We start from the raw sequence: 230686 nt of genomic DNA, 5'->3' as shown, positions 1-230686 counted from the left end.
AGCGTCCAGAGCTCTTCGACGAACGTCCGGTCCCCGGTGGCCGGGCCGAACCGGAACTGCTGTCCCCAGGCCGTGGCGGCGCCGGGGTCGCCGACGATCTCGACCGCGCCGGACCTGAAGCGGAAGGTCACCGAGGTGGGCAGGGTGCTGGCGGTCCCGGCGCTGTGGCAGCCGCCGACGCCGCCGGCCGGCGGCGGGTCGGGTGCGGGGTCGAGTCGCAGTACGGCGCTCAGCGGCGCGGGCACCTCGACGACGTCGCCCGGTACCGTCGCGGTGCCCAGCGTCAGCGTCCCACCGGTGACGAGCAGCCCGGCGTACGCGTCGACGGGCAGCCCGCCGAACAGGTCGCCGCGGATCCAGACGGTGCCGGCTTCGATGTCGACGACGGTGCCGGTACGTTGCACTGTCGGCGGCCGGGCCTGGGTGACCACGAACGCGGGCGCGGCGGCGCCGGCCTCGCGGACCTGGAGCCGGCGGGCGGCGACGAACGTTTCGTACCAGACGTCGACTCCGCCGGGGGTGCGGTACGGGCCGACGCGGCGAGCCGGCGTCAGCCCGGTGCGGCTGTCGACGAACCGGCCGGCGAGGAGTTCTTCGCGTTCGTCACGGCGGTGCACCAGCCGGGCGTCGCGGGGCAGTTCGGCTGCGGCGCGCTGAGCGGCCGACGCGGCGAGACTGGTCAGGACGGTACGGACGACGGGGAGATCTCCACGGACTGGCTCTGACACGCGCTCCTCCTCGGAGGCTGCTGCAGCCGGACTCGGACCGGTCTGCAGCGTGCGCCACGTCACACTCCGTGTTCAATCAAATCTTGGATAGTTACCGACCTTTAGAGGTCAGCGCTGACCGTCCGGATGAGCCCGGGGCCCGCCCGTCACCCTGTGGCGTCCCGGCCTGCGGCCCAGCGGATCGCGCCGAGCAGGTGGGCGCGGAACGCCGGTTCGGCGTACGCCTCGATGGTGTGGCCGCCGCCGGTGTAGAAGGTGCGGCCGCCGGCGTACGTCCGGCACCAGGCGTGCGGGTGCGGCCGCCCCATCTGCCCGCCGGTGTAGCTGGTTTCGTCGAGCACCGCGAGGATCCGGGCGTCGGTCGGCCGGGTCCGGTAGTCGTACCATTCGTCGGTACGTGCCCAGCGGGTCGGCAGGTGCGCGGTGGCCGGGTGGGTCCGGTCGACGACCTCGACGGTGGCCGGCTGCACCGGCGGGTGCTGGGCGAAGTACGCCCCGACAAGTTCGCCGTAGAACGGCCAGTTGTGCTCGGTGTCGGCGGCCGCGTGCACGCCGACGAATCCGCCGCCACCGTTGATGTAGCCCTTGAACGCGGCCCGGCCGGCGTCGTCGAGCACGTCGCCGGTGGTGTTGAGGAAGACGACGGCGGCGTACCGGCTCAGGTTGTCCGGGGTGAAGACGGCCGGGTCCTCGGTGGCGTCGACGGCGAAGCCGTGCTCCGCGCCGAGTTCGCCGACGGCCTCGACACCGGCCGGGATGGAATCGTGCCGGTACCCGGTGGTGCGGCTGTAGATGAGCACCCGGTACCCGCTCTCGGCGCTCGACTCGGTGCAGCCGGTGGTCACCAGCGCCACGATACCGCCGAGCAGGCCGGTGCCGACCGTCCGTCGGGTGAGGCCGGCACGGGGCCGGACCGGTTCGCCGGTCACCGGACCGGCTCCGCGACGACGGTGGGCGCATCCGGCTGCGGCGGCAGACCGCGGGTGGACAGGAACGACTGCCACTCGGCGGTGATCCGCTCGACGTCCCGGCAGACCAGCCCGAAGAACTCGCCCATCAACTGCAGCCGGTCCCCGGCGGGGGTGTCCGGCCCGAGTACGGCGGCGCCGTGGGTCGCCGCGTCCGCCCAGGTCCGGAAGACGCGCACCCGCAGCGACCAGGCCCGGTACCACAGGCCGTCGTCGACGGCGTAGCGGTCGCGCCGCTGCCCCGGCTCGCGTCGCCGGGCGACGAAGCCGATCCGCTCCAGGAAGGCTATCGACTTGGAGATCGACGCCGGGCTGACCCGCAGCCGGTCGACCAGCTCGGCGGCGGTGAGTGAACCGCCGTCGCTGACGAAGAGACTGACCAGCACCCGGGCGGTCATCCGGGGGAAGCCGGACTGAATCATCAGGGCGGCGAACTGCTGCTCGAAGGCCTGCACGGCGGCCGGGTCCCGGCCGTACCCGGTGGCCTGGTCGGCCGGTGGCCGGGTGACCGGGCCGGTACGGCGGGCCCGGTGCGCGGTGGCCCGGTGCGCGGCGGTGGCCCGGTAGCCACCCGGCCCGCCGTTGCGCCCGACCTCCCGGCTGATCGTGGAGGTCGGGCGGTCGAGTCGGCGGGCGATCTCGGCGTAGCCGGCACCGTCGGCGAGTGCCTGCTCGATGCGCTGCCGGTCCTGATAGGTCAACCGTCCGCCGGGCATCCGCCCCCCGCCCTCCGCTGCGTTCAGTCTCAGTTCATTGCAACGCATCCTGGCCGATCGCTGCGTCAACCGCAACCGCCATTGCAACGCAAGGTCCGCTTCAGTGCAGCAACGCCTGCTGGTGGCGGGCTTTCATTGACCACCTTTCCGAACGCTACGTAGATTTCTGGTCACGGAAACAGCGATCGAGGTCGGGATCCTGACCAAGCGGTACGGCCGCAGCACCGCGCTGGACGGGCTCGACCTGTTCGGTGCGCTGCTGCAACTGCCGCAGCCGCTGCGCGATCTCTGCCCGTTCACGCATCTGCCGAGCCTGCCGGGCGGGCAGGTGTCGGCCGTACCGCTGGTCGTCCTGGCGCTGCTGGCGGCCGGCTCCGCCGCCGGCATGATCGGGCTGCGGCGGCGGGACCTGCCGGTCGGCTGACCGTGTGCGAGGGTCAACCGGCGGCGGGCAGGTGGACGAGGAACCGGCAGCCGGGGCCGGCGTTGGCTACCTCGACCCGACCACCGTGCGCCTCGACCAGGCCGCGCACGATCGCCAGGCCGAGCCCGCCGCCGGCCGGCGGCGGCTCGGGACGGGGTCCGGCCCAATTGGGCAGGTACGCCGGCCCGATCGGCGACCCCGCTCGGGGCGGGCCGGCGGGAGCGGGGCTGCGGGCTGTTTCGCCCCGGAACGCCACGTCGAACACCCTCGGCAGGTCCGCCTCGGGAATACCGCCGCAGGTGTCGTGCACCGCCAGCCAGGCGGCACCGCCGTCGCGGCCCGCACTGACCTGTACCACCCCGTCGTACGGGGTGAACCGGATCGCGTTGCGAAGCAGGTTGCCGATGATCCGGGCCAGTTCCGGCTCGCTGGCGGTGACCGACGGCCAGCCGCGTTCGGCGGCGACCAGCCGGATGCCCCGCGCCCGGGCCAGCGGCTCGGCAGACGCCAGGGCGTCGGAGACCACCTCGGCGAGGGGCACCCGGCGCAGCGACAGCCGCAACGCGCCGGCGTTGATCCGGGACAGTTCGAACAGGTCGTCGACGAGTTGGGTCATCCGGTCGGTCTCGGCCCGGATCCGCCGGTGGTAGTCGGCGACGGTGGCCCGGTCGGCGACGACGCCGTCCTCCAGCGCCTCGGCCATGGCCCGCAGCCCCGCCAACGGCGTCCGCAGGTCGTGCGACACCCAGGCGACCAGTTCCCGCCGGTTCGCCTCGGCCTGGCGTTCCCGCTGACGCAGCTGGTCGGCCCAGACCGCCTGCCGGGCCAGCCGGGCACCCAGCCACCAGCCGACGGCCAGGCTGACCGCTCCGGACGCGGCGAGCACCAGCAGCACCACGTCCCGGTCGTGGACGGACAGGAACATCGCCTGGGCCGCGCCGACGACCCCGGCGAGGACCGCCAGTACGGTGACGGTGAGCAGGACGGTCAGGTGCACGACGATGCTGTGCCGGCGCAGCAGCCGCAGCGCGACCGCGCCCGGCACACCGATCAGCAGTGACGCGCCCAGCCCGATGGCGAACACGGCGAGGACGTCGCCGGTGGGCAGGTCAGGCATTGCCGGCCGCCGGTTCGTAGCGGTAGCCGACGCCCCAGACGGTGACGATCCGTCGGGGTCGGGCCGGATCCCGTTCGACCTTCTCCCGCAGCCGTCGCACGTGGACTGTCACGGTGGACTGGTCACCGAAGTTCCAGCCCCACACCTGGGCGAGCAGTTCCTCCCGGCGGAACGCCTTCGCCGGATGGCGGACCAGGTGCAGCAGCAGGTCGAACTCACGGGTGGTCAGCGCGAGCTCGGTGTCGCCGAGCCGGGCCGACCGCCGGCTGGTGTCCAGCGCGAGCTCGCCGTCGCGGACCACCGGCGGTTCACCGCCGACCGGGCCGGGGGGCGGCCCGGAGCGGCGGAGCACCGACTGCACCCGCAGCACCAGCTCCCGGGGCGAGAACGGCTTCGTGACGTAGTCGTCGGCACCGAGCTGCAGGCCGATCACCCGGTCGGCCTCCTCCCCGAGTGCGGTCAGCATGATCACGGGTACGCCGCTGGCCTGCCGCTGCAGCCGCCGGCACACCTCCAGCCCGTCCAACCCGGGCAGCATCAGGTCCAGTACCACCAGGTCGGGCCGGCACTGGTCGACCGCGGCCAGCGCGGCGACCCCGTCGGCGGCGCGGGTGACCTGGTAGCCGGCTCGTTCCAGGTACCGGCGGACCACATCGGACACGGTGGGATCGTCGTCGACGACGAGCACCCGTAGGGACGGTCCGCCGGTGGTGGGCGCGGCCATGGCTGTCAGGCGGTCAACTCGGCTGCCCCGAACGACACCGAGAAGCGTTTGCACCAGATGGAGACGCTGGTCAGGCTGGTCAGGTCGACGTCGGCGGGGATTTCGTACACCTGGTCACCCCGGTTGCCCTTGAGCCGGCCCAGCTCGGCCCACTGCCCGTCGTCGAAGACGAACCAGCCGTCGCGGCCGTCCAGCACTGGCTGGTCGGAGAGCCAGACCCGCAGGTCCGGGCCGTTGGAGGTGGCGAAGTCGCGGAACACGAGCTGACGGCGGCCGTCGGCCAGCTCGACGACCTGGGCGGTGCCGCTGGTCTCGTGCTCGTGGGTGACGAACTCGCCGGAGGCCAGCAACCGGTTCCCGGCCGGTGACGGGCTGGCCGGTGCGGCGCTGGGCGACGCGGACCCGGGCGATGCGGACCCGGAAGCGGCGGGGTCCGGTGCCGGGGTGCCGGTCGCCGCGATCTGCACCTGCGGCAGCGCCTCGTCGACCACGTCGTCGGTGAACAGTTTCCACGGCTGGAACCAGTAGCCGCCGAACGCGAGTCCGGCGGCTACGACGACGGCGAGCAGCCAGCTCAACGGGTTGGCAAGGAGTCGTTTCCACACGCGGATCAGCCTACGGCGGCAGCGCCCGGCCGACCGTAGTTGATCTCTTGCGAAAGTCTTACGGTCGGCGTACCGGCAGGTCAGCTGGTTGCGACGGCGTACGCGAGCAGCAGCAGCGCGACGGTGAGCTGCCCCGCGCCGAGCACGGTCAGGGTGTTGCCGACCGACCACTGTCCGGGGCGGCCGATCCCGGCGTGCAGGAAGAAGCCGCCGGACTGGCTGATCGTGCCGGCGGCCAGCAGCGCGCCGACCACCCAGGTGTACGGGTCGGACAGTCCGGCGCGGGCGGCGACGCTCAGTGCGGTCAGGGTCAGCACCAGCAGCACACCGGCGTGGGCGTGGCCGGCCCGCAACAGCGACAGCTGGAAGTCGGTCAGTTTTCGGGCGGCGGCCAGCCGCATCAACGAGTAGCCGCCGAACATCACCGTCGGGACGCTGACCAGCGCGATCACGGTCAGCCATCGGTCCGCCGTACTCATCAGGGGTGCTCCTCGGGGTCGGCACTGCACGCGCCCGCTATCTTGTCAGTGACAAGATAGCCGCTTCGGGTAGCATCTTGTCAACGGAAAGATGACGGGAGGCGCGATGCGGCAGCAGCCGTACCACCACGGCGACCTGCGTAGAGCCCTGGTGACCGCCGCCGCCGAGGCGATCGCCGAATCCGGGGTGGCGGCGCTGAGCCTGCGCGACCTGGCTCGACGGGTGGGGGTCTCGCACGCCGCCCCGACGCACCACTTCGGCGACAAGACCGGCCTGCTCACCGCGATCGCCACCGAGGGCCTCGACCTGCTGGCGACCCAGTTGGCGGCGGCCGGCGGTGACATCCTCGCCGCCGGCCAGGCGTACGTGCGGTTCGCCGCGTCCCACCGGGCGCATTTCGAGGTGATGTTCCAACCGAGCCTGCTGAACTTCGACGCGCCGGAGTTGACCGCCGCCCGGCAGCGGGCCGGCGGGGCGCTGCGGGCCAGCCTGGACGACGCCCGGGTGCCGGCCGGCGACCGGGACAACGCCCGCCTGGCGGCCTGGTCGATCGTGCACGGCTTCGCGACCCTGTGGCTGTCCGGGGCGCTGCCGCACGACGCGGACGACGACCCGGCGGCGCTCGCCGGCCCGGTGATCCGGCTGCTCTTCGAGCCCGCCCCTGATCAGCGAACTTGACAGAATTGGCGCACCACGTAAAGCTTGTCTCGCCTGTCAAGTAGACGGAGAAGCGAGGGGTCAGCGTGGCTGCATGGTCATCCGATGACATTCCCGACCAGACCGGCCGGGTCGCGGTGGTGACCGGGGCGAACACCGGCATCGGCTTCGAGACCGCCCGGATGCTCGCCGGCAAGGGCGCGCACGTGGTGCTGACCTACCGGGACAAGGGCAAGGGCGAATCGGCGCTGGACCGGATTCGGGCCGGTCAGCCAGCCGGCACAGTGACCGGGGCCGAGCTGGACCTGGCCGACCTCGACTCGGTCACCGCGTTCGCCGACGCCTACCGCGCCGACCACGACCGGCTCGACCTGCTGATCAACAACGCCGGCGTGATGGCACCGCCGCTGGGACGCACCCGGCAGGGCTTCGAACTGCAGTTCGGCACCAACCATCTCGGCCACTTCGCGCTCACCGGCGAACTGCTGCCGCTGCTCGACGCGGCACCGGCGGCCCGGGTGGTGACCGTCTCCAGCCTGGCCCACTGGACCGGCGGCATCGACATCGACGACCTCAACTGGCGGCAACGCCGCTACCGGCCGTGGGCCGCGTACGGGCAGAGCAAACTCGCCAACCTGCTGTTCACCCTGGAACTGCAGCGCCGGCTGACCGAGGCCGGGTCGACCGTGCGGGCCGTCGCCGCCCATCCCGGCCTGACCTCGACCGAGATCGGCCGCCACCAGGGCCGGTCCACCGGCGAGAGCCGGTCGCGGGTCGAGCGGATGATTCGGATGCGACCACCGGCCGGGGCACTGCCCAGCCTGCGCGCCGCGACCGATCCGCAGGCCGCCGCCGGCAGTTACTGGGGTCCGGCCCGCCGGTTCGGCACCTCCGGGCCACCCGCGCCGGCCCGCAGCTCCGCACGGGCCAAGGACACCGTCATGGCCAGCCGACTGTGGTCCGAGAGCGAACAGCTGACCGGGGTGGCGTACCCGTTCTCGGCACTGGGACGTACGGAGCGCCCGGCGTGACATCGGGCAGTACCCGACGGGACACCATCGCCGACGCCGCGATCGACGTGTTCATCCGGTACGGGTTCCGGAAGACCTCGATGGACGACCTGGCCCGCGCGGCCGACATCTCCCGGCAAGGGCTCTACCTGCACTTCAAGACCAAGGACGAGCTGTTCGTCGCCGCCGTGGACCGGATGGTGACCGGCGTGTGCGCGGCGACCGGGGCGGCCTTCGCCCGCGACGACCTCGACCCGCCGGGACGAATCCTCGCCGCGTTCGAAGCGTGCCAGGGCCCGTCGGTCGGGGCCGCGGTGCACGGCAACTTCGAGGAGCTGCTGAACACCGCGGCCACCCTGCGCTGCTCACTGGCCGAGCGGATCGAGCGCGGGCTGGTCGACGGAGTTGAGCAGGTCCTGGCCGACAGCGGGGTCGCCGACCGGTGGCGGACAGCCGGCCTGTCCGCCCGGGACCTGGCCGAGCACCTGCACGCCACCTCGTTCGGCTTGAAACACAAGCTCTCGTCGGTCGACGAGTACCGAAACGGCATGCAGACCGCCGTGACGATCGTGTTCGCCGGCGGCGAGGCCCTGACCCGGGAGTGACGATGACACCGTGGACCTTCGACGACCTGCCGGACCAGAGCGGCCGGACCGCCGTCGTCACCGGCGCGAACTCCGGCATCGGCTTCGAGACCGCCCGGATGCTCGCCGCCAGAGGCGCCCACGTGGTGCTCGCCTGCCGGGATGCCGGACGGGCCGGCACCGCGGCCGACCGGATCCGCGCCGAGCAACCGGTCGGCACGGTGCGCTGCGCCCGGCTCGACCTGGCCGACCTCGACTCGGTGGCCGAGTTCGCCGAGACGTTGCACGCCGACCACGACCGGCTTGACCTGCTGATCAACAACGCGGGGGTGATGCTGACCCCGTTGCGGCGCACCCGGCAGGGCTTCGAGCTGCAGTTCGGCACCAACCATCTCGGCCACTTCGCGCTCACCGGTCGGCTGCTGCCACTGCTGCTGCAAGCCGGCGCCAACGCCCGGGTGGTCACCGTCGCCAGCAACGCCCACCGCGCCGGCCGGATCGACTTCGCCGACCTGAACTGGCAACGGCGTCGCTACCGGCGGTGGGCCGCGTACGGACAGAGCAAACTCGCCAACCTGCTGTTCACCCTGGAGCTGCAACGTCGGCTGGCCGGAGCCGGGTCTCCCGTACTGGCGACCGCTGCCCATCCCGGGTGGACCGCCACCGACCTGGCCCGGCACACCGGTGGCTTCGTCACCGCCGTCAGCCGGTTGATTGCGATGAGGCCGCGCGACGGAGCGCTGCCGACGCTGCGCGCCGCCACCGACCCGGCGGTCGACGGTGGCAGCTACTGGGGGCCGGGCCGGCTGTTCGACATGGTCGGCCCGCCGGTCGCCGCGCGTCGCAGCCCGGCGGCCGACAACGCCGCCACCGCTGGCCGGCTGTGGACGGAGAGCGAGAAGCTGACCGGTGTCGAGTTCCCAGTCGCCGAATAGCCGCAGCCGCTTGCGGCCGGGCCGCCAGGTCGGCAGCAGCCGGTCGACGGCCGCCGACCGGCCGAACACGACACCCTGGAGCTGAGACCGGCGACGGTACGGACGAGACCGCCGACCTGGTCCACGTGACGCTACTCGGGCAGCGCATCCTGTCCCGCAGTCGCTGACCGGCTGTCGGTGTGAGTGGAGGCGCAGGTCGCCTGGCTGAGCGCGGTGACAGTCTGGATGACCGTCGGGTCGGTGGCCCGCGCGTCCGGGCGCACCGGGGTGCCCTTCGGGCCGAGCACCGTACCGCTGGGCAGGTCGGCGGTGGCGGCGGCGATGGAGCTGCGGGCGGCATCGGTCGCGCTGGCCCGGAACAGGTTGAGGTAGATCAGCGGGAAGGCCAGCCGGGCTGGCATCGGGAACAGGTCCGCGCGCATCGACCGGCCCATGTCGGTCGCGCTGGCCCCCGGGTCGGCGGCGAGCACCGTGACGCCGGTGCCGGCGAGTCGGTCGGCCAGACCCATCGTGTACGCGAGGTTGGCCAGCTTCGCCCGCCCGTACGCAGGAAAGCCGTAGTAGCGCCCGGCCATCTCGACCCGGTCCAGCGGGGTGCGGTCGGCGAGCCGGATCGCGCCCGAGGTGAGGTTGACGATCCGGCCGCGCCCGGCGGCAATCATGTCGTCGACCAGCAGCTCGGTGAGCAGATAGCCGGAGAGGTGGCTCATGGCGAAGGTCGCCTCGATGCCGTCGACGGTGTGCCAGTGCTGCCGGTAGATCCCGCCGACGTTGTTGACCAGCAGGTCGAGCGGGCCGGCGGCGCGGGTGTCGTCGGCCAGGGCGCGGACGGCGGACAGTGCGGAGAGGTCGGCCCGGATGAACCGGGCGGGTACCGGACCAGCGGCGGAGCGGGAGCCCGTGGCGGCGGCGCTCACCTGGTCGCGGGCGGCGTCGCCCCGCTGCTGGTCGCGCCCGACGATCGTGACGGCGTAGCCGTGGCCGGCCAGGGCACGGGCGGTGGCCAGGCCGATCCCGCCGGTGCCACCGGTGACCAGGGCCCGCTTCGTTGACTCAGTCATGACTAAAAAAATAGTACTAGCTACTGAGCTTTAACAAGTGTGCCGCTGGATACAGTGGCGACGTGCAGGTCGAGCGGGACGTACTGCTGGCCGCCGTGGGTCGGCTGCGGGGGCGCTGGACGCTGCACATCGTGCACGCGCTGCTCGACGGACCGGCCGGCTTCAACGACCTGCGCCGGGCGGTCCCGGCGATCGGGCCGAGCACTCTCGCCCGCCGGCTCGGCGAGCTGGAGGCCGCCGGCATCGTCACCCGTACGGTGATCGACACCACCCCACCGGGCACCCGCTACGCGTTGACGCCGACCGGCACCGGACTGCGCCCGGTGCTCGCCGAAATGGCGGCCTGGGCCGGCGACACCAGCGACCCGGACACCCGCCACCACCAACTCGACGACCTGCTGTCACTGATGCAGGAACGCTGGATGCTTGAGCTGCACTGCGCACTGCTGGTCGGGCCGCGCCGCTTCACCGACCTGACCCGCGACACCGGGGTCAACCAGGTCACCCTCACCCAGCGCCTGGCAGACCTGGAGCGGCGCGGCCTGATCCAGCGCCTTGCCGACGGCAGCTACGCGTTCAGCGCCGTCGGCGATGGCTTCCACCGGGTCGGCGAAGCCCTCGCCCGTTGGGCAGCGGCTACATCCGGCACCCCCATCAGCTGACCGGTCAGCGGTGGTGGTAGGCCGTTGCTACCGTCGGCCGGCGTGGACGGGCACCGCGATCCTCGGCTTCCTGCTCCCCTGCTTCAAGGGCAGCCCACGCCGCCAGTGGTGGTACTCGGGCTGGAACTACCTGACGGTCGCCATCGTCGCCAGTCTCTGGCCCGGCGCAGCGTCGAACTCGCGCTGCTCGCGGCCGGCACCACGACCGCTGGCCTGTTCATGGCAGGTGCCGTCGCCGCGGTGACGCTCGGCGGCCTGCCGGAGCGCTGGCCGCCACCCGCCGCTGACCTGGCTCGGCCCGGCGCGGTACTAACCGGTTGTGGCCCGGCACGTCGGTCGGCATAGGCCTGGCGTGTTCGACGCGCAGACATCCGGGTTGCTCGCCGGCTACGGCATCGCGGTCCCGGTCGACGCGATCGGGTCCTGATCGTCACCGTCTCTGCGCAGGTGTCGCTGCGGCACGGCGCGGCCGTCGCCCGACTGCTCGACCCGGCGACCGCCGTCCTGCGGGCAGCCGCCGCCGTGGTGCTCGCCGCGAACGCGGTACGCGGAATCGTCGTAGCGATGCAGGCCCGTCGAGCGGCGACCGAAGCGCCGCAGTCGGCACCGGCGCGGTCGATCGCCCGGACGTACGCCGCCTTCGTCGGGCTGACGTTGCTCAACCCGATGACCATCGTCTACTTCGCCGCTCTCGTGGTCGGCCACCAGGGCGGAGCGGCAGATTCGACCAGCAGCCTGCTAATCGTCGGGGCGGTGTTCGTCGCAGCGGTGTTCGTCGCAGCGGCCAGTTGGCAGGTCCTGCTGGCATCTGGTGGCGCGCTTCTCGGCCGCGCGCTCGCCAGCCCACGCGGCCAGCTGGTGACGGCGCTGGTCGGCAACGGCATCATCGGGCTGCTCGCCATCCGCCTCGCCTGGCAGGCCAGCCTCGGCTGAACCGCCACACCGCCACCGCCGCACCGACCACCAGCAGCAGTACGGCCTGGGCGAAGGCCGGCCCGGAGGAGGCATCGGCGATCGGCCACGCCCACCAACGCACCAGACCACCGTCACCGGTGCCGAACAGCGCACTGACGATCACCGCGCCGACCGGCACCACCGCCGCAAGCCGTGCGCCGACGAACGGGGCGACGATCTGGGCCAACCCGAGGCAGCCGATGAGGTTACGCAGGTAACCGGGGCCGAGCTGCCACCAGCCGACCGCCGAGGCGACGCCGACCGCAACCGCGGTCATCAGCGCCATCGCCGCGGCGACACCGAGGTCGCGGGCGGCCACCGAACGTACCGCCGTGGCGTCCAGGTCACCGCTGCTGCGGTCGATGCCGTGCCAGAGGACGACGATCGGGACAAGCGGCAGCAGCAGGGCGAACACAACCGGCACCAGCAACGCCCCGGCCAGGCTGGGCAGCGGCAGCACCTCACCGCCGATCACCGTCGCGGCGGCCAGGCTCGCGGCGTACGCGACGGTCACCGTCGTCAGGGCGCGGGTACGCCACCACCAGATCACTGCGGATCGTCCGACGCGAAAAGTTCCGGGTCGAGGCGCGGCACTGTGGTGCAGTCGGCCAACGGCGCGAGGTTGGCTCGGTACCAGGCGGCCTGCCGGTCCTCGTCGAGCTGACGCACCCGTACCGCCAGGTCGATCAGCTCCGGCGGCGCGACCGGGCCGAGCTCCGACGCCGGTACGCCGGCCGCCAGCGCCATCCACACCAGCAACGCCGCACGATTGTGGGCACCGGGCCACTCCCCCTCGGCCGCGCAGGCGGGCACGGTGTCCGGGACGATGCTGGAGACCAGACTCAGCACCGCCGTCTGCGGGTCCGACTCGGCGGGCAGCACGATGAAGACAGCGTCGGCCGCGTTGCTCTCCTGGCTGGTCACCGTCTCGGGTAGCGTGACGCCGACCGCAGCGAGCCGGGGATACGCCGACGCCAGCGCCGGATGGATCGCATCCCGGGCCGTCTCCTGCTCCGGCCACAGGCACAACGTGGGCCGTTGCCCGACGCACTGCGGCGCTCCGGCGCGCGGGCCGCCGGAAGACGGGCCGAGCGGTGCCGCCACGGTGACCGCGACCACTAGCAACGCGGTGAAGCTCAACGCACCACCGACGTGAGCCGGGCGGGCGCCGGCAAGGGCGACCAGCGTGCCTGCGCCGATACCGACGGCGAACAGGGCGGCGGCCAGCAGTGCCCGCGCGTCCGGCTGCTGATCGATCGCACAGCAGCCTTCGAAGGACAGCCCGTTGAGGTGGCGGATCCAGAACGGCTCGACGGCGGCCGGGTAGGCCAGCCAGATGTAGGAGCCGCCCAGGCTGACCGGCAACGCGAGCGCGGGCGGCAGCCAGCGACCGAGCCCGTATCCGACCACGGTGTGCCCTACCATCACCAGCAGGTAGACGCCGACCAGCCCGAGGTGCGGACCGCCGGGCGCGCCGACTGCGGCAGGGGCGGTCGACAGCACCGCCGCGACGACCCCGGCCAGCCCCATTACCAGCGTCGGGCCGACCGCAACGAAAACGACTGTCCACTTGGGCCGAGCGATGGTCTGTGTGTCGATACCGCCGCTGCGGTGCCGCATCCCCTCCCAGGCGGCGCAGACCGCGCAGAGCGGCACCACGATGAACAGCATCAGGTTGGCCTTGGCAACCGCAGCCGTCCAGTAGCCGGGCGTGGCCGTCTCGACGACCGCCGCACCTTGGAACAGCACGAGGGCCAGCATCGGCACGGTCACGTAGGTCTCGGCGCGGCTACGCCAGGGGTAGATCGTCCGGATGGCGCCGTACGCGTCCGCGCTCATGCCTCGGCGCCGATGAACTGCACGTAGGCGTCCTCGGCCCGCCGGGACGGCTCGACACCAGGCCTGGCCCGCGCCAGGAATGCCGGCACCTCACCGTGGAACCGGATGACACCGCCGTCCAGCACTGCCACGTGCTGGTAGATGTCGCTGATGTCTTCGGTCTGGTGCGTCGACACGAGCAGGTCGACGTCGCCGGCAACTGAGTTCAGCACCTCGCGCAGCACCCGCCGCTGCTGCGGGTCCAACCCGGCGGCCGGCTCGTCCATGACGATCAGTTTCGCGTCGTGGACGAGGGTCTGTGCGATTCCGACCCGACGAAGCTGACCGCCGGAGAGCGCCCTGCTTGGCCGTTCCGCCAGGTCCTGCAGGCCGACACGGCCCAGCGCGCGGGCCGCGTTGACCCAGGCGTCACGGCGGTTGAGGCCTTTCAGCCAGCCGGCGTAGGCGACCTGCTCCCGCACCTTCAGGCCGGGCATCGCGGCGACGTGCTGTGGCAGCCAACCGACCGAGCGGCGGTACCGCGATCGGGTACGCCGGACATCGCTGACCAGGTCACCGACTCGCACCGTGCCCGCGTCGGGCTGCAGCAGCCCCACGATCAGCGACAGCAGCGTGGACTTGCCAGCACCGTTGGGGCCGAGCAGCACGGTCGCACCGGGCTCGAACTCGACGGTCAGGGCACGGAACACCGGGATGTCCTTGCGATACCGGAAAGAACAATCCGCGATCAGTATGGGCACAGGGTCAACCTCTGGAGGCATGAACACGGCAGACATGGGGCAGCAGGTCAGGACCTTATGGTCCCACGCAGGAGCATTGCTCTCGGAGCGCCAAGGCACCAGGACATCGGGGCGCGGGCCACCGCAGGTCGTCAGGTCGCGGGTGGGCGCAGACGCAGGGCGGCGACGGCGGCTGGCAGGTCGGCGGCGGTGACGACCCGTCGCGTGGTCTCGGGACCTTCACGTACGTGCACCTCACAGCGGGACGCCGCGAGCGAGACGATCACCGTCTCGCCGGCGTAGTACCCCGCGAGCAACGACAGCAACGGCACCAGGTCGGCAGGCGTCACCCAGTCGCCGGGGTCGCCGTCGGCTGCCGGCGTCGGCACATCCTGCGGTACGCATTGCGGCACGTTCTGCGGTACGGCGATCGGCGTACCCGGGTCGACCGGCACCGCCGAGCGGGTGGCGCCGCACACGTACTCGACGGCCTGGGCAAGCGCGTGCCCCAGGGTGGGCCGGTGCGGGTAGGCCCGCAGGCCGACCGCGGCACCGGGCCCGGCGAAGTACGCACCCCACGACACCCCCTGCATGCGGTACGGCGTACCGGCGTCGTTGCGGTGGTCGGCGACGGTGACGATCAGCGCCAGCCCCAGCCCGTACGCCAACGCGAGCACCCGCGCCAGCGGTGGCGCGTCCGGCTCGGCGGCGTGCAGCAGCACCCGGCCGCCGGGGTGCCCGTTGGCGACGTTCGCCAGGTACGCGGTCAGCGGGTCCTGCCCAGGGTGGTCGAGGGTGACGTGGCCGTACCACAGCTCCTGCACCAGCAGGACCTCGTACTCGTCGAGCGGCGCGAGCTGGTCCGGGCCGATCGGCTGGCCGCGTACCGCCAGGTCGCCGACGTGGAACGGGAGCCGGAACTGCGGCGGCACCTGGTGGATGGGTTTGCCGCCCGGCTGGCTGCCGATCTGCGGCACCACGGCTGTGGCTTCGTCAGGCAGTGCCCAGTTGAGGTGGCGGGCCCAGTGCTGCCCGTCGGTGACGGTGACGACGGCACCGTGCCGGATGCGCAGCGTGTCGCCGCAGCTGAAGCAGCGGCTGAGGCCGGCGGCGTACCGGCCGCTGCGCCCGGCACCGCCGCAGTAGCGGCACTCCGGGTCGGCGGCGGGCGCGCCGACGGTGCAGACGCAGCGGCGCAACCCCTGCTCCGGTACGCAGTACGGGCAGGGTTCGGACGGGATCGCCGGCCCCTGCCAGCTGGGCGGCGGCGGCTGCCACGAGCGGGCGAGCTTATCGACCGTACGCCGGGAGATCTGGCCGGTGGTGCGTTCGGTGAGTTCCTCGACGACAGCGACCACCCGCAGGCTGGTGTGCCACCAGCGGCCGTCGCGCCAGATGGCCTGCGCGCCGGGGGTGGCCACACCGGTGCCGAGTGCGGTGCAGTCGGCGATCATGCGGCGTTCGAGCTGGTCCAGGTCGAGTTTCGGCGGCCCGATCGGCGGGCCGGGTCGGCCGGGGCGCAGGTAGTGGGCGGGTACGTCGACACCACGGTCGCCGATGCCGGTGGCGAGGCGGGTGGCGTCGGCGGCGACGATCGCCGCGTCGAGGCTGTCGGAGCTGCCGACGCCGCTGGCGAACGCGTCGCCGACTCCGGTGTCGGGCAGTTCGAGGCGCAGCTGCCAGCCGTAGCGGTCGTCGCCGTACGGGTCGGGCCGGGTTTCGACGACCAGGTCGAGGCAGAGCAGTTCGGCGAGGGCACAGAGCTGGCCGAGGTGGCGGGCCGGGTCGGGGCGGTCCGGCGGGGCGGTACGGCCGAGCCAGAGCTGCCACGGGTGGTACGTGTAGTTGGCGATCGCCGCCGCTTCCAGGGCGTGCCGCCGTGCCTGCGGCAGGTCGGGTCGCCAGTCGCGGGGCAGCACCAGCCCGCCGACGAGAAGTTCCCGCTCGGGTGCAGCCGGGTCGTACAGGTGGTCGGCGCCGACCCGGTCGGCCAGTTCGGTGACGACGGCGTCGAGGTCGAGCCACCAGCGGCCGGCGCGGTGCACCGGGTCGAGCGCGCCGGGCACGATGTTGACGGAGGCGACGGCGGCGGTGTCGGAGTTGGCGACGGTGTAGACGAGTTGGGCGCGGCGGCGGCCGAGCCCGGCGCAGCGGTCGCAGGTCACGCAGTTCGTGCCGGTGCCGAGACAGACCTGACAGTCGCGGTACGCCGTACCGCCCGGGGTGCCGGCGGTCAACTGGTCGTCGTCGACGATGAGCTGGTCGCCGTACCAGGTGCAGCTGCACCGGTGGGAGGTGACGCCACCGCCGTCGCAGGTGGTGCAGTCGACGACGGTGACGCCGGGGTTGTCGGGCTCGGTCACCGGACGGCGGCCTGGTTGATCGCGGCCTGGTTCATGGCGGCCTGGGTGGACTGCCAGCGGCGCAGCGCGTCCTTGATCCGGTTGTTCTGCTCCCAAGTGCGGTCGAGTTCGGCGTAGAGGACACCGAGGTCGTAGGCGACGCGGTCGAGGAACGCGCCGACTTCGACCGGGTCGAGGCCGCGGGCCGTGACGCCGACCGGGCGGAACCGTTGGTTGCGCACCTGCCAGGGCCGGATCGGCCGGTACGCCGCCGAGCGCATGTTGGTGCCGGGCACCCGGTTGACGCCGGGGTCGCCGGCCGGCCAGCGGCTGGGCGGGGTGGACGCCATCCGCCGGCGTCCCCAGCGGACCCGCATCCGTTGCCACATCCTTCGCATGATCAATGCTCCTCCCCTGTGTGGTGCGGTGATTGCTTTGGTGGTGTGTCTGGTGGATGGGGGTGGCCCTGCCCCTTGCCGACTCGGGCGGGGCCACCCCCGCCCCGATCACCGCAGCCCTCCTTGGCGGTACGGCGACCGGGGCAGACCTTGGTTCCGCTGCGTGAGCTGCGGAAATCCGGATCAGGCGCAGTCGCTGAGGTCAGCGGGCGCGCTGCCCGGCCCGGTCGCCCTCGGGGCAGCGGTGCGGGGCCGGACGTCGGCGTCACCGCGCCGGGCGTCGGGCATGAGCACCGGCGGCGGTACGTCGACCGGCACCTGCCGGGGGCCGGTTCCCGGGTCATCCCAGTCCGACCCACACGACCGCCACCGGTCGTCATCCATCTGCGTCATGATCGATTCCCCTCCAATCAGTTGGCGGTTCTCGTTCGTAAATCAGCGTAGAATTCGATGTTCGTCTAGACAGATGCAAGGGCCGTCAAGTTGACGGGGTTGACACTCGTCAAGTCCTTAGCTTCTCCGCATGCGGCTGGCTGGGATGACAGAAATTCAGCAGATGCTCGGCGGCATTTCCCGCCAACGAGCCTCCGAGATCGTCAAGCGGTCCACCTTCCCCGCACCTCTGGACTCCTTGACCGCAGGGCGCATCTGGTCCCGCGAGGCAGTCGCCGAGTGGATCAAGGAGCACCGTCCTTACCAACTCGATGATTGACGATCTTCTCGTCACTCGAAGAGATAACCTCAGCGCAGCCGTTGCCAGTACCATGTGAATCCCCATGTGAAGTTCGAGTTCTCGTGCAGCCATGTTCATCGGCATGTGTGAGCGGGTAGCGTTCGCAGTAGTCGCATGGGGAGGGGTGCTCTGTGAACGGATCCAACGATGCTCTGGCCTCACTTATTACCGAGGCGGGCTACTCGTGGGCCGGGCTGGCCCGGCGGGTAAACGGCCTCGGGGCAGATGAAGGTCTCGCCCTGCGCTACGACTACACGGCGGTCCACCGGTGGGTGAAGCGCGGCGAACGTCCGCGACCGCCGGTGCCGACGCTGCTGGCACGGGCGCTCAGTGAACGTCTGCGTCGCCGGATCACCCCGGCAGACTTCGGCATGACCGACGAGGAAACCCTTGCCGCTCGCGGCCTGCAGTACGCCGACCATCCGCGTACCACCGTCGACACGATCATCGACCTGGGCAAGGCCGACGTCGCCCGCCGCAACATCGTCAAGGCACCGTTCGTACTCGCCGCACTCGGGGCACCGAGCCGTGACTGGCTGCTCGCCACCCTCGACGAGACATCGACGGAGCGCGGCCCCCGGCAGATCGGGATGCGGCAGGTGGCCGGCATCCGGGAGATGTTCGCCCTATTCCAGGAGCTGGACGTGATGCGCGGCGGCGGCCACGCCCGTACCGCCCTCGTCGAGTACATGCAGAGCTACGTACTGCCGCTACTCAAGCGGGAGCACGAGCCGGACGTGCAGCAGGCGCTCTACGAGGCAGCCGCCGAGCAGTCGTACCTCGTCGGGTGGATGGCCTACGACGACGGCGAACACGGCCTCGCCCAGCGCTACCTCATCCAGGCGTTGCGGCTCGCCCAGGCCGCCGACCACGCCGCGCTCGGCGCGCACGTCCTCGCCGGCATGTCCGACCAGGCCAACCTGCTCGGCCACCCCCGCGAAGCACTCATGCTCGCCCGTGCCGGTCGCCGTGGCCTCACCGACGGCGACTCCCCCGCCTGCCTCGCCGACCTGCACATCCTCGAAGCCCGCGCCCTCGCGGCACTCGGCGAATCAGCACCGGCGGCCGCCGCCGTGGCCAAGGCCGAACAGACCTTCGCCCAGGTCGACCACGACGACGAACCCGTCTGGGCCAGATTCATCGACACCCCATACCTGTACGGCGAAGCCGCCCACTGCTTCCGCGACCTCCGACAGCCCGACGACACCGAACGCTTCGCCACCGAATCCGCCGAAGGTGCACGCCAGCAGGGCCGCGCCCGCCGCGCCGCGCTCAGCCACGCCGCCCTCGCCACCGCCGACCTCGACCGCGCAGACGTCGAAGCCGCCGCCACCCGCGCCGCTCACGTCGTCGAACTGGCAGCCACCGTCAACTCGTCCCGCACCCTGGGAACCGTCCGAGACCTGCAACACCGTCTGAAGCCGTACGCCGCCCTCCCCGAGGTACGCCACTTCACCACCCGCGCCACCGAACTCCTCGGCCTCGCCGCCTGACCAAAGCGGCTGAAGCTGTCCTCAGCGGTTCAGCCTCCCGGCAGGCCGAACGCCAGCACGTGCAGCAGTCCGACGATCGATCCGGAACCCAGGATCTCGTTCCGGTCGAGTAGCTGCCGAATGCTGGTGAGTGGCACCCACGCAACCTCGCCGGTTTCGTCGGACACGGCGGGCCGGCCGACGAACGTCGCCTCCCTGGCGTAGTAGACGTCGTGCGGCGAGTCGACCATGCCGACCATCGGCTGGTACGAGATCAGCCGACGCATCGCGTTCGGCCGCCAGCCGGTCTCCTCTTCGACCTCGCGTGCCACGGCCGTCTCCGGGCTCTCGCCCTCGTCGACGATCCCACCGGGAAGCTCCAGCCCCACTGGTCCGACACGAAGCGGTGCCGCCACAGCATCAGCACCTGATCGTGATCATTGACGACGACGCCGATGGTGGCGCGGAACAGCCGTACGACATGGTGCTCGAACCGCTCGCCGCCGGGAGGACTGGACGTCAACCAGGTCGAGGCTAATCCAGGGCCGGCGCTCGTACACGGCCCGTCGTCCAACACGTGCCAGCGATGGGCGTCGGCCTGCTCAGGACTGCGGTCGCCGCCAGTCCGGCCCAGCAACGGCCGTTCGTCACCCGTCGCCTTACCCATGCCGGCCAGACTATCCATACAGCCCGAGAGAAGTGCAGCCCTCTCAGCCACACCGCCCGGGCTGCCGCCGACTCGACCGCCCGGCTCGGGTTCCTCCGAGGAATCCCATGGCGCTTCCGGAGACCTGATGCCACAGGTGCATCTTGATGCACCTGTGGCATCAGACTCAACCAGTACCCCAGCCCAAAGGGGCGGCATTGTGCACACGGGATAGAGGCGCACGTCGCCGGCCCACCCCGGAGACTAATGACAGCCGCGTCCCGCGAACCCATGATGACGATCGATGCCGGCACAGGAGTGTCGTCGCCCTCTACTGCAGAGCCCTGACTTCATCTCCATCGCGCCACCGATTCTTGGAATCCGGACTTTCTTTGGGATCCGACCCGTCGCGCGAATCATTGACAACCTCACTGACCCGCTTGTCGAGAAGTCTGGTGACCGAGTACTGGGCGCCCCCGAAAGCGGCGCTCCAGCCAAGGATCTGTGCCCCTGTGTCGAGCTGCGTCAGCCCAGGAACGAACTCTCCCCGAACAAATATTATCCCAATAAAAGCGGATAGTGCACCAACCGGCAGCTTGAGAACAGTCGAGGCGAGCGACAGGTCGTAGGGCACCGCCGACTCGCGGATTTTGGCTAGCATTGCAATGCCCACAAGAACGGCACCCATGAAGCCGTACACCAGAACCAAAAGGACGTCGATACGGTCCGGCTCAGTCTGTGGATCGTCCGCTGGGACTTGACGCTCGGGGCCCTGTCCCGTCGTCGCCCTGTCATGCGGACAGACCAGATCGTCCGGATAGCCGAAGCAGAGACTGAGCGTTTCCGGGGCACAGGCACCCCAAACGGCAAGCGCGACAACGGTGGCCGTAGTCAACATTGTCGCGGACCACATTGCATTCCTCAGTCTCCGGATACGTGAGTAATACTTGTTCATCGCCAGATGCACGCCGACCAGGACGGCCTTCATGGCGCACCGGAGCTCCTCCGGTTGGCTTCCCCCTACCAGCCACCGCCCACATCGAGAGGATTGCCGCCGTAGCTCGACGACACGACAGTCGTCCGCCTTCAGACGACCTTTGGCCAACTCCAGGACGGACGGCAGCCAGCCCTGTAGATCCTTTGTATCGAGCATCTCCAGGATCAACAACTCGGCGGCCTGGATACTGAGCCATGCACACTCCATGGTTCCCTTGAGAATTCCGCGACGCCTGGCCGCACTCCGGGCCTTTCTAAGAGACTCGTATACGCTATGGAGTGACGCTCGCCTCATGTCGGCACAGTCCCTGACACGGATAAGTGCGGCCATGCTTTCGAGATAGTCAGCGCGCGCTAGAACGTTCTGACGCCATGTGGCACCAAAGAGGAATCCACGCAGCGATGGCCCCTCCGCCACTCTCGGCGGTTGGGGACACTCCCGCCTTCTCGCCCTCGATGCCATGATGCGACGGTATGCGCTCAGGAGGTATGTCCGGACGAAGTTCTCCAAACCCTGTGACGCATGCGCCCGATGGTGTCCCTGGAGTCTCTCTCCCTTAGCCCTTGGCTCTTCTGGGAGGCGGAAAACTGCTGCCAAGAGAACCGGTAGTGGCTTATGGTGCGGATGATGTAATCAGCTTCCGCTGTGACACGACGGCGAATGCTGACTCTCGGCACGAGAGCCGTAGTCATCGTGGTCACCCTGACCGGGTGGCGGTGGTGGCGCCTGCGGTCGCCGTACGGGCCGGAGGTGTTGAACGCGACCGCGACGCTGCGGCTGGTCGACCAGGCGACTGCGGACGCCGCCTTCGACGGTCAACAGTTGGTCGTTCCCTCCGACGGCGCCCAGGTCTTCCTCGGCCAGGTCAGGTGGACGCCGCCATCACAGCCGAAACCCGGCGCGATGCTCATCATCGCGGTGCTCGACAAACGGACCCGCACCCTGCCCGGGATCATCTCCACCAGGTCGAATAGACCGGACCAGGTCGGATCAGGCCCTCCGGCGACGTCCTCCTCGTCTCGTCGGGCGACGCCACGCCGGTCACGTACTCCTTCGTCCTGCACCCGGCACATCCGCAGACCCGCCGGAGTTCGCGATCGCGTCCGCTCCCGCCGCCGTCGACGACCTGATGGTCGCCCTGATCAGCGTCGGATCAGGCTGTTCGCCATGTCGATGACGGCTTCCTCAGCCGGCCGAGGCTGCCAGCCCAACATTCGACGAGCCTTCTCGCTCGACGCCTCGCGTACCGCACCGAGCTCAGGCAGCACGAACGCGATCCGCGGGCTGAACCTGGCGGCGAGACGCACCGCCCAGTCCGGCAGTACCCGCGTCGAGACCCGGTCAGCCCCGTCACCGAGCCGGGTACGCAGCAACACCGCGATGTCCTGCATCGACATGGTGCCGGCGCTGGCCAGGAACCGCTCGCCGGCCGCCGCCGGATCGGTCATCGCCCGTACGTGCAGGTCCGCGACGTCCCGTACGTCGACCACACCGATGTGGATCCGGGCCAGGACGGGCTGGCGGCCGGTCAGCATCCGGTCGATCTGATCTGACCACAGGGACCGGTCCGGCCCGAGGGCCGGACCGAAGATTCCGACCGGATTCACCACCGCCAGCTCCATGCCTTGGCCGTCCTTACGCACGAAGTCCCAGGCGGCGCGTTCGGCGAGCAGCTTCGACTTCGCGTACGCGGAGACCTGCCCCTGTTCCGGATCGGTCCAGTCCTGTTCGGTGAACAGCCGCTTGTCTGCCGGGTGGCCGTACTTCACCGTCACGATCGACGACGTCAGCACCGTACGTTTGACGCCGGCCGTACGTGCCGCGCCCAGCACCCGCAGCACCCCGTCGCGTGCCGGCCCGATGAGTTCGTTCTCGTCGCGGGGCTCGGCCAGCGGCACCGGAGAGGCGACGTGGAGTACGTAGTCGCATCCGGCCACCGCCTCGGCCCAGCCGTCGTCGGTAGTGAGGTCGGCCACGGCGAAGCTGAGCGCGTCACCCGGTTCCGTTCCCCCCACCTGCAGCATCGTGCGTAGGTCGGCGGCACGACCCGCCGAACGCACCGTGGTACGCACCCGGTACCCCTGCAGCAGCAGCCGTACGACACAGTGCGCCCCGACGAAGCCGGAGCCTCCTGTCACCAGCACCTGCTCGCCACTCATTGCCGACTCCCGACACCACTCGCGCTGTGAACGGGCATGGCGCCCCGCCCCGGACTGCGCCGAAGGTACCGGTGACACCTATGTCTGCGACCGGGCTGGGCCGATGTTCTCGGGCTTGCGACAGCACCGGTGGTCGCGGGATCGACGGATCACCTATCCTGCTGAGCTGCTGGTGCCCGCAGCCGGCGGCCCACCCCGCTCTCGCCGACCACCCCGGCGGCCCCGTGGCCCGGCAGTCCCGAGAGGGATGCACGACTGGTGAAGATCGACCCGTGCGCCGTTTGGCAACGTGAGAGCAATCACGTGGGCAGTCGCTTCTTTCGATCCTGTGAACAGGCCCTGGCCACCCCGCCTTCTTAACATAGTTCATTCACGTTTCAAATAGTCTTGGCATTGGCTAACGCCGACACCCGTGCTCTCATTGCAGTAGACGGGGCTCGAGCACTCTGTCCGGCCACAGCGCCCGGTGATCCCGGCAGCTGAGGAGCCGGGCAAGCCGTCGATTCACCGGTAGTCCATGCGTCACCGCGCCCAGGAGGCCAGTTTCTCCTATGTCCAGACTGCACCGATACCGTCGCCAGGCATTCACGACAGCCGCAACTTCCGCACTTCTGGTAGTTTTCGGCGCCACCCCTGCGATGGCACAACCGACGACTTCCCTCGCTCCCCTTCGACCTGCCGAGAATGGTACGCCTAATGGTGGCTACATTGTCGTTCTCAAGGACCAGCCGCTCACTGGCGGCGCGGCTAACGACCCTGTGGTGGTCGCCGAGCGGGTTGGTGGCCGGGAGGTCCACCCGTACGCGACGGTGCTGAACGGATTTTCCGCGAAGCTCGACACCGACGCCCTTGAGGCGGTGCGCGCCAACCCGAACGTCGAGTACGTCCAGGCCGACGCGGTGATCCAGGCCGTCGAGCCCGTGGTGACCGGCGGTGGCGCGACCACCCAGCCCAACCCCCCGTCATGGGGTCTGGACCGCGTCGACCAGCGGAGCCTCCCGCTCGACCAGGAGTTCAGCTACGACACCGACGGTACCGGGACCACCGTGTTCGTCCTGGACAGCGGGATCCGGACCACGCACGACGATTTCGGCACCCGGGCGCAGTGGGCCTACGACGCCGTCAACGACGGCAACAGTCCGGGCGACTGCCACGGCCACGGCACGCACGTCGCCGGCACTGTCGGTGGCGCCACGTACGGCGTCGCCAAGGACGTGCAGATCCGCGACGTGCGGGTGTTGGACTGCTTCAACTTCGGCAGTAGCGCGGACCTCATCGAGGGCATCGACTGGGTGGCGACGAACGCACCGCCGCGCTCGGTGGCGAATCTCAGCCTGCAGAACTACGGCAGCGTGGTGAACACGGCCGCCCAGAACATGATCGACGCCGGGGTGCTGGCGGTGTTCGCGGCGGGCAACAACAACAGCGACGCCTGCAACAACAACCCTCGGTCGGCGGACGGCATCGTGGTGGGCGCGACCACCATCACCGACGGCCGGTGGTCCAGCTCCAACTACGGCTCCTGCATCGACGTCTTCGCTCCGGGCAACAACATCACCTCGGCCGGCAACAGCAGCGACAGCGCGGTCGCCTCCAACTGGTCGGGCACCTCGATGGCCGCTCCGCACGTGACCGGCTGGGTGGCCCGCTATCTGGAGGCCAACCCGAGCGCGACGATGGCCCAGGCCAAGGCGGCGCTGCTGAGCGCCGCGACCAGCAACGTGCTGACCGGCATCGGCACCGGGTCGCCGAACCTGCTGCTGTACGCCGACCCGGGTAGCACTGTGACCGACACCGTCGCGCCGTCGACCCCCGGCACCCCGGTGGCGTCGGGCGTGACCGCGACCTCGGCCACGCTCACCTGGACCGCGTCGACCGACAACGTCGGGGTGGTCGGCTATGAGATCGAGCGGGCCACCGGCGGCGGTGGGTTCGCGCCGGCCGGCACCTCGGCGACGAACTCGTTCGCGGCGACCGGGCTGACCCCGGGGACCAGCTACCAGTTCCGGGTACGGGCTGAGGACGCGGCCGGCAACCTGTCGTCGTTCTCGTCGGCGGTCACCGTCAACACCCCGACGGGGGCGGGCACCTGCCAGGTCTCCTACGCGATCAACAGCGGTGGCTCCACGTTCACCAGCAACATCGTCATCACGAACACCGGCACCAGCACGATCAACGGCTGGACCCTGGCCTTCACCCTGCCCAGTGGGCACTCGTTCGGCAGCGGGTGGTCCGCCACCTACGGTACGAGCGGCCAGGACGTCACCGCGACCTCGTTGACGTGGAACTCGACGCTGCTGCCGCAGGGCACGGCGAGCATCGGGTTCAACGGCAACGGTTCCGGGACCGCGGAGCCGACCGCGTTCACCTTGAACGGAACGCCCTGCACCGTCGTCTGACGACGGGCCGGACCGTCACCTGACAACTGAACGGTCAGGTTGATCAGCTGGTTCAGCGGGTCGGGCACCGGAGACACCGGCGTCCGGCCCGCTGACGTCGTCGCCACCGCCGCCGATGGCGTCGCCGGTTCCGCTGGTGCTGTGCAGGCTCCAGATGATCGACACCCTGATGGTGGCGACGATGACCCCGAGGGTGACCGGGATGGGCAGCTTGCCGACCGGGGTCTCGGAGAGGATGAGGCGTTCGCCGTCCAGACGATGAACGTACTGGTGCTGATGGCCAGGATGCCGCGCGTGTCGGTGCCAGCGTCAGCCAAGCCCGGCGCGCGGCCACCCATCCAGGGCTGGACCTTCCTCACGAACCATGCGCACGTGCTGCTGGCCGTCGCCCGGGTCCCGACGCTACGGCTGCGCGACGTGGCCGCATCCGTCCCGGATCACCGAACGCGCGGCCCAGAGCATCGTGGCCGAACTGGAACCCGCCGGCTACCTGCGCCGTACCCGGGTCGGCCGCCGTAACCAGTACACCGTCGACCCGACCGGGCACTTCCGACACCCTGCCGCAGCCAACCGGCAGATCGGTGACCTGCTGGACCTGTTCATCCGGCAATCAGATCGACCCGGGCCGGAGCAGGCACGGCCCGATCCGCCTACCGGAGGCTGATCCGACCTCCTACAAAGGTCGTAAGTCGAATGTGGCCCTGCGCCAGATGGCCTGACCGCGCCGCCACAGCAGGCTGTTGTGCATGATCCAGAGCAATCCGTCAGAGCAGACCGGGTACCGGTCGCACCTGCCCCGGCCCACCGGCCGACTGCGGCGCGTCGGCGCCGCCCTGGCGATCGCGGTCGCCGTCGGCGCAGGCGCCGGCGCAGGCGTCGCCGGGCGCGACGCGGGCGCCGCCGCACCGGACCCGACCCCGACAGCCACCACCCCGGCCGACGGCACCCCGGCCGCCGCCGTCGAACCAGCCCCGCTGGACGGCGGTGACGTCGACGCCTGGCTCGACGACGTGCTCCCGGCCGCGCTGGAGCGTAATGACATCGCCGGGGCCACCGTCGCCGTCGTCCACGACGGCAAGATCGTCACCACTCGGGGGTACGGCCACGCCGACACCGGCACCGGCGATACAGCGGTGCCGGTCGATCCGGAGCAGCACCTGTTCCGGATCGGCTCGGTGTCGAAACTCGCCACCGCCACCGCCGTCATGCAACTCGTTCAGGACGGCCGTCTCGACCTCGACACCGACATCGACCGCTACCTCGACTTCGACCTCCCCCGCAGCTTCGACGAGCCGATCACCCTGCGGCACCTGCTGACCCACACCCCCGGCTTCGAGGAGCGGATCGCCGGCCTGATCGGGCAGGAAGGCACCCCGGCCGATCTGCGTGAGGCGCTGGTCACCGACCCGCCGGAGCAGATCTTCCGGCCGGGCACCGTGCCGGCGTACTCCAACTACGGCAACTCGCTGGCCGGCTACATCGTCGAACGGGTCAGCGGCGTCCCGTTCGAGGAGTACGTCCAGCGCAACATCTTCGACCGGCTCGGCATGACGTCGTCGTCCTTCGTCCAGCCGCTGCCCGCGCCGCTGGCCGGCCGCATGTCGCAGGGGTACGCCACCGCGTCCGCCCCGGCCGGCGCGTTCGAGATCGTCAGCACCCCGCCAGCCGGGGCGATGAGCGCCTCCGCCCCGGACATGGCCCGGTTCATGCTCGCCCACCTGGGTGAACCGGTCGGAGACCGGCCGTTGCTTGACGCGGCGACGCTCGAGTTGATGCACCAGCCGGCGCTGGACTCCTCGTCACTCGGTACGCTCGCCGCCGGCCCCCGGATGACCCTCGGGTTCTTCGACGAGAGCCGCAACGGCCGGCGGATCATCGGGCACGGCGGCGACACCCTGTACTTCCACAGCCACTTGCAGGTCTACCCGGAGGAAGGCGCCGGCTTCTTCGTCTCGCTGAACAGCACCGGCACGTCGGCGCTGGCCAACCACGAGCTGCGGCTGACCCTGACCGAGCAGTTCGCCGACCGCTACTTCCCGGCGGTGACGCCGGCAGCAGGTGCGGCGGCAGCGGTGTCCAACGCGCCGGCCGGCTCGGCCGAGCGGGCCGCGATGGCCGCCGGCACGTACGAAAGCTCCCGCACCGTACGGAGCAACTTCCTGACCCTGATCGGCCTGACCGGGCGGACCACGGTGAGCGTCCGTGACGACGGTCGGCTGCTGTTCGAGCCGCGTCCGCTGTCCGATTCCGCCGCCGTCTACGAGGAGATCGAGCCGTGGGTGTGGCGTGAGGTGGGCGGCCAGCACACCATGGCGGTGCGGGCGGCCGGCGGCAGGGTGGAGGCGATCGGCTTCGACTCCGCGTTCGCGCTGCTGCCGGTCGAGCCGGCCCGTGGCACCGTCCTGGCCCTCGGCGTGATCGGGGCGTCGGCAGTGGTCCTGCTGCTCACCGTCCTCGCCTGGCCGGTCGGGGCGATCGGCCGGCGGGTCCTGCGCCGGGCGCCACGCGACCGGGCCGGGCGCACCGCGCGGGTGTTGAGCCGGGTCGCCGTCGGCAGTGCCCTGCTGGCGCTCGCCAGCTGGACGGTGTGTCTGGTGCTGGTCATGGGCCTGGCGGATCTCTCCGCTGCCTCGCTGCGCACCGTGCAGCTGTTCCAGCTGATCGGCCTGCTCGGGATGGTCCCGGCCGCGGTCCGCCTGGTCGACGACGTCCGCCGTCGGGTCGGCTGGTCGCGCACCGCCGGCAGCACCCTGGTTTTGTTGGCCCTCGCCGGTACGGGATGGTTCGCTATCGAGTTCATGCTGCTCGCGCCGGACATCTCCTACTGACCGGTGCGAGCTGCCCGGCCCGAGGCCGGCCGGACCGCCCGTCGCGGCCCGCCCCGACCTGGAACAGAGGATGCTGTACACGATGTACGACCACATCGAGGACCGGCCGTTCGTCCGTGACTGTCTACTCGCGGCCGGCGTCGCCGCGCTGACGTTCACGATGCTGGCGGCAGTGTTCTGGGTGGTGACGCCGCCGAACGAGTTCGCGCTCACCGGGGCGCGGGAGTGGCTGCTGGTCTGTCTCGCCGTCGGGCAGGCGCTGCTGCTGTGCCTGCGCCGGGTCCACCCACTGCTCTGCCTCGCCGCCGTCGTCGGCGTCCAGGTCGTGATGATCGCGTCGTCTCCACCGGACGCGACGATCCGGGGATTCGCACCGTTCGTCGTGGCGTACACCATCGGGGGTCTGCAGCCGGCCCGGCGGTCGTTCGCGCTGCTCGGCGCGGCGGTGGCGGTCGAGGTGGCGGCGGCGGTCGGCACCGCCGCGGTGAGCACGCCGGGCCTGTTGCTGCCGGCGGTCGGCCCGGCCGGGTCAAGCGCGCTGTCCTACCTCGGCGGCGCGTTCGTCGGCAGCTACGTCGCCACCCGCCGACGCTACGTGCGGTTGCTCCGTCAGCAGGCCGCCGAGTCGGTCCGGACCCAGCAGGCGAAGGTACGGGCGGCGATCGGTGTGGAACGCACCCAGATGGCTCGGGAGCTGCACGACGTCGCCGCGCATCACCTGTCCGGCATGGTGGTGCAGGCGGCGGCGGTGCAGCAGTTGATCGACCGGGATCCGGCCGCAGCGAAGGAGGGGGTGGCCTGGATCCGGACGCAGGGCAAGGCGACGTTGGACAATCTGCGGTTGGTTGTCGGGGTACTGCGTGCCGGCCCGGCGGACCCGGCCGACGGCGCCGGTCCGGGACGGGACGGCGAGGGCGCCGTTCCGGTGCCCGGACTGGCCGTGCTCGACGAACTTGTCCGCACCGCCCGGGGCCTGGGTACGCCGGTCGAGTTCAGCGTCAACGGGCCGCCCCGGCCGGTGTCGCCGATCGCCGACGTCGCGCTCTACCGCACGGCGCAGGAGGCGCTGTCCAACGCCCGGCAGCACGCGCCGGGCGCGCCGGTCCAGGTCACGCTGCGTTACCTGTCGCGTGAGGTGTCGCTGGCGGTGGTGAACGCCCCGCCGGCCCGACACCCGGAGCCGGCGGTACGGACCAGCAGCGGTGTCGGGCTGGACGGCATGCGGGAACGGGCCCAGCTGATCGGTGCCCGGCTCGCGGCCGGGCCGACCACCGACGGCGGCTGGTCGGTCGCGGTGATGCTGACGGACAACGGAGGTGAGCGGTCGTGACCAGGGCGGAAGCCGGGGCTGATGCCGGTGCCGGGACGATCCGGGTGATGCTTGTGGACGATCAGGCGGTGGTACGGGCCGGTTTCCGGGTGCTGCTGGAGCAGGCCGCCGACATCGAGGTGGTGGCGGAGGCGTCGAGCGGGTCGTCGGCGGTCACCACCGCCCGGCGGCTGCGTCCCGACGTGGTCTGCATGGACGTACGGATGCCCGGCGGCGACGGGCTCACCGCGACCCGGCAGATCCTCGCCGACGCGGCCGGGTCGCCGCCAGCGGTCTTGGTGGTGACCACATTCGACCTCGACGAGTACGTCTTCGGCGCGCTCGAAGCCGGGGCCAGCGGATTCATCCTCAAGGACTGCGAGCCCGAGGACCTGATCGACGCGATCCGCCGGCTGGGGGCCGGCTACGGTCTGGTCGACCAGACGGTGACCCGCCGGGTGATCGCCGAGTTCGCCCGGCGACGTCCGGCGGCACCGCCTGAGTCGGCAGCCGCGCAGCAGCTGACCCCCCGGGAGGCGGAGATCGTCCGGCTGCTCGCCAGGGGCCTGTCCAACAACGAGATCGCCGACGAGCTGTTCATCGAGACCAGCACCGTCAAGTCGCATCTGGGGCGGGCGATGGCGAAGATCGGGGTACGGGACCGGCTGCAGACCGTGGTGTGGGCGTACCAGAACGGACTGGTCCCGCACTGACGCCGGTGGGCAGGACGCCCGCACCCGCAGGCCGGACATCCGCCGCCGTCCGATGTCGAGGGTGAGCGCCTGCCACGAACCGACGACCGGACTGTTCGCCCTGCCCACCTGCGGCATCGTAGGACCTACCGGCAGGCACCGAGGTACAAGATCGCAGCCAGCACGTAATCACCCGTACGGCCAATCGATCTATCGATCAGTGGAGGCGGACATCAGCCGTTGCGCGTCGCGGAGGTGACCAGCGCGTCAATCCGCGCCAGCAGCAGACCAGGAGTCTAGAAGGTGTCATCAACGCCATGGTAGGAATGCGCCCTGACATGGGTAGACGAGCCGTTTGGGCCCTCGCCCCATCCTTACCTGGCGCCTGCGGTGGCCGACGTCGACAACGCAAACGCAAGAGGACGGAGTTCGCGTGACACGGGCCTTGTCAGCAGGCGCGGCGCACACCCGCTCCGGTGACCACCGTCGCCGGTGGTTGACCCGCGGCAGCATCGTCCGCCTGCTCCGGCTCCTGGTGGCCGTACCGCTGGTCGCCGTCATCGGATTCGCCGGCATCGCCCTGCAGGGCACCGTCCGGCAGGTGATCAACACGAACCGGGTCACCGACCTGGTACAGCTCTCCGCAGAGGCGGGCACGCTCGCCCGCGCGTTGCAGGCTGAGCGGGTGGTCGCCGCCGTGGAACTGACCGCAGACCGGGAGACTGCCAGCGACAGCTACGCGCAGCAGGTCGCCCGGACCGACGCGGCGATCGCCACGTTCCAGCAGCGACGGACCGAGGTGACCGGGGACAACCCCGTCCTACGCCGCGTCGACGCCGGGCTGGACGCGCTGACCACCGTTCGCGAACAGGTCCGCTCCAGCCCACGCGTGTCGCTGTCGGCGATCGCCTTCAGCTACCGGATCCTCATCGCCGACCTGCTCGCCTTCCGCACCTCGGTGGTCGCCGAGAACTCGGCGGCCACCGCCGACCTGGTCCGGGCGGCGGTCGCGGTGTCGGAGGCGAGCGAGGCGATCGGGCAGCAGCAGATCATCGTGCTGCGCAGTCTCGGCAGCCCGCTGACCGCCGCAGGCCAGCAGGAGAGCGCCGGCGCGCAGGCCCGGTTCGTCGAGGCCAGCAACTCGTTCCTCGAGTTGGCCGAGCAGGAATGGGTGGTGCGCTGGGAGCAGATCGGCACCGACCCGCAGGTCGTCGCCGGTCAGCGCCTGCAGGACCAGGTGGGGCGGACCCTGCCCGGCGAGCGGTTCGGGATCAACGCGGACGCCTGGGTCGAGGCCACCGAGGGGTGGATCGGTCAGCTGTTCGGGATTCAACGCCAGATGGACGCCGCAGTGGCCGACGCAGTGGCGGCCGAGCGGCAGCAGCGGCTCTACGCTGCGGTGTTGCAAGGTGTCGGCATCCTCCTCGTACTGGTCCTCACCGCGGCGCTCACCGGTGTGGTGGCCCGCCGGATCACCAAGCGGCTCCGCAGCCTCCGCAACATCGTGACCACCGTGGCGTACGACCGGCTGCCGGCCGTGGTCCGGGAACTCGACGCCGCCGCGCCCGGCACCGTACAGCCCGACGAGGTCGCCGACCGGTCGGTGTCGGAGTTCCCGATCACCGGCACCGACGAGATCGCCGAGGTGGCGACCGCGACCCGCGCATTGCATCGCGAGGCGGTACGGGTCGCCGGCGTACAGGCGGTACTGCGGGCCAACGTCTCGGAGATCTTCGTCCACCTGTCCCGACGCGAGCAGCGGCTGGTCGACGCGATGCTGGCCCAGGTCGACCGGGTGGAGCGCGACGAGACCGACCCGGACCGCCTCGAACAGCTCTACCAACTTGACCACCTCGCCACCCGGATGGCACGGATCAACCAGAGCCTGCTGGTGCTCGGTGGTTCCGGCATCTCCCGGGTACGGCGGGAAGCGGTGCCGCTGGACAACGTGATCCAGGCCGCGCTCTCCCAGATCGAGCACTACACCCGGGTACGGATCGGCACGGTCGACCGGGAACTGTCCGTCGCCGGCGCGGCCGTCGACGAGGTGGCGCACCTGCTCGCCGAACTGCTGGACAACGCGACGAGGTACTCGCCGCCGGAGACCGAGGTGATGGTCACCGGGCACGCGCTGTCCGATCGGGCCATCGTCGAGGTGGTGGACCAGGGGGTCGGGCTCTCCGAACAGCGGTGTGCCCAGCTCAGCGCCCAGCTCGCCAACCCTGGGACGGTGGACGTGTCGGGCGTACGGGCGATGGGTCTCAGCGTCGTCGCCCGGCTGGCCGCCCGGCACGGCGTCCGGGTCGAGCTACGTCCCGGATCATCCGGTGGCACGGTCGCCGAGATCATGATGCCCGCCTCGGTCATCACCCGCCGGCCGGTGCAGAATCCCGAGTCGACGCCAGCCCTCACCGGGCATGCCCGGCCGTCGCTGGTCGGCGGTCGGCCGACCGTACCGGCGGCCTTCGGCGGCGATCGGCCGGTGATCAACGCCGGCCGGGCCACGGTGAATGCGCCTGCGCCGCTGTTCCGCCCGGCACCCGCACCCGAGTCGGCACCGGCACCGCCGCCCGCGCCGTCACCCCCACCCCCGCCGGTGCCGGCAGTGGCATCCGCGTCGGCGTCCGTACCCGCCCCCACGCGGCCGGTGTCCGCCCCACCGACGGCCGCAGCAGCGGGAACGGCGGTGGCCGAGGCCCGGCGTTCGGTCAACGGCTGGTTCAAGACGGCGATGGACGGCGACTCGGTGATCGTCACCTGGCCGAACGACGAAGGTGAACGGTGGACAGCTGCCACGACCGCAGTCACCACCGCCGCGACCACCACCGCCACGAGCGCAGCCGACCAGGTCGGGTTGCCGCGCCGCGTACCGCAGCACCACCTGATCCCCGACGCGCCGCAGCCCGCATCCGACGCGCCCCGCAAGCTCGACCCGGGCGCCGTGTCGGCGGCGATGTCGGCCTACGCCAAGGGCGTGGCCGGGCGTCGCGCCCCCACCTCCGCCTGACGTCGACCCTCCCACCTCTCGCGACCTGGAGCGCCACCGTGACGAGCCCGAACGATCTGAGCTGGCTGTTGCAGAACTTCGTCAGTCAGACCCCAGAGGTCAGCCATGCCCTTGCCATCTCGACCGACGGGCTGGTCCTCGCGCACAACTACGGCCTGCCCCGGGACCGGGCCGACCAGCTCGCCGCCACCGGCAGCGGCCTCATCGCCCTGCTCGTCGGGGCGGCCCGTTTCTTCGAGGCGGGAACGGTGATTTCCAACGTGACCCAGATGGACGGCGGATTCATGTTCTGCATGTCGTTCAGCGACGGGGCGTCGCTGCTCGTACTCGCCTCCCCCACCTGCGACGTCGGCCAGGTCTCGTATGAGATGACCGACCTGGCGAACCGGATGGGCGAGGCGCTCACCCCGGCGGTCCGTGCCGAACTGCTGCGGGCCCTGTGATCGGCATGCGACGCCCGACCTGGTGGACACGCCGCCCCGCCGCCGCCCGTCATCGGCTGCTCGCCGCCGGCCTGACCGGCGTCCTGGCCGTCAGCACCGCCGGATGCTTCGGCGGATCGGGCGAAACGCCGCAGCTCATCAAGGTCGGCATGCTCGCCAACATCGACGGCCAGCTCGAAGCACCCGGTGACGAGCTACGCGACGGGTTCCAGCTCTACCTGGACATGCACGATGGCCAGCTCGGCGGCCACCCGGCCGAAATGGTCATCGGCGACGAGGGGTACGAGAGCGCAGTGGCCGTCGAGTCGGCCACCCGGCTGCTGGAGCAGGACGGCGTCTCCGCGATCACCGGCATCATCAACGGCGGAAACGTCACCGCCATCCTGCCGCTGATCAACGAACACAAGGTGCCGCTCGTCGGCGGGCTGGGCCGGCCCGAGCTGGACGACGTGACGTACGTCTGGCACACCAACCTGCTCTCCGAAGAGCCCGGCGTCGCCATGGCACCGTTCGTCAAGCAGGAGGTCGGCAACGGCCGCGTGTACGCCATCGGGCCGGACTTCCAGGGTGGCCGCGACGAGCTGCGCGGCTTCGTCGACACCTTCAAGTCGCTCGGTGGCCGGATCGCCAACCCCACCGGGCAGGCCGTCTTCTCCCCGTTCCCGGGCACCACCGACTTCGGGCCGTACCTCGACGAGATCGCCCAGACCGGTGCCGACGCGATCTACTGCTTCTTCGACGCCCAGAGCGCCATCTCCTTCGTCCAGCAGTACGCCGAGTCGGACGTCGCCGACCTGCCGCTCTACGCGGCGGGCTTCGTGACCGAACCGGCGAGCCTCGATGCGCAGGGCACTGCGGCGGAAGGAATCTACAACGGGCTGAACTACTCCCCCGACCTGGACAACGCGGCCAACCGGGAGTTCGTCGCCGCCTGGAACGCCACCTACCCCGGCCGGACCCCCACCTCGATCGTGATGGCGTCGTACGACGCGGCGGCCGTGCTGGACCGGGCGATCACCGCGGCCGGGGTCAACCCGACACCGGCGGAGATCAACACGGCGATCGCCGGGCTGGGGCAGCTCACCAGCCCGCGCGGGCCCTGGCAGTTCGCCAAGACCACCCACGCCCCGATCCAGAAGTGGTACCTGCGCCAGGTCCGCCGCGACGGCCGGGCACTGGCCAACGTGGTGGTGTCCGAGCTGACCACGCTCGGCGGCTGAGCTGGTGGGTCGGGGACGACTGTCGTCCCCGACCCACCAGCTCCTAGTGGCCAGGCTGCACGTCAGGCCGCGTGCCGCGCTGTTGTGTCAGGCCGCGGCGCAGGTCAGCGTCGGAACGCTGTTGGTGCCGTTCCAGGACCCGATGAAGCCGAACGTCGTGCCGGCCCCGGCGCCGAGGCTGCCGTTGTAGCTGACATTGCGGGCAGTCACGTTGGACCCGCTGTTGGTGACGGTAGCGTTCCAGGCCTGATTGACGGTCTGGCCGTCGGCGAAGCTCCAGGTCACCACCCAGCCGCTGATCGCCGAACTGCCGGCGGTGACCCGGACGTCACCCTGGAAACCACCCGGCCACTGGCCGACGACCCGGTAGCTGGCAGTGCAGGCTCCGCCGCCGGGCGGGGCAGTGGTCGGCGGGGCAGTCGTCGGCGGCGCCGTCGTCGGCGGGGCAGTCGTCGGCGGGGCAGTCGTCGGCGGCGTACCGCCGAAGATGCTGGCCTCCTGGGAGGTGGAGCTGATGCCATTCGGTCCGTTGAAGATCCGCTCACCCCAGGTGGTCATCTGGTTCGGGTCGAAGTTGAGCACCATGTCGAGGATCGGGTCGGTGTTGCCGCTCCACGACCAGCCGAGGTAGCCGAGGCCACGGGCCTGCGCCTCAGCCAGGATCGTGTCGTGGTCCACCTCGCCGGAGTTGAACTGCCAGCCGAACTCGCCGATCACCAGCGGCCACCCGTTGGCCTCGAAGTCGTCGAGATAACTCACGATCGACGAGGCGCTGCTGTAGACCGCGTACATGTGGATCGACAGCACGGTATTGCCGTGGCTGTCCGCGTCCAGCACCGTCTGGGCGTCGGCCCGCATGACGTTCTGCCAGTCCTGGCCCCAGTTCGGCGCGTCGACCATCAGCAGGTGTTCGAAGCCGTTGGCCCGCATCCGTCCGATGGCGTCGACCGTGGCGGCGGTCCACTGGCCGGCGTCGACGTTGCCGATCGGCTCGTTGCCGATGTTGATGACGACGTAGTTCTCCTCGCCGACCAGCGCGCTCTTCTGGCTGATCCAGTAGTCGACGGCCTGGTCGAGCGAGGCGGCGGCACCTTCCTCGCCGTACCCGGTGGTGTCGTGCACCTCGAGCACGCAGATCATCCGGTTCCGCTTGCACAGGTCGATCACGTCGGCGACGTCGTTGGACGGACCCCAGCGCTGGCCGCTGCCCAGCACCACCCGTACGGTGTTGGCACCGAGCGCCTTGATGTCGGCGAACGAGTCGGTCTCGCCGGTGTACCAGACGTGCGGGTGGTTGACCCCGCGCATGATGAACGGCTGGCCGTTGGCCTCGACGATGTCGGTGCCGCTGATGTGCAGGCCGACGGCCGCGCTGGCCGGCCGCACGACGAGCAGGATCGACGCGACGAAGGTAATCAGGGCAGCGCCGAGGACAAAGAGTCTTCTTCTCATGACCTACCTCAGGTTGAGCCCGGGAAGTCCCGGGGCGAGGCGCGCCTGCCCGAGCGCACGGACCCGGAGCGGGGGCGTGCGCGGCGCGCTGTTGCAACGTTTGTAAACCGGGGGTACGAGGACCGGCTCGGCGCTCTACGGTGTGCCAACAAGCTACGTCCGCACCCCGGCCGGAGGCAATAGCTATCAGTCGATGCGTTTCGACGCGTCGGACGGCGGGGCGGTCGAGGCGCGGACCACCAGCGTCGGGCGGAACCCGATCTCCCGGTGAACGTGCCCCGGCCTGGCCTCGTCCATCAGCAGTTCGGCGGCGGCCCGGCCCAGCCGATACTTCGGCTGGCTGACCGTGGTCAACGCAGGCGCCAGCCGGCGGGCGAACGGCAGGTCGTCGTAGCCGACGACCGAGATGTCCGCCGGCACCCGGACACCGGCTGCGGCAAACCCGTCCAGCAGGCCCAGCGCCGCCGTGTCGTTGAGACAGACCACCGCGGTCACCGGCGGGGTCGCGGCGAGAATCAGCGCCGACGCCGAGGCGGCGGCTTCGACCAGCGGCGGCGGATGCAGCGGTACGCGGACGTCCAGCAACCCCGTCGCCGGGTCGAGACCGGCGGCGGCCAGCGCCCTGCGTACGCCGTCGCGACGGCGGGCCACCGGCCCGGCGTCCCGGGTGCCGCCGAGGAACGCGATCCTGCGGTGCCCCAGCCCGACCAGATGCTCACCGGCCAGCCGGCCACCGGCGACGTCGTCGACCGCGACCGCGCACAAATCAAGCCCTGCGCGCGGATGGTCGATCAGCACGACCGCCATCCCGTGCTGGCTCATCCACAACAGCGGCGCCGGGTCCGCACCGACCGGCGCGATGATGACGCCCCGTACGGCCTGGGTCTGCAGCAGTTTCAGCAGCTGCCGCTCCTTGGTTGGGCGCAGGTCTGTGCTGCAGGCCAGCACCAGACAGCCGTGCTCGGCGAGCTCGTCCTCGATGCCCCGGTTGACCTCGGCGTAGAACGGGTTGGCCAGGTCAAGGGTGACGCTGGCGACGATCGGGCTGGGCCGGCCGCGCAGCTGCCGGGCCGGACCGTTCGGCACATAGCCGACGGACTCGATGACGGCCTCCACCCGGCGGCGGGTCGCCGGCGCGACGATCGACGGTCGGCTCAGCACGTTGGCCACGGTGGAGACCGATACGCCAGCAGCCCGAGCGACCTCACGCATGCCGATCCGCCGTACCGGTACGTCCCTGGGCACCACGGTCCCTCCCGCCCGTCGCTGGGTCATCGCAGGTGGCACGCCTGATGTTCGGACAGCTGCCGGTAGTCCGCGAAAGATGAGTCCACAATAGTCAATACCCGGACGTCCGCGACAGCCGCCAACCGGGTCGATGTCCGCCGACGAATATCCGCCCGGTACCCGGGCACCCGGTGGCACGATGGCAGCATGATGACGATCGGCATGCTCGGCGGCATGAGCTGGGAAAGCAGCGCACACTACTACCGGCTCGCCAACGAGCTGGTCCGTGACCGGCTGGGTGGGCACCATTCGGCACGGTGCGTGCTCTACTCGGTCGACTTCGCCGACATCGAACGACGGCAGGCGGTCGGCGAGTGGGACGAAGCCGCCGACCTGCTCGCTGACGCGGCCCGGCGGGTCGAAGCGGCCGGCGCCGACCTGCTGCTGCTGTGCACCAACACCATGCACAAGGTCGCCGACCAGGTCGCCGCCGCGATCGACATCCCGTTGCTGCACATCGCCGACGTCACCGCTGACGCGGTCCGCAGCCACGGGCTGCACACGGTCGGTCTGCTCGGCACCGCCTTCACCATGGAGCAGGACTTCCTACGTAACCGGCTGGCCGGCCACGGCCTGACCGTCCTGGTGCCCGACGCCGCAGACCGCAAGATGGTCCACTCGGTCATCTACGACGAGCTGTGCCTCGGAGTGGTCAGCGAGTCGTCCCGGGCCAGGTACCTCAAGGTGATCGAGCGGCTGATCGCCGCCGGCGCGCAGGGCGTGGTGCTCGGCTGCACCGAGATCGAGCTGCTGGTCCGTCAGGAGGACACCCCGCTGCTGCTCTTCCCGACCAGCCGGCTGCACGTCGCCGCCGCCGTCGACCAGGCGATCGCCGCCGAAGCGACGATCACCGCCTGAGCCGTGGCGGTCCCGTCCGGCGGGCGTCCCCCGGCGGGCATCTACCCACCGGGGGACCCCGACGTGCGGCGGTTCAGACGGTACGGGCCAGTCGGTCGGCGAGCAGCTTGGCGAACCGGGCCGGGTCGTCGAGTTCACCGCCCTCGGCGAGCAGCGCGGTGCCGTACAGCAGCTCGGCGGTCTCGGCCAGCGCCGGATCGTCGGCGCGGGCACCGTACGCCTCACGCAGCCCGGTGACCAGTGGGTGGGTCGGGTTCAGCTCCAGAATCCGCTTGATCTTCGGCCCGTCCTGGCCCATCGCCCGGTACATCCGTTCCAGCGCCGGGGTCATGTCCGCGGCGTCGCCGACCAGGCAGGCCGGCGAGGTGGTCAGCCGGGTGGAGAGCCGTACCTCCTTGACCTGCTCGTCGAGCGTCTTGCCCAACCAGGACAGCAGCGGAGCGTACGTTTCCTTCTGCTGTTCCCGCTCCGGGTCGGACTCGGCGGTGTCGTCGTCGCCGGCCAGGTCGACCTGGCCCTTGGCGATCGACCGCAGCTTCTTGCCGTCGTAGTCTGCGACCGACTCGACCCACATCTCGTCGACCGGGTCGGTGAGCAGCAGGACCTCGTACCCCTTGGCCTTGAACGCCTCCATGTGCGGGGAGTTCTCAATCATCGTGCGGGACTCGCCGGTCATGTAGTAAATGTCCTCCTGACCGTCCTTCATCCGCTCGATGTACCCGGCCAGAGTGGTCAGCTGCTCCGGATCGTGAGTCGAGGCGAACGACGAGATGTCCAGGATCGCCCGCTGGTTCTCGTAGTCGTTGAGCAGGCCTTCCTTCACCGCTCGGCCGAGTTGGGTCCAGAACGTGCGGTACCGGTCGGCGTCGTTGTCCATCAGCTCCTTCAGCGAGGAGAGCACCTTTTTCACCAGCCGGCGCCGGATCAATTGGATCTGCCGGTCCTGCTGCAGGATCTCCCGGCTGATGTTCAACGAAAGGTCCTGCGCGTCGACGACACCCTTGATGAACCGCAGGTACTCCGGGATCAGCGCCTCGCAGTCGTCCATGATGAATACGCGTTTGACGTACAGCTGCACGCCGCGCCGGGCGTCCCGCATGAACAGGTCGAACGGCGCCTGCGCCGGCACGAACAGCAACGCCTCGTACTCGAAGGTGCCTTCGGCCTTCATGTGGATGATGTCGAGCGGATCGTTCCAGTCGTGGCTGACGTGCTTGTAGAACTCTTTGTACTCGTCGTCGGTGACCTCGGAACGGGGCCGCGCCCACAGCGCCTTCATCGAATTGAGGGTGACCACCTCGCTGGTGGTCTCACCGTCGGATTCACCGGGACGCTCGGTGGTGGAGCGGATCGGCCAGGCGATGAAGTCCGAGTACCGCTTGACAATCTCCCGGATCTTCCACTCTTCGGTGTAGTCGTGCAGTTGGTCGTCCTTGTCCTCGGGCTTGAGGTGCAGGGTGACCGTGGTGCCCTGGGGCGCCTCGTCGAGCGTCTCGATGGTGTAGGTGCCCTCGCCGGACGACTCCCAGCGGGTCGCCTCGGTCTCCCCGGCCCGCCGGGTGGTCAGGACGACCCGGTCGGCGACCATGAAGGTGGCGTAGAAGCCGACGCCGAACTGCCCGATCAGCTCCTGCGCGGCGGCTTCCTTGGATTCCTTCATCTTGCGCAGCAGCTCGGCGGTGCCGGACTTGGCGATGGTGCCGATCAGGCTGACCACCTCGTCCCGCGACATGCCGATGCCGTTGTCCCGCACGGTGAGAGTGCGCTGTTCGCGGTCGGCCTCAACCTCGATGTGCAGGTCCGACGTGTCGACGTCGAGATCCTTGTCGACCAACGCCTGCAAGCGCAGTTTGTCCAGCGCGTCGGAGGCGTTCGAGATCAACTCGCGAAGGAAGATGTCCTTGTTCGAGTAGATCGAATGAACCATCAGCTGCAAGAGCTGGCGTGCCTCGGCCTGGAACTCACGCGTCTCGACCCCGGTGCTCACCTGGATTCCCTCCTGGAGACGAATTGCCGTCGGAAGCCTGGCTTCCACCGAGAATCGTACGGTCCGGGTCGGCCGGGTAGCTGACCACCTCGGTCGCCTTGAGTGTCGCCCACACCCGCTCGCCGCGACGCAGGTCGAGGTGCGCGGCCGCCGCCGCGGTGACGTCCGCTCCGACCGGTAACGGCCCGGCCAGCTCGACCCGCAGCCGGTCGCCGTTGCGGGCGACACTGCTGACGGTCGCCGGCCACGAGTTGCGCGGGCTGCCGTCCGGACGCTGCCGGTAGAGCGCCACCGCCGACGGCGGGAACGCCACGAACACGTCGCCGCGCTGCGGCTCGGCGGCGACCAGCCGAAAGCCGCCGGACAGCGTGACGGTGACACCGTCCCCGCTGCCCCGGTAGAGGTTGAGCCCGACCAGCCGGGCCACGTAGTCGCTGCGCGGGCGGGCGGTCACGGTGGCCGCGTCCCCCGACTGCACCAGCCGGCCGTCCTCGACGATCACCAGCCGGTCGGCAAGCATCATCGCGTCCAACGGGTCGTGGCTGACCAGCACGGCGACACCGGTGTGCGCGGCGAGGTGCTGCCGCAGGTGGGCGCGGGTCTCCGCCCGGGTCCGGGCGTCGAGTGCGGCGAGCGGCTCGTCGAGCAGCAGCAGTTGCGGGCGTACGGCGAGCGCCCGGGCCAACGCGACCCGCTGCGCCTGCCCGCCGGACAGTTCCCGGGGCCGGCGTCGGGCGTGTCCGGTCAGCCCGACCCGGTCCAGCCAGCCAGCCGCCGCGTCCCGCGCGACGCGACGCGGCACGCCGTGGCTACGCGGCCCGAACGCCACATTGTCCAGTGCGCTCAGGTGCGGGAACAGCAGATAGTCCTGGAAGACCACACCGATCGGCCGGTGCTCCGGTGCCACCAGCAACCCCGTGTCCGGCTGGTCCAGTACCCGGTCGCCGAGGCGCAGGTGGCCGGCGTGCAGCGGCTGCAGTCCGGCGAGGGCCCGCAACGCCGTGGTCTTGCCGGCGCCGTTGGGCCCGAGCAGCGCGACCACCTCCCCAGCGGCGACGGTCAGCCGCAGGTCGAGGGTGAACCCGGTGCGGCGGACCACCAGATGTGCGTCGAGCGCCGCCGCCGGCCCTGGGCCGGGGCCGGGGCCGGCCCGTCGCTGCGTGGTCACCGCAGACCACCGACCCAGCGCTCCCGCAGCCCGGCGAGAATCACCACTGACACAGTGAGCAGCAGCAGGCTCAGCACGATCGCGGCGTCGAAGTCCTGCTCCAGGGCGAGGTAGACGGCGAGCGGCATGGTCTGCGTACGGCCGGGGAAGTTGCCGGCGAAGGTGATGGTGGCGCCGAACTCGCCGAGCGCCCGCGCCCAGCACAGCACCGAACCGGCGGCGATCCCGGGGGCGACGATCGGCAGGGTGACCCGGCGAAACGTGGTCCACCGGCTGGCCCCGAGGGTGGTGGCGGCCTCCTCGTACCGGGGGTCGGCGCCACGCAGCGCGCCCTCGACCGCGATGATCAGGAACGGCATGGCGACGAACGCTTCGGCGAGCACGACGGCGGTGGTGGTGAACGGCAGGGTCACCCCGAATGCGCTGTCCAGCCAGCCGCCAACCAGGCCGCGCCGGCCGTAGACGAGCAGCAGCGCGACGCCGCCGACCACCGGCGGCAGCACCAGCGGCACGGTGACCAGGGCGCGGATCAGGCCCCGGCCGGGAAACCGGGTGCGGGCCAGCAACCAGGCAAGCGGTACGCCGAGCAGCAGGCACAGCGCGGTGGCGGCAGTGGCGGTGAGCAGCGACAGCCGCAGCGCGTCGAGGACGCCGGGCGCGGTGAGCCGGGCCGGCAGCTGCGCCCACGGGGTACGCAGCAGCAGGCCGGCCAGCGGTAGCGTCAGGAAGGCCAGTCCGGCCAGGGCGGGCAGGGCGAGGAAGACCGGCGGCCGCCGGTCGGTGCGGCGACGTCGCCGGCTGACGGCGGGCGGCGCGGGCGTGGTCACGGACGCTGGAAGCCGGCGTCGGTCAGGTCGGCCTGGCCGGCGGCGGAGCGGACGTACCCGACGAAGGCCTCCCCGGCCTGCGGGTTGGTGGCGGCGGCCAGGGTGACGATCGGGTAGTCGTTGATCGCCTGGGCGGACTCGGCGAACTCGACGGCGTCGACCTCGTCGGCGGCGACGGCTGCGTCGGTGCGGTAGACGACGGCGGCGTCGACCTCGCCGAGGCGGACCTTGGACAGGGCGGCGCGGACGTCCCGTTCGAAGGTGACCGGGACGAGGTCGCTGCCGGCGGCGTCGAGGGCGGTACGGGCGGCCGCCCCGCATGGCACCTGCTCGGCGCAGAGGGCGACCTTGACGCCGGACCTGGTGAGGTCGGCCAGCCCGGTGACGCCGGCCGGGTTGCCGTCCGGCACCGCGATGACCAGCTGGTTGCGGGCGAAAACGGCCGGTTCGCTGGCTGCCTCGCCTGCGGAGACGACCGTTGCCATGGTGGCCGGGCTGGCGGCGGCGAACACGTCGGCGGGTGCCCCGGCGGTGATCTGCTGGGCGAGCTGGGAGCTGCCGGCGAAGCTGAAGGTGACGGACACACCGGGGTTGGCCGCCTCGAAGTCGGCCCCGATCCGGGTGAACGCGTCGGTCAGCGAGGCGGCGGCCAGCACGGTGAGTGCGCCGGTGACGCCGGGTACGGCGTCGTCCCGGGCACCGTCGGAAACCGGTCCGGTGCCGGTAGCGCAGCCGGCGGCCAGCAACGCGGTGGCGGCCACCAGGGCGAGGGTGTTCGCGCGGCGGCGCATCAGTTGCCCCGTTCGACGACGACGTTGGTGGACTTGACCACGGCGGTGGCGGTGGTGCCGACGGTCAGGCCGAGTTCGTCGACGGCTTCGCTGCTCATCAGCGAGACAATCCGGAACGGGCCCGCCTGGATGTCGACCTGGGCCATCACGGTGTCACGGGTGACCGCGGTGACGATGCCGCGCATCCGGTTACGGGCCGACGACCGACCGACGCCCTCGTCGGGGTCGTCGGCGAGGGTGCGGGCGAACGCCGCCAGATCGACGCCGGCGATCATCCGGTGACCGTTGCCGTCCCGGGCAGCGGCGAGTTTTCCGGCGTCCACCCAGCGCCGCACGGTGTCGACGCTCACGCCGAGCAGTTCGGCGGCGTCGCCGATCCGGTAGGTCGTCACGAAACAGACGTTATCCTCTCGCACCTGCGATTTGAAGGACCGTTTCACCTTGCAGATGCGAGACCAATGGTGGCACCTGGCTGCGTTCAGGCAGCGCCCCGCCAGCAACCGCCCGGGGTCAGGCCGGATCGGCCCGTGGTCCACTTGATGGTGTGACCGTCGCGCAGACCGCCGAACCCCCCGTCGCCGACCGCCGATTGCCCCGGCTCCGCCTGCTCTGGTCGTTCGCCCGGCCGCACCGCCGCGCGCTGGGCCTCGGCCTGTTCCTCGCCCTGGTCGGCTCCGCCGCCGGCCTCGCCACGCCCATGGTCACCAAATGGGTGCTGGACACCCTGACCGGGGCGGCGTCGCTGCGCGGCCCGGTGCTCGCGCTGCTCGGTCTGCTCGTCCTGGGTGTGGTGATCTGGCTGTGGCAGTGGATCCTGCTCGGCACCGTCGGTGAACGGGTGATCCTCGACGCCCGCCAGTCGATGGTGCGCCGACTGTTCCGGGCCACCGTGCCGGCCGTCACCGCCCGGCCCACCGGCGAGTTCGTCACCCGGGTCACCTCGGACACGGTGCTGCTGCGCGAAGCCGCCTCGTCGAGCGTGATCGGCCTGATCAACGGCTCGGTGAGGCTGGTCGGCACTCTGGTGCTTATGGCAGTGCTCGACCTGGTGCTGCTCGGCGCCACCGTCGCCTCGGTGGCCGGGATGACCGTCCTGTTCAGCCTGTTGCTGCCGGGCATCGCCAAGGCGCGCGAACGCGCCCAGGAGCACGTCGGCAAGTTGGGTGCGGCACTGGAGGGCACGTTACGGGCGATCCGCACGGTCAAGGTGAGCCGGGCCGAGCAGCGCCAGTCGGAGCGGATCGTCGGCGAGGCCCGCGAGTCGGCCCGGCAGAGCATCGCGGCCATCCGCCGCGAAGCCCTCGCCTGGACAGTCGCCTGGGCCGGCATCCAGTTGGCAATCATCACGATCCTCGGTCTCGGCGCCTGGCGGGTCGGCACCGGCGCGCTGCCGGTCTCCAGCCTGATCGCGTTTCTGCTGTACGCGTTCGGGCTGATGGAGCCGGTCACCACGCTGAGCCGGCACCTCACCGCGCTGCAGTCCGGGATCGCCGCGGCCGGTCGAATCCGGCAGGTCGAGGCGATGCCGGCCGAGGCCGACCCGGCCGTTATCCCGGCACCGGGGACAAGCCCGGAGCCGGCTGCCCGCCGGGCGGGTCGGGCGACCGACGACACCGACCGGCCCGTACTGGAACTGCGGCAGGTCACCGCCGGCTACGGACCCGACCTACCGGCCGCGGTACGCGACATCGACCTCGCCGTGCCACGCCGTGGGCACCTGGCCATCGTCGGCCCCTCCGGCGCCGGCAAGACCACCCTCTTCTCCCTGATCCTGCGGTTCCTCGTACCGCAGCGGGGCGAACTGCTGCTCGACGGTCGACCGTACCCGTCGCTGGGCCACGAGCAGGTCCGGAGCCGGTTGGCGTACGTCGAGCAGGACACCCCGGTGATCCCCGGCACCATCCGGGAGAACCTGCTGTTCACCCATCCGGACGCCACCGACGGGGAAATCCACCGCGCGCTGCACGCGGTCCGGCTGACCGAGAAGATCGACTCGCTCGGCGACGGGCTGGACACCCTGCTCACTCCGTCGTCGATGTCCGGCGGGCAGCGGCAGCGGATCGCGCTGGCCCGGGCGATCCTGCGGCGGCCGGACGTCCTGCTGCTCGACGAGGCGACAGCCCAGGTCGACGGACTCACCGAGGCGGCCATCCACGACTGCATCCGGGAGCAGGCCGGCAACGGCGCGGTGGTCACCATCGCGCACCGGCTCTCCACCGTCATCGACGCCGACACCATCGTGGTGATGGACAGCGGGCGGATCCGGGCGTACGGCGACCACCGGACACTGTTGGCCACCGACGAGCTGTACCGCGACCTGGTGGAGGCGCTGCGGATCGCCCAGGCCGGCGGAGCGGCGGACGGTGACCGCGACGGCGGGTCTGCGGACGGTGACCGCGCCGGCACCGGGGAGCTGGTGCCGAGCGACGTGGGCTGACCCGACGCCGGAAGCGACCGACGACGCCGTCGGGGGCACGGCGGGCTGCTCCGTTTCATGCGCACCGCCGGGGGTACCTCGTCGGCCGGGAACGGAGGTTGCCACGATGGCGGATCGGCAGGCACGCGCGGTCGACGCGCTGCTCGACCGGCAGGGCCGGACGTTCAGCGCCGAGGCGGGTATCGCCCTGGCCGACCGGCCGGCCCCGCTGTACCAGCTGCTGGTGCTCGCCACCCTGCTCAGCGCCCGGATCTCAGCCGGGGTCGCGGTGACCGGCGCCCGGGAGCTGTTCGCGGCCGGCTACCGCACGCCGGCGGCGATGTGCGGGGCCGGTTGGCAGGACCGGGTCGACGCGCTCGGTCGGGGCCACTACCGGCGGTACGACGAACGGACCGCCACGATGCTCGGCGACGGCGCCGAATTGTGCCGCCAGCGGTGGGGCGGTGACCTGCGACGGCTGCACGCCGAGGGCGGTGACGACCCGGCCGTGCTGCGCCGGTTGCTCACCGCGTTCCCCGGCATCGGCCCGACCGGAGCGGATATTTTCCTGCGCGAGGCGCAGGCGGTCTGGCCCGGGCTGCGTCCGTACCTGGACAAGCGGGTGGTCACCGGAGCCGGCAAGCTGGATCTGCCGACCTCGCCGCAGCGGCTGGCCGCCCTGGTGGGTGAGCGCGACCTGCCCCGGTTCGCCGCTGCCCTGGTCCGGATCTCGCTCGGCGGTGACGCCGGACGGGTCAGCGGGCCGGGCGAGGGCTGACCGGGCCGGACGTCGACTCACCCGGCCGACGCCGGTCGAGTGTGCGCCGGGCCGGCGCGTCCCGGATCGGGGTGAGGATGTCGCCGAGCAGCGCGGCCATCGCCGGGGACGGTTCCAGCTGCAGCTCCCGCAGGGCCAGATCGCGGTACGCGTAGAAGGCGTGCAGCGCCTCGTAGGCGTTGCCCTCGGCGAGATGGATCTGCACGATCAGCCGGTGCGGGGTCTCCCGCAACGGTTCGGCACCAACCGCTTCCAGTGCGGCCTGCAGCGCCTCGTCATGCCGACCGGCGTCCAGATGGGAGCGGGCGATGTGCTCGAGCAGGTGCAGCCGCAACTGCCGCAGCCGTTCCCGTTCCAGCAGCACCCAGTCGTCGTACCAGCCGGGCAGCAGGTCGTGCCGGGCGGCGGTGAGCACCGCGTCGGCCAGCCGCGGATCCCCACCGTCGCGCACCCGCGCGGCGGTCCGGACCAGGTCGTCGACGTCGACCTGGACCTGCTGGTCGAGCCGGACGGTGTCGCCGGCGGTCCGCAGCGGGCAGTTCGGCTCCTGACGCAACCGCCACAGCGCGGTACGCAGCGAGGACAGTGCGCGGTCCTCGGCGGCTTCCGGCCAGAGCAGACCGGCCAGGTGGGCACGGGTGGCGCCGGGTCGCAGCCCGATCACCGCGACGATCCGCTGCAGTCCACGGGGGATCGACACGGTCTCATGCTGGTGGATCAGACGGAAGCCGCCGAGGAGCAGCAGTCGGAATGATGCCCCCGCGTTGCCTGCCTCTGACGTCACGGCCGAACCCCCTGCACACGTCAGTCACCGGTCGCCGCCCTTGGATCACGTCATCGCGTCACGAAGATTATCAATCACAATTACTCTCAGTCAACATACAGTCAGCTACCCGATTCACTCGACCCACCGATTCAATCCCGTCTGACCTGGGGTTTTGTCGAATCTCAACGACCGCCGATGATTCCGGTGCACATCGAGAACGATCACGCACTGTACTCATAGTCCGTCACGTCGACGTCACCGACGGGCGATGACCCGGGCGGTACGGACAACGCGCCGGTGACGCCGACGGCGGCAAGGTTGGCCAGGACCGGGCCCGACGCCGCTGGGAGGAACCATGGATCGCTCGCTGATCATCGCCAAGGTCGTCCCCGACGCGGAGCAGCAGGTCGCGGAGATCTTCGCTGAATCGGACCTGACCGACCTGCCCCACCTGGCCGGGGTACGGCACCGGTCGCTCTACCGGCTGCACGACCTGTACGTGCATCTGATCGAGACCGACGAGACCGGACCGGACGCGGTGGCCGCCGCCCGGCGACACCCGGAGTTCGACGAGGTCAGCCGCCGACTCGCCAGCTACATCAGCCCGTACCTGGCGAGCTGGCGGTCACCTCGGGACGCGATGGCGCACCGGTTCTACCACTGGGACGCACCCACCGGTCGGCCCCGATGACCACCGTCGCGGCACAGGGCCGCAACCGCTGGCTACGCTGCCGCGCCTGCCACGCACTGGTCTACCGGCGACGAATGCGCCGCAACCTGGAGATCTGCCCCGAGTGTGGACACCACCAGCGGTTGACCGCAGCGGAACGGATCGGACAACTGGTCGACCCGGACAGCTTCACCAGGCTCGCCGACCGCGCCGCCGAGGTGGACCCGTTGGGGTTCGTCGACTCGATGCCGTACCGGCGACGGCTGGCCGAGGCGCGGGCGGCGACCGGCATGGCGGAGGCGGTGTTGTGCGGCGCCGCCCGGATCGGCGGGCATCGGGCCGTCCTGGCGGTGATGGACTTCCGGTTCCTCGGTGGCAGCCTCGGCTGCGCCACCGGCGAGTTGATCACCCGCGCCGCCGAGGAGGCATTCGCCGCCCGGGATCCGCTGGTGCTGGTCACCGCCTCCGGCGGGGCGCGGATGCAGGAGGGCGTCCTGGCGCTGATGCAGATGGCGACGGTCAGCTGCGCGATCGCCGAACTGCGCGCCGCCGGACTGCTCACCGTCAGCGTCGTCACCGATCCGACGTACGGCGGCGTCGCAGCCTCGTTCGCCACCAACACCGACCTGGTGATCGCCGAACGCGGCGCCCGGATGGGGTTCGCCGGCCCCCGGGTGATCCGGGAGACGATCCGCCAGGCGTTGCCCCCCGGTTTCCAGACCGCGGAGTTCCTGCTCCGGCACGGCCAGGTCGACATGGTCGTCGAACGCCACGACCTACGCCCCCGGCTGCGCGCCCTGCTCGCGCTGGCCGCGGGTGGCCGGGCCGGAGCAGGTCCGCTGGCCGCGTCCGCCGGGCGGGCCGCCCGGCCCGACGACGGGCCGGTGCCGGTGGCCGGATCGACGACGGCGGGAACGGGGCCGATTCCGCGCCCCAGGCCGACGCACCGGACCGACGCGACGCCGACCGCCTGGCAGTCGGTGCGTACCGCCCGGGACCTGGCCCGTCCTACCACAGTAGACTACCTGCGAACGGCGTTCGACGGCTTCGTCGAGTTGCACGGCGACCGGCTCGGCGCGGACTGCCCGGCGATCGTCGCCGGGCTGGCCCGGCTCGGCGACCAGCCGGTCGCCGTCATCGGGCAGCAGAAGGGCCACGACGCCCGGGAGATGCTGGTCCGCAACTTCGGCATGGCCAGCCCGGCCGGCTACCGCAAGGCGTTGCGGGTGATGGGGCTCGCCGCCCGGCTCGGACTGCCAGTGGTCACCCTGATCGACACCCCGGGCGCACATCCGGGGGTCGACGCCGAGGAACAAGGCCAGGCCGCCGCGATCGCCACCTGCCTGCGCACCCTGGCCCGACTGCCCACCCCGGTGGTCGCCGTCGTCACCGGCGAGGGCGGCAGCGGCGGAGCGCTCGCGCTGGCCGTCGCCGACCGGGTGCTGATGCTGCAGAACGCCGTCTACTCGGTGATCAGTCCCGAAGGTTGCGCCGCGATCCTGTTCCACGACCGGGCCGCCGCGCCCCGGGCCGCCGCCGCGCTCCAGCTCACCGCGCCCGACCTGGTACGCCTCGGCGTCGCCGACGGCATCGTCGGCGAACCACCGGGCGGCGCGCAGCGCGATCCGGCCGGCGCCGCCGACCGGGTACGGGCGGCGCTGACCGCCGCGCTGTCCGACCTGCTCGCCGTGCCCACCACCGACCTGCTGCGTCGACGTTCCCGCCGGTTCCGCCGGTACGGGGCGGGCACCGTCGACGCCGCCGTACCGCAGCCCGACACCGACCGGACGATCCAGGTGATGCCGCGATGACCAGTGCCGCCGCCAACGGAACCCCGGCCGGGTCGGAGCCGGGCGGTCAGCTACGCCGACTCGCCGAGCAGACCCGGGCGCTGGTCGGTGAACTCACCGGTCCGCTGCGCCGGGTCCAGGTCCGGCACGGCGACACGGTGATCGAAATCGAGTGGCACGACCGGACCACGTCGGTCGCGGCCACGCCGTCGCCCCCGGCCGACGCGTCGGCGACCGGACCGACCGCACCGGCGGCGGACCAGGCCGCGCCAGCGGCCGGGCACCGGATCGGATCACCGATCGTCGGCACGTTCTACCGGGCCGCGGAGCCCGGCGCAACGCCGTTCGTCGAGATCGGCGACTCGATCGAGCCAGGTCAGGTGATCGGGATCGTCGAGGCGATGAAGCTGATGAACGAGATCACCACCGACCGGTCAGGGGTCGTCGTGGAGATCCTGGCCGGCGACGGCGATCCGGTCGAGTTCGACCAGCCGCTGATCACCGTGGCACCGGGCTGAGGAGGCGGTGACCGTGTTCGAGAAGATCCTGATCGCCAACCGGGGAGAGATCGCGCTGCGGGTCGCCCGGGCCTGCCGGGAACTCGGCGTACGGACCGTAGCGGTGCACTCCACCGCGGACCGCGACTCGGCGGTGGTCCGGTTCGCCGACGAGGCGGTGCAGATCGGCCCCCCGGCGAGCCGGGCCAGCTACCTCAACGCGGCGGCGATCGTCGAAGCGGCCCGGCGCACCGGTGCCCAGGCCGTCCACCCCGGATACGGCTTCCTCTCCGAGGACGTCGACTTCGCCGACATCTGCGCGGAGAACGGACTGGTCTTCATCGGCCCACCGCCGCAGATCATGCTGGCCCTCGGGGACAAGGCCAAGGCCCGGGACGTGCTCGGCGCGGCCGGTCTGCCGCTGCCGCCGGGTAGCCGGGAGCCGGTGCCCAGCAGTGCCCACGCCGCCACGGTCGCCGCCGAGATCGGCTATCCGGTGATCATCAAGGCCGCTGCGGGTGGCGGCGGCCGGGGCATGACGGTGGTCACCGACGAGGCGGATCTGACGCCGGCGTACCACCGGACCCGGCAGACCGCCCGGGCGGTCTTCGGCGACGACCGGGTCTACCTGGAACGGTTCCTCACCCAGGCCCGGCACGTCGAGGTGCAGGTGCTCTGCGACGGCCACGGCAACGGGGTGCATCTGGGCACCCGGGACTGCTCGGTGCAGCGCCGGCATCAGAAGCTCATCGAGGAGGGTCCGGCACCGACGCTGCCGGCGGCGATGCTCGACGAGATGGCCGCAGTGGCGCTGCGCGGCGCGCTCGCGGTCGGCTACGTCGGCGCCGGCACCTTCGAGTTCCTGGTCGACGAGCACGACCGGTTCCACTTCATCGAGATCAACTGCCGGATCCAGGTGGAGCACCCGGTCACCGAAATGATCACCGGGGTGGACCTGGTGCAGGAACAGATCCACATCGCCTGCGGCACGCCGCTGCGGCTGCGCCAGCCGGACATCCGGCCCCGGGGCGTAGCGGTCGAGTGCCGGGTCAACGCCGAGGACCCGCGGCGCGGGTTCACCCCGACCCCTGGCCGGCTGGACCGCTTCGAGATCCCCGGCGGCCCGTTCACCCGGGTCGACACCCACGGCCACACCGGGTACGTCGTCGGACCGCACTACGACCCGCTGCTGGCCAAGGTCGTCGTCTGGGCACCGGACCGGGAACTGGCGCTCAACCGGATGGAGCGCGCGCTGAGCGAGTTCGACGTACGCGGCCCCGGCGTCCACACCACCATCCCGTTCCTGCGCCGGGTGCTGGACGACGCCATGTTCCGCAAAGGACGGCTCTCGACCGGCCTGGTCGGCCGGCTGCTCGACGAGCCGTCGCAGACCCGAACGGCCTGACCACACACGCCCGAGGAGGAGCGGATGAGCATCACCGACGATCAGCCGAAGGTCACCGCCGCGGACATCACCGCGATCCTGGTACGCAACTGCGGGCTCGACCCGGCCGGTGCCGCCGACACCCCGGCGGCGTCCCTGGCCGAACTCGGCCTGGACTCGCTGGCGTTACTGGAGCTGCAGGCCGTGGTGGCCGACCGGTACCGGGTGCGAATCCCGCCGGACAGCGCGGACCTGACCATCGTCGAGATCGCCGAACTGATCGCCGACGAGATCACCGGCGAAGCCAACTCGGCTACCGACGCCGGCGCGGCCGCCGGGGTCGGCGCGACCACCACCACCGGGCCGCCCCCCGGACACACCGAGAACAGCGTGGTGATCGCCGCCCCGTTGGACCTCGTCTGGGCGGTCACCAACGACGTCGACCGGTGGCCCGACCTGTTCACCGAGTACGCGTCGGTGCAGATCGTGCACCGGCACGGGGACACCGTGCGGTTCCGGCTGACCATGCACCCGGACGAGAACGGGACGGTCTGGAGCTGGGTCAGCGAACGCACTGCCGACCGGAGTCGCCGCCGGGTGCTGGCCCACCGGGTGGAGACCGGACCGTTCGAGTACATGCGGATCCGCTGGGACTACGCCGAGGTCCCCGGCGGCACCCGGATGACCTGGTTGCAGGACTTCGCCATGCGACCGACCGCGCCGCTCGACAACGCCGGCATGACCGAACGGATCAACGCCAACAGCCGGATCCAGCTGGACATCATCCGCGACCGGATCGAAACCCTCGCCCGTACCGCAGACCCCGCCGGAGGCACCCCATGAACGATCCACGGCTCGTCGCCGCCCGTGACCTCGCCGCCGACCGGCGACGCGGCGGCGAACTCCGGGTCCTGCTCGGCCCACGCACGGTCGGCAGCACCTCCGGCTTCCTCGGCCTGGCGGTGCTGCGCCCCGGCGAACGCATCGCCGAGCACTACCATCCGTACAGCGAGGAGTTCCTCTATGTCGCGCGCGGCGAGATCGTCGTCGACCTGGACGACCTGCCGGTGGCGGTGCACCGCGCCGAAGGGCTGTTCGTGCCGATGAACACCCGGCACCGGCTGCGCAACGTCAGCAAAGGGCCGGCCGAAGTGGTCTTCCACCTCAGCCCGCTGGCGCCGCGCCCCGAACTCGGCCACGTCGACACCGAGGGACCGGCGGTGCTCGGCCCCGGTCCCGACGCCGCCGGGGCGGGTCGGGACACCGTCAGGTCCGGCCCCCGGCCGGTGCCGCGCACCCGGACCACCACACCCAACGGGCACCGGCCGTGACCGCGGCCGGGTCGCTCCGGCGGACCGTCGTGACCGGCGTCGGGGTGGTCGCCCCGGGCGGTGCCACCCGGGAGGCGTTCTGGGCGACGATCACCGCCGGGCGTACCGCGACCCGCCGGATCACCGTCTTCGACCCGTCCCCGTTCCGGTCCCAGATCGCCGCCGAATGCGACTTCGACCCGGCGGACGCCGGGCTCGGCCCGCGCGAGCGGCGACGGGCCGACCGGTACGTCCAGTTCGCCCTCGCCTGCTCGATCGAGGCGGTCGCCGACGCCGGGCTGTGCCTCGACGACGCCGGGCGGCAGCGGGCCGGGGTGGCGCTCGGCTCGGCGGTCGGCGGCACCGTGGCTTTGGAGCAGGAGTACGTGGTGGCCAGTGACGCGGGCAGCCGCTGGCTGGTCGACCCGGACTGCACCATGCCGTACCTCTATCAGGCGCTGGTGCCCAGCAGCCTGGCCGCCGACGTGGCCTGCCGGCACGGGCTGCACGGGCCGGCGCAGGTGATTTCCACCGGCTGCACGTCCGGCATCGACGCGATCGGCTACGCCCACCAGTTGATCGTCGACGGGGACGCGGACGTGATGCTCGCCGGTGCCGCCGACTCGCCGATCTCCCCGGTCACCGTCGCGTCGTTCGACGCGATCGGGGCGACCAGCCCGGACAACGACGACCCGGCGCACGCCAGCCGGCCGTTCGACAACGACCGGCACGGATTCGTCCTCGCCGAGGGGGCCGCCGTGCTGGTGCTGGAGGAGCTGGACCACGCGCGGCGGCGCGGCGCGCGGATCTACTGCGAGATCGGCGGATACGCCACCCGCAGCAACGGCTACCACATGACCGGGCTGCGCCCGGACGGCGCGGAAATGGGACTGGCCATCGTGGACGCGATGAACCAGGCCCGGCTCAACCCGGACGACGTGTCGTACGTCAGCGCACACGGCTCCGGCACCCGACAGAACGACCGGCACGAGACAGCCGCGTTCAAACGGGCGCTCGGGGACGCGGCGTACCGGGTGCCGGTCAGTTCTATCAAGTCGATGATCGGGCATTCGCTCGGCGCGATCGGCTCGATCGAGATGGCGGCCTGCGCGCTGGCCATGGCACACGGGGTGGTCCCGCCGACCGCGAACTGGCGCACCCGCGACCCGGAATGCGACCTGGACTACGTCCCGAACACCGCCCGTGAGCTACCGGTCGACGTCGCGTTGTCGGTCGGCAGCGGATTCGGCGGATTCCAGTCGGCGATGGTCTTCGCCCGACCGGACAGGACAGTACGGTGAGCGCCGACGGCCCCCCGGCCGCGCTGCCCGGTCAGCGGGCCGCTGCACCCGGGCGGCGGGCGGTGGTCACCGGGATCGGCGTGGTGGCGCCGACCGGACTCGGTGCCGACGCGCACTGGAAGGCGACCCTGGCCGGACAGGTCCGCACCGGGCGGATCACCCTGTTCGACCCGGCGCCGTACCCGGTCACCCTGGCCGGCGAGGTGGCCGACTTCGACGCCCTGCAGTGGACCGACAACCGGCGGGCGGTGCAGACTGACCGGTGGACCCATCTCGGTTTCGCCGGCACCCGGCTGGCGCTGGCTGACGCCGGGCTGCCGGACACCGCCGACGACCCCGACCGGTACGCGGTGGCGCTGGCCAGCTCGTCCGGGGGCAACCTGTTCGGCCAGCGGGAGCTGCAGCGGCTGTGGAGCCGGCCCGGCCGTACCGTCGGGGCGTACCAGTCGATCGCCTGGTTCTACGCCGCCAGTGTCGGCCAGCTCTCCATCGCCCACCAGTTCAAGGGCGCCTGCGGGGTACTGGTCGCCGAGGCGGCCGGCGGGCTGGACAGCCTGGCGCACGCCGCCCGGACCATCCGGCGGGGCGCCGACGTGGTGCTGGCCGGTGCCACCGAATGCGCGCTGAGCCCGTACGCGCTGGCCTGCCAGCTGCGGAGCGGGCTGCTCAGCACCGGCGCCGACCCGGACTCGGCGTACCTGCCGTTCGACGTCGACGCCGCCGGCTATCTGCCGGGCGAGGGCGGCGCGGTGCTGGTCGTCGAGGAGCTGGGGCACGCGTTGGCCCGGGGCGCCCCGGTGATCTACGGCGAGGTCGCCGGCTGGGGGGCCAGCCACGACGCCCGGCACACCGACCGGCACACCGGCGGGGACGCCGACCAGTACGCCCGGGCGATGCGCCGGGCGCTGGCGACCGCCGGGGTGGCTCCGGCGCAGGTGGACGTCTGCCTACCCGACGCGCTCGGCGTACCGCGTTTCGACCGGGCCGAGGCGCGGGCGGTGCGGGCGGTCTTCGGCCCGGCGGCGCCGCCGGTGACCACGCCGAAGCCGTTGACCGGGCGGGCACACCAGGGCAGTGCGGCGCTGGACGTGGCGACGGCGCTGCTGGCGCTGCGGCACCGGCTGCTGCCGCCGACCGCCGCACCGCGCCGCCCGGCCCCCGGCTGCGACCTGGACTTCGTCCGTACGGCACGGGAGTGCGCGGGGCACACCGCGCTGGTCGCCGCCCGTGGCTTCGACGGCTTCAACAGCGCCCTGGTGCTGCGCCGTGACGGGGACTGGGATTGATCGACTACTACTGACGGAATTTGCACAAATGCACGGGAATAAGATCAAGAACTCGATGGCCTTCCATGCGTTGAGGGACATGACGTAAAGTCAACATCATGGCACTCGACGTCGCCAGCAAGGTCTGATGATGACTCTGGACGGCTTAGGCAGAGCTGTCGACGCATTCCTGGAACACGTGTCCGAAACAGGCGCAAGAATCGTTAGCACCGCTGGGAAGATAACCAGATCCCAGCACGAGTTCCTCCACCTGACCCGCGGTTCCCGCAACGACCGGGTCACGGCGACGACTACCGGTGTCGCCGGTGCCCTCCGTCGACTGGACGAGGCCCACCAGGCGAGCATCGCCGCAATGTACGCGATTGAGGAGTACTGCCGTTCGGTGGGCATTCCGGTGCGGCCCCGGGCAGCTCGGGCCTCGGCCGTCACCAGTACTCCCACCCTGCCCTCATGCACCGGCGACCCGGGATCACCGAGCGGCAGTCCGACCCTCGCCCACCCGAGCCGCAGAAGTGAGCTCGGGTGGCGACGTGAGAACGAAAGCGCTGTGGCTCTCGCCGCCCACGGCTATCGGGTCGAGCAGAACCCGCCGGCCCGGCACAACCGGAAGAATCCCGACTATCTGGTGGAAGGCCGATACTTCGACTGCTATTCGCCGACAACGGCGAACCTCGGAAGAATCCGGAACTCGATCAACAAGAAGGTCAGAGAAGAGCAGGCCGACCGCATAGTACTGAACCTCGACGACTGCCCGGCCAGTCAGTCCGACATTCGGGAGGCGTTACGTACCTGGCCGGTCGCCGGGCTCCGCGAAGTACTGATCGTCGACCGGGGTCGGGTAAGCGCTCTCTTCCCATGATCGTAACGTGAGGATCAAGGTGGCCAACGAATACTGGCTCTACAGCGGAGCCGAGGTGACACGAGAACAGGTGCTCGCGCAGCTCGCGGACCTGTTCGACGCCGAGCACACCGACTTCGGCCTGGGACGCGGCGAATCCCTCGCGGTGACCGCCTGGCCGGTCGACAGCGCGGAACGAATCGAGGTCGCCCGGGACGCCGGCGTCGCGGAGCCAAAGGTCGGCGTGCTGTTCCGGCTCCGCTCGGTCGACACCATCGAGACCGCCGATCGGGAGACCCGGGAGATTCTCGACGCCGTACTCGCCCTGCTCCGGGCGTACCCGGCGGACGCCGTGCTGCAGTTCGACACCGAGACCGTCCTGCGCCGCGCCGACGGGCAGGTCGTACTCAACAGCGACTGGCCGGGGTGGGCGGAGATTCCCACGCTGGCCGCCATCGTGGCCGGCTGCCCGGCCCGTCCCCTGGACTGACCGGCCCGGGCACTGGTCGAGCGATCGGGACCGGCGTTCGCCGCCGGTAACGGCTACGGCCGGACCACGACGACGGCGACGGCGACGGCGTACCGGACGTGATCGACCGGATCGTGGTTGCCCAGCGACTCGACGACCTGCGGGCGGCGGTCCTCAGTCTGGAGCACGAGCTGCGGATCGACCGTGAACGCGAATAGATCCGTCGGGCAGGGGTAGGGCAACCCTGGACGGCGCCACGGACAACTGGACGTGACGCGGACGACCACCGGGGAGGCGACATGCGGATCGGCTACAAGCTGGCCACCGAGGCGTTCGGACCGGCCGACCTGATCGCTCAGGCTGTCCGGGCCGAGCAGGCCGGGTTCGACTTCGTCGAGATGAGCGACCACTTCCACCCGTGGCTGGACTCCCAGGGCCATTCGCCGTTCACCTGGAGTGTGCTCGGTGCGATCGCCGCCCGTACCGACCGGATCGGGCTGGCCACCGGCGTGACCTGCCCGAGCCTGCGCTACCACCCGGCGATCGTCGCCCAGGCCGCGGCGACCGTGGCGCTGCTGTCCGACGGCCGGTTCACCCTCGGCGTGGGTGCCGGCGAACGGCTCAACGAGCACGTCACCGGGGAACCGTTCCCGAGTGTGCACGGGCGGCACGAGCGGCTCCGCGAGGCGCTGGAGATCATCCGGCTGCTCTGGTCCGGCGGCTACCACTCGTACCAGGGGAAGCACCTGCAGCTCGACGACGCGCGAGTGTTCGACCTGCCGCCGACCCCGCCGGTGATCGCGGTGGCCGCCAGCGGCTCGGAGTCCGCCCGGCTGGCCGCCGAGCTCGGCGACGGACTGTTCGCCACCGAGCCGAAGGGCTCGATCGTCGAGCACTACCGGCGGTCCGGCGGCGCCGGGCCACGCTACGCCGAGGTGCCGATGGCCTGGGCGGTTGACGAGGAGCAGGCGGTCAAAGCGGCCTGGGAGTCCAGCCGTTGGGCGCTGACCGGCTGGAAGGTGATGAGCGAGTTGCCCAACCCGGTGAACTTCGAGGCGGCCTCGGCGATGGTCGACGCCGACGACATCGCCGCACATTTCAGCGTAGGGCCGGACCCGGCGGTGCACCTCGAGGCGGTCAAACCGTACGTCGATGCCGGTTTCGACCACATCGTGCTGCAGAACGCCGGGCCCGACCCGGACGGTTTCCTGGACTTCTTCGAGCGAGAGCTGGCCGACCGGCTGCGGGGGCTCGACCGGTGACGGCGGCCGGCTCAGGCGTCGGCGCCGCAGTTGTCAGGCGCGGGCCGGGCCGGAATAGTCGGGGGCGACGTAGACCGGCAGCCGCTCGCCCTGACTGCGGGCGTAACGGCGGGTGTAGGTGACGGGCTTGACCCCGGGTCGGAGCGGCACCGTGTACTGCGTTGGCAAGGTGTCCGCGGCAGCGGCGAGGCGGCGGGGCGTCACCTCGCGACGTTGGTCATGCCACGGGCCACCCAGGAAGAGAACCTTCATATGCCGATCCTTGCCGGTTCAGCCAGCCCGCGCCTCATCCGTACGCACAATAACTATCAAATCCCGCCGGATCCGTCCGCCGCAGCCGGCCGGCCGGTGACAGCCCGTCCGGCCGGTGAAGCTCGGTCGGCTCAGCTGCCGGTGAACCGTGCCGGCCGTTTTTCCAGGAACGCGGACATCCCCTCCGCTCGGTCGGCGGTAGCGAACAATCCGTGAAAGACCCTCCGTTCGAACAGTAGCCCCTCACGCAGTCCGACCTCCTGCGCCCGCTGGACCGCCTCGCGGGCGGCGGTGACCGCGAGACGGCTGTGCCCGGCGATCACCGCCGCCGCCGACCGGGCCTCGACGAGCAACTGATCTGCGGGCACGATCCGGGACACCAGGCCGCACTGCTCCGCCTCCCGGGCCGGCATCATCCGCCCGGTGAGGATCAGATCCATCGCCTTCGCCGTGCCGACCAGCCGGGTCAGCCGCTGGGTGCCGCCGATCCCGGGGATCACCCCGAGGGTGATCTCGGGCTGACCGAACCGGGCGTCCTCGGCGGCGAACACCAGGTCGCACATCATGGCCAGTTCGCAGCCACCGCCGAGCGCGTAGCCGGCGACCGCGGCGATCTTCGGTGTCCGGAACGCGGCGAACTCCTCCCAGCCGGCGAAGAGATCGGCCGTCATCGCCTGCACCGGGCTCATCGCCGCCATCTCTCGAATGTCGGCGCCGGCGGAGAAGAAGCCGTCCGACCCGGTGATCACGAAACAGCCGATCTCCGGGTCCCGGTCCAGTGGTCGCAGGGTCGCGAGAAGTTCGTCGCAGAGCGCGGTGCTGAGTGCGTTGCGGGCCGCAGGCCGGTGCAGCCGTACGGTGACCACGGCACCGTCCCGCTCGGTCGTCAGATGCATGTCGGTTCCTCCAGTCGGATTCGCAGGGTCGTCGGTCGGATGGTCCGTTTTCAGTCGGCCCAGTCCGGTTTCACGAGTCCCAGATCGCGCCGTAGGCGGGGATCCCCCGGCGTTCCAGCCCGTGGACCACCTGCCGGGTGAGCTTCTGGTTGGCGATGCAGATCACCGCTTCGGCGCCGGTGGCCTGCCATGCCTGGTAGGCCAGGGCCACCATGTCCGGCTTGCCACGCTGCGCGGTGTCCCAGATCGTGGCGTCGGGCTGCACCCGCAGGATCTCGTTGACCAGCTGGTCGCCGTAGGTCGTCCGCGGGCTGCGGGTGGACCAGACCAGGTGGGCCGGCACCTTGCCGGCCAGCAGATGCGGCAGCACCGGCCCGATGCCGCTGCCGGTGGCGACGTACACCACCCGGGTGAACAGCGTTTCGATGTTGGCCACGCCGGCGGTGGTGATGCCCTTGACCCAGATCCGGTTCGGCAGGTCGTCGATAAGGGAGCCGGTCCAGTCGCCGGCGCGGGACACCGTCAGCCGGAAGCCGCGCTCACCGGGCGCCGGCACGTTGGCGAACGAGTGCCATTCGAGCAGCGGACGACGGCTGATCGCGGTGGACGATCCGGCGAACGGGGTGGTGTGACCGAACGTCAGCATGGCCACGTGGCGCGACGGCCGGTCCACCTGCACCGGCACCCGGCGCAGCCGCAGCCACGGCAGAGCGACGCTGACGGTGAGCAGGGCCAGGGTCCACAGCGCCGGCGAGCCGAGCAGCGCGGCGGCCAACGGCCTCCCGTCGCGGGCACCGTCGACCACCAGCACCGTCTGGGCCCACAGGAGGATCAACGCGGCCCACCCGCCGAACCGGTGGACCCGCTCGAACAGGTCGTGCCGGCGGCCACGGACCGGCGGCAGCGCGGTCGCCACCATCGCCAGCAGCAGCGCGACCAACAGGTAGGAAAGCACCAGTACGGCGGTGACGGCCCGGCCGGCCAGCGCCTGCCGGCTGAGTTCGGCGACGTACCCGGCGAACCAGGCGGTGCCGGCGAGTGCGCCACCGACGTGCAGCCCACCGAAGTGGTAGACCTTGCCCAACCCCCAGCGCACCCGCAGCGGCCACCGGGTCGGCGCCCGGGTGGCCAGCCAGAACAGCAGGTTGATCATGTACTGCTGGCGGATCAGCACCGCCAGGGCGACGTTGGCCAGGGCGGCGTACGACAGGTTCGCCAGGCCGCCGTCGGTCGCCTGCCACCAGCCGCCGGTGGTCAGCGCGTAGTACAGCAGTGCGGCGTTGCCGATCAGGACCATGGCCGCCAGCCGGTGGTACGGCATCAGCCGGGGATGGCTGAGGATCCGGCGCCGCCACGGCAGCGGAGCCGGCAGGTCGGACCGAGCCGGATGGCTGGGCGGGGCCGGGCTGCTGGGCGGGGCCGGGCGGTCCAGCGACCGGCGCAGCGCCCCCTTGTCGATCTTGCCCCGATCGGTCACCGGTAGCGACTCGAGGGCGTGCACCCGCTCGGGCACGCAGTAGTACGGCAGAGTCCGGGCGACCGCGGCCCGCGCCGCCGTCGGGTCAACGGTCGCCGGGGCGACGAACGACACGAGCGTACGGTCGTCGACCTTGATGGTCGCCGCCCGATGGCACCCCGGCACCGCTTCCAGGACGGCGGAGACCGAATCCAGCTCGACCCGGAACCCACGGACCTTGACCTGGTCGTCGGTGCGGCCAAGATGCTCCAGCTCACCGTCGGGGGTCCAGCGTCCGAGATCCCGAGTACGGAACATCATCCGTCCACCGCCGAGGAACGGATCCGGGGCGTACCGCTGCCCGGTGAGCTCGGGATCGCCGAGGTAGCCGACCGACACGCAGTCACCACCCGCCCACATCTCCCCCACCTCGCCAATCGCACAGGGCCGGCGGTCGGCGTCCAGCACGTACACCGTGTTGTTCGGAGTCGGCCGGCCGATGGTGAGCTGTTCGGAGGCGGGGTCGTGCCGGTGCATGGTGTTGACGATGGTGGTCTCGGTCGGTCCGCAGCCGTTGTAGAAGACCGCCTGTCGGGCCCACCGGTCGGCCAGCTCCCGTGGACACGGTTCGCCCGCCACGGCGACCACCTTCACCCGGCGGCACCGGTCCGGGTCGACGGTGCCCAGCACGCTCGGGGTCGCGATCACCACGTCCACCGTCTCGACCGTCGCCGCGATGTCCCGTCCCCGGACGACCAGGGTGCCGCCGTGGCTGAGGCATCCGAGGATCTCCCAGGCGGCCATGTCGAAGGCGATGCTGAGAATCTGCCCGACCCGCCATCCCGGTTGGATGCCCAGGTCGCCGGGGGTGGTCAGGAGCAGGTTGCACACGTTGCGGTGGGTGACGGTCACCCCGTTGGGCCGGCCGGTGGTGCCGGAGGTGAACAGCACGTAGCAGCCGTCGTCCGGGCTGGTCGGACCGGCCGGGACAACCGGAACGACCGGGTACGCCGAGTCCGTCAGCGGCTCGGTGAGCAGTTCGTCGACGGCGATCAGCATCCGGCCCGGCAGGTGCGGCAGCTGACCGGCCGTCTCGGTGCTGGTCAGCACGATCCGGATGTCGGCGGTGTCGGTGACGTGCCGCAGGTGGGCCTCGGTGGCCACCCCGGCCTGCTGGGGCACGTACGCCGCGCCGGCCTTCAGGGTGGCGAGGATGCCGACCACCATGGGGATCGACCGGCGCATGAACACGCCGACCCGGTCGCCCGGACGTATCCCGTTGGCGATCAGCCGGGCGGCGAGACGGTCCGCCTGCTGGTCCAGTTGTCGGTAGGTGATGCGTTCGCCGAGGTGTTCGACGGCGACCGTGTCAGGGGTGAGGGCGGCCCACTGTTCGATCGCATGCTGGATGTGGGTGGAGACGATCGGCTCAGCAGGGCCGTAGCCGAATCGGCGGAACAATTGTCTGTCCTGCTCGGACAGGATGGCCAACGGTCCGGTGCCGACCGCAGCAGTGGCGGTGCCGGGAATGCCACGTTGCCGCACGGCGCTGGCCCGGGAGCGGGTCGCTGGGAGGGCGGAACCTCGCTGTGGCATGACTGCCTCTTTCTCGATGCCGGGGCACCGACCAAGGAGGACGGTGCGCTTCCCCTCCATCGAACCGCACAAGTGGCCATTCACCCACAGACAGTGACAATCGGTAATAAATACGTAAGAGGCGTAAGAAGACGGTTAAGACGGGCGGATCTTGGCGACAGTTTCGCCGGCACGCGTTCCTCTGCTCGCTGCGGCCCGCGACTACCGTCGGCCGGTCAAGGTGCGGCACACTCCCCCGGGTGCGAGAGATACTGATCATCGGGATCGGGGCCGGCGATCCCGACCACCTGACCGTGCAGGCGATCGAGGCGCTGCGTCGGGTCGATGTGTTCTTCCTGCTCGACAAGGGCGCGGTCAAGCAGGACCTGGCGGCGTTGCGGCAGGAGATCCTGCGCCGGCACACCACCGGGGCGTACCGGGCGGTCGAGATCGCCGACCCGGAGCGGGACCGGACCGCGGCGGACTACCAGGCCGCGGTCGAGGACTGGCGCCGCCGCCGCGCCGACCGCTTCGCCGAGCTGATCCGCGATGAACTACCCGACGGCGGCTGCGGCGCCTTCCTGGTCTGGGGCGACCCCGCACTGTACGACAGCACCCTCGCCATCCTCGACGACCTGCGGGATCGCGACGTCGTCGAGTTCGACCACCAGGTGATTCCGGGGATCAGCAGCGTCGCCGTGCTGACCGCGCGGCACCGGATCGCGCTGAACCGGATCGGCCGCCCGGTGCAGATCACCACCGGCCGGCGGCTCGCCGACGAGGGCTTCCCGGCCGGCGTGGACGACCTGGTGGTGATGCTCGACGCGCAATGCGCCTTCACCCGGTTCACCGCCGCCGACGGCATCGACATCTACTGGGGGGCGTACCTCGGCACTCCGGACGAGATCCTGATCGCCGGCCCGGTGCACCAGGTCGCCGACCGGGTCGTCACCGCACGCGTCGAGGCCCGCCGCCGCAGGGGCTGGATCATGGACACGTACCTGCTGCGGCGTACTCTTGTCCAGACAACCGGACAGCACCAGAAAACCGGACAGCAGACGCGAGACGATCAGGTGACCGATGACTGACCAGGCCCGGCCGGTCGACCGGAACAGCCCGATGCCGTTGTGGGCCCAGCTGCACGACGACCTGGTCCGCCGGTTGACCGCTGGCGGGTTCGCCGCCGGCTTCCCCGGCGAGCACGAGTTGGTCGACGAGTACGGCGTCAGCCGGCACACGGTACGGGAGGCATTGCGCCGGCTACGCCAGGCCGGGGTGCTGGACTCGGCCCGGGGCCGGCGTACCGCCGTCCATCAACAGCGGATCGAGCAGCCGCTCGGTGCCCTCTACTCGCTCTTCCACGAGGTGCAGGCGCGGGGAATGCGCCAGCGCAGCGAGGTACTCGGCCGCGACCTGCGGGTCGACGTCGCCGTCGCGGGCCGGCTCGGGCTGGACCCGGACACCCGCTTCGTACATCTGGAGCGGCTCCGGTTCGCCGACGACGAACCGTTGGCCACCGACCGGGTCTGGCTGCTGGCCGAGCTGGCCCGGCCGCTGCTCACCACCGATCTGACCGGTACCGGCATCTACAGTGAGCTGGCCAGGCATGGGGTCCGGGTCACCGACGGTGAGGAACGCATCCACGCCATCGTGCCCACCGCTGAGCAGCGCCGGCGGCTGAGCATCGGCCGGGGCGTCGGTCTGCTCGCCGTCGAACGAATCGGCCGGGCCGACGGGCGGCCCGTCGAATGGCGGGAGACCTTCGTCCGTGGCGACCGGTTCAGCCTGGTCGCCGGCTGGGCACCGCACCGGGCGTACCAGTTGCGGGTGGCCGACGGATCCCCGCTGCCCGCACCTGCCGGGCGCTGACCGTGCGGGTCGCCCGGTTGATCTCCCTGGTCCTGTTGCTGCAGTCCCGGGAGACGATGACCGCCGCGGAGCTGGCCCGCGAGCTGGAGGTTTCCGAGCGCACCATCTACCGCGACGTGCTGGCGCTGTCCGCCGCCGGGGTGCCGGTCTACGCCGACCAGGGCCGGGCCGGCGGGTACCGGCTGCTGGACGGCTACCGGACCCGGCTGACCGGGCTGAGCCGGGCCGAGGCGGAGACGCTGTTCCTGTCCGGGCTGCCCGGACCGGCCGATGAGATGGGCCTCGCCGACGTACTCGGGGTAGCCCAGCTCAAGGTGACCGCCGCGCTGCCGGTCGCGCTGCGCGACGCCGCCGGCCGAGCCCGGCAGCGGTTCCATCTGGACGCGCCCGGCTGGTTCCGGCAGGCCGATCCGCCGCCGGCGCTGGCCGACCTGGCCCGCGCCACCTGGCAGGACCAGGTGGTCCGACTCAACTACCGGCGGAGCGGCACCGAGGTGGTCAGAACGGTGCAGCCGTACGGTCTGGTGCTCAAGAACGGCACCTGGTACCTGGTCGGCAGAGTCACCGACGTCGGCCAGGTCAACGACGGCTACCGGATCTACCGGGTGGACCGGATCGCCGCGGTCGAGGCCACCGGCGACGTCTTCGACCGCGATCACCGCTTCGATCTGGCCGACGTGTGGGCGGCCGGCACCGCCGACTTCGTCCGCAGCATCCTGGTCGACGAGATCGTCGTACGGCTGAGTCCGGCCGGGCTGCGGGCGCTGCGCTGGGCAGTGGAGGCACCGGCCGCCCAGGCAGCGCACGAGGCGGCCGGGCCACCCGACGCTCAGGGCTGGGTGCACACCCGGCTGCCGGTCGAGTCGCCCGACGTGGCGTACAGCCAACTGCAGGCGCTCGGTCCGGAGGTGGAGGTGCTCGCCCCGCCCGCGCTACGGGACCAGATGCGCAACGCCGCCCGCCGGCTCGCCGCGCTGTACGGCGAGACCACCGGTCAGCGGTAACCGGTGGTGTCCGCCGGCCGGCCGCTCTCGACGACCTCGACGATGTAGCGGTACGCGTCCGGGCTGCTGCCGTCGACGTCGGTGAAGCCGTACTCGCGGGCCAGCTGCCCACTGGACAGTGACCGCCCGGTGAACCGGGACACCTGCGGATCGGCGGCGAGCGCGACCACTGCCCGACCGACCAGCGCCGGTGTTTCGGAGATGGCGAAGTGCGGGTCCTTGGCGGTGCCGTCGCGCCAGTTCGCCTCGGTCACCCCGAAGTGATCCAGCATGGCCTCGGACCGGATCCAGCCCGGGCTGAGCGCCACCGCTGTCGCGCCGTACGGCCGCAGTTCCTCGGCCTGGGCGAAGGCCAGCCGGATGACGGCGTTCTTGGCCGTGTCGTAGAAGACCGACTCGCGGTAGTGGGTGCCGTTGTAGTCGGCGGTGCCGTCGGTCATCTCCACCACCAGCCCGCCCGGCTGGCGGATCAGCAGCGGCAGCGCGTAGTGGCTGGTGATCAGGTGGGTGTCGATGGCGAGCCGCAGCGTCCGCAGGCCGCGGTCCAGCGGCTGCTCCCAGATCGGCGACTCGAAGTCGGTCAGATGGTCGGCCCCCCAGATGTCGTTGACCAGCACGTCGAGCCGGCCCTGTTCACGGTCGATCCGCTGCACCAGGGTGCGGACCTGGTCCGGTTCCAGGTGGTCGGTCGGTACCGCGACTCCGGTGCCGCCGGCGGCGTCGACCAGTTCGGCGGTCTCCTCGATGGTTTCCGGGCGGTCCATCTCGGAACGTTGCCGTCGGGTGCTGCGGCCGGTGACGTAGACGGTGGCGCCGGCGGCGCCGAGTTCGATGGCGATCCGCCGGCCGGCGCCCCGGGTCGCCCCGGCGACCAGTGCTGTCCTGCCGTTCAGTGGTGTGGTCATGCCGCTGACGGTGCCAGCAAAACCTGACATCCGACGTCAGCTTTTCCAGCAAACAGCAGACTTGTTGACTCCATCGAACAAGGTCGATACATTTCCGTAACAATAGGAAACCCCTTTCCCGCGTCGCCGTGGGGGGCGCGACCAGGCAGAAGCAGTTTCCGACAACCCAGGAGGTTCCATGACAGCCACCAGATGGCGGCGCTGGCGTACCGGCGTCGTGGCGCTCGCCACGACCGCCATGGTCGCCACCGGCGCAGCGGTCGGCATCCAGCACGCGGCCGCTGCCACCGTCGACACCAACGCCTGGTACGTGCTGGTCAACCGGCACAGCGGCAAGGCGATCGACCTGTACAACTGGGCGACCAACGACGACGCGCCGATCGTCCAGTGGGCGCGCAACGACCAGGCCGTACAGCAGTGGCAGTTCGTCGCCGCAGGCAACGGCTACTACAAGATCCGGTCCCGGCACAGCGGCAAGTACCTGGAGCTGCCCAACGCCAACGACGGCACCCAACTCGTCCAGAACGCCGACAACGGCAGCACCCGCCAGCATTTCGGGGTGCTGGACTCGGACAGCGGCTACGTCCGGTTCGTCAACCGGCACACCAGCAAGGTGCTGGACGTGTGGGAGTGGTCCACCGCCGACGGCGGGATCATCTCCCAGTACCAGGACCTCAACGGCTGGAACCAGCAGTGGCAGATGATCCGGGTCGACAGCGGCGGCCCGCCGCCGACCACCCCGCCGCCGTCCGGCGGCTGCGGGTCCGGCTCGTTCAACGCCGAGGCCGTACAGAACGGCTCGACCTGGACGGCGCGCAACGGCGGCAGCACCGTCTACACCGGCTCCAGCATGCTGTCGGCGATGCAGGCAGCGGTGAACAGCCTGTCGGCCGGGCGCAACAGCAAGCAGAAGGTGATCGTCCGCGGCTCCGGGTCGATCAGCGCCGGCTCCCGACTGTCGCTGCCGTCGTACACCGTCCTGGAGGTCTGCGGCACGGTCAACGTGACCGGTTCCGGCTCCGGTGACCAGGCAGTGGTCTACGCCCGCGGCGTCACCGACGTCGAGGTGACCCGGCTCAACATCACCGGTAACCCGCTGTACGGAATCTTCATCCGCAACGGCAACAACATCACCCTCGGCCAGATCGACATCCGGGTCACCGCCGGCCTGGGCATCCGGATCGACAACCACGGCGACCGCAGCCAGCGGTCCCGCAACGTGCGGATCGACAACGTGTACGTCCAGGGCACCAGCGCGCACGGCGTCGAGACGTACGGGGTCGACGGGCTGACGATCGGTACCGTCACCGCCCGCAACACCGGCTACTCCGGCCTGATACTCAACGACACCATCAACGCGACCGTCGGCACCGTCGACGCGCAGGGCGCCGGCACCGGCACCGGCTACGCCGGGTTCCGGATGGCCAACCGCAACGGCCGGGTCGGCAACAGCTACCCGACGAACATCCGGGTCGGCACGGTCATCGCCCGGGGCGGCGGCCGGGGCATCTTCTGCGTGTCGGAGTCCGGCGGCGCGGTCATCGACCGGATCGACATCTCCGGCACCGGCAGCAACTCGATCCTGCTGGAGAACTGCTACAACGTGAACATCGCGGCGGTCTCCGGTTCGGTCAACGGCTCGGACGTGCGGATCGCCTCGCGCACCGAGTTCCCGGTGTCGCGCGACATCACCCTGCAGAACCTGACGCTGACCAATTCGCAGATCAACGAAAACCCGTGCGGGCAGAACATCGTGATCCGCAACATCGCGCTGAACAACTCGACCATCAACCGCTGCTGACGGGCCGGCCGGCGCGGCGGCACCGTCGGGTGCCGCCGCGCCGGCTCACCCCGCCAGCTGGCCGCCACGCCGGCTCACCCCGCCAGCCGGCCGGCGCGCCGCCACCCGACGAACTGCCGTACCAGCAGCACCAGGATCAGCACGCCGGCCAGGCCGGCCCAGCCCCACGGGTACCGCTCGGTCTGCACCTCGAACTCCACCGCGGCGGAGCCGCCGACCATCTCCGCCGTGGTCAACCGCCCCAGTACGGCGTACCGGCCGTACAGCGGTCCGTCGACCGGCACCACGATCCGGACGGTGGTGGCCTGCCCCGCCGGCAGCGGCGCAATGTCGGTCGCCTCGACCACTGATGTCGCGCGACCGGGCCGGCCGGTCAGCAGGGACAGCTGCGCCGCACCGACCTCGGCGGTGCCGTCGTTGCGCAGGTCGACGTCGATGGAGATCTCGCCGCGCAGGGCGAACAGGGCCGACCAGGTCCGCTCAGCCGGTGCCACGCTCACCCCGGCCAGCCGGAGCCCGGCCCGATCGGGCCCGGCCGGGGCAACCGGCGCGGTCAGGTCGGTGACGTCGATCGCGGCGGTGCCGGTCACCGGTGCCGCCACCGCGTCCGCCGTGTCCGGGGCGAGGGCCCGGGCGCGAACCACGCAGGGGCAGGCCACCGGCGGTGCGGCGACGGTGAGCTGGGCGGCGACCGGCTGCGGGTCGGCGACGTACAGCTGTCGGGCCGATCCGGTGGCGCAGTCGAGCGCGCCCCGGCGGGCCTGGTTGCCGCAGACCTCCAGCTGCACCGTGCCGGTCGGCCAGCCGGTCAGAGTGACGCTCACCGGCGCACCGACGGGGGCGTCGGCCGGTGCGACGGCGACCTGGGGCGCGGTGGCGGTCGCGGGTGCCGACGGCAGGCCGCCGGCCCCGGCGACCAGGACCAGGGCCAGGGCGCACACCGAGGTTCGCCGGCCGGTCACGGCGCGGTGCTGGTCGGGGCGGTGCCGGAGACCGTGCGGCGGGTACGCCAGCGGCGTACCCCGAACCACCCGGCGAGGGCGACGATCGCGGCGAGCAGCAACCACGGCGGCGCCCAGACACCGGCGGTACGGGTGACCGGTGGCAACGCCTCGTCCACCGTGGTCGGGGCCAGGTCGACGGTGGCGGTCAGCCGCAGCGCCGGCGGTACGCCGGTGATCTTCTCGGTCACCGTGAAGGTGCTGCCGGGCAGCAGTTCGGGCAGGTCGACCGGATCGGTGCGGGCCAGCTCCCAGCCCAGCGGGCCGTCCAGCAGCACGGCGCCCGTACCACCGACACGGATGTTCCCGGTGTTGCGCACCTGGTAGGTGACCTCCACGTCACCGTCGCCCAGCGGGTTGACCGGGTCGTCGTAGCTGATGCTCATCGATTCGACGTCGACCGCCGGCCGGACCGGGCCGTCGACTCGCAGGTAGACCCGGGCGGCGACCCGCTGGTCGACGTTGACCTGCTGGCCGCTGGCGTCGGTACGGAGCTGGGCGATGGAGCCGATCACCCCGCCGGCGTGGTCGCCGGGTGTCGCGTTGGCCGGCACCGTCAGGCGGAACGGGATGTCCAGCCGTTCCCCGGCCGGCACTGCGTACTCCCGCTGGTCGAAGTGGATCCAGGTGCCGACGTCGGTGGCTGGTTCGTCGGCCGGGAGCAGGGCGAACGCGCCGTCGTCGGTGAGGAACCCGTCGGTGCCGTACACGGTGAACGTCCGGTCCTGGTCGCCGAGGTTGCGCACCGCGACGTGGTCGGTGATCTCCGCGCCCGGGGCGAGGTCGTAGACGAAGTAGTTGCGTCCGGTCGGCCCGTCCGCGCTGGACGGCTGCACCGCCCAGGTGACCGCGTCGGCCGGTGCCGGACCGGCCGACTGAGCGGCGGCCGGGGTGGCGCCGGGCAACGCGAGCAGTCCGGCCACCAGCAGGCCGATGGCGGCGCGGCGGCGGTGCGGGCGACGGGTGGGCGGGGCGGACATCGGGCGCTCCAGTCGGGCCGGGTGGCCGGTGCGGGACCGTCGCGGCCCCGCACCGGCCGGTCGGGCTGATCCTCAGGACAGGGTCAGCGTCAGGGTCGCGGTGTAGTCGCCCGACGCCGCCGCAGCGGGTACGCCGAGGTTGAGCTGCGCGCCGCAGGTGAAGCTGCCGGCGCTGGCGCCGGCCGCCGAGGTGCACAATGCCCGGGCGGTGCCGAGTCCGGCACCCGGGTCGGCCACCGCGCCCGGGGTCACCGTGCCGGTCGCCCCGACCAGCGGGTCGTCCACCACCGATGCGGTGGGCGCCCAGCCGAGGTTGTCCGCCGCGATGACCGCGCCGCCGGCGGCGACGAAGTCACCCACCTGGCCGACCAGACTCCAGCCGGCGTTGGTGCCGCGCAGGTCGGACACGGTGGCGGTGTTCAGCTCGCCGCTGGTGACGGCGCCGTTGCCGGTCGGCGGCAGGGTGACCGAGGAACCGGCCACGCTGAGCGTGAGCGGGCCGCCGCCCAGCACGGTCGCGGCGATCTGCTGGCTGGCGTCGCCGCCGCCGGCCGGGGCCGCGAAGCTGATCGGAGTGAAGGTGTCCTGGCTGCGGTCGGCGGAGCCGCGCGCGGCGAAGGTGATCACATAGCACTGGGTGACGGTGCAGTCGACCGCGTTGCCGTTGCGGTCGATGTACTGGGCACTGATCGGCAGCGTGGTGCTGAACGAGCCGTCCGGGTTCATCGTGTCCCGGGCGTCGGTCGGCTCGTTGGTGCTGCTCACCCACTTGGTGACCTGCAGGACACTGGCGTTGGTCCAGTGTTCGTCGACCTTCGGACCGAACGACACGTAGATCCCGGCGGCGTCGTTGGCCTGTGGGTCGAAGCCGCTGCCGTCGACGGTGACGGTGACGCCGGCCGGGTCGACGCCGGTGTCCGGGGTGACGTCGACCGACGGAGCGGCCGGTGCACCGCCGCCGGAGGTGACCGCCTCGAACGACAGCGGGTCGAGGACCTGGCCGGCCGGGTAGAAGCCGGCGAAGGCGGTGGCGCCGTCGGCGGTCAGGGTGGCGGCCAGGTCGGTGCCGGTTATCCCGTCCGCACCGGCCACCAGGTTGGCGCTGGTGGTGGTGAGGTCGGCGATGACCGCCTGGGTGACGTCGACCGACGGGAACGCGGTGCTCACCAACTCGACGTCGGCCTTGAGGACGGCGGTGCCGCCGGAGCTGGCCACGGTCGGGTTGGCCAGGGTGATGGTGAACGTGTGCGCCGGGAACGAGAAGACGACCGTGCCGCCGTACGTGGCGTTCGTCTCACCGGTCTCGGCGTCGTAGCTGCCGCCGGTGGACGGGAAGGCAAACGTACCGTCGGCGTTGATCGACGCACCGTCACTCACCGCGATCGGCGGGTTGCCGTCGCCGGACGACACGTAGTTGCGGAACGACTCCTTGAAGCCCCAGTTCAGGCTTCCCTCGGTGATGTCGGCAGGGGCAGCCACTGCGGGTGCGGCGCCGACGAGTGCGGTCGCGGTGCCGAGTACGGCCGCAGCCGCCCAGGTCGCCGACCGTCGCCCCAGAGCACCAGCTCTGGATGTGATCATCGTCTGGTCCTTTCCAGATAGTTACTCACCGTGTTCCACTTCTGCTGTGGACACGGCATGCGATCGAGGTTAGGTTAGCCATGCCTAACAAGACGCGGTTCCGGCAGGGGTACCCGATCTTCGAACCGGTCGGACCCTTGTCCCGGACTGCGGCAGTGACTTAGGTTAGGCAAACCTTCATTGAGAACTCAACCGACGATCGTCGGAGGGATTACCGATGCCAACGCCGCTGCTCAGCGGCCGGGTCACCGCGACCTTGGCGGTCGTGACCGCCACCGCCGCCACCACCGCCGTACTCGCCGCACCACCGTTGGCGTCGCCGGCCCGCGCGGACACCTCCGCGACCGGATCCGGCGGCCAGCGACTCACCGTCTCCGACTCCACCGGCATCAGCCGCTCCGGTGCGACCGTCACGGTGACCGGCACCGGGTACGACACCGGCAAGGGCATCTACGTCGGGTTCTGTGTGGACAACGGCGCCGGGGTGCTGCCGACACCGTGCGGTGGCGGGGTGGACACCTCAGGCGGCAGCGGCAGCTCGCACTGGATCTCCAGCAACCCCCCGTCGTACGGCGAAGGACTGGCCGTGCCGTACGGCGACGGCGGCTCGTTCCAGGTCCGAATCCCGCTGACCGCGAGGATCGGCGACGTCGACTGCACCGTTCGCACCTGCTCGGTGGTCACCCGAGCCGACCACACCCGGACCAGCGACCGCAGTCAGGACGTACGCGTCCCGATCAGCTTCGCCGCCGCCGCGCCCGCCCGCACCGGAGCCGCCCCGGCGGCCGGCAGCCCGGACCAGACCACCGCGCCACCGGCCCCGGCAACCGGCGACGCAGCGGGCCCGGCCGACACCGACGGTACGGCCGGTGACCCCAGCGGCTCCGCACCAGCCGCCAGTGCCGGCACCGGCCAACCGACCGACGACACCGGCGGCCCGACCGCCGTCGCCGGCACCGCCGGCACCGACCCGACCGGGTTGGCGGTGACCCGGGTCAGCACCGTCGGCCCGGCCGGTCGGTGGTGGAGCAGCACGCTGATCCTGCTGGCGCTCGGCGTACTGGCGCTGGCCGGACTGTCCGCTGTCCGCCGCCGGCGCCGTCGGAGCCGGTCGTGAACCGCCCGACGCTGGTCGTGAACCGCCCGACGCTGGTCGTGAACCGCCCGACGCTGGTCGGACTGCTCGCCGCCGCACTGCTCGCCGGCCCGGTGGCCGGCTGCGCCGACAACCCCGGCGCGGCACCGGATTCGGCGACCTGCGGGCCGGTCACCGCCGTCGTCGCGGACGACACGGTGACCCCGTTGGACCCGGCACCGCAGCCGGCGTTGCCGGTCACCGTCACCGACGCCGCTGGCGACCGGGTCACGGTGACCGACGCCGACCGCATCCTCGCGGTGAATCTGTACGGTTCCATCGCCGAGATCGTCTTCAGCCTCGGCCTCGGTGACCGGGTCGTCGGGCGGGACACCTCCACCGACTTCCCGGCCGCCGCCGACCTGCCGCTGGTCACCCCCGGCGGGCACGACCTGTCCACCGAGGCGGTCATGGCGCTGGACCCCACCGTGGTGCTGCTCGACGACAGCATCGGCCCGCCCGAGGTGCTCAACCAGCTCCGCGCCGCCGGCATTCCGGTGGTACGCATCGGCGACGAGCAGAGCCTGGCCGCCGTGCCGGTGCACATCCGGGAGGTGGCCGCCGCGCTCGGCGTCGCCGACGCCGGCGAGGCACTCGTCGCCCGGGTCGAAGGCGAGATCGCCGCCGCCCGCGACGGCATCGCGGACGACGTCGAGCGACCCCGGGTCGCCTTCCTCTACCTGCGCGGCACCGCCGGCGTCTACCTGATGGGCGGCGAAGGCGCCGGCTCGGACGCGATGATCGCCGCGGCCGGCGGCGAGGACGCCGGCACCACCATCGGACTGGCCCGGTTCCGGCCGCTGACCAGCGAGGGTCTGATCAACGCCGCACCGGACGTCATCCTGGTGATGACCAAGGGCCTCGAATCGGTCGGCGGGGTGGACGGCCTGGTCGCCATGCCCGGCGTCGCCCAGACGCCGGCCGGGCAGCAGCGACGGATCATCGACATGGACGACACCGTGCTGCTCAACTTCGGCACCCGTACCGGCAAGGCGATCCAGGCTCTCGCCCGCGCCATCCACCAGTGCAGGTGACGGCGTGACCGCCCCCGCGCCCGCCGACCGCCGGCCGCTGCTGCTCACCGGCCTCGCCGGCACGCTGCTCGTCGTCGGCGTGGTCGCCGCCGGCTCCGGACAGGTGCAGATCGCCCCGGCCGAGGTGGTCGCCTCGGTGCTGCACCGGCTCGGCCTGGAGATCGGCGCGCTGCCGACCGCACCGCACGGCGAGAACGCGCTGTGGATCGTCCGGTTCCCGCGGGTCGTCCTGGCCGCGATCGTCGGCGCGTCGCTCGGCTGCGCGGGCGCCGTCATGCAGGGCATCTTCGGCAACCCGCTGGCCGAACCCGGGGTCATCGGGGTCTCCTCCGGAGCGGCGGTCGGCGCCGCCCTGGCCATCGTCACCGGGTTCTCCGCGCTCGGCGGCTGGACGCTGGCCGCCGCCGCGTTCGCCGGCGGGCTGGCCACCACCTACCTGGTGTACGCGTTGTCCCGCGCCGACGGACGTACCGAGGTGGTCACCCTGGTGCTCACCGGCATCGCGGTCAACGCGGTCGCCGGTGCCGCGATCGGGCTGCTGATGTTCGTCACCGACGCGGCCGGGGTGCAGGCGATCGCCTTCTGGAATCTCGGCAGCCTGGCCCAGGCCAACTGGAGCGCGGTGGCGGTCGCCCTGCCCTGCCTGGTCGTCGGGCTGACCGCCGCACTCGCCTCGGCCGGCAAGCTGGACCTGCTCGCCCTCGGCGAGCGCTCCGCACGTCACCTCGGGGTGGACGTGGAACGGCTGCGGGTACGGATGATCGTCGTCACCGCGCTGCTCGGTGCCGCCGCGGTGGCCTTCACCGGCGTGATCAGCTTCATCGGTCTGGTGGTGCCGCACCTGGTCCGGATGATCGCCGGACCCGGGCACCGGGTGCTGCTACCGGCCAGCGCGCTCGGCGGGGCGGTGGTGGTGATCGCCGCCGATCTGGCCGCCCGGACCCTGGTCGAGTACCAGGAACTGCCGCTCGGGGTGCTCACCGCGGTGGTCGGCGGACCCGCCTTCTTCTGGCTGCTGCGCCGTACCCGGCGGCGGGCCGGAGGTTGGGGATGAGCCCGCCGCCGGCGCGGCTGCCCGGTAGGCGTCCGGCTCGGCTGCCCGGCCGGCGCAGGCCCGTCCGGGTGCCGGCCGCCCGGCCGGCCGGCACCGCGCTGATCGAGATCGACCGGCTGCGGGTCGAACTCGGCGGGCGGGCGGTGCTCGACCAGGTCGACTTGGTGGTCCACACTGGCGAGGTGGTCGCCCTGGTCGGTCCGAACGGTGCCGGCAAGTCGACGCTGCTCGCCGCCATCGGCGGTGACGTCGCACCGGCCGCTGGCGCGATCCTGATCGACGGCGCGCCGCTGTCCGCCTGGACCTCGACCGAGCTGGCGCTGCGTCGGGCGGTGCTGACCCAGCGCAGCGTGCTGTCCTTCCCGTTCACCGTCGCAGAGGTGGTCCGGATGGGCCGGGCGCCGTGGGCCGGGTTGCCCGCCGAGGAGTCCGACGACCCGATCGTCGAGGAGTGCCTGGCGGCCACCGACGTGGCGCAGTTCGCGGACCGTACCTTCACCTCGCTGTCCGGCGGCGAGCAGTCCCGCGCGGCGCTGGCCCGGGTGCTCGCCCAGCAGGCCGCCGCGCTGCTGCTCGACGAACCGACCGCCGCGCTCGACCTGCACCATCAGGAGCTGGTGCTGCGGCTCGCCCGGCAGCGGGCCGCCGCCGGTGACGCCGTCGTGGTGGTGCTGCACGACCTCGGTCTGGCCGGCGCGTACGCGGACCGGATCGCGTTGCTGTCGGCCGGCCGGCTGCGGGCCGTCGGACCACCCGACCAGGTCCTCACCGGGGCGCTGCTCAGCGAGGTGTACCGGCACGACATCGAGGTGTTGCCGCACCCCGAGACCCGACTCCCGCTGGTCGTCCCGCGACGGCAGCACCCGACACCGGCAGGGGCACGACACGGCAAGGAAAGGAACCCCCGCGATGAGTGACACCTTCTCCGCCCGGCTGCGGGCGGCCAGTTGGCAGGACCACCAGGCGGCCGAGTCCCAGCGGTACGTCTCCGCGCTGGTTGCCGGGGAGCTGCCCCGGCGGCGGTACGCCGACCTGGTCGCCCAGCACTATTTCATCTACCAGGTGCTGGAAGAGGCGGCCGACGCGATGCGCGACGATCCGCTGGCCGGCGGCTTCGTCGACGACCGGTTGACCCGGTTGCCGGCGTTGGAGGCCGACCTGGCGTACCTGCTCGGCCCGGACTGGGCCGGCCGGATCGCCCCGAGCCTGGCGACCCGCCGCTACGTCGCCCGGATGCAGGAGGTCTGTTTCACCTTCGCGCCGGCGTTCATCGCCCACCACTACACCCGGTACCTCGGTGACCTGTCCGGCGGGTTGTTCATCGGCCGTCAGGTGGCGCAGACGTACGAGCTGACCGAGGAGAGCGGCGCGGCGTTCTACCGCTTCGCCGGCATCGACGATCCGCGCGGATACAAGAACGCGTACCGGGCCCGGCTGGACGCCCTGCCGCTGGACGTCACCGCTGAGGCGGCTCTGGTCGGCGAGGTGGCGGTGGCCTACCGGCACAACTCCGCGGTCCTCGCCGAGCTGGGCCAGGAGCAGGAGCCGGAGCCGATGGAGTCGGCGGCGTGACCGGCCCGTTCACCGCCGAGGTGGTCGCCCAGGTGGCTCGGCACATGAACGACGACCACGCGGCCGACTCGTTGCTGATCTGCCGGTCGCTGGGTGGCACCCCGCAGGCGACGGCGGCCCGGATGACCGGCCTGGACGCCGACGGCATCGAGTTCGCCGCCACCGTGGCCGGCGTCGAGGTGCCGGTCCGGGTGCCGTTCGCGTACCGGCTCACCGAACGGGTCCAGGTCCGCCACGAAGTGGTCCGGATGTACCAGGAGGCCTGCGCCCAACTGGGCGTTACGCCCCGGCCGGCGTAGACGCGGTAGACCGGCAAGCGAGCGGGGCGTGCTCGGCGTGTGCGACGATCACGAAATGGTTGCCAAAGGGCATCGCGGGCATATCGCGCATGGTGCCGTCGCGGTGCGGCTCGCCGCCTGGCTGGCGACGACGGTCGCCGTGCTGTCGACCGCCGGGTGCACCGGGATCGGGATCGGCGAAGCACCCGAGTCCGGCAGCGCGACGTACTCGGCGTGGGGGCTGAACGAGGCGTCCAGCGCACTGACCGGCTCCGACCGGATGATCGTCCTCAACGGCGACGTGCAGCGCAGCGAGCAGGAGTTCTTCCAGGTGCGTGGGGTGTGGGGGCCGGACGGCTTCACCCTCGACGAGACGTCCGCGACCAAGGTACGGGCGTTGGCCGGCCAGTTGCCGCAACGCACAGGCGACCCGGACTGTCACCGGCTGGTCCTGGTCAACCACGGCTTTCTCGGCGGCGGGGCGATCGCCGTGGTCGACCCGGAGGAGTTCCCGCCCGGCGAGCCGGTGGTCGCCCGGCCTCTGAACTGACCGCACCTGCCGGGGCTGATGCCGCAGGTGCAGCAGGATGCACCTGCGGCATCAAGCTCGACCGGCACCCCCACAGGTGTGGGCCTCCAATCGGCTTCGATCGACTCCAACCGGTTACGACCGGCGGTCAGCCGGTTCTAGCCGGTGGTCACCGCCGGCGCCGGGTCGCAGGGCAGGCCATTGAGGGTGAACCCGGCCGGCGCCGGTCCGGCGCCGGCGCCGCCGCTACCGAGGAAGCCGAACTCGACCCGGCCGCCGGCGGGCAGTGACGCGTTCCAGGCGGCGTTGGTGGCGGTCACCATCGCCGCGTCCTGGGTGATCACCGCGTTCCAGGCGACCGCTACCTGCTGTGCGCCGGCGAACGACCAACCGAGCGACCAGCCGTTGATCGGCTCGTCACCGGTGTTGCTGACGCCGACCGTCACGGTGAAGCCCGATCCCCAGTCGCTGTCCACCCGGTAGTCGACCAGACACTCGGCGACCGGCTCCGGTTCGTCGGCCTCGAAGGTGATCCGGTGCAGCTGGCCGGGCAGGTCGTTGGCGAGGTAGAACTCGCCGTCCGCAGCCACCGCGAGGGTGGTCGGTTGGATCGGCAGCTCACCGATGACCGCCGTGTCGTACCCGCCGTCCGCGTCGGGCCGGATCGCGTACGCGGTCGCCGAGCAGTAGTCGGTGGCCAGGTAGGTGCCGGTAGCGGCGGATTCGCTGCCCCGGTAGACGTGGCCGCCGATCACCGCGCAGCCGCCGGCCGAGGTCTGGTAGTGGAACACCGGGTCGACGTACTCGGCCGCCGGGTCGCACCGCTGTGGGTCGAACTCGACCGGACCTTCCCGACAGGACCAGCCGAGGTTGGCCCCGGCCACCCCGCGCAGGTGGTTGACCTCCTCGTAGCTGCCCTGTCCGACGTCGGCGATCCACAGCGAGCCGTCCGCCGGGTCGAACGAGAACCGCCACGGGTTTCGCAGGCCGTACGCCCAGATCTCGGCACGTGCGCCGGCTTCGCCGACGAACGGGTTGTCCGCCGGTACGCAGTACGCGAGGTCGTCGCAGGCGGCCGAAACGTCCAGCCGGAGGATCTTGCCGAGCAGGGTGCCGAGGTCCTGGCCAGTGCCGAGCACGTCGTCGGCGCCGCCGCCGTCGCCGATGCTCCAGTAGAGGTGGCCGTCCGGGCCGAAGGCCAGCTGCCCGCCATTGTGGTTGGCGTACTCGGCATGCGGCTGGCTGAGCAGGATCTCCTCCCGGTCGGCCGGCACCGGCTGCTGGTCGGCGGCATCCAGCGACAGCCGGGACAGGGTGACCGTGCCGTCGGGCAGCGCGGTGTATGCCAGGTAGATCACCGGGTCGGCGGCGAACCCCGGGGACGTGGCGATGCCCAGCAGGCCACGTTCGTTGCCGGAGGTGTCGACCCGGTCACCGATGTCCAGCAGAGCCGTCTCGGCCAGGCCGGAGGCCGGATGGTAGACCCGCACCCGGCCGGCCTTCTCGGTGATGAACAGCCGGCCGCTGCCATCGTCCGGAGCCACCATCGCAGTCGGTCGTTGCAGCCCGAAGGCGACCTGGGTGCTGGTGACGGAGAGTTTGTCGAGCGGCACCTCGGCGGCCGCCGAGGTCGCCGCCGAGGCGAGGTCGGCGGGCTCGGCATGTGGGTCGGTGTACGGCGCGGCATGGGCCATGGTTGCGGAAAGCGCCAGCACGGTAGCGGCGAGTGTCGTAGCGGCGACCCGCCGGCCAGCCAACGCAAAAGATCGAGGGTCTCTCATATTCATGATGATCAGCCTATGGCCAGGGTGACCCGATCGCCACGCCTGCGCCACCCGACCGAAACAGATTTACACCACTCAGGGTAGTCAAATGGGCGCACAAGGTGGTTACTCTGGGTACATGGAGCCGGACTCCCCCGACCCGATCCAGATCGCCGAACTGGTGATCGCCTGGTCCGGTGGGATAATCGCGGCTTTTGCCCTTCTGGTCACTGCGTTGACGGTGGTCTTCGTCTTCGCGGGTTTCGTCGGTGTCCGTGAACTGCGCACCATCCGGCGCACCGGTGCGCGCGCCCGGCTGGAACTCGACCGCCAACGGGTGGTCGCCGAGGAGATCGTCGCACAGGCCGACCGGGCCATAGACCAGGCGGAGAATCTCTCCGAGCAGGCCGACACGCTGGTCGGCCGGGTGGAGACGGCAGTCGGCCGGGCCGAACGCCAGTCCGAGCAGGTGCACCTGCTGATCGAGGACATGCGGTCCCGGCTCAGCGACTTCGATCACCGACTGACCACCCAGGTCGAGGTCTCCTACCTGTTCAACCAGGGAGAGGCCGCGTACTGGGAGGGCTACTACGAGAAGGCGGTGGAATGCCTGCGCCGGGCAGTCGAGCTCGATCCGCGTAACCCCCGGGTGCGCTACCGGCTGGGCCGATCGCTGACCAACCTCGGCGAGGACGCCGCCGCCGAGCAGGAGCTGACGACCGCCATGTCACACCGGTTGCCGGCCGATGCCGCCGACCGGGCGTTAGCCCTGCTGCACCGCTACGCGCGGCCGGACCGGGCGCTGGCCTACGCCCGCAACTCGACCAAGCACGGCCCGCACGACGCGCAGAACTGGAACTGTCTCGGGCTGCTGCTACGCGACAATGGTGACTTCACCGCTGCCCGGGATGCCCATCAGCAGGCCAACCGGTTGGACCAGGAACTCGTCTCCACCCCGTTCTTCCTGGCGCTGCTCGCCGCCCACGGCCAGGCGCTGCCACATGCCCGGGACCGCTCCGCCGAAGCCATCAGCCGGCTCGACTCCAGCGAACGGCGGGCCAAGATCAAGCCCATGTGGGCGTCGTTGATCCGGTGGACCGACGAGGTGCTGCGCGGCAACTACGCCGAGGCCGACCTGCACGCCGCGGTGCTCTACCAGACCTGCCAGTCGAGTCGGCGGGCGCGGGAGATCTGCGACCACATGGACTTCCTGTTGCGGTCACTGGCCCGCGAGGAGCACCGGGACCGTTATCTCGGGGCCATCGAACGCACCTGGCTGACCGGCCGGCCCTGCTGACCTTCTGCCTGCCGACTGCTACCCCTGCTTGCCGGCAGCTCCGGAGATGGCCGCCACGCCGAGTGCGGCGAGCGCCACCTGCAACGCGAGCTCGATCCAGTCGACACCCCGGGTCTCGGCCACCCCGAACAGGCTGGCGACCAGAGTGCCGAGCAACGCCGCCACCACACCGATCAGCAGGGTGACCCAGATTTTCAGCTTCTGCTTGCCCGGGACGACCAGCCGCCCGAGCGCTCCGACGATGAGACCGACAACAAGCGCCGAGAAGATTCCGTCGATTTCCACCGTATACCCCCTGTACCGGTCGGTAGGCCGCCCTACCGCACTGTCGGCCCTCTCCCAACCACCATGCCAGAACCAAGCAACGACGCCCATCGCGTCGAGCACCGGACAGCCATCGACAAGTCACAGTGGATAGTCGCGCTGAGCTGGATCTTCTCAGCAGATCTGCAGCATGACACGATAATCTCTCGGGTAAGACGAAGCTGTCCTCCCCTGGTCACCCCTCGACTGGAGCATCGGCATGTCGGCACCGGACGCACCCGCCACGACAGCCTCCCGACCGGTCCGCCGCACCCCGATCTGGGCGGTGCTGACCATCGCCGTCGGCGCGCTGCTGATGGCCACCAGCGCGACCGCGGTTGTCGGCGGCAAGCTGCTGATCGACCGGTACACGGGTCGAATTCAGCAGCAGGACCTGCTGGCCGGTGCCGCGAAGGTCCCACAGGAGCCCGACGGCGAGGCACTGGACGGGCCGATCACCATGCTGCTGCTCGGCGTGGACGAGCGGGGCAGCCGACCCGGCGAGATGCGTTCCGACACGATCATCATCCTGCACGTGCCGGCCACCCACGACCAGGCGTACCTGGTGTCGGTCCCCCGGGACACCTGGGTCGAGGCACCGGCGTTCGAGCCGAGCGGATACCCCGGCGGCGAATCGAAGATCACCGACGTGTTCCGCGCCGGCTCGGGCAACGGAGTCGGCCGGGCCGGCGGGGCGCAACTCGTCGCACTCACCCTCAACGACCTGACCGGCATCGAGTTCGACGGCGCGGCGATCATCGACTTCGGCGGTTTCCGGGACGTCATCGACGCGCTCGGCGGGGTCCGGATGTGCGTCGATCAGCGGGTGAAGTCCCAGCACATGCGGCTGGTCGACGGCGAGCCCACCTGGCTGGCCGAGGCCCGCGAGGTCGGTGGCGGCGAGGAACTGTGGCACGAGGAGGGCTGCAAACGGATGGCCGGCTGGGAGGCGCTGGACTACTCCCGCCAGCGCTACGGCCTGCCGAACGGGGACTACGACCGGCAGCGTCACCAGCGGCAGCTGCTGAAGGCCATGGTGCAGGAGGCTAGCAGTACCGGCGTACTGACCAACCCGGCGAAGATCGACCGGGTGATCACCGCGGCCGGCAAGGCCTTCGTCCTGGACACCGGGGGCGTCCCGATCGCCGATTTCGTATTCACCCTGCGCGGGATCACCGCGAACGACCTCATCATGGTGAAGACCAACGGCGGAGAGTTCAATCCGGCCGGATTCAGCAGTACGGCGGCCGAACGGCTCACGCCGGAGAGCCTGGAGATGTTCGACGCGGTACGGACCGGCACAATGGACGACTACCTGTTGGCCAACCCGGACGCCGTTCAGCGGGATTGACCGTCCAGCGACATTGACCGTCCGGCGCATCGGGACATCCGTCGCCGTGATTCCCACCGCACGGTCCACATCGGTACGGTGTCCCCATGACCGCCGCGTACCCGGTCCGGGTCAGCTTCACCAATCACGTCACCGCCGCCGACTGGCAGGCACTGCAACAGGCCGGACAGCCGGTCCAGCTGGGCCGCAAACATGGGCTCTTCCTTCAGGACGAACAGAGCCGCGACGTGTTCGTGCTGCTCAACGGTGCGGTCAAGGTGTACCGGACCGAGGCCAACGGCAGCGAAACAATGCTGACCGTCCGGTCTACTGGGGATCTGCTCGGTGACATCGCCGCGCTGGACGGCACGCCCCGGTCGGCCAGTGTCTCGGTGCTGCGCCCGGTCACCGCCCGGAAGCTGACCACCGAACAGTTCCTCAAGCTGGTCGACGACCGCGACCTGCACCCCGCGCTGCGCCGCTACACCAACGCCCGGCTGCGTGAATCCGACGAACAGCGGGTGGAGATCGCCTCGCTGCCGGTGCCGCAACGGCTCGCCCGGGCGCTGCTCCGGCTCGCCAAGGCCAGCCCGGACGGCCCGAACCAGGCCTCGCTCGACCTCGGTCTCTCTCAGGACGGCCTGGCCCAGCTGATCGGGGCGTCCCGCAACGCAGTGGTGACCGCGATCACCCGGTTCCGCCACGACCGGTTGATCGCGACCGCACCCCGCCGGTTCGTGCTGCTCGACCTCGGCCGGCTCGCCCGGATCGGATACAGCGGACCACGGTCCGGCAGCCACTCGTCGACCTGAGCATCCGCCGGCCTGAATGCCTGTCGACCGAACAGCAGACGGCGGGAAACCGATTGTCGGGCCGGGACCGCGATCAGTTCGGTCCGGGTCGCGGACCGGCCATCCGACGACCGCCTTGGTCCATTGATGGCCGCGTTGCCCACTGGTTGGCAGAAAACGCCGGGTAACCAGGGCACGATGCGGAGCCGACGAAACTCGACCTCGACAGGAGCACCGGTGGTAGTCTCACCTCCGCCATTCACCGTGACCCGGGAGTTGCCGCCGTACACCGGCATCCTCGCCGTCGACGCCAAAGGTTTCACCGCCGAGCCCGGTGGCACCCATCAGGGCATCAACCAGCTCATTCCCCAATTGGTCCGGCAGGCTTTCGAGGCGGCGGCGATCGGCGAAGCCTGGCAGAACCCACTGTTCTACGGCGACAGCGGCGACGGGCTCGCGATCGGCGTACCGACCCGGCTGCTCCCCGCCCTGGTGCACCCGTTCCTGACGGTGCTGCAGCACGTGCTGGCCGAGCACAACGCCGATGTCCCACGTGGCCAGCCGGTGATCCGGCTGCGCGCCAGTCTGCATGTCGGGCCGCTGCCGGTCGACCCGGACCGGCCGGAGCGGGCCGGCAACGGCACCGCCCGCAACGAGACGCACCGGCTGCTCGACTCCGACGCGGTCCGGATCATGCTCGACTCGGCCCAGCCGACGATCACCCACGTCGCGGCGATACTGTCCGACCGGGTCTTCACCGACGTCGTCCGGGCCGGCTACACCAGCCGGCATCCGGACCACTTCATCGAGGTCTCGGCGACCGTGCCGGGCAAGAGCTTCAGCCAGCAGGCCTGGCTGTACGTGCCGGAGCCGTCCGGCAGCCTGCTGGCGGTGCCACGGTTCGCGCCGCAGCCGACGGTGCCCGAGTCAGCGGCCGGCCCGGCGGCACCGGACAGCGGGCGCACACCCACCGGCAACGCTGGCGGCCGACAGCCCGCGCAGACCGGCGAGCTGCGGATCCGCAGCAACTCCGGGCAGGCTGCCAACCAGGTCAACGGTGGGATGTGGCAGTCCCGGGGCGGACGTCACGGATGATCCGTACCGACCGGGACCTGCCGGACCTCGCCGAGCCCGACCGGTCGGAGCTCGCCGACCGGGACCTGCCGGAACTGGCCGACCTCGACCTCGACACGCTCGACGACCTCGACGCGCTGACCGACCTCGACGGCGGCGGTGGTGCCGACCTGCCAGCCGGCGGCACCGGTGCCGCCGTGACCATCGACCACAACGACGGGCAGGTCGCCAACGTCGTCTACGGCGGTCTGCACCAGTACGTCCAGCGGGTACGGGACTACCACGAGCTCAGTGCGGAGTACGTGCGGGACCGGCTCGCCGGATTCGTCGACCCCGGCTACCGCACCCTCGCAGGCGACCGGCTGACCGCCGAGACCGCGGTCGCCCGGATCCGCCGCAGCGGCGGGGTGATCCTGGTCGGCGGACCCGGGACCGGGCGGTACACGGCCGCGCTGCGGCTGCTGCACGGCACCGGGCTACGGCTGCGGGAGATCCGGCCGACCTTCGACCCCGCCCGCGGCGAACAGCTGACCATCGCGGAGCTGCCGGTCGCGCCGGGCTACGCGTACCTGCTCGAACTGCCCGAACACGCGCCGCACATCCAGTACGGCTTCGCCCGGGACATCGGTGCCTACTTCGACAGCCTGGCCCGGCGGGGTTCGGCCATCGCGGTCACCGTCACCGGTACGACCTGGGAGCAGCTCGGCGCGGTACGCGACGGCCCGATGCTGCAGGTGGCGGCGCCACCCGCTGATCTGGTCCTCGGCCGGCGGCTGCGTCAGCTCCGGCCGGATCTGGCCCTCGACTGGCTGGCCGGTCAGCCGCAGATCGCCGAGCTGCTGGTCGACGCGTCACCGGCCGAAGCGGTCCGGCTGGCCCAGCTCGCCGCCGACGTGCTGACCACCCAGCCCGGCCCGGCCGGACCGCCGGTCACCGCCGCATCCGACGCCGGCCGGCAACTGGTCGAGGTGCTGGTCTCGGCGTACCACAACTGGGAGGTGGAGCTGACCGCCTGGTTCCACCACCATCCCGACCCGCGCCACCGCGCGTTCCTTGTCGCCGCCGCAGCGTTGGAGGGTGCCCCGGCGGGACGGGTACTCGGCGCCGCCGAGGCGCTCGACGCCCGGCTCGCCGGCACCGACGCGCCACCGGCCGGCCTCGGACACGCCGGCGTCCGTACCCTCGCCGAGGCCGTCGACGCCTACCTCGACGACGATCACACGGTTCGCTACCGCCGGGCCCGGTACGCCGAGGCAGTGCTCGACTTCGTCATCACCGACCGGGCCGACACGTTCCAGCGCGAACTGTGGCGGTGGGTGTCCGAGCTGCCGCTGCGGGGCGGACAGCGGCGCGGTCCCGTCGACCGTGCGTTGGCCACCCGCAGCGCCGAGCTGGTCCTGCACACCGCGCTCCGGCGGCGTACCCCCGAGATTCTCAGCCAGGTGGCACCTGCCTGGAGCCGACGCACCGGGCTGCGCGGCGCGCTGGTGCACGTGCTTGGCATCGCCGCACTCAGCCCCGAGATCGGTGCCGCCGTCCGCCAGCAGCTCTACCGCTGGGCGCAGGGCAGCAGCAACCCGGCCGTGCTGATCGCGGTGGCCGAGGTCTGCGGCGGCGAGTTCGCCGACTTCTACGTCGAACAGGCGATGGTCCGGCTGGGCCACCTGGCCCGGCACGATATCGCCGAGGTCGACGAGGCGGTGCTCACCGCGCTGGCGGCACTGTGGCGGCGGCCGGCGCTGCGCCAGCCGGTGCTGCTGCGGTTGGCGTACTGGCTGGCCGACGACCAGCCCCGGCGGGCCGCGCTCGCCGCCGTCGCGCTGAATCTACTCGGCCGGCCGGAGCAGCCTCGGGCCGGCGACGGTTCGGCGCACCGCCCGGTCGACCCGGCCGACGACCCGGGTCGTCGGCCGGCCGACCAGCTCGCCGGGCCGCAGACACTGGTCCGGCCGCCCGACCGGGTACTCGCCGAGCTCGTCGCGGCCACCCCGGTGGTGCAGGACGCGATCGGGGTGGCGCTGGGCCGCGCGCTGGACGTACGGCAGCTGCCGGGCAGCGTCGAAACCCTGCTCTACCGGTGGTTCGACGACGCGGCGGCCGACCCCGGGCTGGTTGACGCGCTCACCCACGTCCTCGGCCGCATCGTCACCGCCGGTCCCGCCGCCGCCCGGCGGGTGGCCCGGCTGCGCGCGCTGCTGACCGCCTGGCCGGCCACCGACGACCCGGCACGTCAGGTGGAACTCTGCCGGCACCTCGTCGACCAGTTGCGCCGCGCGGACCCGATCGCGGCCCGCCCACGGTCCGCGCCGCTGCTGTCGTCTCTGCTTCCCAGTGCCGCCGAGGAGTTGTGATGCCCGGTTTCTTTGACGTGTTCCGTAGCAACCCCGTACCGGTGCTGCCCGGTCCGGACCAGGACGTGTTCACCGACCGGCTGCCGGCAGCGCTGCCCGGCACCGAGTTCGTCGCCACCTTCGCCACGGCGTGGCAGCCGCTGCGCCAGCATGACCGGGCCGCCGCCACGGTCCGCTGGTGCATGCTGGACGCGGCCCGCCGGATCGCCGCCCCGCGCAAGGTCACCGAGCGGACCCTGCTGGAGGCCGAGCTGAACACCCGGCTGCCGCAGATGGATCTGACCGCTTCGCACCTGCGGCTGCTGAGCTGCACGGTCAGCCTGACGGTGGACGCTCAGGCCGAGCAGGACACGAAGACGGTCGACAAGCTCACCCGGGAGCTGCGGATGCAGCGGCTGCGGCAGCAGTTGGAGCAGGAGCAGATGGGCTACCTGCGGGACAAGGTGCTTACCGACCCGGCAACCGCCCGGTCCTACTGGTTCATGCACCACCCGGACGCGTTGACCTCGCTGCTCGACGACACCTTCGAACAGGTCGCCGCGAAGCTGACCGGTGGCGGCGACCAGCAGACCGCGGTGATCGCCGAGACGGTGCAGGACTTCGTCGGCGGTCTCACCGACGACGAACGGCGGTACCTGCTGGACCGGCTCGGCGATGTGTTCGTCTCCTTCGACCGGGGTGACCTCGCCGGCCGGGTCCTCGACGCATGACCGCCGACCCCGTACTCAGGTCAGGTCGGCGTCGTGCACCAGGACAGCGATCTGCACCCGGTTGTTCAGCTCCAGCCGGGACAGCAGCCAGCGCCGTGACATCGCCTGGTCCGTTCGGCGGTGGCCGGGTGGTCGTCGGTCCGGGCGCGACCGAGCGGTACGGCGGTCGGCCTGCTCGCCGGGCTGGTGCTGGCTCGGCGCTGCGCCGGCAGGCGACAGTTCCGGCGCCGGGCCTGGCCGGGCGGACGGTTACCTCAGCGACGTCACTGGGTACCAGGTTGCCCATCCGCCGACCGGATCCCGTTGCCAGCAGGCGCGGCGGGGCCGGTACGGCGTCGACGAGTTGAGGAGGCAGTGATGCGTGGCGGTTCGATATCCGGCGTGATCGTGCTCATCTGGCTGGTGATCGGGGTGGTCGCGGCGGTGCAACGCGGCTACTTCGAACGCGACGACACCAACTGTGCCCATGCCGGCACCACGATCGTGACGGTGATCGCCGGACCGTTGAACTACATCGGCGTCAACCCGAAGATCGACTGCGACCTCCCCGAGCCGTCCGAGTGACCGGGCTGCCCGAGTGACCGGCACGGAGCCCTGTCAGTCGTCGGCGAGGTGCGGCGGAAAGCCGCCGGTGGCGATCGGCCCCCAGCGGTCCACGACCATCCGGATCAACGACTTGTCCTGCCGGCGCATCGCCGCGCGGTACTCGTCCCAGTCCGGATGCTCGCCGGCGACGCAGCGGTAGTAGTCGACGAGACCGTCCAGCGCGTCCGGCATGTCGATCACCGCCGCCACCCCGTCCAACTGCACCCACGGACCGTTCCAATCGTCGGAGACGACGCAGGCGGACACCGTCGGGTCACGGCGGATGTTCACCGCTTTCGCCCGGTCCGGGTAGGTGGCGACCAGCATTCGACCGTCGGCGTCGACCCCGCAGGTGACCGGCGACGCCTGCGGGCGGCCGTCGGCGCGGGTGGTGATCAGGACCGCCCGGTGCCGGGTCCGCAGGAAGTCGACCAGGCCGGCCCGGTCGACGCGGGTGTTCGTCGCGATGGCGCGTGCCACGGTACGGCTCCTCGGGTTCGCCGCAGTCAGCTGCGGACGCGGGTGTGCGGTGCTGCCAGGATGATCATATGAGCCGTACCGAGATGCCGCCGCCGGAGCCGGTCACCGTCACCGCGCCGCGCCCCGTCCGCTGGCCGGTCCTGGTGCAGAGCTGGCACGATCTGACGTTCCTGCACTGGCCGGTGGACCCGGCGGTGGTCGCCCCACTGCTGCCGCCGGGCACCCGGCCGGACACCTTCGACGGCACCAGCTACGTCGGGCTGATCGGGTTCCGGATGGTCGGCGTCGGTTTCGGTCCCGGTCCGGGCATCCCGTACCTGGGCACCTTCTGCGAGACCAACGTGCGGCTCTACTCGGTCGACGACGCCGGTCGGCGCGGGGTGGTGTTCCGTTCCCTGGACGCGGCCCGGCTGCTGCCGGTTCTGGTGGCGATGGCCACCCTGCGGTTGCCGTACCTGTGGTCGCGGATGCGGCTCGACCACGACGGTGACACGGTGACGTACCACAGCCGGCGGCGCTGGCCGGGGCCGCGTGGCACACACAACCGGATGGTGGTCCGGGTCGGCGCGCCGATCGCCGAGCCGACCCCGTTGGAGCATTTCCTCACCGCCCGGTGGGGTCTGCACGAACGGGTCCACGGCGCGACCCGCTACCTGCCCAACGAACATCCACGCTGGCCGCTGCACCGGGCTGAGCTGGTCGAGCTGGCCGACGACCTGGTCGCCGCCGGCGGGCTACCGGCACCGGACGGCCCACCGGTCAGCGTCCTCTACTCCCCGGGTGTGCCGGTCCGGTTCGGGCGGCCGGTCACCGTCACAGGTCGCGCAACGCCCGGTGCAGCACTTCCCGGGTCCGGTCCGGCGGGTCGGCCTCGATGAACAGCCGCCCGACGGCGGCCGCGTACCGGTCGACCTCTTCCCGCTTGTCCAGGTAGAGCGCGCTGGTCAGATGCTCCAGGTAGACCACGTCGGGCAGTTCCTGCTCCGGGAAGCGCAGGATGCTGAAGGCCCCACCGGCAGCCGCGTGCCCGCCGCTGCGGAACCGGACCACCTGCAGCCGTACGCCCGGCTGCTCGCTCGCCTCGGCAAGCGCCTCGATCTGCCCACGCAGCACCCGCGTCCCGCCGATCGGCCGGCACAGCACCGCCTCGTCGACCACCGCCCAGATGCGGGGTGCGCCGGCCCGCTCCAGCACCCGCTTGCGAGCCATCCGCAGTTCGACCCGCCGGTCCACCTCACGGACACCGGACTCACTGAACCCGATGTCGATGACCGCGCGGGCGTACTCCTCGGTCTGCAGCAGCCCCGGCACGAACTGGATCTCGTAGGTGCGAATCAGGCTGGCTGCCGACTCCAGGTCCAGGTAGTACTGGAACCAGGTGGGCAGCAGGTCGCCGTACGGATGCCACCAGCCCGGCTGGTTGGTCTCCCGGGCGAGGGTGATCAGCTCGCCGCGTTCCAGGTGGTCGGCGACGCCGTAGAGGGTGAGCAGGTCGTCCACGTCGCGTTCCTTGAACCCGACCCGGCCCAGCTCCATCCGACTGATCTTCGACTCGGAGGCCCGGATGGTCCAGCCGGCGTCCTCCCGGCTGATCCCCTTGGCCTCGCGTAGTCGGCGTAGCCGGGCACCGAGCTGCATCCGGCGGACCGTCGGTCCGCCGGCGGCGTACTCCTGGTGCCCGACGACGCTCATCGGCTCACGGCTTACGGCCGACGCCGCAGTACTGGTCGATGACGGGCACGTGTGCCTGCTCCGGCTCCGGCCGCCACCGGGTCACCGACACCACCCCCGGCTCCACCAGAGTAAGCCCGTCAAAGAACCGTTCGATCCGATCCGGGCTGCGCAGATGGTACTGCGGGTTCGCGGACTGGTTCCAGATCCGGGCGGCCTCGACCACCCCGGGGCTGGTGTCGCCACCATCGTAGAGCGCGAGGTGGCTGCCGGACGGCAGGACATCGAGCAGGCTGCGCACGATGTCGCGGGCCTCGTCGTCGGAGGCGATGTGCCCGAGGATGCCCATCAGCATCAGACCGATCGGCTGGCTGAAATCGAGGGTACGCCCGGCTTCGCGCAGGATCGACGCGGGGTCACGCAGGTCGGCGTCGACGTAGTCGGTTACGCCTTGCGGCGTGCTGGTCAGCAACGCCCGGGCGTGTACCAGGACCAGCGGGTCGTTGTCGACGTAGACGATCCGGGTCTCCGGAGCCACCGCCTGGGCCACCTCGTGGGTGTTGTCGGCGGTCGGCAGGCCGGTGCCGATGTCCAGGAACTGCCGGATCCCGACCTGCCCGGTCAGGTAGCGCACCGACCGGACCAGAAAGCCCCGGGAGAGCCGGGCATTTTCCACGATCTGCGGGAACGCCGCCCTGATCTGGTCACCGACCGCACGGTCGACGGCGTAGTTGTCCTTGCCGCCCAGCCAATGATTCCAGATCCGGGCCGTCTGTGGCACCGAGGTGTCCAACCTGGGCACCGGGCGCGAGCCGCCATTGGATTCATCGACCATCTGTAGTATCCCTCACGGATCGGGCGTATTCGACGGCTTGCCAGCATAGCCACGGCAGATCAACATGACCATGATCGCATGTGGAAGTTCCAGTCACCGTGCGATGATCAGCTCGCGGAGCTGGGCCACCGGCTGCGGCCGACCGTACCGGTAGCCCTGCGCCCGCGGGCAGCCGATCGCCGCGACCGCACCGTGCTGCACCTCGGTCTCCACCCCCTCGGCGACCACCACCAGCCCGAACGCGTCGGCCAGCCGGGTGACCATCTCGACCGTGGCGTAGGCCTTCGGATCAGGCGAGTCGAGCCGGTCCACGAACGAGCGGTCGATTTTCAGGTCGGTGGCCGGCAACCGGTGCAGGTAACTCAGCGACGAATACCCGGTGCCGAAGTCGTCGATCGAGATCCGTACGTCGAGTTCACGCAGCTGGGCGAGCCGGGACAGCACCTCGTCAGTGCTGTCGATCAGCGCCGTCTCGGTCAGCTCCAGGGTCAGCCGGGGGGCGGCCAGCCCGGCCGCCGATACCGCGCCGGCCACCATGGCGATCAGATCTGCACGGCGCAGCTGGGCCGGCGCCAGGTTGACCGCCACCGTGGTGCCGGGCGCCAGCTGCTGCCAGGCGGCCGCGTCGTGGCAGGCGGTGGCCAGCACCCAGCAGTCCAGCGGCAGCACCAGGCCGGTCTCCTCGGCCAGCGGCAGGAACCGGGCGGGGCTGAGCAGCCCGAGCCGGGGGTGCCGCCACCGCACCAGCGCTTCCGCGCCGCCGATCCGACCGGTGCCGACATCGACGATCGGCTGGTACGCCAGCTCGAACTGGCCGCCGTCGTCGACCGCCCGGCGCAGGTCGGCGATCAGCTCGGCCCGGTCCACCGCCGCCTTGCGCAGCTGCGGCGTGCAGAACCGGTACGCGGACTTGCCGGCCGCCTTCGCCGCGTACATCGCGATGTCGGCGTCGCGCAGCAGATCGGCGTCGCCGCAGTGGTGCGGACCGTACTCGGCGATGCCGATGCTCGCCGAGGTGACCGTGCCGTCGGCGAGCACCGCCAGCAGCCGGTCGGCCAGCCGGGCCGGGTCGTGGGCCGGGTCGAGCAGGACGGCGAACTCGTCGCCGCCGAGTCGGGCGATCAGCCCCGCGTCCCCGACGGCGGACCGCATCCGGGCCGCCACCTCGCTGAGCATCGCGTCCCCGCTGGCGTGACCGAACCGGTCGTTGACCTGTTTGAACCCGTCGAGATCGAGCAGCAGGACGGCGACGCGGCTCGGCTCGGTCAACGCCGCGATCGACTGACGCAACCGGCGGGTGAACAGCAGCCGGTTCGGCAGCCCGGTCAACTGGTCGGTGTAGGCGAGCCGGCGCAGCCGGGCGGCCAGCCGGCGGTTCTCGTTCGCGGCCAGAGCCTGCCGGACGGCCAGCGCGGCGAGCAGCGCGACACCGCTGGCGTAGATCACCGACGACGGTTCGCCGGCGGTGAGGACCGCTGCGATCGCCGCGCCGACAGTCAGGTACGGCAGCGCGACCCGCCACCACGGCAGCGGCGGCGGCTCGGCGGTCTCGTCGATTTGGTCGAGGTCGGCCGGGGGCGGGTGCCGGCTGGCCATCGCGACCAGCAGGTAACTGAGCGGCCAGCAGACGTCCACCGGGTGACCGGGCTGGTAGGTGCCCTGGGCGATCATCGAAACGTAGACGGCGTCGGCTCCGGCCCGCACCGCGAGGCTGGCCCCGAGCAGGGTCAGCGCCGGCCACAGTGGTCGGGCCGGTCCGGCGACCGAGATCAGTACGGCGAGCTGGATCAGGTCCAGCATCGGGTAGAGCATGCCGAGCGCGGTCGCCGTACCGTCCAGTTCGGCGCTGGCCATCTCTCGATACACCACCACCCAGGCGACCGGGAGCAGCGCCAGCCCGACGATCACCCCGTCCAGCAGCACCCGGGCCCGGCCGACCGCGCTACGCGGTGCGGAGACCGCGCTGAGCAGCGCGGCGGTTCCGGTGACGAGGCCGGCGAAGAAGATCAGGCCGATCAGTGGGGTGTGTGGCAGTGCGTTGGCGGTGAGCCGGCCGACGGTCCAGACGACCCGGCCGATGGCGGCGAGGGCCATGGTCGTCGCCAGCAGCACCCAGAATCGGCGCAGCTGCGGTGGGTGGCGGCGGGCAGCGATCGCACAGGCGGTGGCGGCGCAACCGGCGACGGTGATCGCGCCGAGGTCGCTGACCAGCGCGGCGGCCGGGCCGGTCGCCAGCAGCCACCCCGCCTCGACGGTGATTGTCAGGACCCCGGCGACGACGGCCCAACGACGCGCCCCGCCAGGTCTGTCTGCTGCCACCGGCGGAATCTATCGTCCGTGACGGATACCGCAAGGCAGGCTGTCGGCGAGTTTACAAGGGACCTGACCGGGTGGACCTTCCATCACGGCCGGTCAGCCGCTGGCGGACACCCGTCGGTACGGTGCCCGCCAACGGCTCTGCGACGTCCTGGTCGCTCAGCCGGCCGGCTGCTCGGCGATCCCGAAGCGCACACCGCCGTCGTCGTCCACTGCGGCGTCGAGCGACTTGTCCTGCAGCAGGTTGGCCGCCTCGGCGTCGAGGAAGACACGGGCACCGGACGAATCCACCACCTGGTCACCCGCGATCGGCTGCTCGGCGACGGTCAGGGTGAGCGACCCGGCGGTCGGGTCGGCCGAGATCCGCAGGCCGGCGCTCTCCGGTGCCTGCTGCTGAGTGGTGATCTCGCGAATCACGAAGACCGCGTTGTCGGTCATGGTCAGCATGACAACTCCTTGATCGGATTTCGGAACTACCGGAAACAGGTGATGGCTGACGCAGCGAGGCTCAGCGGCAATGTCGGGTTTGGGGCTGACGGCGCGGCGGACAGTGCGCGGCGGGCGGTCAGGGCGGGCGGCGGAAGCTCCAGGGACTGGGTCGGTCAGCGGCCGTCTACCCGCCCACCGTGCCGGACATCCACCAGTCAGTCAAATCTCCACGTTACCCGACTGTCGCCGATGCGGCCGCCGATTGCGTCGTCGGCGCCGGCCAGCCGGGCGACGGTGACCGGTAAAGCGCCGTCCAGGCGGTATCCCACTCCGTGGACGGTTCGCACCACCGGGAGGTCGTCGCCGAGCTTGACTCGCAACCGGCGGATGTGCACATCGATACTGCGCGGCCCGGACCGGCGGTGCCCGCAGACCCGGTCGAGCAGCTGGGCCCGGGTGAACACCTGCCGAGGGTGGCTGGCGAAGCAGTGCAGCAGGTCGAACTCGCGACGGGTCAGTTGGATCTCGTCGGCTCCGAGCAGCACCATCCTGGCCTCCGGGTAGATCCGTAGTGCGGGGTGCCCGACGGGATGGCCGGCCGGCGGTCCCGCGACCGGGCGGCGGTCGGCACCGGTCAGCACCTGCTCGCCGGCCAGGTGCTCCAGCAGATCCATGAGGTGGGCTCGAAGGGTGGCGTCCATTCGGTTATAATGACAACGGTTTTCATTTCAGTCGAGGGGGCGTGCATGCCGTCACCGTCAGCTCCGGTCGGCCGTACCACCCACCGGGCCGCCACCACCCGCCCGGCGGTCACCGTACTGTCCGGTTTCTGGCCCGCCGCCACGATGGCCGTCGCCCGGACCCTGCTCGCCGCCGACCCGGCCCTGCTCGTCGTCCGCTACGACGTCGGCCCGGCACACGACGGTGCCCCGCACCGGGTGCTCCGCGACGGCACCGGCCCGGTCGAAGACGTCCGCCTCGACCTCGTCGACGGCTGCGTCTGCTGCACCCTGCGGGCGGACGCGCCGACCACGTTGGCCCGGCTCGCCGCCGCCCGACCCGGCCGGGACATCGTGCTGGTCCTGCCCGAAGTGGTCGAACCGGAGACGCTCGCCGCCGCCTGCGCGCACGGCCGGGTGGCCGGGCGAGCGGTCTGCGACCTGGTCCGGTTCGACTCGTACGTCACGGTCGTCGCCGCCGACCACCTGCTCGACGGCCTGGCCAGCACCGACGACCTCGGTCAACTCGGCATCGCCGCCGCCCCCGGCGACCGCCGTCGGCTCGCCGACGTGATTGCCCGGCAGATTGAGTACGCCGACACGGTCGTGCTGTGGGGCGGGTCGATTGACCAGGCCTTCGAGACGCACCGGCTTGGTGTGCTGCTGTCCCGGATGGCCCCGTGGGCGGTGCACCTACGGGCCGGCGACCAGCCGACGATCGACGCCACCCGGCTCGCCGGCCAACTGCGGCACACCGACCGGCACCGGCCGGAAACGCCGGCGGTCCTGGACCGTGGCGTCGAGGGTCACCTGATCGGGGTGCACGAGCCGGTCGCCGACTGCGGCGTCGTCTCCGCAGTGTTCCGGGCCCGCCGCCCGCTGCACCCCGCCCGGCTGTACGCCGCGTTGGCCGACGTCACGGCGGGTCCGCTGCGGTCCCGTGGGCACCTCTGGCTGGCCAACCGGCCGGAGACGGTGATCGGCTGGGAGTGCGCCGGCGGCGGCCTCACCCTGCACACTCTCGGCCGGTGGCTGGTCGACCTGCCGGACGAGCAATGGGAGCAGGCCAGCCCGCAGCGCCGGCTGGCCGCCGCGCTGGACTGGGACCCGTACTACGGCGACCGGCACAGCAACCTGGTCTTCGTCGGCGTCGACTTCGATCCGGTCGACCTGCACCGCCGGCTGGCGGCCTGTCTGCTCACCGACGCCGAGCTCGCCGACGGCGAGGCCGGCTGGCGTAACCTGCCGGATCCGTTCGTCGGTGGTGGGGTCGGCCCCGGCTGACCTGGCCTGGGCATGCGTAGAAGGGCCGGACCCCGCACCCGGGGTCCGGCCCTTCTACGCTGTGTCTGCGGTCAGCTGTTCCAGTGCTGGGCGACCAGTTCGGCGGCCTGGGTCTCCCACTGGGCGTAGTGGAACGGGTACGCCGACACCTGCACCGCCTGGGCGGCCTCGGTCAGCGGCATGTCCTGCCAGCCGTCGACGGCCCTGAGCCCGTTCAGGAACGCGGTGGTGGAGTACTCGACGTCGGTGATCTGCTCGACGGTGCCCCAGCCCGACGACGGGCGCTGCTGGAACAGGCCCTGCGAGTCGTGGTCGTTGCGGTCACCGAGGTGGCCGAGGTTCTCCAGCTTGGACTCCTGCAGGGCGGTGGCGATGGCGACCACGGCGGCCCGCTCGTCCATGCCGGCCTTCTTCGTGGCGGCGATGATGCCCTTGACGTTGTCGGTCTGCTCGCCGGACAGGGTGATGCGGGACTGTTCGCCCTGCACGCCGTGCGGGGTCAACTTGCCGGTGTCGACGCGGTCGCTGCTGGCGGCGGCCAGGGCGGGGGCGGCGACCGCGCCGCCGGCGAGGGTGAGCCCGGCGATGCCGAGGGCGGTGGTGCGCAGGCTGGTACGCAGGGTGCGGGTGATGATCGTGGTCATGGGGGTCCATCGTGGTCATGGGGGGTCCATGGGCCTGGCGGCTGCGGGCCGGAGTGCGTGGCGCGACCATGCACAACGACCCGCCCGCCGGATCATTCCGCGCCGGCCGGAGAGCCGTCGTACAGCCCACTGAGGGTTGGTCGATCTTGGCGAGGCTGATGCCACAGGTGCATCCTGATACACGTGGGGCATCAAGCTCACCGCGACACCCACGTGGCATGCTGCTGGCCATGCGTGTGCGGAGGGTCCGATGACCGTGGTGTCCGTCATCAACTACAAAGGTGGTGTCGGCAAGACCACCGTCACCGCCAACATCGGGGCTGAACTCGCGTACCGAGGGCACCGGGTTCTGCTGATCGACCTGGACCCGCAGGCAAGCCTGACCTTCTCCTTCGTCGAACCGACCAGGTGGGAGCGGGAACTGGCCGACGACCGGACCATCCTGCAGTGGTTCGGTGACGTGCTCGACCGTGGCGGTGCCGCGCCGCTGGACCGTTACGTGCTCACCCCGCCTACTGTCAACGAAGTGATCGGTCAGCACAGCGCAGGTCGGCTCGACCTGGTGCCGTCCCATCTGATGCTCACCGACGCCGACCTCGACTTCGCCGCCAGCCTGGGCGGATCGCGGTTCCAGCACGGCAGCCCGCGTTTCCTGTCCCTGCACCGGGCGCTCGCCGAGGCGCTCGCCGCGCCCGCCTTCACCGACTACCAGGTCGTCCTGGTCGACTGCCCACCGAACTTCACCATGGTCACCCGCACCGGGGTGGTCGCCAGCGACCACATCCTGATCCCGGCCCGGCCGGACTACCTGTCCACGCTCGGCATCGACTACCTACGCAAGAAGGTCTCTGAGCTGGTGACCGACTACAACCGGGTCGCGGCGGGCCGGGCCGACCAGATCAGCCCGGAGATCCTCGGCATCGTCTTCACGATGGTCCAGTACACCGGGCACGGGCCGCTGCTGGCGTTACGCAACTTCATCGGCCATCCTGCGACCATCGAGATCCCGCGCTTCCAACAGATGATCCGCGACAACAAGACGGTGTTCGCCTCAGCCGGCGAGCACGGCCTGCCCGCGGTCCTGATGCCGGACGCGAACGTCCACGTCCAATACGAGTTGCAACAGCTCGCCAGTGAGTTCCTCGCCAAGATCCGCCCGTAGGAGAGCCACGTGACCAGCGCCGCCGACCTGTCCCACGCCGTCCTGATCCGGGTCGCGGACTTCCTCCGTACCCTGCCGCCGGAGCAGCTGGCCGCGCTCGCCGACGGCACCGCGCAGCTGACGGTCGCCACCGCCGGGCCACAGCAGCCTGCGGCACCGGCACCGGCCCGCCGAAGCCGGGCCGTCAAAGCGGCGAAGCCGGCGGTCGTCGTCGACACCGACCGGATCCGCGCCGACCTGGCGGCGATCGACGACCGGGTGGCCGCCGGACGCTACCTCGACGATCTCGGGCTGAAGGTCGCCGAGCTACGGGCCCTGGCCACCGAACTCGGGGTGGCGTTGCCGAGCCGGGCCGCCAAGGCCGTCATCCAGAAGAACATCGTCCAGGCGACCGTCGGCCGGCGGCTCACCTCGGCGGTGCTCAGCCGCCCCGCCAGCAGCTCCTGACGACAGCGCAGCACCGCCCGGTCACTGACTCCGCACTGCGGCAAGTCGGTTGCGGATGGTCAGTCGGCCAGCTGGCGGCGTACCTCGTCAAGGACTTCCGCCCAGTGCGCGGCCGGCGCACCGGCGCGCAGCTGACCGGCCAGGTGCTCGGCGAGCAGGCGGGCGGACCGTTCGGTGAAGTCGGACTGGTCGGCGGCCGAACCCGGATCCGGGCGGTACGCCGTGGTCAGCGGCAGCGGGTCGCCGACACAGACCACATCCAGGTGGCCGGTGGTTCGGGTCAACGCGACGTACAGCATCCGGTGGCCGCGTTCGTCGTCGGCGACGATCTGCTCCGGCTCGACGATCACCACGGCGTCGAACTCCAGGCCTTTCGCCTCGGCCGGGCTGACCAGGTTGATCGCCGCGCCGAGGTCGCCCTGCTGGGCGCTGCTCCAGGCGAGTCCGTTGTCGGCGAGCGCCGCCTCGACCTCGCGGCGGCAGCGGGGCGGGCAGACGACGCCGACGAATGCACCTCGCGCGGCGTGCTCACCAGCCACGACGACGACCCGACCGGCCCGCTCGGTGAGCCCGACCTGGTGCACGACGGGTTCGGCCGGGCCGTCCCGGACCACCTCCGGTGGTGTCACGCCGGGCGCGGCGACCGGCAGCAGCCGGGCGGCGAACTGGTACGCCTGGCGGGGCACCCGGTAGCCGTACCGCAGCGGCGCGACCCGCACCGGGCAGGTCGTCGGCAGATGTCGGGTCACCTCGTCCCAGCTGTCCCGGGCCCAACCGCCGGTCGACTGGGCCAGGTCGCCGATGACCGTGCACGAGCCGGTACGGCTGCGTCGGGCCACCGCCCGCAGCTGCATCGGTGACAGGTCCTGCGCCTCGTCGACAACCACGTGCCCGTACCGGCGCGACGGCCCGCCGTCGATCAGCTGGTCCAGTTCGTCGAGCAGCGGCAGGTCGGCGGCGGACCAGATCTCCTCGGAGATCCGGTCGGCGCCACGCCGGTGCAGCAGTGCCAATTCGTCGGCGGTGAACCCGTCGGCGGCCGAGCCAGTGGCGGCAGCAGCCGGGTCGGCGGCGGCGCGCAGCCGGGGCCGGGACGCCAGCAGGCCGCGCAGGAACGCCGCCGGGCTCTGCTGCGGCCAGAGCCGCTCGACCAGGTTGGCCAGCGCCGGTTCGCCGCGCGGGTCGATGCCCGACCGGTCGTGGACCAGGTCGGCGAGCCGGTCACGGAACAGCTGGCGGCGACCGTTGTACGGCAGGTCGGCTCCGGCGGCGGCGTCGAGTGCCTGCTGCACCTGCTCGCCGGGCAGGGTGACGAACCGGCTGCCGAGCAGCAGCCGCTCCGCCGGGTCCGGGGTGCCGATCCGGTTGCGCAGCGCCCGGTCGAGCAGGCCGGCCATCCGGGCGTCGCCCTTGAGCCGGGCCACCGCCACCGGCTCGGCCCGGCCACGCCGTACCGTCGGGGCGAGCCGGCTGATGTCGCGCAGCTCGACCTCGGCATCGCCGAGCCCAGGCAGCACCTGGCCGATGTAGCGCATGAAGGTCGGATGCGGGCCGACCACGAGTACGTCGTCGGCGGTCAGCTCGGGATGCTGGAACAGCAACCAGGAGACCCGGTGCAGGGCGATGGCGGTCTTGCCGGTGCCCGGGCCGCCCTCGATCACCAGGACCTGCTGCAGCGGGGCGCGGATCAGTTCGTACTGGGCGGCCTGGATGGTGGCGACGATGTCGCGCAACGTGCCGGTGCGGCCCCGGGCCAGCTCGGTGAGCAGGTGCGCGTCGACGTCGGCCCGACCCGACCCGTCGGCCGACCCGCCCGCGATCCCGGCGGCGATCTCGGCGAAGAGGACGTCGTCGAGGTGGTCGATGACGTTGCCGGTGCACTGGAATCCGCGTTTGCGCACCAGGCCCTGGGGGTCGTCCGGGCTGGCGGTGAAGTAGCGGGCGGCGGCCGGCGACTGCCAGTTGATCACCAGCGGGTCGCCGCCGTCGGGCGAGCCGATCAGGTGCCGCCCGAGGTAGTACGCCTCGCCGGACTCGTCGTCGATGCGGCCGAACGCGACCGCGTCGGCGGCGCCGCCGAGGGCCCGGGTGACGGCTTCTGCGTGGCGGCGCAGCCGGGCGGCGGTGGCCCGGTCGGCCCCGCTGCTCGCCAGCGAGCCGAGTGCGGCCACCCGCCGGTCGCGCTCCCGGGCGGCGGCGTCGAAGTACGCCTGTTCGGCGGCGATCTCCGCTGACATGTCGGCCATGTGCACGCTCCCCGGGTCGGCAGACCCGGCACACCGTACCGGTGCGGGCGGGGGCCGGACAGCCCCCGAGTGTGCAGGACCGCCGGCCCGGGACGTGGATGTCCCGGGCCGGCGGGCGTGCCGTGCCGTCGTTCGTCGGCCCTGTCGATCAGACGAAGTTCACGTCACTGCACCACATGTAGGCCTGGTCGAGGTGGGACGCCTGCCAGATCACGAAGACGATGTGGTGTCCGGTGTAGCCGGAGGTCGAAACGTTGAAGCTGATGTTCTGTGCCGGCGCGTACCGGCCGGTCTGGGTGATGAAGTCGAGGTTTCCCCACCCGAGCCGCTGGGTAGCGGGGTTGAACCCGTTCTTGCTCACGTAGACACGGAAGAAGTCGGCGCCATGGCTGGCCTGGTCGTACAACTGGACCGTGAAGTTCCGACCGACGTTTGTCTTCTTCCACTGTCCGGGCTGGTTCAGACTGTTGTTTCGGGACAGCGCGTTGCTGCACAGCTGCCCGTCGGGGGTGCGGCCCTGGAAGTTGCCGCCGAGTCCGTCGCGCAGCGCGCTCATCCAGTTCCACATGGTGTCCGGGTTGGCCTGGAAGGCCTGCCAGCACATCGGGTCCTGCTGCTGCATGGCCGGGTTCATGTGCTGGTGTCCCCAGTCCTGCCAACACTGGTAGGCGCGGCTCGCCGGGTTGACGATGGTGCCGTGAGCCTGCGCCGCGCCGGTGAACGGCAGCATGCCGGCCATCAGGGCCAGCAGCAGAACAAGCGCTCGAACAGGCTGGCGGGCGGCCGGTCGGGATCGCCGACCGGGTTGGTCGAGGTTGCGTGAACGCACGGTTCGTCCTCCGTTCCTGGGCGCTCATACGGGTGCGGGAGCGCTTCCACCTGACTATCGCACCTATTGGTCCGGATATCAATGATCGTCTATAGATATCTGTCTTTGTCGTACTGCCCGGAGTCGCCCTCGCAGCGACTCCGGGCAGTTACCGATCCAGGAAAGCGTTGATCTGGCAATCAGCGATCAACAGTTGCCGACTTAGTCGGCCGCCAGCGACTCCACGACCGGCTGGCGCAGCGCCCGGCGGGCCGGCAGCACCGAGGCGACCAATGCGGCGACCGCCGCCACCGCGACGACGACCCCGAGCTGCGTCCACGGCAGCTCCAGCCGGAAGATGTCGTCCTCGGCGCGGTTGAGCACGGCGAGCGCACTGAACGCCCCGGCCATCCCGATCGCGATGCCGCATGCCGTACCGCTGACCGCCGTCAGCACCGCCTCGGTGGCGAGCATCCGGCGCAGCTGGCCCCGGGTCAGGCCGACGGCCCGCAGCAGGGCGTTCTCCCGGGTCCGTTCGACCACCGACAGAGTCAGGGTGTTGGCCAGCCCGAGCAGCGAGATGAGGATCGCAAGGGCCAGCAACGCCAGCACGAACCGCAGCACCGTGTCGACGGTGCCGGTACGCGCCTCGGCGTACGCCGCCCGGTCGACGAAGGTGACGAACGGGTAGCTGACGACGATCGACTCCACCGCCTCGCGGGCGGTCTCGGCACCGACGCCGGCTGCCGGGTCGAGCTGCACCAGCCAGGTGTCGATGTCGGGGTAGACGGCGGTGACGTCCTCCTCGACGGCCAACACCCTGCCGGGAGCCGACTGGTCGCCGCCGCTCGGGTCGGCGAGGACCGCGGCGACGACGACGTCGCGCGCCTGCCCGACCGGGCCGGCGGGTTCGACCACGTCGGCGGGGTCGGCCGGGTCAACGGGATCGGCCGCAACGGGTTCCAGCCGGAACCGGTCGCCGACGGCGAACCCGGTCGCTTCGTTCACGATCACCCGGCCCGGCCCGAAGTCCCGCACGTCCCCGTCGGCCACCGCCAGCTTCGCCTTGGCCAGCAGGTCGGGATGGCTGGCGGCCACGTCGAACCCGCCCGGAGCGCCGTACACCTCGGCGCCGCCGAGCACCACGCCGAGTTCCGGGAGGTCACGAAGCCGGTCAATCAGCTCGGGCGGCACTGGATCCAGATTAGACTCCACCAGGAAGGCGGCTCCGATCCGGGCGTCGACCTCCCGCTCCACGGCACGTTTGACGCTGTGCCCGCCGACCGAGAACGCTGTCACCAGCCCGATGCCGATCACCAGCGCCATCGCGGTGGCAGCGGCGCGACGCGGATTGCGTACCGCGTTGGCGACCGCGAGCCGGGCGGTCGGACCGGCCGCCCACCCGGTCAGTCTGCCGAGCAGCCGGGTGACCGCCGGCACGATCAACGGGCTGGCCAGCACCAGACCGACAAAGGCCAGGATCCCACCGGCGACCACCACCAGCAGGTCCTCGAGCCGGCCGGCGGCGACCAGCCCGAGCACGCCGACGACGATCAGCAGCAGGCCGGCGCCGAGCCGCACCCGGCCGACCGGTCGGGCGACGGTCAGCGCCGCGTCGGTCAGCGCCGCGACCGGCGGTACGGCGGTGCCGCGCCAGGCCGGCAGCAGCGCCGCGCCGACGGTGACGCCGACGCCGCAGACCAGGGCGACGACGACGGTACGCGGGCTGACCACCGTGCCGCTCGGCATCCCGCTGCCCAGTTCGGCGTAGAGCTGGCGCAGCCCGGCGGCGGCCACCACCCCGAGCAGCAGTCCCCAGACCGCGCCGATCGCTCCGACGGCGGCGGCCTCGACGACGCCGGCCCGGAACAGCTGCGCCCGGGTGGCCCCGACGAGGCGCAGCAGCGCCGTCTCCCGGGTGCGTTGGGCGAGCAGGATCGTGAACGTGTTGGCGATGACGAACGCGGCGACGAAGACCGCGATCGCGGCGAACGCCAGCAGCAGCCGGGTGAACTGCTCGCCGCTGCCGACCGTGAAGTCCAGCGCGGCGGCCCGCAGTTGCTCGCCGGTGCGGGTGGCGACGTACCCACCGGCGGCCGAGCGCAGACGCTCGGCCAGCTCAACCTGGCCGACCCCCGGTTCGGCGACGACCAGCACCCGGTCCAGGTCGGTGCGGCCGGTGAGTTGCCGGGCGTCAGCGTCGACCAGGCCGAGCAGCGCGCCACCGGAGTCGACGCCGGTGCCGGCGACGTCGACCAGACCGACCACCTGGTACGGCTGCGGCTGACGGTCGGTGACGGCGGCCTGCACCCGGTCGCCGATGGCGATGTCCCGCCGGGCGGCGGTCCGGGCGTCGAGCACCGCCTCCCCGGGACGCTGCGGCAGCCGGCCAGCGGCCAGCGGCAGACCGGCCAGCTGGGGGTCCGTCGGGACGGTGACCAGGTTGTTCAGGCCGGGGATGGACTGGCTGTCCGGGCCGAGCAGCCCGACGCCGTACCAGCTGAAGGTGCCCTCGGCGGCGGCGACCCCGTCGACCTGACGGACGGCGTCGACGAGCGTGGCCGCGAGCACCTCGCCGTCGGCGTCCGGCGCGCCGGCCTCGCCGGCCGGTACGTCGAAGTCACGGGTCAGTTCGACGTCGACGAAGCGGTCGAGCAGCCCGGCGCGTTGCTCGGCTGCGGCGGTCAGCCCGTCCGAGAAGATCAGGGTGCCGGTGACGAAGCCGACACCGATGACGATCGCCAGGCAGGAGAGCAGCAGTCGGCTGGCGTGGGCGCGCAGCGAACGCAGAGTGAGCCGCAGCACTTGACCTCACCCACCCACGCGGGTGCCGTCGAGCCGGGACATCACGTCGAGGATGGCCTCGGCGTCGGGCCGGTCCAGTTCGGTGACTCGACGTCCGTCGGCGAGGAAGGTGACCCGGTCGGCGCGGGCGGCGGCGAGCGGGTCGTGGGTCACCATCACCACGGTCTGCCCGAGTTGGTCGACGGCGTCGCGCAGCAGGCGCAGCACTTCGGCGCCGGTACGGGAGTCCAGGTTGCCGGTCGGCTCGTCGGCGAAGATCACCGACGGTCGGGTGATCAACGCGCGGGCGACGGCCACCCGCTGCTGCTGCCCGCCGGAGAGTTCGGCCGGGCGGTGCCCGAGCCGGGCGGTGAGCCCGACGGCGGCGACCACCCGGTTCAGCCAGTCGCCGTCGACCCGGCGGCCGGCGATCGCCAGCGGCAGGGTGACGTTCTCCAACGCGGTGAGCGTCGGCAGCAGGTTGTAGCGCTGGAAGACGAACCCGATCCGGTCGCGGCGCAGCATGGTCAGCCGCCGGTCGTCGAGCCGGCTGAGGTCGGCGTCGCCGACGCGTACCGAGCCGGCGGTGGGCCGGTCCAGGCCCGAACAGCAGCTCGCGGCCGCGGATCATCCAGCTCGGCGGGGTCGGAGTCGGCACCGGCATGCTGCGAGCGTACCCAGGTCAGATGCTCCCACCCGGCGGCCGTTGCCGCGGGTCAGGTGCTGGACTTGCCGACCATGGCTCCGGCGATGACCCGGTCCATGCCGGGCAGCCCGACGGCGGCCAGCGCGGCCCGCCGTACGTGCAGCCACCACCGGTGCTCCGGCACGAACCAGCGGACCCCGCGCCGGGCCACCTGCTGTTTGTCGGTGACGACCGGCCGCATCGCGGTCTCGTAGCGGCGCAGCGCTATCGCCAGCACGCCGGGGTCGGCGCCGACGGCGGGGTCGAGTGCCCGGGTCAGCTCGGCGGCGAGGGTCTGCGCCCCGGCGACGGCCAGCGAGGCGCCCTGCCCGGCGAGCAGGGACACCGCCTGGCAGGCGTCGCCGACCAGGACCACCCGGCCCTGGCTCCAGGCCGGCAGCTCGATCTGGGCGACCTGGTCGTAGTAGATGTCGTCGGCGGGTGGACAGGCGGCGAGCGCCTGCGGGGCGATCCAGCCGAGGCCGGCGTACTCCTGCCGCAGGGCCGACCGGGGATCGGCCGGCAGCTGCGGGTCGGTGGTCCGGTGCACGGCGAAGACGGCGATCCGGCCGTCGCGCAGCACGTAGCAGCCGAGCTGGCGCCGGGTGCTGTCGGTGAGGGCGAACTCGTCGCCGATGGCGTCGCGAGCCGCCGGGTCGTCGAACACCCAGGCGGCGGTGTGGAAGCCGAGGTGGCGCAGGAAGTGCCGTTCGTCGCCGAAGGTGAGCCGGCGGACGGTGGAGTGGATGCCATCGGCACCGACCAGCAGGTCGGCCCGGTGGACGGTGCCGTCGACGGTGGTGGCGTCGACCCGGTCGGCGCGGTGGTCGATGCGGGCCAGCCGGCTGCCGAAGCGCAGCGCGACCCGGCCGGGCAGCGCCTCGCGCAGGATCCGTTCCAGGTCGGGACGCATGATGCTGACCAGCCGCCCGTCGACGAGGTCGGCGAACCGGGAGTAGCTGAGGCTGGCCCGCCGACGGCCCTGGTCGTCCCGGTAGGTCAGCGCGGTGACCTGGTAGCCGTACTCCTGCAGTTGCGGCAGCAGCCGCATCCGTTCGATGGCGTCGTAGCCCGGCCCGAAAAAGTCCATCATGTAGCCCTCGGTACGCGGTGCCGGCGCCTGTTCGAGGACGGTCACCGCCCAGCCGGCGGCGTCCAGCCGGTGGGCCAGGGCCAGTCCGGCGATCCCGGCGCCGCAGATGACCGCCTTCACTGTCGGTCCCCTTCCGTCGTGGCGTTGTCGGTGGTGCTCATGCTGATCCGACCGTGGTGTTCATGCTGGTGTGTCGGTGGTGACCAGGCGGATCAGCGGTCCGGCGACCGCCTCCGAGGTGAGGTCGGATGACAGTGGACGGTGCAGCATGAGGCCGTCGAGGGCGGCGGCCAGCACGGCGGCGCTGCCCGCCGGATCGGCGACGCCGTGGCCGGCCAGCCAGTCGGCGGTCCGGCCGCGCAGCCCGTCGAGGATGCCGGTCAGCACCTGGCGCAACTCGGCGTCGCGGGCGGCGGCCAGGTAGGCCTCGGCGAACAGCAGCGAGGTCGGGTCGGTGCCGGAGTAGCCGTCGAGGGCGGCAAGCAGGGCCCGTACGCCGGCCTCGGGGCTGGCTGCCCCGGTCAGCAGCGTGTCGAGCTCGCCGACGAGGTCGGTCATCGTGCCGGTGGCCGCCTCGATCAGCAGCGCCCGCACCGAGGCGTAGTGGTAGTGGACCAGCCCGGGGGCGACCCCGGCCCGCTCGGCGACGAGCCGGGTACTGACGGCCGCCCAGCCGCGCTCGGCGATCAACGTGACGGCGGCTGCACGCAGCCGGGCCCGCACCTGCCGGCCGCGTTCGGCGGCGGTCTGCGTCATCTCCCACCTCCAGAGCAGCATCCGTTGGGCGATCGCCCTGAACGTCCGCACTGGGCGGTTGCCCAACACGCTATCACGCCAACCCAATCCGCGAAATCAGCTCTGGATCCGGGGGCGTCACCCGTGTAACCCTGTTTGCAATGAGTAGTCGCCCAATCACCAATGGCTACCCCTCAGCCGGAGGCGTGCGTGAGCGAGCTGTACCGGACGCCACACTACGAACCACCACCGGGCAAGGACAGCGGTGCGACCCCGATGCAGGTACTGGTCACCGGTGTCACCCCGCCGGTGCCGTCCGCGACACACGGCGCGATGACCACCCTCGTCGGTCTCCGCCTCGACGGCCCCCAGCACTGGATCCGGTTCGACGAGATCCCCGCCCACCCGCTCAGCCAGGCTGCGCCGGTGCGGCGCTACGACATCGTCACGGCTGTCGCTCAGCCGGACCCGGCCGACCCCCGCCCGGAAAGCTGGCGGGTCCACGCCGGAACTCTGCGGGTCCGCCACGAAGCCCGGCGGTGGCCCGGACGCGCCGCGATCCTGCACCGCCACGCCGAATGGTCCATGTGCGACCTGGAAGACTCGGCGGCGCGGCGTCCCGACGCCCAGTCCCTGGCCCTGATCCGGGTCGCCGAGCTGCGCTACGTACGGGTCAACCGGACCCCGGTGGCGCCGCCCGCCGAACGCTGGTCCGCCACCACCTGGCGCCGCACTGAGCCCGACCTCTTCCGTCCGGTGGTGCACGACCTGCTACGCCGACCGCCGTTCACCGTCGCCTACCGCTACCACTGCCACCATCCAGTCTGCCGTAGCCACGTACAGCAACTGCGCGACCGGGACGTGGTGGCCTACCAACGCCAGCGGCAGCGCTACTGCGGGCTGCCGCTGCGGCGCGCGCTGGTCGGCGAGTTCTGGTGGCCGCTGTGCCAGCCCGGCCGCGAGGTGGCGTTCCTGGTCGGCAGCCGCCGCGACGCACCGGCCCGCTTCGACATCCTGGACACTGTCATCCTCCGCCGCTGACCCGGTCACACCGCATAGGTGTAGACCTGATCTCGCTGGTCGCTGAGCCGCCCACAGTAACCGGCCGACCAGGCCGGTCCGGCCGATCAGGCTGCTCAGGCTCCTCAGGAGTTGTTCTGGGCGAGGACGAACGACCGCACGAGGGGATGCAGGTGGTATCGCCAGGCGGTGTCCGACTCGAGCAACGCCAGGTCGACCAGCTCCTCCAGCAAGTCTTCGCTGTCCGGCTCGGGTCGGTCCAGCATGCGCGCCGCGAACGGCAGCGCGAAGTCCGGCATGTCGGTGACGGCCAACAGGACCAGTGCACGCTGCTGCTCCGGGGTGAGCTGCCGCCAGCTGGCCAGAAAGGTCGCGCTCACGTCCAGATCACCGGCCCGCAACGTGCCCAGCCGGCAGCCGCCGGTGAACCGGTCGCGAAGCATGCCGATCGACCAGCCCGGCCGGGCGGCCAACCGGGCCGCCACGATGCGAACCGCCAGCGGCAGCAATCCGCAGGCCACCACGAGTTCCCGTGCCGTCTCGCGCTCGGCGGCTACCCGGTCGTGGCCAATCACCCGGCTCAGCAGCTCAATTGCCTCGGCCTCATCGAACACTTCGAGGTCGGCGTGCACGGCGCCGTTCAGACCGGCCAGCCGGGTTCGGGAAGTTACCAGTACGCCGCAGGTCGCGGCGCCCGGCAGCAGCGGGGTGATCTGGGCCAGGCTGTGCGCGTCGTCCAGCACCACGAGCAGTCGGCGCTCGTGCGTGACCGAGCGGAACAGCGCCGACCTGCTGTCCAGGCAGTCCGGGATGGACTCCACCCCGAGTGCTACGAGGAAACCACCCAGGACGTCCTGTGGCGATGCCGGCTTGGCGTCACCGCCCCTGAGCTCCGCGTACAACTGACCGTCCGGGTAGTACGCGTCGATCCGGTGAGCGACGTGTCGTGCCAGGGTGGTCTTGCCGAGGCCGCCCATCCCGGCCACGGCCACGATCGGCAACGAGCCCCGGTCGGACCGGCTCAGGGCGTTGATGATCAGGCGGACCACCGCCTCGCGCCCGGTAAAGTCCGCAGTGCTGGCCGGGAGCTGGGCCGGACGCGGCACTGGCACGTCACTGGCCGCCGGAACCCCGCTCCCCGCCGGCTCCTCGGTACGCGCCGGCGGAACGGCGGTCCCTTCGCTGGCCAGGAGCCGCCGGTGGGCGTCGGTAAGCTCGGCACTGGGTTCCAGCCCGAGCCGGTCCACGATCCTGCGACGAGCGGCCGGGAACACCGCAGCGGCCTCCCCCGTCCGGCCACTGGCGTGCAGTGCCCGGATCAACAGCACGACGAGGCTTTCCCGCAGCGGGTTCTCGTCGATGAGCGCACGCAACTCGGGCACACACCAGGAGGCGCGGCCGAGGTCGATGTCCAACGCCAGACGCGCTTCCAGCAGATCCAGGTGCAGCTCACTCAGCCGGCGACGATGCCGTTGCGCGAACGGGCCGGGCACCCCGGCCAACGGCTCGCCGTTGAAGAGGGCAAGCGCCTCGGCCAGCATCGCGCGGGCGCTCCTCGCGTCGCCGGCGCGGCGGGCACGACGGGCGCGACGGGCCAGCGCCTCGGCGCACCGCACGTCAACGGCGTCCTCCGGCACCTCCAGACGGTAGCCGTCACCGACGGTCGTCAGGAGCTGGGGCTCGGCAACGTCCGTTTCCAGCACCTTGCGCCAGCGCCAAGCGTACGTGCGGAGGCTCTTCGTCGCCGTGACCGGCGGGTCGTCGCCCCACAGTGCTTCTATCAGAACGGCTGCGCTCACCGCCTGACCCGGCCGCAGGAGAAGGACGACGAGCAGGGCCTGTTGCTGCGGGCTTCCCATGTCGAGATCGGCAGAGCCCCGGTGGCCGCGTACCACGCCGAGCAGGTCGAAACGAAGGGATTCCATGTCAGGCGCAGATGGTCGGGTCGGCGGCGTCCCACGAATCCACCCTCATCTCGCCATCCTGGCAAACCGGAGCGGCCAGCGGGCCCGGCTGTAGGTGAACCCATAGACGGGGTGTGGAGGACGGCGGTTGCCTGACTGCGGATATATCGAACCGCGTATCTGATGTCTATCGACATGCCCGAAGCTCGGACCAAGGCGCCACTCGATGAAGGAGGAGCAGATGGGACTGCACGACCAGATCTACCGGGCCCAGCAGGAGAAGCCTGAACTCGCCGAGACCGAGCAGCGGACCCTCGACGAGCTGACCGAGCGTGGCCAGGACTCCGAGGTGGCGGCGGTCGAGTCCGCCGGCTGAGTCGACGGCACCGGGGCCGGGCGGCTCGCCCGCCCGGCCCCACCCGGTCCCGCAGTTCGGTGCGTCAAGTCGGAGGTGGAGTGATGTCGGGAACGGATCTTGCGGCCGGCTCGGTGGTCCAGGACGGTGAGCGGACGCTGAGCTTGTCCGAGGCCCACCTGCGGGGTTTGGCAGCGGCGGCCGAGCTCGATCTCCGGGTGGACTGCACGGCGGTGCTCGACGGCGATCCGGCAGTCTGGACCGCGACGTTGTGGCGTGGCGACGACCCGGTGCCCAGCGGACTGGGACTCGGCAAGGGAAATTCGGCGGCGGCCCGGGTCGGCGCGATCTTCGAGGCGCTGGAGCACCACCTCAGTGGGCTGCGGGGCCTCGCTGGCGGCGGGACGACGCTGCGCCGCGCGGGTGAGATCTCCCGCGACGTGACGCTCAGCCAGGACGTGGCGCTCGGCCTGCTCGGGGAGTTGCCCGACGGGCCGCTGGGATGCCTGCCGTTCCGGGTGGTGACCAGCGGCGCCGAAATTGACGTGCCGCTGTTCCTTTCCGTGCCGGACTACCTCGACGAGGAGGCCGACCCGCTGCGGGAAAGTCTGGGTGACCACTACGACTACACCGGGGTGAGCCGTTACTCCTGCAACAACGGCTGGGCTGCGGGCACCGACCCGGTCGAGGCAGCGGTCCACGCGCTCAACGAGACCATCGAGCGGGACGCCCTCTCCCTCCTGCTGATCGACCAGTTCCTGGGGCGGCGCAGGTCACCGCTGATCCTCATCGAGGCGAGCACGTTGCCGGACGACCTCGCAGCCCTGGTGTCGGCGGCGGAAACCATCACCGGTCAGCGGCTGTACCTGATCGACATGACCACCGATCTGGGCGTGCCGGCGATCTTCGCCTACCTTCCCACGCAGGATGGCGAACCGGCTCGGATCCGCGGCTGCGGCGCCTCGCTCTCCCGCCACTATGCGATCGCCCGTGCGGTGAGCGAGCTGGTCCAGGTCCACCTGGCGTCCTCACTGGGGTACATCCACTCCGCGTTCGCGGCCATGACGCCCGTCCGGCACGACTGGACGACGCCCTATCCCGCGCTCCATGCCTGTTACCGAAGCGACTTCAGCACCCGGCTCGGCGACGCCATCCTGGTGCCGTACCGGGACACCGAAGCACCGGACACTGCCGCCGGCCATTTCGACGAGCTCGTCGACACCCTCGCCAGACGCGGCTTCACACCGTTGCAGCGTGATCACTACGTCACCGGCAACCTGGCCGTGGTCAACATCTTCGTCCCCGGCCTGGAGCGGTTCATGCTCGTCACCGACGGACAGGTGGTGGTGCCGGGAAAGCGCGGCATGGCGGTCAAAAACAACGGAGTACCAGCCGGTTGACGACGGTCGTCATCACCGGCCGCACACTGCTGGGGATCACGGTCGGAGCGCTCAGTCTCGCCTTCGCCGGCGCGTACGGCGAAGGCAACCTTTCGCCGTACGGCGAACAGGTAACCGCCGAGGTCACCGATGTCCGTGACGGGTGCGTGCCGGACACCGAACTGTGCCGCCCGAGCTACCAACTGTCCGTCGGCGGCGACGATCTCGGCTGGGTTCCGTTCTGTGGGCCGGCCGAGCCGGTCGGCACGAAGGTCGAGGTCGACATCGACCCACTCGGTCAGCGAGAGCCGCTGACCACCTCCTGTATCCCCGGGCGGGACGCGGGACGAACGATCACCACAGCGTGGCTCGGTGGCGTCGGCGCCATCGGCCTGGTGGCGGTCGTCGGCCCAGGGTGGCGCGCCGCCCGCTCCCGGAGCCTTCGTCGACCCAACGTCACCGAGGTCTGACCCCGGCGAGAAGTTGAAACCGGGGAGAGTCCGTCGGTGGGGCATGGCACCCTGACCGGGTGAACGTCGAGGAAGCCGTCCGGCTGCGCCGCGCCCGGGACCTGCTGGACAGGGAGTACGCCCGGCCGCTGGACGTGCCGGCGATGGCGCGGGCCGCGTACATGTCGCCGTCGCATTTCACCCGGCTGTTCCGGGCCGCCTACGGCGAGAGCCCGTACGGCTACCTGTCGACCCGGCGGGTCGAGCGGGCCAAGGCGCTGCTGCGCCGTGGCGACCTGAGCGTCACCGACGTCTGCATGGCGGTCGGGTTCACCTCGCTCGGCTCGTTCAGCTCCCGCTTCACCGAGCTGGTCGGTGAGACGCCCAGCGCGTACCGGGCCCGGTCACACGCCGCCGGCGCGGCCATCCCAGCCTGCTACGTCAAAGCCGTCACCCGCCCGACCCGCCCGGCCGCCGTCTGAGCCGGTCACGCCGCCGCCAGGTCGTGGACGGACAGGTACACCCCATGCTTGCGAAGGGCGGCTGGCGCCCACGCCAACGCATCTGCCCGGTGGACTGCCAATTCGGCAGGAAACCATGGTCGGCGCAGCACCCGCGCCTCAGCCCATTGCGGCGGGGCGACGTCCGCCTGAGCGAGCAGATGCTCTGCGAGTGCCGCGAGTAGCGCGTCCCACCGCTCGTCCCCGGTCTGCTCCGGTTCGTCCAGCAGCAGCGTCACCCTGGTGTCCGCCGGCTCCCAGCGGAACTCCTCCAGGAACTCCCACACCAACTTCCACCGGGTCTGGTCGACGTCTGCGGATGCCAGGTGGCTGGCCAGCACTGCCAGACTCATCGGTTCGTAGCCGGTACCCACAACGCGAACCTCACTTTTCCAGCGTCGGATACCGGCCGGCGTATCAAGTCGGTTTGGAGAAGCCCAGGTCAGCCGGCCGGCGTAGCGTCGCTGGCATGACAATCAAGCTTTCCCACACGTTCCTGCTCGTCCGCGACCAGGACGAGGCGCTGAAGTTCTACCGCGACGTGCTCGGCCTGGAGGTCCGCACCGACGTGCCGTTCGAGGGCGTCCGCTGGCTGACTGTCGGCCCGCCCGGACAGCCGGACGTCGAGATCGTGCTCGAAGTCGCCGCGATGGGTCGCGCCGCCGACCAGGAGGCTCTGGAGCTGCTGCTCGCCAAGGGCTCGCTCAGCGGGCTGATCTTCCTGGTCGACGACGTGGACGCGACGTTCGAGCGGGTCCGGGCCGCCGGGGCGGAGGTCATGCAGGAGCCCATCGACCAGCCGTACGGGGTACGCGACTGCGGTGTCCGCGACCCGTCCGGCAACAACATCCGCTTCTCGCAGCGACTGTCCGCGTAGTCGCACCGCCGCTGCGCCACCGGCGCGTCGAGTGGAGGGCTGGGGTACCTAATTCTCGACGAATTACGTACCCCAGCCCTCCACTCGACGAGTTCACGGGCGGCGACGGGCCGGCCGGGTCACCGCGCCGGGGCGGCGCAGCGCGTCCGCCCGTACGACGATCGAGCGGAAGCGTTGGTCCTCACCGCCGACGACCTCGACCCCGACCAGGTGGACCCATTCGATCCCCGGATGCTGTGCGCCGTCGTCGACCCGGGTGACCCGCAGCACGAGTCGACCGAGCCCGTAGCAGTAGTCGCCGGTATTCAGCGAAACCGTGTCGCCGACTCTGACCAACGGGTCATTTCTCATTGTTGATCATTTCCACCGGTTGACCGTCGCGCAGCAGCTCGGCGAACCGCTCGTACGCCCTGAAGTCTTCCACGCGTAGAAATTGCAGCGCGGTGTCCATCGGGCGGCATCCGTCGGTCAGACAGGCCGGGCAGCCGGCCCACTCCGTTGAAGGCCAGTGATCGGTGACGACGCTCGTCGCGTACCGGATGGCGACGTCACGGGTCTGCTCCTCGCTCAGCTCGGGGATGGCCGGCGGTTGGGAACCTGGTACCAGGACACTCATTTCTGCCCTCCGCTGATCCTCGGAAACTTCTCCTGCAAGCACTCTGGACTCCGCCGGCACTCTCCCGTAAGGATGGATCGGCATACCCGTGGAATCACTCACGTACGGAGGGGTAAGCGGTGGACATGATCATGTGGATACGCGCGCTCAAAGCAGCACGCGTCGCCGCCGGAGTAAGCCAGGACGGGCTCGCCGAGAAGATCAATTGGAGTGCGTCGACGATTGCCGCAATCGAGACCGGCCGGCGCAAGCCGACCTTCAAATTCGCCGAAGAAGCCGATGAGGCGTTGTGCACCGGTGGCCTGCTGACCGAGCTGCTGGACCGCGCCGAACGCCAACGCACCCCCGCCTGGTTCATCGCCTGGCGCAAGCAGGAAGCCCAGGCCAAGCGCCTCCGCACCTTCCAACCGACTGTCGTTCCGGGCCTGTTACAAACCGAGGAGTACGCCCGAGCAATCATCTCCGCAGGAGGACTACACACCCCAGCCAAGGCGGAAGAGCTAGTCCGGATTCGGATGGAGCGGCAGGAGTTACTGACCCGCGACAACCCACCGGAGTGCATCTTCATCTTCGACGAGTCGACCTTGTGCCGACCGGTGGGCGATCACGCCATCCTCGACCGGCAACTCCAGCACCTTCAGGAGGTCGCCAAGCTGCCGAACGTGCGGATCCACATCCTGCCGACCGAGGTCGGCGCGCATGCCGCGCTCGGTGGCGGCTTCGCGGTCGCCCAACTGCCCGACCTCGACCCGATCGCCTACTTGGAAACCGCCACCAAGGGCCAGGTCGCCGACGACGAGGAGACGATCGAGCTACTCAACCGCCAGTGGGACAGCCTGCTCGGCGACGCCGCCTCCACCAGCGCGTCGCTCCGCATCATCGCGAAATATAGGCTGACACCATGACGACTCCTGACGGTCTGCACTGGCGCAAATCAAGCCGGTCCGGCGACACGGGCGGCAATTGTGTCGAGGTCGCCGCCGTGTGGCGCAAGTCCAGCCGTTCCACTAACACCGGTGGCGACTGTGTCGAGGTCGCCGGCAACCTGCCGGGCCGGGTCCTGGTCCGCGACTCGAAGGACCGGGACGGCGGCACTCTCACCTTCTCCCCAACCGCCTGGACCACCTTCCTCACCCACACCCCCGCCCGCTGACTGCCCCCTGCCGCTACGCCCGCAGCCGGTTGCCTCGCCGGCCCACCGATGGCGAGGCGACCGCTCGCAGCTTGAGCCTTATGACTCGATTGGCCCAGGGGCCGGATCTCGCTGTCCATGGCTGCGCGTCGTCCGGCACATCCAGCAAACCGCGATGGAGACCGATTCCTCGGGTCGGTGCAGGGCCAAGTCGTACACGGAGAGTTCCACGCCATGCTGGCGCTCGCAGCCGAGACCGGCTCGTGAGCCGGTGGCGTACGGAATCAGCTGACCGACGGACCACCCCGGCCACCCGAAGTTGTACGCAGCGTCACCGACCGGCGGGATGGTGCGCCCTTCAGGGCTGATGCCACAGGTGCATCTTGATGCACCTGTGGCATCAAGACTGTGGCGACACCTGCCCCGGAAGCCATGACGAGCGGCATGCTGCCCACCCGAACCCGCACCGGGCGGCGAGCAGCCGGGCACGCTGCGGTCGGCATCGACGGTTGCCAGGCTGTACCGTGGCAGAGCCGCCTTTAGTCCGCATTGGAAAGTGGGAGTACGCTTCATGGCCACACCGACCGTGGATGCCCCTGATCCCAGCCGACTAAGGCGAAAGGTCCTCATGCCTCTGTCCGTAGTGGTACTCGTCGCGGTGGTGACCGCCGGTGCGGCTGTCGCCCTGCAGATGCGGGGTCAGCCGGACGCGACCGCAACCCCCACCGCGCCGTGCGTCGGACCGCCGGATCGAGCAACACCATCGGCGACAGCGGAAGCGACAGCGACTGCCGCGCCGGACGGCAACGGGCCGGACGGCAACGGGCCGGACGGCAACGGGCTCGACGTGGTCGAGTCCGGCTTCACCCAGCTCGGCAGCACCTCGGCGCCGATCACCCGCAACGCCATGGTCAGCATCGGCGCCGTCGTCGCCAATACGAGCACGCACACCGCGCATCGTGCCCTGGTGACCTTCGACGTCCTTGACGATGCGGGTGAGTCCGCCGTCCTCACCACGATCCTCGACCGGCCCCGCGAGATCCCGGTCATCCTCCCCGGCGAACGCGTCGGCGTAGGCGGCCAGTTCTGGATCCGGTCCGAGGACGGCCAGCGGGTCGAGGTCGCCCGGGTGAACGCCACCGTCTCCGGCGCGGCCTGGACCGCGACTGCGACCGCAGACACACCAGATGCGACCGCGGACGCAGCCGCAGAGGCGGACGCGGACGCTGTGGCAACCACGGCCGGCGGAATCACCACCCGGCATCTGCAGACCCGACGGCACGGTACGGACCAGATCGACGCTACGGTCACCTACGAGACCCGCTCACCGTACTGCCAGAAGTGGACCTCAGTCGGCGCCAGCGCGGTGTTCCGCGACGACGCCGGCACGGTGGTCGGCGGAGGATTCGACCCCACCGTCTCGCCGTCCGCCTGCCTGCCCGGCCAGCACTCCGGGTCGACGCTGCTGCCGAGCAGTCTGCCACCGGCCGCAGCCGACACTCGGACCGAGGTGTACCAGCACTGCGCGCCCCCTGACGACCCGCAACAATGACCAACGGAGACGGTTTGAACATGCAGCACCTCGAACGCCTCGGCAAGCTGTTGCCCACCGCCGCGATGGTCGGCGTACTGGCGATGCTGGCGGCCTGCTCACCGGAGCCGTCGACATCCGACGAGGCCACCGAGCCTCCGGCCGATTCGGGCGGGCTGCCCGCCGGAGCCGATCCGGCCTCGGTCCAGCATCCGCTGCTCGCCGCCGCGCTGGAGTTGGACCCGCAGGTACGTGCCGTCGTCGGCCGGCTCACCGAAGCGTGTCTGCGTGATGCCGGCATCGACCGGTTTCCCGCACAGCTCCCGGCCGGGCTTCCCGGGCCGGTGGTCGTGCCTCCGCAGCAGTCACCGACGCTGGACCAGGCAACAGCGAACGGGTACGGCATCCGAGCGGCCGAGACCGCCGACCAGGCCGACACCGAGGCCGGTGCCGGTGCCACCACCGAACGGTTCACCTGGCCGTCACCGGCCGAGGAGCGCCGCTACCTGGAGGCGCTGACCGGTGCAGCGGACGGCGAAACGCTCACCGACGACGCCGGCAACCCGACTCTGGGCGGCTGCGTCGGCGAGGCCAGATCAGCTGTGTACGGCGAGGTCGCCGCGCCGCCGAGCCCGGTGACCGTGATCGACGAGGCGGCGCGCGCCAGTTACGCCGCCGATCCGACGGTGACCTCGGCGACGGCCGCCTGGTCGGACTGTCTCCAGCAGGAAGGCCAGCCACCGCTGCTCGACCCGGCCGACGCCCGGCGCTTCGCCCAGTACTTCCACTACCCGGTCGGTGAGCGGCCCGGCGGCCCCGTGCCGGAGGGCGGCCCGTGGCCGGCCGAGGTGGCCCGCCAAAAGGAGATCGAGCTCGCCGCTGCGGACGCCGGGTGCGCCGACCGGACCAGCCTGCGTGAGGCGCAGCGGCTGGCGTGGGAGAAGGCGCTGGACGCCGCAGTCGACCGGCACGGTGCCGAACTGTCCGGCTACCGGGACGCGATGGCCGCCGCGTTGCGGCAGGGCCAGCAGGTGCTCGCCGACTGAGCCGTACCGGAAAGTGACGGATTGGCGACAGGAGCTTAGTAGGCCGATCATCCTCACCTAGAGTCACCGCAACCTCCCTGCACCACGTACAGAATGTGTCCATGTAGTACGTTGGGGTAACCGCGGCAGTCCATCGGCTCAAGAGTGGGGAACAGGCGCGCCATGCCCGCATCGATCCAGCTCCGGCCAACCGTGCCGGCGGCGCTCGCCGTCGTCCTGGTCGCGGCCGCAGCTGTCGCCGCTGCCTGCTCATCCGACTCGGAGTCCGACCCGGCAGCATCCTGTATCGAGGCACCCGACCGCCCGCTCACCGGCACTGCCGGCCCGTCCGCCGAGGCGCCAGACGGCGGCGGGCTGCGAATCGTCGAATCCGGCGTGACGATCGTCCCACCGGTGCGTCGACTCGGCTCGGCGACCGCGAGCATCGGAGTCGTCGTCGAGAACACCAGCGGGTACGTCGCCTACCGCACCCGGGTCTCGTTCGACGTGCTCGACAACACCGGCGACACCGTCGTGATCGGAGACGGCGGCGGGACGGTGCTGCTGGAAGTGCCGCTGCTGCTGCCCGGTGCCCGGTCCGGCGTCGGCACCGCCGTGTACGTCGACGGAGCGGCCGGCGCCGCCGACCAGGTCGAGGTGGACACCACCCTCGGTGCCACCACCTGGGTCGAGCACCGACCGGACGAGGTCGCCGGGATCACCACCACGCACGACCGCACCACCATCGTCGATGCGGAGTCGCACAGCGGGATCGTGTACTACCGGATGGTCTCGCCGTACTGCACCGGCCTTTTCACCCGGGGCGTCGGCACCATCTTCCGGGACGCCACCGGCCAGATCGTCGGCGGCAGCATCGACGGCGACAAAGGACCCGGCCGGTGCGACCCGGATCAGGCAGAGCATCTGACCGACGTCATCCGCAGCATACCGGCGCAATTCGACGACTCCCGGACCGAGAGCTACCCCTACTGCGACTTCGGCCCCGCGCCCAGTTCGCCGGGATGGGCGACGGCAGCTCCCTTCAACTAACCGGCTGGCAGGGTCGGCCACTCGACGGGCAGATGGAGGATCACGTGACGAACAGTGAGCCCAACAGCGGCACCAGATTGGGCGCGGACCTGTACGGGCTCTGGCGTGCCGGCCGGGACAATCTCCCCACCGTGGCGGCGGTCTACTCGACGGCGGGTGACGCCCTCGATGCTGCCGCCGTCGGCGTCGCCGGGGCGTTCGTCCGCTCAGGCAATCTGCCCGGGGTGCCGTACGGTCCGGCGTACCAGCCGTGGGTCGAGCTGCACGGCATCCTGGCGAAGATCTGCCACGACACGGCCGACAACATCGAGGCGACGGCGGACGCGCTCTGCGTCGCCACCGTCGAGTACGCCCGTGCCGACTACGAGGCGGCCAGTGAGTTCGCTCGGTTGTTGGAAGTCAACGGCGAGCCGAGGGCCGACATCGGATGAGCTTCGACAACCTGATGCAGCACGCCTACGAGATCCAGCAGCAGGCGACGTTGAAGGCGCTGACCGAGTCCGGGGCGCGCCCAGCGGTCCCGGCCGGTGAACCGCAACTGGCACCGCGGCACGGCGAGCAGGAGGCCCGCCAGCGGGTCGAGCAGCTGTTCAGCGACATTCCGGAGCTGTTCCAGGCGTTCGCCGAGATGCCCGATCCGGCAGCGTTCGACAGCCAGCTGAACGAGCTGAGGCGCTCCATCGAAGAGCTGTCGTCAGGCTGGGTGTCGAGGGACCCGGTTAGTAAAGACATTTATCCGGCTAACCCCCGTCTCGACGAGATGCTTGACGCGGAGAGTCACATCGAGAGCTGGACGGGTCGGGCCGCCATGGAGTTCAAGAGCAACTTCATCTCCCCGTTCCCGTCAATCGTCTACAACCAGTTCATGGGGATCGCGGTCCTCAGGGCGGCGCTGGACGCGGAGCGGGAAATCTGGGTCCGGGCGCGCGACGACATCGACAAGATCGCCCACGACACGATCATCGCGCTGGACCGGATGGACGACTGCGGCAAGAACGAGTGGGTGATGACCTTCACCGTGGTGTCGTCGGTGGCGGCGGTGGCCGGTGTGGCGCTCGCCCCGGTCAGCTTCGGGCTCTCGCTGGGATTGACCGCTGTCGGGGCCTCGTCGCAGGTGGCGGCAGCCGGGGTGCCCGACGACCCGCCGGCGGTCCGGTTCCAGGGTGAGACGGCGCAGGCGGTCGTCGACTCGATGCGCGATGCCATCCGGCTGCTGCACGGTTACATCGCCGAGCAGGAGCAGAAAATCGCCGACGCGCTCACCAGTTGCTGCCAGGCCGTGGCGCAGCAGCGGGACAGCTTCGTCGCGAAGCGGCCGGCGCTGGCCGATGCGACCCAGTCTGACGTGACCGGGCCGCTGTTCATGGGCTACTCGACCTGACGGCGACCGTTCACCTCGACCATCCACACGCCCACTTTGACGACGACAATGACGGGGTAACGGATCGTGGGACTGCTGGCAGATCGGCTCGACAACATGCACGTGACGGCGGTCGCGCCGGGTGGCGCGATCTCCGGTGAGCTGCGTGGCCGCGACTGCGTACGGGTCACCTTCGCCGCCGGCCGCTACCAGTGGCTGGACGAACGATACGTCGAGCAGCAACTTGCCGCGCTCGGCCGGCTGTTGTGGGCGGGCAGGATGAAGGCGTACTGGGCGGCGGTCAGCGAGGCGCTCGGCACTCCGGTGTCCGGCGAAGACCCGCCGGTCGGGCCGCGCGACGTCGACTACCAATCAGCCCGGGGCGGCATCGTCGCCGAAGGCCGCTCCGACGACGGTTCGGTGCAGATCGAGGTCCGCGGCATGCGGGACTGGACGGTGCGGATCGTGCCGGGCAGCCTGCGCCGGTTCCGGGAGGACGAATTCTCCGTACGCGTACAGCAGGCCGCCACCGCGCTGATCCGCGACCAGTTTGCCCAGGTCCGTTCCTTGAAGGACAGCATCTACGGTACGGCCGGGTAGTCCGGCCGGCAGGGGTGTGACCGCCGTCAAGTTGCCGACATGGTTTCCGCTGACCCCGCACGGGAACGCCAAGGATCGATACCGTGGTCAGGGGAGGCGGTCATGCCGGTTGCAGTGGACACCAGTTCGGTCACGGGGTCGACGGTCGGCGCGTGGGTCGCCCGGTGGATCGTCGGGGCGGCGCTCGGGCAGATCGTCTTCGGCGGCACGGTGCGGCTGGTGCTGGCGGTCCTGATGGGGGCCTTGCTCGGCGGCCTCGGCGTCTGGTTGCTGATGCGGCACCGGGCAGCCCGCCACCCGGAGCAGACCCGCACGCGCGCGGAACAGGCACACCCGGAACAGATCAGACCGAAGCAGACCCGAGCGAAGCAGCCCCCGGGGCCGAGGATCCGCTATTCACCGCTGGCGCCGCCGGGCCGACACTGAGCCGGGCCGACAATGCGGCTGGCCGGCCGTCGGCGCTGCCGGCCTACCCGTGCTGGGCGGCGGCTGAGGTCCGGGCGCGCGGCCGGACCTGTTCCCGGGCCTCGGGTGCCAGCCGGGGTGGCCAGCTGCCGGGCACCAGGACCCCGCAGTGGTACGCCCAGGCGACCAACGCGGTCCGGTTGGTGACCCGCGCCTGGCGCAGCAGCGCGGTCACGTGGTACTCGACGCCCTTGCGGCTCAGGTGCAGACTGGCGGCCAGTTCGGCGGTCGAGGCGCCGCCGGCCAGCCCTTCCAGCACCCGGGCACCGACCTCGGTCAGCTGCGGGCGGCGTACCCGGTTCTCCGGGGTGAGCAGCACCAGCACCGAGTCGGCCGGCGGCTCCGTCCCGCGTACCGCCACGGCGGTGATGTGGCTGGAGGCGAGGCGACCGTCGGTGGTGGTCACCTCGGCCAGGCCGACGAAGTGCGGGTACGCGTCGGTCAGCAGGATGCTGAACCGGTGGCGGAACCAGGCCCGCCGGTCCGGGTGCAGCACCAGCTCGAACGGACGTCCGGCGAGCTGCGCGCCCGACCAGCCGATCCACCGGGTCAGGCCGGCCGAGACGCGCACCACCCGGCCGTACCGGTCGAGCTGCAGGGCCCGGGCGTCGGGCCGGAGCCGGAGCCCACCGATCAGGTCGGGGTCGGCGCCGGCTGCCAGGCCGGGTTCCGTACGGGCAACGCTGGTGATGCTGGCAGTCTCCACAAAAGGTACGTTGCCTGGCTCGACTGCTCATTCGGCAGTCCATTTCCTGCTTGCTTCGACCCGGTTGTTGCTTGCTTCGGCCCGGTTGTTCCCACTTCAGGCCCGGTTATCGCGCACCGCAGCCGAGAAACTACTCGCTGCACATGGCCCAGTCGGTCAACGCACACCCACCTGATGCGCCGTCATCGTGTCAGCCGGGCGCCGGCCGCTCCACCTGTTACTGGGCAGTACCCCAAAAATGTGTGCCGAGGGGTGTCACCGACGAGGGTGTCTCGCACGTTGCCCCCGGCGGCGACGCAGCACCCGGTTAGCCTCGGCGGGACCAACCCGGGCCTGGAAGGTGACGATGGCAACCTCAACGACCGGCGGCCGGGCCGACGCCGCCGCCACTGCCCTGGTCCGGGTCGACGTGTGGTCCGACGTGATCTGCCCGTGGTGCTACATCGGAAAGCGACGGCTGCACACCGCGTTGGAGCAGTTCCCGTACGCCGACCGGGTGCAGGTGCGCTGGCGCAGCTTCCAGCTGGACCCCACGCACGGTGAGCCGCTGCCGGTGCCCGAGATGCTGGCCCGCCGGACCGGCGGGTCAGCGGCCCAGGTCCGGGCCATGACCCAGCGGGTCAGCGAGTTGGCCGCCGCCGAGGGCCTGACCTACGCACTGGACCGCGCGGTCGCGGTGAACACCTTCGACGCGCACCGGTTGAACCAGTTCGCCTCGGCTAACGGGCTCGGCGGGCCGCTGCACGAGCGGCTGATGCGGGCGCATCTGGCCGAAGCCGCGGTGCTGGACGACCCGCAGACCCTGGTCCGACTCGCCGTCGAGGTCGGCCTGGACCGGGCCGCCGCCGAGCAGGTGGTCCACAGCGACGGGTACGCGGCCGAGGTCGACGCCGATGCCAGGGCCGCCCGCCGGCTGGGCGCCACCGGGGTGCCGTTCTTCGTGCTGAATGACCGGTGGGGGATCTCCGGGGCGCAGCCGGTCGAGACGTTTGCGTCCGCGCTGCGCACCGCTCACGCCGCAGTTCTCCGCTCACCGCCGGGTTCCGCGGACGGGGGCGGTGCGGCCGACGGCCGGTGCGACCGGTAGGTCAGCCACAGCGCGGCGATACCGGCGATCGCGGCGGCGACGCTGGCCAGCTGGTCGGCCAGCGACGGGCCGATGCTGACCACGACGACGACCAGCAGCACCAGGGCGAGCGTGCCGAGGCCGGCGGTGCGCAGGAACTGCCGTACCGCCGGTCCGGCGTCGCGGAGCACCAGGACGGCGAGAAGTTCGAGCACGATGATGCCCGCCATCACCAGCAGCGGGACGTGCCATGGTTCTATCTGCACGACGTACCTCTCCGGATCGGGGCGCCGCCGCGGTCAGGCCAGCGCACCGGCCATCTCCGTGGTGAACTGTGGCGACAGGTCCTGGTCCTCGTAGAGAAACCGTTCGACATGGTCCTTGACCACGTCGGAGAACCGCCGGTAGCCCGGGTGCACCGGCCGGGGCAGCGAGTTCTCCACCGCCTCGCGCACTCTGACCAGGTGCGGGATCGAAGCCCGCAGGTTCGGGTCGTTGTACGCGCCGATCGCGGTCGGCGCGATGCCGTGCGAGGCGAGGATCTTCTGGGCCCCTTCGCTGGTGACGAACGAGATGAACGCCAGGGCGCGGTCGACGTAGCGCGAACCGGCGACGACGGCCAGGCTCTGCCCGCCGAGGATGCCCTGGCTGAGCGGGTCGACCCGGATCCGTCCGGTCGCCACGTCCCGGTTACCGGCCAGTTGCAGCTTGCGGTACTCGACCGGCCAGCTGCGCAGGTAGCGAATCGTGGAGTCGGCGGCGGCGAACGCCTCGAGTGACTCGGGTTCGCCGCCGGACGTCAGCACCTTCCTGGCGTCGATCGCGTCCTTGAGCGGCTGCAGCGCGGCCTTCCACAGCTCGACGTCGGTGGAGATCCGGTCGGCGGGCCGTTCGGCACCGGGCGTACCCAGCGGTTTCAGCACGGCCGGCCGCTCGGCGACGGCATGTTCCAGGACATTGACCACGAACGCCTCGTAGAACGCCGATACGCTGGGGCGCAGCTGTCCGACGAACTGCTGCGACCCGTCCGGGATCGTGGCGAGCAGGTCGGGCAGCCGCCGGGGCGGTGCCTCGGTCGACTCACCGTCGAGCCGGGTGAACAGCATGCCGACGTCGGTGTTGAACGGTGCCGCCCAGTACGCGCCGGGTTCGTCGGGCACCCGGCTGACCCGGTCGAGGGGGGCGATGAGCTGCCGCCCCCCGGTCGGCGGGATCTTCTCGATCAGGCCCTTGGTGGCGAACTCGGGCACGTCGACGATGTCGAGATTGAGCAGGTCGGCCTCGCTGGCGGCGGCCTTCTCCAGCATGATGCGGCGTTCGTCGCCGGAGCCGCTGCCGATCGGGTCGACCCGCACGATGGTACGTGGGTTCGTCTCGTTCCACATGCTCACCAGCAGGTCCCGGGCTCCGGTCGGATCCGCTCCGGTGGACAGCCGCAGCTCGACCCGGGACTGCAGTCGGCCGCCGGGGGCCGCGTAGGTGGCGACCGCCGCCAGGGTCCCGGTCGCAATCACTCCACTGAGGAATGAGCGCCGGCTGTACGGCGCCTGGTCCGACATGGGCGCACACTCCCTCCGCCACCGACCACCGCACCTCTCACCACGCTCGACGAACAGCGATGGCCATGTACGTCACACTACGGCTCTGTGTCAAGACCATTACACGCTGCGGTCAGAACCAAGGTGTGTCAGGACGGCCTGCGGTCAGGACGGCAGTCGCATCGTCGACATGAATGTGGGCAGCAGCCACGGCCGCCGACCGCCGACCGCCACCTTGCGGGCGAGCGCCGCCCGCAGCCGGCCCACCCGGCCGAACAGCATCAGGTTGAACGTCGCCGGGTCGTAGCGCAGTCGTACGTCCGGCCTCGGGTCGACCGGCTCCAGCAGCACCCGGCCGTCGACCAGCGCCAGGGTGGTCGGGCCCCCGGTACGCGGGTGGAAGGTCACCGAGATCCGCCCGGCGCGGACCGGCCGGTCGTGGTCGAGCAGCCGGCCGTAGCCGCAGCGCGTGACGCCAGCCAGGAAGACGTCGACGAACAGCGCCGCCTGGTGCGGGTCGGTGTGCCAGCGTCCGCCGACCGACCGGGCGATGTCCCAGGCGTGGATGTTCATCTCGTTGAGCAGATGGGAGTAGAGACCGGCGACCGGCAGCTGGGCGGCGCCGAGCCAGCTCACCTCGTGATCCGGGTCGACCGTGTCGGCCAGTCGGGTCAGCTCCGCGACGTCGGCGCGCAACCGGGCCGACAACGCCGGCACGTCGCGCTCGGTGAACTGCGCCAGCACGCGCCGGTTCATCTCGGCGACGGTGTCGACCGTCGTCGTCGCCCGCAGCTCGTTGATCTCCGGCACCGGCAGGTTCGGGACGCCGCCGGTGACCAGCGCGATGTCCATCGCGGTGATGGTGGCCAGATGGGCCATGGTGTCGGCGAGGCTCCAGTGGGCCGTCACCGGGTGGGCGGCGGGCACGCCGTCCACCAGGGTGAGCAGCCGTCGTAGCACGTCTGGAGCGGAGGTGGCGGCGGACCGCCACTGGTCCGAGGTGACCGGCATGGCTCAATCCTGGCCGTTGCCGGTGTCGCGGAGTTGTCGCGGATTGCCGTCTTGGGCGTCATCCGCGTCGAACGGCACCAAGCGGGGCAAGATCTGAGAGGACAGCAGCTTCCGCCGCACAAATGATCGGCGCATGACCATCTCCAGGAGTGGATCTCCACAGCCCCAGATCATCCCACCGGTGTCCGGCTATCCGGCCCCGGCCTCCCGGACCCGGATCGTGCTGCTCGGTGCCGCAGCCGGAGTGCTGCTCGCGGTGCTCTGGTCGTACGACTTCGTCGACCACGTGATCGGTGACAACGTCGCGAACGCACTGCTCGGCCACGACGCCAAGGCGACCGCGATCGGCGGCACCGTCGCCGGCCTGGTGTTCGCGTTCGTGACCGGGCTGGCCGGCACCTTCACCGCCTGTAACGTGGCGATGGCCGCGTCGATCGGTCCGATGAGCCAGGCCAGCGGCGGCGCGGCGACCCGCGCCGGGCTGCGCAGCCTGCTGCGGCCGATCGGCTGGCTCACCCTCGGCATGGTCGCCGTCGCCGGGGCGTACGGCTTCATCGGGGTGCTGCTCGGCGACCGGCTGCCGCAGCTGTCGACCGGCTCGGTCGGCGGGCTGCCGGTACGCCTGATTCAGTCCATGGTGGTGTTCGGGCTGATCGGGCTGGCCTTCGCCTACCTCGGGCTCGCCGCGATCGGCGTACTGCCGGATCCGTTCGCCCGCCGCCCGGTGGCCCGGGTGGTCACCCTCGGTGCGCTTGTCGGCGGCTTCCTGATCGGCCGGCCGTACCCGCTGTTCAACAAGCTGTTCGTCTGGGCGGTGGACAGCGGCAATCCGCTGTACGGCGCCGGCGCGTTCATCCTTCAGTCGCTGGGCAACATCGTCATTGTCTCGGCGGTGTTCGCGCTGCTCGTCATGGTCACCCGGGGCGGGCTGATCCGCTGGCTGGCCGCCGACCCGGCCCGGACCGCCGCAGTCACCGGCGGGCTGCTGATCGCGCTCGGTGTCTTCATGGTCGTCTACTGGGACGTGCGGCTGCCGGCGATGTTCGACTACGGCTGGTTCCCCACCATGCCGTACAACAGCCGCTGAGCTGCCGCCGGCCGCGGTGACCGGGTGACGCGTGCGCGGGGTCAACCGCCGTATCCGTTGGCGACCACCTGCTTTGCCCGCTCGGCGTAGACGCCCGGGTCGGCCGGCAGCACCGTACCGAGTCCGTCCACGTAGCGGTTGAACATGCAGAACGCCGCCGCGATCAGCACCGTGTCGTGGACCTCCAAATCGGTGGCACCGGCCGCTCGGGCGGCGTCGACCAGCGCGGCGTCGACCTGCCGGCCGGACCGGGCGACGGCGCCGGCGATCTTCAGCAGCGCGCGCAGCTTCGGCGTGACGGCGGCGCCGTCGACATCCGCCTGCACCGCCTGCACCATCGGCATTCCACCGTCGAGTTGCTCGGCGGCGAACGCCGAATGCGAGGCGGAGCAGAACGAGCACTCGTTGCGCTGCGACACGTACGCGGCGATCAGTTCACGCTCGCCCGGGCTAAGCGTCGGGTGCGGCGCGTGCAGCAGTACCTCGGCGAGCGCGCCGAGCGGGGCGGCGGTCTCCGGCCGGTACCGGAACAAGCCGGTGATTCCCGGGTGCTCCGTCTCGTCCAGACCCAGATCGATGTGTGCCATCCGGCGGCCTCCTGAGGCGCTCGTCCGCCGTCGATCGGCGGCACGGTCCCAACGGGATGATGCCGCAGCATCGAGCGACGAGGTTCTTCCAAAGTGCCCGACGGTCGCGCGGCGGCCGTACCATCCAACTTGGGCACTGACAGCGACGGGGTGAGCACGCTAGCGGATGGCGCCGGCCATCAGCCGGTGCCACGATCGCCGCATGGCTGACTTGGACAAGCTCCGGCGCGCTGCGGGGGGCCAGGCGACGGAGATGGTACGGCGACTCGGCACACTGGTGGCCGCCGAGTCCCCGCCCGGCGCGGTACGGCTGCTGCACGACTGCGCCGACCTGCTCGACACCTGGGGCAGCGAGGTACTCGGCCGACCGGCCCGCCGGATCATCCGCGACGGGCTGCCGCATCTGCTCTGGCCGGCGGTCGATCAGCGGGTACTGCTGCTCGGCCACTACGACACGGTCTGGCCGGCGGGCACCGTCACCGACTGGCCGTTCACCGCGTCCGGCCCGATCGCCACCGGGCCGGGCGTGTGCGACATGAAGGGCGGGATCGTGCAACTGCTCGGCGCGCTGGCGCTGCTGCCCGATCCGTCCCGGGTCGGGCTGCTGCTGACCTGCGACGAGGAGAGCGGGTCGCCGACCTCCCGGCAGCTGATCGAGCAGCAGGCTGGCCGGTCCGCAGCGGTGCTGGTCGGCGAGCCGAGCAGCGAGGACGGTGGGCTCAAGGTCGCCCGCAAGGGCGGCTCCGTCTACCGGATCACCGTCCGTGGTCGGGCCGCGCACGCCGGCGTGGAGCCGCACCGCGGGGTCAACGCGGCGGTCGAGCTGGCCCACCAGGTGCTGGCGGTACGGTCGTTGGCCGCCGACGGCACCACGGTCACACCCACCGTGCTGCACGGCGGCGCGATGACCAACCAGGTGCCGGAATCCGCCGAGTTCAGTGTCGACGTACGGGCCTGGACCCGCGACGAACTGCACCGGGTGGACCGGATGATCCGGGCGTTGCCGGCACGGCTGGCCGGGGCCACGCTCGACGTCGACGGCGGGGTGAACCGGTATCCGCTGCCCGAGTCGGTGGCGGTGCCGCTGCTGGAGGTGGCCCAGCGGGTCGGCCGGCGGATGGGGCTGCCACCACTGGTCGGGGTACGCGCGCCGGGCGCGTCCGACGCGAACTTCACCGGGTCGATGGGCATACCTACGCTGGACGGACTGGGGGTGGTCGGCGGCGGATCACACGCCCGTAGCGAATGGGCGGACCTGTCACAGATGTCGGACAGGACGGCATTGCTGGCTGCCATGATGATCGACATTCTGGACGATCATCGGCTTAGTGCACTTTCGACGGCACGGGACCACGCACCGACCGGTTAGGCTCCGGACGGCCCCGGATCGCGGCCGACGCCGAGCCAGCCGTGGAGGTCTCCGCCGCCATGAGTCCGACCAACCGCCAGCCGGACGTCGCCCCGCGGTTCGGGGTGGAAGAGGAGTTCCTCGTCGTCGACCCGGTCACCCGGGCTCCGGTGCCGCGTGCCGCCGAGGTCGTCGCCAGTGCCGCGTCCCGGCTGCCCGGACGGGTGGCCGGCGAGATCACTCCGCTACAGGTGGAGACCCGCACCGAGCCGTGCGTCGGGCACACCGAACTGGCGGCGCAGCTGGTCGAGGCCCGCAAGATCGCTGGCGGGTGCGCCCGGGAGCGCGGACTGCGGTTGGTGGCCACCGGCTCGGCCGCCATCGCCGGGCCGGTGCCACCGCCGATCACCACCGGGCCACGGCAGGACCGGGGCATCGAGACGTTCCGTGGCCTGCACGACGAGCTGGCTATCTGCGCGCTGCATGTACACGTGGAGATGCCCGACCGGGAGCGGGCTGTTCAGGTCGGCAACCATCTGCGGCCGTACCTGCCGGTGCTGCTGACCCTCACGGCGAACTCGCCGTTCTGGGACAACCGGGACTCCGGCTACGCCAGCTGGCGGACGATGACCTGGCCGCGTTGGCCGGTCGCCGGTCCGCCGCCCCGGTTCGACTCGGCCGCGCACTACGACCGGGTGATCGACTCGTTGCTGGCCGCCGGTGCGCTGGTCGACCGGGGCACGATCTTCTGGGACGTCCGCCCGTCCGAGCACAGCCCGACCGTGGAGGTCCGGGTCGCCGACGCCGCGCTCACCGTCGAGGAGACCGCGCTGTACGCGGCTGTGGTCCGCGCCCTGGTGACCCGGCTGTCGGCGCTCGTCGAGCAGGGTGTGCCCGCGCCCGACGTACCGGACGAGCTGCTGCGGGTGGCGTACTGGCGAGCGGCACGCGACGGCTTGGACGGCGCCGGCCTGGACCCGGCCACCGGCCGACTCCGGCCGGCCGCCGACCTGGTCGGTGACCTGGTCGCGGCGGTGGAGGGCCAGCTACGGGCCCAACGCGCCCACGGGATGGTGATCGACGGGGTGGACCGGCTGCTGGCCGAGGGCACCGGCGCGCGACGGCAGCGGCTGGCCGCGCAACGACCGGGCGGGCTGGCCGCCGTGGTCGACTACCTCGCCGAGTGCACGTCCAGCTGACGCGCGGGCGCGCGACGGCGGCGACGACGGACAACGGCAATCGGTGGCAACTATCGGGGCCCACGGTGGGTGATCCTTGAAGGACAGCCCGACCGGCCCTGGAGGTCCCCGTGCAGAACGTCGCGACGGTCCCGTTTCATCTCGACCGGCTCGACCCGGCCGCGATGGGTTCCACGGCCCGCCGGTTCGCCGACCAGATGGCCACCCGCCGTTCGGTGCGGCACTTCGCGCCCGACCCGGTGCCGCTTGAGGTCATCGAGGAGGCGGTACGCGCGGCGGCTTGCTCGCCCAGCGGGGCGAACCTGCAGCCGTGGCGGTTCGTCGTCGTTACCGACCCACAGCGCAAACGCCGACTACGTCAGGCCGCCGAGGCGGAGGAGCTGGAGTTCTATACCCGGCGGGCGTCCGCCGAGTGGCTGCGGGCGGTGGCCCCGATGGGCACCGACTGGCAGAAGCCGTTCCTGGAGACCGCCCCGGTGGTCATCGTGGTGTTCGAGGTGCACCGGGGCCCCAACTCACCCAAGCCGTACTACGTGAAGGAGTCGGTCGGCATCGCCACCGGGGTGCTGATCACGGCGCTGCACCTGGCCGGGTTGGCCACCCTCACCCACACGCCCAGCCCGATGAGGTTCCTCAACGAGATCTGTGACCGCCCCGCCGAGGAACGGGCCTGCGTGGTGATGCCGGTCGGCTACCCGGCGGCCGGGGTGACCGTGCCGCAGCTGACCCGCAAGCCGCTGTCCGAGGTCCTGGTCCACCGGTAGCCGGCAGCGACGCCGGCCACCTGGTGGCCGGGATGGCAGCTTCCCTGGTGTCAGCGGTGCAGATCGGCGCTGAAGAACCGGAGAAGCGGCTCAATGTGCCGGTCCGGTCGACGCCACTCGGCCAGCAGATCCTCCAGCAGGTGCAGCTCCTCGACGAGTTCACCGCCCCGGTAGCGGCGCACCACCGGGTGGATGAATGCGCTCTCCGACGCCCGGTCGGGCTGCGGGTGACGTTCGATAGAAAAGACGTCCGGGTAGTCGTCCCGCCCCCAGCGCAGCCCGAACGTGTAGTAGTGGCTCTCGCTGCCGAATCGGCGTACCGCGTAGTCCTCCGGCAGGTCGTGGTAGTGCCGGACGTGACCGGTGGCCTGGTCGACGACCAGGGCGTCGACCAGGAACTCGAACTGGGTCCACAGCGCCGAGCTCCAGTTGACCCGGTCGAGCACCGCCCGGGTCAACGAGTCGGCGTCGGCGGAGACCTTGTCGAAGTCCAGCGGCGCCGCCTCGTACCGCTCGCGCAGCAACGCGGTCAGGGTCCGCAGGTTGTACCGAAACCCGTCGATGAATGCCGAGGACGCCTTCTTGAAGTCGCGGTCCTGGGCCAGGGTGCCGGCGAAGTAGAGCCCGTCGACGTCGACCGACTGCCAGTCCGGGTCGGTGGCCGGCATCCGGCCGCTGGGAACCAGCTTCGGCCGCGCGCTGTCGCCGAAGATCGAGGTGTCCATGGCGAAGCCGGTGCAGCGCAGCACCGATTCGTACTCCATCACCGCGGTCTCGCCGTCGGCGTGGGTGTAGGTGAGGTGCACCTCGTACCGGTCGCCGACCGGGCGGATCTCGTCGACGACGCAGTCCAGTACCGAGTGCAGCGTCTTGAACTGGTAGCTGTCCAGCACCGCGCCGTGATGGCCGCGTACGTCCCCGGGGTGTTTGGTGTTCCAGGCCAGCCGCATTGGCCGCGGGCTGGCCAGGTGCACCATGGCGGCGTGGCCGAGGATCGCCGAGGCGGTCTCGAACGCGGAGTTGCCCTTGCCGAGGATCAGCACCCGGTGGCCGGCGTAGTCCGCCGGGTCCGTGCTCATCGCCTCGTAGCCGACCGCGTGCTCGATGCCGGGCACGTCGGGGATGTTCGGTCGGCCCCAGCCGGTGGCCACGATCAGGCACTCGCAGCTGTACGTCTGATCGCCGGCGGACACCAGGAAGCCGTTGTCAGTCTTCTCGACCCGGTCGACGCCGGCCCCGTACCGAATGGCCAGCCGGTGGTGCCGGGCGAAGTCGGCCAGGTAGCGGACCAGGTCGTCGGCGCTCGGGTAGTACTCCCGGCTGTAATCGGAGAAGGGCAGCTCGAACGGCTCGTGCAGCAGCGAGTTCCAGTCCCAGCGGAGCCGGATCTCCGGGTCGGTGCTGACGGTGTGCACCTTGTTCAACGAGATCAGGCCGCGGTGTCTGGGGAACCGCCGGAAGAACTGCCCGGGAGCATCGGACCGTTCCAGCGCGAGGTAGTCGCTACCGGCCTGCTGCAGGTAGTAGCTGAGCTGCAGGCCGGCCGGGCCGGCGCCGACGATCAGATACCGATGGTGGATGGTCGCGGGCGACACGTCGGTCATGGATCTCTCCCCGGTCGGAATATCCATGACTTTTGATGATTAATGAGAATATGTCAATCGGTCGTACGATCATCGACGACCGTCCGAGGGGCGGTTGCGCGGCCCCGCCGGGGATCCCGGTCGCCGGACCACGGTGGACGACCCAGGGCACCCGGATACCCAGCCGTGGTGGACGGGCCGGGCGCCCGGGATCGCCGCTGCGGCCGAGGTCAGGCCGCCTGGGTTGCCGGTTCGCGCCGGCCACTGACCTTCGCCGGCGGCATCGGGCCGCCCTTCGCGGTGCCGGACATCTCGTCACCGTCGATCACCACATCGAACACCAGGTTCATCCGGATCGGCTTGGTGATCGACTGGAACCAGGACAGCCGGTCGTCGGCCAGCTGCAGGTCCTGCAGTACCAACTCCTCCTTCTCCCCACGGGAGATCCCCTGCAGCACACCGTCCTTGGTGAACAATTCGAGCACGGTGTGCCGGGTACCCAGCGGGGTGGACACGGCGACCTTCCAGAATCCCTCGACAGACACGACGGCTCCTTCTCTGCGCGGTGAGCCGGACAGCCGACCGCATTACGACGGTGCACGGTGCCCGGATGACGCGTCATGCGACACCTCACTCAGGCTAGCCAGCTCCCACCGCCGAGGGTTTCGCAATATTGCCGTCTTTCCGTCCGAGCCGATCGGCGACGGATTGTGACAGATCCCGGGAATGCAGTGAATCACCGGAGGCAATGTGAAAGAAGCGCTACAGCGTACGGCCGTCGGACGATGATCCCGGTGGCCGACCGTGCCGCGCGGCCTCCCCATCTCCACCCACCCTCGGCTTCAGGAGGATCCCCGGCGAGCCGGGAGCCACAAGGGCTCCCGTTCACCGCACGCCATTTCCGGAAATTCATCGGATCGGCGTTGCGGCAACGACGTCCGCCCCCTGTCAACTCCGTCGGCCTGGACAACAGCCGATGGTTCCCTCAGTAAGGAGACCAGACCGTGCTGGGTCAACGCCTGCGCTCGATCAGCCCCGGAATAACGGCGATTTTACTTCTCGTCGTGATGTTCTTCGTCATCGACGCTCGCGTGTCGGTGGCCGGCGCTGACGAGGTTGCCCAAAAGTACCGGTTCACCGAGCTTGAGATCGACTATCCGGAAGGTTACGACCAACTACCTAAACGGAACATCCGTGAGGTCAACGAGTCGTACCACAAGATCCGGTCCTGGATCTCCTCGGTGGGCGCGAGCATCGCCGTCAACGACCTGACCGGCCACGGGGTGGCCAACAGCCTGTGCTTCGTCGACGTGCGGACCAACGAGGTGGTGGTCACCTACGCGCCGACCGCACCGGCCGCCGACCGGTTCGAGCCGTTCCTGCTCGACCCCGCGCCGTTGCCGATCGACCACACGATGGCACCGATGGGCTGCGTACCGGGCGACTACAACCTGGACGGTCGGATGGACATCATGGTGACCTACTGGGGCCGGGTGCCGATCCTGTTCCTGCGCAAGGCCGGCACCGAGCTGCCCGCCAACGATGCCTACCACCGGCAGGAGATCCTGCCGCAGGACTCGCCGGACGGCCGCTACCACGGGCCGAAGTGGCACACCAACGCGGCGACGGTGAACGACTTCGACGGCGACGGCAAGCCGGACGTGGTGATTGGCAACTACTTCCCCGAGTCCGACGTGCTCGACCCGGACGGCCAGGACAACGTCGAGATGAACGACTCGCTCTCCACCGCGACCAACGGCGGCGGGCTGCAGGTGCTGCGCTGGCACTCGGCGACCGCCGGCGAGACACCGTCGGTCACCTTCGTGCCGGAGCGCGGCGCGGTCCCGTTCGCCAAGAGCACCGGCTGGACCCTGGCACTCGGCTCCGCCGACCTGACCGGTCGCGGCCTGCCGGACATGTACGTGGCGAACGACTTCACCTTCGACGCCCTGCTGCACAACGTCTCCCGCCCCGGTCGGATCAAGTTCGAGGCGGTGTACGGCGAGCGCAGCCACGGGACGCCGAAGTCGTTCCAGCTGGGCAAGGACTCGTTCAAGGGGATGGGCGTCGACTTCGGCGACCTGAACGCCAACGGCAGCTTCGACATGGTGGTCTCCAACATCACCACCGCCTGGGGGCTGGAGGAAAGCAACTTCGTCTGGGTGAACCAGGCCGGCTCCGAGGAGGAGGCCCTGCAGAGTCTCTCCGCCGGTACCGCGCCGTTCATCCAGCAGGCCCGGCCGCTCGGCCTGGCCTGGAGCGGCTGGGGCTGGGACGTGAAGTTCGCCGACTTCCGCAACGACGGTGAGCTGGAGGTCGTGCAGACGCTCGGCTTCGTCAAGGGCGACATCGACCGGTGGCCGTGGCTGCAGGAGATGGCGATGTCCAACGACAACCTGCTGTCCAACCCGGCGATGTGGCCGAACATGCAGCCCGGCGACGACATTGCCGGCGACCAGCCGCTCGCCTTCTTCGCCCGCACCGACAGCGGCAAGTTCACCAACATCACCGAGCAGCTCGGCCTGGACGTGCCGATCCCGACCCGCGGCATCGCCACTGCCGACACCCGGGCGACCGGCGCGCTCGACCTGGCCGTCGCCCGGCAGTGGGCCGCCCCGGCGTTCTACACCAACGAGGCACCGGACCGCGGTGACTACCTCAACCTGCGGCTGTACCGGCCGACGCTGGACGGCACTGACGCCGACCTGCCCGGTACGCCGGCCTACGGCGCCACCGTCACGGTCACCACCGCAGACGGACGCCGGCAGGTCTCCCAGCTCGACGGCGGCAGCGGCCACGGCGGCAAGCGCAGCTTCGAGGTCCACCTCGGACTCGGCGACGCCACCGGCCCGGTCACCGTCGACCTGCGCTGGCGTGACCTCGACGGCGACCTGCACAGCACCACCCAGCAGCTGTCGGCCGGCACGCACACCCTCGTGCTGACCGACCGTGTCCAGGAGGTTCCGAACCGATGACCACGACCGCCGAACGCCAACAGACCGTCGGCACGACGACGGCACCCGCCGGCCCACCCGCCCCGGCGGCGAAGGAGCCGGACCGCCGCTACCTGGCGCTGCGCAACTTCGCCATCTCGATGACCGTGTTCAACATTCTCGGGTACACCGTCCTGGGCTTCGAGCAGCCGTGGCTGTGGCCGATCCTGGCGGTGCTGGTGGGCTATGCCACCGAGCTGGTCTTCGAGACCTTCAGCGCCCGGATGCAGCAGCGGGCACCCCGGTACGCCGGGCGCGGCGGACGCGGCATGTACGAGTTCCTGCTGCCCGCCCACATCACCGCGCTGGCCTGCAACATGCTGCTGTACGCCAACGACATGTTCCTGCCGATCGCGTTCGCGGTGATCGTCGGGGTCACCGGCAAGTACGTCTTCCAGGCCCCGGTGTACGGCCGGATGCGGCACTACATGAACCCGTCCAACCTGGGCATCACCGTTGCCCTGGTCTGCTTCGGCTCGTGGATCTCGATCGCCCCGCCGTACCAGTTCACCGAGGGCGCCAACACCTTCTTCCGGATCATGATCCCGATCATCATCGTCACCGCCGGCACGGTGATCAACGCCATGCTGACCCGCAAGGTGGCGTTGATCGTCGGCTGGCTGGGCGGCTTCGCCATCCAGGCGCTGCTGCGGCACTGGATCTGGGACGTGGCGCTGTTCTCGGCGCTCGGCGTGATGGCCGGGGTGGCGTTCGTACTGTTCACCAACTACATGATCACCGACCCGGGGACCACCCCGGTCAAGCCGATCCACCAGTTCATGTTCGGGTCGTCGGTGGCCATGGTCTACGGCGTACTGATGCTGTTCAACGTCGTCTACACGCTGTTCTTCGCCGTCGTCGTGGTCTGCGGCGCCCGCGGCATCTACTGGTGGATGGTTCACCTGCGCAAGCGCGCCCAGCAGCAGGCGGCGGTGGCACCCGCCCCCGCGCCGGTGGCCGGCGCGACAGCGTGAGGAAAGGTATCTGATGAGTGACCGTATCGCGGTGGTCGGGATCGCCTGCCGGTATCCCGACGCCGACTCCCCCAACCAACTGTGGGAGAACGTACTCACCGGCCGCCGGGCCTTCCGCCGGCTGCCGGACGAGCGGATGAACCACGAGGACTACTACTCCCCCGACCCGGCCGCGCCGGACCGGTTCTACTCGGCCAAGGCGGCGGTGCTGGAGGGGTTCGAGTTCGACCGGGTCAAGTACCGGATCGCCGGAAGCACGTTCCGGTCCACCGACATGACCCACTGGCTGGCCCTGGACACCGTCGCCCGGGCGCTGGCCGACGCCGGCTTCGCCGACGGTGAGGGCCTGCCGGCGGCCAGCACCGGCGTGGTCATCGGCAACACCCTGACCGGCGAGTTCAGCCGGGCGAATCTGCTGCGGCTGCGCTGGCCGTACGTGCGACGCACGGTCGGCGCGGCCCTGCGCGAGCAGGGCTGGGACGACACGGCGGTGACCGCCTTCCTGGACGATCTGGAGCCGCGCTACAAGGCACCGTTCCCACCGATCGACGAGGACACCCTCGCCGGTGGACTGGCCAACACCATCGCCGGGCGGATCTGCAACCACTTCGACTTCAAGGGCGGCGGGTACACCGTCGACGGTGCCTGCTCGTCGTCGCTGCTGTCGGTGGCCACCGCCTGCAACGCGCTGAGCAACGGCGAACTGGACGCGGCGGTCGCCGGCGGGGTGGACCTGAGCATCGACCCGTTCGAGGTGATCGGCTTCGCCAAGACCGGTGCGCTGGCCACCGCCGAGATGCGGGTGTACGACCGTAACTCCAACGGCTTCTGGCCCGGTGAGGGCTGCGGCATGCTGGTGCTGATGCGCGACGAGGACGCCATCGCCCGGGGCCTGCGTCGGCACGCGGTCATCGCCGGCTGGGGCTACTCCTCCGACGGCAAGGGCGGCATCACCCGGCCGGAGGCCAGCGGCCACCGGCTGGCCATCCGGCGGGCGTACCAGCGGGCCGGCTTCGGCATCGACACGGTCGCCTACCTGGAGGGGCACGGCACCGGGACCGCCGTCGGCGACGCCACCGAGCTGCGCGCGTTCACCGAGGCCCGCCGGGAGGCGGCGCCGGAGGCCGAGCCGGCCGCGATCAGTACGGTCAAGGGCAACTTCGGCCACACCAAGGCCGCCGCCGGGGTGGCCGGCCTGCTCAAGGCGATCCTGGCGGTCCGCCAGCAGGTGATCCCGCCGGCCACCGGGCACGTCGAGACCCACCCGGAACTCGACGTCGAGCAGCCCGCGCTACGGGTGCCGGACAGCGCCGAGCTGTGGCCGGCGGACAAGCCGATCCGGGCCGCGGTGTCGTCGATGGGCTTCGGCGGGATCAACGCCCACGTGGTGGTGGAGACCGCTGAGACCAGTCGGCGGACCCGGGTCGGCACCGCGACGACGGCGCTGGTGCGGTCCCGGCAGGACACCGAACTGCTGCTGTTCGACGCCCGGAGCCCACAGGAGCTCGGCGAACGGCTCGCCGGGCTGGCCCCGTGGGTTGCCCGGCTGTCCTACGCCGAGCTCGGCGACCTGGCCGCCGCACTGGCCGGGCAGCTGGCCGGCCAGCCGGTCCGGGCCGCGGTGGTCGCCGGCTCCCCGGAGCAGGCCGCCGCCCGGCTCAGCCGGCTGGCAGAGGCGGTCGCCGCCGGCGAACGTACGGTGATCGACGCCACCGACGGCGTGTTCCTCGGCGCCGCCGGCGGCAACCCGCGCATCGGGTACCTGTTCCCCGGGCAGGGTGCCGGCCGGCGGGCCGACGGTGGCGCACTGCGTCGCCGGTTCGCCGACGTCGACGCGCTGTACCGGGCCTACCAGCCGCCGGCCGGCACCGACCTGGTGGCCACGGCGGTCGCCCAGCCACGGATCGTCACCGGATCGGTCGCCGGTCTGCGGGTGCTGTCCATGGTGGGCATCGAGGCTACCGGTGCCGCCGGGCACAGCCTCGGTGAACTTACCGCGCTGCACTGGGCCGGGGCGATGGACGAGCCGACGCTGCTGGCCACGGCCGCCGCCCGGGGCCGGATCATGGCCGACGCCAGCGCCGGTGACGGCACCATGGCCAGCATCTCCGCGGCACCCGAGGTGGTGCAGCCGCTGCTGTCCGGTACGGCGGCGGTGATCGCCGGCTACAACAGTCCGCAGCAGACCGTGGTCTCCGGCCCGGTCGTCGCAGTCGAGCAGGTCGGTGCCCGAGCCGAACGGCAGGGCTTGTTCTGGACCCGGATCGCCGTGTCACACGCCTTCCACTCCGAGGCGGTCGCCCCGGCCGCGGTGGCGTTCGGTGAACACCTGGCCGGTCAGTCGTTCACCCCGCTGGCCAGGTCGATGGTCTCCACCGTCACCGGTGAGCCGCTGCCGGCCGACACCGACGTCGTCGACCTGCTGCGTCGGCAGGTGCTCGACCCGGTGCGGTTCACCCAGGCGGTGGGCCGGCTGGCCGAAACCAGTGACCTGCTGCTGGAGGTCGGCCCGGGCCGGATCCTGCGGGGCCTGGCGGGCGAAATCGCCCCGGACGTGCCGACGATCTCGCTGGAGACCGACAGCCTGTCGCTGTCCGGGCTGCTCAACGCCGTCGGGGCCGCGTACGCGCTGGGCGCTGCGATCGACCACGATGCGTTGTTTCAGGACCGGTTCACCCGGCCGCTGGAACCCGGTCGGCCGCTGCGCTTCCTCGCCAGCCCGGCCGAGTCGGCCCCGGCCGGCGACTTCGCCGTCGCCCGGCAGGCCGGAGCCCAGCCGACCGATCACGCCCCGGGATCCGCGAACGGCTCCCGGGACCAGGCGGCGGTGCGCTCCGGTGCGGACAGTCTCGAGGTGCTCCGTCGGCTCGCCGCCGAACGGGCCGAGCTGCCGCTGGAGGCGGTACGCCCGGACAGCCGGCCCCTCGACGAACTGCATCTGAGCTCAATCACCGTGGGCCAGATCGTCAACCAGGCGGCCCGCGAGCTCGACGTACCGGCGCCGACGCTGACCTCCAGCTACGCCACCGCGACGGTGGCCGAGATCGCGCAGATCCTCGACGACGCCGCCGGTGCCGCACCGGCCGACGACGACGCGGAGCCGGTCGTCGCCGGAGTGGCCCCCTGGGTCCGGGCATTCGCCGTGGACCTGGTGCCGACCGGGATCGCCCCGTTCGCCGGGTCGGGTGTCGACGGTGACTGGCAGGTCTTCACCGCCGGCCACAACCCGTTCGCCGAGCCGCTGGCGGCGGCGCTACGGACGGCCGGAGTGGGCGACGGGGTGCTGCTCTGTCTGCCCCGCGACGGTCAGCCGGAGCACGTCCCGGTGCTGCTGCGGGCCGCCCGCGCGGCGCTCTCCGCCGGTGGGCCGGTCCGGTTCGTCGCGGTCGGTGACCGGCGGTCCGCCGCCGGTCTGGCCAAGACGCTGCACCAGGAGCATCCGGAGATCGACACCACGGTGGTGCTGCTGCCGTTGCCGGAGTACCCGGCGGCCCGCGACGAGGGACTCGACGAGGTGGTGCGCCGGCTCGTCGCCGACGTCGGTGCGACGACCGGGTTCAGCGAGGTGCACTACGACGCCGCCGGTGAGCGGTACGAGCCGGTGCTGCGGCCGATCCAGCTGCCACCCAACGGCGGTGCCGGGATCGGCCCGGACGACGTACTGCTGGTCACCGGCGGCGGCAAGGGCATCACCGCCGAGTGCGCCTTGGCGCTGGGCCGGGACACCGGCACCGCCGTCGGTCTGCTCGGCCGCTCCGACCCGGCCGACGACGCCGAACTGGCCGCCAACCTGGACCGGTTGCGGGCCGCCGGTGTCCGGTTCCACTACGCCCGGGCCGACATCACCGCAGTGGACCAGGTGAAGGCGGCGGTGAACGCCGTCGAGCAGGCGCTCGGCCAGGTCACCGGGGTGCTGCACGGCGCCGGACGCAACGAACCGACACCGGTGGCCGCGCTCGACGAGGCCGCTTTCCGCCGTACCCTGGCTCCGAAGATCGACGGCCTGGACGCGGTGCTCGCCGCGACCGACCCGCAGGCGCTGCGGCTGCTGATCACCTTCGGCAGCATCATCGGCCGGGCCGGGCTGCGCGGCGAGGCGCACTACGCCACCGCCAACGACTGGATGACCGACCTGACCCGCAAGGTCGGCGAGGACCACCCGCACATCCGCTGCCTCGCCCTGGAGTGGTCGGTGTGGTCGGGTGCCGGGATGGGTGAACGGCTCGGGGTGCTGGAGTCGCTGACCCGCGACGGCATCTCCCCGATCCCGGTCGAGGACGGCATCGCGATCCTCAAGGAGGTGCTGGCCAGCCCGTCCGCGCCGCAGGCGATGGTGGTGATGAGCCGCTCCGACGGGCTGCCGACGGTCACCATGGAGCGGCGGGAGCTGCCGCTGCTGCGCTTCGTCGACCGGCCCCAGGTGCACTACCCGGGCGTCGAGCTCATCGTCGACGCCGACCTGACCGCCGACGACGACCTCTACCTGCCGGACCACCTGCTCGACGGGGACCTGCTGCTGCCGGCGGTGCTCGGCATGGAGGCGATGGCCCAGGCGGCGCGGGCGCTGACCGGGCGGATCGAGACGCCGGTGCTGGAGAACGTCGAACTGCTCCGGCCGATCGTGGTACCGCCGGACGGCAGCAACACCATCCGGATCGCGGTGCTCGCCGCGCCGGACGGCGCCGTCGACGCGGTGGTCCGCAGCAGCGACACCGGGTTCGCGGCCGACCACTTCCGGGCCAGGCTGCGCTACGACCTGCCGGCCCGACCCGAGGTACGGCCGGCTACCGCGGCCACCGAGCTGCTGCCCATCGACCCGGCCAGCGAGCTGTACGGGCCGGTGCTGTTCCAGGGGTCGCGGTTCCAGCGGCTGCAGGGCTATCTGGATCTGGCCGCCACCAGCTGCGTGGCGCGGGTGTCGAACCGGTCGGTGGCGCCATGGTTCGCCCGGTTCCGGCCGGGCGAGCTGGTGCTCGGCGACCCCGGCACCCGGGACACGGTGATGCACGCCCTGCAGTGCTGCGTACCGGACGCCACGCTGCTGCCGGGGGCGATCGAACGGCTGCACCTGGCCGACGCGAAGGTCGCCGCCACCCTGGACAGCGTCACCATCCACGCGTTGGAGCGATCCCGGGAGGGCGACACCTACCTGTACGACGTGGACGTCTGTGACCCGGACGGCAACCTCGTCGAGCGGTGGGTGGGGTTGCGGCTGCACGCCGTACGCAAACTGGACGGTTCCGGTCCGTGGCTCCCGGCACTGGTCGGTCCCTACCTGGAGCGACGGGTCGGCGCGTTCCTGCCCACCGACCTGCGGGTGGTGGTCCGCCCGGACGACCCGCAGGCGACCGAGGTGGCCGACCGGCGGGAGCAGACCCGCAAGGCGGTCAGCTGGGCGCTGGGCGGCGACGCGCAGGTGCGCTACCGGCCGGACGGCAAACCGGAGGTCACCGGAGGGCCGCAGATCTCAGCGTCGCACGGCGCCGGGGTGACCGTGGCGGTCACCGGACCGGCGGCGGTCGGCTGCGACGTCGAGGTGGCCGCCGGCCGCTCCGACGAGGAGTGGGCCGATCTGCTCGGCGCGGAGAACCTGGCGCTGGCCAGGCTGGTCGCCCGGGAACACGGCGAGGAGTTGTCGGTGTCGGCGACCCGGGTGTGGGGCGCCGTCGAGTGTCTGCGCAAGAACGGCCACGCGCGGGTCGACCTGGCCGCCGAACCGAACGCACCGGCCGGCTGGGTGGCGTTGCGATCCGGAACCACCCGGATCGCCACCTTCACCACCGCGCTGCAAGGCGTCGACGACCCGGTGGTCTTCGCGATGTCCGCCGACGGAGGCAGGTGAGTCATGGAGTCCTACTACGAGTACCGGCACCTGGTGGGTTTCGAGGAGACCAACCTGGTGGGCAACGTCTACTACGTCAACTATCTGCGCTGGCAGGGCCGGTGCCGGGAGATGTTCCTCCGGGACCGCGCGCCGGAGGTGCTGGCCGACATCCGCGACGATCTCAAGCTGTTCACCCTCAAGTGCGAGTGTGAGTTCTTCGCCGAGATCAGCGCCTTCGACGAGCTGTCGATCCGGATGCGGTTGGAGGACCTGACCCAGACCCAGATCGGCTTCGCGTTCGACTACGTCCGGCTGCGCGACGGCTTCGAGGAGCTGGTCGCCCGCGGCCGGCAGCGGATCGCGTGCATGCGCGGGCCGAACACCGACACCCGCCCGGCCCGGGTGCCGGATCCGCTGCGGATCGCGCTGTCGCACTACGCCGTCACCGGCGGCAACGGCAACGGCAACGGGCAGCGCCGGGTGCTCGAAGACGTCAGGGAGGGCTGACCGTGGCTACCGACAAGCAGACCGCGCCGGGCGTCATACCGGCTGGTACGGGCCGGGCGGCCGGTTCCAACGGTACGGGCCGGGATAACCACGCCGAGCTGCGCACCGTGATGGGCATGTTCGCCACCGGCGTCACCCTGGTGACGTCCGGGACCGACCTGCCGCACGGGATGACCGCGAACGCGTTCACCTCGGTGTCGCTGGAACCGGCGTTGGTCCTGGTGTGTGTCAAGCGCACCGCAGTGCTGCACGCGACGGTCCTGGCCCAGGGCGCCTTCGCGGTGTCGATCCTCGGCGCCGACCAGGAAGGACTGGCCCGCTACTTCGCCAGCTCGTCGCGGCCGCGTGACGAGCGGGAGTTCGAGACGGTCGACCACTGGGCGGGGCGGCACACCGGCGCCCCGATCATCTCCGGCAGCCTGGCCTGGGTGGAGTGCAAGCTGGCCGCCGTCTACGACGGCGGCGACCACTCCATCTTCCTCGGCTCGGTGCTGGGCACCGGCCGCGGTGACGGCCACGACGCGCTGCTGTTCCACGGTGGCCGGTTTGTCGAGGTCGCCGGCCGAGGCTGACCCGACCCGCCACCCCGACCGGGCGGTCCCGCGCAGAGCGGGACCGCCCGGTCCTTCGATGCGGCCCGGTCCTTCGATGCGGCCCGGTCCTTCGATGCGGCCCGGTCCTTCGTTGCGGCCCTGGTCCGCACCAAAGATCCGGTGCCCCGCCGCCGGCCGGACACGACGTAGCCGGCGCTCGCATCTGCGAGCGCCGGCTACGTCAGGTGGGCGGACCGGTCAGGCCTCGTGGACCCGCATCGGCAGGCCGCCCCGGACCCGCAGGGTCAGCATCGGTTCGGGGACCAGACGGTAACCGGGCTGCACCGACATCCGCAGCCGGCGCGCCACGCAGGCGATCACGAACACCGCCTCCATCAGCCCCAGGTTGTTACCGACGCAGAAGCGCGGACCAGCCCCGAATGGGATGTACGCGTACCGGGGCCGGTCGGTGCTGCGGTCGGGATCGAACCGGTCCGGGTCGAACCGGTCCGGATGCGCCCAGAACTCCGGATGCCGGTGCAGGGTGTACGGGCAGAGCACCAGGTCAGCGCCGGCCGGCACGTGGTAGCCGCCGACCACGTCGTCGCCCTGGGCGATCCGGGGCAGCAGCCAGACCGGTGGGTAGAGCCGCATCACCTCGTCGACGACCATCGCGGTGTACCGCAGCCGGTGCAGGTCCTCGTAGACCGGTGTCCGGTCGCCGAGCACCTCGACCGCTTCGGCGTGCACCCGCTCCCAGACGTCGTGGTGCCGGTCGAGCAGATGGAACGCCCAGGTCAGGGTACTGGCGGTGGTCTCGTGGCCGGCCAGCAGCAGGGTCACCAGCTCGTCGCGCATCCGCTGCCGGGCGACCTGCGGATCGGTCTCCTCGCTGGTCGATCCGATCAGCCGGGACACCACGTCGTCGCGTTCGGCGATGCCGCCGGCAGCCCGGCGCCGGGCGACCAGCTGGTCGACGACGTCCTGCAGCTCGGCGCGGGCCCGGCGAAACCGCCGCTGCCGGGGCAACGGCACCCAGGTCGGCACCGCGCCCAGCGACATCATCTCGAAGATGGCCTGGTCCTGGACGGCTTCGAACGCGTCGCCGATGCCGCCGAACTCACCCAGGTCGGTGTCAAGCAGGGTCCGGCCCAGCACCCCGAGGGTCAGATCGGTCATCTCGTGCCGGATGTCGACCGGTTCGTCGCGGCCGACCATGGTGTGCAGCCGGTCGGCCAGACCGACCGCCTCCTCGGCGATCGCGCCGGCCTGCCGGGCGATGCGCCGGGCCTGGAACACCGGCTGGATCGTCTTACGCTGTTTGCGCCACAGCTCACCCTCGCTGGTGAGCAGGCCATCGCCGAGGGTACGGCGGGCGTGGACCAGCCCGATCCCCTTGTGGTAGTTGCCCGGGTTCTCGGCGAGCACGTGCTTGGCGTGGTCGGGGTGGTTGAAAAAGTACAGGGTCTTCGGCCCCAGCGGCAGCCGGACGGCGTCGCCGTAGCGGGCCGACACCGACCGCATCACATCCAGCCGGTTGCGGGCCATCCGGGCCAGCAGGGCCGGTGCCGACCAGGGTGACGGCCCGGGGGGACGCAGCCGGCTGGGCTGGTCGGCGAGCGCGGTCACGGCTGCGCTCCGACGTCGGCGCGGAACCGTGCGGCGATCGCACACCGCCAGATCTCGTACGCCGGCAGGTCGGGCTCCGCCGTGACGGGCGGGATCTCCTCGTCGGTGATCTTGGCCGCCTCGGCCGCGCCGGTGCGGCAGAACACCTCGGTGGCCAGCTCGGTATGCGGCGTCAGCAGCCCGGCGCGGATCCGGGCCTGGGCCGCGAACGCGCTGGCCTGGGCGACGAACGGGGCATGGTCACCGGAGCGGCGCAGGAAGAGGACGAGCTCCTCCTCGGTGGCGCCACCGGCGTACGTAGCGGCCAGGCCGGCACCGCTGTACAGGTCCTGGTGCCGGGCGACCGGGAACGCGTCGATCAGATCCGCGGCGCGCGCCGGGTCGGAGCCGGCGACGAACCAGATGGCCCGGCCGATGCCCTGGTCCACGACGCGGTCGGCGTACCACGTCGGGCCTTCCGCCGGCCAGGGGAAGCCGCGTACCGTCCGCCGGTTCACGACGTACTCGGCGGTGTGGAAGTACGCCTGGTGAAAGCCGTACCCGTCGAGCACCAGCCAGCGCAGCAACGGGTCGGTGGCGGCGGCGCTGGCCCGGCCCCAGAGGAACCGGGGCAGCCGGGCCATCGCCCAGCCGATGCCGACGTACGCCATGTAGACGTGCCGGTCGCCGGTCCCGGCGAGGAACTCGGCGCTGCGCCGGGGTTCTCCCGGGGTGATCGCGTCGACCAGGGCGAAGCCCATCGCCGCGCCCTCGTAGGCGAACCCCTGGAAGCGGGTCGGCAGCGGAGCGAGGTCGGCGTCGACGTCGGTGACCCGCCGGGCGCCGGCGGCCGAGGAGAGCCCGGCGAGGAACGCGGCACCGACGGATTCCAGGACCTCAACTGCTTCCGGCCCTTTGTCGTGGAAGCCGCGAACGGATACCCGGGTCTGCGAAATGTCAGGGGTCAGGACTCGTCGCCGGAGTCCTCGGATGATTCCGGTCACCTATCGCTCCCATTCATCCAGATCAGACAAGCATCATCATTGATCGTCCCGGCGTGACAGTGTGGCCGCCACTTCCCGATTGCCCTGTGACCTGCGGCTGAATAGCGCCAACAACGGCACTATGAGAGAAGACCACCGCCACTCGAAGGGGCACGATCGGATCGGACCGACACCAACGAAATTGTCGTACGACACACCGAGCGACGACCTGTACTGGCACTCCACGCCGGTACGGGAGATTTGTTTTGCTCAAGCGCCGCTATCGGCCCGGTCGGCGCACGATATCCGACCGTGGCGCATGGGTGGATTCCAGAAATGGAGGAGACGATGTTGGTCCTGGTGACCGGCGGGACCGGATTCGTCGGCTCGCACACGGTCGCGGCCACGCTGGCCGCCGGCCACCGGGTCCGGGTACTGGCCCGCGACGCCGCCGGGGTGGCCCGAGCGGTGGCACCGCTGGGAGTGCCCGACACTGCGGTCGACGTGGTTGTTGGTGACATCACCGACCCGGCTGCGGTCGACCGGGCGGTCCGGGGCACCGACGCGGTGGTGCACGCCGCATCGGTCTACTCGTTCGACAGCCGGCGGCACGCCGCGACCCGGCGGACCAACGAACGCGGCACCGAGCTGGTGCTGGCGGCGGCGCGTGACCTGGGGGTGGCCCGTACAGTGTACGTGTCCACAGTGGGTGCACTGCTGCCGGCAGGCGGTTCGCCGCTCGGCGCGCGCTCGCCGCTCGGCCCACGCTCGCCGGTCGGCACCGCCACCGAGACGTACCTGGCCAGCAAGGCGGCGGCGGAACGCATCGCCCGTCGGCACCAGGAGCAGGGCGCGCCGGTGGTGATCAGTTACCCGCCGGCGCTGCTCGGTCCGGACGACCCGAAGATCGGTGACCAGACCGCCCGACTGCGGTACGTGCTGCGCGGCATGATGCCGGTCTGGCCGACCGGCGGTTTCCCGGTCGGCGACGTCCGCGACACCGCCGCCCTGCACGCGGCGCTGCTCACCGCGCCGAGCGACGGCCTGGACCGGCACTTCGGGCCGGGACGGTACGTCAGCACACGCGACTACGTGGCCACCGTCCGCGCGGTGACCGGGCGACGGCTGCCGACGGTGTTCCTGCCGGCCCGGGCGATGTTGCCGTTCGCCCGGCTCACCGACCTGGTGCAGCGGGTCTGGCCGTGGCACATCCCGGCCGAGTACGGCGCCTGCTACGTCTGCGCCTGCGCGGCCCACCCGCCGCAGGACGCGCCGTTGATCGGACCGCCCGCCCGCCCGTTCGACCGGACGGTCGCCGACACGGTGCGTTGGCTGCACCGGATTGGGCGGCTCTCCGCCGGGCAGGCCGGGCGGGCGTCGACCGACCCGGCCGGACAGCCATTGCCCGACCGACAGTGATCCGCCGTGGCGACACGGCCGTACCAGGGAGGCAAGCATGTCCGTAAGCGACTCCGTCCGCGCCGAGTCGGATTCCTCGGGCGCCGGACCGGAACCCGCCGGACCGACCCCGGCCGGACCGGCTGCGGCCGGGTACCGGCAGGTCCGCCGGAACGTTGCCGAGCTACTCACCGCCGGTTCGCCGGACCTGGCCGCGGCCGTACCCGGCTGTCCGGACTGGAGCATCGCGGACCTGGCCAGCCACCTGGTCCAGGTCTGTGCCCGGGTGCATGAGCGGATCACCTCGGGTGAGGCAGCGGCGGAAGGCACCGGCGGCGGGCCGGCGGCCGGCATCCAGTTCTCGCTGCTGCCGGCGGACCGCGCGACCGCACCGCTGCCGGCCGGTGGGATCGGCGAGCTCCTCGACGACTGGACGCGGTTGAGCGGGCCGGTCGAGCAGTTCCTCGGCGAGCCGTTCTCCGTCCGGCGGGGCATCCTCGTGATGGACGCGTTCACCCATGAGCTGGATCTGCGTCAGGCGCTCGGGGTGGATCCGCCGGCACCGCAGCACCCGGCGCTGCCGATAGCGATGGGCATCCTGGCGAAAGGACTTTCGCTGTCGACCCGCAACCGCAGCCTGCCGGCGCTGCGGGTGGAGACCGACCTCGGCCAGTGGCCGATCGGCGAGGGTGCGCCGGCAGCCACCGTCGCCGGCTCCTGGCACGACGTCTACCAGGCGATGTCCGGCCGGTTGACGGAGGAACGGATCCGCGCGCTGCGCTGGAGCGCGGACCCGGCACCGTGGCTCGCGGCGTTCACCTGGGGACCGTTCGTCGTCCCCGTCCGCTGACGTCACCGCCCGACGTCGCTGGCCAAGGTCCCTGGCCGCTGACACCACCGCCAGGGCCGTTGCCTCGACAGGTGAACGCAGTGTCACCGCACCGGGTCGGGGGTACTCGTTGAGCTTGATGCCGCAGGTGCATTCTGATGCGCCTGCGGCATCCCGTCTTCAGAAGCGCCGGCGGAAGACGTCGCTGCGGATCCCTCGACCCCGCAGTCGGAAGCGCATGTATCGACGTCGCCCGGCCGGCAGCGTGCGCCACCGGCCGGGCGAGGGCAGACCCTCGGGTCACGATCGGATCGCGCCGACCACCCGGGTCCGACCGGCGACGCGCCGTTCGTCACGGCCGCGGGACCGACGGCTCCGGGAACCGGTCACGTGCCCGTCGAGCTCGGGCAGTGCGATCAGGATGGGCAGGTCGAAGACGCCGGTGGCGTGCAACTCCAGGTCGACGGTGAGATCGGTGCCGACCGTCACCGACAGCGGCTCGTGCGCGCCGACCGCGAGCGGACGTCGGGTCGACGGGCGGGCGGTGATGTCGTCCAGCGCGATCGCGGCTGCCCTCAGGTACCATTCGCCTTCCGGGACGTCGGTGAGCAGGTAGTCGCCGGACGCCTCGAGGATGTCGCAGGCGGCGGGCAGCCCCTGCACGATCGGGCTGTCGAACACTCCGACGTAGACCTTGACTGGGACGTCGATCGGCGGCAGCACGACCTTTCCGCTGATCGTGGCAGCTCGCCGGCTGCCGGCCGACCGGGGCTGGGACAGCTGTGGGATGCCGTGCTCGGCGAGCCACCGGTAGCGTGCCGGTGAGATGCCGACGCTGCGGGTGAACCGACTGATGAAGGTGCCCAGACTGTTGTAGCCGACGGCGTAGGCGATGTCGGTGACGCTCATGTCGGTCTCCAGCAGCAGGTGTTTCGCCTTGTACAGCCGGATCGCTGTCAGGAAGCGACCGGGCGACGTGCCCGTCTTGGACCGAAACAATCTAGAAAAGTAGAAACGACTCAGAAAGGCAGAATCGGCCATAGCGTCGAGTGAGAGCGGCTCGTGGTAGCGGTCCCACATGATGGCAATAGCCCGTTCGACGGCGTTAGGCACTGCGGATCAACTCCATTCGGCTGTAGACGACGAGGTCGCCTCTCGAACAGTGCGCTCGCGCGCTGGTCACCCACTACGGATTCCGGGAGCATCGACACAAACCTGTTGCCCCAGTTCAGACGCACCACCGTGCCGCCACCACCCTGACTGCGGGTGACGGCAGTGATGCACTGAGGGTAATCACCAACACGCTGCTTGGCTGCGCGACGGCTCACGGGAGGCAGGAAGTGTCGAACAACGCTCCACCATCTAGGCCCTGACCGGTCTGGATGACTTAAGACCCTACCATGAATCGAGGACAATAAGTGCGGCCAAATTTCGATGTTCTTGCTCTATCAATGGCCGAGCGTCGATCACCATCCGTAGCGGGTACCCGCATTACTGGGCGATGCCCTTTCTGTCCGAACGGAATGTCGCCTACCCCCGCATCGGGAGCAAATTGCCCACCCGGCGGGCCGCCGCCATCGCCGCCCATGAGGAGAGTTCGACCAACGTACGGTCGCTGGTGCCGACCTGTCGGCAGCGCTCGATGACGGCAGGGTCCACCTGGTAGGAGGCGAAGGCGACCAGCAGCGCCAACCGGGCCAAGGGCCGCTGGCCGGCGGGCAACGGAGCGATCAGCTCCTCGACCCAGACCCGGCTGATCCCGCGTGGCCCGCCGTGCCATCGGGCAAGGTTGTCCGACACCAGGGCGCGGATGTTCGCCGGCAGCGCGCGGGCGCCGGCGTCGTCGATCGCGGCGCAGGCCCGCGCGTACGCCTGGGCCACGGTGTCGTTGCCGGCCGCCCAGGACAGGTCGGCGGGCACATCGGCGGCGGGCAACAGCCCGAGGGCGGCACCGGGTAGGTGCGCCTGCCGGGCAGCCGCGGCCATCTGCCGACCGAGTATCCAAAGCACCGGCGGCAGCGTGAACTCCGGCACCCCGGGCGGTAGCGGTACGTCACGGAGGAACACGTTCACCATCCGGTTGAGGTAGTGCAACAGCACCGCCACACCGGTCAGGTCGGCGAACTGCTCGGCCGGAATCTGGGGATTGATCGGCTTGCCCGGATTATCCACCGACATCACCCACTCGACGACGACGTCCAGTTCCGGGTCATCCGTCGCGAGCTGGTCGCGCCGGCGCGGACCCAGCACGGTGAGCGCACTGTTGTGGATCATCGCGCAGTACGGGCAGGCGTTACCGGCCGAAACGGCGGTGGCCACCGCCTCCTTGGCCGCCCGGGACGCCAGCCCGGGCACGATCAACGTTTCGCGCAGCACCAACCACGCCGCGGCGAGCATCTCGGGCGCCGCAGCATGCAGGGCCACCGGCGGCGCGAGCACCCCGAAGTCGCCTTCCATCTGTCGGTACACCTGAGATACGAGACCACTCGCCCTTCCTCGCGGCACTGCGGAGACGTAGCGAATCTGAGTCAGCCCCAGGCCGCTCAGCACCGGACGCATCAGACTTCCCGGCATCATGACCTCATCCGTTCCAATTGATTGGTGACAGGCTATCGGTTGATACTGCCACGTAGCCAGAGCTATCGGAGATCCAGCTCCTCTTTCGCCGGTCTTCAAAATGGTTCCCCGACTAGGCAATCTGGGAGAGCACGGAGCCCTGCCACACGTGCCATCATGAGGCGACCAAAATGCCTGTCGACCGTTGCCACAGGCGCTGCCCTGCTCCGCCGTGCGCCACCGTCACGGCTGGCACGGCAGGTGTCGTCCCCGGTTCGGGTCTGGTGTGGAGAGTTGACGCACGGGCAGGCCCGGCACCCGCTCACCCACTGAGGAGAACACTCAATGGAAACGACGACAAAGCAGCCGGGAATCCGGGTCCCGCTGATTGACGAGGAGCACGCCGAAGGCCGCACCGCCGAACTCTACGAGCAGATCAAGGCGGTCACCGGGCTGCCGTTCGTGCCGGACATGTTCCGGCTCACCTCGACCAATCCCCGGCTGCTCGAGGTGGTTGTCGCTGGCTACGGGGGGATCTTCAAGGGCGACACCCTGCCCCGCGACCTCAAAGAGTTGATCTCGGCCTGGACGTCCAAGCTGAACGGCTGCCCATACTGTGTGGGCACGCACAGCTGGTTTCTCAGCGAGTTCGGCGGCAGCGAGGAACTGGTCGAGGCCGTCTCGACCGCCTCGACCGCGGAGGAGCTGCCGGTTGACGAGCGGACCCGGCCGCTGATGAAGCTGGTCGAGAAGGTCAGCACCGGCGCGTACAAGATCACCGACGCCGACTGGGAACGGGCCGCCGCCGCCGGTTGGAGCGACGCCGAGATGCTCGAGGCGGTCTTCTGCGCCAGCTTGTTCGCCTTCATCAACCGGCTGGTCGACGCGACCGGGTTGGGTACGTCGACCGACCGCAGCCGGATCGCCCGACAGGGCGACGAGTGACCTCCGGTCGGAAAGGAGTCCGGTCGTGACACGATCCCGCGCGATCCTGTTGACCGGTGCGTCGTCGGGCACCGGCATGTCATCCGGCTCGGGCAAGGCGGCCGCACTGCGCCTGCACCGGGCCGGCTGGCCGGTCTACGCCACCGGCCGCAACGTCGACGCGCTGGCCGATCTGGCCGCCGAGGGCATAACCGTGATGCATCTCGACGTCACCGACGAGGAGTCGATGGCCGCCGCGGTCAAACGGATCACCGATGAGCACGGCGCAGTCGGTACGTTGATCAACAACGCGGCGTACAGCCTCAACGGCACCATCGGGGAGACTCCGATGGACGAGGTGCGGGCCCAGTTCGAGACGAACGTCTTCGGTCTGTGCCGGCTCACCCAGATGGTCCTGCCCGGGATGCGGGAGCAGGGCGGTGGCCGGGTGGTGCTGATGTCGTCGATCTTCGGGCTGTTCGCGACGCCGGGTCGGGGCTACTACCAGGCCACCAAGCACGCGTTGGAGGCGATCGGCGACTCGCTGCGGCACGAGGTGGCCCGGTTCGACATCAAGGTGGTGCTGATCGAGCCGTCGCCGATCCTCGGCGGTTTCGTCCCGGACAGCGTCGCCGACCTCGGCATGCAGTCGCACGGCAACCCGGCGCTGTACAAGGACTTCTGGGACTACTTCGTGCAGTGGCACCAGGCGTACCGGCTCAGCGACAACCCGCCGCTGCGCGGCAAGATGGCGGTCCGCGCCGAGCATGTCGCCAAGGTCATCGAGACTGCGGTCACCCACCCCAACCCGCGCGTCCGGTACCGACTCGGGATACCCGCCCGGCTGCTGACCCGGATGCGGGCGACGATTGGTGACCGCAACTGGGACCGGTTCGTCCGCGCGTTCTTCCCTATCCCCTGACAATGGCCAACGACTGATCGGCGCCGGCGGGCGAACCCGCCGGCGCCGATCAGTCGGTCTGGCGCGGCGATGGACAGCGCGCTCTGCCTGCTGGCTGATTGGTCAGTCAGGATCGCGGTAGCGCAGTGACGTCGGCCGGCCGTCGCGCGGGCGCAGCCACAACAGCGCGATCACCACGAACAGCACCAGCCCGTCGATGACCAGCAGGGTCGCGCTGAATCCGTCGATCTCGTGCGCGTGCTCGGACACCGCGTCGGTACGGGCCTCGCGGGTCGCGGCGTCCAGCGCGGCCGGCGGCACGCCGGTGCCAACGCTGAACCGGTAGACGTCAGTCACGTCCGAACCATCGGGAAAGGTCACGTGGTACGCGACCGTGTAGTCACCGTCGGCACCGATCCGCACCGGCTGGTGCACCCGGTCCGGCGCGACCTGCCGGTAGTCGCCGTCGGTGACCTCGTCGCCGGCGCCGTCGAACACCTCGACGTGAGACAGTTCCGGCTGCACGGTGTCGGTGAAGGACAGGGTCACGCCGGTCGGCGCGACGCTGAGCGCCGCGTCGACCGGCGGGTCCGCCAGGAGCAGCCTGCCGTCGTCGGCACGGGCGCTGCCGGGAGTGGCCAGCAGCACCGCGGCGACCACGGCGACGACGCCGGCCACCGCAACGGCTGCCGCGACGACGCCGGCCAGCCCGAGAGCAGCGGCTGGTACGCCTGGGCGGGGATCAGGCCGCATGGGAGGCGAGCGGTCGGACTTCCGACCGGTGGCCGGCACAGCTGCAGCTCATCTGCTCCCGCTCCCGCTCGTTCGGGCGCAGGTGCAGGTACATCGCGATCACCATCGGGATGAAAACCACCGAGTTGTAGAACAGGTGCAGCTCGACCCGGGGCACGATCAACTGCACCACGCTGGTCACCACCGGCTGGCCGAAGAAGATGGTGCCGGTCTGCGCCTGAATCAGCAGCAGCAGATGTTCGATGTGGTGCCAGAACTGGATGGCCAGTGCGATGGTCCACCAGGTCCGGGCCCGTCCGGTGAACCCGGGGCGGAGCAGGAACAGGAAGACGAGCATCACGATGGCGTACCCGTAGTGCAGCCACTCGGAGCTGACCAGCCAGGGGAACCACTGGCCGAGCACGCCTCGGGCCTGCGGCCGGGGGCTGCCGAGCACCCAGATCTGGTACGCCTGGACCAGGTGTTCGGCCCAGTGCGCGAGGACGACGACGAGGAAACCGTTCAGGGCCAGCTTGTGGTGTGCGCCGTTGAGCCGGGTCACCAGGCCAGGGGAACTGGAGGAAGCGGGATGGGGGGCGGGATGGGCAGCGGAATGGGCCATTTTGCATACCTTCCGTGAGCCAGGCATGACATCCTGTCGCGAAGCTAGCTGGCAACATGACGTCGTGGATAGTGGAAATTGCCTAGTTGGGCATGTTCAGCCGGCGATCCAGTTGGCGTGGAAGCCGCTGGGCACCCGTACCGGCAGGTGCACCACGGCCACCGGCTCACCGGTGAAGTCGGCGGCGTCGAGCACCACCAGGCTGCTGCGGTCGACCCGGGCGTCGTACACATAGGTGAGCAGCCAGCCGTCATCCTCTGCGCCGACCGGGCCACGCGGCACGAAGACGGCCTCCCCCGCCTCCCGGTACGGCCCGAAGTCGTGCACCGCCACGTCCCGGCCGTCCAGATCGTGCCGCAGCAGCGCCGAGCCGCCCAGCGTGCCGGTACCGTCCTGCATCGCCACCGTGTACGCGTACCGGTAGGGGGTCGTCTTGCGCCGGTCGTCGATGCGCGGGAACTCCTGCGGAATGTCGTCGAGCTGTACGGCCGCGACGGACCCGCCGGTCAGGTCGAGGGTCCAGCGCCACAGCGCCGGGGCGCACTCACCGGGTGTCCGGCGGTCCCGGTCGAAGACCCGCTCGTGCCGTACGACGTCGATCACGCACCGGTCGGCGGTCTCATAAGCGTTCACCGGGTGAAAGACGTAGCACGGATCGACCTCGAACCAGCGCACGGCCGACCCAGCGGCGGCCCGGGGCAGCAGGCCGATCCGGGCCGGCCGACCAGCGGACCAGGCGTACGGGAACCGGGATCCGGCGTGGGCCAGAGCCGGGTCGAAGGCGACCGGCAGGTCGAACAGCACGGTGTGCCGGTCGGTCAGGGCCACCGAGTGCATCAGCGGAGTGCCGGCCACCTCGATGCGGGTGCTGTGCCGCACCCGGCCGTCCACGCCGACGACCAGGTGTTCGACGTAGGGCAGGTCGTGGTAGTAGGCGACGGCGAACAGCTCCCCGGTGACCGGGTCGGTCTCGGCGTGCGCGGTGAAGCCGTGCGGCAGGGTCGCGTCGAAGTCCATCCGGGCCACCGAGTCGAGCTCGCCGTCGAGCTCGATCGGCAGGACGCCGGCTTCGCCGAGCGCGAGGGTGCGGCCGGCGTGCCGGATCACGTTGGCGTTGGCGTTGTCGCTCAGCCCGTGCCGGGGGCCGGGGATGGGGAGTTCACCGCGGGTACGGGCGACGCTGTCGCTGCGTACCCACCGGTTGCGGTACCACAGCGCCCGGCCGTGCCGCAGTCGCACGCCGTGCACCATGCCGTCGCCGACCAGCGGGTGGGCCCGAGGGTCGGGCCGGGTCGGGTTGGGGCCGATCCGGACCAGGCAGCCGTCGAGCTCGGCGGGCAGCCGGCCGGTGACGACCAGGTCGGTGCCGGTCGTCTCGTGAGTGACCGGGCGCCGGTTGTCCCGGCGGACGGTCGCGGGGGTCAGGGGTGAGTGGGTGACGACGCTCATCGGGGCCTCCACCGGTCGTACGCGACCTGGACGGCATCGTTACGTACCTTCGTTACGTTTCGCGGTTACGTAACAACGTTATGTTTTGACAGTACGCCGGGCGTGAGATCATGTCAATGTGAGTCCGCGCCGGGTCGATCCGCAGCTGGCCGCCGCCCTGCTCGAAGCAGCCGCGCGGCTGCTGGCCGAGGGCGGCACGGCCGCGCTGACCACCCGCCGGCTGGCCGCCGAGGTCGGCACGTCGACCACCGTCGTCTACACCTACTACGGCGGAATGGACAACCTGGTCCGAGCGATGGTGCACGAGGGCTTCGCCCGGCTGCACCGGCGGATGGCGACCGTCCGGGCCACCAACGACGCCGTGGCCGACGTGATGGCGCTCGGGTACGCGTACCGCGCCAACGCCCTCGACCACCCCCAGCTCTACCTGGTCATGTTCGGCAGTTCGGCGCTCGGCGGGTTCGCTCTCGGCGAAGGTGACCGCCAGCACGGCCGGTACACCCTGGAGCCGCTGGTCGACGCCGTGTCCCGGGCCACCGAGCAGGGCCGGTTCCGGCCGGCCGATCCGCTGCTCGTCGGGCAGACCATGTGGATCGCGTTGCACGGTCTGGTCGCCCTCGAACTCGGCGGCTACCTGATCGACCCGTACGACGCCGACCTGTGCTTCGAGACCCAGTTGCGCTCGTTGATGGTGGGCGCCGGAGACAAACACGAAGCCACCATGATCTCGCTGGCCCGGGCCCGCCGACGCCGACCGCCACGGCCGGCGTCGGCGTCGGCACCTGCGTCGGCGTCGGCGAGCCAGAAAGACAGCGCCCTGAGCAATACCGGAGAAGTAACACCCTGAGCAACGGCGGAGAAGCACCGCGAATTGGCAAATGTGATGCTCATCGGGAGACGTGAAGGTCTTGTGATGGATGCGCATCCACTCCTGCGAGGAAACGCCCAGGATCGCCAACTCGACACTGCCGAAGGACGCCGCTGATGAACGAATTTGATTATCTGGTGGTCGGAGCCGGGTCCGCCGGAGCCGCACTCGCCGCCCGCCTGAGCGAGGACCCGCAGCGCAGGGTACTGCTGCTGGAGGCGGGTCCGGACTACGCCACCGTCGCCGAGACGCCGGACGAGATCCTCGACGGCAGCGCCATGTCGATGTCCACGTACGACTGGCACTTCAAGGCCGAAATCACCGACCGCCGGCGCATCATCTTCCCGCGCGGGAAACTGACCGGTGGATCGTCTGCGGTCGGCGCGACCATCGCCCTGCGTGGCACGCCGAACAACTTCGACGAATGGGCGTCGATGGGCAATCCGGCGTGGGCCTGGAACGAGGTCCTGCCGTACTACAAGCGACTCGAGAATGACCTGGACTTCGACAATGAGTACCACGGTCAGGGCGGTCCGATCCCGATCCGCCGGTGGCGGCCCGACGAGCTGGCCCCGGTGCAGCATGTCTTCCACGAAGCCGCTCTCAAGGCCGGCTTCCCCGACGTGGAGGACCACAACCACCCCGAGGCCACCGGGGTCGGTCCCATCCCGTCGAACCGCAACGACACCCGTACCCGGTTCTCCACCGCGATGGGCTACCTGGGCATGGCCCGCGGCCGGGCGAATCTGACCATCTACTCCGGCGCGCAGGTCAACCGGGTGCTGTTCACCGGGACCCGGGCGCACGGCGTGGAGGTCACCAACCCGGCCGGTGGCACCGAGGAGATCCATGCCCGCAACGTCGTGCTGGCCGCCGGAGCGGTCAACTCGCCGGCGATCCTGATGCGCTCGGGCATCGGTCCGGCCGGCGATCTGCGCCGGCTCGGCATCGACGTGCTCCTCGACCGTCCCGGGGTCGGCGGCACCCTGATCGACCACCCGCGCACCGGCGCGTTCATGGTGCCGAAGGAGGGCACGTTCGACCCGCAGGACGCCTTCCTGCAGACCATGGTGCGCACCACCGCACCGGGCTCGGACGAGTTCAACGACCTGCAGTACTACATGATCAATCACTTCGATCTGACGCTCTTCCCCGAGCTGCAGATGCTCGCCGCGGCGAAGACGATCTTCGGGGTGATGGTGGTGCACCAGCGGCCGCAGTCGAGGGGACGCCTGGTGCTCGCCTCGGCCGACCCGACGTCACCGCCGGACATCGACCTGAACTTCCTCGCCACCGAACAAGACATCAAGATCCTGGTCGACGCGGTCCGCACCTGCTGGCAGCTGATGCAGACCCCGGGCATCGTCGACCGCGGCGACCGGTTCGTCGTCCTGGGCGAGGAGATGGTCTCCGACGACGACATCCTCGGCCACTACGTCCGGCTCAGCCTGGACAGCGGCTACCACCCGGTCGGCACCACCCGGATGGGTACCGCCGACGACGCCGACGCGGTCGTCGACGAACGACTGCGGGTACACGGCACGGAGAACCTGTACGTGGGCGACGCCTCGGTCATGCCGTCGATCGTCAACTGCAACACCAACCTGACCTCGATCATGATCGGTGAACGGCTCGCCGACTGGCTGACGGCCTCCTGACCGCCGGCACCGACCGGGGTGACACGACATGCCCCGCGGGTAGCGCGCTACCCGCGGGGCATCACTGTCGGTACGGGGTCAGGACAGTTTCTTCAGCCCCGCCCCGGTGAGCTCGTAGCCCGGCGCGACCGCCGCGGCGTCCGCCCGGACCAGGTCCAGCAGCGCGGCACCGGCGATCTGCGGGGTCAACGGCGGCCCGATCCGGTTGACGAACTCCTCGGTCGACTTGCCGGCGCGGGCCGCGTACGCCCGCACGGCGGGCAGACCCACCCCGGTCATCGGCGCGAACCTCGGCAGCACGGTGGTGAAGGTGATGTCCAGGCCGGCTCGCTTCGCCTCATCCTGGGCGTAGCCGGTGATGTAGCGCTGAGCCGCCTTCGCGCCGGCGTAGCCGCCGCTGAGCGGCGATCCGCCGAGCACGGCACCGCTACTGATCACGATCACCCGGCTGCCCGGACGCAACGGCTTGAGCAGCACCTCGCGCAGCCAGTGGAAGGTGATCCGCACGTCGGTCTCCCAGTTGACCGAGAACGTCTCCCAGGTCTGCTCCTGCAGCGGGCGCATGTGCGGGGTGGCCCCGGCGACCAGGATCACGGCCTCCGGCTCGTACTGGTCGATCAGGGTGGCCGGGACGGTGGCTTCACCGGCGTCGGCGATCTCCGGCTGGATTGATCCGGCGCCGTTGGCCGGCACCGGGAAGTCCATCGCGGTACGGGCCACCGCGATCACCGGCGCACCGGCGTCGGCGAAGGCGGTGGCGACCCCGTGGCCCAGGCCCCGGCTCGCCCCGACCACGATCGTGGTCCGGCCAGACATGTCGCTCATGGTTCCTCCTGTGTCAGATGACGGGGTGGCTGCTGGATGGCTGCTCCGGCCCGACGTTGCACCGGCCGGTGGGTGGTGGCCGGTCCGACGCGGAACGGCCGGGACAGGCCTACGGCTCCGGCTTCTGGCGAATCCACGGATTCGCCAGAAGCCGGAGCCGTTTCGCCCGAATCAGGGGCTACTTCTGGAACCTGGTGCCGTTCCACCAGTTGGTGCCCGGCACCGCCGCGTTCTCCGCGTCGTACCGGTCCTTGTGACGCCACCAGTCCCACGGGTGCTCGAGCTCGTCCTCGCGCCGGCCGAGGTGGGTGATGTCCAGATAGTTGTAGAAGTTCTTGAAGATCTCACCACCCCGGTCGAAGATCGAGTAGGTGAAGTAGACGTCGTCGCCGTCGCGGTAGAAGGCGCTGACGCCGGGCGACTCGCCCTGCTCGGTGGAGACCTCGTAGTCGTAGTTGAAGTCGCTGCCGAACGACGAGTACCAGGGGATCTCCCAGCCCATCCGGGCCTTGAACGCCTGGAAGTCGGCCAGCGGAGCCCGCGAGATCATCACGAAGGTGGTGTCCCGGGCCCACATGTGCGACAGCTCGCCGACGCTGTCGGCCTGCATCGAGCAGCCGATGCATCCCTCCTTGTCGCCCGGGGCGTACATGAAGTGCCGCACGACGAGCTGGCGGCGCCCCTCGAACAGGTCGAGCAGCGTCAGCGTGCCGTTCGGCCCCTCGAAGAGGTACTCCTTCTCCACCTTGACCATCGGGAGATTGCGGCGCTCTTGCGCAATCATGTCCCGCGCCTTGGTGACTTCCTTCTCTTTCTCCAGCAGCGCTGTGCGTGCCGCCAGCCATTCTTCTCTGGAGACAACTTGCGGAGGGTTCATCAGATCTCCTCAGAACTTGGGCCGGAACCATCCATGGCCAGAGTGACAGGGAACGGGTCGCCGGGACTTCTCCCCGCTTGCCCGGCACCGACTACGAGCTGAACGTCCGCTCCTTCAGCCGTCGCCGCTCGATCTTGCCCACCGGGGTACGGGGAATCTGCTCGATGAACTCGATCTGTCGGATCTTCTTGTACGGCGCCACCCGTTCGGCGACGAACGCCATGAGCTCCTGCTCGGTGGTCGGCTCCTTAGCGACCACGAAGGCCTTCGGGATCTCGCTGGCCTCCTCGTCCGGCACGCCGATCACCGCCGCGTCCGCCACCTTCGGGTGGGTCATCAGGACGGCTTCGAGCTCGACCGGGGAGACCTGCTGGCCCTTGTACTTGATGAGCTCCTTGATCCGGTCGACGAGGAACAGCTCGCCGTCGTCGTCGAGGTAGCCGAGGTCACCGGTGTGCAGGAACCCGTCCGGCCGGAGCACCTTGCTGGTCACCTCGGCGGCGTTGAGGTACCCCTTCATCACGTGCGGACCCCGGATCAGGATCTCGCCCCGCTGGTGCGCACCGAGCTGCGCCCCGGTGGTCACATCGACGATCTGGCACTCGACATTGGGCGCTGTGCGGCCGACCGACGCAGGCACCAACGGCTCCTCGAGCTGCATGAACGACGTCATCGCTTCGGTGAGGCCGTACCCCTGGGCGATGTGGCAGCCGAGCCGTTCCCGGCAGAGCCGGGCGATCTCGGGGTCGAGCGCGGCACCGCCGGAGACGATCGACCGGACCGACGACAGGTCGTACCGGTCCGGCAGCGGGCTGCGGGCCAGCAGTACGGCGAGGGTGGGGACAATGTAGAGGCGGGTGATCCGGTGGTCGTGGATCGCCTTGACGTATCCTTCCGGGTCGAACCGCGGCATCGTCACGATTGTCGCGCCCTGCAGCAGGCTGGCGCTCATCACCATGATCAGGCCGAACGCATGGTGGAACGGCGGCATGGCGAGCACCTTCTCGTCTGCGCCGAGCGGCGTGACCGTCCTGGTCTGCAACACGGTCGCGACGATGTTGCGGTGGGTCAGCATCACCCCCTTGGGACGTCCGGTGCTGCCGCTGGAGTGCAGCAGCGCCGCGACGTCCTGCGCCGGGTCGATGGCCACCTCCGGCGCCGGTTCGTCGCTGAGCAGCTCGGACAGCGGCGTCGCTCCGTCCGCCTCGCCCATCACCACGATCTCCTCGATCTTGGTGCGGGCGGCCAGCGCCGCCGCCTTGGGCACCTCGGACGGTACGGTCACCAGCAGCTTCGCGCCGGCGTCGGTGAGGTGGCCGGCCAGATCGTCGGGCGTGTCGATCGGGTTGAGCACGACGACCGTGCCGCCGGCCAGCGACGCGGCGAGCACCACGATCGGGTACTCCGGCACGTTGGGCGCGAGCATCGCCAGCACGTCGCCCCGGCGCAAGCCACGGGCGTGCAGCCCGGCGGCCAGCCGACGCACCATCGAGGCCAGCTGGCGGTACGTGTAGCCGTCGCCACCGGCCACGTCGACCAGTGCCGTACGGTCGCCGTACTGTTCGGCGCGCTGCAGCACGAATGCCGGCAGCGACAGGTCCGGGATGTCGACCGTCATCGGCGTCGGGGCAGTGGTGGTCATGACTTCGCCTCCGCCCGGCTGTAGGTGCTCAGCCCTGGCTGGTAGGCGCGCTTCTCGAACTGCTTCAGCGCGACGTTGACCCACTCGTTGCCGCTGAGCCGGGACAGCTCCCAGAGCTTGGCCTGGTCGTAGTCAATGGCGGTCGGCAGGTCCATGGTGGTGGTGCGCTCGTAGACCTGCTTGGCCAGTTCCAGGGTGATCGGGTTCTTCTTGGCGATCTTCCGCACGATCCGGTCGGTCTCGGCGTCCAGCTGGTCGGCCGGCACCGCCTTGTTGACCAGGCCGTACTCCTGCGCCTGCTGGCCGGTCATGGTGTCGCCGGTCAGGATGTAGTAGAGCGCCTGCTTGCGGGGCAGATTGTGGGTGGCTGCCCAGGTCGCGCCGCCGGCCGGGAAGATTCCGAAGTTGATCTCCGAAAGGCCGAACAGAGCGGTTTCCGACGTCACGGCCAGGTCACAGAGGCCGGTGACCAGCAGGCCGCCGCCGAACGCGAACCCGTTGACCTTGGCGATGGTCACCGCCGGGAACGCCTTGAGCCGTTTGAACCAGGTCAACGCGACCAGGTTGGTCCGGTAGAACAGCTGCGGGTCGTCGAACGGCTGCAGGAAGCACTCCTCGAGGTCCATCCCGGCGCTGAAGCTGTCGCCGACGCCCGTCACCACGACCGCCTTGACGTTACCGGCCGCCTCGATCGTGTCGAGCGCCTGGTTCATGTCCCGGTGCATCTGCGGGTTCATCGCGTTCTTCTTGGCCGGGCGGTTCAGATAGATTGTGGCCACCGGGCCGTCCATCTCGAGGTTCACGGTTTCCAGCACCATCATCTCGGTTCCCTCTTTCTGGTCGGACAACGAAAATGTGCGCACATGGCCTTGGCCGCTCGGCCGTACAATCCGGATTTCGTCAGTGCAGCCTCCGGTAGGCCCGCCGCGGTACGAGCATCACAAGTAGAGAACCGCAGCGCTTCTTTGGTGTTGCCTTGCACAACTGACCGCCGGTCGGCCTGCTACAACAGGCTCCGGTCGCACGGCCTGTCGAATATTGCCCACAACGACGGTCTACGATCGACCGCCCGGGCCCGGCGTGACAGGTCGCGCCACAGCCAAGGAGTGAGCATTCTCGAAGACGACAGCAGCCGCGTGGTCGTCGAGGATCGTTGAGCAGTGACAGCGGCGCCAGGACGGCCAGCAGGCCGGCCCGACCCCCGTGGTGATCCCTGCGCCAGGACTACCGCAAGCCCGCCCGATCCGGCTCCTCATTCACCCGCCCGCTCCAGGATCCGCAGCTGACCTGGGCATACTCAACATCGCACGATCATCTGACGAGAACCACTCAGGTTGTGCAACCCGTGGGTTGCACAACCTGGGGTGACGTGCAACCATGAGGTGGCAATCAACGACGAAGTTCAGGAGTCACCGATGAGCGAAGATCGGATCGAGCGGGAGACCTTGATCGCGGCGCCGATGGAGCGGGTCTGGTCGCTGGTGGCCGAGCCCGGCTTCTGGGTGGCCGACGAGGCGACGGTGGCCGGCACTGTGGCGAAGGAGGGCGAGTCCATGACGGCTCGCAACCCCGAGTACGGTGACTTCCCGGTCCGGGTGGAGAAGGTCCAGCCACCTACCTACGTGGCGTACCGCTGGGCCAGCGCGTTCCCCGGCGAGGAGTTGCGGGAGGACAACAGCACCCTGGTCGAGTTCACCCTGACCGCCGAGGGCGACAAGACCCGGCTCCGCGTGGTGGAGAGCGGCTTCGCCGCGCTGGCCGTTTCCGAGGAGCAGCGCAGCGAGGCTCTGAAGAACAACGACAGCGGTTGGCCCCAGGTCTTCGACGGGTTCAAGAAGCGCGCCGAGGCATCTGTGTGACGCCAGAACGTCGTGGCGAAGCCGAGTTCGTCGACAGTGTTCTCGTTGCGCTGGCCGACGCGACTCGGCGGCATCTCCTCGACCTGCTGGCCGCACAGGGCGAGCTCACTGCGACGACCCTTGCCAAACAGCTGCCTGTCTCGCGACAGGCGGTGGTCAAGCATCTCGCCGTCCTGAACGCCGCCGGGCTGGTTTCGGGCAGCCGGGTGGGTCGCGAGGTGCGGTACGGCGTACATCCGGCCGCGCTGGACGCGACCGTGCGGTGGATGGCCGCCGTCGCGACCGACTGGGACCGGCGACTGGCCAACATCAAACGGGCCGCCGAATCGGCCGATCAGAAGCCGGACTGACCCGGTGAGCATGCTGACCCGGTGAGCATGCTGCATCGCTGGTTGCGCTGACCGACCGGCACGAGCACCAGTCATCCCTTGCCGACGGGTACGACGTCGTGTAGCGCGTGGCGCGCGTACCCGTCGGCGAATCTCGAATTCATGCGCCTATGACCGGTGTGGCCGCCTCGCGATGGAAAACATCGTCAACGGACACCGAACACGGGATGAAATTCCTGTCTGGCGCTATCTGTCACGACGGCCAAAACGGGCCAGCGTGGGCAAGTAAGAAGTGGAAAAAGCACGTTCCGGAAGGGAGGATTCTTCGTTGGAACCACTCAGCGTGACCAAGAAGGAAGGTGCACCGTGAGCAACGAACAATCCGCCACCGGCCAGGACGTGACGAGCGGTATCCGTCACCGCGTCGTACAGACCAACGGCATCCAGATGCACATTGCCGAGCAGGGCGACGGTCCGCTGGTCGTGCTGCTGCACGGCTTTCCGGAGTCGTGGTACTCGTGGCGTTACCAGATTCCAGCGCTGGCCGCCGCCGGATACCACGTCGTCGCCCCCGACCTACGCGGGTACGGCCAGACCGACCGGCCGACCGCCGTGGAGCAGTACTCCCAGCTGCACCTGGTCGGCGACGTGATCGGCCTGCTCGACGCGCTGGAGGAGCAGCAGGCCGTGCTGGTCGCCCACGACTTCGGCACCTCGGTGGCGTGGAACGCCGCACTGATGCGGCCCGACCGAGTTCGTGGCGTCGTCTCGCTCAGCGTGCCCTACCTGCCGCGTGGTCCGGTCAGCGCGCTGACCGGGATGCGCGGAGCGTTGGGCGACGGCTTCTACATGCAGTATCTGCAGCAGCCCGGTATCGCCGAGGCCGAGCTGGAGCAGAACGTGCGGTCCTCCCTGACTCGCATCTTCCACTGGGGCTTCGGCAACTCCCCACAGGCAGCGGGGCCCACCATGCCGGTGGTGCCGACCGGCGGCAAGCTGTTCGACCTGATGCCCGAACCGGCGACGCTGCCCGGTTGGCTGACCGAGACCGACCTCGACCACTACACGGCCGAGTTCAGCCGGACCGGCTTCACCGGGGGCCTGAACTGGTGGCGGACGATCGACCTGAGCTGGGAGCTGACCGCGCCGTGGCAGGGAGCGCCCGTGACGGTACCGGCGTTGTACGTCCACGGTGACCGGGACGGAAGCATCCAGCTGCCGGGGATGGACCAGTTGATTCCCAACCTGAAGTACCTGGTACCCGGTCTGACCAGCACCACCGTGCTGCCTGGCGTCGGGCACTGGACGCAGCAGGAGGCACCTGAGGAGGTCAACGCGGAGCTGCTGAAGTTCCTCGCCGGCCTGTAGCAACACCGCGACGCAAACCCGGTCCACGCTCTCCGGACCTGCGCTGACAAACGGCGTGCGCCGCCGAGTCATCTGGCCAGTCCGGAGAGCGTGCTGATCGTCGGCAACATCGGTCTTTCGAGGAAGGGATCACATCTTGACTACCGAAACATCCCCGCCACTACAGTTCAGTAGCCGGCAGCGGTTGATCATGCTGGTTCTGCTGGCCGCCGCCTTCGTATTCGCTGCCGACTACTCGATCCTGAATGTCGCGCTACCCGAGGTCGGCGCAGGCGTCGGGTTGGGGTTGACCGGGCTGCCCTGGATCGTCTCCGCCTACACGCTGCCTGCGGCCGGCTTCATGCTCCTGTTCGGTCGGATGGCGGATCTGTTCGGTCGCCGTCGGCTGTTCCTGTCCGGCATCGTGCTGCTCGCCGGCGCGTCACTGCTCGGCGGTTTCGCGACGAACCCCGAGATGCTGCTGGCCGCTCGGGCGCTACAGGGCACCGCGACCGCGATGGCCGTCCCAGCGGCGCTTTCGCTCATCACCACCTCGTTCACCGAGGGTGGCATGCGGGAGCGGGCGCTCGGTCTCAACGGCGCCATCCTGTCGGGTGGCTTCACGGCGGGGGCGCTTCTCGGCGGCTCCCTCGTCAGTCTGCTGAGCTGGCGGGCCGCGTTCTTCGTCAACGTCCCGATCGCGGCGGCCATCCTGGTGGTCACCCCGATGCTGATCAAGGAGAGCCGAATTCCCGACCGGGTCAAGCTCGACGTCCCGGGCGCGGTCACCATGACCGCCGGTCTGCTGGCCGTGGTCTACGCCGTCATGGAGAAGAACATCATCTGGGGCGTCGTCGGCCTGCTGCTGCTGGTCGCGTTCTGGATGGTCGAGAGCCGTTCGTCCGCGCCTCTGGTGCCGGTCCGCTTCCTCAAGCGGCCCACCGTCAAATGGGGCAACTACGCCGGTCTGGTGATCTTCTCCATGGAGACCGGCATGATCTTCCTGATGACGCTCTACCTGCAGAATGTCCTGAACTTCTCGCCGGTGACCACGGGACTCGCCTTCGGCGTGCCCGGCCTGGCCGCAGTCGCCGCAGGGCCGATCGCCGGACGCATCCTCGGTCGGTACGGTAGCCGGGGTGTCCTTAGTGTGGGCTTGGCCCTGCAGGGCCTGCTGATCCTGCCGTTGGCCTTCCTGGGTACCGACCGGCTGGCTCTGCTGATCCTGATCCCCGCGCTGTTCATCGGCTTCTTCGTACACGTCACGTGCATCGTTTCGTACACGGTGGTCGGCACCTCCGGTCTGCCCAACGAGGAGCAGGGTCTGGCCACCGGCCTGACCTCGATGACCCAGCAGGTGGCACTTACCATCGGCGCTCCGATCATGGTGTCGATCGCCGCCACGCAGAGCGTGGAGCTGACCGGAATTCAGCTGGCGTTGGGCGTGAACGTCGCCGTGACACTGGCTAGTGTGGTCCTCATCTGGTTCGGACTACGCCCGCGCGGAGGTGACGGCGAGACTACAGTGGCGGAGACACCCGCGGAGCAGACCTCCGGCCAAAAGCTGGCTGCGTCTGTGGACTGAGTCACCACGTCGGTGGACTGAGTCCGCCGCGCGGAAGGCCGTCACCAGGGCAAGTCGACCCGGCCCGTACGCACACCTGGCATCCCCGGCTGATGACGACGAAGCTTCGCACCCAACGACAAAGGAGATTTGTCATGCTCACACCAAAGCTCAGCAGCATCCTGCTCGGTACCACCCGCCCCGCCGAGCTGAAGGAGTGGTACCGCAAGGCACTCGCCCCGGACTACAACGGTGAGGGCCCGATCAACCTCGGCGGCTTCCTCCTGGTCATTGAGAACCGCGACGACGTCGACGCGAAGAACAACGAACCGGGTCGCATGATTCTCAACTTCCACGTCGACGACTTCGACGCCATGGAGGCGCAGCTGCGCGCCGCCGGCGTCGAGTGGCTCTCCCCTGTCGCCGACCGCCCCTCCGGCCGATTCGGAACGTTCACCGACCCGGACGGCAACTACCTGCAGATCATCCAGTTCAAGTAGGGCGACAAGCGCGTCCTGCCCTTACCAAACCCGTGCCCGGCCAGCTTCCCCCGTTCGCTGGCCGGGCACGCCGCTGTCCAGGGGCACATGCTGGGCAGAGCAAAACTGTCCGGAGCGTCGGAATCTGTCGCCTGCCCTTGCCTGCCTGAGGATCGTAGATCCGTCCGCGATGCGCAGATCCAGGGACAGGGCTGCGGGCAGGACCGTCGGGCAGTCGGCTGAGAGCCGGTCGTGCTGCGGGGTACGAGTCCGCCGATGTCCGCCCATGGAACCGGCACAGACAGATCGCTGACCTGCCGGCCGTTGCCGCTGCCCGACTGGGGGTCCGCCCGCTCCTGCCGCAATCAGGCCCCGTCCCAACAGCAGAGAGCCGCTGCGCCTGAAGCGCAGCGGCTCTCTGCCCGGCTACGACGGTCTCGCACCACGGACGACCGCCGAGGGCCTTCCGGGGTCACCACCGGTTCTACGGCGGTGACCCCGGCCGTCTCCCCTAGATGAACATCGTGTTGGGCGGCAGCCCGCAGAGCACCCGCCCGTACGTCTCGGTGTTGCTGTCCGGGCTGAACATCGGATGCACGCTGATTGCGTGGATGTCCCGGACGACTCGCTGGATCGGCTCGTTGCGGTAGATCGACGAGCCTCCGCTGGCCGACGCGTAGATGTCGATGGCCTCCTTGGACAACCTGGTGGCCCAGCCCTCGTCGGCGCGCACCCGGGCGCGCTCCTCGGTCGTCCACGGCTCACCGCTGGCGGCCTTGGCATCGACCAGCGAGGCAGCATGGTACGCGTGGTACTCGGCCTGCTCGGTCTTCATCACGGCGGTACCGACCTGGATGTGCGTGACCGGCGCCTCTGCCTGGTGTTCGTAGTCGGTGTACCGGATCGGCCGGGACGGCATGCGCTCGAAAAATGCCTCGCGCGCCGCTTTCGCCATCCCGACCAGAATGCCGACCGTTGCCGCAGAACCGGCCAGGATCGTTGGGCTCCGGTAGATGGGCGAGTCAGCGCCCAGCTTCGAAAGAGAATTCGGTCGGATTGCCGAATCCAACGGGATAATGTGCGTTTCGGGAACGAAGACATCCTTCGCCGTCGTGGTGACGCTGCCGCTTGCGGCCATCCCGGACGTGTGCCAGTCGTCGACGATCTGAAGGCTCGACATCGGCACGGCGGCGATGACCGGCTCTGGGTCCGCACCCGGCCGCAGTCGGATGGTAGCCAGTTCCTGCCAGTCCGCGTGCAGCGCGCCGCTGACGAAATGCCACGAGCCGTTCAGCACAGCACCGCCCTCGACCGGCACGAGAGTACCGCTCGGGCTGACCGCACCGCAGATCCGCACGTCAGGCGAGGCAAAGACCTCATCCTGGGCCTCATCCGGGAACAGGCCCACGATCCAGGAGGCGATCCAGTAGGTCGATACAGTCCAGGCCAACGCGCCGTCCGCCCGGCCGAGCTGGATAGCGACATCCACCAACGTACGTGTATCGGCTTCGAACCCTCCGTAGCGAGCCGGCATCCGCAGTTTGAAGACCCCGGCATCAGCGAGGGCCTGGAGAGAGTCATCGTGAAGACGCCGGTTCTCCTCCGACCATTGAGCCTTCTCCCTGAGCGTGGGCACCAACTCCGACAAGGAGCTCTTCACCTGTTCGAGTGTAGGTTGATGTCTCGAAAGTTCAGTGATCGACACTTTCCGCCTCCAGAGGGGGGACCTGCAACGTGAATCGACCATCGCATATGCAGCACGATCGCGCCTCTTCCTGATTGCCGCGACCTGACGGCGGCGGTCGCGGCAACCGCCGGAGCTGCGCTGCACTGATCTGGAGAAGGTGCCCTTTCCGCCCCGTCGAGTCTGCCCGCGCCGACCGGGGTGCAGCCGCCCGACCGCTACGGATCGGCTCTGCATCGTCCGAGCGGCCGGACCGCCGGCACCGTCACCTCTTGCGGGCCCTCGCGGTCGCCCTTGCGTTCGCCTTCTCGATCGCTTCGACCAGGTCGTCCTTGTTCATGTCCTGCGGGTGGTCGATGCCGACCTGGCGCGCCACGTCGTCGAGGTGGCCTTTGCTGGCGTTCGCGTCGACCCCCTGAGCGGTTTCCCGGGGCTGGTGCAGCGACCGGGGCGTGCCCTGGGCCGCCTGTGGATCGGACGGGCCCGAGCTGTCCTTCGGCTGCCAGTGGTCGCCGACCTTTTCGTGGCTGTGCTTCAACGAGGCGTACGCCGCGCGGTGCGCCCGCGCCGGGTCGCCGTAACTCTCCTCGGCCGATTCCAGGGTCTTCTTGTAGGTCCGTACGGCTTTGTCATCGGATCGGGCGATCGTGCTGGGCACGTCGTCGCGCATCTGCTCGGCCTGCTGATGCTTGTCGGCCTTCTCCCGCTTGGCGCCCATCGTTCCTCCTCACGGACGTCGTCGGCGCCGGGGACGGCACCGAATTTCGCCGTACCACATCCGGTACCCACGACGCCGCCGGTCATGCCTGTCGTTCCATCGCCGCGGCGTCGTCGCCGGTGCGACGTCGCCGGCCCCACGGCCACCGGCCATCCAGCTCGACCTCTAGGGAGAAGCTGAGGAAGGTACGCACCGCGACGATCATTGCCAGCACCCCGACGCTCTGGAAGGTCGGCGAGATCGCCACGGTACGGATGATGTCCCCGGCGACGAGAAACTCCAGCCCGAGCAGGATCGCCCGGCCGATGTCCTGCCGGTACCGGCGGTAGGTCGCCCGCATGTTCCGCTCACGAAACGCGCCTCGCAGGTAGAGCACCGTGCCGACGACCAGGCCGGTGAGGATGATCAGCACACCGAGGGCGTCAACCGTCGTACCGATGAACAGGACAGCTGTCTCGAAGTTCATCTCTGACCACGAAGTCCATCTCGGTCGACGCCCGGTGCATGGTCAGGATAAATCGTGCTATACGCGCACGAAGCGAGATTTCAGACTTGGTCTCTTATCTGCCCTCGTTCCAGGCCTTCAGAAACGCCCTGCCCAGGTAGCCGGCGATCATCCAACTGCCGAGTGCGCTCAGCACCCGGAAGTCGACCGCTCCGACGATCATGGCGATGGTCAGGCTGAGCACGGCGACCCCGACGACGAGCGTGATCAGCCCCAGTGCGCCGACCTTCAACTGCTGGTCGCTGCCCAGGCTTCGGAACCGGGCAACCACCCCGCTGCCGGCGACGCCCGACCGGGGATGCCGCCCGGCCGGACCGGCGACGGTCTCCGGCTGCGGGATCTCCGCCGGGTCCCGGGCCGGCAGGTCGATCCGGGACTGCACCGGGACTGCTGCATCGGCGAGCTCGGCGGTGGCACCCTCGTAGACCGTCGGTTCCAACTGCAGGCTGACGCCGTCGTCACCGATGAGCTGACGGCCACCGTCCGGCCAGGCCAGCATCGCCGCGCAACGGTCGTAGCGCACCGATACCACCTGCCCGGACTGCCCGGACCCGGTGACGAGGCTGACCCCCTCCGCCCCGACGATCAGCCGTTGGCCGTCCAGCCCGCCCAGCCCTCGGTGGCTGGTGCCGGGAAGCAACCCCACCAGGCCCGGCTCGGCCCGGGTGAAACCGGCCCAGTCGGCACCCCGGCCACGGGGCGCCATCAGCAGCGACGACGCGTGCGCGGTGGTCGCCACCGCATGCACCGACTCGACGGTGACCTCCTTCAACTGCCGGGTCAGGTCGTCACTGGACCGCACCGGCCGGCCGGTGAGCAGGTTGAACGCGATCGACGGCAGCCGCGCGCCGTCCGCTTCCACGCTGGACAGCGCCTCGGTGGCCTTACCGACGACAGCGGCGACGTCCGCTTCGTCGATCCGACCCACCCGGATCTTGGCCAGTACATCGACGAAGCCACCGAGTACCGCGTCCTCCTTGCCGTTGGGAGCGTCCGCGAGGGCGGTGACCACCGCGTTGCCGTCGCCTCGTGGCTCGTAGTCGGTGGCGGTCGTGTATGACAGGCCGTCCCGCTGCCGCAGCGCCCGAAACAGCTCCCGCTCGACGACACCGCTGAGCACCCGGGCGGCCGCCCCGGCAGGCACCACCGCGTCCATCGCGGTCGCCCGACCCGGCCCGTAGAAGAACGCCGGCGTACCCGCCAGCGCCGACGAGGCGGCAGGGGCCGGCATCCGGGTCCCGGACGGCAACTCCAGCCGCAGATCCGGCGGCAACTCGGCACCCGCCAGCCAGAGGACCGCGTTCTCCCGGGTGAAGTACCGGGCCGCCCACTCCTGCAGGTCCTCGGCGGTGATCGCGGGCAATCCGAGCTCGGCATACGCACCCAGCCCGTAGTCACGCGCGCCGTAGCGCCACAGCGGCAACTGGTCGGTGGCGGCAGCCGGCCGGCCGGCCCACTCGGTGTCCAGGATCGCCTTCTCGGTGTCCAGGCGGTGCACCGGCAGTTCCCGCAACGACCTACACACCCCGGTCAGAAAGGTGGTGATGTCGTCGACGGAGCCCGACAGGTGAAAGTGGGTCACCACACTGCCGGTGGTGCCGTTGTAGTGGTAGTCGGCGGCGCCGAGCGGATGCAGCACGAGGTGTTCGAGCAGATGGGTGAGGCCACGCCGGGCCAGCGTCTCGTCGGCCTGGCCGACCCGGAACATCAGCCCGGCGTGCGTGGGCCCTCCGGTCGGGGCCAGCAGCGCCGGGATCCCGTCGACGTCGAGTTGCCGGATCATCGTGCCTCACCTGCTGCCTTCGTCGCGAGCTCACGGAACCGTCCGAACGCCGCCACCGGGTCCTCGAGGTACGCCCAGGCATCGGCAGCGACCAGGTTGCCGACCGCAGCGAAGTGCGGTGCGGCGGCGGCGTGATCGCCGATAACGCTGAAGATCATGGCGAAGGCGTTGTGCGCCTCCACCCACCCGTACGACTGCTCCGCGTCTGGATGCAGCACCGACCTGGCGGCGGCGTCGCGCAGCTCCTGACGCACCTTCGGGTCGGCGCAGTAGTCGCGCTGCGCCCGGCCTTCCAGCTCCAACCAGTGCTCGGTGTGGGCCTCGGCGACCAGCCTGCCGTTGAGCGCACCCGCTGGCGCTGCGGCAGCCGCCTCCCGAGCGAAGGCGTGCATCTGCTCGAACGAACCGCCCCACTTCGGACACAACTGCTGCAGTAGTTGCCGCTGCCCGGGGAGGTGGTGCGGGTCGGTCTCGGCGAGCCGGTCGTAGCGCCGACGCGCCTCGGACCGGCCCAGCTCCAGACCCCGGGCGGTGACGAGGCGGTACGTCCAGGCCGCGCAGTTGTCCGGGTGGTACGCGGTCGCGTCGATGAGCACCCGTTCGGCGTCGCGCAGGATCCGGTGGAACTCGCGGAACTGGTCGCGGCTGACATGCGCGGCGCGCAAACTGGTGCGGACCGCCCAGGCATGCTTGATCAGACAGGCGCCGAGCAGCGCGGCGGCGGGACCGTCGGTCGGGTCGGCGTCGTGTCGGCGTCGGGCCACGTCGTGGGCGGCGTCGACCGAGCTGGCGTACCAGATCAGTTCGGTGCCGACGCCGGACGGCCTGGTCGGTCCGGCGGGCGGCTGACCGGTGAACAGCCGCGACGCGGCGGCCCAGTCCGCCTGGTCGAGCGCGGCACGCAGCTCGACGAGCTCCGGATAGCCGGTTGTGAGATCGGTGGTGAGGGTGAGCGGTGGTGCGGCAGGCATGCGGCGCATAGTAGAGGGCTGCCGTCAACGGCGGGGACCCGGTTTTCCGCCGTGGACGCTGCTCGCGGGGGCGCGTCGCTCAGAGACAGGCAGCATCCGGACCCCGCCGGGCGATCCCGGCGGGGTCCGCATGGACGGCGTACGGTCGGCTGGACGGCGTACGGTCGGATGCTCCTCTGAATGTCAGTCGACGACGGTGACGATCCGACGGCGACGGAACATCACCACGGCCACCGCACCTGCGACGACGAGGACCGCGCCGAGGCCGGCGAGCAACCCGGCGCTTGCCCCGGTCACCGGCAGCCCGCCGCCGGCACCTTCGCCGCCGCTGCCGAGGGTGATCTCGGCGGTGTTGTTGTCGGTGTCCGGGTCCTGCACGCCGCCGTCGATGACGATCGAACCGGCAGCACCGGCCACGCCGACAATTTCCACCTGGAACGGGTAGTGGAACGTCTCCCCCGCCACCGGACTGTGCGTGGGCCGGCAGAAGTAGACCAGGCCGTTGGGCTGACCGCGGTCGTCCCAGACCGGGCTCCCGTCGACGACCGGGGCACAGCGGTCACCGACGGCAACCGCTTCGACTCCGACAGGCAGCGTCACCAGCGCGGACGGGGCCCACGCCTCGCCCGGCAGGATCAGGTCGGCCGGGCCGTCGTTGCGCATGCCGACCTCGATGTCGACCACGTCGCCGACCGCCCCCTGCACCGTCGCACCGATCGCCACCGAGTCGGCCGGCTGGTTCGGAATAGTGACCAGGAATTCGGTCCAGTTGTCGCTCTCGTTGATGTCCGGCAGCGGATCCAGGGCGGCCAGACGAAGCTCGTTGCCGGCGGATCGGGCAGACATCGCCCCGAGAGCCGCGACCTCGTCGTCGCCCAGCGGCAGCACCGCCACCACGACGATCCGTTCGGAGGGGCCGGGCGCGGTCTCGCCGACCTTGACCCGCAGCGGGGTCTCCTCGTGCAGGGTGAACACCTCACCCGGGCCGACCTCGCCGAGGATCTGGCAGGTCAGCTCCAGGAGATCAGGGTTGTACTCACAGTTGTCGTACCGGTCCGGCAGCTCGAGGTCCAGGCCGGTGCTCAGGACCACCTGGACGCCGGCGGCGGCCACCGTGCCGACGTTCGTGGCCTGAACCGGCACGTTCGTGCTCTCCCCCGGCTGCAGCGTCACGTCGTCGATCTCACCGACCACGAGATCGACCCCGGGCCCGGTGAGCTGGACCCTGCCGGTGGTCTGCTGCTCCTCGGGCATGTTCGCGGCCGAGGTGGTGACCTCGATGACGCCCCAGTACCGCAGGACGTCCAGGTCACCCGGCAGGGCGTCGACCTGGTAGGCGTGCGTCGCATCGCCGGCGAGTTCGTCGAGCATGCAGGTGGCCACCTTGCCGGCGACCGTGCAACCCTGGCTGACACCGGGCAGGTCGATCCGGAACGCGTCCGACACGTCGGACGCGTCGATCGTCACCGACACGTCGACGGCCGAGGTCGGCGAGCTGTTGCTGATGGTGATCTCGATCGGCTTCGGTGTGGTCGCGTCCATCCCGATGTTGGTCACGTACTCGATGAACGGCGAGACCCAGGCGATCTCGTCGGTCTCCACGGCCTGTGCCGGGGTGGCGATCGAAAGAGCGGCCAGGCTGGTGGCGGCACAACCGGCGGCGAGCCGGCCGAAAACTGTCATTCTGGGCATGCTGCGGTTTCCCCCGATGGATTGTCGAAGCAGCGGTTCAGCTGAGAGGGTCACAGAGGACAGCGCACATTAGTCACAACCGATGACGCACCGCAACCCCGTGACGTTCCGGCCGATAGCCGCCGGGCGTGCCCCGGGGTAGCGCCTAGCGGCGGCGGTGATCCGGCCTTGTGGCCCGGTGGGCGAAGATCAGCTCGGTGGGGTCGCGGACCATGGTGAGCCGGTTGCTGCGGCAGGCGTCAGGGATCGCGTCGGACTCCACGAGCGACGCACGGCAGTATGCGAGCCGGATCCGCACCCCGTGGTCCCTGACTCCTTTGCGGAGCACGTCGAGCAGGCCGTCGTCAGCAGTCGCCCTGTCGAGCCGCAACGCGAAGCCACGCTGGGCCTCGTTGTGGTCGCCGCCGTAGTAGGTGACGGGTTCTTCCCACTCGTCAGGCTGGGGCGCCCCGATGAACGTGGACGACTGTCGGGTGTCGAGCCCCAGTTCGGGCCGGTAGTCGGCCGGGTCGCCTTCGATCCAGCCGTCGGCGCACATCGCCGCGACGATCGCGTCGCCGAAGACCTTCTCGTGGTGGATCGCCATGCCGCCTCCCGCGCCGGGCCCGGTTTCCCGGCCGGATCCACCGCCGGAGCGTACCGGCGTACGCGGTTACCGCACAGTCACCAAACGGGTCGCGCTGCCGTCGCCTCCGTGCAGGCTCGGCACGTAGCAACACCGTGAGCAGGACGTTCCGCCAGCAGCCAAATGTAACTCTCGGCCAGTTACATTTCCACGACTCTGGTTGCATTTCGAGTTACATTTGACCGGTGCTGCCCTGCCGCTGGGTGAGTTCGGCGACGTAGGCCGCCAGGTTGCTCAGCGTCTGCTCGCCGCCCTCGATCGCGTGGTACCTCTCCACGGCCTGGTCGCGCAGCTCCCTGGTGGGGAAGACGGTACGCATCACGATCCGCGTCGCCGCACCGTCCGGCGCGAAGGCCAGGGTCGACTCGAAGGCGTTCGGGTCGTCGCGGGACTCGCCGTGCAGCAGGGCGATCCGCTGCGGTGGGACGATCTCGGTCCAGGTGATCCATTCGGAGTAGTTGGTGCCGTCCGGGCCGTGCATCACGAAGTCCCACTCGCCGCCGACCCGGAACTCGAAGGACCGCGTGGTGGTGCTGAACCCCTCCGGACCCCACCACCGTGACAGGTGCCGGACCTCGGTGAACGCCTCGAACACCAGCTCCGGTGGGGCGTCGATGACCCGGGAGATCACGATCTCCCGGTCGGCCGTCGCCGGCTCCGCCGATGTTTCCCGCTCTGCTCCTGCCATCGGTCACTGCTCCTGTCGTGTCTGCTTGAGGTCCTGCACGTAGCTGTCCAGCCGGTCGAAACTGCCGTTCCAGAACTCCTCGAATCCGCCGACCCACTCGTGGATCGGCCGCAGGCCGCCGGCGTCCAGGCCGTAGAGGCGCTGCTTGCCCGACTCGCGGGCCCGCACCAGCCCCACCTCCCGGAGCACCCGCAGGTGCTTGGACGCCCGTGGCTGACTCATCCCCAGCTCCCGGGCCAGGTCGGTCACCGGCCACTCACCCGCCCGCAGCAGCGCCAGGATGTCCCGGCGCTGCGGCTCGGCGATCGCGTTGAAGACGTCCGACGTCGTCGCTGCTCGTGCCACGCCAGCCATCATATTCCCATAACGGAATGCGTCAAGCCGGCCATGCCGCTCAGCAACGCACCGGCGAACTACCAAAACTGGAGGACGCCAACTACCTGAATCCGAGCGGACGAGCCCGGATCGCACACTGCTTGTGACTGCCCGGTTGTCCGTGTCGGCGGGCAAAGCGCCACGTGACACCGCTACCTGAGGAGGCTGGTAGGGGTCAGGCTGGGGTGAGGCCGATGGTGGTGGCGAGGCGGGTCAGGTCGGGGGTGGGGCCGGCCCGTAGGAGCGTGGCGACGACGGCGTGGGCGACCGGCCGGGTGCGGGTTTCGGCGGGGGCGATCTGGTCGGCGGTGATGATGGCGCGGGCGGCGGCGGTGGGGTTGCCGGTGTCGAGGTGGGCGCGGGTGATGTCGATGAGGTGGGCGGCGCGGTGTTCGGCGGGTAGCTCCCGCCAGCCGTGACCGGCGGTGGCGTGCTGGTGGTGGGTGATGGCCTGGTGCGGGTCGCCGAGGGCGGCGGCGAGGTGGACGCGGGCGAGCGTGACCGCGGTCGGCCCGAAGGCGGTGGTGGTGTCGCCGTGGTCGGGGCGCCGCTGGTGGTGGCTGATGGTGGCGGCGAGTGTGTCGGCGTGGTCGGTGAGCTGGTGGGCGGTGGCGGGGTCGTTGCCGGTGGCGGCGGCGAGGGCGGCTTCGATCAGCAGGGTGCCGGCGAGGGCCTGGTCGTCCGGTGCCGGGTGGTCGGTCGTGGCCGGGTCGATCAGCGGTACGGCGGTGAGCGCGGCTCGCGTGGCGAGGGTGCTGCGGTGTGCGGCGCGGAGTGCCTGGGTGAGGGCGGTGGCGGCTGCGGCGGTGTGCCGGGGGTGGTTGTTGGCGGTGGCGATGGCGCGGTCGGCGGCGAGCCAGGCGAGGTGGGGTTCGTCGAGTTTGGTCAGCAGGTGGGCGGTGAGCCGGTAGACGCGGGTGAGCAGGTACGCGGCGTCGGGGGCGTCGCTGGTGGTGGTGTGGCGGGTGTGGGTGAGCAGGTCGGGCAGCATGCGGAGCAGTTGTGGGTAGTGGGCGTGCTGGTAGGCGGTGTGGGCGTACTGGATGCGGTGGTGCAGGTCGTCGGCGGGCGGTGTGGGTTGGTCGGGGGTGGGGGTGTCGTAGCGGGCGAGGGCGGTGCGGAGGTGTTCGACGGCGGCGGCCGTGGTGTGGACCCGCGCCCGCGAACACCTCCGAGCCGCGCTACGACTCCAGGACGACGAGTACAGCCGCGAAGGAGCACTACGCAACGCCCTGCTCGCCACCACCTACGTCCGGCAGGACCAACCCGAACTGGACAAGGCACTCGCCCTCGGAAACCAGGCCGTCCAGACCCTCACCGGGCAGGTCACCTCCGCCAGGTGCATCAAACACGTCCGCAACCTCGTCGGCGCACTCGGCCCCTACCGACGCACCACCGCCGTCCGCCAATTCTGCAACGACACCAAAGACCTCATCATCACCTGATGAATGTCTCGTCTATGGACCGCGCACCTATTCCAATTCTCGCTGCCTCGAGATTGAGGACTGGCGGGCAGATAGCCGCAGTTCGCCCCACGGCATAAAGTCGATCGCCACTGCTTCGATCGCGCTGCCAACCGGTGGAAAATCGGAGGGCGTAACCCGCGTACCCGCCTCGGCGAGCATGACGAAATCGATGAATGCGTGGAGTCCCGAGGGAGGGGATGTCAGAGATACCTCGACACCGAAGTGTTCCCGATGTCCCGTCACGACGCACTGTACGATCTGGAACTTGCGGAGGTTGGCCTCCCGCCATTGTCGATCTTCATCTACCATTTGTACCCCTGATAGAAGTTTATCCACCTACGGCCATCTATTAGCTGATTGAGCATTGCTATCTTACTTCTAGGAATAAGCCACTGATACTCACCCGGCTTATTGTCGTGGGTGCGTCGATACTGGGATGCGGGGAAAATGTGTTTCGAATTCTGGTTTCATTCTGTACTCCCAGTAGCCGTCTTCGTAAATTCCTTGTACGGCGTACTGCTGAGCCACCTCCTCAGTGTCGCCGAGATAGGCTGTTCCGGGATGTCTGCCGTTATCCGGATGGTTGGCGGGATCAAGTCCATTTGCCTCAGCGTCCTTATTTCCCCGGTGTGGCGCTCGATATAGTTTGGTCCCACCTTCTTCGCTCCCTAGCTTACCGCCGCCGCCGCTGGATCCACCGTTGGAGCGGGTGCTGGCGCCGGTGTTGCCGCCGGGTTTGGAGGTGGCCTTGCCGCTCCCGCCTCCTGCGCTGGTCCGGCCGCGGCCTCCGCTGCTGGTGGAGGCTTTGGGGTTGGTTTTGGCCTGGGCTTGTTTTTGGACGGGGTTGCCGGTCTTCTTCGACGCGTTGACAGCTTTGAGCGATCTCCTTCGCCCGCTCGACATCCTCATCACTCGGCCCCGCGTTCCCGCCGTCGTTCGTCTCCTTCGGCGTCACCTTTGGCCGCTGATCACGGATTTCGTGCCCGCCACCCGTCTGCGGATACGCCTTCAGCTTCCCCTCGTTGTCCCCCGTCACATACAAACCAGTCGGGTCAGACAACGTCACCGGACTGTTACCCGCATACGTGTAGCCGTGCATCTGCTGCGAATCGGTCACATCCATGACCGGATCCATCGACACGAACTGGCCTATGTGTCGTCGCTTCCCGAAAAGGTTACTGACGCGATCGCCGTGGGTCTGGCGACGACCGGCAGACGTCGCCAGACTCAATGAGGAGCAGCATCCAGCGCAGAGTGTCGCCTTAACCCTACAAGACTCCCCCAATTTCCAGCCAAGAGCGAATTTCCCTTCTAACCCCTTCATCTTCGACGCGAGATAGTACCCACGGCAGAGCAGACAGGATCAGCTCCACATCTTGCAATCCGGGAAACTTCACCTCAATCGGCATTATCGCCCCACCACAAACAGGCGCGTAAAATCCCTCGCCCGCGTTGAGGTAATCGGTCCTCCGTTTTTCGGATTCCGCGATTGCACGTTCACGCGTGAGAGGAAGCTGCCGCAGAGCCCACTCGGCAGAAGCATCCGGTGTAAGAATTTGCGGGAGCCCGGAAATCGGAGGTTTGAGCCGAAAGGCGAGCGCTGCGATTCTGAGCATCCAGTATGCACCAGTCGCAGCCCTTACAGCCCCCCGATCAACAGCCAGCAGGATGGCCTCTGCGGCGAGGTTGAGATCGTCTGTGCGTCGGGCTGGGGTTACGTCCCGGAGGGGATGGGCGCTGGCCTCTAGGGACTCGAAGATCGATAGCCACCACTGCGGCGAGGTGCCCTCAGGGAAGCGACTGGAGACCCAGGCAGCTAGCCCCCCTTCAGGCGCAGCTCGCATTTCACGAAGATCCGACTCTACTGTCATTTACGGCGCCCTCCCGCCGAAGTCACGGATAGTTGCGAGTGGTATCCTGATGCCAGCTTGACCGAAGGCATTTACCCCTTGATTGATGAACGATGCGGCACATTGAGCACAGGGCGGCGTATAGTGACCCGTGTAGTTGTCGAAAGATGTAACCCTGCCGCCACTTGCAAATGCAATTTGCCCAGCACCAACAACTGGGGATCCACCACTGGAAATTGTATGGTGAATTCCAGGCAAGTCGCTAACAATGTTGAGGCTTCCCCCCTCCCCCACCGTCCAGAGATACCTACCACCACCTGCGGCTGCCTGTGAAAACTCGGCAGAGCCAGCCGCAATTGCGGAGACCCCCTCGAAATCGGCTGCCATCTGCTCGAATGGCAGGTCACTCGATTTACTATTGCCAACCACTCCATTGCCGCAGTTGTGTACGAGGACCGGCGTGTTGCCGGCTACTACATGGTAGGTGTGGACGTGGCTGATGGTGAGGTTGTGGACGGTGGCGTGTGGGACGGTCCAGCGTTGGATTGCGGTGATCTGGACCCAGGTGCCGGTGCTGGTGTGGAGCCATTGGCCGGGTTGGAGGTGGGTGGCGTCGATCCACTGGTTGAGTTCGGGGACCCAGAAGGGGTGTCCGTCGGTGGCGGTGATCTGGGCGGTCTCCGGGCCGTGTTGGCCGTCGGTGTCGATGGTGATGGTGATGAGGTGTTTGATGCCGTCGCCGGTGATGGTGGTGGTGACGGTCTCGATGCTGGTGGTGCCGGTTTCGGGGTCGGTGGCGATGACCTTGTCACCGGGCTTGACCTGCTCGATCGGCGTGGTGGTGCCGTCGGCCATCAGGACCTTGGTGCCGGGGGTGAAGCTGTTGTTCAGCGGGCAGCTGTCGGCGGGCTTGCCGCCTCCGCCGGTGGTGCCGCCGTTGGAGCGGGTGCTGGCGCCGGTGTTGCCGCCGGGTTTGGATGTGGCCTTGCCGCTCCCGTCTCCTGCGCTGGTCCGGCCGCCGCCTCCGCTGCTGGTGGAGGCTTTGGGGTTGGTTTTGGCCTGGGCTTGTTTCTGGGCGGGGTTGCCGGTCTTCTTCGACGCGTTGACAGCTTTGTTGCTGGTGGTGTTGGCCTTGTCGGCGGCTTTCTTCGCGGCGGCCTGCGCGGCACGTTTCGCCCGCTCGGCGGCCGCCTTCTTCGCGTTCAACGCGACGGTCTCGGCGGCGCGGGCCGCCCGCAGCACCGCCTGGGCGGCGGCTTTCGCTTTCTGCCAGGCCCTGATCGCGGAGAAGGTGCGTTCGACGGCCTTGACGATCCTGCCGAACGCTTTGAACAGTTTGAGGGCGGGTACGAACTCGGTGATCAGGTCGACGCAGGACCACACGTCGCCGCCGAAGCAGCCCAGCGCGGCGTTGAGGCCGATGAACTCCTTGAGCACGTCCCAGGCCACCGACAGGATGACCGACGTCATGGACCGGCCCGCGGCCGACTGGGCCTGGGCGACCTGCGCGGTGGACAGACCCGCACCGGCCAACGCCGCCGCCCGCTCCGACGCGGTCAGGCTGATCGACAGACCCGACGGGTCGGCGTGGGTGACCGGGTTGTTGTGCGCGTACGCGTACCCGTTGGACTGCAACGGGTCCGCCACATCGAGGACCGGGTCGGCGGACAGGAACCGGCCCACCACCGGGTCGTACAGGCGGGCACCCAACGGGGTGTAGCCGGACGCCTCATCCGCAGTCGCGCCCAGGAACCCGGCCCGGGTCTTCAGATTCGTGGCCAACACGTCGACCGCGCGGGGGTTACCGAACGGATCCCGCTTCAGGACCCGTACCGGCATCCCCGACAGGGTCGAACCGACCTCCGCGTACGGGCTGCCCTGATGATCGGCCGCGACCGCCGCCAACTGGACCGACGCCGACCCGTAGGCGTACCGCAGCATGCCGCCACCCGGCACCGCGTAGCTGCGCTGACTGTTGACGTTCACCCCACCAGCGGCCACCGTGACCACCGCGTCGGCCAGGTGCAGCGTCGCCCGCCGGTCCTGCACGGTCAGCAACCGCGCCCCGTCCGGACCGTAGACGTGCCGGGTCTCGTCCTGCGCCGACCACACCTGACCGGTCGCGGCAGCATCACACACGGCCAACACGACCGGCGTCGAGTTGGCGGTCGCACCACCATCGACCGCCAGACACAGACCGGACCCGGTGTGCCGCAACTGCCCGGCCGCCGTACGGGTCAACCGCTGCGCCGCGGTGCCGTCACACACACGCAACTGCACCAGCGACCCGGCCGTGTCCCCGTCCGGCTGGACACACCAGTCGTCGTACACCCGCAACGTGCCCAGATCGGCATCCGGCTGCCCGTCCACCACCGTGAACGACCACCGCTGCGCCGTCGTACCGTTGCACTCGTACAACTGCACCTGCTGACCGGCAACCGCGAACCCCGCCTGCAGGTCCAGGCACTTACCCACCACACCCACGTAGGCGGTCCCGCCACCACCGCCCTGACCGGCGATCCGCTCCACCTGACCGTCGTAGGTCCAGGTCAGCTCCTGCACATCACCGGAAGACACCGACCGCACCGACCGCGTCTCACCGGTCGCCTCGTACAACCGCTCGGCTTCGGCCGTCACCTGCGCACCCGCCGGCGTCACATAGTCCTTACGGACCGACGTCAACGTGCGCGGCTGCGACCCGTCCGCGCCGCCGTAGCCGTACGTCGTCGTCGCGTCCTTCCCGGTGTCACCACCGAGGTCCTTCTCCACCAGCTCCGACCGGTTACCGAGCAGGTCGTAGGAGTACTCCTGCCAGTAGCCGGCCCCGTCCGGACCGGACGCCACCGACGCGGCAGCCGGCGCCACCGCGCACGAGGTCTGGTCGGCCGCCGTCCACGCCCCGGTCAGCTGGCCCAGCGGGTCATAGCCGAAACACTGCCGCTCCTGAATGCCGGCCGCGTGCTCCCGGATCGCGGTGACGTTACCGGCCGGGTCGTAGCCGTACGACCGGTGCGACACCAGGTTCCCACCGACGATCGCCTGATCACCGGTCCGCTCCCGGAACACCCGCTGATCGGTCAACGCGCCACCGGCCTGCCCCGCACGGCAGACCACCCCTCCTTGTTTACCTTTCGCTATACTCGGCGGGTGGCAGCTGGCGAGTGGGACATCTACGTCGTCGACGAGGTCCGTGACTGGATCGACAGTCTCGATCCAGCGGCCTACGACCGCGTCGTCCACGCGATCGACCTGCTCGCCGCCGCCGGACCTGGTTTGGGCAGACCCCTGGTAGACACGATCCAGGGCTCGTCGATCGCGAACCTCAAGGAGCTACGTCCAGGAACCGTACGGATCCTGTTCGCCTTCGACCCTTGGCGTTCCAGCATCCTGCTCGTCGCCGGCGACAAAACCGGCCGGTGGAACGAGTGGTACACCGACGCCATCCCACTGGCCGAACACCGCTACGAGATCTACCTGAAAGAACGCGCCGAGCAGGAAGGGGAACCGTGATGGGCTACACGCGCTGGAGCGACGTCCGGAGCGCCTACGTCGAACGGGCCGGCGGCGAGGAAGCGGTCGAGGCCGGCAAGCGGGAACTGCTGGCCACCATCGTCGGACACCGCCTCGCCGAGGTACGCAAGGCCCGAGGCCTGACCCAGCAACAGGTCGCCGACCGGATGGGCGTTACCAAGGGTCGAGTTTCCCAGATCGAACAGGGCAAAATCTCCGGGCAGGATGTCGTCGCCCGCTACGCCGCCGCGCTCGGTGGCCGGCTTCACCAGGCCATCTACTTCGACGACGGCGACATCGCCGCGATCGCCTGACCTGCACCCCATCACCGCGTCAGCGTGGTGAGGCCGATGGTGGTGGCGAGGCGGGTCAGGTCGGGGGTGGGTGCGGTCTGTAGGAGCGTGGCGACGGCGGTGTGGGCGGTGGGTCGGGTGCGGGTTTCGGCGGGGGCGATCTGGTCGGCGGTGATGATGGCGCGGGCGGCGGCGGTGGGGTTGCCGGTGTCGAGGTGGGCGCGGGTGATGTCGATGAGGTGGGCGGCGCGGTGTTCGGCGGGTAGCTCCCGCCAGCCGTGACCGGCGGTGGCGTGCTGGTGGTGGGTGATGGCCTGGTGCGGGTCGCCGAGGGTGGTGGCGAGGTGGGCGCGGGCGAGCGTGACCGCGGTCGGCCCGAAGGCGGTGGTGGTGTCGCCGTGGTCGGGGTGCCGCTGGTGGTGGCTGATGGTGGCGGCGAGTGTGTCGGCGTGGTCGGTGAGCTGGTGGGCGGTGGTGGGGTCGTTGCCGGTGGCGGCGGCGAGGGCGGCTTCGATCAGCAGGGTGCCTGCGATGGCGTGGTCGTCGGGTGCCGGGTGGTCGGTCGTGGCCGGCGTGATGAGTGGTACGGCGGTGAGCGCGGCTCGCGTGGCGAGGGTGGGTCGGTGCAGAGCGCGGAGTGCCTGGGTGAGGGCGATGGCGGCTGCGGCGGTGTGTCGGGGGTGGCCGTTGGCGGTGGCGATGGCGCGGTCGGCTGCGAGCCAGGCGAGGTGGGGTTCGTCGAGTTTGGTGAGTAGGTGTGCGGTGAGCCGGTAAACGCGGGTGAGTAGATACCCGGCGGTGTCGGACGGGGCATCGAAGTGGGCAGTCGTGTGGCGGGTGCGGGTGAGCAGGTCGGGCAGCATGCGGAGCAGTTGTGGGTAGTGGGCGTGCTGGTAGGCGGTGTGGGCGTACTGGATGCGGTGGTGCAGGTCGTCGACGGGCGGTGTGGGTTGGTCGGGGGTGGGGGTGTCGTAGCGGGCGAGGGCGGCGCGGAGGTGTTCGACGGCGGCGGCCGTGGTGTTGGTGGTGGGTTCGGGTCGGCTGGTCGTGGTGGGGCCGAGGATGGTTTCGGGGGTGACGCCGAGGACGGCGGCGACGGTGTGGACGACGGAGATGCGGTCGAGGGAGCGGATGCCGCGTTCGACCTTGTCGACCCAGGAGTGGGATTTGCCGATCCGGTCCGCGAAGACCTGCTGGGTCAGGCCACGCCGGGTGCGGAGTTGGGCGATCCGCCGACCGATGGGCAGTTCGGCGATGCGGTGGCGGCCGGGCGCGGTCATCGGTGCATGCTCCGGTGGATCTCCTCGGTGGTCTCGCCGCAGCGGGGGCACCACCGGGACTTGACCCGGAACGCGAACAGGCCGAGGAGGAAGCCGGGCATCAGACCGGCGAACACTATCGGTAGCAGTCTGGCGATCACAAGCACTCTCACCTTCTGGCGGGGGCCGGCGGGCCGGAGCGTTGCCACGCCCCGACCCCCGACGGGTCGCCGCGTTGCCGCAGCGACACACCCTGCGGGGCTGATTCGTGGCGTATCGACTACAGATTGCAGCATCACTTGATGCATGGCAAGACTACGTTCATGATCAATGAATAGAAGCATGTCCTTAGGGGCAGACAGATGAGCAACGGTCGTGCAGAATCATGGCCATGCCTCGATTTGCCCCTGCCACTCCACGCTCCCGGCGACTCGGCCGCGATCTACGCAAGCTCCGCGAAGCCAAGGGACTGACCGGCGAGGAAGTCGCGAAGTCGGTCCGCTGCTCGTCGTCGCGGATCAGCCGGATCGAGTCCGGCGAGATCAAGCCACGTGCCGGTGATGTCATGGAGCTGCTCGTCGCCTACGGCGTCCCGCTCGACGCCGAGCCCGGCTCGTCGCTGCTGGCCCAGGCCCGCGACCTGCGCGAGGACGGCTGGTGGCAGCGCGTCGGCGGCAAGTACGCGACGTACATCGCCTACGAGACCGAAGCCGTCGAGCTGAAGAACTACGAGCCGACGCTGGTGCCTGGTCTACTCCAGACCGAGCGCTACGCCCGTGCGGTCAACATCATCGGCCGGGAGGTCGACCCGGACACGGTCAACCAGCGCGTCGCCACCCGGATGACCCGACAGGAGGTGCTGCACCGGCAACCGACCCCGCTGCGGCTGCACGCCGTCCTGTCCGAGGCGGCACTGCGCACCGAGGTCGGCGGCCCGGATGTACTCCGTGACCAACTCTCCCACCTGGTCACGCTCAGCGAGTTGCCCAACGTCACGATCCAGGTGTTGCGCTTCGAAGCCGGCGCACACCTGGCCGACAGCAGCGGCTTCGCGCTGCTCAGCTTCGAGCGGGACGATCCACCACTCGGCTACATCGAGACCCTGGCCGGTGAGCTGTTCCTTGAGTCGACCCGCGACCTGGCGCGGATCTCGGCGGCGTACGACAATCTGAGGATGCTGGCGATGTCGCCCGCCGAGTCGGTCAAGCTGATCAAGGAGCTGAGCGAGGATGGAACGTAACGCCTGGCGCACGTCGAGCCGATCCGGCAGCAACGGCCAGTGCGTCGAGGTCCGCGACCGGGGCACCCAAATCGATGTACGCGACTCCAAAGCCCCCGCCGCCGGCACGCTGACCTTCGCCCCCGCCGCCTGGACCACCTTCACCACCACCCTAAAAACCAATCCGTAAGAAACCCGCCAGCGTTCGTGCCGGCTCGCCACCCCTTCGGGGCCGGCACGAGCACGGCTTGCCCTACCTCGCGCCGCCGCCCGACCCACGATCACGAATCGCGACCAGGAACATGGACACCGAAGGCCTTGGGCCCACGACGTCGGGCTGGGTCGACGGCCGACTCGCCACAACACTCGGACGCTGGCTTCTCTTCAACAGCGCGCCTGCAGTCGATGTGTGGACTCGGCTGGGACCGTAAGATCATGGCATGACCCCCGAGTTCCCCCGCATACTGCAGGGCCTGATGGAGAACCGTCGTCTTTCGCCGAAGGCTCTCAGCTACGCATCGGGATGCGCCCGGTCCACAATCCATCAGTTGCTCTCCGGCAGAACGGTCCCTAACTTGGATTTTCTCCGGAGGGTTTCCCTCGCCCTGCAAATTCCCCTAGCTGACCTCATCGTCATTTCTGGCGTGCCGGTGGAGTCGAAATCTGATCTACCAGCACCGCACCCCGCAGCCGACGAGATCGGTCGCCTTATCGCTGCCGTAAGCCACCTGAGTCCCGCACAGGTAGAACAACTCATTGAGATCACCGGCAAAATGAGCGCACATACCCCACAGACTACCGAGGAGGAGTGAAATCATTCGAGTGATGCCCCGATGCCCCGGCCTCTTCAGATCAACTCGAACATACCGTCCACGCAGATGCTACCGCGGCGGCTTGTACTGCACCCACTTTGCACCACTCACATCAAAACCACTTGAAGTCAAAGCCCTTTGTGCGATACTTTTAAGGATCGATCCACCTGGCCAATAGTGGCCGGAGAAGTTGCCATATTTGACAATATTCCCGTCTCGCCCTACGGTAAATTCGCCCGCCATAATAACCGGCTTCCGCTGGGATGCACTTGTGTGACCAACCTCGTCGTGAGCGCTATACCCGATTGCTCGAACCGACCAATCCGGCATAACTACAAACACGTACTCTTCTCCAGGCGTAAGATTCCCGCCAGACGTCGTCCAGGAACTCTCCGGAATCCGGGCCTGCTGGTCACTGTCGGCTCCACCTTCACCTACATGCCACAGCCTAGCTGGACCTTCGCCCTCCTCGCTGCCGCAGTTGTGCACGAGGACCGGTGTGTTGCCGGCTACTACATGGTACGTGTGGACGCGGCTGATGGTGAGGTTGTGGACGGTGGTGTGTGGGACGGTCCGGCGGTGGATGGCGGTGATCTGGACCCAGGTGCCGGAGCTCGTCTGGAGCCATTGGCCGGGTTGGAGGTGGGTAGCGTCGATCCACTCGTCGAGTTCGGGGACCCAGAAGGGGTGTCCGTCGGTGGCGGTGATCTGGGCGACACCGGGGTCGCTGTGGCCGTTGGTGGTGTCTGGGTCGCCGCCCTCGTCGTCGTGCTGGCCGTCGGTGTCGATGGTGATGGTGACGAGGTGTTTGATGCCGTCGCCGGTGATGGTGGCGGTGACGGTCTCGATGCTGGTGGTGCCGGTTTCGGGGTCGGTGGCGATGACCTTGTCACCGGGCTTGACCTGCTCGATCGGCGTGGTGGTGCCGTCGGCCATCAGGACCTTGGTGCCGGGGGTGAAGCTGTTGTTCAGCGGGCAGCTGTCGGCGGGTTTGTCTCCTCCGCCGCTGGATCCGCCGTTGGAGCGTGAGCTGGCGCCGGTGTTGCCGCCGGGTTTGGATGTGGCCTTGCCGCCCCCGTCTCCTCCGCTGGTCCGGCCGCCGCCTCCGCTGCTGGTGGAGGCTTTGGGGTTGGTTTTGGCCTGGGCTTGTTTCTGGGCGGGGTTGCCGGTCTTCTTCGACGCGTTGACAGCTTTGTTGCTGGTGGTGTTGGCCTTGTCGGCGGCTTTCTTCGCGGCGGCCTGCGCGGCGCGTTTCGCCCGCTCGGCGGCCGCCTTCTTCGCGTTCAACGCGACGGTCTCGGCGGCGCGGGCCGCCCGCAGCACCGCCTGGGCGGCGGCTTTCGCTTTCTGCCAGGCCCTGATCGCGGAGAAGGTGCGTTCGACGGCCTTGACGATCCTGCCGAACGCTTTGAACAGTTTGAGGGCGGGTACGAACTCGGTGATCAGGTCGACGCAGGACCACACGTCGCCGCCGAAGCAGCCCAGCGCGGCGTTGAGGCCGATGAACTCCTTGAGCACGTCCCAGGCCACCGACAGGATGACCGACGTCATGGACCGGCCCGCGGCCGACTGGGCCTGGGCGACCTGCGCGGTGGACAGACCCGCACCGGCCAACGCCGCCGCCCGCTCCGACGCGGTCAGGCTGATCGACAGACCCGACGGGTCGGCGTGGGTGACCGGGTTGTTGTGCGCGTACGCGTACCCGTTGGACTGCAACGGGTCCGCCACATCGAGGACCGGGTCGGCGGACAGGAACCGGCCCACCACCGGGTCGTACAGGCGGGCACCCAACGGGGTGTAGCCGGACGCCTCGTCCGGTGTCGCGCCGAGGAACCCGGCCCGGGTCTTCAGATTCGTGGCCAGCACGTCGACCGCGCGGGGGTTACCGAACGGATCCCGCTTCAGGATCCGTACCGGCATCCCCGACAGGGTCGAACCGACCTCCGCGTACGGGCTGCCCTGATGATCGGCCGCGACCGCCGCCAACTGGACCGACGCCGACCCGTAGGCGTACCGCAGCATGCCGCCACCCGGCACCGCGTAGCTGCGCTGACTGTTGACGTTCACCCCACCAGCGGCCACCGTGACCACCGCGTCGGCCAGGTGCAGCGTCGCCCGCCGGTCCTGCACGGTCAGCAACCGCGCCCCGTCCGGACCGTAGACGTGCCGGGTCTCGTCCTGCGCCGACCACACCTGACCGGTCGCGGCAGCATCACACACGGCCAACACGACCGGCGTCGAGTTGGCGGTCGCACCACCATCGACCGCCAGACACAGACCGGACCCGGTGTGCCGCAACTGCCCGGCCGCCGTACGGGTCAACCGCTGCGCCGCGGTGCCGTCACACGCACGCAGCTGGACCGCCGACCCGGTCGTGTCCCCGTCCGGCTGGACACACCAGTCGTCGTACACCCGCAACGTGCCCAGATCGGCATCCGGCTGCCCGTCCACCACCGTGAACGACCACCGCTGCGCCGTCGTACCGTTGCACTCGTACAACTGCACCTGCTGACCGGCAACCGCGAACCCCGCCTGCAGGTCCAGGCACTTACCCACCACACCCACGTAGGCGGTCCCGCCACCATCGCCCTGACCGGCGATCCGCTCCACCTGACCGTCGTAGGTCCAGGTCAGCTCCTGCACGTCACCGGAAGACACCGACCGCACCGACCGCGTCTCACCGGTCGCCTCGTACAACCGCTCGGCTTCGGCCGTCACCTGCGCACCCGCCGGCGTCACATAGTCCTTACGGACCGACGTCAACGTGCGCGGCTGCGACCCGTCCGCGCCGCCGTAGCCGTACGTCGTCGTCGCGTCCTTCCCGGTGTCACCACCGAGGTCCTTCTCCACCAGCTCCGACCGGTTACCGAGCAGGTCGTAGGAGTACTCCTGCCAGTAGCCGGCCCCGTCCGGACCGGACGCCACCGACGCGGCAGCCGGCGCCACCGCGCACGAGGTCTGGTCGGCCGCCGTCCACGCCTCGGTCAGCTGGCCCAGCGGGTCGTAGCCGAAACACTGCCGCTCCTGAATGCCGGCCGCGTGCTCCCGGATCGCGGTGACGTTACCGGCCGGGTCGTAGCCGTACGACCGGTGCGACACCAGGTTCCCGCCGACGATCGCCTGATCACCGGTCTGCTCCCGGAACACCCGCTGATCGGTCAACGCGCCACTGGCGTCGTCGTACGACGCCGTCGTCCACACCCGGTGCGGCTGCGCGCCCAACGTCGACCGGAGAACCTGCCCGTACGGCGAGTAGACCGTCTCCGCGCCGTACCAGTCCTGCCCGGACACCGACAGCGGCAACCCGTCAGCCGTGTACCGGACCAGCACCTGCTCGGCCGGCATCCGACCGACCGCCGGCAGATCGACCGATGCCGGCAGCCCGGTGTCGGTGTACGCGTAGCCGTACGTGTACGACGCCGCCAGACCCCACATGTCGGCGACCGACTGGGGCAACGTCAACGTCGTCGACGTCGGCTGGTAGTCGTCGGTGTAACCACCGACCTGCTGTGTGTACGCCAACCCGTCGGTGTAGCGGGTCGCGGCCGCCGGCAGCCCGATGCCACCGGGCGCGGTGTCGTAGCTGTACTCGGCCAGCAACGTCCCGCCCGGCCCGTCGAGCCGCTGCTGCGTCGGCCGGGACAGTTCGTCGTAACCGTTCCACACCGTCACGCCACGCGCGTTCGTCGAGGTCAGCGGCCGGTCCCGGTGGTCGTACGTCAGCGTTGTGCTGCCGGAGTCCGGGTCGTTGGCGGTGACGAGCCGGCCGCGCTGGTCGTAGCTCCAGGTCCACGGGCGGTCCGGGTCGGCGGAGTGGGTGGCCGACGCCAGCTGGCCGCGCGGGTGGTAGCTGTACCGCATGGTGGTGAACTCGGTGCGCGCGGCGTCGGTGAACGTGTCGACCCGGACGGTGCGGCCGATGGCGTCCGAGTAGGTCCGGTACGACGGCGAGCCAGCCGGGTTGATCACGGCGGAGTGGTCGGTGCCGTACTCGTAGCGGGTTGCCCGCTCCGGTGCTTCCGTGCCGCGCAGCACCGGCATCTCGGTGACGACCCGGCCGAGACCGTCGTAGGTGTAGCGGGTGGCGTTGGGCACGGCGGTGTCGGCGAGCGGGGTGAACAGCCCGCCGCTCGGTGCGCCCTCGGCGTAGTAGGCGTTGTTGGTCTGCCACACCTCACCGGAGGTGTTGTAGAGCGTGTCGCTGATCAGCCGGCCGCCGCCGACGGCTTCCTGCTGGCTCTGCCGTTCCCGGCCGAGCCCGTCGTAGAGGGTGACGGCGGTTTCGACCCGGTTTCCGTGGCCGCGGCTGCGGGTGACCACGTACGGCGGTTTGCCGGCCGGCAGGTGGTATTCGGCGCTGAAGTCCGGGACCGCGCCGGCGGTCGGGGTCCGTCCGGGCGCCCAGACTTCGACGAGCCGGCCGAGCGGGTCGTAGGTCGACTGGCTGACGTGCCCGTTCGGGTCGGTGCTGCGTACGGCGACACCGCGACCCGGGTCGACCTCGACGGTCTGTTCGTGGCCGAGCGAGTTGCGTTCGACGACCTCGTAGGCCTGCCCGGTGGCCGGTTCGAAGGTGGTCGTCGAGGTCCTACCGTCCGGATCGGTGCGGGACACCACCCGGCCGATCGCGTCGAAGGCGACGGTGCCGTCGCTCTGGAAACCGGACCCGTCGGCCTTCAACGACCAGGAGCCGGTGACCAGGGCCCGGGTCGACGCGGCGAGGGCGGTGCCGTACGGCTGGCCGTCGTAGCCGACCCGGCTGGCCGAGCTGAGGGTGGTCAGGTCGTCGAAGTCGGCGTCCGCGCACAGCGTCGGGCTGGTCCGCAGCTGGCTGGTCATCCCGATGACGTGCTGGTCGGCCCGGTGCAGGTAGTCGACGTACGTGCAGGACTCGTCGCCGGGTCGGCCGGTGTCGCCTCGGGACTCGACATGCGTGGGCAGCCCGTACGTCGCCTCGTAGGTGGTGCGGGCTTCGACGACCCGTTGGGTGCGGGTGTCGTCGCCGGTCCCGGAGGATCGGGTGTACGTGATCTGCCGGGGTTCGGTGACCCGCCAGGCGCGTAGCGGGCTGAGTCCGTCGTCGCGGTTCCGCCGGGCGAGTTCGGTGGCGGCGGGCACGGTGACGCTGCGGGTCAGCCACGCCGTGTCGGCATCGTCGGCGCTGGTGTAGGTGAGTTCCTCGGCGATCCGGCCGGCGAACGGCTCGGCGTCGGAGGCGATCAACACGCCGTCGATGTCGTGGACGTCGACGGTGTCGCCCAGGCCGCGGAAGTACCGGGTGACGGACTTGCTCCGGCGGCTGCCGATGGCCGGGTCGTCGTCGCCGGTGATCACGGTGACCTGGCCGAAGCCGGCGAACCGCGAGTAGGTGCGGGTGGACTTCTTGGTGAACTCCTGCTCGGCGAGTTTCCAGCCGGCGTCGGCGTAGGAGTACCGGGTGACGGTGGGGTAGGCACCGTCGACGGCGGGCAGTTCCTCGACGGTGTCGACGACGTACTTGTGGAACCAGTCGATGTCCTCGACTGCCGGGTCGGGGTGCCAGTAGGACGGATAGCAGAGCCGGGTGTTGGCCTTCAACGCGGCGGTGTCGTTCTTGCCGGGCAGGCCGGTGCCGGTGTCGCAGGCCCCGGTCGGCTGCTTGTACGTGACGATCGTTTCGCCGCCGTACTCGTTGATGACCCGGCCGATGCGCAGCCGGGAGAAGTTGGGCCGGTCGTCGCGGCGTACCCGGTTGGGCATGTCGTCGGGGTTGGCTTCGAACCGCACCGCGTTGAGGGCGATCTTGTCGTCGGGGTTCCCGCTGCGGCCGTAGCCGGTGCGGGTGACCGACTCCAGCCACAGTGCCGTGTTGAGCCCGGTCCGCAGGATCGGGAAGGACTGCTTGAGCCGGTATTCGTCGACGGTCTGCAGTGCGGTGGAGCCGGGCTGCCGCTGCGCTGAGGTGGTGATCCGGTCCAGTCGTTTGCGGGTGAAGAACGCCGGGGAGGCGTTCCAGCACTTCTGCCCAGCGGTGCAGTGCAGGTCGGCCGGGGTGTCGTACCAGATCCGGTAGTTGCTCGGGTCGGTGCTGGTGAAGTTGGCTTCGGTGCAGGTCAGCGAGCCTTCAGCGAAGCAGCGTTCGGCGACGGTGAAGGAGACCCGGGCCAGCGGCGCGGCCGAGTAGACGCTGTCGGCGCGCTGGCCGTAGTCGATCCGGGTCAGGTAGCCGCCCCGGTCGTAGCGGACCGGGTCCTTGAAGTTGAAGTTGCGGGCGTAGTAGTTGGTCTCCTTCGCCCACCACAGGCTCATCGCGTTGCCGTGGACGTCCTCGACGTAGTCGAGGGACCAGCGCCACGCCTGGGTGCAGGCCGACCCGGCCCAGTTGCCGACCTGGTAGCAGGGTTCACCCGGGTGGTTGCCGTAGACGGGGGCGGTGAGCACCGAGTTGGTCACCGGGTCGCCGGACGACCAGCCGGGCAGCCGGTGCCGACCGAACCAGTGCCGGGTGCCGTCGCGGGTGGTGACCACCCAGTACTCGCCGTCGGCGTCGCCGTTGGCCAGCCCGGAGTCCTTGAGTAGCTGCACCTTGGAGCCGTCGCCGTTGGCGGTGATCCAGGTTTGCTCGTCGTCGTCGAGGACAAGTTCGGTGGTCATCCCGCCCAGCGACAGGGTGGCGTTGTTCGACCCCCAGCACAGGTCACCGGTGCGGTGGCTGGCGTTGTTGGAGCCGGCCTTCTTCGAGTCCTGCCGGCAGTTGGCGTAGCTGCGGGTGATCGACCCGGCGGCGTAGTCCCAGCCGTCGCCGATCCAGGATGCCTGGTTGTTGGTGGCCGAGGTCCGCCCGTCCACCGACTGCGACGAGTACGACAGGTTGACCTGCGGCATCAGCCCGCCGGAGGTCTCCGGCACCTGCACCTGGTAGCCGTAGGTGAACGCGCCGGAGGAGGAACCGGCCGCCCAGGAGCCGGAGGAGAGCAGCGGGGTGGCGGTGTAGTCGCCGGCCGCTGACGCGCCGGTGTCCAGTACGCCGACCACACTCGACGACGTGGCGGACGTGGTGGCCCGGCCTGCTGCGGGCTCGCCCGCCAGCAGCGCGCTGACCGGGACGGTGCCGCGGACCACGCGCCGGGTCGACGCCACCGAGACCTGGCTCGGTGCCGGGGTGAACTCGCCGGTCCCGGTGATGCCGGCACCGCCGGCCTGTGGTCCGGCGCTGCGGCCGGTGCTGCCGTCGGCGGTGGCGCAGTCGCCACTGTCCGGGGCGTCGTAGACGCATTCGGGCAGCAGCAGGAAGCCGAACCGGTCGGCGGCCTGCGGCCCGTACAGGTCGGCGAAGGTGGTGTAGTCGACGGTCAGCGCGACCTCGGCGGCCGGGTCGGCGGTGGCCGGCGGGGTGATCTTCATGATCAGGCCGGCGACGCCGGCGGCCTGGGACGCCTCGGGGGCGGCGAGGCCGACGGCCCAGCTGCCGGCGAGATCGGCCGGGTCGCCATCGGACGGTACGCCGAGCGCGACCGGCAGGTCGTCGACCGGCAGCGTCTCACCAGCGGCCACACCGGTGAGGTCCACGGTGCCGTCGCCGGACTCCCACGGGGTGACTGCCTGCGGTTCGTACGGCACCACCGGTACTTCGTCGGCAGTGGTCAGGTCGGATTCGGCTGACTCGTCCTGGCCGACCCGTTCGGCGTCCGGGATGTCCGGCAGGTCGACCTCGATCGCTTCGCGGCTCATTCCCGGGCCGGGTATCGCCCATGCCTGCGCGGGCAGGACCGTCACCACCATGACCGCCGTCAGCAGGAGCGTGCCGCCCCGGCTGGCAAGCCGTCGGCCGAGCCGGCGTGCTCCGGTACGGGCGGTTCGGTCACCGGCGGCTCGGCGGTCCAGCTGCCAGGACTGTGGACCGGTTCCACGCATGCGCGTCGACTCCCAGGCGCGAAGAGAAGGTGCGGACGGACCGCGAGAGCACACGCCGGGTGTGGGGCACGGTCGTGAGCACTCTGCGTCAAGTTGATCTGACACTCAAGTGAGCGGCAGGTTGACGGCAGGGATCTGAGTGAACTGCGTCACTGGTCAATCACGACCTGTGGTGGCAATCTGCACACAAGGCGTAGAGATCTTGAAATCGCAATACATGGATGAGTTGCCACTAGCAAAAGCTGACAAAGACTCGTATTCCGGCGCGGGTGGCGATGCGCACCAGTGGGATATAACAGGTTAATAACGTTAAAGAGGGGCGCGTCGACAGTGGTGTCCGTGCGATCGTGTGCGGACTTCTGCCCCGTGGCCGCCGAGCGGGCGCAGTGGTGTCCACATCGTCCCTGCCCACCGGGTCCCACGGGAGTAGACCGCAGTGACCGCGCCTCGCCTGCTCAGCCCATTCACGCGTACGCGCACCAGGCTCACCCTGACCGTCGGTCTGCTGGTGGTCGCGCTCGTCGCCGCGACGCTGCCCTGGCTGCGGTCCACCATCGACCGACTCGCCGCGCCGGACCCGGCACCATCGGCCGGCCCGCTCGACGACTCAGCGGCCCTGGCCCAGGCCCGCCGCACCGGTAAGGAGGTGCTGATCGACACCGCGACGACCGCCACCTCACTCACGTGGGCCAGACCGGACGGGCAACTGCGTACCACCAGCCACGCCATCGCACAGCGGGCCCGCGACGCCACCGGGCAGTGGGCGGAACTCGACACCACCCTCACCCGCACCGGTGCGGCCGACCAGGGCCGGGCCGACGGAGCCGGCCGCAGCCGGGTTGCCGACGACGCCGACGGTCTCGGCGTACGGCCGGTCAACGCCCCGGCACCGGTCCGCTTCTCCAGCGGCGGAGCGGCCGCCGACCGGTACGCGGCAGCAGACAACCAGACCACCGACACCACTGACCGGGTGCTGGCCGAGCTGGACCTCGACGGTCACACCATCACGTACACCTGGCCCGGGCCGCTACCCGAGCCGGTGCTCGACGGCCCCCGGGCGCTCTACCCCGACGTGCTGCCCGGCGTCGACCTGCTGATGGTGGTACGCGACGACGGCGGCGTCGCCCAACTACTGATCGTCAAGACGCCCGACGCGGCCACGGTGGACTCGGTCCGCCAGATCAACTACGGCCTGCGGTCGTCGACCGCTGTCTTCCAGCACGATCCGGTCACCGGCGGGGTCCGGATCCTCGACCCGGCCGACGACCAGGAGATCAGCTCCATCCCCACCCCGTTCGGCTGGGACTCCTCCGGGCGCAACACGGACGACCCCGACGCGCCACCGCGTACCTCGGTGGCCACCACGACCGACGTGCTGCGCCTGTCCGGCCTCAGCGGTGCCGAGCCGGGCTCCAAGATCGGCCAGCTGCCCAGCACGCTCGACGGCGACGGCACCGGTGAGGCGCGACTGCGGCTGGACGCGGCGGCCAGCGGTCTGCTGGACGACGCCGAGGTCCGGTTCCCGATCTTCCTCGATCCGACGATGCGCAGCACCACCCAGGCGTGGGCGACCATCTACAGCCAGCACCCGTACACCAACACCTGGAACGGCACCAACTTCAACAACGGCACCACCGTCGCTCGGGTCGGCTACGAGGAGGAGACGCCGCTGCGCGCCCGTACCTTCTGGCGGATGGGCTTCAACAGCAGCATCGAGGGCGCGACGGTCAGTTCAGCCAGCCTGCGGCTGCTGAACAACCATTCGTGGAGCTGCGAGGCCCGGGAGATGCGGCTGTGGCTCACCGGTGCGATCTCCTCCGGCACCACCTGGAAGAAGCAGCCGGACTGGATCTCCGAGCAGCAGCGTCGGTCGTTCGCGCACGGCTACAGCAACCAGTGCGCCGACGCGTACGTCAGCTTCGACGTGCGGCAGGGGGCCCAGGCCGGCGCGACCAACGGGTGGTCCCAGATCACCTTCGTCATGCGAGCCACCGATGAGGACGACACCCACACCTGGCGCAAGTTCCAGGTCAGCGCGACCGAGCTGACCGTGGTCTACAACCGTAGCCCCAACGAACCAACCGCCGGCACCGTCACACCCGGCGGAAACTGTGCCCCCGGGCCCGGCGGCGGCACCCTCGTCGCCCGGACCAACCTGGTGCTGGCCGCCACCGGCTCGGACCCGGACGGAAACCTGCGCGGGCTGCGCTTCCGCTTCTGGCCCACCGGCGGTACGGTACCCGCCGGTACCCTCGTCACCAGCCTGAGCAGCGGCCGGGGCAGCGTGACGATCCCCGCCACCAGCCTGGTGGATGGCGTCACCTACTCCTGGGACGTCCGGTCCGAGGACACCGACGGCGCGACGTCGTGGTACTTCCCGCCCGGCGACCAACCCTGCCGGATCACGATCGACGCCAGCGCGCCACCGGCTCCGGCCGTCACCAGCGACGTGTTCCTGGCCGCCAGCCCGGACGGAGCGACCTGGGCAACGGTGAAGTTCGGCCAGACCGGTCCGGTCACCTTCACCGCCGCCGACGCCGCCCAGTTCAGCTACGCGCTCGGCGGGCGTGAGCTGACATACGTGACCGCCAACTCCGGCACGGCGACCGTGCCCGACCTGCGACCCCGACACTCCGGCCCGACCACCCTGCAGGTGTACGCGTACGACGCGGCCGGCAACCGGAGCGCCCGTACCGACCACACCTTCTACGTACCGCCTCGCGACACCGCCGACGGGCCGGGCGACACCGGAGGCGACGGACGACCCGACCTGACGATCATCGACGCCGACGGCAACCTGCGGACCTATCCCAGCGACACCGACGGAGCGCTGTACGAATCCCTTGCGGCGTCGTACAGCGCCGATGGCCAGCTCGACCCGGCTGGGCACTGGTACGACCCGGCGACCTCCCAGGTTGCGCTGCTCACCAAGAACGGCGACGCCTTCCCCGGCGACGGCATCACCGACCTGTTCGTCCGCACCCCCGACGGCGGCTTCTGGATCTACCCCGGCGACGGGTACGGCAGCTTCGACGTCGACGACCGGATCCGGGTGCGGTTGCCGGCTGGAGCGCCGGACCCGGCCACCTGGACCCAGCTCAAGGCCGTCGGGGACATCACCGGGGACAGTCACCCCGACCTGGTCCTGCGGGCCGGCACCGCATTCTGGACGTTGAGCGGCTACACCGGGGCGAGCTTCCAGCAGGCGACCCTGATGGAGGGCACCGCCTGGGCCCGGCGGGAGATCGTCAACGTGGCCGACATCGATCAGGACGGCACCCCGGACCTACTGTGGCGCGACTTGGACAACGGCAGAATGTCTGTGCGGCACGGCCTACCTGGCACCGTCGCTGGTAGCGTCGATCTGCACTCGTTGAAGTTGGCCATAAACTCCCGCGACGGTGACGTCTCCTTCGGCACCGGCTGGTCGGCCGCGAGTGTCGACCTGGTGATCGGCGTCCCCGACCTCAACGGCGACGGCATACCCGACATGTGGGCCCGGTGGACGTCGGACGGGCAACTGCGGGTGTACCACCCCTCCACCTCCGTCGCGGGCGACGCCGTGCAGGTTCTTTCGGACACGGCCTATCCGGGCGCCAAGGGGCTCGGCTGACCGCCGCCGCGTCGTCGACGTCCGTCGCCGATTTGCAAGTCGAGCCGTTGATAGGGATCCGGGCGCAGCAGTAGTCGCAGCCGTTCGAGCACGGCGCATGGCGTAGCCGGCGGCGCGGGCACCGGCCCGGGCACGTTGCGGGTGTACGACGACTGGTGTGTCCAGCCGGACGGGGACACGGCCGGGTCGCTGGTGCAGTTGCGGCGCTGTGACGGCACCGCGGCGCAGCGGTTGACCCGTACGGCGGCCGGGCAGTTGCGGCACACCGGGTCCGGTCTGTGTCTGGCGGTCGATGGTGGTGCGACCGCCAACTCGACGCCGGTCGTGTTGGCCGTGTGTGATGCTGCCGCGACCGGTCAGGTGTGGTCGGCGCAGGACGAGACCCGGCACGTCTACGGTCCGGACGGGGCGCGGTTGCTGACCGTGCAGGACCGGCGGGCGACGCTGCACCTGGCCGACGCGGTGGTCACGGTGGCCGCTGGTGGGGTGAACGTCAACAGTCAGCGCAGCTACGCGGTGCCGGGTGGCGGCATGCTGCGGTACGCCTACGGGTCGGCGTCGGTCCAGTTGGCGGCGGTCGCGGCCGATCATCAGGGCAGCCCGTACGCGGAGGTCGGTTCGACCCTGTCGGGGATGCCGGTACGGATCCTGAAGCGGGATCCGTTCGGTAACCCCCGCGCGGTCGACGTGCTGGCCACGAATCTGAAGACCCGGGCCGGGTTCCTCGGCGCGACACCGGACGAGGCGTCCGGCTACACCCCGTTGGGGGCCCGCCTGTACGACCCGGTGGTGGGCCGGTTCCTGTCCGCCGACCCGGTCCTCGATGTGGCGGACCCGTTGCAGTCCAACGGGTACGCGTACGCGCACAACAATCCGGTCACCCACGCCGACCCGTCGGGTCTGTCGATCAGCCTGACCGCGTCGGAGCGGGCGGCGGCGTTGGCCGGTGCGGGTCTGTCCACCGCGCAGGTCGCCCAGGCCCGGTCGGCCGCGGGCCGGTCGATGACGTCGGTCATCCTGTCGGTGGCCTGGGACGTGTTGAAGGAGTTCATCGGCCTCAACGCCGCGTTGGGCTGCTTCGGCGGCGACGTGTGGTCCTGCGTCGACCTGGTCACCGAGTTCGTGCCCGCCCTCAAACTGTTCAAAGCGTTCGGCAGGATCGTCAAGGCCGTCGAACGCACCTTCTCCGCGATCAGGGCCTGGCAGAAAGCGAAAACGGCAGCCCAGGCGGTGCTGCGGGCGGCCCGCGCCGCCGAGACCGTCGCGTTGAACGCGAAGAAGGCGGCGGCCGAGCGGGCGAAACGCGCCGCGCAGGCCGCCGCGAAGAAAGCCGCCGACAAGGCCAACACCACCAGCAACAAAGCTGTCAACGCGTCGAAGAAGACCGGCAACCCCGTCCAGAAACAGGCCCAGGCCAAAACCAACCCCAAAGCCTCCACCAGCAGCGGAGGCGGCGGCCGGACCAGCGCAGGAGACGGGAGCGGCAAGGCCACATCCAAACCCGGCGGCAACACCGGCGCCAGCACCCGCTCCAACGGCGGCACCACCGGCGGAGGAGACAAACCCGCCGACAGCTGCCCGCTGAACAACAGCTTCACCCCCGGCACCAAGGTCCTGATGGCCGACGGCACCACCACGCCGATCGAGCAGGTCAAGCCCGGTGACAAGGCCATCGCCACCGACCCCGAAACCGGCACCACCAGCATCGAGACCGTCACCACCACCATCACCGGCGACGGCATCAAACACCTCATCACCATCACCATCGACACCGACGGCCAACACGGCCCGGAGACCGCCCAGGTCACCGCCACCGACGGACACCCCTTCTGGGTCCCCGAACTCGACCAGTGGATCGACGCCACCGACCTGCAGGCCGGCCAATGGCTCCACACCAGCACCGGCACCTGGGTCCAAATCACCGCAATCCACCGCAGGACCGTCCCACACGCCACCGTCCACAACCTCACCATCAGCCACGTCCACACGTATCATGTGGTGGCCGACGCAACCCCCGTACTCGTACACAACTGCGGTCTGGCAAAAATTGCGGCAGACCATCGGGTCAACGGGAATGGGGGACTGGGTGTTCGGGAAAGTAAGAACATTGCCGTTATGCGGTCTCAGATCGATGGGCAAGCGTCGACAGTCGGTATCGCGACTAGCGGTCGACACGTCAACCCTGGGGAGGTGTCCATGCCTAGCGCAAGGCAGTTCACGCCGCCCAACCCGTCTAGAGCATATGACTCCGAAGTCTTTCTTCTTGAGGATCTCGCGATCGGCCTCAGCCCAACATCTACCGGAACTGTCCAGCTCTACTCGGAACGGATAGTTTGCCCTAGTTGCGAAGATGTGATTGGTCAGTTTAAAATGAGATTTCCTGGAATTAGCATCCGTATCTCGACGGGGCAGGACTGAGTGATGTACGAAGTTGGAAGGTTGGCGGAGTTAATTCGCATCGAGGAGCCTGGCGGCGTACTTGGAATAACGGCAGAGCAAATATCAAAAATTCGGGAGGCATGGAACCTTTCGGAGCTTCCGTCAGCGTATGTAGAGTTTCTTTCCCACATGGGGGTGCGGGCGGGTCGGATACTCAGAGGAACGGACGCATTCTTTCCGACCATCCTCCGAATGAAGGAGTGGGCGGATGAGTTCTTCGATGAGAATTCCGGGACCAATTCTCTTCCCGATGGGGCGATCGTATTCGGGATGCATCAGGGCTATCTCGTGTATTGGATGTCGGACACGCTTACGCCTGACCCCGAAGTCGTACTTTGCGCGGAGGGTGATCCAAATCCATTGCGCACCTGGTCCTCCTTTACCGCATTCCTCAACTCGCACTACGCAGACGAGCCTGGGGTAAAATGAGCGTAGCCAATCAGGTTTGCCGGTTCGGGCTGGTTTGATCTGGCGGGGTTGTTGGGCAGGATGTCCGGGCGCCCGACGTCCCTTCCATCGTGGAGCGGCTCGTGGCGTTGGAGAAGGCTGTCGCGCAGTGGGATGCCCGGATTGTAGTGCTAGAGGCGGAGAACGCCGAGTTGCGGCGTGGGTCAGACACCGAAAATTCGAATCTACCGCCGTCGGCGCAGGGGTTGGACAAGGTTCGACGAGGGTGATCGACTGCCAGAATTGGCCGAGGTCCGCTGCTTGGTAGGACATGAAGCCGAGGATGTTCGCGCCGAGGCCACGGTCACCGGCGGCGTGGGCCTGGTAGAGGCCCGCGATCCAGAACTGTTGCGCCTGGCTGTGGTTTCCGTCGTCGAACGACAGCCAACCCGCGAGGCGCATCAACTCACCGGCAGTGCCGTGTAGCCGCCGCCCCACCGAGTCGGTGTACCGGCGCTCGCGTAGCACCTCGACCACGGTCGCCAGGTGCTGACAGACCAGGCCGAGCGTCTGGCCGCTGCCGAGGTGGTCGTCCATCCGCCGCAGGCTCGCGGTAATGGTGTCCAAGTGGTCGACGACCTCACCGGACCGTGGCCGGCCGGTGGCGAAGGTGACGTCCGACGGCTGATAGGCGATGTTCCACTCGTCCGCCGACGACGTCAGCGCGAAACCAAGCAGAGTCAGGCAAATCCGTCGGCCCATCCCGCATCCCCGATTCGGTAACCATCATCGGCCGTGACTGACACAGTTGGTGCGCTCGTGGCGGCCCGTGTGGAGAGTCGCCACGAGCAGGGGGGAGCCAGGGGTTACGGGCGGGCGCCGTGGGTCTTGATGGTGGTGGTGAAGGTGGTCCAGGCGGCGGGAGCGAAGGTCAGCGTCCCGGCGGCGGGGGCTTTGGAGTCGCGTACGTCGATCTGGGCGCCCCGGTCGCGGACCTCGACGCACTGGCCGTTGCTGCCGGACCGGCTCGACGTGCGCCAGGTGTTACGTTCCATGCTCGCTCCCTCGTCTGATGGCTGCTGGCCTACTCACGTGGCGATGAGGTCTTTGGTGTCGTTGCAGAATCGGCGGACGGCGGGGGTGCGCCGGTAGGGGCCGAGTGCGCCGACGAGGTTGCGGACGTGTTTGATGCACCTGGCGGAGGTGACCTGCCCGGTGAGGGTCTGGACGGCCTGGTCGCCGAGGGCGAGTGCCTTGTCCAGTTCGGGTTGGTCCTGCCGGACGTAGGTGGTGGCGAGCAGGGCGTTGCGTAGTGCTCCTTCGCGGCTGTACTCGTCGTCCTGGAGTCGTAGCGCGGCTCGGAGGTGTTCGCGGGCGCGGGTCCAGTCTTCGAGTTTGACGTAGCAGTAGCCGGCCTGGGCGTGGGCCTGGGCTTCGTTGATCCAGTACGCCCAGTCGGGGTCGCCGTGTTCCGGACGTCCGTCGGTGAGCCGGTCGAAGGCGCTGTCGAGCGCACGTCGGGTGTCGGTGACGGCGCGGTTGTTGGCGTACGCCTCGGCGGCGCGTAGGTCCAGGATCGTCCCGACTGCTCAGGCTGCCAGCCCGCCTCGGCCAACAAGCGCCTGATCCCGTCCCCGCTGACTGCCACCGCATCGACCCTTCACCCGTAGTGGTCGCTCCCACGCACGGTCGCGGACCTGGTGTCCGGCAGGCTGCCCCGACACTGATCCACACCGATACGCACCCCGCGCACCCCCTCCTGTCACCACCCGACTGAGGTCAACTGGGCACATCGGAGTCCGGCGATGACCCGAAGCCGATTCCGGTAAACGGGCCAGCGGGTCGGAGCGTTGCCGCGCTCCGACCCGCCGGCCTCGCCAGAGGGTAAGAGTGCTCGTGATCGCCAGACTGCTACCGATCGTCTTCGCCGGCCTGATGCCCGGCTTCCTCCTCGGCCTGTTCGCGATCCGCGTCAAGTCCCGGTGGTGCCCCCGCTGCGGCGCGACCACCGAGGAGATCCACCGGAGCACGCACCGATGACCGAGCCCGGCCGCCACCGCATCCGCCGACCAGCCCATCGGCCGGCGGATCGCCCAACTCCGCGCCCGACGGGGACTCACCCAACAGGTCTTCGCGAACCGGATCGGCAAACCCCACTCGTGGGTTGACAAGGTCGAACGCGGCATCCGCTGCGGGTGTACCACCCCTCTACCTCCGCCGCAGGTACCGCCGTACAGATTCCTTCGAACACGGCTTATCCGGGCGTCAAGGGCGTCGGATGACCGCCGCCGCGTCGTCGATGTCCACTGCAGCTCCGCCGGTGGTCAGCCGTGTTGGACGAAGGCGATCTTTTCGTAGACGTGGACGGCCCGTACGGGTAGGGCTGGCCGTCCTTGCCACCCCGCCCAGTGCCGTCGGTTCACATCGTCGCAGAGGCTCTGGACGAGTCCGACGGATGTGCCTTGGTCTCCGGGCGGGCCGCCGCCGTACTCATCGAGGTAGGCCGTCGACATGTCCTCGATGATGTAGAAGCCCGACGGTCGCACGTGGTCGACGAAGAGTGCGTCGAACGATGCCCGGATGTGCGCGTTGACGTGGCTACCGTCGTCGATGACGACGTCGAATGGCCCGTACCGGCGCCCGAGCTCCCGCAGGTAGGTCTGGTCGGACTGGTCGCCGCGGTGAACGTGGATTCGCGGCTCGTCGATCTGCTTCTCGGCGATGTCGAGGCCGTGGATCTGGCCACGCTGGAAGTAGTCCCGCCAGGTGCGCAGCGACGAACCTCCCCAGGTGGTGGAGTCGTAGCCGCCGATGCCGATCTCGAGCAGGTTGATCGGGCGGTCGCGGAGGTCGCCGAGATGCCGCTCGTACAGCGCGGCGTAGCCGTGTCCGCGGCCCTTGTCGGTGTCGTAGACCCTGGCCAGCAGGGTCAGGTTGCGGCGCACGACAGGTGCCACGAGCCGTTGGACACGGATGATCCGCTGGTCACCGATGGCGTGCCGGATTCTCGCCCGAGTACTGAGCATAGACAGGACTATAGGCGGTTTTGCCCAATTATGCGGGGCAGTCAGGCAAGAGACCGGATCGACCGCAGTGATCCACTCAGTGGTCGGGTCGACAGTTCCACCCGCAAGGGCTCGTGTCGGGCGCCGCGAATGTCGCTGCCCGACCGACACTGAACATGCAACTTTCTTGACCGTCAGGTCAGGGTGCCCATCTCCAGAACCGCCTTCGGGCTGCGAAGTCCGGGTGGGCCAGCACGGCTTGGGGGTGGGAAGTAGTCGGAGGCAGCGGCCCAGCGGGGGAAGGTGGCTCATCGGGCGAGGTGCCAGGGCGGCAGAGGCAGGGAGCAGAGCCACAGAGGTGAAGGGCAGGACGGCAGGGCGATTCAGACAGGTTAGCGCGCTCATCGCCACGCAAAACCTTGCCCGCTCATTTGCACTAACCATTCAAGACGATCGAGCAGCACTTCAGGCACCGCACTCCCCCACACCCTGCCAGCACATTTTACGAAACTCGATTACTGATTCACCGTCGAGAGATCATGTTCAACCCGAACCGTCACCCCGGCCACCCATTTCCGCAGATCAGCAGTGGCCCACCCAGTTGCCAATGAATTGTTATCCAGGCAGATACGGCGACCTGCGGCACAGACTCTCCGCCGGGCGCCCTTGGGCGTCGCCGCCGCAGGTCAGGGGCCCTACCCCCGGGATAACCGGAGGTTCCTCGTCATACCTCGCATCTCGGGCCGGCGAGCGCTGTGTGCGCTTTGCCGTACCGCCAGCACACATACCTGATTCGGTGGCGATACCGTCGACAATGGAACAGCTGGAATGGCAGCACCGCCCCCAGACACCCCGTGCGAGATGTCCGAAACATCCCGTACGGGGATGTTTTTCGTTCGCGGCAGACCGTCGGGTATCGTCGGGTGCAAACCCCCACCACAGACCTGGTTTGACTTGCCCACCGACCGTCCGACGACTCGATTTCGGTCGATGAACACCTGCCGTGTGCGTCGATTGGGACCAGCGTCACGACATTCGTTGGAATGGAGATCGTGTCCGCAATCGTCGTGAAATCGTTGTACAAAATTTTCGGCAAACGTGCTGACAAGGCGCTCGAGCGCCTCAAGACCAGCCAACCCGATGCCCCGGCGAACCTGGGCGGCGCCACCGCAGCCGTCGTCGACGCCAACTTCGAGGTCCGGCCCGGCGAGATCTTCGTCGTGATGGGGCTCTCCGGGTCCGGGAAGTCCACCCTGATCCGGATGCTGAACGGCCTGCTCACCCCGACCGGCGGCTCGGTCGAGGTCGACGGCGTCGACCTGACCAAGCTCAAGCCGGCCGCGCTGCGCAAGCTGCGCCGCGAGAAGATCAGCATGGTCTTCCAGCACTTCGCGCTGCTGCCGCACCGCTCGGTGCTGGAGAACGCCGGCTACGCGCTGGAGGCCGCCGGGCTGCCCCGCGCCGAACGGCGGGAGCGGGCGATGGAGGCACTGCGTCTGGTCGGTCTGGACCGCTGGGCGGACAAACTGCCCCAGGAGCTGTCCGGCGGGATGCGTCAGCGGGTCGGCCTGGCCCGGGCGTTGGCGGCCGGCACCGACATCATGCTGATGGACGAGGCGTTCTCCGCCCTCGACCCGCTGATCCGCCGCGAGGTCCAGGACCAGTTGCTGGACCTGCAGGCTCAGCTCGGCAAGACGATCGTCTTCATCACCCACGACCTCAACGAGGCGATGCGCCTCGGTGACCGGATCGCCGTGATGCGCTCCGGCCGGATCGTCCAGCTCGGCACCGCCGAGGAGATCCTCACCGACCCGTCGAACGACTACGTCGCGCAGTTCGTGGCGGACGTCGACCGTACCCGCATCCTCACCGCCTCATCGGTGATGGAGCGACCGCTCGGCGTCGTCGACGTCAACTCCGGTCCCCGGGTCGCCGCCCGGATCCTCCGGGAGACCCAGACCTCCGCGATCTATGTCACAGGCAAGAACAAGCAGTTCCTCGGTACGGTCTCCGACGACGTCATCGACCAGGCGGTCCGCGACGGCCGGCGGAACCTGCAGGACGTGGTGACCACCGACCACGTCCGGGTCGCCGGGGAAGATACCCCGGTCGCCGAGTTGTTCACCCCCTGTGCGGAAAGCTCGCACCCGCTCGCTGTGACCGACACCACCGGCCGGCTCACCGGCGTGATCCCCCGGATCACCCTGCTCACCGCGCTCGGCAGCATCGGCAGCGACACCGGCAACGGGACCAGCGACGGCACCGGCGACGACGCCGAGCCGACCAGCTCCAGCGAGGTGGACACCATCACCGCGACAGTCCCCGATCAGGCAACCCCGGCTGACGCAGTGCTGAGCCCGGAGGGAGACCGTTCATGAACGCCGCTGACGGCATTGACAGCATCCTCCCGTACGTCCGGATCGGCGAGGCGTTCGAGTTCGTCGTCGACTGGACGACCGAGTACCTGGGTGCGCTCTTCGACGGGATCTCGACATTCGTCGAGTCGCTGGTGGATCCCCTGGTCGACGTGCTGCTCGCACCGCCGGCGATCGTCGTGGTGCTGATCTTCGCGGCGCTCGGCTGGTGGCTGCGCGGGTGGAAGTTCGGCATCGGCACCGCCGTCGGGCTCGGCATCGTCGCCGGCATGCCCTACTGGGAAGAGACCATGAGTACGCTGGCGTTGGTGCTGGTGGCGAGTGCTCTGTCGCTGGCGATAGCGGTCCCGCTCGGGATCCTGATCGCGGAGAACCAGCGGGCCGCGGCGGTGACCCGTCCGGTGCTCGACCTGATGCAGACGTTGCCGGCGTTCGTCTACCTGATCCCGGCGATCTTCTACTTCGGCATTGGCGCCGTCCCCGGGGTGATCGCTACGGTGGTGTTCAGTATGCCGCCGGGGGTCCGGCTGACCCAGTTGGGCCTGCGACAGATCGACCGCGAGGTGATCGAGGCCGGCGAGGCGTTCGGCGCGTCGCCCTGGGCGGTCCTGCTCCGTACCAAGCTGCCACTCGCCCTGCCGACCATCATGCAGGGGGTCAACCAGGTGATCATGCTGGCGTTGTCGATGGTCGTCATCGCCGGGATGGTCGGGGCCGGCGGCCTCGGCGAAGTGATCAACACCGCACTCGCCCGGCTCCAGGTCGGCCAGGGCTTCGAAGGCGGCATGGCCGTGGTGATCCTGGCGGTGGTGCTCGACCGGCTGACCGACTCGATCGGGGCCCGTACCCGGTCGGCGAAGGCCCAGCGGGCGCTGCAGGAAGCCTGACCCGCAAGTCCGACCGGACCGGACCGGCCCGACCCGACCCGAGACCGAACCAGAGCTGCACCGTATCCGAACCGAGATCCCGCAGGGAGGGTCACCGGTGCCGGCGCCCTGCCTCGCTGCCGCGAGTACGCCGGTGTAGGGCAACACGATGGAAGGACGACAACGAATGTTCCGCAACAACCCGCTACGCCGCGCCACGGTGGCGGCCACCGCCGCACTGGCCCTGGGGCTCGCCGCCTGCGGCAGCGACGCCGACAGCGACACCGGCAGCGACAACGGTTCCGACGCCGTCGACAAGAGCATCACCATCGGCTACATGGCCTGGGACGAGGCGATTGCCGCTTCCTACCTGTGGCAGAACATCCTTGAGGCCGAGGGGTACGAGGTCGAGCTGACCAACGTTGAAGCCGGCGTGGTCTACTCCGGTCTGGCCTCCGGTGACATCGACCTGTTCCTGGACGGCTGGTTGCCGCAGACGCACGCCTCCTACATGGAGGAGTACAGCGACGACCTGGAGACGATCGGGGTCTGGTACGACAACGCCAGCCTGAGCATCGCCGTCCCCGCCTATGTGGACGGGGTCGACTCGCTGGCAGACCTGGCCGACAACGCCGAACTGTTCAACAACGAGATCATCGGCATCGAGCCGGGTGCCGGTCTGACCGCCGCCACCCAGGACAACGTTATGCCGACCTACGGGCTGGACGACTACGAGCTGCGGACCTCGTCCACCCCGGCGATGCTCGCCGCGCTGCAGAGCGCGATCGGCGACGAGGAGCCGATCGTGGTGACCCTGTGGCACCCGCACTGGGCCTACTCGAACTACGAGCTGAAGGACCTGGCCGACCCGGAGGGCACCCTGGGTACCGCTGAGGAAATCACCACGCTGGCCCGGACCGGGTTCAGCGCGGACTTCCCCGAGGTGACCGCGATGCTGGAGAAGTTCCAGATGGACGACCAGCAGCTCGGTTCGCTGGAGGACCTGATGTTCAACGTGCACGAGGGTGACGAGCCGGCCGCGGTCGAGGCGTGGCTCTCGGAGAACCCGGACTACCTTTCCACCCTGGGTGTCTCCTGACCCGCAGCGACCGACCGAAACACCACGGACCGGGGTGTCCGGGCTGGCCTGACGGCCGGTCCGGGCACCCCGGTCCCGTCTGTCGTAAGCCCGGCAGCAGTCTCCGGCAGCCCGGCAGCAGCCCTGCTCGGCGGGGAAGTTCTTGCTTCTGATACGCGGTGCGCAGTAGATTTTCCTGCATGACGCGATGATGTCTGGAATTTTGCCACCCCTCACCGGGGGTGCCGTCCCGCCGAAAGGAGTTCTTCCGTGGCCGCACGCTTCCGGGTCACCTACGCGACCCTGTCCGCTGACAACGAGGACCTGCACACGGCGTACGAGGACGGCGCGGACCGGGCGCGGGCCTGGCTGGGTCAGCGCCTGACTCCGGTGGTCGACGGCACCGTCCGGCCCGGGGTCGACCCGGCCGAGCTGGTCAGCCCCGGCGACGTGACGCTCAAGCTGGCCACCGTCACCGCCGCCACCGACCAGGACGTCGACGCGGCCGTCACGGCCGCTCACGCCGCAGCCGCCGGATGGGCCGCGACACCGTGGCCGGACCGGGTCGCGGTGCTGCGCCGGGCGGCCGACCTGATCAGCGACCGCTCCAACGAGTACGCCGCGCTGATGAGCATGGAGGTCGGCAAGAACCGGCTGGAGGCGCTCGGCGACGTCGAGGAGTCGGCGGACCTGATCCGCTACTACTGCGACATGTACGACAAGCACCACGGTTTCGACCTGCCGATGGCGACCATCGCCGCCAACGAATCCACCCGCAGCGTGCTCAAGCCGTACGGGGTCTGGGCCGTGATCAGCCCGTTCAACTTCCCGATGGCGTTGACCGCCGGGCCGGCCGGCGCGGCACTGGTCGCCGGCAACACCCTCGTCCTCAAGCCCAGCCTGCAGGGCACCTTCTCGGCCTGGAAGTTCTTCGAGTGCCTGGTCGACGCCGGGCTGCCGACCGGTGTCGCGCACTTCCTCCCCGGCGGCGACGACCCGGGCCGGGCACTGGTGGCGCACCCCGGCGTCGGCGGCCTCACCTTCACCGGATCGTACGAGACCGGCATGTCGATCATCCGGGCGTTCACCGGCGCGTACCCGAGGCCCGTCGTCTGCGAGATGGGCGGCAAGAACGCCGCGATCGTCTCGGCCCGGGCCGACCTGGACCGGGCGGTCTCCGGCGTCGCCCGCTCCGCGTTCGGCTTCTCCGGCCAGAAGTGTTCGGCCTGCTCCCGGGTGTACGTGGCGCGGGAACTCCACGACGAGTTCGTCACCCGGCTCGCCGAACGGGCCGAATCGCTGGTCGTCGGCGACCCGTTGGCCCGTGACACGTACCTCGGTCCGGTCATCGACGCCGCCGCCGTACGCCGCTACGGCGAGGCCGTCGCGCACGCCGCGACCGTCGGCCGGGTGGTCACCGGCGGCCAGGTGCTCGCCGGGGTCGACGGCCGCCCCGACGGCTACTACCTGGCACCGGCCGTCGTCGCCGACGTACCGCCCGACGACGACCTCTTCCAGCGGGAGCTGTTCGTGCCGTTCGTTGCGGTCAGCCCGGTCGACTCGGTCGACGAGGGCCTGGACCGGGCCAACAGCGTGCCGCTGGGTCTGACCGCCGGGTTCTTCTCCACCGACCAGGGCGAGATCGACCACTTCCTCGACCGGATCGAAGCCGGCGTCGTCTACGTCAACCGGCCGGCCGGCGCCACCACCGGCGCCTGGCCCGGGGTGCAGCCGTTCGGCGGCTGGAAGGGCTCCGGCAGCACCGGCAAGGCCGGCGGCGGACCGTACTACCTGCAGCAGTTTCTCCGCGAGCAGTCGCAGACGGTGGTGGCCTGATGACGACGACCCCCGACTGGTTCGACCCGGACCGCCCGCAACCGCACCTGGTTACCGAACTGCCCGGACCGCAGGCCCGCGAAGTGCTGGCCCGCGACCGGGCGGTGACCAGCCCGTCGCTGCCCCGCGCCTACGCGATCGCGCCCCGGCGCGGCCACGGCACCGTCGTCGAGGACGTCGACGGCAACCTGTTCCTCGACTTCAACGCCGGGATCGCGGTCACCTCCACCGGCCACTGCCACCCCACGGTCGTCGAGGCGGTGCAGCAGCAGGCCGCGACCCTGCTGCACTACTCGGCCAGCGACTTCTACCTGCCGCTGTACGGCCAGATGTGCCAGGCGCTGGCCGCGACCGCGCCGATGGACGGGCCGGTACGGGTCTTCCTGACCAACTCCGGGGCCGAGGCCGTCGAGGGCGCGTTGAAGCTGTCCCGGTACGCCACCGGCCGGCAGTACGTGATCAGCTTCTACGGATCGTTCCACGGCCGCACCTACGGGGCGATGACGCTGACCGGGTCGAAGTCCAAGTACCACAAGGGATTCGGCCCGCTGCTGCCCGGCGTGCTGCACGCGCCCTACGCACCAGCCTCGCTGGACTTCATCGAGGAGGTGCTGTTCGAGCACCAGGTGGATCCGGCCGAGGTCGCGGCGATCTTCGTCGAACCGATCCAGGGTGAGGGTGGCTTCATCGTGCCGCCGGCCGGCTGGCTCGCCCGGCTGCGGCGGATCTGCGACCGGCACGGGATCCTGCTCGTCGCCGACGAGGTGCAGTGCGGCATGGGCCGCACCGGCCGGATGTGGGCGATCGAGCACACCGGCGTACAGCCGGACATCCTGATCAGCGCGAAAGGCATCGCCTCCGGCCTGCCGCTGGGTGCGTTCCTGGCCCGGTCCGAGCTGATGGAGGCGTGGGGTCCGGGCGCGCACGGCTCCACCTACGGCGGCAGCCCGGTGCCGTGCGCCGCCGGCCTCGCCACCCTGCGGGTCATCCAGGAGGAGGGCCTGCTCGACAACGCCTCCACGCAGGGCGAGTTCCTGCTCGCCGGGCTGCGCGAACTGCAGCAGGCGTATCCCCAGCTGCTCGTCGACGTGCGCGGGGTCGGCTTGATGATCGGCGTCGAGTTCCCCACCGGCGAGATCGCCGGCCAGGTGCAGCAGGCGGCGTTCAGTCGCGGCCTGCTGGTGCTGGAGGCCGGCGTCAACGCGGTACGGATGTCGCCGCCGCTGGTGATCACCCGGGCCCAGGCGCAGACCGGTCTGCGGCTGTTCGGCGCCGCCGTCGCCGAGGTCGCCGAGGTCGCCGGCGACGCTCAGGCCGCCGGCAACGGAAAGGTCACAGCCGGCGGGGCCGTCGCCGTACCGGGATGAGCCACGTCTTCGGCCGGGTGTCCGACGACGCGCCACGGATCGCTTCAGCGTCCGGTGCGCAGCTGTGGGACACCACCGGCAAGCGCTACCTCGACGCGGCCGCCGGGGCGATCGTCGTCGGCATCGGCCACGGCGTCACCGAGGTGGTCCGGGCGCAGGCCGAGCAGGCCGGCGCGGTCGCGTACGCGCACGGCTCGATGTTCCGCGCCGACGTGCTGGAGGAGTACGCCGCCGAGCTCGCGGCCGTACTGCCGATGGACGATCCGTTGGTCTTCCCGGTCTCCGGCGGCAGTGAGGCGGTGGAGACCGCGCTGAAGATGGCCCGCGCCTACCACCTGGCCCGGGGCGAGGACCGGCACCTCGTCGTCGGCCGGGTCGGTTCCTACCACGGCAACTCGCGGGGCGCGTTGGACGTCTCCGGCCGGGCCGGGCTCCGTGCGCCGTACCTGCCGTGGCTGGGGCAGGCGGTGCACACCTCGACCCCGTACGAGTACCGCTGCCCGTTCCCGGACACCCATCCGGTCGGCTGCGGGGCGCGGCACGCGGCGGCGCTGGCGCAGCTGTGCCGGGCCCGGCCGGTCGCGGCGTTCATCGCCGAGCCGATCGCCGGGGCCGGGCTGGGCGGCTGCGTCCCGCCGGACGACTACTGGCCGGCCGTCGCCGAGGTCTGCCGCCGGTACGGGGTGCTGCTCATCGCCGACGAGGTGATGACCGGCTTCGGCCGCACCGGCACCTGGTTCGGCGTCGACCACTGGGGGGTACGCCCGGACATCCTGGTCGCGGCGAAGGGGGCCAGTTCGGGCTACTGGCCGCTGGGGCTGGCCGTCGCCGCCGGCCCGGTGCACGACACGATCGCGCGCACCGGTTTCACCCACGGCTTCACCTACTCGCACCACCTGGTCGGGGCGGCCACCGGCCGGGCGGTGCTGCGGGTGCTGCGCGAGCGGGACCTCGTCGCGGCCGGCCGGCGGGCCGGCGAGTCGCTGCTTCGCGCCCTGCGCCGGGAACTGGCCGACTCGCCGTACGTCGGGGACGTCCGCGGTCGCGGCCTGCTGGTCGGCGTGGAGCTGGTCGCCGACCGGCAGACCGCGCGGCCGTACGCCCGTACCGCCCGGGTCGCCGAACGGGTCGTCGCCGCCGCCCGGCACGCCGGTCTGCTGCTCTACAGCGGTACCGGCTGCGCCGACGGCGTCGACGGTGACGTGATCCTGCTCGGCCCGCCGCTGGTCGTCTCCGCCGACGAGGTCGAGGAGATCGCGGTCGGCACGGCGGCGGCGATCCGCACCGTGACGGAGCGGGCCGAGGCGGGGTAGCCGACCTTCGCGGAACAGCCGGCCCCGCCGGCCCGGGCCGGGACGCGGGTCAGAAGTCGTCGTCGAAGGTCACCGAGCCGGTCACCCCGACCTGGTACGCCGACACCCGCCGCTCGAAGAAGTTGGACAGCTCCTGCACGTCCTGCAGCTCCATGAACGCGAACGGGTTCTTCGACCCGTACATCGGCTCGATGCCGAGCACCGCGAGCCGCCGGTCGGCGACGTGCTGCAGATACTCCCGCATGTCGGCCAACGACATCCCGGACACGCCCTGGTCGAGCAGGTCCGCGGCGAACTGCACCTCGCACTCCACCGCCTCGGCCAGCATCTGCCTGACCTGCTCCTCCATCTCGGAGTCGAACAGCTCCGGCTCCTCGGCGCGGACCGTGTCCACCACGTCGAAGGCGAACGCCATGTGCATCGACTCGTCCCGGAACACCCAGTTGGTGCCCGAGGCGAGACCGTGCAGCAGCCCCCGGGAACGCAGGTAGTACACGTACGCGAAGGCGCCGTAGAAGAACAATCCCTCGATGCAGGCGGCGAAGCAGATCAGGTTGAGCAGGAAGGCCCGCCGGTCGGCGCGGCTACGCAGCTCCCGCAGCTCGAAGATCGAGTCGATCCACCTGAAACAGAACTCGGCCTTACGGGCGATCGACGGAATGTTCTCCACCGCCGCGAACGCCTCGAACCGCTCCCGCTCGTCCGGCACGTAGGTGTCCAGCAGGTTCAGGTAGAACTGGACGTGCACCGCCTCCTCGAACAGCTGCCGGGACAGGTAGAGCCGTCCCTCCGGGGAGTTGACGTGCTGGTAGAGGTTGAGCACCAGGTTGTTCGCGACGATGGTGTCGCCGGTGGCGAAGAACGCGACCAGCCGGGACACCAGGTGCCGCTCGGCAGCCGACAGTCTGGCCAGGTCCGGCAGGTCGGAGTGCAGGTCGACCTCCTCCACCGTCCAGGTGTTCTTGATCGCGTCCCGGAACCGGTCGAAGAACTGCGGATACCGCATCGGCCGCAGGGTCAGGTCCATGCCGGGGTCGAGCAGCAGCTGCCGTCGGCCCGCAGCTGCGGCGGCGGTCGCGGTGGCGGCATTAGCGGTCGCGGCGTCGGTGTTGGTTTCGGAGACGGTGGTCACTGGCAGGCCTCACAGGTTTCGGGGTTTTCCAGGGAGCAGGCCGACGCCTCGTCGTCGCCGGTCGCGACAACCGGCCCTACGACCGGCCCGACGGTCGGCCCGACGGTCGGCGCGATGCCGACGGTGGCCTGCTGGATCCGGGTCGCCGGACGCGACCGCAGGTAGTAGGTGGTCTTCAGCCCGGACTTCCAGGCGTACAGGTACATCGAGGACAGCTTGCCGATGGTCGGTGCGCTGAGGAACAGGTTCAGCGACTGCGACTGGTCGACGTACGGGGCGCGGGCGGCGGCCAGGTCGATCAGCGCCCGTTGCGGCAGCTCCCATGCGGTACGGAACAGCTCCCGCACGTCGGCGGGCAGGTCCGCGACCCCCTGCACCGACCCCTCGGCCCGCTTGATCTGCTCCCGGACCGGTGCCGTCCACAGCCCGCGCGCCTTCAGCTCGCCGACCAGGTAGGTGTTGATCTGCAGGAACTCCCCGGACATGGTTTCGCGTTTGAACAGGTTGGACACCTGCGGCTCGATGCATTCGTAACAGCCGGCGATCGAGGCGATCGTCGCGGTCGGCGCGATCGCGACCAGCAGCGAGTTCCGCAGACCGTGTGCGGCGATCGTCGACCGGAGTCGGGCCCACCGCTCGGGCTGGCCGACCTCGACACCCCACAGGTCCGGGTGCAGCTCGCCCCGGGCGGCCCGGGTCTCGGCGTACGCCGGATGCGGGCCGAACCGTTCGGCGAGCCCGGCGGAGGTCTCCAGCGCGGTCAGGAAGATCTCCTCCTGGACACGGGTGGACAGCTCCCGGGCCGGCGCCGAGTCGAACGGCAGCCGCAGCGTGAAGAACGCGTCCTGCAGGCCCATCAGCCCCAGCCCGACCGGCCGCCAGCGCGGGTTCGACGCCGCCGCCTGCGCCGCCGGGTAGTAGTTGATGTCGATCACCCGGTCGAGGAACACCACGGCGGTACGGACCGTGGCGCGCAGCTTGTCCCAGTCGACACCGTCGGCGGTGACGTGCGCGCCGAGGTTGACCGACCCGAGGTTGCACACGGCGGTCTCGTCGTCGCTGTTGACCTCCAGGATCTCGGTGCACAGATTGGACAGGTGGATCGTGTTGCCCGGCTCACCGGTCTGGTTGGACAGCCGGTTCGCGGCGTCCTTGAACGTCATCCAGCCGTTGCCGGTCTGCGCCAGGGTGCGCATCATCCGCCCGTACAGGTCGCGGGCCTTGACCGTCCGGACCGCCTTCTTCTCCGCAGCCCGGTACGCCTCGTCGAACGCCTCGCCGAACAGGTCCGGCAGCTCCCGCGCGTCGGACGGGTCGATCAGCGACCAGTCGGCGTCCGCCTCGACCCGCCGCATGAACTCGTCCGGGATCCAGTTGGCCAGGTTGAGGTTGTGGGTGCGCCGGGCGTCCTCGCCGGTGTTGTCCCGCAGCTCCAGGAACTCCTCGACGTCCGGATGCCACGGCTCCAGGTAGACGCAGGCGGCGCCCTTGCGGCGGCCACCCTGGTTGACCGCCGCGACCCCGGCGTCGAGCGTCTTGAGGAACGGCACGATGCCGTTCGACCTGCCGTTGGTGCCCCGGATCAGCGCGCCCCGGCCACGTACCCGCGACCAGGAGATGCCGATCCCGCCGGAGAACTTCGACAGCTTCGCCACCTGGTGGTACCGCTCGTAGATCGAGTCAAGTTCGTCGCGCGGCGAGTCGACCAGGAAGCACGACGACATCTGGGTGTGCCGGGTGCCCGAGTTGAACAACGTCGGTGAGCTGGGCAGATAGGCCAGGCTGGAGATCAGCCGGTAGAAGTCGACCGCCTCGGCCGGCGTCTGGGACAGCCCGCACGCCACCCGCAGCAGCCAGTACTGAGGCGTCTCCACCACCAGCCGGGTCTGCGGATGCCGCAGCAGGTAACGGTCGGCCACCGTACGCAGCCCGAAGTACTCGAAGCGCAGGTCGCCGTCGACGTCGACGGCGTCGTCAAGTTTGCGAGCGTTGCGGGCGACGAAGGCGGCGGTGTCGTCGCCGATCAGCCCAAGGCCGTGGGCGTAGCGGATGGACTGGCTGAAGCTGGCCACCTGCTGGCCGCGGACCTCCTTGTCCACGTAGGCGGCGAGCAGCCGGGCCGCCAGTTTCGAGTACTGCGGCTCCTCGCCGATCAGCTCCGCCGCCGTCTGAATGGACAGTTTGTCCAGCTCGGCGGTTGTCGCCCCGTCGTACAGTCCGCTGATCGTCCGGGTCGCCACCCGCAGCGGGTCAACCTCGTCCAGGTCGGCGACCCAGTGTTCGACCGCCTTGACGATCTTGTCGACGTCCACCGGTTCGGTGTCGCCGTTGCGCTTGCGTACCTGCATCGGTTCCCCTTGTCGTGCCTGTCCACCGGTCGACCGGACACACGGGGAGGACGCCACCGGTCACCCACCTGGCGGTCTGCTCCGCCGGCGTGGACCGGTCGTCGGCGTCGGCCGTCCCGCGCGGCCTTCGACCACCGCACGCGACGCGTGCGGCACGCTGGCAGGTCTTCGGACTCGTGGGCGTCGTGCTCGTACCTACTGGCCGTCGCTTCCCGGACCCGCGACGGGTCCAGTGCTCGGTGACGGCGGTCGTTCCCACTCACCGCTGCGGGGCAGTCCCGGACTCTCACCGGGTTCCCTCTTGCCTCGACCACCGCCGAGGGGCGGCCGAACCAGCTGCGGGGTACACCATATATGGGTGCGGACCAGAAGACACAACACCAGATACTGTGTTCGGCGTGTCGCGGTGTCGGGTCGCACCGGGTACGAGGAGGAGGGTCCGTCGGGTGAGAAGCGTGCTATGGGGTCTGTACGGGGCGGTGCTCGGCACCCTGCTCATCGGCGTCGTCGGGGTGCTCAGCATCCAGGCGACCGGGCTGCGGGCCGGTGCGGTGTTCAACCTGAACAACACCCTGGCCGGGATCACCTCGCCACGCACCCCGTACCTGCCGATGCTCGGGATCGCGGCGGTGAGCAGCCTGGCCGTCTGGGCGCTGACCGTCGGACCCCGGCGACGGCCCCGACTGTGCCGGGTGGGCCTGGTCGTCGGCTTCAGCGTGTCGACCGTGGCGCTGATCACCCTGTCGTTCGTCATCGCACCGGACATCGCCGCGCAGCGCGGGCTGTTACTGGGAATCCTGCCGGGCTGGCAAGGCTGGATCCACAGAGGAGGCGGTGAGTCCGCCGTACACCTGCTGGTGGCCCTGGCGATCGGATCGCTGTGGCTCTATCCAGACCGAAAACCGGCCCGGCCCACCGCTGCCAGCGGCGGCGGTACGGGCGGACAAGGTGGCGACGCGGCGACTGGCGCCGGGCCCGTCATCGACCTCGGCCGGCGCTGATCCGGCCGGTGAGGACCCGGCCGGCGAGCAGCGCGGCGCCGGCCAGCACAGCGGCGTTGCCGAGCCGGGCGGTACGTACCGGCAACCGGTCGATGCCGGGCAGCGCCGCCGCGTGCAGCGCGGCGCGCACGCCGGCGACGAACCGGTCACCGAGTCCGACGACGCCACCGCCGAGGACGACTACCTCGGGATCGAGCAGGTTGGCGGCGGTTGCCAGCCCTTCGCCCAGCACCTGGGCAGCCAGCTCGGTCACCTCGACCGCGACCGGATCACCGCCGGCAGCCGCCGCCGCGACCTCCTCCAGGGGCGGTGCCGCGCCGCGACCGGTCCGGGCCGCGTACTCGGCGGCGATCGCCGGGCCGGCCGCGTACGCCTCGACGTGGTCGACCGCGCCGCAACCGCAGCGTCGGCCGAGGTGCCGGGCGGCCGGCAGATGCCCGACGCTGCCGGCGAACCCGTGCCGGCCCACCACCACATCGCCGCCGACCACGATCGCGCCGCCGATGCCGGTGCCGGCGGCGACGACGAGCGCGTCCCGGGCGTCGGCGGCGGCGCCGCACCACGCCTCACCGGCGGCCATCGCGTGTACGTCGTTGCACACCACGACCGACAGGCCGAGGGCGGCGGTGAAGGCTGCCCGTACGTCGGTGCCCCGCCAGCCGGGCAGGGTGTCGGTGGCGTGGGTGACCCGGCCCGCCGGGTCGACGGCACCGGCGGTGCCGACCCCGCAGGCGACCGGGGTCCCAGCCGCGTCCCGCCCGACCTGACGGGCCAGGTCGACCGCGGCGGCGAGGACCGCGGCGGCGCCCTCGGCGGCCGGCGTCGGCACCCGGCGCAGTGGCCCGACGGCGCCGTCGACGCCGACGAGCGCGGCGGCGATCTTCGTACCTCCGATGTCGACACCGATGGTGACCGGGTCGTCGGTGCCGGCCATGGCTTCCGCCATCAGTGCTGCCCGGCCAGGCTGGCCGAACTGTCGGCGCTGGCGGCACCGGCCGGGCCGGTCAGGCGTGCAGCGGCTGCGGCGAGGCTTCGGGTCAACGCGACCGGGTCGGTGATCGCGGTTCCGACGACCGTCGCGTACGCGCCTGCGGCGAACGCGGCACGCACCTGGTCGGGGGTGGCGAACCGGCCCTCGGCGACGACGCGGACCCCGGCGGCGGTGAGCGCCGCGACGAGGTCGAGGTCAGGAGCCTCCTGCCGTGGGCTGTCCGGCGTGTACCCGGACAGCGTGGTGGCCACCAGGTCCGCGCCGGCGGCCCAGGCGGCGGTGCCCTGGTCGACGGTTGCCACATCGGCCATCAGGGGCAGGCCGAGCTGCCCGTGGACGCGGGCGACCAGGGCGTCGACCGGCAGCTCGCCCCGCCCGGTGGCCTCGACGGCGACGACGTCGGCGCCGGCGGCGGCGAGCGCCTCGACCAGCTCCCAACGGGGGGTGATCAGGTCGCGGTCGGCAGCCCGCTCCTTGTGCAGCGCGATCACCGGAAGGTCCACGGCGGACTTCACCGCTCGTACGTCGTCGGGGTGGTTGACCCGTACGGCGACGGCACCGCCAAGGGCGGCGCACTCGGCGAGCCGGGCGATGACCGACGGTACCCGTAGTGGATGCCCCTCGGGTGCCTGGCAGGAGACCACCAGGCCGCCAGCGATCGCCGCCACCGGGTCCAGCTGCGGCGCCGCCGGGTCGCGCGGCGAGGTCACCGGGTTCTGCGACGGGATCATCGGGCACCCCGGGAGGTGAGGAACTCGCCGTAGCGGTCGTAGAGGTTGCGGGCCGCCGGCCACACCGAGTTCGGGCTGAGGAAGTGGGAGAACTCGAAGGTGATGATCTTCTCGACGTACGGTTGGACCGCGTCGAGCTTGTGTGCCAGCTTGCGCCAGTCGGTCGGGGGGAACCGGATCGGCATGTCCCGGTCGAAGGTCTCGATGTTGGCCCAGGAGACGATGCCGTGCCGGCTCGCAGCCTCGGCGGTCGCGGCGAAGTACTCGGCCGACCGGGCCAGCTCCACGGTGCCGTCCTGGAACGCGCAGTAGTCGACGAGTCCGGCGTACCGCTGGAAGATCTCCTCCCAGATCCGCACGTGTTCCTCGGGCGAGCGGGGCCGCTGCCGGGGGTCGGTGCTGGTGGCCATGTCGGCTCGGCCGTGGAAGAACGGCGACACCAGGATCGGCAGCTCGCTGATCTCGCGCAGCCGGGCCGCGAGGGTGGTGTTGATGTCGAGGATCCGCAGACTGGTGTCGGTGGTCTCGTGCGGCAGGTACCAGCCGCGCAGCGCCGGTGACCCGCCGTACCGCTGCCACATCTCGTCGATGACGGCGAGGTTGATGTCGACCTCGGTCCGCCAGTCGTAGCGGTACCAGTGGTAGTACGAGTCGTACAGGCCGAGGAAGAAGTCGATGTTGCGTTCGGCGGCGAGGTCGAGGAAGAGCTGGACCAGGTCGACATGGACCGGCAGTGCGGGCAGCCGGTCGGTAACCGCCCGGCTCGGGCAAGCCAGCCGCTCGCCCAGGCCGAGCCGGATGAGCACGACGGTGTCGATGCCGGCTTCGACGAAGGTGTCGAACTCGCGGGCCCATTCCCGCTCGCCCCAGTTCTGGGACGGGATGTCGACGCTGATTTCGTCGAGGAAGGTGCCGCTGATCGCCTGGTACGGCATGGGCGTTCCTTTCGCGGTTGGTGCGGCTGCGGTCACTTCAGTCCCTTCGTCGCGATGCCCTCGACGAAGTACCGCTGCCCGAGCAGGAAAATGATCAAGGCGGGGAGGGTGAACATGACGCTGGCCGCCATCAACGGGCCCCAGTCGACGCCGTGCTCGGAGAAGAACGCGTACAGCCCGACCGACAGCGTGTACTGGCTGCTGTCGCTGAGGTAGATGAGTGGATTGAGAAAGTCGGTCCAGGTCCAGACGAACTGGAACACCGCCACGGTGGCCAGCGCCGGCCGGGCCAGCGGAAGCACGATCCGCCAGTAGACCCGGAACTCCGAGGCGCCGTCGAGCCGCGCCGCGTCGAGCAGTTCGTCCGGAATCCCGACGAGGAACTGGCGCAGCATGAAGATGAAGAACGGGATGCCGAAGAAGCTCGGCACGATCAACGGGAAGTAGGTGCCGACCAGGCCGAGCTTGTTCCACAGCAGGTACAGCGGGACCAGGGTCACCTGCGGCGGCAACATCATCGAGCCGAGGACGAGCGCCAGCATCAGGCCACGTCCGGGCCAGTGCAGCTTCGCCAGGGAGTACGCCACCAGCGGGCAGGACACCAGGCTGCCGACGACGCAGAGCCCGGAGATCAGCAGGGTGTTGCCGAGGTAGCGCCAGAAGGGCATCGCCGACAGGGCCGCCTCGAAGTTGCCGAACTCCCACTGCTCGGGTAGCAGCCGCGGGGGCAGCGAGAAGACCTCGGTGGGCGGTTTCAGTGCCGTGCCGATCATGACAATGAACGGGAACAGCATGCCGAGCGCGATCGCCCAGACGAGCGCGTGGCGGCCGGCGAACCGCGCTTTTCTATCCATAGTGAACCCATCGCCGCGAGGTGAGCATCAGGACCGCGGTGACCGCGAGCGTGACGAGGAACAGCACCCAGGCCAGCGCCGACGCGTAGCCCATCTTCAGGAACACGAACGCGTTCTGGTACACGTACATCCCGTAGGTCAGCAGGGAGTCGTCGGGGCCGCCGGCGGCCGCGTTGAGCCGGGTCTGCGCCAGCAGGTACGGCTGGGTGAACAGCTGCAGACTGGTGATCAGCCCGACGATCAGCTGGAAGAGGGTCACCGGGCTGATCGCCGGCCAGGTCACCGCGCGGAACCGCTGCCACAGGCCGGCCCCGTCGACCAGCGCCGCCTCGTAGGTCTCGCTCGGCACGTCCTTGAGCGCGGCCAGGTAGATGACGGTCGTACCGCCGACCATCCACAGCCCGATCAGAATAATCGCCGGCTTCGTGAACGTCGGGTCCGCCAGCCAGTTCGGCTGCGGCAGGTGCAGCAGGCCGAGGATCCGGTTGAAGTAGCCGTACTGGGCGTTGAGCAGCCAACGCCAGACGTAGACGCTGACCACGATCGGGATGATCGTCGGCAGGTAGACGATGGCCCGGTAAATCGGCAGGCCGCGTACCCGTGAATTGAGCGCCAGGGCGAACCCCAGCGACAGCGCCAGCGCGAGCGGTACGCCGAACACGGTCAGGTACAGCGTGTTGAACAGTGCCTTGGTGAACCGTTCGTCGCCGACCATGGTGCGGTAGTTGTCGACGCCGACGAAGGTCGGCGGCTGGAACAGGTTGAAGTCGGTGAAGCTGTAGTACCCGGACGCGACGATCGGTCCGAGGATCAGCACCACGAAGCCGACCAGCCAGGGGCTCGCGAACGCCAGCCCCAACCGGAGCTGGCGTCGCGAGGTCGTGGACCTACGGGGCATAGGAGCTGGCCTTGTCCGCCACGTCGGCGAGTCCCTCGGCGGGCGACGTGCGTTGCTGGGCGATGTCGTCGAATGCCTGACCGAGGTCGCTGGTGTACTCGGCGGACCACGGCGTGCTGGCCAGCGACTGGGCGTTCGGGCTGCGCAGGGCGTCCAGCCAGGTCGAGAACTGCGGCAGGGTGTCGTAGCGCGGGTCGTCGAGCAGCGAGATCCGGGCCGGCAGGTTGCCCAGCGCCAGGGTGAACCGGACCATGGCGTCCTCGGAGAGCAGGTACTTCATGAACTCCCACGCCTCCTCGGGGTGCTTGGCGTTGCGCGGGATGAACAGGGTGCTGGTGGTGACCTGGGTGGTGCCGGCGAGTTCCGGCTGCGCCGCCGGGTACGGCAGCGGGGCAACGCCCCAGTCCAGGTTGGGCGCGTACTGGTCGATGAACACCGACTGCCACTCGCCGTCAATGATGGTGGCCACCTTGTCGACGTAGAACGGGTTCTGCGCGGAGGCGTACTCGCCGAAGCCGGAGGTGAAGTCACGGACTTCCGCCACGCCGTACGTGCCGGGGATGTTCTCGGTGTAGAACTTCAGGCCGGCGACGTTGCCGGGGTCGGCCGGGGTGGGCCGGCCGGACTGGTCGTCCCAGGCGCCGCCGAACATGACCCCGAGCGTGGTGAACGATGTGTTGATCTCGGCGTTGGCGTAGCCGAGCTGGGTGATCGTGCCGTCGGCGTCCCGCTTGGTGAGCTTGGCGATCTGCTCAGCCCACTCCTCGGTGGTTTCCGGCGGCCCGTCGATACCAGCCTCGGCGTAGAGCTTCTTGTTGTACATCAGCAGCTGCGCGTGCAGGGCGATCGGCATCGAGTAGGTCTGGCCCTCGTACATCATCTGGGACATCGCCGCCGGCACGAAGTCGTCGGTGTCCAGCCCGTCGGCCTCGATGAAGTCGTCCAACGGGGCCAGGATGCCCTTGCTGGCCCAGGCCCCGACGCCGTTGCCGAAGTGGTCGGAGATGTCGAAGCTGCCCTGCGCGCCGGACATCGACGTGAGTTGCTTCTGGAAGTCCGGGTTGGAGACCCCCCGGACCTCGATCTCATCCTGGCTGGCGTTGAAGTCGGCGATGATCTCCTCGAGCGCCTCGGCCTCCGCACCGGCCCACAGGTAGGAGAAGACCACCTCGACCTTGTCGTCGTCGCCGCCGTCCGAGCCGCCACAGGCACCGAGCGCTGCGGCGAGTACGCCGGCCACCGCCGCGGCGGTGGCCCGCCGGAAAGATTCCCGTCTCACGTGCACCTCCAAAGATCATCTCTGGTCTAGTCCAATTGTCAGTGCTGGTAGCGTAGACCGGCAGGCAGCGTCGCGCTAGTATCGTTTTGGTTTAGACCATCCGCCCCCTGGAGCTGACACCTCGGATGACCGCGACCAAGCACGAGCTGCTCCGCAGCCACCTGCAGAACCTCATCGAACGCGAGCTCGCCCCGGACGAGCGGTTGCCCACCGAGCGCGATCTGGCCCAGGAGTTCGGCGTCAGCCGGATGACCGTGCGTCAGGCCCTCGAACGCCTGGAGAACGAGCGGCGCGTCTACCGGGTACGCGGCGCCGGCACCTTCGTGGCCCGACCGGCCATCACGAAAAGTATCGAGCTCACGTCTTTCAGCGACGACATGCGGCGTCGTGGCCTGGCCCCAGGCGCACACCTGCGGACCGCCGAGTCGGTACCGGCCGGCGCGAGCGTCGGCTTCGCCCTGGGCCTGAGCCCGGCGGACGAGGTCGTGCACCTGGAACGGGTCCGCACCGCCGACGGCGTACCAATGTGCATCGAGCACACCTATCTCGCGGCCGCCCTCGTCCCGAAACTGCTCGACCGGCCGTTCGACAACTCGCTCTACGACCTGCTCCGGGACCAATACCACATCCGGCTCGTCCGGGCGGAGCAGTCCATCCGGGCCACGGTCCTGGACGAGGCGACAGCCACCCTGCTGCAGGTACCGGCCTTCAGCCCGGCCCTGCTGGTCGAGCGGACTGCCTACGACCAGCGGGACCGCCCGGTCGAACGGGCCATGTCGACGTACCGGGGCGACCGCTACGCCTTCGAAATCGAGGTGGTTCGCCCGGCCACGGACGGCACCGCCTGACTCCCGCGCCAATCGCCCCACGTCGTACGAGGGTGTAGTACGCGAAGACAGCGGCATCCACAAGCAGTGCTTTTGGATGCCGCTGAGCCACGATTTCGGGTGGAGCCGAGGGGACTCGAACCCCTGACCCCCACACTGCCAGTGTGGTGCGCTACCAGCTGCGCCACGGCCCCCGGTCGGCCCGGATCTCCCGGGCACCCGGCAATACTACACACGCCGCCCCGCGCGGTCATCTCGCGGGGTCGGCCGCCCGGGTCGCGGGGTCAGTTCATCGACGCGCGAGGGTCAGTTCATCGAGACGTCGGCCGGGAAGTGGGCCACGGCGGCCATCATGCCGCGCTGGCGGCGCAGCACCATCGGCCACAGGTCGTCCGGGCGGGCCATGAACGGATCGTCCGGCAGACCCTCCAGCACGAACCAGGAGCCGGCGTTGATCTCCTCCTCCAGCTGCCCGGCCGACCAGCCCGAGTAGCCGGCGAAGACCCGGATCCCGGAGATCGACTCGGCGAGCGGCCCCGGGTCGGTCGACAGGTCGACGGTGCCGAGCGGGCCGGCGATGCGGTGGAAACCCTTCACCCGGCCGGTCTGGGTGCGGGTACGGGCCAGGCAGATCGCCGACTCAGGCTGCACCGGGCCGCCCTCGAACAGCACCGACGGCTCCCGGGCGAGACTGCTCCAGCCACCCAGCACCTCGGCGACCGGCACCTCGGTGGCCCGGTTCAGCACCACCCCGAGCGCTCCTCCGGCCTCGTGGGCGACCAGCAGCACGACCGTACGGTCGAAGTTGGGATCCTTGAGCGTGGGCGTCGCGACCAGCAGTTGGCCGGTCATCGACGCCATCGACCGGCCACCGATCCGCTGACCCTCACCGTGCACCTCGACCTCCCGTACCCACCCGCCTGGCGCAGTCACGACCCGCATGGTCCGCACGGACGGCGCGGCGCCGATCCGCCACGGGTGCAGTGAAAGCCATGCCTGGCACCATAGCTTGCTCGACAGCGCCCGGTTAAGGTCTAACCGCGCGGGCGTGGCACGGGCGTTTCCGGCCACCCTGCCCGAAACCGGGAGGGACCTGATGCAGGCGCAGGCAGAGCTGGCGGTGATCGGCGGATCCGGGCTGTACGCGTTGCTGGACAACGCGACGGAGCACCTGGTGCCGACGCCGTACGGTGAACCGTCCGATTCGATCACCGTCGCCGACGTCGGCGGACGGCGGGTCGCGTTCCTGCCCCGACACGGCCGTGACCACCGGCATCCGCCGCACCGCATCCCGTACCGGGCCAACCTGTGGGCGTTGCGCTCGCTCGGCGTACGCCAGGTGCTGGCGCCGTGCGCGGTCGGCGGGCTGCGCCCGGAGCTCGGCCCGGGCACCTTCGTCGTGCCCGACCAGCTGATCGACCGGACCAGCGGACGGGTGCAGACCTTCTACGACCAGGGTGCGGTGCACGTCAGCTTCGCCGACCCGTACTGCCCGACGGGGCGGTCGGCGCTGCTGCGGGTCGGCGCCGAGCAGGGCCTGCAGCCACGCGACGGCGGTGCGGTGGTGGTGGTCGAGGGGCCACGGTTCTCCACTCGGGCGGAGTCCAGGTGGTTCACCGCGATCGGCGGCGCGGTGGTCAACATGACCGGCCACCCGGAGGCCGTTCTCGCCCGGGAACTGGCGCTGTGCTACACGTCGATCGCCCTGGTGACCGATCTGGACGCGGGTGTCGAGGGTGGGCATGCGGTGACCCAGGAAGAGGTGTTCCGGGTGTTCGGCGAGAACACCGCCCGGCTGCGCACGCTGTTGCTGGCCGCGCTGGAGACCTGGCCGATGGATCGGGACTGCCCGTGCCCGCGGTCACTCGACGGCATCACCCTGCCCGTCGAGCTGCCCTGACGGTGCCAGCACCACCACGGCGGCGCTGATCCCGGCGACGTCGAGGCACATCCGGATCCGGTTGCCGGTCGCCGCGTCACCGGCCAGGATCACCGCTTCCCCGGTGGGGAGGTTCCAGGCTTCGGCCGGCGGGCGTTGCCCGGGCAGGCCCCGGTCGAGCAGTTGGGACATGGTCACGGCAATGTCGTCCGGTTCCTGGCCTGGGCCGTACGGCTGCGGCATGGCTCAGCCGACCACGACGACGTGCAGCGGGCGACCGGTGAGCGCGTCGAGCACTGTACGGTCGCCGAGCGCCTCGTCGAGGGTCACGGTGACCGGGTGGAACAGCAGTTGGTCGGTGCACTCCTGCCCCGTGCGGGTCACGCCGCCGGCGACCACCACCGCGTCGGCGTACTCCTGGACGAACGGGGTGATGTCGCTGTCGCAGGCGCCGACGCCGAGCCGGTACGCCAGATCGGTCCCGTCGACGCCGGTGAGATTCTGTGCGGTGACGAACGTGGTCATCCCGGCCGGATCCGGCACCTTCGGTTCGGGCGCCGGTACGGCGACCGACTCGTCGACGGCGACTCGGGCGACCGGCCCGTCGAGTTCGGCGACGTCGAACAGCCAGGCGGGCACCTGCGCCGTGCCCCGGCTGGTCAGCAGGTCGACGGTGCCGAGCGTGGCGGACGTGACGGTCAACGCCTGGCAGCCGAGCTCACCGGAGTGGGTGACGCTGTCGTCCGGGCCGGGGGTGGCGCTGCCGGCAAGGTCGGTGGCGCTGCCGGTGGGGTCGGGGCCGGGCCGTCCCGCGTCGCACTGCGGCGGGTCGCCCTGGCGTAGCTCGGCGTACGCGTCGGCGGCGCTGACCAGCGGTACGCTCAGCGTCCCGTCGGGGAAGTCGACAGTGCCGTCGGCGGGTGTCTCGGTCGGCACGGTCAGCCCGGCCCGGTACCACCCGGCGTGGAACGCCTGCTCGGTCTCCGGGGTGAACCCGGGCTCGGCGGGGAGCACGGTACGGCTCTGCAGAGGTGCGTAGCCGGCCAACCACTCCTGCCGCCCGCTGGCGGTGCGCCACGCCTCGGCGACCTCGTCGGCGCGCTGCTGGAAGATCTCCCAGCGTTCGTCGGCGGACCCGCCTGGCCCGCCGGGTCCGGTCCCGTCGGTCCGCGCGCAACCTGCGATCAGGATCAGTGGTATGCCCAACAGGGCGGTGAAACGGCGCATGTCGGGTCAGACGCACCAGCTTGGCAGCGGGTTCCCGGACCAACTAGGCGATTGACTACACATAGTGAAGCCGACCGTACAACGCAGCCGGCCCACCGCCTGGTGGCGGTGGGCCGGCTGTCGTCCGTGGAGGTGCCGGGAATCGAACCCGGGTCCTTCGGCGTCTTGCCAGGGCTTCTCCGAGCGCAGCTCGCTGTGCCTCTACTCGGCCCCATCGATCACGCGAGCGAGTCGATGTGACGGGCCCAGTCGCGTTTGATCTCGCCGCACGAACCCCGCGACCGGGTTCGCTAGGCCAGCCCTCTCACTGATGCCGGTTACTGGGCCGAAGGCAGTCCCAGACCGACAGACTTGCTACTCGCCTCAGGCGGCGAGAGCGAAGTCAGCGCGCTTAGAGTTGGCGCTTATTGGTTTCCGACGACCGATTCACGAGACGACGTCGGCTTCCTCGGCTCGCTTCCCCTGCCGCAACGTACGAAGTCGAAACCAGTCACCCCCTGGTGTGCGGCGCGGTCCAGAGGCGGTCCGCGTCCGTACCGATCCTAACGCCTCCGGCCCCGGGCTTCATCCCGGTTACGGCCAGGAGCCACGACGACGATCGGCACATCGCCAGGAAGAAGAATTTATACGTCAAATGTCCGGTTCCGTCACTCGCCGGTAGGTCGCTCGACGTTCGCCTCTGCCGCGTGTCTACCCACGCTGGTCAGCCCATCCCCTTGCCGCGCCGGCCCACTGCCCGCTGAATCTCCCGGTCGGCGTCCCGCTTGGCCAGATCCTGCCGCTTGTCGTAGGACTTCTTGCCGCGCGCGAGTGCCAGCTCGACCTTGGCCCAGCCGTCCGAGAAGTACACCGAGAGCGGGACCAGGGTCAACCCGCCCTCCCGCAGCTTGCCGAGCAGCCGGTCGATCTCGGTGCGGTGCAGCAGCAGCTTGCGGGTCCGGCGGGGCTCGTGGTTGGTCCAGGTGCCCTGGTCGTACTCCGGGATGTGCATGCCGTACAGAAAGATCTCGCCCTGCCGTTCCTGGGCGAAGGCGTCCACCAGTGAGGCCCGGCCGGACCGCAGCGACTTGACCTCGGTGCCGGTCAGCGCCATGCCGGCCTCGTACACGTCGGTGATGGCGTAGTCGTGTCGGGCCTTGCGGTTCGAGGCGACGACCTTGCGCCCTTTCTCCCGCGGCATGGCTGCCTCCTCTCCGGACCCGGGCGCCGCTGCGCAGACGCGGCGCCGACGGACAACCGCGCCATGGTACCGCGCGACGACGCGCCGGCCGGCACCGGTTTTCCGGTGCCGGCCGGCGCGCGGCGGCAGTTCGAGTCGATCGGGTTGAGCGTCAGACCCGCAGGTAGAAGCGCAGCGTCACCCAGGCGGTGATCGCGCTGACCAGGCCACCGACGCCGGCCATCACCGGGAACATCAGCAGTACGCTGCTCCACTCGATCGGGGTCAGCAGTTCGGTGAGGTCGCGCAGCGAGCCGTCGAGCAGGAACATCTTGCCCAGCACCAGGGCGCCGAAGCCCAGCAGCGAGCCGAACAGGCCGGCGACGACGGCTTCGAGTACGAACGGGGCCTGGATGAACCAGTTGGAGGCGCCGACCAGCCGCATCACGGCGACCTCGCGCCGCTTGCTGTACGCCGCGACCTGGATCGTGTTGCCGACCAGCAGCAATGCCGCCACCGCCATGATCGACGCAGCGATCAGCGCCATGCTCTGCACCGAGCCGAGGATGTTGAAGATCTTGTCGAGCAGCCTGCGCTGGTCGACGATCTCGTCGATGCCCTCGGTGCCGTTGTACTTGTCGAAGATCGCCTGGTACTCCTCCGGATCGATCAGCTTGATCCGGAACGATTCGGGCAGTTGGTCCGGCTCGACCGCGTTGACCAGGTCCGGAGCGTCGGCGTAGAGCGTCTGGAAGCGGTTGTACGCCTCCTCCTTGGACTCGTACGTCACGTTGGAGATCAACGGGTCGGCGTCGAGCGAGCTCTGCAGGCTGTCGCGTTGCTCGTCGGAGACGTCGGACACCAGGAAGATCGAGACCTCGATCTGGTCGTAGTAGAAGTCCTTCATCGAGTTGACCTGCAGGTACATCAGGCCACTCGCGCCCAGCATGGTGAGCGACACCGCCATGGTGATGATCATGGCGACGGTCATCGTCACGTTGCGCCACAGCCCGACCATCACCTCGGACAGGACGTATTTCGCGCGCATCGGGTTCCTCTTCCGGATCTGCCGCTGGATGGTGGTACTAGGCCGCCACGTGCCGGTGCCGGCCGGCACAGGCACCGGTGGAGCCGTGGTGGCTGGTTAGCCGTAGACGCCGCGAGCCTGGTCGCGGACGATTCGGCCAGCCTCGATCTCGATGACCCGCCGCCGCATCTGGTTGACGATGTTCGAGTCGTGGGTGACCATCACGACCGTGGTTCCGGTGCGGTTGATCCGGTCCAGCAGCCGCATGATCTCGATCGAGGTGTCCGGGTCGAGGTTGCCGGTCGGCTCGTCGGCGAGCAGCACCAGCGGCCGGTTGACGAACGCCCGGGCCACCGCGACGCGCTGCTGCTCGCCACCGGAGAGTTCGTGCGGGTAGCGATGCTCCTTGCCGCCCAGACCGACCAGTTCCAGCACCTCCGGGACGACTCGCCGGGCGACTGCCTTGGTCTTGCCGATCACCTCGAGGGCGAAGGCGACGTTCTCGTACGCGGTGCGGTTGGGCAGCAGTCGGAAGTCCTGGAACACGCAGCCGATGGAGCGCCGGAAGTTGGGGATCTTCCAGGAGCGCATGGTCGTGACGTCCTTGCTGTTGACGATGACCTTGCCCTTGTTGGGGGTCACCTCGTGCAGCAGCAGCTTGATGATCGTGGACTTGCCGGAGCCGGACGGACCGATGAAGAAGACGAACTCGCCCTTCTCGATCGCGACCGACACGTTGTCCAGCGAGGGCCGGGACGCCTTCGGGTACGTCTTCGTCACTTGCTCGAGCGCAATCACGGGTGGTGAGTCTACGCGGTGTAACGGCTACGCCAAGTCCAGCCTGATGGCGGATGTCTCCTATGTCGGTAATGCGCGAGGTTTCGTACCAGCAAATCCCCGCGAAACCCAGGAAATCAGCCGTCCGGACCGGACCGACACCACCCGAAATGATGGGCTCAGTCACAGGCCGTACATGAGACTCGAATACGAATAGTAGTTAGGTGACTGCTACCGGTATCAGTCCTCGGCGAGTTCCTGTTGCTTGCGCCAGCGGATGCCAGCCTCGATGAAGGCGTCCAGGTCACCGTCGAGCACCGCGGTGGGGTTGCCGGTCTCCTGCTCGGTCCGCAGATCCTTCACCATCTGGTACGGGTGCAGCACGTACGACCGCATCTGGTCGCCCCACGAGCCGGCGGCGTCGGTCTTGAGCCCGGCCATCTTGGCCTGCTCCTCCTGCCGCTTGCGCTCCAGCAGCCGGGCCTGCAGCACGCGCAGCGCGGCGGCCTTGTTCTGCAGCTGGGACTTCTCGTTCTGGCAGGTGACCACGATGCCGGTGGGGATATGGGTGAGCCGCACGGCGGAGTCGGTGGTGTTCACGCTCTGCCCGCCCGGCCCCGATGACCGGTAGACGTCCACCCGGATCTCGTTCTCCGGAATGTCGATGTGATCGGTCTGCTCGACCACCGGCAGCACCTCGACGCCAGCGAAGCTGGTCTGCCGCCGGCCCTGGTTGTCGAACGGGCTGATCCGCACCAAACGGTGCGTTCCGGACTCGACGCTGAGGGTGCCGAACGCGTATGGCGCCTTGACCGTGAAGGTGGCCGACTTGAGACCGGCCTCCTCCGCGTACGACGTCTCGTAGACCTCGGTGGGGTAGCCGTGCCGCTCCGCCCACCGCAGGTACATGCGCAGCAACATCTCGGCGAAGTCGGCGGCGTCGACGCCACCGGCCCCGGCCCGGATCGCCACCAGCGCCTCCCGGGAGTCGTACTCCCCGGAGAGCAGCGTGCGCACCTCCAACTCCTCGATCGCCTTGTGCAACCCGGCCAGCTCGGTACCGACTTCGGCGACCGTGCCGGCGTCCTCCTCCGCCTGTGCCATCTCCAGCAGCAAGGCCGCGTCGTCCAGCCGGGTGCGCAACGACTCCAGCTTGGCGATCTCCGCGTTCGCGTACGACAGCCGGGAGGTGACCTGCTGTGCCCTCGCCTGGTCGTTCCAGAGGTCGGGGGCAGAGGCAGCCTCCTCCAGCTCCGCCCGGTCGCGGCGCAGTCGATCAATGTCGATGACCGCCTCGATCCGGCGAAGCGTGGCGTCAAGATCTTTTAGCTGGTCGGCATAGTCGGCAGTGGTCACAACCGACAACAATACGTCGTGACCACCGACGACCGGCGCCGGTGGTCAGCCCACCGGTGCGGTCTTCAGCCAGGAGAGTGCGGCCTTGTGGTAGGCGACGGCGAACTCGAGCGCGGCGGCCCCGAAGGTGTCGCCGTTCTTCTTCGCCTCGCGTGCCTGCTCGCGGGCCGCGGCCAGCGCCTCGGTGTGGTGCTCGCTCGCGTCCGCGTAGACCGTCTTCAACTGGTCGGCCGTGTGGTGCTCGCCGAATGCCACCCGCAACGCGATCGGGTTACGTACCGAGTCGCGACCCGGGGCGTCGGCCAACCACTTGAGGAACGCCCGCTTGCCGGCCGCAGTGATCGCGTACGGCTGGCTCGACCGCGGCCCGGGCTTGCCGAGCCGGACCAGGCCCTGCTCGGCGAGCACCGGTAGCTCCCGGTACACCTGGCTTCTGGTCATCGACCAGTAAGCGCCAAGTCGACGGTCAGCTTCAGCCATCAGCTGCCCGCCTGTCATGGGTCCTTCATGGAGCAGGCCGAGAAGGGCTGCCGCCGTGGGATTGATTCGTACATCCGCCATGCCCTCTACGCTGCCACTTTGTCGCCTCTACGTCCAGGATTTGGCGCGATCCGCGACCAACCGTGTTCTAAAGTGCACTGTCTGTGGACGACGGTCCGGTAAGGAAGATCAATATTTACCATCAGGCAGCAAAACGGACAAAGAATATGTTACCAGTAGCAACATGCCCAGGCGCAGGAATCATTAGTGAAGTTTGAAGCATGAAGTCTACTTCGTCTGACTAGTTCGGAGTGTCTGGTCCGGCCACCCGGGACATCGGCCACTGTGGCACCGGGTCCCCGATCCGGAGCCCCAGCTCGCCGGGCATATCCTCCGGAAAGCCTGGTAGCTGTCCCGGATCGGACGGTTGCGGCGTCCCGATGGCCACACCAGACCCAGCCGTCCCGCTCGAACCTACCTGGCCGGTGGGACCAACCGGGCTCCCCTGCGGCATCACGCCCTGCTGATTTCCCGGGGGAACCGACCTCGGCGATGACTTCGCAGCTGGCGGTGCCGACGGCACCGCCGCGCCGGCCGGGCCAATCGGGCCGCTGAGCCGACCCGGCTGCGAACCGGCCCCCTGTCCGGCCGCCAGGGTGAGACCCGTTACCAACGCCGACAACGCGAGCCCCGCTCCGGCCAATCCGCCGAACTGCAGCGCCCGGCGTCGTGGCGCTCCCACCGGAGCCGCGGAAGCGGCCGCAACCTCCCGGGTCCACCAGGTGACCGCATCCGCCGGCAACGCCGGCAACGCCGGCCAGCCGTCGAGCGCCGGTTCCAGACCACGCAGCCGGGCGACGAGCGACCGGGCGGTCGGCCGGTCGGCCGGCCGTGCCGCCAGGCACTGCTCGATCACCGGCCACACCGCCGGTGGCAGCCCGGGCGGTGGTACCGGCACACACCGCCGGTGCCGGGCGAGGACCTCGTCGGCGCTCCCGCCACGGTACGGCGTACGGCCGCACAGCAACTCGAACAGCACGATGCCCAGCGCGTAGACGTCCGACGACCAGGTCGGCGGACCGCCGCTGGCGATCTCCGGCGCGGCGTACTCCGGGGTGGCCAGGGTGGCCCGGTCCGGCGCCGACGCGTGTCCGGTCCGGGCGGCACCGAAGTCGATCAGCCGCACCCGGCCGCCGTCCGCCGGCGCCAGCAGGTTCGCCGGTTTGACATCGCCGTGCGCGATGTCCCGTTCGTGCAGGTACGACAGAGCAGTGGCGACCTGCGCGGCGACGGCGACCGCG

General features: G+C 70.2%; 208 protein-coding genes, 1 tRNA gene, 1 other RNA gene, 10 pseudogenes and 1 riboswitch (2 of these 221 cut by a window edge). Of the genes and pseudogenes, 112 read left to right on the top strand and 108 right to left on the bottom strand.

Features of this window, described 5'->3' with window-relative positions; all coding sequences use genetic code 11:
- The 9 genes and pseudogenes from O7621_RS11050 to O7621_RS11010 all read right to left on the bottom strand — a co-directional run.
- A protein-coding gene (locus O7621_RS11050; protein ID WP_282233875.1) for a hypothetical protein crosses the window boundary here: on the bottom strand, nt 1-728 show its start. Its footprint begins 3934 nt before the window's first position; only the first 728 of its 4662 coding nucleotides appear in the window; it begins with the start codon at nt 726-728; its stop codon lies beyond the left edge, outside the window.
- A 146-nt stretch (nt 729-874) separates the two neighbouring features.
- On the bottom strand, nt 875-1657 hold the full coding sequence (locus O7621_RS11045) for a ThuA domain-containing protein (protein WP_348775297.1): 783 nt from the start codon (nt 1655-1657) through the stop codon (nt 875-877).
- Nucleotides 1654-2097, bottom strand: a pseudogene (locus O7621_RS11040) (helix-turn-helix domain-containing protein); the annotation flags it as partial. The pseudogene O7621_RS11040 and the gene O7621_RS11045, both read right to left, overlap by 4 nt.
- Before the next feature lie 117 nt (nt 2098-2214).
- A pseudogene (locus tag O7621_RS11035) lies at nt 2215-2412 on the bottom strand (helix-turn-helix domain-containing protein); the annotation flags it as partial.
- 154 nt (nt 2413-2566) lie between these two features.
- Nucleotides 2567-2716: a hypothetical protein gene (locus tag O7621_RS11030; RefSeq protein WP_282233874.1), complete on the bottom strand. Its 150-nt coding sequence runs from the start codon at nt 2714-2716 to the stop codon at nt 2567-2569.
- 133 nt (nt 2717-2849) lie between these two features.
- Nucleotides 2850-3953 carry a HAMP domain-containing sensor histidine kinase gene (locus tag O7621_RS11025; protein ID WP_281551478.1) on the bottom strand — a complete coding sequence of 368 codons (1104 nt, stop codon included), beginning with the start codon at nt 3951-3953 and terminating at the stop codon, nt 2850-2852.
- Nucleotides 3946-4677 (bottom strand): response regulator transcription factor, encoded by a 732-nt coding sequence (locus O7621_RS11020; RefSeq protein WP_282233873.1) that lies wholly within the window; start codon nt 4675-4677, stop codon nt 3946-3948. The genes O7621_RS11025 and O7621_RS11020 overlap by 8 nt, the downstream gene beginning before the upstream one ends.
- A 5-nt stretch (nt 4678-4682) precedes the next feature.
- On the bottom strand, nt 4683-5282 hold the full coding sequence (locus tag O7621_RS11015; RefSeq protein ID WP_282233872.1) for a DM13 domain-containing protein: 600 nt from the start codon (nt 5280-5282) through the stop codon (nt 4683-4685).
- A gap of 80 nt (nt 5283-5362) precedes the next feature.
- Nucleotides 5363-5761, bottom strand: coding sequence for a hypothetical protein (locus O7621_RS11010; RefSeq protein WP_282233871.1), 399 nt, complete (start codon nt 5759-5761; stop codon nt 5363-5365).
- A 91-nt stretch (nt 5762-5852) separates the two neighbouring features.
- Here O7621_RS11010 and O7621_RS11005 point away from each other — a divergent pair, with 91 nt between their 5' ends.
- From O7621_RS11005 to O7621_RS10990, 4 genes are all read left to right on the top strand, one after another.
- Entirely contained in the window at nt 5853-6440 is a 588-nt protein-coding gene (locus O7621_RS11005; RefSeq protein ID WP_282233870.1) for a TetR/AcrR family transcriptional regulator, read from the top strand.
- Nucleotides 6441-6505: 65 nt separating this feature from the next.
- Nucleotides 6506-7450: an oxidoreductase gene (locus tag O7621_RS11000; protein ID WP_282233869.1), complete on the top strand. Its 945-nt coding sequence runs from the start codon at nt 6506-6508 to the stop codon at nt 7448-7450.
- Nucleotides 7447-8034 carry a TetR/AcrR family transcriptional regulator gene (locus O7621_RS10995; protein ID WP_282233868.1) on the top strand — a complete coding sequence of 196 codons (588 nt, stop codon included), beginning with the start codon at nt 7447-7449 and terminating at the stop codon, nt 8032-8034. Before O7621_RS11000 ends, O7621_RS10995 begins: the two co-directional genes overlap by 4 nt.
- A gap of 2 nt (nt 8035-8036) precedes the next feature.
- Nucleotides 8037-8948 carry an oxidoreductase gene (locus O7621_RS10990; RefSeq protein ID WP_282233867.1) on the top strand — a complete coding sequence of 304 codons (912 nt, stop codon included), beginning with the start codon at nt 8037-8039 and terminating at the stop codon, nt 8946-8948.
- A 131-nt stretch (nt 8949-9079) separates the two neighbouring features.
- On the opposite strand, the gene O7621_RS10985 is transcribed toward O7621_RS10990, so the two are convergent.
- Nucleotides 9080-10009, bottom strand: a complete 930-nt coding sequence (locus tag O7621_RS10985; protein WP_282233866.1) for an SDR family NAD(P)-dependent oxidoreductase — start codon at nt 10007-10009, stop codon at nt 9080-9082.
- A 62-nt stretch (nt 10010-10071) separates the two neighbouring features.
- On the opposite strand from O7621_RS10985, the gene O7621_RS10980 reads away from it, so the two are divergent.
- The 3 genes from O7621_RS10980 to O7621_RS10970 all read left to right on the top strand — a co-directional run bounded on the left by O7621_RS10980 (nt 10072) and on the right by O7621_RS10970 (nt 11604).
- A complete protein-coding gene (locus O7621_RS10980; RefSeq protein WP_282233865.1) occupies nt 10072-10671 on the top strand; it encodes a winged helix-turn-helix transcriptional regulator in 600 nt (199 codons plus the stop codon).
- Between the two features lie 108 nt (nt 10672-10779).
- Complete coding sequence (locus tag O7621_RS10975) at nt 10780-11016, top strand: hypothetical protein (RefSeq protein ID WP_282233864.1); 237 nt, start codon at nt 10780-10782, stop codon at nt 11014-11016.
- 102 nt (nt 11017-11118) lie between these two features.
- Nucleotides 11119-11604: a LysE family transporter gene (locus O7621_RS10970; RefSeq protein ID WP_282233863.1), complete on the top strand. Its 486-nt coding sequence runs from the start codon at nt 11119-11121 to the stop codon at nt 11602-11604.
- Here O7621_RS10970 and O7621_RS10965 read toward each other — a convergent pair.
- The 6 genes from O7621_RS10965 to O7621_RS10940 all read right to left on the bottom strand — a co-directional run bounded on the left by O7621_RS10965 (nt 11555) and on the right by O7621_RS10940 (nt 17316).
- Nucleotides 11555-12175 carry a hypothetical protein gene (locus O7621_RS10965; RefSeq protein WP_282233862.1) on the bottom strand — a complete coding sequence of 207 codons (621 nt, stop codon included), beginning with the start codon at nt 12173-12175 and terminating at the stop codon, nt 11555-11557. The genes O7621_RS10970 and O7621_RS10965 overlap by 50 nt on opposite strands.
- Entirely contained in the window at nt 12172-13464 is a 1293-nt protein-coding gene (locus tag O7621_RS10960) for a hypothetical protein (RefSeq protein WP_282233861.1), read from the bottom strand. Before O7621_RS10960 ends, O7621_RS10965 begins: the two co-directional genes overlap by 4 nt.
- Entirely contained in the window at nt 13461-14153 is a 693-nt protein-coding gene (locus O7621_RS10955; RefSeq protein WP_282233860.1) for an ATP-binding cassette domain-containing protein, read from the bottom strand. Before O7621_RS10955 ends, O7621_RS10960 begins: the two co-directional genes overlap by 4 nt.
- Nucleotides 14154-14335: 182 nt before the next feature.
- The gene (locus O7621_RS10950) at nt 14336-16546 is read right to left on the bottom strand and encodes a hypothetical protein (protein WP_282233859.1); all 2211 of its coding nucleotides are present in this window, start codon (nt 16544-16546) and stop codon (nt 14336-14338) included.
- Complete coding sequence (locus tag O7621_RS10945) at nt 16543-16806, bottom strand: DivIVA domain-containing protein (protein WP_278174808.1); 264 nt, start codon at nt 16804-16806, stop codon at nt 16543-16545. Before O7621_RS10945 ends, O7621_RS10950 begins: the two co-directional genes overlap by 4 nt.
- 300 nt (nt 16807-17106) lie before the next feature.
- Nucleotides 17107-17316 (bottom strand): hypothetical protein, encoded by a 210-nt coding sequence (locus O7621_RS10940; protein ID WP_282233857.1) that lies wholly within the window; start codon nt 17314-17316, stop codon nt 17107-17109.
- A 130-nt stretch (nt 17317-17446) separates the two neighbouring features.
- On the opposite strand from O7621_RS10940, the gene O7621_RS10935 reads away from it, so the two are divergent.
- Nucleotides 17447-17635 carry a hypothetical protein gene (locus O7621_RS10935; protein WP_282233856.1) on the top strand — a complete coding sequence of 63 codons (189 nt, stop codon included), beginning with the start codon at nt 17447-17449 and terminating at the stop codon, nt 17633-17635.
- A gap of 152 nt (nt 17636-17787) precedes the next feature.
- Nucleotides 17788-19149, top strand: coding sequence for a hypothetical protein (locus tag O7621_RS10930; protein WP_282233855.1), 1362 nt, complete (start codon nt 17788-17790; stop codon nt 19147-19149).
- Between the two features lie 29 nt (nt 19150-19178).
- Here the strand turns inward: O7621_RS10930 and O7621_RS10925 are convergent, their stop codons facing one another.
- From O7621_RS10925 to O7621_RS10915, 3 genes are all read right to left on the bottom strand, one after another.
- The gene (locus O7621_RS10925) at nt 19179-19544 is read right to left on the bottom strand and encodes an NUDIX hydrolase (RefSeq protein WP_282233854.1); all 366 of its coding nucleotides are present in this window, start codon (nt 19542-19544) and stop codon (nt 19179-19181) included.
- Nucleotides 19545-20105: 561 nt separating this feature from the next.
- Nucleotides 20106-20762 (bottom strand): hypothetical protein, encoded by a 657-nt coding sequence (locus O7621_RS10920; protein ID WP_282233853.1) that lies wholly within the window; start codon nt 20760-20762, stop codon nt 20106-20108.
- Nucleotides 20763-21913: 1151 nt separating this feature from the next.
- Entirely contained in the window at nt 21914-22930 is a 1017-nt protein-coding gene (locus tag O7621_RS10915) for an aldehyde reductase (protein WP_282233852.1), read from the bottom strand.
- A gap of 761 nt (nt 22931-23691) precedes the next feature.
- Between O7621_RS10915 and O7621_RS10910 the strand changes: the two genes are divergently transcribed.
- A complete protein-coding gene (locus O7621_RS10910; RefSeq protein ID WP_282233851.1) occupies nt 23692-25329 on the top strand; it encodes a S8 family serine peptidase in 1638 nt (545 codons plus the stop codon).
- A 15-nt stretch (nt 25330-25344) separates the two neighbouring features.
- Here the strand turns inward: O7621_RS10910 and O7621_RS10905 are convergent.
- A pseudogene (locus tag O7621_RS10905) lies at nt 25345-25616 on the bottom strand (hypothetical protein); the annotation flags it as partial.
- Between O7621_RS10905 and O7621_RS10900 the strand changes: the two are divergent.
- The 7 genes and pseudogenes from O7621_RS10900 (at nt 25615) to O7621_RS10870 (ending at nt 34828) form a co-directional block, all read left to right on the top strand.
- Nucleotides 25615-25993 (top strand): annotated as a pseudogene (locus O7621_RS10900) (helix-turn-helix domain-containing protein). The pseudogenes O7621_RS10905 and O7621_RS10900 overlap by 2 nt on opposite strands.
- A gap of 82 nt (nt 25994-26075) precedes the next feature.
- Entirely contained in the window at nt 26076-28157 is a 2082-nt protein-coding gene (locus O7621_RS10895) for a serine hydrolase (protein ID WP_282233850.1), read from the top strand.
- 70 nt (nt 28158-28227) lie between these two features.
- The gene (locus O7621_RS10890; protein WP_282233849.1) at nt 28228-29487 is read left to right on the top strand and encodes a histidine kinase; all 1260 of its coding nucleotides are present in this window, start codon (nt 28228-28230) and stop codon (nt 29485-29487) included.
- Nucleotides 29488-29534: 47 nt separating this feature from the next.
- A complete protein-coding gene (locus O7621_RS10885; protein WP_282234547.1) occupies nt 29535-30179 on the top strand; it encodes a response regulator transcription factor in 645 nt (214 codons plus the stop codon).
- Nucleotides 30180-30591: 412 nt separating this feature from the next.
- Nucleotides 30592-33165: a nitrate- and nitrite sensing domain-containing protein gene (locus O7621_RS10880; protein WP_282233848.1), complete on the top strand. Its 2574-nt coding sequence runs from the start codon at nt 30592-30594 to the stop codon at nt 33163-33165.
- Between the two features lie 38 nt (nt 33166-33203).
- Complete coding sequence (locus O7621_RS10875; protein ID WP_123603540.1) at nt 33204-33608, top strand: roadblock/LC7 domain-containing protein; 405 nt, start codon at nt 33204-33206, stop codon at nt 33606-33608.
- Between the two features lie 5 nt (nt 33609-33613).
- On the top strand, nt 33614-34828 hold the full coding sequence (locus O7621_RS10870) for an ABC transporter substrate-binding protein (protein WP_282233847.1): 1215 nt from the start codon (nt 33614-33616) through the stop codon (nt 34826-34828).
- A gap of 87 nt (nt 34829-34915) precedes the next feature.
- Here the strand turns inward: O7621_RS10870 and O7621_RS10865 are convergent, their stop codons facing one another.
- Both O7621_RS10865 and O7621_RS10860 read right to left on the bottom strand, forming a co-directional pair.
- Nucleotides 34916-36280 (bottom strand): cellulase family glycosylhydrolase, encoded by a 1365-nt coding sequence (locus O7621_RS10865; RefSeq protein WP_282233846.1) that lies wholly within the window; start codon nt 36278-36280, stop codon nt 34916-34918.
- 186 nt (nt 36281-36466) lie between these two features.
- Nucleotides 36467-37492: a LacI family DNA-binding transcriptional regulator gene (locus tag O7621_RS10860; RefSeq protein ID WP_282233845.1), complete on the bottom strand. Its 1026-nt coding sequence runs from the start codon at nt 37490-37492 to the stop codon at nt 36467-36469.
- 222 nt (nt 37493-37714) lie between these two features.
- Between O7621_RS10860 and O7621_RS10855 the strand changes: the two genes are divergently transcribed.
- Nucleotides 37715-38425: an aspartate/glutamate racemase family protein gene (locus tag O7621_RS10855; protein WP_282233844.1), complete on the top strand. Its 711-nt coding sequence runs from the start codon at nt 37715-37717 to the stop codon at nt 38423-38425.
- 73 nt (nt 38426-38498) lie between these two features.
- On the opposite strand, the gene htpG is transcribed toward O7621_RS10855, so the two are convergent.
- Genes htpG through O7621_RS10830 form a run of 5 tightly spaced genes read right to left on the bottom strand, consistent with a single transcriptional unit; the run spans nt 38499 to nt 43590 of the window.
- A complete protein-coding gene (gene htpG, locus O7621_RS10850) occupies nt 38499-40352 on the bottom strand; it encodes a molecular chaperone HtpG (protein ID WP_282234546.1) in 1854 nt (617 codons plus the stop codon).
- A 34-nt stretch (nt 40353-40386) separates the two neighbouring features.
- Nucleotides 40387-41580, bottom strand: a complete 1194-nt coding sequence (locus O7621_RS10845) for an ABC transporter ATP-binding protein (RefSeq protein ID WP_282233843.1) — start codon at nt 41578-41580, stop codon at nt 40387-40389.
- The gene (locus O7621_RS10840) at nt 41577-42407 is read right to left on the bottom strand and encodes an ABC transporter permease (protein WP_282233842.1); all 831 of its coding nucleotides are present in this window, start codon (nt 42405-42407) and stop codon (nt 41577-41579) included. The genes O7621_RS10845 and O7621_RS10840 overlap by 4 nt, the downstream gene beginning before the upstream one ends.
- A complete protein-coding gene (gene modA / locus O7621_RS10835; RefSeq protein ID WP_282233841.1) occupies nt 42404-43198 on the bottom strand; it encodes a molybdate ABC transporter substrate-binding protein in 795 nt (264 codons plus the stop codon). Before modA ends, O7621_RS10840 begins: the two co-directional genes overlap by 4 nt.
- Nucleotides 43198-43590 (bottom strand): helix-turn-helix domain-containing protein, encoded by a 393-nt coding sequence (locus O7621_RS10830; protein WP_282233840.1) that lies wholly within the window; start codon nt 43588-43590, stop codon nt 43198-43200. Before O7621_RS10830 ends, modA begins: the two co-directional genes overlap by 1 nt.
- Before the next feature lie 152 nt (nt 43591-43742).
- Here O7621_RS10830 and O7621_RS10825 point away from each other — a divergent pair, with 152 nt between their 5' ends.
- Both O7621_RS10825 and O7621_RS10820 read left to right on the top strand, forming a co-directional pair.
- A complete protein-coding gene (locus O7621_RS10825) occupies nt 43743-45635 on the top strand; it encodes an ABC transporter ATP-binding protein (RefSeq protein WP_282233839.1) in 1893 nt (630 codons plus the stop codon).
- 106 nt (nt 45636-45741) lie between these two features.
- A complete protein-coding gene (locus tag O7621_RS10820; protein WP_282233838.1) occupies nt 45742-46392 on the top strand; it encodes a hypothetical protein in 651 nt (216 codons plus the stop codon).
- Here the strand turns inward: O7621_RS10820 and O7621_RS10815 are convergent.
- A complete protein-coding gene (locus O7621_RS10815; RefSeq protein WP_282233837.1) occupies nt 46370-47176 on the bottom strand; it encodes a bacterial transcriptional activator domain-containing protein in 807 nt (268 codons plus the stop codon). The genes O7621_RS10820 and O7621_RS10815 overlap by 23 nt on opposite strands.
- A 337-nt stretch (nt 47177-47513) precedes the next feature.
- Here O7621_RS10815 and O7621_RS10810 point away from each other — a divergent pair, with 337 nt between their 5' ends.
- The 11 genes and pseudogenes from O7621_RS10810 to O7621_RS10760 all read left to right on the top strand — a co-directional run bounded on the left by O7621_RS10810 (nt 47514) and on the right by O7621_RS10760 (nt 57965).
- The gene (locus O7621_RS10810; protein ID WP_282233836.1) at nt 47514-47849 is read left to right on the top strand and encodes a TcmI family type II polyketide cyclase; all 336 of its coding nucleotides are present in this window, start codon (nt 47514-47516) and stop codon (nt 47847-47849) included.
- Complete coding sequence (locus O7621_RS10805) at nt 47846-49639, top strand: acetyl-CoA carboxylase carboxyltransferase subunit alpha (protein ID WP_282233835.1); 1794 nt, start codon at nt 47846-47848, stop codon at nt 49637-49639. The genes O7621_RS10810 and O7621_RS10805 overlap by 4 nt, the downstream gene beginning before the upstream one ends.
- The gene (gene accB / locus O7621_RS10800) at nt 49636-50136 is read left to right on the top strand and encodes an acetyl-CoA carboxylase biotin carboxyl carrier protein (protein ID WP_282233834.1); all 501 of its coding nucleotides are present in this window, start codon (nt 49636-49638) and stop codon (nt 50134-50136) included. The genes O7621_RS10805 and accB overlap by 4 nt, the downstream gene beginning before the upstream one ends.
- Nucleotides 50137-50149: 13 nt before the next feature.
- Entirely contained in the window at nt 50150-51520 is a 1371-nt protein-coding gene (locus tag O7621_RS10795; protein WP_282234545.1) for an acetyl-CoA carboxylase biotin carboxylase subunit, read from the top strand.
- 24 nt (nt 51521-51544) lie between these two features.
- The gene (locus O7621_RS10790) at nt 51545-52342 is read left to right on the top strand and encodes an SRPBCC family protein (protein WP_282233833.1); all 798 of its coding nucleotides are present in this window, start codon (nt 51545-51547) and stop codon (nt 52340-52342) included.
- Nucleotides 52339-52710 (top strand): annotated as a pseudogene (locus O7621_RS10785) (cupin domain-containing protein); the annotation flags it as partial. The gene O7621_RS10790 and the pseudogene O7621_RS10785, both read left to right, overlap by 4 nt.
- Nucleotides 52711-52826: 116 nt before the next feature.
- Entirely contained in the window at nt 52827-54110 is a 1284-nt protein-coding gene (locus tag O7621_RS10780; RefSeq protein WP_282233832.1) for a beta-ketoacyl-[acyl-carrier-protein] synthase family protein, read from the top strand.
- A gap of 23 nt (nt 54111-54133) precedes the next feature.
- Nucleotides 54134-55396 (top strand): beta-ketoacyl synthase N-terminal-like domain-containing protein, encoded by a 1263-nt coding sequence (locus O7621_RS10775; protein ID WP_282234544.1) that lies wholly within the window; start codon nt 54134-54136, stop codon nt 55394-55396.
- A 127-nt stretch (nt 55397-55523) separates the two neighbouring features.
- The gene (locus tag O7621_RS10770; RefSeq protein WP_282233831.1) at nt 55524-56255 is read left to right on the top strand and encodes a hypothetical protein; all 732 of its coding nucleotides are present in this window, start codon (nt 55524-55526) and stop codon (nt 56253-56255) included.
- A 7-nt stretch (nt 56256-56262) separates the two neighbouring features.
- Entirely contained in the window at nt 56263-56724 is a 462-nt protein-coding gene (locus tag O7621_RS10765) for a SitI3 family protein (protein WP_282233830.1), read from the top strand.
- Nucleotides 56725-57002: 278 nt separating this feature from the next.
- Nucleotides 57003-57965 (top strand): TIGR03557 family F420-dependent LLM class oxidoreductase, encoded by a 963-nt coding sequence (locus O7621_RS10760; protein ID WP_281551528.1) that lies wholly within the window; start codon nt 57003-57005, stop codon nt 57963-57965.
- Between the two features lie 33 nt (nt 57966-57998).
- On the opposite strand, the gene O7621_RS10755 is transcribed toward O7621_RS10760, so the two are convergent.
- The 4 genes and pseudogenes from O7621_RS10755 to O7621_RS10740 form a co-directional block, all read right to left on the bottom strand.
- Complete coding sequence (locus O7621_RS10755; protein WP_278174201.1) at nt 57999-58217, bottom strand: hypothetical protein; 219 nt, start codon at nt 58215-58217, stop codon at nt 57999-58001.
- 131 nt (nt 58218-58348) lie between these two features.
- Entirely contained in the window at nt 58349-59113 is a 765-nt protein-coding gene (locus O7621_RS10750) for an enoyl-CoA hydratase-related protein (RefSeq protein WP_282233829.1), read from the bottom strand.
- A gap of 70 nt (nt 59114-59183) precedes the next feature.
- Nucleotides 59184-60545 (bottom strand): hypothetical protein, encoded by a 1362-nt coding sequence (locus O7621_RS10745; RefSeq protein WP_282234543.1) that lies wholly within the window; start codon nt 60543-60545, stop codon nt 59184-59186.
- A pseudogene (locus O7621_RS10740) lies at nt 60537-62051 on the bottom strand (amino acid adenylation domain-containing protein); the annotation flags it as partial. The pseudogene O7621_RS10740 and the gene O7621_RS10745, both read right to left, overlap by 9 nt.
- 353 nt (nt 62052-62404) lie before the next feature.
- Between O7621_RS10740 and cobF the strand changes: the two are divergent.
- From cobF to O7621_RS10725, 3 genes are read left to right on the top strand one after another with little or no spacing between them, the layout of a single operon-like run.
- A complete protein-coding gene (cobF, locus tag O7621_RS10735; protein ID WP_282233828.1) occupies nt 62405-63232 on the top strand; it encodes a precorrin-6A synthase (deacetylating) in 828 nt (275 codons plus the stop codon).
- On the top strand, nt 63225-64013 hold the full coding sequence (locus O7621_RS10730) for a GntR family transcriptional regulator (RefSeq protein ID WP_282233827.1): 789 nt from the start codon (nt 63225-63227) through the stop codon (nt 64011-64013). The genes cobF and O7621_RS10730 overlap by 8 nt, the downstream gene beginning before the upstream one ends.
- Before the next feature lie 2 nt (nt 64014-64015).
- Complete coding sequence (locus tag O7621_RS10725; protein ID WP_282233826.1) at nt 64016-65017, top strand: YafY family protein; 1002 nt, start codon at nt 64016-64018, stop codon at nt 65015-65017.
- On the opposite strand, the gene O7621_RS10720 is transcribed toward O7621_RS10725, so the two are convergent.
- Nucleotides 65008-65922, bottom strand: a complete 915-nt coding sequence (locus O7621_RS10720; protein WP_282233825.1) for an SDR family oxidoreductase — start codon at nt 65920-65922, stop codon at nt 65008-65010. The two genes, O7621_RS10725 and O7621_RS10720, sit on opposite strands and share 10 nt — an antisense overlap.
- 178 nt (nt 65923-66100) lie before the next feature.
- On the opposite strand from O7621_RS10720, the gene O7621_RS10715 reads away from it, so the two are divergent.
- Nucleotides 66101-67723, top strand: a complete 1623-nt coding sequence (locus O7621_RS10715) for an RICIN domain-containing protein (RefSeq protein WP_282233824.1) — start codon at nt 66101-66103, stop codon at nt 67721-67723.
- Nucleotides 67724-67797: 74 nt separating this feature from the next.
- On the opposite strand, the gene O7621_RS10710 is transcribed toward O7621_RS10715, so the two are convergent.
- From O7621_RS10710 to O7621_RS10700, 3 genes are all read right to left on the bottom strand, one after another.
- Nucleotides 67798-68685, bottom strand: coding sequence for a hypothetical protein (locus O7621_RS10710; protein WP_282233823.1), 888 nt, complete (start codon nt 68683-68685; stop codon nt 67798-67800).
- A complete protein-coding gene (locus O7621_RS10705; protein ID WP_282233822.1) occupies nt 68682-69704 on the bottom strand; it encodes a DUF916 domain-containing protein in 1023 nt (340 codons plus the stop codon). Before O7621_RS10705 ends, O7621_RS10710 begins: the two co-directional genes overlap by 4 nt.
- A gap of 72 nt (nt 69705-69776) precedes the next feature.
- Nucleotides 69777-71285: an HtaA domain-containing protein gene (locus O7621_RS10700; RefSeq protein ID WP_282233821.1), complete on the bottom strand. Its 1509-nt coding sequence runs from the start codon at nt 71283-71285 to the stop codon at nt 69777-69779.
- 217 nt (nt 71286-71502) lie between these two features.
- Between O7621_RS10700 and O7621_RS10695 the strand changes: the two genes are divergently transcribed.
- From O7621_RS10695 to O7621_RS10665, 7 genes are read left to right on the top strand one after another with little or no spacing between them, the layout of a single operon-like run.
- A complete protein-coding gene (locus O7621_RS10695) occupies nt 71503-72402 on the top strand; it encodes a hypothetical protein (protein WP_282233820.1) in 900 nt (299 codons plus the stop codon).
- Entirely contained in the window at nt 72399-73454 is a 1056-nt protein-coding gene (locus O7621_RS10690; protein ID WP_282233819.1) for an ABC transporter substrate-binding protein, read from the top strand. Before O7621_RS10695 ends, O7621_RS10690 begins: the two co-directional genes overlap by 4 nt.
- A 4-nt stretch (nt 73455-73458) precedes the next feature.
- Nucleotides 73459-74508, top strand: coding sequence for an iron ABC transporter permease (locus tag O7621_RS10685; protein ID WP_282233818.1), 1050 nt, complete (start codon nt 73459-73461; stop codon nt 74506-74508).
- Nucleotides 74505-75425 (top strand): heme ABC transporter ATP-binding protein, encoded by a 921-nt coding sequence (locus O7621_RS10680; RefSeq protein ID WP_282233817.1) that lies wholly within the window; start codon nt 74505-74507, stop codon nt 75423-75425. The genes O7621_RS10685 and O7621_RS10680 overlap by 4 nt, the downstream gene beginning before the upstream one ends.
- Nucleotides 75418-76080, top strand: coding sequence for a biliverdin-producing heme oxygenase (locus tag O7621_RS10675; RefSeq protein ID WP_282233816.1), 663 nt, complete (start codon nt 75418-75420; stop codon nt 76078-76080). Before O7621_RS10680 ends, O7621_RS10675 begins: the two co-directional genes overlap by 8 nt.
- Nucleotides 76077-76379 carry a DUF2470 domain-containing protein gene (locus O7621_RS10670; RefSeq protein ID WP_282233815.1) on the top strand — a complete coding sequence of 101 codons (303 nt, stop codon included), beginning with the start codon at nt 76077-76079 and terminating at the stop codon, nt 76377-76379. Before O7621_RS10675 ends, O7621_RS10670 begins: the two co-directional genes overlap by 4 nt.
- Before the next feature lie 55 nt (nt 76380-76434).
- Complete coding sequence (locus O7621_RS10665; RefSeq protein WP_282233814.1) at nt 76435-76908, top strand: hypothetical protein; 474 nt, start codon at nt 76435-76437, stop codon at nt 76906-76908.
- Between the two features lie 137 nt (nt 76909-77045).
- Here the strand turns inward: O7621_RS10665 and O7621_RS10660 are convergent, their stop codons facing one another.
- Nucleotides 77046-78668, bottom strand: a complete 1623-nt coding sequence (locus O7621_RS10660) for a PQQ-dependent sugar dehydrogenase (RefSeq protein WP_282233813.1) — start codon at nt 78666-78668, stop codon at nt 77046-77048.
- Nucleotides 78669-78789: 121 nt separating this feature from the next.
- Between O7621_RS10660 and O7621_RS10655 the strand changes: the two genes are divergently transcribed.
- Nucleotides 78790-79947, top strand: coding sequence for a tetratricopeptide repeat protein (locus O7621_RS10655; RefSeq protein ID WP_282233812.1), 1158 nt, complete (start codon nt 78790-78792; stop codon nt 79945-79947).
- Nucleotides 79948-79965: 18 nt separating this feature from the next.
- Here O7621_RS10655 and O7621_RS10650 read toward each other — a convergent pair whose 3' ends face one another.
- Nucleotides 79966-80232 carry a GlsB/YeaQ/YmgE family stress response membrane protein gene (locus O7621_RS10650; protein WP_282233811.1) on the bottom strand — a complete coding sequence of 89 codons (267 nt, stop codon included), beginning with the start codon at nt 80230-80232 and terminating at the stop codon, nt 79966-79968.
- A gap of 238 nt (nt 80233-80470) precedes the next feature.
- On the opposite strand from O7621_RS10650, the gene O7621_RS10645 reads away from it, so the two are divergent.
- The 6 genes from O7621_RS10645 (at nt 80471) to O7621_RS10620 (ending at nt 87070) form a co-directional block, all read left to right on the top strand.
- On the top strand, nt 80471-81601 hold the full coding sequence (locus O7621_RS10645) for an LCP family protein (RefSeq protein ID WP_282233810.1): 1131 nt from the start codon (nt 80471-80473) through the stop codon (nt 81599-81601).
- Between the two features lie 86 nt (nt 81602-81687).
- Nucleotides 81688-82392: a Crp/Fnr family transcriptional regulator gene (locus O7621_RS10640; protein ID WP_282233809.1), complete on the top strand. Its 705-nt coding sequence runs from the start codon at nt 81688-81690 to the stop codon at nt 82390-82392.
- Between the two features lie 216 nt (nt 82393-82608).
- Nucleotides 82609-83466: a hypothetical protein gene (locus O7621_RS10635; RefSeq protein WP_282233808.1), complete on the top strand. Its 858-nt coding sequence runs from the start codon at nt 82609-82611 to the stop codon at nt 83464-83466.
- Entirely contained in the window at nt 83463-85796 is a 2334-nt protein-coding gene (locus O7621_RS10630) for a hypothetical protein (protein ID WP_282233807.1), read from the top strand. Before O7621_RS10635 ends, O7621_RS10630 begins: the two co-directional genes overlap by 4 nt.
- Nucleotides 85796-86506, top strand: coding sequence for a hypothetical protein (locus O7621_RS10625; protein ID WP_282233806.1), 711 nt, complete (start codon nt 85796-85798; stop codon nt 86504-86506). The genes O7621_RS10630 and O7621_RS10625 overlap by 1 nt, the downstream gene beginning before the upstream one ends.
- 357 nt (nt 86507-86863) lie before the next feature.
- Nucleotides 86864-87070: a hypothetical protein gene (locus O7621_RS10620; RefSeq protein ID WP_278174162.1), complete on the top strand. Its 207-nt coding sequence runs from the start codon at nt 86864-86866 to the stop codon at nt 87068-87070.
- A 33-nt stretch (nt 87071-87103) separates the two neighbouring features.
- On the opposite strand, the gene O7621_RS10615 is transcribed toward O7621_RS10620, so the two are convergent.
- Nucleotides 87104-87571, bottom strand: coding sequence for a PPOX class F420-dependent oxidoreductase (locus O7621_RS10615; protein ID WP_282233805.1), 468 nt, complete (start codon nt 87569-87571; stop codon nt 87104-87106).
- 83 nt (nt 87572-87654) lie between these two features.
- Here O7621_RS10615 and O7621_RS10610 point away from each other — a divergent pair, with 83 nt between their 5' ends.
- Complete coding sequence (locus O7621_RS10610; RefSeq protein ID WP_282234542.1) at nt 87655-88449, top strand: DUF2071 domain-containing protein; 795 nt, start codon at nt 87655-87657, stop codon at nt 88447-88449.
- Here the strand turns inward: O7621_RS10610 and O7621_RS10605 are convergent.
- From O7621_RS10605 to O7621_RS10585, 5 genes are all read right to left on the bottom strand, one after another.
- The gene (locus tag O7621_RS10605; RefSeq protein ID WP_282233804.1) at nt 88385-89263 is read right to left on the bottom strand and encodes a helix-turn-helix transcriptional regulator; all 879 of its coding nucleotides are present in this window, start codon (nt 89261-89263) and stop codon (nt 88385-88387) included. The two genes, O7621_RS10610 and O7621_RS10605, sit on opposite strands and share 65 nt — an antisense overlap.
- A gap of 4 nt (nt 89264-89267) precedes the next feature.
- On the bottom strand, nt 89268-90077 hold the full coding sequence (locus tag O7621_RS10600) for an SAM-dependent methyltransferase (RefSeq protein ID WP_282233803.1): 810 nt from the start codon (nt 90075-90077) through the stop codon (nt 89268-89270).
- Between the two features lie 93 nt (nt 90078-90170).
- Entirely contained in the window at nt 90171-92396 is a 2226-nt protein-coding gene (locus O7621_RS10595) for a bifunctional diguanylate cyclase/phosphodiesterase (protein ID WP_282233802.1), read from the bottom strand.
- Nucleotides 92397-92552: 156 nt separating this feature from the next.
- Nucleotides 92553-92840, bottom strand: coding sequence for an adhesin (locus O7621_RS10590; protein ID WP_123603598.1), 288 nt, complete (start codon nt 92838-92840; stop codon nt 92553-92555).
- 197 nt (nt 92841-93037) lie between these two features.
- Nucleotides 93038-93523 carry a winged helix-turn-helix domain-containing protein gene (locus tag O7621_RS10585; RefSeq protein ID WP_282233801.1) on the bottom strand — a complete coding sequence of 162 codons (486 nt, stop codon included), beginning with the start codon at nt 93521-93523 and terminating at the stop codon, nt 93038-93040.
- A gap of 45 nt (nt 93524-93568) precedes the next feature.
- On the opposite strand from O7621_RS10585, the gene O7621_RS10580 reads away from it, so the two are divergent.
- Nucleotides 93569-94825 (top strand): GTP-binding protein, encoded by a 1257-nt coding sequence (locus O7621_RS10580; protein WP_282233800.1) that lies wholly within the window; start codon nt 93569-93571, stop codon nt 94823-94825.
- 71 nt (nt 94826-94896) lie between these two features.
- On the opposite strand, the gene O7621_RS10575 is transcribed toward O7621_RS10580, so the two are convergent.
- Entirely contained in the window at nt 94897-95445 is a 549-nt protein-coding gene (locus O7621_RS10575; RefSeq protein ID WP_282234541.1) for a hypothetical protein, read from the bottom strand.
- Nucleotides 95446-95719: 274 nt separating this feature from the next.
- On the opposite strand from O7621_RS10575, the gene O7621_RS10570 reads away from it, so the two are divergent.
- On the top strand, nt 95720-96631 hold the full coding sequence (locus tag O7621_RS10570; protein WP_282233799.1) for a ParA family protein: 912 nt from the start codon (nt 95720-95722) through the stop codon (nt 96629-96631).
- A 9-nt stretch (nt 96632-96640) separates the two neighbouring features.
- Entirely contained in the window at nt 96641-97078 is a 438-nt protein-coding gene (locus O7621_RS10565) for a hypothetical protein (protein WP_282233798.1), read from the top strand.
- Nucleotides 97079-97137: 59 nt separating this feature from the next.
- Here the strand turns inward: O7621_RS10565 and O7621_RS10560 are convergent, their stop codons facing one another.
- The 6 genes and pseudogenes from O7621_RS10560 to O7621_RS10535 all read right to left on the bottom strand — a co-directional run bounded on the left by O7621_RS10560 (nt 97138) and on the right by O7621_RS10535 (nt 105450).
- Nucleotides 97138-99324, bottom strand: coding sequence for an ATP-binding domain-containing protein (locus O7621_RS10560; RefSeq protein ID WP_282233797.1), 2187 nt, complete (start codon nt 99322-99324; stop codon nt 97138-97140).
- A 148-nt stretch (nt 99325-99472) separates the two neighbouring features.
- Nucleotides 99473-100153, bottom strand: coding sequence for a lytic polysaccharide monooxygenase (locus O7621_RS10555; RefSeq protein ID WP_282233796.1), 681 nt, complete (start codon nt 100151-100153; stop codon nt 99473-99475).
- 201 nt (nt 100154-100354) lie between these two features.
- Nucleotides 100355-102937 (bottom strand): ABC transporter permease, encoded by a 2583-nt coding sequence (locus tag O7621_RS10550; RefSeq protein ID WP_282233795.1) that lies wholly within the window; start codon nt 102935-102937, stop codon nt 100355-100357.
- Between the two features lie 6 nt (nt 102938-102943).
- Nucleotides 102944-103528: pseudogene (locus O7621_RS10545) on the bottom strand (ABC transporter ATP-binding protein); the annotation flags it as partial.
- Nucleotides 103529-103632: 104 nt separating this feature from the next.
- A complete protein-coding gene (locus O7621_RS10540; protein ID WP_282233794.1) occupies nt 103633-104814 on the bottom strand; it encodes an FAD-dependent oxidoreductase in 1182 nt (393 codons plus the stop codon).
- Between the two features lie 60 nt (nt 104815-104874).
- On the bottom strand, nt 104875-105450 hold the full coding sequence (locus tag O7621_RS10535; RefSeq protein WP_282233793.1) for a TetR/AcrR family transcriptional regulator: 576 nt from the start codon (nt 105448-105450) through the stop codon (nt 104875-104877).
- Nucleotides 105451-105639: 189 nt separating this feature from the next.
- Here O7621_RS10535 and O7621_RS10530 point away from each other — a divergent pair, with 189 nt between their 5' ends.
- Entirely contained in the window at nt 105640-106470 is an 831-nt protein-coding gene (locus O7621_RS10530; RefSeq protein ID WP_282233792.1) for a hypothetical protein, read from the top strand.
- A 104-nt stretch (nt 106471-106574) separates the two neighbouring features.
- Here O7621_RS10530 and O7621_RS10525 read toward each other — a convergent pair whose 3' ends face one another.
- Entirely contained in the window at nt 106575-108374 is a 1800-nt protein-coding gene (locus tag O7621_RS10525; protein ID WP_282233791.1) for a BTAD domain-containing putative transcriptional regulator, read from the bottom strand.
- A gap of 220 nt (nt 108375-108594) precedes the next feature.
- Here O7621_RS10525 and O7621_RS10520 point away from each other — a divergent pair, with 220 nt between their 5' ends.
- The 4 genes from O7621_RS10520 to O7621_RS10505 all read left to right on the top strand — a co-directional run bounded on the left by O7621_RS10520 (nt 108595) and on the right by O7621_RS10505 (nt 111018).
- Nucleotides 108595-108729, top strand: a complete 135-nt coding sequence (locus O7621_RS10520; RefSeq protein ID WP_282233790.1) for a hypothetical protein — start codon at nt 108595-108597, stop codon at nt 108727-108729.
- A gap of 83 nt (nt 108730-108812) precedes the next feature.
- Nucleotides 108813-110108: a YcaO-like family protein gene (locus tag O7621_RS10515; protein ID WP_282233789.1), complete on the top strand. Its 1296-nt coding sequence runs from the start codon at nt 108813-108815 to the stop codon at nt 110106-110108.
- Complete coding sequence (locus O7621_RS10510) at nt 110105-110557, top strand: hypothetical protein (protein WP_282233788.1); 453 nt, start codon at nt 110105-110107, stop codon at nt 110555-110557. The genes O7621_RS10515 and O7621_RS10510 overlap by 4 nt, the downstream gene beginning before the upstream one ends.
- A 59-nt stretch (nt 110558-110616) precedes the next feature.
- The gene (locus O7621_RS10505) at nt 110617-111018 is read left to right on the top strand and encodes a helix-turn-helix transcriptional regulator (protein ID WP_282233787.1); all 402 of its coding nucleotides are present in this window, start codon (nt 110617-110619) and stop codon (nt 111016-111018) included.
- 5 nt (nt 111019-111023) lie between these two features.
- Here the strand turns inward: O7621_RS10505 and O7621_RS10500 are convergent, their stop codons facing one another.
- Nucleotides 111024-111389 (bottom strand): hypothetical protein, encoded by a 366-nt coding sequence (locus O7621_RS10500; protein WP_282233786.1) that lies wholly within the window; start codon nt 111387-111389, stop codon nt 111024-111026.
- A gap of 116 nt (nt 111390-111505) precedes the next feature.
- Here O7621_RS10500 and O7621_RS10495 point away from each other — a divergent pair, with 116 nt between their 5' ends.
- Nucleotides 111506-111913 carry a VOC family protein gene (locus O7621_RS10495; protein WP_282233785.1) on the top strand — a complete coding sequence of 136 codons (408 nt, stop codon included), beginning with the start codon at nt 111506-111508 and terminating at the stop codon, nt 111911-111913.
- A gap of 93 nt (nt 111914-112006) precedes the next feature.
- Here the strand turns inward: O7621_RS10495 and O7621_RS10490 are convergent, their stop codons facing one another.
- Together O7621_RS10490 and O7621_RS10485 are read right to left on the bottom strand one after the other, a co-directional pair.
- Complete coding sequence (locus O7621_RS10490; RefSeq protein ID WP_282233784.1) at nt 112007-112264, bottom strand: hypothetical protein; 258 nt, start codon at nt 112262-112264, stop codon at nt 112007-112009.
- Entirely contained in the window at nt 112254-112631 is a 378-nt protein-coding gene (locus tag O7621_RS10485) for a hypothetical protein (RefSeq protein ID WP_282233783.1), read from the bottom strand. The genes O7621_RS10490 and O7621_RS10485 overlap by 11 nt, the downstream gene beginning before the upstream one ends.
- A gap of 23 nt (nt 112632-112654) precedes the next feature.
- On the opposite strand from O7621_RS10485, the gene O7621_RS10480 reads away from it, so the two are divergent.
- The 10 genes and pseudogenes from O7621_RS10480 to O7621_RS10440 all read left to right on the top strand — a co-directional run bounded on the left by O7621_RS10480 (nt 112655) and on the right by O7621_RS10440 (nt 119653).
- Nucleotides 112655-113434, top strand: coding sequence for a helix-turn-helix transcriptional regulator (locus O7621_RS10480; RefSeq protein ID WP_282234540.1), 780 nt, complete (start codon nt 112655-112657; stop codon nt 113432-113434).
- A 19-nt stretch (nt 113435-113453) separates the two neighbouring features.
- Nucleotides 113454-113507, top strand: a pseudogene (locus O7621_RS29160) (hypothetical protein); the annotation flags it as partial.
- A 4-nt stretch (nt 113508-113511) separates the two neighbouring features.
- Nucleotides 113512-113682, top strand: coding sequence for a DUF397 domain-containing protein (locus O7621_RS10475; protein ID WP_348775296.1), 171 nt, complete (start codon nt 113512-113514; stop codon nt 113680-113682).
- A gap of 607 nt (nt 113683-114289) precedes the next feature.
- Nucleotides 114290-115213 (top strand): hypothetical protein, encoded by a 924-nt coding sequence (locus O7621_RS10470; protein WP_282233781.1) that lies wholly within the window; start codon nt 114290-114292, stop codon nt 115211-115213.
- A 14-nt stretch (nt 115214-115227) separates the two neighbouring features.
- Nucleotides 115228-116238 carry a hypothetical protein gene (locus O7621_RS10465; protein WP_282233780.1) on the top strand — a complete coding sequence of 337 codons (1011 nt, stop codon included), beginning with the start codon at nt 115228-115230 and terminating at the stop codon, nt 116236-116238.
- A gap of 162 nt (nt 116239-116400) precedes the next feature.
- Nucleotides 116401-117267: a hypothetical protein gene (locus O7621_RS10460; RefSeq protein ID WP_282233779.1), complete on the top strand. Its 867-nt coding sequence runs from the start codon at nt 116401-116403 to the stop codon at nt 117265-117267.
- A 44-nt stretch (nt 117268-117311) separates the two neighbouring features.
- Nucleotides 117312-117698 (top strand): hypothetical protein, encoded by a 387-nt coding sequence (locus tag O7621_RS10455; protein WP_282233778.1) that lies wholly within the window; start codon nt 117312-117314, stop codon nt 117696-117698.
- Nucleotides 117695-118648 (top strand): hypothetical protein, encoded by a 954-nt coding sequence (locus O7621_RS10450; protein WP_282233777.1) that lies wholly within the window; start codon nt 117695-117697, stop codon nt 118646-118648. The genes O7621_RS10455 and O7621_RS10450 overlap by 4 nt, the downstream gene beginning before the upstream one ends.
- Before the next feature lie 66 nt (nt 118649-118714).
- Nucleotides 118715-119227, top strand: coding sequence for a hypothetical protein (locus tag O7621_RS10445; protein ID WP_282233776.1), 513 nt, complete (start codon nt 118715-118717; stop codon nt 119225-119227).
- A 102-nt stretch (nt 119228-119329) separates the two neighbouring features.
- Nucleotides 119330-119653, top strand: coding sequence for a hypothetical protein (locus tag O7621_RS10440; protein WP_282233775.1), 324 nt, complete (start codon nt 119330-119332; stop codon nt 119651-119653).
- A 43-nt stretch (nt 119654-119696) separates the two neighbouring features.
- Here the strand turns inward: O7621_RS10440 and O7621_RS10435 are convergent, their stop codons facing one another.
- Nucleotides 119697-120398, bottom strand: a complete 702-nt coding sequence (locus O7621_RS10435; protein WP_278174108.1) for a LuxR C-terminal-related transcriptional regulator — start codon at nt 120396-120398, stop codon at nt 119697-119699.
- Nucleotides 120399-120744: 346 nt separating this feature from the next.
- On the opposite strand from O7621_RS10435, the gene O7621_RS10430 reads away from it, so the two are divergent.
- Nucleotides 120745-121485, top strand: coding sequence for a DsbA family oxidoreductase (locus O7621_RS10430; RefSeq protein ID WP_282233774.1), 741 nt, complete (start codon nt 120745-120747; stop codon nt 121483-121485).
- Here the strand turns inward: O7621_RS10430 and O7621_RS10425 are convergent.
- The 3 genes from O7621_RS10425 to O7621_RS10415 all read right to left on the bottom strand — a co-directional run bounded on the left by O7621_RS10425 (nt 121410) and on the right by O7621_RS10415 (nt 124013).
- Nucleotides 121410-121730 carry a hypothetical protein gene (locus O7621_RS10425; RefSeq protein WP_282233773.1) on the bottom strand — a complete coding sequence of 107 codons (321 nt, stop codon included), beginning with the start codon at nt 121728-121730 and terminating at the stop codon, nt 121410-121412. The genes O7621_RS10430 and O7621_RS10425 overlap by 76 nt on opposite strands.
- Before the next feature lie 33 nt (nt 121731-121763).
- Nucleotides 121764-123023, bottom strand: coding sequence for an extracellular solute-binding protein (locus O7621_RS10420; RefSeq protein WP_282233772.1), 1260 nt, complete (start codon nt 123021-123023; stop codon nt 121764-121766).
- A 144-nt stretch (nt 123024-123167) separates the two neighbouring features.
- The gene (locus tag O7621_RS10415; protein WP_282233771.1) at nt 123168-124013 is read right to left on the bottom strand and encodes a hypothetical protein; all 846 of its coding nucleotides are present in this window, start codon (nt 124011-124013) and stop codon (nt 123168-123170) included.
- Between the two features lie 133 nt (nt 124014-124146).
- Here O7621_RS10415 and O7621_RS10410 point away from each other — a divergent pair, with 133 nt between their 5' ends.
- Nucleotides 124147-125100, top strand: coding sequence for a hypothetical protein (locus O7621_RS10410; RefSeq protein WP_282233770.1), 954 nt, complete (start codon nt 124147-124149; stop codon nt 125098-125100).
- Nucleotides 125101-125141: 41 nt separating this feature from the next.
- Here O7621_RS10410 and O7621_RS10405 read toward each other — a convergent pair whose 3' ends face one another.
- The gene (locus O7621_RS10405) at nt 125142-125687 is read right to left on the bottom strand and encodes a carboxymuconolactone decarboxylase family protein (RefSeq protein WP_282233769.1); all 546 of its coding nucleotides are present in this window, start codon (nt 125685-125687) and stop codon (nt 125142-125144) included.
- Nucleotides 125688-125889: 202 nt separating this feature from the next.
- On the opposite strand from O7621_RS10405, the gene O7621_RS10400 reads away from it, so the two are divergent.
- The 3 genes from O7621_RS10400 (at nt 125890) to O7621_RS10390 (ending at nt 128998) form a co-directional block, all read left to right on the top strand.
- Entirely contained in the window at nt 125890-127056 is a 1167-nt protein-coding gene (locus O7621_RS10400) for a M20/M25/M40 family metallo-hydrolase (protein ID WP_282233768.1), read from the top strand.
- A gap of 59 nt (nt 127057-127115) precedes the next feature.
- Nucleotides 127116-128234: a glutamate--cysteine ligase gene (locus O7621_RS10395; protein WP_282233767.1), complete on the top strand. Its 1119-nt coding sequence runs from the start codon at nt 127116-127118 to the stop codon at nt 128232-128234.
- Between the two features lie 164 nt (nt 128235-128398).
- A complete protein-coding gene (locus tag O7621_RS10390) occupies nt 128399-128998 on the top strand; it encodes a nitroreductase family protein (protein ID WP_282234539.1) in 600 nt (199 codons plus the stop codon).
- A 50-nt stretch (nt 128999-129048) separates the two neighbouring features.
- Here O7621_RS10390 and O7621_RS10385 read toward each other — a convergent pair whose 3' ends face one another.
- Together O7621_RS10385 and O7621_RS10380 are read right to left on the bottom strand one after the other, a co-directional pair.
- The gene (locus O7621_RS10385) at nt 129049-130602 is read right to left on the bottom strand and encodes an NAD(P)-binding domain-containing protein (protein WP_282233766.1); all 1554 of its coding nucleotides are present in this window, start codon (nt 130600-130602) and stop codon (nt 129049-129051) included.
- Between the two features lie 209 nt (nt 130603-130811).
- Entirely contained in the window at nt 130812-131126 is a 315-nt protein-coding gene (locus tag O7621_RS10380; RefSeq protein WP_282233765.1) for a hypothetical protein, read from the bottom strand.
- Nucleotides 131127-131648: 522 nt separating this feature from the next.
- Here O7621_RS10380 and O7621_RS10375 point away from each other — a divergent pair.
- Genes O7621_RS10375 through O7621_RS10355 form a run of 5 tightly spaced genes read left to right on the top strand, consistent with a single transcriptional unit; the run spans nt 131649 to nt 141451 of the window.
- Nucleotides 131649-133556, top strand: a complete 1908-nt coding sequence (locus O7621_RS10375) for a CRTAC1 family protein (RefSeq protein WP_282234538.1) — start codon at nt 131649-131651, stop codon at nt 133554-133556.
- The gene (locus tag O7621_RS10370) at nt 133553-134548 is read left to right on the top strand and encodes an enediyne biosynthesis protein (protein ID WP_282233764.1); all 996 of its coding nucleotides are present in this window, start codon (nt 133553-133555) and stop codon (nt 134546-134548) included. Before O7621_RS10375 ends, O7621_RS10370 begins: the two co-directional genes overlap by 4 nt.
- A 13-nt stretch (nt 134549-134561) precedes the next feature.
- Entirely contained in the window at nt 134562-140390 is a 5829-nt protein-coding gene (locus O7621_RS10365; protein WP_282233763.1) for a type I polyketide synthase, read from the top strand.
- Between the two features lie 3 nt (nt 140391-140393).
- Nucleotides 140394-140879, top strand: a complete 486-nt coding sequence (locus tag O7621_RS10360; protein WP_281551612.1) for an acyl-CoA thioesterase — start codon at nt 140394-140396, stop codon at nt 140877-140879.
- A gap of 2 nt (nt 140880-140881) precedes the next feature.
- Nucleotides 140882-141451, top strand: coding sequence for a flavin reductase family protein (locus O7621_RS10355; protein ID WP_282233762.1), 570 nt, complete (start codon nt 140882-140884; stop codon nt 141449-141451).
- A 219-nt stretch (nt 141452-141670) separates the two neighbouring features.
- Here O7621_RS10355 and O7621_RS10350 read toward each other — a convergent pair whose 3' ends face one another.
- Both O7621_RS10350 and O7621_RS10345 read right to left on the bottom strand, forming a co-directional pair.
- On the bottom strand, nt 141671-143041 hold the full coding sequence (locus O7621_RS10350; RefSeq protein ID WP_282233761.1) for a cytochrome P450: 1371 nt from the start codon (nt 143039-143041) through the stop codon (nt 141671-141673).
- Entirely contained in the window at nt 143038-144024 is a 987-nt protein-coding gene (locus tag O7621_RS10345) for a DUF1702 family protein (protein ID WP_282233760.1), read from the bottom strand. Before O7621_RS10345 ends, O7621_RS10350 begins: the two co-directional genes overlap by 4 nt.
- Before the next feature lie 327 nt (nt 144025-144351).
- On the opposite strand from O7621_RS10345, the gene O7621_RS10340 reads away from it, so the two are divergent.
- Both O7621_RS10340 and O7621_RS10335 read left to right on the top strand, forming a co-directional pair.
- Nucleotides 144352-145422: an NAD-dependent epimerase/dehydratase family protein gene (locus tag O7621_RS10340; protein WP_282233759.1), complete on the top strand. Its 1071-nt coding sequence runs from the start codon at nt 144352-144354 to the stop codon at nt 145420-145422.
- Nucleotides 145423-145459: 37 nt separating this feature from the next.
- A complete protein-coding gene (locus O7621_RS10335; protein WP_282233758.1) occupies nt 145460-146251 on the top strand; it encodes a maleylpyruvate isomerase family mycothiol-dependent enzyme in 792 nt (263 codons plus the stop codon).
- A 279-nt stretch (nt 146252-146530) separates the two neighbouring features.
- Here O7621_RS10335 and O7621_RS10330 read toward each other — a convergent pair whose 3' ends face one another.
- On the bottom strand, nt 146531-147310 hold the full coding sequence (locus O7621_RS10330) for a helix-turn-helix transcriptional regulator (protein ID WP_281555704.1): 780 nt from the start codon (nt 147308-147310) through the stop codon (nt 146531-146533).
- A gap of 450 nt (nt 147311-147760) precedes the next feature.
- Entirely contained in the window at nt 147761-148687 is a 927-nt protein-coding gene (locus tag O7621_RS10325; RefSeq protein ID WP_282233757.1) for a carboxymuconolactone decarboxylase family protein, read from the bottom strand.
- A 444-nt stretch (nt 148688-149131) separates the two neighbouring features.
- Between O7621_RS10325 and O7621_RS10320 the strand changes: the two genes are divergently transcribed.
- Entirely contained in the window at nt 149132-149731 is a 600-nt protein-coding gene (locus tag O7621_RS10320; protein WP_278174080.1) for a carboxymuconolactone decarboxylase family protein, read from the top strand.
- Nucleotides 149732-149756: 25 nt separating this feature from the next.
- The gene (locus tag O7621_RS10315) at nt 149757-150632 is read left to right on the top strand and encodes an SDR family NAD(P)-dependent oxidoreductase (protein ID WP_281551620.1); all 876 of its coding nucleotides are present in this window, start codon (nt 149757-149759) and stop codon (nt 150630-150632) included.
- A gap of 102 nt (nt 150633-150734) precedes the next feature.
- Here O7621_RS10315 and O7621_RS10310 read toward each other — a convergent pair whose 3' ends face one another.
- From O7621_RS10310 to O7621_RS10300, 3 genes are all read right to left on the bottom strand, one after another.
- Complete coding sequence (locus O7621_RS10310) at nt 150735-151364, bottom strand: copper resistance CopC family protein (RefSeq protein ID WP_282233756.1); 630 nt, start codon at nt 151362-151364, stop codon at nt 150735-150737.
- Nucleotides 151354-151908 carry a hypothetical protein gene (locus O7621_RS10305; RefSeq protein ID WP_282234537.1) on the bottom strand — a complete coding sequence of 185 codons (555 nt, stop codon included), beginning with the start codon at nt 151906-151908 and terminating at the stop codon, nt 151354-151356. The genes O7621_RS10310 and O7621_RS10305 overlap by 11 nt, the downstream gene beginning before the upstream one ends.
- Before the next feature lie 153 nt (nt 151909-152061).
- On the bottom strand, nt 152062-153414 hold the full coding sequence (locus O7621_RS10300) for a carotenoid oxygenase family protein (RefSeq protein WP_282233755.1): 1353 nt from the start codon (nt 153412-153414) through the stop codon (nt 152062-152064).
- 118 nt (nt 153415-153532) lie between these two features.
- Between O7621_RS10300 and O7621_RS10295 the strand changes: the two genes are divergently transcribed.
- Entirely contained in the window at nt 153533-154261 is a 729-nt protein-coding gene (locus O7621_RS10295; protein WP_282233754.1) for a TetR-like C-terminal domain-containing protein, read from the top strand.
- 137 nt (nt 154262-154398) lie between these two features.
- Nucleotides 154399-155940: a GMC family oxidoreductase N-terminal domain-containing protein gene (locus O7621_RS10290; protein WP_282233753.1), complete on the top strand. Its 1542-nt coding sequence runs from the start codon at nt 154399-154401 to the stop codon at nt 155938-155940.
- Nucleotides 155941-156018: 78 nt separating this feature from the next.
- Here O7621_RS10290 and O7621_RS10285 read toward each other — a convergent pair whose 3' ends face one another.
- From O7621_RS10285 to O7621_RS10270, 4 genes are all read right to left on the bottom strand, one after another.
- Nucleotides 156019-156765, bottom strand: a complete 747-nt coding sequence (locus tag O7621_RS10285) for an SDR family oxidoreductase (protein WP_282233752.1) — start codon at nt 156763-156765, stop codon at nt 156019-156021.
- Nucleotides 156766-156943: 178 nt separating this feature from the next.
- Nucleotides 156944-157642, bottom strand: coding sequence for a DUF899 domain-containing protein (locus O7621_RS10280; protein ID WP_282233751.1), 699 nt, complete (start codon nt 157640-157642; stop codon nt 156944-156946).
- A 91-nt stretch (nt 157643-157733) separates the two neighbouring features.
- A complete protein-coding gene (locus tag O7621_RS10275) occupies nt 157734-159284 on the bottom strand; it encodes an AMP-binding protein (RefSeq protein WP_282233750.1) in 1551 nt (516 codons plus the stop codon).
- The gene (locus O7621_RS10270) at nt 159281-160105 is read right to left on the bottom strand and encodes a p-hydroxycinnamoyl CoA hydratase/lyase (protein WP_282233749.1); all 825 of its coding nucleotides are present in this window, start codon (nt 160103-160105) and stop codon (nt 159281-159283) included. Before O7621_RS10270 ends, O7621_RS10275 begins: the two co-directional genes overlap by 4 nt.
- Before the next feature lie 594 nt (nt 160106-160699).
- Between O7621_RS10270 and O7621_RS10265 the strand changes: the two genes are divergently transcribed.
- From O7621_RS10265 to O7621_RS10245, 5 genes are all read left to right on the top strand, one after another.
- Nucleotides 160700-161143 carry an SRPBCC domain-containing protein gene (locus tag O7621_RS10265; protein WP_282233748.1) on the top strand — a complete coding sequence of 148 codons (444 nt, stop codon included), beginning with the start codon at nt 160700-160702 and terminating at the stop codon, nt 161141-161143.
- Nucleotides 161140-161493, top strand: coding sequence for a metalloregulator ArsR/SmtB family transcription factor (locus tag O7621_RS10260; RefSeq protein ID WP_282233747.1), 354 nt, complete (start codon nt 161140-161142; stop codon nt 161491-161493). Before O7621_RS10265 ends, O7621_RS10260 begins: the two co-directional genes overlap by 4 nt.
- A gap of 345 nt (nt 161494-161838) precedes the next feature.
- Complete coding sequence (locus tag O7621_RS10255; RefSeq protein WP_282233746.1) at nt 161839-162840, top strand: alpha/beta hydrolase; 1002 nt, start codon at nt 161839-161841, stop codon at nt 162838-162840.
- Between the two features lie 136 nt (nt 162841-162976).
- Nucleotides 162977-164404 carry an MFS transporter gene (locus O7621_RS10250; RefSeq protein ID WP_282233745.1) on the top strand — a complete coding sequence of 476 codons (1428 nt, stop codon included), beginning with the start codon at nt 162977-162979 and terminating at the stop codon, nt 164402-164404.
- Between the two features lie 134 nt (nt 164405-164538).
- Nucleotides 164539-164883, top strand: coding sequence for a VOC family protein (locus O7621_RS10245; RefSeq protein WP_282233744.1), 345 nt, complete (start codon nt 164539-164541; stop codon nt 164881-164883).
- A gap of 490 nt (nt 164884-165373) precedes the next feature.
- Here O7621_RS10245 and O7621_RS10240 read toward each other — a convergent pair whose 3' ends face one another.
- The 10 genes from O7621_RS10240 to O7621_RS10195 form a co-directional block, all read right to left on the bottom strand.
- Entirely contained in the window at nt 165374-166567 is a 1194-nt protein-coding gene (locus O7621_RS10240; RefSeq protein WP_348775295.1) for an acyl-CoA dehydrogenase family protein, read from the bottom strand.
- Between the two features lie 244 nt (nt 166568-166811).
- Nucleotides 166812-167264, bottom strand: a complete 453-nt coding sequence (locus O7621_RS10235; RefSeq protein ID WP_282233742.1) for a ChaB family protein — start codon at nt 167262-167264, stop codon at nt 166812-166814.
- Nucleotides 167265-167346: 82 nt separating this feature from the next.
- A complete protein-coding gene (locus O7621_RS10230) occupies nt 167347-167730 on the bottom strand; it encodes a DUF1622 domain-containing protein (RefSeq protein WP_282233741.1) in 384 nt (127 codons plus the stop codon).
- Between the two features lie 94 nt (nt 167731-167824).
- Nucleotides 167825-169552, bottom strand: a complete 1728-nt coding sequence (locus O7621_RS10225) for an insulinase family protein (RefSeq protein ID WP_282233740.1) — start codon at nt 169550-169552, stop codon at nt 167825-167827.
- Entirely contained in the window at nt 169549-170523 is a 975-nt protein-coding gene (locus tag O7621_RS10220) for a hypothetical protein (RefSeq protein WP_282233739.1), read from the bottom strand. The genes O7621_RS10225 and O7621_RS10220 overlap by 4 nt, the downstream gene beginning before the upstream one ends.
- A 183-nt stretch (nt 170524-170706) precedes the next feature.
- On the bottom strand, nt 170707-172206 hold the full coding sequence (locus O7621_RS10215; RefSeq protein ID WP_282233738.1) for a hypothetical protein: 1500 nt from the start codon (nt 172204-172206) through the stop codon (nt 170707-170709).
- A 154-nt stretch (nt 172207-172360) separates the two neighbouring features.
- On the bottom strand, nt 172361-172801 hold the full coding sequence (locus O7621_RS10210) for a hypothetical protein (RefSeq protein ID WP_282233737.1): 441 nt from the start codon (nt 172799-172801) through the stop codon (nt 172361-172363).
- A gap of 211 nt (nt 172802-173012) precedes the next feature.
- Nucleotides 173013-173528 carry an SRPBCC family protein gene (locus O7621_RS10205; protein WP_282233736.1) on the bottom strand — a complete coding sequence of 172 codons (516 nt, stop codon included), beginning with the start codon at nt 173526-173528 and terminating at the stop codon, nt 173013-173015.
- Between the two features lie 3 nt (nt 173529-173531).
- Nucleotides 173532-173873 carry a metalloregulator ArsR/SmtB family transcription factor gene (locus tag O7621_RS10200; protein ID WP_282233735.1) on the bottom strand — a complete coding sequence of 114 codons (342 nt, stop codon included), beginning with the start codon at nt 173871-173873 and terminating at the stop codon, nt 173532-173534.
- Nucleotides 173874-174078: 205 nt separating this feature from the next.
- Nucleotides 174079-174894 (bottom strand): hypothetical protein, encoded by an 816-nt coding sequence (locus tag O7621_RS10195; protein WP_282233734.1) that lies wholly within the window; start codon nt 174892-174894, stop codon nt 174079-174081.
- Nucleotides 174895-175045: 151 nt separating this feature from the next.
- On the opposite strand from O7621_RS10195, the gene O7621_RS10190 reads away from it, so the two are divergent.
- Both O7621_RS10190 and O7621_RS10185 read left to right on the top strand, forming a co-directional pair.
- Nucleotides 175046-175348, top strand: coding sequence for a hypothetical protein (locus O7621_RS10190; RefSeq protein WP_282233733.1), 303 nt, complete (start codon nt 175046-175048; stop codon nt 175346-175348).
- A 730-nt stretch (nt 175349-176078) separates the two neighbouring features.
- On the top strand, nt 176079-176603 hold the full coding sequence (locus O7621_RS10185; protein WP_282233732.1) for a hypothetical protein: 525 nt from the start codon (nt 176079-176081) through the stop codon (nt 176601-176603).
- Between the two features lie 1051 nt (nt 176604-177654).
- On the opposite strand, the pseudogene O7621_RS10180 reads toward O7621_RS10185, so the two are convergent.
- Nucleotides 177655-180312: pseudogene (locus O7621_RS10180) on the bottom strand (ricin-type beta-trefoil lectin domain protein); the annotation flags it as partial.
- A gap of 54 nt (nt 180313-180366) precedes the next feature.
- Here O7621_RS10180 and O7621_RS10175 point away from each other — a divergent pair.
- Nucleotides 180367-180729 (top strand): type II toxin-antitoxin system RelE/ParE family toxin, encoded by a 363-nt coding sequence (locus O7621_RS10175; protein ID WP_282233731.1) that lies wholly within the window; start codon nt 180367-180369, stop codon nt 180727-180729.
- A complete protein-coding gene (locus tag O7621_RS10170) occupies nt 180726-181043 on the top strand; it encodes a helix-turn-helix transcriptional regulator (RefSeq protein ID WP_282233730.1) in 318 nt (105 codons plus the stop codon). Before O7621_RS10175 ends, O7621_RS10170 begins: the two co-directional genes overlap by 4 nt.
- Before the next feature lie 11 nt (nt 181044-181054).
- On the opposite strand, the gene O7621_RS10165 is transcribed toward O7621_RS10170, so the two are convergent.
- Together O7621_RS10165 and O7621_RS10160 are read right to left on the bottom strand one after the other, a co-directional pair.
- Nucleotides 181055-182302, bottom strand: a complete 1248-nt coding sequence (locus O7621_RS10165; protein ID WP_282233729.1) for a helix-turn-helix domain-containing protein — start codon at nt 182300-182302, stop codon at nt 181055-181057.
- Nucleotides 182299-182442 carry a hypothetical protein gene (locus O7621_RS10160; protein WP_282233728.1) on the bottom strand — a complete coding sequence of 48 codons (144 nt, stop codon included), beginning with the start codon at nt 182440-182442 and terminating at the stop codon, nt 182299-182301. The genes O7621_RS10165 and O7621_RS10160 overlap by 4 nt, the downstream gene beginning before the upstream one ends.
- A 230-nt stretch (nt 182443-182672) precedes the next feature.
- On the opposite strand from O7621_RS10160, the gene O7621_RS10155 reads away from it, so the two are divergent.
- The 3 genes from O7621_RS10155 to O7621_RS10145 all read left to right on the top strand — a co-directional run bounded on the left by O7621_RS10155 (nt 182673) and on the right by O7621_RS10145 (nt 184312).
- Entirely contained in the window at nt 182673-183521 is an 849-nt protein-coding gene (locus tag O7621_RS10155; protein WP_282233727.1) for a helix-turn-helix transcriptional regulator, read from the top strand.
- Nucleotides 183511-183690: a DUF397 domain-containing protein gene (locus tag O7621_RS10150; RefSeq protein ID WP_282233726.1), complete on the top strand. Its 180-nt coding sequence runs from the start codon at nt 183511-183513 to the stop codon at nt 183688-183690. The genes O7621_RS10155 and O7621_RS10150 overlap by 11 nt, the downstream gene beginning before the upstream one ends.
- A 250-nt stretch (nt 183691-183940) precedes the next feature.
- A complete protein-coding gene (locus O7621_RS10145; protein WP_282233725.1) occupies nt 183941-184312 on the top strand; it encodes a helix-turn-helix domain-containing protein in 372 nt (123 codons plus the stop codon).
- A gap of 69 nt (nt 184313-184381) precedes the next feature.
- On the opposite strand, the gene O7621_RS10140 is transcribed toward O7621_RS10145, so the two are convergent.
- Nucleotides 184382-192205 carry a ricin-type beta-trefoil lectin domain protein gene (locus tag O7621_RS10140; RefSeq protein ID WP_282233724.1) on the bottom strand — a complete coding sequence of 2608 codons (7824 nt, stop codon included), beginning with the start codon at nt 192203-192205 and terminating at the stop codon, nt 184382-184384.
- Nucleotides 192206-192641: 436 nt separating this feature from the next.
- Between O7621_RS10140 and O7621_RS10135 the strand changes: the two genes are divergently transcribed.
- The 3 genes and pseudogenes from O7621_RS10135 to O7621_RS10125 all read left to right on the top strand — a co-directional run bounded on the left by O7621_RS10135 (nt 192642) and on the right by O7621_RS10125 (nt 198686).
- Entirely contained in the window at nt 192642-195818 is a 3177-nt protein-coding gene (locus O7621_RS10135; protein ID WP_282233723.1) for a DNRLRE domain-containing protein, read from the top strand.
- Between the two features lie 129 nt (nt 195819-195947).
- Nucleotides 195948-198236, top strand: a pseudogene (locus O7621_RS10130) (polymorphic toxin-type HINT domain-containing protein); the annotation flags it as partial.
- A gap of 3 nt (nt 198237-198239) precedes the next feature.
- Nucleotides 198240-198686: an SMI1/KNR4 family protein gene (locus tag O7621_RS10125; protein WP_282233722.1), complete on the top strand. Its 447-nt coding sequence runs from the start codon at nt 198240-198242 to the stop codon at nt 198684-198686.
- An 824-nt stretch (nt 198687-199510) separates the two neighbouring features.
- Here the strand turns inward: O7621_RS10125 and O7621_RS10120 are convergent.
- A complete protein-coding gene (locus O7621_RS10120) occupies nt 199511-199699 on the bottom strand; it encodes a DUF397 domain-containing protein (protein WP_282233721.1) in 189 nt (62 codons plus the stop codon).
- 126 nt (nt 199700-199825) lie between these two features.
- Here O7621_RS10120 and O7621_RS10115 point away from each other — a divergent pair, with 126 nt between their 5' ends.
- The 3 genes from O7621_RS10115 (at nt 199826) to O7621_RS10105 (ending at nt 201002) form a co-directional block, all read left to right on the top strand.
- Nucleotides 199826-199957, top strand: a complete 132-nt coding sequence (locus tag O7621_RS10115; protein WP_282233720.1) for a hypothetical protein — start codon at nt 199826-199828, stop codon at nt 199955-199957.
- 583 nt (nt 199958-200540) lie between these two features.
- Nucleotides 200541-200684, top strand: a complete 144-nt coding sequence (locus tag O7621_RS10110; RefSeq protein WP_282233719.1) for a hypothetical protein — start codon at nt 200541-200543, stop codon at nt 200682-200684.
- Between the two features lie 36 nt (nt 200685-200720).
- Complete coding sequence (locus tag O7621_RS10105) at nt 200721-201002, top strand: helix-turn-helix domain-containing protein (protein WP_348775313.1); 282 nt, start codon at nt 200721-200723, stop codon at nt 201000-201002.
- On the opposite strand, the gene O7621_RS10100 is transcribed toward O7621_RS10105, so the two are convergent.
- Complete coding sequence (locus tag O7621_RS10100) at nt 200969-201670, bottom strand: hypothetical protein (protein ID WP_282233718.1); 702 nt, start codon at nt 201668-201670, stop codon at nt 200969-200971. The genes O7621_RS10105 and O7621_RS10100 overlap by 34 nt on opposite strands.
- A gap of 1022 nt (nt 201671-202692) precedes the next feature.
- On the opposite strand from O7621_RS10100, the gene O7621_RS10095 reads away from it, so the two are divergent.
- The 6 genes from O7621_RS10095 (at nt 202693) to O7621_RS10070 (ending at nt 210484) form a co-directional block, all read left to right on the top strand.
- Nucleotides 202693-204027, top strand: a complete 1335-nt coding sequence (locus tag O7621_RS10095; protein WP_282233717.1) for a glycine betaine/L-proline ABC transporter ATP-binding protein — start codon at nt 202693-202695, stop codon at nt 204025-204027.
- A complete protein-coding gene (locus tag O7621_RS10090; RefSeq protein ID WP_282233716.1) occupies nt 204024-204911 on the top strand; it encodes a proline/glycine betaine ABC transporter permease in 888 nt (295 codons plus the stop codon). Before O7621_RS10095 ends, O7621_RS10090 begins: the two co-directional genes overlap by 4 nt.
- A 166-nt stretch (nt 204912-205077) precedes the next feature.
- Complete coding sequence (locus O7621_RS10085; RefSeq protein WP_281551658.1) at nt 205078-205989, top strand: glycine betaine ABC transporter substrate-binding protein; 912 nt, start codon at nt 205078-205080, stop codon at nt 205987-205989.
- A gap of 249 nt (nt 205990-206238) precedes the next feature.
- A complete protein-coding gene (locus tag O7621_RS10080) occupies nt 206239-207804 on the top strand; it encodes an aldehyde dehydrogenase family protein (protein ID WP_282233715.1) in 1566 nt (521 codons plus the stop codon).
- Nucleotides 207804-209171 (top strand): aminotransferase class III-fold pyridoxal phosphate-dependent enzyme, encoded by a 1368-nt coding sequence (locus O7621_RS10075; protein WP_282233714.1) that lies wholly within the window; start codon nt 207804-207806, stop codon nt 209169-209171. Before O7621_RS10080 ends, O7621_RS10075 begins: the two co-directional genes overlap by 1 nt.
- On the top strand, nt 209168-210484 hold the full coding sequence (locus O7621_RS10070) for an aminotransferase class III-fold pyridoxal phosphate-dependent enzyme (protein WP_282233713.1): 1317 nt from the start codon (nt 209168-209170) through the stop codon (nt 210482-210484). Before O7621_RS10075 ends, O7621_RS10070 begins: the two co-directional genes overlap by 4 nt.
- 49 nt (nt 210485-210533) lie before the next feature.
- Here the strand turns inward: O7621_RS10070 and O7621_RS10065 are convergent, their stop codons facing one another.
- Entirely contained in the window at nt 210534-211616 is a 1083-nt protein-coding gene (locus O7621_RS10065) for a ribonucleotide-diphosphate reductase subunit beta (protein ID WP_282233712.1), read from the bottom strand.
- Complete coding sequence (locus tag O7621_RS10060; protein ID WP_282233711.1) at nt 211613-213964, bottom strand: ribonucleoside-diphosphate reductase subunit alpha; 2352 nt, start codon at nt 213962-213964, stop codon at nt 211613-211615. Before O7621_RS10060 ends, O7621_RS10065 begins: the two co-directional genes overlap by 4 nt.
- Nucleotides 213965-214105: 141 nt before the next feature.
- Nucleotides 214106-214316: riboswitch (cobalamin riboswitch) on the bottom strand.
- A 94-nt stretch (nt 214317-214410) separates the two neighbouring features.
- Here O7621_RS10060 and O7621_RS10055 point away from each other — a divergent pair.
- Nucleotides 214411-214965, top strand: a complete 555-nt coding sequence (locus O7621_RS10055) for a hypothetical protein (RefSeq protein WP_282233710.1) — start codon at nt 214411-214413, stop codon at nt 214963-214965.
- Here the strand turns inward: O7621_RS10055 and O7621_RS10050 are convergent.
- The 6 genes from O7621_RS10050 to O7621_RS10025 are packed head-to-tail and all read right to left on the bottom strand — an operon-like array spanning nt 214943 to nt 220653.
- A complete protein-coding gene (locus tag O7621_RS10050; protein ID WP_282233709.1) occupies nt 214943-215911 on the bottom strand; it encodes an ROK family protein in 969 nt (322 codons plus the stop codon). The genes O7621_RS10055 and O7621_RS10050 overlap by 23 nt on opposite strands.
- On the bottom strand, nt 215911-216687 hold the full coding sequence (locus O7621_RS10045) for a putative N-acetylmannosamine-6-phosphate 2-epimerase (protein ID WP_282233708.1): 777 nt from the start codon (nt 216685-216687) through the stop codon (nt 215911-215913). The genes O7621_RS10050 and O7621_RS10045 overlap by 1 nt, the downstream gene beginning before the upstream one ends.
- A complete protein-coding gene (locus O7621_RS10040) occupies nt 216684-217622 on the bottom strand; it encodes a DUF4434 domain-containing protein (RefSeq protein ID WP_282233707.1) in 939 nt (312 codons plus the stop codon). The genes O7621_RS10045 and O7621_RS10040 overlap by 4 nt, the downstream gene beginning before the upstream one ends.
- A 32-nt stretch (nt 217623-217654) precedes the next feature.
- Nucleotides 217655-218476 (bottom strand): carbohydrate ABC transporter permease, encoded by an 822-nt coding sequence (locus tag O7621_RS10035; RefSeq protein ID WP_282233706.1) that lies wholly within the window; start codon nt 218474-218476, stop codon nt 217655-217657.
- Complete coding sequence (locus O7621_RS10030; protein ID WP_282233705.1) at nt 218469-219374, bottom strand: sugar ABC transporter permease; 906 nt, start codon at nt 219372-219374, stop codon at nt 218469-218471. Before O7621_RS10030 ends, O7621_RS10035 begins: the two co-directional genes overlap by 8 nt.
- The gene (locus O7621_RS10025; protein ID WP_282233704.1) at nt 219364-220653 is read right to left on the bottom strand and encodes an ABC transporter substrate-binding protein; all 1290 of its coding nucleotides are present in this window, start codon (nt 220651-220653) and stop codon (nt 219364-219366) included. The genes O7621_RS10030 and O7621_RS10025 overlap by 11 nt, the downstream gene beginning before the upstream one ends.
- A 125-nt stretch (nt 220654-220778) precedes the next feature.
- On the opposite strand from O7621_RS10025, the gene O7621_RS10020 reads away from it, so the two are divergent.
- Entirely contained in the window at nt 220779-221501 is a 723-nt protein-coding gene (locus O7621_RS10020) for a GntR family transcriptional regulator (RefSeq protein WP_282233703.1), read from the top strand.
- 100 nt (nt 221502-221601) lie between these two features.
- On the opposite strand, the gene O7621_RS10015 is transcribed toward O7621_RS10020, so the two are convergent.
- Nucleotides 221602-221674 (bottom strand) — tRNA-Ala (locus O7621_RS10015).
- A gap of 112 nt (nt 221675-221786) precedes the next feature.
- Complete coding sequence (locus O7621_RS10010; protein ID WP_233606431.1) at nt 221787-222377, bottom strand: YqgE/AlgH family protein; 591 nt, start codon at nt 222375-222377, stop codon at nt 221787-221789.
- Nucleotides 222378-222576: 199 nt separating this feature from the next.
- Between O7621_RS10010 and O7621_RS10005 the strand changes: the two genes are divergently transcribed.
- Nucleotides 222577-223380: an S-methyl-5'-thioadenosine phosphorylase gene (locus O7621_RS10005; RefSeq protein ID WP_282233702.1), complete on the top strand. Its 804-nt coding sequence runs from the start codon at nt 222577-222579 to the stop codon at nt 223378-223380.
- Here O7621_RS10005 and O7621_RS10000 read toward each other — a convergent pair.
- From O7621_RS10000 to O7621_RS09960, 9 genes are all read right to left on the bottom strand, one after another.
- On the bottom strand, nt 223342-223557 hold the full coding sequence (locus O7621_RS10000; RefSeq protein ID WP_282233701.1) for a hypothetical protein: 216 nt from the start codon (nt 223555-223557) through the stop codon (nt 223342-223344). The genes O7621_RS10005 and O7621_RS10000 overlap by 39 nt on opposite strands.
- A gap of 48 nt (nt 223558-223605) precedes the next feature.
- Complete coding sequence (locus tag O7621_RS09995; RefSeq protein ID WP_282233700.1) at nt 223606-224586, bottom strand: hypothetical protein; 981 nt, start codon at nt 224584-224586, stop codon at nt 223606-223608.
- 124 nt (nt 224587-224710) lie between these two features.
- Nucleotides 224711-225084: a transfer-messenger RNA gene (ssrA, locus tag O7621_RS09990) on the bottom strand.
- A gap of 205 nt (nt 225085-225289) precedes the next feature.
- Entirely contained in the window at nt 225290-225766 is a 477-nt protein-coding gene (gene smpB / locus O7621_RS09985; RefSeq protein ID WP_123603705.1) for an SsrA-binding protein SmpB, read from the bottom strand.
- A 151-nt stretch (nt 225767-225917) separates the two neighbouring features.
- Nucleotides 225918-226793 carry a permease-like cell division protein FtsX gene (gene ftsX / locus O7621_RS09980; protein ID WP_282233699.1) on the bottom strand — a complete coding sequence of 292 codons (876 nt, stop codon included), beginning with the start codon at nt 226791-226793 and terminating at the stop codon, nt 225918-225920.
- 96 nt (nt 226794-226889) lie between these two features.
- A complete protein-coding gene (ftsE, locus tag O7621_RS09975) occupies nt 226890-227570 on the bottom strand; it encodes a cell division ATP-binding protein FtsE (RefSeq protein ID WP_278173989.1) in 681 nt (226 codons plus the stop codon).
- A 219-nt stretch (nt 227571-227789) separates the two neighbouring features.
- The gene (gene prfB, locus O7621_RS09970) at nt 227790-228905 is read right to left on the bottom strand and encodes a peptide chain release factor 2 (protein ID WP_282233698.1); all 1116 of its coding nucleotides are present in this window, start codon (nt 228903-228905) and stop codon (nt 227790-227792) included.
- Between the two features lie 45 nt (nt 228906-228950).
- Nucleotides 228951-229466 (bottom strand): PadR family transcriptional regulator, encoded by a 516-nt coding sequence (locus O7621_RS09965; protein WP_123603708.1) that lies wholly within the window; start codon nt 229464-229466, stop codon nt 228951-228953.
- Between the two features lie 220 nt (nt 229467-229686).
- Nucleotides 229687-230686 carry the 3' portion of a serine/threonine-protein kinase gene (locus O7621_RS09960; RefSeq protein WP_282233697.1) on the bottom strand. The gene runs 341 nt beyond the window's last position, so the window shows 1000 of its 1341 coding nt (coding positions 342-1341); its start codon lies off the right edge, out of view; the stop codon is at nt 229687-229689.

Source organism: Solwaraspora sp. WMMD937, assembly GCF_029581175.1.
Classification (GTDB): Bacteria; Actinomycetota; Actinomycetes; order Mycobacteriales; family Micromonosporaceae; genus Micromonospora_E.
Note: the sequence above shows the minus strand (reverse complement) of the source record. Positions and strands in the feature narration are given on the sequence as shown.

Coding starts and splice junctions, on each gene's coding strand:
- O7621_RS11030 (WP_282233874.1), bottom strand. CDS start 2,716: ATGCGTGAACGGGCAGAGATCGCGCAGCGGCTGCGGCAGTTGCAGCAG.
- O7621_RS11025 (WP_281551478.1), bottom strand. CDS start 3,953: ATGCCTGACCTGCCCACCGGCGACGTCCTCGCCGTGTTCGCCATCGGG.
- O7621_RS11020 (WP_282233873.1), bottom strand. CDS start 4,677: ATGGCCGCGCCCACCACCGGCGGACCGTCCCTACGGGTGCTCGTCGTC.
- O7621_RS11010 (WP_282233871.1), bottom strand. CDS start 5,761: ATGAGTACGGCGGACCGATGGCTGACCGTGATCGCGCTGGTCAGCGTC.
- O7621_RS11005 (WP_282233870.1), top strand. CDS start 5,853: ATGACGGGAGGCGCGATGCGGCAGCAGCCGTACCACCACGGCGACCTG.
- O7621_RS10990 (WP_282233867.1), top strand. CDS start 8,037: ATGACACCGTGGACCTTCGACGACCTGCCGGACCAGAGCGGCCGGACC.
- O7621_RS10985 (WP_282233866.1), bottom strand. CDS start 10,009: ATGACTGAGTCAACGAAGCGGGCCCTGGTCACCGGTGGCACCGGCGGG.
- O7621_RS10960 (WP_282233861.1), bottom strand. CDS start 13,464: ATGAGCGCGGACGCGTACGGCGCCATCCGGACGATCTACCCCTGGCGT.
- O7621_RS10945 (WP_278174808.1), bottom strand. CDS start 16,806: ATGCGCTCGGCGGCGTACCGGCCGATCCGGCCCTGGCAGGTGCGCAAC.
- O7621_RS10940 (WP_282233857.1), bottom strand. CDS start 17,316: ATGACGCAGATGGATGACGACCGGTGGCGGTCGTGTGGGTCGGACTGG.
- O7621_RS10935 (WP_282233856.1), top strand. CDS start 17,447: ATGCGGCTGGCTGGGATGACAGAAATTCAGCAGATGCTCGGCGGCATT.
- O7621_RS10920 (WP_282233853.1), bottom strand. CDS start 20,762: ATGAAGGCCGTCCTGGTCGGCGTGCATCTGGCGATGAACAAGTATTAC.
- O7621_RS10915 (WP_282233852.1), bottom strand. CDS start 22,930: ATGAGTGGCGAGCAGGTGCTGGTGACAGGAGGCTCCGGCTTCGTCGGG.
- O7621_RS10895 (WP_282233850.1), top strand. CDS start 26,076: ATGATCCAGAGCAATCCGTCAGAGCAGACCGGGTACCGGTCGCACCTG.
- O7621_RS10890 (WP_282233849.1), top strand. CDS start 28,228: ATGCTGTACACGATGTACGACCACATCGAGGACCGGCCGTTCGTCCGT.
- O7621_RS10885 (WP_282234547.1), top strand. CDS start 29,535: ATGCTTGTGGACGATCAGGCGGTGGTACGGGCCGGTTTCCGGGTGCTG.
- O7621_RS10870 (WP_282233847.1), top strand. CDS start 33,614: ATGCGACGCCCGACCTGGTGGACACGCCGCCCCGCCGCCGCCCGTCAT.
- O7621_RS10865 (WP_282233846.1), bottom strand. CDS start 36,280: ATGAGAAGAAGACTCTTTGTCCTCGGCGCTGCCCTGATTACCTTCGTC.
- O7621_RS10860 (WP_282233845.1), bottom strand. CDS start 37,492: ATGCGTGAGGTCGCTCGGGCTGCTGGCGTATCGGTCTCCACCGTGGCC.
- O7621_RS10855 (WP_282233844.1), top strand. CDS start 37,715: ATGATGACGATCGGCATGCTCGGCGGCATGAGCTGGGAAAGCAGCGCA.
- htpG (WP_282234546.1), bottom strand. CDS start 40,352: ATGGTTCATTCGATCTACTCGAACAAGGACATCTTCCTTCGCGAGTTG.
- modA (WP_282233841.1), bottom strand. CDS start 43,198: ATGCGCCGCCGCGCGAACACCCTCGCCCTGGTGGCCGCCACCGCGTTG.
- O7621_RS10820 (WP_282233838.1), top strand. CDS start 45,742: ATGGCGGATCGGCAGGCACGCGCGGTCGACGCGCTGCTCGACCGGCAG.
- O7621_RS10810 (WP_282233836.1), top strand. CDS start 47,514: ATGGATCGCTCGCTGATCATCGCCAAGGTCGTCCCCGACGCGGAGCAG.
- O7621_RS10805 (WP_282233835.1), top strand. CDS start 47,846: ATGACCACCGTCGCGGCACAGGGCCGCAACCGCTGGCTACGCTGCCGC.
- accB (WP_282233834.1), top strand. CDS start 49,636: ATGACCAGTGCCGCCGCCAACGGAACCCCGGCCGGGTCGGAGCCGGGC.
- O7621_RS10790 (WP_282233833.1), top strand. CDS start 51,545: ATGAGCATCACCGACGATCAGCCGAAGGTCACCGCCGCGGACATCACC.
- O7621_RS10770 (WP_282233831.1), top strand. CDS start 55,524: ATGATGACTCTGGACGGCTTAGGCAGAGCTGTCGACGCATTCCTGGAA.
- O7621_RS10760 (WP_281551528.1), top strand. CDS start 57,003: ATGCGGATCGGCTACAAGCTGGCCACCGAGGCGTTCGGACCGGCCGAC.
- O7621_RS10755 (WP_278174201.1), bottom strand. CDS start 58,217: ATGAAGGTTCTCTTCCTGGGTGGCCCGTGGCATGACCAACGTCGCGAG.
- O7621_RS10750 (WP_282233829.1), bottom strand. CDS start 59,113: ATGCATCTGACGACCGAGCGGGACGGTGCCGTGGTCACCGTACGGCTG.
- O7621_RS10730 (WP_282233827.1), top strand. CDS start 63,225: ATGACTGACCAGGCCCGGCCGGTCGACCGGAACAGCCCGATGCCGTTG.
- O7621_RS10720 (WP_282233825.1), bottom strand. CDS start 65,922: ATGACCACACCACTGAACGGCAGGACAGCACTGGTCGCCGGGGCGACC.
- O7621_RS10715 (WP_282233824.1), top strand. CDS start 66,101: ATGACAGCCACCAGATGGCGGCGCTGGCGTACCGGCGTCGTGGCGCTC.
- O7621_RS10705 (WP_282233822.1), bottom strand. CDS start 69,704: ATGTCCGCCCCGCCCACCCGTCGCCCGCACCGCCGCCGCGCCGCCATC.
- O7621_RS10700 (WP_282233821.1), bottom strand. CDS start 71,285: ATGATCACATCCAGAGCTGGTGCTCTGGGGCGACGGTCGGCGACCTGG.
- O7621_RS10695 (WP_282233820.1), top strand. CDS start 71,503: ATGCCAACGCCGCTGCTCAGCGGCCGGGTCACCGCGACCTTGGCGGTC.
- O7621_RS10680 (WP_282233817.1), top strand. CDS start 74,505: ATGAGCCCGCCGCCGGCGCGGCTGCCCGGTAGGCGTCCGGCTCGGCTG.
- O7621_RS10675 (WP_282233816.1), top strand. CDS start 75,418: ATGAGTGACACCTTCTCCGCCCGGCTGCGGGCGGCCAGTTGGCAGGAC.
- O7621_RS10665 (WP_282233814.1), top strand. CDS start 76,435: ATGGTTGCCAAAGGGCATCGCGGGCATATCGCGCATGGTGCCGTCGCG.
- O7621_RS10660 (WP_282233813.1), bottom strand. CDS start 78,668: ATGAGAGACCCTCGATCTTTTGCGTTGGCTGGCCGGCGGGTCGCCGCT.
- O7621_RS10655 (WP_282233812.1), top strand. CDS start 78,790: ATGGAGCCGGACTCCCCCGACCCGATCCAGATCGCCGAACTGGTGATC.
- O7621_RS10645 (WP_282233810.1), top strand. CDS start 80,471: ATGTCGGCACCGGACGCACCCGCCACGACAGCCTCCCGACCGGTCCGC.
- O7621_RS10640 (WP_282233809.1), top strand. CDS start 81,688: ATGACCGCCGCGTACCCGGTCCGGGTCAGCTTCACCAATCACGTCACC.
- O7621_RS10630 (WP_282233807.1), top strand. CDS start 83,463: ATGATCCGTACCGACCGGGACCTGCCGGACCTCGCCGAGCCCGACCGG.
- O7621_RS10625 (WP_282233806.1), top strand. CDS start 85,796: ATGCCCGGTTTCTTTGACGTGTTCCGTAGCAACCCCGTACCGGTGCTG.
- O7621_RS10620 (WP_278174162.1), top strand. CDS start 86,864: ATGCGTGGCGGTTCGATATCCGGCGTGATCGTGCTCATCTGGCTGGTG.
- O7621_RS10610 (WP_282234542.1), top strand. CDS start 87,655: ATGCCGCCGCCGGAGCCGGTCACCGTCACCGCGCCGCGCCCCGTCCGC.
- O7621_RS10605 (WP_282233804.1), bottom strand. CDS start 89,263: ATGAGCGTCGTCGGGCACCAGGAGTACGCCGCCGGCGGACCGACGGTC.
- O7621_RS10600 (WP_282233803.1), bottom strand. CDS start 90,077: ATGGTCGATGAATCCAATGGCGGCTCGCGCCCGGTGCCCAGGTTGGAC.
- O7621_RS10590 (WP_123603598.1), bottom strand. CDS start 92,840: ATGCTGACCATGACCGACAACGCGGTCTTCGTGATTCGCGAGATCACC.
- O7621_RS10585 (WP_282233801.1), bottom strand. CDS start 93,523: ATGGACGCCACCCTTCGAGCCCACCTCATGGATCTGCTGGAGCACCTG.
- O7621_RS10580 (WP_282233800.1), top strand. CDS start 93,569: ATGCCGTCACCGTCAGCTCCGGTCGGCCGTACCACCCACCGGGCCGCC.
- O7621_RS10570 (WP_282233799.1), top strand. CDS start 95,720: ATGACCGTGGTGTCCGTCATCAACTACAAAGGTGGTGTCGGCAAGACC.
- O7621_RS10560 (WP_282233797.1), bottom strand. CDS start 99,324: ATGGCCGACATGTCAGCGGAGATCGCCGCCGAACAGGCGTACTTCGAC.
- O7621_RS10535 (WP_282233793.1), bottom strand. CDS start 105,450: ATGACGCAGACCGCCGCCGAACGCGGCCGGCAGGTGCGGGCCCGGCTG.
- O7621_RS10525 (WP_282233791.1), bottom strand. CDS start 108,374: ATGGAATCCCTTCGTTTCGACCTGCTCGGCGTGGTACGCGGCCACCGG.
- O7621_RS10520 (WP_282233790.1), top strand. CDS start 108,595: ATGGGACTGCACGACCAGATCTACCGGGCCCAGCAGGAGAAGCCTGAA.
- O7621_RS10515 (WP_282233789.1), top strand. CDS start 108,813: ATGTCGGGAACGGATCTTGCGGCCGGCTCGGTGGTCCAGGACGGTGAG.
- O7621_RS10500 (WP_282233786.1), bottom strand. CDS start 111,389: ATGAGTCTGGCAGTGCTGGCCAGCCACCTGGCATCCGCAGACGTCGAC.
- O7621_RS10495 (WP_282233785.1), top strand. CDS start 111,506: ATGACAATCAAGCTTTCCCACACGTTCCTGCTCGTCCGCGACCAGGAC.
- O7621_RS10490 (WP_282233784.1), bottom strand. CDS start 112,264: ATGAGAAATGACCCGTTGGTCAGAGTCGGCGACACGGTTTCGCTGAAT.
- O7621_RS10480 (WP_282234540.1), top strand. CDS start 112,655: ATGATCATGTGGATACGCGCGCTCAAAGCAGCACGCGTCGCCGCCGGA.
- O7621_RS10470 (WP_282233781.1), top strand. CDS start 114,290: ATGCCTCTGTCCGTAGTGGTACTCGTCGCGGTGGTGACCGCCGGTGCG.
- O7621_RS10460 (WP_282233779.1), top strand. CDS start 116,401: ATGCCCGCATCGATCCAGCTCCGGCCAACCGTGCCGGCGGCGCTCGCC.
- O7621_RS10450 (WP_282233777.1), top strand. CDS start 117,695: ATGAGCTTCGACAACCTGATGCAGCACGCCTACGAGATCCAGCAGCAG.
- O7621_RS10440 (WP_282233775.1), top strand. CDS start 119,330: ATGCCGGTTGCAGTGGACACCAGTTCGGTCACGGGGTCGACGGTCGGC.
- O7621_RS10430 (WP_282233774.1), top strand. CDS start 120,745: ATGGCAACCTCAACGACCGGCGGCCGGGCCGACGCCGCCGCCACTGCC.
- O7621_RS10420 (WP_282233772.1), bottom strand. CDS start 123,023: ATGTCGGACCAGGCGCCGTACAGCCGGCGCTCATTCCTCAGTGGAGTG.
- O7621_RS10415 (WP_282233771.1), bottom strand. CDS start 124,013: ATGCCGGTCACCTCGGACCAGTGGCGGTCCGCCGCCACCTCCGCTCCA.
- O7621_RS10410 (WP_282233770.1), top strand. CDS start 124,147: ATGACCATCTCCAGGAGTGGATCTCCACAGCCCCAGATCATCCCACCG.
- O7621_RS10405 (WP_282233769.1), bottom strand. CDS start 125,687: ATGGCACACATCGATCTGGGTCTGGACGAGACGGAGCACCCGGGAATC.
- O7621_RS10400 (WP_282233768.1), top strand. CDS start 125,890: ATGGCTGACTTGGACAAGCTCCGGCGCGCTGCGGGGGGCCAGGCGACG.
- O7621_RS10395 (WP_282233767.1), top strand. CDS start 127,116: ATGAGTCCGACCAACCGCCAGCCGGACGTCGCCCCGCGGTTCGGGGTG.
- O7621_RS10390 (WP_282234539.1), top strand. CDS start 128,399: ATGGGTTCCACGGCCCGCCGGTTCGCCGACCAGATGGCCACCCGCCGT.
- O7621_RS10385 (WP_282233766.1), bottom strand. CDS start 130,602: ATGACCGACGTGTCGCCCGCGACCATCCACCATCGGTATCTGATCGTC.
- O7621_RS10375 (WP_282234538.1), top strand. CDS start 131,649: ATGTTCTTCGTCATCGACGCTCGCGTGTCGGTGGCCGGCGCTGACGAG.
- O7621_RS10370 (WP_282233764.1), top strand. CDS start 133,553: ATGACCACGACCGCCGAACGCCAACAGACCGTCGGCACGACGACGGCA.
- O7621_RS10365 (WP_282233763.1), top strand. CDS start 134,562: ATGAGTGACCGTATCGCGGTGGTCGGGATCGCCTGCCGGTATCCCGAC.
- O7621_RS10360 (WP_281551612.1), top strand. CDS start 140,394: ATGGAGTCCTACTACGAGTACCGGCACCTGGTGGGTTTCGAGGAGACC.
- O7621_RS10340 (WP_282233759.1), top strand. CDS start 144,352: ATGTTGGTCCTGGTGACCGGCGGGACCGGATTCGTCGGCTCGCACACG.
- O7621_RS10335 (WP_282233758.1), top strand. CDS start 145,460: ATGTCCGTAAGCGACTCCGTCCGCGCCGAGTCGGATTCCTCGGGCGCC.
- O7621_RS10330 (WP_281555704.1), bottom strand. CDS start 147,310: ATGTGGGACCGCTACCACGAGCCGCTCTCACTCGACGCTATGGCCGAT.
- O7621_RS10325 (WP_282233757.1), bottom strand. CDS start 148,687: ATGGAAGGCGACTTCGGGGTGCTCGCGCCGCCGGTGGCCCTGCATGCT.
- O7621_RS10320 (WP_278174080.1), top strand. CDS start 149,132: ATGGAAACGACGACAAAGCAGCCGGGAATCCGGGTCCCGCTGATTGAC.
- O7621_RS10310 (WP_282233756.1), bottom strand. CDS start 151,364: ATGCGGCCTGATCCCCGCCCAGGCGTACCAGCCGCTGCTCTCGGGCTG.
- O7621_RS10300 (WP_282233755.1), bottom strand. CDS start 153,414: ATGAGCGTCGTCACCCACTCACCCCTGACCCCCGCGACCGTCCGCCGG.
- O7621_RS10290 (WP_282233753.1), top strand. CDS start 154,399: ATGAACGAATTTGATTATCTGGTGGTCGGAGCCGGGTCCGCCGGAGCC.
- O7621_RS10285 (WP_282233752.1), bottom strand. CDS start 156,765: ATGAGCGACATGTCTGGCCGGACCACGATCGTGGTCGGGGCGAGCCGG.
- O7621_RS10280 (WP_282233751.1), bottom strand. CDS start 157,642: ATGAACCCTCCGCAAGTTGTCTCCAGAGAAGAATGGCTGGCGGCACGC.
- O7621_RS10275 (WP_282233750.1), bottom strand. CDS start 159,284: ATGACCACCACTGCCCCGACGCCGATGACGGTCGACATCCCGGACCTG.
- O7621_RS10270 (WP_282233749.1), bottom strand. CDS start 160,105: ATGATGGTGCTGGAAACCGTGAACCTCGAGATGGACGGCCCGGTGGCC.
- O7621_RS10265 (WP_282233748.1), top strand. CDS start 160,700: ATGAGCGAAGATCGGATCGAGCGGGAGACCTTGATCGCGGCGCCGATG.
- O7621_RS10245 (WP_282233744.1), top strand. CDS start 164,539: ATGCTCACACCAAAGCTCAGCAGCATCCTGCTCGGTACCACCCGCCCC.
- O7621_RS10235 (WP_282233742.1), bottom strand. CDS start 167,264: ATGGGCGCCAAGCGGGAGAAGGCCGACAAGCATCAGCAGGCCGAGCAG.
- O7621_RS10230 (WP_282233741.1), bottom strand. CDS start 167,730: ATGAACTTCGAGACAGCTGTCCTGTTCATCGGTACGACGGTTGACGCC.
- O7621_RS10225 (WP_282233740.1), bottom strand. CDS start 169,552: ATGATCCGGCAACTCGACGTCGACGGGATCCCGGCGCTGCTGGCCCCG.
- O7621_RS10220 (WP_282233739.1), bottom strand. CDS start 170,523: ATGCCTGCCGCACCACCGCTCACCCTCACCACCGATCTCACAACCGGC.
- O7621_RS10215 (WP_282233738.1), bottom strand. CDS start 172,206: ATGACAGTTTTCGGCCGGCTCGCCGCCGGTTGTGCCGCCACCAGCCTG.
- O7621_RS10210 (WP_282233737.1), bottom strand. CDS start 172,801: ATGGCGATCCACCACGAGAAGGTCTTCGGCGACGCGATCGTCGCGGCG.
- O7621_RS10205 (WP_282233736.1), bottom strand. CDS start 173,528: ATGGCAGGAGCAGAGCGGGAAACATCGGCGGAGCCGGCGACGGCCGAC.
- O7621_RS10195 (WP_282233734.1), bottom strand. CDS start 174,894: ATGCTGCCCGACCTGCTCACCCACACCCGCCACACCACCACCAGCGAC.
- O7621_RS10165 (WP_282233729.1), bottom strand. CDS start 182,302: ATGACCGCGCCCGGCCGCCACCGCATCGCCGAACTGCCCATCGGTCGG.
- O7621_RS10155 (WP_282233727.1), top strand. CDS start 182,673: ATGCCTCGATTTGCCCCTGCCACTCCACGCTCCCGGCGACTCGGCCGC.
- O7621_RS10150 (WP_282233726.1), top strand. CDS start 183,511: ATGGAACGTAACGCCTGGCGCACGTCGAGCCGATCCGGCAGCAACGGC.
- O7621_RS10145 (WP_282233725.1), top strand. CDS start 183,941: ATGACCCCCGAGTTCCCCCGCATACTGCAGGGCCTGATGGAGAACCGT.
- O7621_RS10140 (WP_282233724.1), bottom strand. CDS start 192,205: ATGCGTGGAACCGGTCCACAGTCCTGGCAGCTGGACCGCCGAGCCGCC.
- O7621_RS10125 (WP_282233722.1), top strand. CDS start 198,240: ATGTACGAAGTTGGAAGGTTGGCGGAGTTAATTCGCATCGAGGAGCCT.
- O7621_RS10120 (WP_282233721.1), bottom strand. CDS start 199,699: ATGGAACGTAACACCTGGCGCACGTCGAGCCGGTCCGGCAGCAACGGC.
- O7621_RS10100 (WP_282233718.1), bottom strand. CDS start 201,670: ATGCTCAGTACTCGGGCGAGAATCCGGCACGCCATCGGTGACCAGCGG.
- O7621_RS10095 (WP_282233717.1), top strand. CDS start 202,693: ATGGAGATCGTGTCCGCAATCGTCGTGAAATCGTTGTACAAAATTTTC.
- O7621_RS10090 (WP_282233716.1), top strand. CDS start 204,024: ATGAACGCCGCTGACGGCATTGACAGCATCCTCCCGTACGTCCGGATC.
- O7621_RS10085 (WP_281551658.1), top strand. CDS start 205,078: ATGTTCCGCAACAACCCGCTACGCCGCGCCACGGTGGCGGCCACCGCC.
- O7621_RS10075 (WP_282233714.1), top strand. CDS start 207,804: ATGACGACGACCCCCGACTGGTTCGACCCGGACCGCCCGCAACCGCAC.
- O7621_RS10070 (WP_282233713.1), top strand. CDS start 209,168: ATGAGCCACGTCTTCGGCCGGGTGTCCGACGACGCGCCACGGATCGCT.
- O7621_RS10060 (WP_282233711.1), bottom strand. CDS start 213,964: ATGCAGGTACGCAAGCGCAACGGCGACACCGAACCGGTGGACGTCGAC.
- O7621_RS10050 (WP_282233709.1), bottom strand. CDS start 215,911: ATGGCGGAAGCCATGGCCGGCACCGACGACCCGGTCACCATCGGTGTC.
- O7621_RS10045 (WP_282233708.1), bottom strand. CDS start 216,687: ATGATCCCGTCGCAGAACCCGGTGACCTCGCCGCGCGACCCGGCGGCG.
- O7621_RS10040 (WP_282233707.1), bottom strand. CDS start 217,622: ATGCCGTACCAGGCGATCAGCGGCACCTTCCTCGACGAAATCAGCGTC.
- O7621_RS10035 (WP_282233706.1), bottom strand. CDS start 218,476: ATGGATAGAAAAGCGCGGTTCGCCGGCCGCCACGCGCTCGTCTGGGCG.
- O7621_RS10030 (WP_282233705.1), bottom strand. CDS start 219,374: ATGCCCCGTAGGTCCACGACCTCGCGACGCCAGCTCCGGTTGGGGCTG.
- O7621_RS10020 (WP_282233703.1), top strand. CDS start 220,779: ATGACCGCGACCAAGCACGAGCTGCTCCGCAGCCACCTGCAGAACCTC.
- O7621_RS10005 (WP_282233702.1), top strand. CDS start 222,577: ATGCAGGCGCAGGCAGAGCTGGCGGTGATCGGCGGATCCGGGCTGTAC.
- O7621_RS09995 (WP_282233700.1), bottom strand. CDS start 224,586: ATGCGCCGTTTCACCGCCCTGTTGGGCATACCACTGATCCTGATCGCA.
- smpB (WP_123603705.1), bottom strand. CDS start 225,766: ATGCCGCGGGAGAAAGGGCGCAAGGTCGTCGCCTCGAACCGCAAGGCC.
- ftsX (WP_282233699.1), bottom strand. CDS start 226,793: ATGCGCGCGAAATACGTCCTGTCCGAGGTGATGGTCGGGCTGTGGCGC.
- O7621_RS09965 (WP_123603708.1), bottom strand. CDS start 229,466: ATGGCGGATGTACGAATCAATCCCACGGCGGCAGCCCTTCTCGGCCTG.